The sequence below is a fragment of the Pseudomonas sp. B21-056 genome (assembly GCF_026016325.1).
GTDB lineage: Bacteria > Pseudomonadota > Gammaproteobacteria > Pseudomonadales > Pseudomonadaceae > Aquipseudomonas.
The window spans coordinates 3,212,592-3,443,277 of record NZ_CP087203.1 but is presented as its reverse complement, the minus strand read 5'-3'; the positions used below and the strand labels follow the sequence as shown (position 1 = coordinate 3,443,277).

177 protein-coding genes and 7 pseudogenes (2 of these 184 only partly in view) are annotated in these 230,686 nt (G+C 59.5%); 101 read left to right on the top strand and 83 right to left on the bottom strand.

The features are described 5' to 3' along the window. Positions 1 to 740, top strand: partial view of a PQQ-dependent sugar dehydrogenase gene (locus tag LOY67_RS14505; RefSeq protein WP_265063141.1) — the 3' portion only. It extends 409 nt beyond the left edge of the window; only the last 740 of its 1,149 coding nucleotides appear in the window; the start codon falls outside the window, past its left edge; it ends in the stop codon at positions 738 to 740. A 156-nt stretch (positions 741 to 896) separates the two neighbouring features. Here the strand turns inward: LOY67_RS14505 and LOY67_RS14500 are convergent, their stop codons facing one another. Next, positions 897 to 2,108, bottom strand: coding sequence for a multidrug effflux MFS transporter (locus LOY67_RS14500; RefSeq protein WP_265063140.1), 1,212 nt, complete (start codon positions 2,106 to 2,108; stop codon positions 897 to 899). Positions 2,109 to 2,580: 472 nt separating this feature from the next. Between LOY67_RS14500 and ilvA the strand changes: the two are divergent. Then, a pseudogene (ilvA, locus tag LOY67_RS14495) lies at positions 2,581 to 3,570 on the top strand (threonine ammonia-lyase, biosynthetic); the annotation flags it as partial. Positions 3,571 to 3,975: 405 nt separating this feature from the next. Further along, positions 3,976 to 4,254, top strand: coding sequence for a DUF1652 domain-containing protein (locus LOY67_RS14490; protein ID WP_265063138.1), 279 nt, complete (start codon positions 3,976 to 3,978; stop codon positions 4,252 to 4,254). Between the two features lie 82 nt (positions 4,255 to 4,336). On the opposite strand, the gene LOY67_RS14485 is transcribed toward LOY67_RS14490, so the two are convergent. The 11 genes from LOY67_RS14485 to LOY67_RS14435 form a co-directional block, all read right to left on the bottom strand. Then, positions 4,337 to 4,600, bottom strand: a complete 264-nt coding sequence (locus tag LOY67_RS14485; protein ID WP_265063137.1) for a DUF2790 domain-containing protein — start codon at positions 4,598 to 4,600, stop codon at positions 4,337 to 4,339. A gap of 198 nt (positions 4,601 to 4,798) precedes the next feature. Beyond that, the gene (locus tag LOY67_RS14480; protein ID WP_265063136.1) at positions 4,799 to 5,737 is read right to left on the bottom strand and encodes a carbohydrate kinase family protein; all 939 of its coding nucleotides are present in this window, start codon (positions 5,735 to 5,737) and stop codon (positions 4,799 to 4,801) included. Positions 5,738 to 5,749: 12 nt separating this feature from the next. Then, positions 5,750 to 7,237: a xylulokinase gene (gene xylB, locus LOY67_RS14475; protein WP_265063135.1), complete on the bottom strand. Its 1,488-nt coding sequence runs from the start codon at positions 7,235 to 7,237 to the stop codon at positions 5,750 to 5,752. Positions 7,238 to 7,366: 129 nt separating this feature from the next. Next, positions 7,367 to 8,842, bottom strand: coding sequence for a mannitol dehydrogenase family protein (locus tag LOY67_RS14470; protein WP_265063134.1), 1,476 nt, complete (start codon positions 8,840 to 8,842; stop codon positions 7,367 to 7,369). Between the two features lie 15 nt (positions 8,843 to 8,857). Continuing rightward, positions 8,858 to 9,961, bottom strand: a complete 1,104-nt coding sequence (locus tag LOY67_RS14465; protein ID WP_265063133.1) for an ABC transporter ATP-binding protein — start codon at positions 9,959 to 9,961, stop codon at positions 8,858 to 8,860. Between the two features lie 39 nt (positions 9,962 to 10,000). Then, on the bottom strand, positions 10,001 to 10,831 hold the full coding sequence (locus LOY67_RS14460) for a carbohydrate ABC transporter permease (RefSeq protein ID WP_265063132.1): 831 nt from the start codon (positions 10,829 to 10,831) through the stop codon (positions 10,001 to 10,003). 10 nt (positions 10,832 to 10,841) lie between these two features. Then, entirely contained in the window at positions 10,842 to 11,774 is a 933-nt protein-coding gene (locus LOY67_RS14455; protein WP_413776129.1) for a carbohydrate ABC transporter permease, read from the bottom strand. Positions 11,775 to 11,951: 177 nt separating this feature from the next. After that, entirely contained in the window at positions 11,952 to 13,262 is a 1,311-nt protein-coding gene (locus LOY67_RS14450; protein ID WP_265063131.1) for an ABC transporter substrate-binding protein, read from the bottom strand. A gap of 344 nt (positions 13,263 to 13,606) precedes the next feature. After that, positions 13,607 to 14,512 (bottom strand): AraC family transcriptional regulator, encoded by a 906-nt coding sequence (locus LOY67_RS14445; RefSeq protein ID WP_265063130.1) that lies wholly within the window; start codon positions 14,510 to 14,512, stop codon positions 13,607 to 13,609. 115 nt (positions 14,513 to 14,627) lie between these two features. Then, positions 14,628 to 15,929, bottom strand: a complete 1,302-nt coding sequence (locus LOY67_RS14440; protein WP_265063129.1) for a glycosyltransferase — start codon at positions 15,927 to 15,929, stop codon at positions 14,628 to 14,630. Between the two features lie 76 nt (positions 15,930 to 16,005). Then, a complete protein-coding gene (locus tag LOY67_RS14435) occupies positions 16,006 to 16,377 on the bottom strand; it encodes a response regulator (RefSeq protein WP_265063128.1) in 372 nt (123 codons plus the stop codon). A gap of 255 nt (positions 16,378 to 16,632) precedes the next feature. Here LOY67_RS14435 and LOY67_RS14430 point away from each other — a divergent pair, with 255 nt between their 5' ends. The 5 genes from LOY67_RS14430 to LOY67_RS14410 are packed head-to-tail and all read left to right on the top strand — an operon-like array spanning position 16,633 to position 23,176. Then, positions 16,633 to 20,121 (top strand): response regulator, encoded by a 3,489-nt coding sequence (locus LOY67_RS14430; protein ID WP_265063127.1) that lies wholly within the window; start codon positions 16,633 to 16,635, stop codon positions 20,119 to 20,121. Next, positions 20,121 to 20,936 carry a CheR family methyltransferase gene (locus LOY67_RS14425; protein WP_265067767.1) on the top strand — a complete coding sequence of 272 codons (816 nt, stop codon included), beginning with the start codon at positions 20,121 to 20,123 and terminating at the stop codon, positions 20,934 to 20,936. Before LOY67_RS14430 ends, LOY67_RS14425 begins: the two co-directional genes overlap by 1 nt. Continuing rightward, entirely contained in the window at positions 20,933 to 21,520 is a 588-nt protein-coding gene (locus LOY67_RS14420) for a chemotaxis protein CheB (RefSeq protein WP_265063126.1), read from the top strand. Before LOY67_RS14425 ends, LOY67_RS14420 begins: the two co-directional genes overlap by 4 nt. A 5-nt stretch (positions 21,521 to 21,525) precedes the next feature. After that, a complete protein-coding gene (locus LOY67_RS14415) occupies positions 21,526 to 22,806 on the top strand; it encodes a hybrid sensor histidine kinase/response regulator (protein ID WP_265063125.1) in 1,281 nt (426 codons plus the stop codon). Beyond that, positions 22,799 to 23,176: a response regulator gene (locus LOY67_RS14410; protein WP_265063124.1), complete on the top strand. Its 378-nt coding sequence runs from the start codon at positions 22,799 to 22,801 to the stop codon at positions 23,174 to 23,176. The genes LOY67_RS14415 and LOY67_RS14410 overlap by 8 nt, the downstream gene beginning before the upstream one ends. A gap of 250 nt (positions 23,177 to 23,426) precedes the next feature. On the opposite strand, the gene LOY67_RS14405 is transcribed toward LOY67_RS14410, so the two are convergent. The 7 genes and pseudogenes from LOY67_RS14405 to LOY67_RS14375 form a co-directional block, all read right to left on the bottom strand. Then, positions 23,427 to 25,097, bottom strand: a complete 1,671-nt coding sequence (locus tag LOY67_RS14405; protein ID WP_265063123.1) for an ATP-binding protein — start codon at positions 25,095 to 25,097, stop codon at positions 23,427 to 23,429. Further along, entirely contained in the window at positions 25,094 to 26,596 is a 1,503-nt protein-coding gene (locus LOY67_RS14400) for an ATPase domain-containing protein (RefSeq protein WP_265063122.1), read from the bottom strand. Before LOY67_RS14400 ends, LOY67_RS14405 begins: the two co-directional genes overlap by 4 nt. Positions 26,597 to 26,849: 253 nt before the next feature. Continuing rightward, entirely contained in the window at positions 26,850 to 27,905 is a 1,056-nt protein-coding gene (locus tag LOY67_RS14395; protein ID WP_265063121.1) for a tetratricopeptide repeat protein, read from the bottom strand. 324 nt (positions 27,906 to 28,229) lie between these two features. Next, entirely contained in the window at positions 28,230 to 29,651 is a 1,422-nt protein-coding gene (locus LOY67_RS14390) for an efflux transporter outer membrane subunit (protein WP_265067766.1), read from the bottom strand. A gap of 11 nt (positions 29,652 to 29,662) precedes the next feature. Further along, on the bottom strand, positions 29,663 to 32,842 hold the full coding sequence (locus LOY67_RS14385) for an efflux RND transporter permease subunit (RefSeq protein ID WP_265063120.1): 3,180 nt from the start codon (positions 32,840 to 32,842) through the stop codon (positions 29,663 to 29,665). 15 nt (positions 32,843 to 32,857) lie between these two features. After that, a pseudogene (gene mexE / locus LOY67_RS14380) lies at positions 32,858 to 34,110 on the bottom strand (multidrug efflux RND transporter periplasmic adaptor subunit MexE). Positions 34,111 to 34,257: 147 nt separating this feature from the next. Next, entirely contained in the window at positions 34,258 to 35,022 is a 765-nt protein-coding gene (locus LOY67_RS14375; protein WP_265063119.1) for a substrate-binding periplasmic protein, read from the bottom strand. Between the two features lie 466 nt (positions 35,023 to 35,488). Between LOY67_RS14375 and LOY67_RS14370 the strand changes: the two genes are divergently transcribed. The 6 genes from LOY67_RS14370 to LOY67_RS14345 all read left to right on the top strand — a co-directional run bounded on the left by LOY67_RS14370 (position 35,489) and on the right by LOY67_RS14345 (position 45,435). Further along, complete coding sequence (locus tag LOY67_RS14370) at positions 35,489 to 37,204, top strand: type I secretion system permease/ATPase (protein WP_265063118.1); 1,716 nt, start codon at positions 35,489 to 35,491, stop codon at positions 37,202 to 37,204. Between the two features lie 19 nt (positions 37,205 to 37,223). Further along, positions 37,224 to 38,543 carry an HlyD family type I secretion periplasmic adaptor subunit gene (locus LOY67_RS14365; RefSeq protein WP_265063117.1) on the top strand — a complete coding sequence of 440 codons (1,320 nt, stop codon included), beginning with the start codon at positions 37,224 to 37,226 and terminating at the stop codon, positions 38,541 to 38,543. A 1-nt stretch (position 38,544) separates the two neighbouring features. Further along, entirely contained in the window at positions 38,545 to 39,855 is a 1,311-nt protein-coding gene (locus LOY67_RS14360; protein WP_265063116.1) for a TolC family protein, read from the top strand. A 121-nt stretch (positions 39,856 to 39,976) separates the two neighbouring features. Further along, positions 39,977 to 44,428, top strand: a complete 4,452-nt coding sequence (locus LOY67_RS14355) for a M10 family metallopeptidase C-terminal domain-containing protein (RefSeq protein ID WP_265063115.1) — start codon at positions 39,977 to 39,979, stop codon at positions 44,426 to 44,428. Between the two features lie 149 nt (positions 44,429 to 44,577). Further along, positions 44,578 to 45,003, top strand: a complete 426-nt coding sequence (locus LOY67_RS14350; RefSeq protein ID WP_265063114.1) for a YciI family protein — start codon at positions 44,578 to 44,580, stop codon at positions 45,001 to 45,003. Positions 45,004 to 45,027: 24 nt separating this feature from the next. After that, on the top strand, positions 45,028 to 45,435 hold the full coding sequence (locus LOY67_RS14345) for a VOC family protein (RefSeq protein WP_265063113.1): 408 nt from the start codon (positions 45,028 to 45,030) through the stop codon (positions 45,433 to 45,435). A 10-nt stretch (positions 45,436 to 45,445) separates the two neighbouring features. Here LOY67_RS14345 and LOY67_RS14340 read toward each other — a convergent pair whose 3' ends face one another. From LOY67_RS14340 to LOY67_RS14315, 6 genes are all read right to left on the bottom strand, one after another. After that, entirely contained in the window at positions 45,446 to 46,438 is a 993-nt protein-coding gene (locus LOY67_RS14340; RefSeq protein WP_265063112.1) for a LacI family DNA-binding transcriptional regulator, read from the bottom strand. A gap of 75 nt (positions 46,439 to 46,513) precedes the next feature. Further along, positions 46,514 to 48,022 (bottom strand): glycoside hydrolase family 32 protein, encoded by a 1,509-nt coding sequence (locus tag LOY67_RS14335; RefSeq protein ID WP_265063111.1) that lies wholly within the window; start codon positions 48,020 to 48,022, stop codon positions 46,514 to 46,516. Further along, complete coding sequence (locus LOY67_RS14330; RefSeq protein ID WP_265063110.1) at positions 48,019 to 49,158, bottom strand: ABC transporter ATP-binding protein; 1,140 nt, start codon at positions 49,156 to 49,158, stop codon at positions 48,019 to 48,021. The genes LOY67_RS14335 and LOY67_RS14330 overlap by 4 nt, the downstream gene beginning before the upstream one ends. Before the next feature lie 27 nt (positions 49,159 to 49,185). Then, positions 49,186 to 50,028, bottom strand: coding sequence for a carbohydrate ABC transporter permease (locus LOY67_RS14325; RefSeq protein ID WP_265063109.1), 843 nt, complete (start codon positions 50,026 to 50,028; stop codon positions 49,186 to 49,188). Next, entirely contained in the window at positions 50,025 to 50,987 is a 963-nt protein-coding gene (locus LOY67_RS14320; protein ID WP_265063108.1) for a carbohydrate ABC transporter permease, read from the bottom strand. Before LOY67_RS14320 ends, LOY67_RS14325 begins: the two co-directional genes overlap by 4 nt. A 21-nt stretch (positions 50,988 to 51,008) precedes the next feature. After that, positions 51,009 to 52,283, bottom strand: a complete 1,275-nt coding sequence (locus tag LOY67_RS14315; protein WP_265063107.1) for an ABC transporter substrate-binding protein — start codon at positions 52,281 to 52,283, stop codon at positions 51,009 to 51,011. Between the two features lie 168 nt (positions 52,284 to 52,451). Here LOY67_RS14315 and LOY67_RS14310 point away from each other — a divergent pair, with 168 nt between their 5' ends. After that, positions 52,452 to 54,017, top strand: coding sequence for a carbohydrate porin (locus tag LOY67_RS14310; protein ID WP_265063106.1), 1,566 nt, complete (start codon positions 52,452 to 52,454; stop codon positions 54,015 to 54,017). Between the two features lie 210 nt (positions 54,018 to 54,227). On the opposite strand, the gene LOY67_RS14305 is transcribed toward LOY67_RS14310, so the two are convergent. Continuing rightward, entirely contained in the window at positions 54,228 to 56,081 is a 1,854-nt protein-coding gene (locus tag LOY67_RS14305; RefSeq protein ID WP_265063105.1) for an ABC transporter ATP-binding protein, read from the bottom strand. A 194-nt stretch (positions 56,082 to 56,275) separates the two neighbouring features. Here LOY67_RS14305 and LOY67_RS14300 point away from each other — a divergent pair, with 194 nt between their 5' ends. The 4 genes and pseudogenes from LOY67_RS14300 (at position 56,276) to LOY67_RS28540 (ending at position 61,121) form a co-directional block, all read left to right on the top strand. Continuing rightward, positions 56,276 to 57,379 (top strand): ABC transporter substrate-binding protein, encoded by a 1,104-nt coding sequence (locus LOY67_RS14300; protein WP_265063104.1) that lies wholly within the window; start codon positions 56,276 to 56,278, stop codon positions 57,377 to 57,379. A 31-nt stretch (positions 57,380 to 57,410) separates the two neighbouring features. Further along, positions 57,411 to 59,720, top strand: a pseudogene (locus LOY67_RS28550) (ATP-binding protein); the annotation flags it as partial. A 201-nt stretch (positions 59,721 to 59,921) separates the two neighbouring features. Then, positions 59,922 to 60,269, top strand: a pseudogene (locus tag LOY67_RS28545) (response regulator transcription factor); the annotation flags it as partial. Beyond that, the gene (locus tag LOY67_RS28540) at positions 60,270 to 61,121 is read left to right on the top strand and encodes a sensor histidine kinase (protein ID WP_413776216.1); all 852 of its coding nucleotides are present in this window, start codon (positions 60,270 to 60,272) and stop codon (positions 61,119 to 61,121) included. Between the two features lie 228 nt (positions 61,122 to 61,349). Here LOY67_RS28540 and LOY67_RS14290 read toward each other — a convergent pair whose 3' ends face one another. Continuing rightward, a complete protein-coding gene (locus tag LOY67_RS14290; protein ID WP_265063102.1) occupies positions 61,350 to 61,721 on the bottom strand; it encodes a type II toxin-antitoxin system RelE/ParE family toxin in 372 nt (123 codons plus the stop codon). Between the two features lie 2 nt (positions 61,722 to 61,723). Beyond that, entirely contained in the window at positions 61,724 to 62,014 is a 291-nt protein-coding gene (locus LOY67_RS14285; RefSeq protein WP_265063101.1) for a type II toxin-antitoxin system ParD family antitoxin, read from the bottom strand. Positions 62,015 to 62,277: 263 nt separating this feature from the next. Here LOY67_RS14285 and avs1c point away from each other — a divergent pair, with 263 nt between their 5' ends. Both avs1c and LOY67_RS14275 read left to right on the top strand, forming a co-directional pair. Then, entirely contained in the window at positions 62,278 to 62,550 is a 273-nt protein-coding gene (gene avs1c / locus LOY67_RS14280; protein ID WP_265063100.1) for an AVAST type 1 anti-phage system protein Avs1c, read from the top strand. Between the two features lie 264 nt (positions 62,551 to 62,814). Next, positions 62,815 to 63,621, top strand: coding sequence for a hypothetical protein (locus LOY67_RS14275; protein ID WP_265063099.1), 807 nt, complete (start codon positions 62,815 to 62,817; stop codon positions 63,619 to 63,621). A 71-nt stretch (positions 63,622 to 63,692) separates the two neighbouring features. Here LOY67_RS14275 and LOY67_RS14270 read toward each other — a convergent pair whose 3' ends face one another. The 5 genes from LOY67_RS14270 to LOY67_RS14250 all read right to left on the bottom strand — a co-directional run bounded on the left by LOY67_RS14270 (position 63,693) and on the right by LOY67_RS14250 (position 73,365). Continuing rightward, positions 63,693 to 63,974 carry a hypothetical protein gene (locus tag LOY67_RS14270; RefSeq protein WP_265063098.1) on the bottom strand — a complete coding sequence of 94 codons (282 nt, stop codon included), beginning with the start codon at positions 63,972 to 63,974 and terminating at the stop codon, positions 63,693 to 63,695. Positions 63,975 to 63,983: 9 nt separating this feature from the next. Next, entirely contained in the window at positions 63,984 to 64,604 is a 621-nt protein-coding gene (locus LOY67_RS14265; protein WP_265063097.1) for a DUF4238 domain-containing protein, read from the bottom strand. 292 nt (positions 64,605 to 64,896) lie between these two features. Next, a complete protein-coding gene (avs3b, locus tag LOY67_RS14260; RefSeq protein WP_265063096.1) occupies positions 64,897 to 65,604 on the bottom strand; it encodes an AVAST type 3 anti-phage proein Avs3b in 708 nt (235 codons plus the stop codon). 7 nt (positions 65,605 to 65,611) lie between these two features. Continuing rightward, positions 65,612 to 71,887 (bottom strand): AVAST type 3 anti-phage nuclease/ATPase Avs3a, encoded by a 6,276-nt coding sequence (gene avs3a / locus LOY67_RS14255; protein ID WP_265063095.1) that lies wholly within the window; start codon positions 71,885 to 71,887, stop codon positions 65,612 to 65,614. 563 nt (positions 71,888 to 72,450) lie between these two features. Then, a complete protein-coding gene (locus tag LOY67_RS14250) occupies positions 72,451 to 73,365 on the bottom strand; it encodes a LysR family transcriptional regulator (RefSeq protein WP_265063094.1) in 915 nt (304 codons plus the stop codon). Positions 73,366 to 73,621: 256 nt separating this feature from the next. On the opposite strand from LOY67_RS14250, the gene LOY67_RS14245 reads away from it, so the two are divergent. The 6 genes from LOY67_RS14245 to LOY67_RS14220 all read left to right on the top strand — a co-directional run bounded on the left by LOY67_RS14245 (position 73,622) and on the right by LOY67_RS14220 (position 82,698). Further along, positions 73,622 to 74,647, top strand: coding sequence for a zinc-dependent alcohol dehydrogenase family protein (locus LOY67_RS14245; protein ID WP_265063093.1), 1,026 nt, complete (start codon positions 73,622 to 73,624; stop codon positions 74,645 to 74,647). A gap of 242 nt (positions 74,648 to 74,889) precedes the next feature. Next, entirely contained in the window at positions 74,890 to 75,174 is a 285-nt protein-coding gene (locus LOY67_RS14240) for a hypothetical protein (RefSeq protein ID WP_265063092.1), read from the top strand. A gap of 130 nt (positions 75,175 to 75,304) precedes the next feature. Continuing rightward, a complete protein-coding gene (locus LOY67_RS14235) occupies positions 75,305 to 76,792 on the top strand; it encodes a hypothetical protein (protein WP_265063091.1) in 1,488 nt (495 codons plus the stop codon). A 96-nt stretch (positions 76,793 to 76,888) separates the two neighbouring features. Further along, entirely contained in the window at positions 76,889 to 78,286 is a 1,398-nt protein-coding gene (locus LOY67_RS14230; protein ID WP_265063090.1) for a PLP-dependent aminotransferase family protein, read from the top strand. A gap of 90 nt (positions 78,287 to 78,376) precedes the next feature. Next, a complete protein-coding gene (gene pgm, locus LOY67_RS14225) occupies positions 78,377 to 80,020 on the top strand; it encodes a phosphoglucomutase (alpha-D-glucose-1,6-bisphosphate-dependent) (RefSeq protein WP_265063089.1) in 1,644 nt (547 codons plus the stop codon). Between the two features lie 209 nt (positions 80,021 to 80,229). Beyond that, a complete protein-coding gene (locus LOY67_RS14220; protein ID WP_265063088.1) occupies positions 80,230 to 82,698 on the top strand; it encodes a UvrD-helicase domain-containing protein in 2,469 nt (822 codons plus the stop codon). Positions 82,699 to 82,898: 200 nt separating this feature from the next. Here LOY67_RS14220 and LOY67_RS14215 read toward each other — a convergent pair whose 3' ends face one another. Continuing rightward, positions 82,899 to 83,177 carry a DUF1652 domain-containing protein gene (locus tag LOY67_RS14215; RefSeq protein ID WP_003201764.1) on the bottom strand — a complete coding sequence of 93 codons (279 nt, stop codon included), beginning with the start codon at positions 83,175 to 83,177 and terminating at the stop codon, positions 82,899 to 82,901. A 192-nt stretch (positions 83,178 to 83,369) separates the two neighbouring features. Further along, on the bottom strand, positions 83,370 to 84,833 hold the full coding sequence (locus tag LOY67_RS14210) for an MFS transporter (protein ID WP_265063087.1): 1,464 nt from the start codon (positions 84,831 to 84,833) through the stop codon (positions 83,370 to 83,372). 131 nt (positions 84,834 to 84,964) lie between these two features. Here LOY67_RS14210 and LOY67_RS14205 point away from each other — a divergent pair, with 131 nt between their 5' ends. The 7 genes from LOY67_RS14205 (at position 84,965) to LOY67_RS14175 (ending at position 94,815) form a co-directional block, all read left to right on the top strand. Further along, complete coding sequence (locus LOY67_RS14205) at positions 84,965 to 85,870, top strand: LysR family transcriptional regulator (RefSeq protein ID WP_265063086.1); 906 nt, start codon at positions 84,965 to 84,967, stop codon at positions 85,868 to 85,870. Positions 85,871 to 86,203: 333 nt separating this feature from the next. Next, positions 86,204 to 87,661 carry a serralysin family metalloprotease gene (locus tag LOY67_RS14200; protein ID WP_265063085.1) on the top strand — a complete coding sequence of 486 codons (1,458 nt, stop codon included), beginning with the start codon at positions 86,204 to 86,206 and terminating at the stop codon, positions 87,659 to 87,661. A 119-nt stretch (positions 87,662 to 87,780) separates the two neighbouring features. Next, positions 87,781 to 88,203: a protease inhibitor Inh/omp19 family protein gene (locus LOY67_RS14195; RefSeq protein WP_265063084.1), complete on the top strand. Its 423-nt coding sequence runs from the start codon at positions 87,781 to 87,783 to the stop codon at positions 88,201 to 88,203. Between the two features lie 141 nt (positions 88,204 to 88,344). Then, positions 88,345 to 90,120, top strand: a complete 1,776-nt coding sequence (locus tag LOY67_RS14190) for a type I secretion system permease/ATPase (protein ID WP_265063083.1) — start codon at positions 88,345 to 88,347, stop codon at positions 90,118 to 90,120. Between the two features lie 77 nt (positions 90,121 to 90,197). After that, complete coding sequence (locus LOY67_RS14185) at positions 90,198 to 91,451, top strand: HlyD family type I secretion periplasmic adaptor subunit (protein WP_265067765.1); 1,254 nt, start codon at positions 90,198 to 90,200, stop codon at positions 91,449 to 91,451. Between the two features lie 13 nt (positions 91,452 to 91,464). Then, a complete protein-coding gene (locus LOY67_RS14180; RefSeq protein ID WP_265063082.1) occupies positions 91,465 to 92,820 on the top strand; it encodes a TolC family outer membrane protein in 1,356 nt (451 codons plus the stop codon). Positions 92,821 to 92,964: 144 nt separating this feature from the next. Then, on the top strand, positions 92,965 to 94,815 hold the full coding sequence (locus LOY67_RS14175) for a polyurethanase (protein WP_265063081.1): 1,851 nt from the start codon (positions 92,965 to 92,967) through the stop codon (positions 94,813 to 94,815). 242 nt (positions 94,816 to 95,057) lie between these two features. On the opposite strand, the gene LOY67_RS14170 is transcribed toward LOY67_RS14175, so the two are convergent. Then, positions 95,058 to 95,282, bottom strand: a complete 225-nt coding sequence (locus LOY67_RS14170; RefSeq protein WP_265063080.1) for a YgdI/YgdR family lipoprotein — start codon at positions 95,280 to 95,282, stop codon at positions 95,058 to 95,060. Between the two features lie 209 nt (positions 95,283 to 95,491). On the opposite strand from LOY67_RS14170, the gene LOY67_RS14165 reads away from it, so the two are divergent. From LOY67_RS14165 to LOY67_RS14155, 3 genes are all read left to right on the top strand, one after another. Continuing rightward, positions 95,492 to 97,144: a VRR-NUC domain-containing protein gene (locus LOY67_RS14165; protein ID WP_265063079.1), complete on the top strand. Its 1,653-nt coding sequence runs from the start codon at positions 95,492 to 95,494 to the stop codon at positions 97,142 to 97,144. Beyond that, positions 97,141 to 99,471, top strand: coding sequence for an ATP-dependent DNA helicase (locus LOY67_RS14160; RefSeq protein WP_265063078.1), 2,331 nt, complete (start codon positions 97,141 to 97,143; stop codon positions 99,469 to 99,471). The genes LOY67_RS14165 and LOY67_RS14160 overlap by 4 nt, the downstream gene beginning before the upstream one ends. A 98-nt stretch (positions 99,472 to 99,569) precedes the next feature. Beyond that, the gene (locus LOY67_RS14155) at positions 99,570 to 101,498 is read left to right on the top strand and encodes a PAS domain-containing sensor histidine kinase (RefSeq protein ID WP_265063077.1); all 1,929 of its coding nucleotides are present in this window, start codon (positions 99,570 to 99,572) and stop codon (positions 101,496 to 101,498) included. Between the two features lie 166 nt (positions 101,499 to 101,664). Here LOY67_RS14155 and LOY67_RS14150 read toward each other — a convergent pair whose 3' ends face one another. Beyond that, a complete protein-coding gene (locus LOY67_RS14150) occupies positions 101,665 to 101,895 on the bottom strand; it encodes a hypothetical protein (RefSeq protein ID WP_265063076.1) in 231 nt (76 codons plus the stop codon). Positions 101,896 to 102,039: 144 nt separating this feature from the next. On the opposite strand from LOY67_RS14150, the gene LOY67_RS14145 reads away from it, so the two are divergent. After that, on the top strand, positions 102,040 to 102,576 hold the full coding sequence (locus LOY67_RS14145; RefSeq protein WP_265063075.1) for a hypothetical protein: 537 nt from the start codon (positions 102,040 to 102,042) through the stop codon (positions 102,574 to 102,576). Here the strand turns inward: LOY67_RS14145 and LOY67_RS14140 are convergent. Beyond that, on the bottom strand, positions 102,573 to 103,922 hold the full coding sequence (locus tag LOY67_RS14140; protein WP_265063074.1) for a cation:proton antiporter: 1,350 nt from the start codon (positions 103,920 to 103,922) through the stop codon (positions 102,573 to 102,575). The genes LOY67_RS14145 and LOY67_RS14140 overlap by 4 nt on opposite strands. A gap of 230 nt (positions 103,923 to 104,152) precedes the next feature. Here LOY67_RS14140 and LOY67_RS14135 point away from each other — a divergent pair, with 230 nt between their 5' ends. The 4 genes from LOY67_RS14135 to ligD are packed head-to-tail and all read left to right on the top strand — an operon-like array spanning position 104,153 to position 110,296. Next, positions 104,153 to 105,547 (top strand): iron-containing redox enzyme family protein, encoded by a 1,395-nt coding sequence (locus LOY67_RS14135; RefSeq protein ID WP_265063073.1) that lies wholly within the window; start codon positions 104,153 to 104,155, stop codon positions 105,545 to 105,547. Positions 105,548 to 105,556: 9 nt separating this feature from the next. Then, positions 105,557 to 106,558, top strand: a complete 1,002-nt coding sequence (locus LOY67_RS14130) for a class I SAM-dependent methyltransferase (protein ID WP_265063072.1) — start codon at positions 105,557 to 105,559, stop codon at positions 106,556 to 106,558. After that, positions 106,530 to 107,693 carry a carboxylate-amine ligase gene (locus tag LOY67_RS14125; RefSeq protein WP_265063071.1) on the top strand — a complete coding sequence of 388 codons (1,164 nt, stop codon included), beginning with the start codon at positions 106,530 to 106,532 and terminating at the stop codon, positions 107,691 to 107,693. The genes LOY67_RS14130 and LOY67_RS14125 overlap by 29 nt, the downstream gene beginning before the upstream one ends. Then, positions 107,690 to 110,296 (top strand): DNA ligase D, encoded by a 2,607-nt coding sequence (ligD, locus tag LOY67_RS14120; RefSeq protein ID WP_265063070.1) that lies wholly within the window; start codon positions 107,690 to 107,692, stop codon positions 110,294 to 110,296. Before LOY67_RS14125 ends, ligD begins: the two co-directional genes overlap by 4 nt. A 146-nt stretch (positions 110,297 to 110,442) precedes the next feature. Here ligD and LOY67_RS14115 read toward each other — a convergent pair whose 3' ends face one another. After that, positions 110,443 to 111,054 carry a Yip1 family protein gene (locus tag LOY67_RS14115; protein WP_265063069.1) on the bottom strand — a complete coding sequence of 204 codons (612 nt, stop codon included), beginning with the start codon at positions 111,052 to 111,054 and terminating at the stop codon, positions 110,443 to 110,445. 167 nt (positions 111,055 to 111,221) lie between these two features. Between LOY67_RS14115 and LOY67_RS14110 the strand changes: the two genes are divergently transcribed. Genes LOY67_RS14110 through LOY67_RS14100 form a run of 3 tightly spaced genes read left to right on the top strand, consistent with a single transcriptional unit; the run spans position 111,222 to position 112,704 of the window. Further along, on the top strand, positions 111,222 to 111,722 hold the full coding sequence (locus LOY67_RS14110) for a CinA family protein (protein WP_265063068.1): 501 nt from the start codon (positions 111,222 to 111,224) through the stop codon (positions 111,720 to 111,722). Positions 111,723 to 111,731: 9 nt separating this feature from the next. Continuing rightward, a complete protein-coding gene (locus LOY67_RS14105) occupies positions 111,732 to 112,247 on the top strand; it encodes a hypothetical protein (RefSeq protein ID WP_265063067.1) in 516 nt (171 codons plus the stop codon). A 7-nt stretch (positions 112,248 to 112,254) separates the two neighbouring features. Beyond that, positions 112,255 to 112,704: a DUF421 domain-containing protein gene (locus tag LOY67_RS14100; RefSeq protein ID WP_265063066.1), complete on the top strand. Its 450-nt coding sequence runs from the start codon at positions 112,255 to 112,257 to the stop codon at positions 112,702 to 112,704. Positions 112,705 to 112,857: 153 nt separating this feature from the next. Here LOY67_RS14100 and LOY67_RS14095 read toward each other — a convergent pair whose 3' ends face one another. Continuing rightward, positions 112,858 to 113,715 (bottom strand): SDR family oxidoreductase, encoded by an 858-nt coding sequence (locus LOY67_RS14095; RefSeq protein ID WP_265063065.1) that lies wholly within the window; start codon positions 113,713 to 113,715, stop codon positions 112,858 to 112,860. A gap of 189 nt (positions 113,716 to 113,904) precedes the next feature. On the opposite strand from LOY67_RS14095, the gene LOY67_RS14090 reads away from it, so the two are divergent. Then, complete coding sequence (locus LOY67_RS14090; protein WP_265063064.1) at positions 113,905 to 114,309, top strand: VOC family protein; 405 nt, start codon at positions 113,905 to 113,907, stop codon at positions 114,307 to 114,309. Positions 114,310 to 114,418: 109 nt separating this feature from the next. On the opposite strand, the gene LOY67_RS14085 is transcribed toward LOY67_RS14090, so the two are convergent. Next, a complete protein-coding gene (locus tag LOY67_RS14085; protein ID WP_265063063.1) occupies positions 114,419 to 115,567 on the bottom strand; it encodes a MalY/PatB family protein in 1,149 nt (382 codons plus the stop codon). Positions 115,568 to 115,825: 258 nt separating this feature from the next. Between LOY67_RS14085 and LOY67_RS14080 the strand changes: the two genes are divergently transcribed. After that, positions 115,826 to 117,118: an AAA family ATPase gene (locus LOY67_RS14080; protein WP_265063062.1), complete on the top strand. Its 1,293-nt coding sequence runs from the start codon at positions 115,826 to 115,828 to the stop codon at positions 117,116 to 117,118. After that, positions 117,115 to 117,774: a hypothetical protein gene (locus LOY67_RS14075; protein ID WP_265063061.1), complete on the top strand. Its 660-nt coding sequence runs from the start codon at positions 117,115 to 117,117 to the stop codon at positions 117,772 to 117,774. The genes LOY67_RS14080 and LOY67_RS14075 overlap by 4 nt, the downstream gene beginning before the upstream one ends. A 62-nt stretch (positions 117,775 to 117,836) precedes the next feature. Here the strand turns inward: LOY67_RS14075 and LOY67_RS14070 are convergent, their stop codons facing one another. The 7 genes from LOY67_RS14070 to LOY67_RS14040 all read right to left on the bottom strand — a co-directional run bounded on the left by LOY67_RS14070 (position 117,837) and on the right by LOY67_RS14040 (position 125,857). Then, positions 117,837 to 118,781: a LysR substrate-binding domain-containing protein gene (locus LOY67_RS14070; protein WP_265063060.1), complete on the bottom strand. Its 945-nt coding sequence runs from the start codon at positions 118,779 to 118,781 to the stop codon at positions 117,837 to 117,839. 22 nt (positions 118,782 to 118,803) lie between these two features. Then, on the bottom strand, positions 118,804 to 119,778 hold the full coding sequence (locus LOY67_RS14065) for a quinone oxidoreductase family protein (protein WP_265063059.1): 975 nt from the start codon (positions 119,776 to 119,778) through the stop codon (positions 118,804 to 118,806). Positions 119,779 to 119,899: 121 nt separating this feature from the next. Then, entirely contained in the window at positions 119,900 to 122,128 is a 2,229-nt protein-coding gene (locus LOY67_RS14060) for a xanthine dehydrogenase family protein molybdopterin-binding subunit (RefSeq protein ID WP_265063058.1), read from the bottom strand. Between the two features lie 12 nt (positions 122,129 to 122,140). Beyond that, entirely contained in the window at positions 122,141 to 122,614 is a 474-nt protein-coding gene (locus LOY67_RS14055) for a (2Fe-2S)-binding protein (protein WP_265063057.1), read from the bottom strand. A 191-nt stretch (positions 122,615 to 122,805) separates the two neighbouring features. Continuing rightward, positions 122,806 to 124,137, bottom strand: a complete 1,332-nt coding sequence (locus tag LOY67_RS14050; protein ID WP_265063056.1) for a CitMHS family transporter — start codon at positions 124,135 to 124,137, stop codon at positions 122,806 to 122,808. Between the two features lie 115 nt (positions 124,138 to 124,252). Then, positions 124,253 to 124,996: an acetoacetyl-CoA reductase gene (phbB, locus tag LOY67_RS14045; protein WP_265063055.1), complete on the bottom strand. Its 744-nt coding sequence runs from the start codon at positions 124,994 to 124,996 to the stop codon at positions 124,253 to 124,255. Positions 124,997 to 125,197: 201 nt separating this feature from the next. Next, positions 125,198 to 125,857 (bottom strand): aspartate/glutamate racemase family protein, encoded by a 660-nt coding sequence (locus LOY67_RS14040; RefSeq protein ID WP_265063054.1) that lies wholly within the window; start codon positions 125,855 to 125,857, stop codon positions 125,198 to 125,200. A 162-nt stretch (positions 125,858 to 126,019) separates the two neighbouring features. Here LOY67_RS14040 and LOY67_RS14035 point away from each other — a divergent pair, with 162 nt between their 5' ends. The 5 genes from LOY67_RS14035 (at position 126,020) to LOY67_RS14015 (ending at position 132,184) form a co-directional block, all read left to right on the top strand. Then, the gene (locus LOY67_RS14035; RefSeq protein ID WP_265063053.1) at positions 126,020 to 127,012 is read left to right on the top strand and encodes a GntR family transcriptional regulator; all 993 of its coding nucleotides are present in this window, start codon (positions 126,020 to 126,022) and stop codon (positions 127,010 to 127,012) included. Positions 127,013 to 127,243: 231 nt separating this feature from the next. Beyond that, positions 127,244 to 128,314, top strand: a complete 1,071-nt coding sequence (locus LOY67_RS14030) for an isocitrate/isopropylmalate dehydrogenase family protein (RefSeq protein WP_265063052.1) — start codon at positions 127,244 to 127,246, stop codon at positions 128,312 to 128,314. 8 nt (positions 128,315 to 128,322) lie between these two features. Beyond that, a complete protein-coding gene (locus LOY67_RS14025; RefSeq protein WP_265063051.1) occupies positions 128,323 to 128,673 on the top strand; it encodes a LysR substrate-binding domain-containing protein in 351 nt (116 codons plus the stop codon). A gap of 15 nt (positions 128,674 to 128,688) precedes the next feature. Continuing rightward, positions 128,689 to 131,367 (top strand): aconitate hydratase AcnA, encoded by a 2,679-nt coding sequence (acnA, locus tag LOY67_RS14020; RefSeq protein ID WP_413776128.1) that lies wholly within the window; start codon positions 128,689 to 128,691, stop codon positions 131,365 to 131,367. 85 nt (positions 131,368 to 131,452) lie between these two features. After that, positions 131,453 to 132,184 (top strand): transporter substrate-binding domain-containing protein, encoded by a 732-nt coding sequence (locus tag LOY67_RS14015; protein WP_265063050.1) that lies wholly within the window; start codon positions 131,453 to 131,455, stop codon positions 132,182 to 132,184. Positions 132,185 to 132,229: 45 nt separating this feature from the next. On the opposite strand, the gene LOY67_RS14010 is transcribed toward LOY67_RS14015, so the two are convergent. Next, positions 132,230 to 132,838: a LysE family translocator gene (locus tag LOY67_RS14010; RefSeq protein ID WP_265063049.1), complete on the bottom strand. Its 609-nt coding sequence runs from the start codon at positions 132,836 to 132,838 to the stop codon at positions 132,230 to 132,232. Between the two features lie 115 nt (positions 132,839 to 132,953). On the opposite strand from LOY67_RS14010, the gene LOY67_RS14005 reads away from it, so the two are divergent. Beyond that, a complete protein-coding gene (locus tag LOY67_RS14005) occupies positions 132,954 to 133,823 on the top strand; it encodes a LysR family transcriptional regulator (RefSeq protein ID WP_265063048.1) in 870 nt (289 codons plus the stop codon). Between the two features lie 3 nt (positions 133,824 to 133,826). Here LOY67_RS14005 and LOY67_RS14000 read toward each other — a convergent pair whose 3' ends face one another. The 3 genes from LOY67_RS14000 to LOY67_RS13990 form a co-directional block, all read right to left on the bottom strand. Next, the gene (locus tag LOY67_RS14000; protein WP_265063047.1) at positions 133,827 to 134,780 is read right to left on the bottom strand and encodes a sensor domain-containing diguanylate cyclase; all 954 of its coding nucleotides are present in this window, start codon (positions 134,778 to 134,780) and stop codon (positions 133,827 to 133,829) included. 3 nt (positions 134,781 to 134,783) lie between these two features. After that, the gene (locus LOY67_RS13995; protein WP_265063046.1) at positions 134,784 to 135,782 is read right to left on the bottom strand and encodes a response regulator; all 999 of its coding nucleotides are present in this window, start codon (positions 135,780 to 135,782) and stop codon (positions 134,784 to 134,786) included. 236 nt (positions 135,783 to 136,018) lie between these two features. Beyond that, a complete protein-coding gene (locus tag LOY67_RS13990) occupies positions 136,019 to 136,447 on the bottom strand; it encodes a DUF2628 domain-containing protein (RefSeq protein ID WP_265063045.1) in 429 nt (142 codons plus the stop codon). Positions 136,448 to 136,649: 202 nt separating this feature from the next. Between LOY67_RS13990 and LOY67_RS13985 the strand changes: the two genes are divergently transcribed. Continuing rightward, on the top strand, positions 136,650 to 137,576 hold the full coding sequence (locus tag LOY67_RS13985; RefSeq protein WP_265063044.1) for a Gfo/Idh/MocA family protein: 927 nt from the start codon (positions 136,650 to 136,652) through the stop codon (positions 137,574 to 137,576). Positions 137,577 to 137,959: 383 nt separating this feature from the next. Here the strand turns inward: LOY67_RS13985 and LOY67_RS13980 are convergent, their stop codons facing one another. The 11 genes from LOY67_RS13980 to LOY67_RS13930 all read right to left on the bottom strand — a co-directional run bounded on the left by LOY67_RS13980 (position 137,960) and on the right by LOY67_RS13930 (position 148,818). Further along, positions 137,960 to 139,111 (bottom strand): acyl-CoA dehydrogenase family protein, encoded by a 1,152-nt coding sequence (locus tag LOY67_RS13980; protein WP_265063043.1) that lies wholly within the window; start codon positions 139,109 to 139,111, stop codon positions 137,960 to 137,962. Positions 139,112 to 139,115: 4 nt separating this feature from the next. After that, the gene (locus LOY67_RS13975) at positions 139,116 to 140,222 is read right to left on the bottom strand and encodes an enoyl-CoA hydratase/isomerase family protein (RefSeq protein WP_265063042.1); all 1,107 of its coding nucleotides are present in this window, start codon (positions 140,220 to 140,222) and stop codon (positions 139,116 to 139,118) included. Positions 140,223 to 140,356: 134 nt separating this feature from the next. Next, on the bottom strand, positions 140,357 to 141,064 hold the full coding sequence (locus LOY67_RS13970; protein WP_265063041.1) for an HPP family protein: 708 nt from the start codon (positions 141,062 to 141,064) through the stop codon (positions 140,357 to 140,359). A 175-nt stretch (positions 141,065 to 141,239) separates the two neighbouring features. Next, positions 141,240 to 142,619, bottom strand: coding sequence for a UDP-glucose dehydrogenase family protein (locus LOY67_RS13965; protein WP_265063040.1), 1,380 nt, complete (start codon positions 142,617 to 142,619; stop codon positions 141,240 to 141,242). Positions 142,620 to 142,713: 94 nt separating this feature from the next. Further along, a complete protein-coding gene (locus tag LOY67_RS13960; RefSeq protein WP_265063039.1) occupies positions 142,714 to 143,469 on the bottom strand; it encodes a metal-dependent hydrolase in 756 nt (251 codons plus the stop codon). A 3-nt stretch (positions 143,470 to 143,472) separates the two neighbouring features. Next, complete coding sequence (locus LOY67_RS13955; RefSeq protein ID WP_265063038.1) at positions 143,473 to 144,339, bottom strand: fatty acid desaturase family protein; 867 nt, start codon at positions 144,337 to 144,339, stop codon at positions 143,473 to 143,475. Then, a complete protein-coding gene (locus LOY67_RS13950) occupies positions 144,336 to 145,085 on the bottom strand; it encodes a hypothetical protein (RefSeq protein ID WP_265063037.1) in 750 nt (249 codons plus the stop codon). Before LOY67_RS13950 ends, LOY67_RS13955 begins: the two co-directional genes overlap by 4 nt. Positions 145,086 to 145,310: 225 nt before the next feature. Next, entirely contained in the window at positions 145,311 to 146,231 is a 921-nt protein-coding gene (locus LOY67_RS13945; protein WP_265063036.1) for a LysR family transcriptional regulator, read from the bottom strand. Between the two features lie 39 nt (positions 146,232 to 146,270). Next, a complete protein-coding gene (locus LOY67_RS13940; RefSeq protein ID WP_265063035.1) occupies positions 146,271 to 146,810 on the bottom strand; it encodes a hypothetical protein in 540 nt (179 codons plus the stop codon). A 166-nt stretch (positions 146,811 to 146,976) separates the two neighbouring features. Next, positions 146,977 to 147,780 carry a putative hydro-lyase gene (locus LOY67_RS13935; RefSeq protein WP_265063034.1) on the bottom strand — a complete coding sequence of 268 codons (804 nt, stop codon included), beginning with the start codon at positions 147,778 to 147,780 and terminating at the stop codon, positions 146,977 to 146,979. Between the two features lie 90 nt (positions 147,781 to 147,870). Beyond that, complete coding sequence (locus LOY67_RS13930) at positions 147,871 to 148,818, bottom strand: LysR family transcriptional regulator (protein WP_265063033.1); 948 nt, start codon at positions 148,816 to 148,818, stop codon at positions 147,871 to 147,873. Between the two features lie 257 nt (positions 148,819 to 149,075). Between LOY67_RS13930 and LOY67_RS13925 the strand changes: the two genes are divergently transcribed. From LOY67_RS13925 to LOY67_RS13910, 4 genes are all read left to right on the top strand, one after another. Further along, complete coding sequence (locus LOY67_RS13925; RefSeq protein ID WP_265063032.1) at positions 149,076 to 150,317, top strand: OprD family porin; 1,242 nt, start codon at positions 149,076 to 149,078, stop codon at positions 150,315 to 150,317. Between the two features lie 338 nt (positions 150,318 to 150,655). Further along, complete coding sequence (locus tag LOY67_RS13920; RefSeq protein ID WP_265063031.1) at positions 150,656 to 152,098, top strand: coniferyl aldehyde dehydrogenase; 1,443 nt, start codon at positions 150,656 to 150,658, stop codon at positions 152,096 to 152,098. Positions 152,099 to 152,117: 19 nt separating this feature from the next. Continuing rightward, positions 152,118 to 153,053, top strand: a complete 936-nt coding sequence (locus LOY67_RS13915; RefSeq protein ID WP_265063030.1) for an alpha/beta hydrolase — start codon at positions 152,118 to 152,120, stop codon at positions 153,051 to 153,053. 185 nt (positions 153,054 to 153,238) lie between these two features. Further along, a complete protein-coding gene (locus LOY67_RS13910; RefSeq protein ID WP_265063029.1) occupies positions 153,239 to 153,898 on the top strand; it encodes a TetR/AcrR family transcriptional regulator in 660 nt (219 codons plus the stop codon). 151 nt (positions 153,899 to 154,049) lie between these two features. On the opposite strand, the gene LOY67_RS13905 is transcribed toward LOY67_RS13910, so the two are convergent. Next, the gene (locus LOY67_RS13905) at positions 154,050 to 155,873 is read right to left on the bottom strand and encodes a sigma-54-dependent Fis family transcriptional regulator (protein WP_265063028.1); all 1,824 of its coding nucleotides are present in this window, start codon (positions 155,871 to 155,873) and stop codon (positions 154,050 to 154,052) included. A 274-nt stretch (positions 155,874 to 156,147) separates the two neighbouring features. On the opposite strand from LOY67_RS13905, the gene LOY67_RS13900 reads away from it, so the two are divergent. The 13 genes and pseudogenes from LOY67_RS13900 to pqqA all read left to right on the top strand — a co-directional run bounded on the left by LOY67_RS13900 (position 156,148) and on the right by pqqA (position 172,383). Then, positions 156,148 to 156,915 (top strand): coniferyl-alcohol dehydrogenase, encoded by a 768-nt coding sequence (locus LOY67_RS13900; protein ID WP_258623691.1) that lies wholly within the window; start codon positions 156,148 to 156,150, stop codon positions 156,913 to 156,915. Between the two features lie 93 nt (positions 156,916 to 157,008). Then, positions 157,009 to 158,655, top strand: coding sequence for a DUF1302 domain-containing protein (locus tag LOY67_RS13895; RefSeq protein ID WP_265063027.1), 1,647 nt, complete (start codon positions 157,009 to 157,011; stop codon positions 158,653 to 158,655). Positions 158,656 to 158,673: 18 nt separating this feature from the next. Next, positions 158,674 to 160,035 carry a DUF1329 domain-containing protein gene (locus LOY67_RS13890; RefSeq protein WP_265063026.1) on the top strand — a complete coding sequence of 454 codons (1,362 nt, stop codon included), beginning with the start codon at positions 158,674 to 158,676 and terminating at the stop codon, positions 160,033 to 160,035. A gap of 123 nt (positions 160,036 to 160,158) precedes the next feature. Then, positions 160,159 to 161,193 (top strand): WD40/YVTN/BNR-like repeat-containing protein, encoded by a 1,035-nt coding sequence (locus LOY67_RS13885; RefSeq protein WP_265067763.1) that lies wholly within the window; start codon positions 160,159 to 160,161, stop codon positions 161,191 to 161,193. A gap of 95 nt (positions 161,194 to 161,288) precedes the next feature. Continuing rightward, positions 161,289 to 163,685, top strand: coding sequence for an efflux RND transporter permease subunit (locus LOY67_RS13880; protein WP_265067762.1), 2,397 nt, complete (start codon positions 161,289 to 161,291; stop codon positions 163,683 to 163,685). A gap of 4 nt (positions 163,686 to 163,689) precedes the next feature. Next, a pseudogene (locus LOY67_RS28535) lies at positions 163,690 to 164,790 on the top strand (HAMP domain-containing protein); the annotation flags it as partial. After that, positions 164,767 to 165,648 (top strand): methyl-accepting chemotaxis protein, encoded by an 882-nt coding sequence (locus LOY67_RS28530; RefSeq protein ID WP_413776215.1) that lies wholly within the window; start codon positions 164,767 to 164,769, stop codon positions 165,646 to 165,648. The pseudogene LOY67_RS28535 and the gene LOY67_RS28530, both read left to right, overlap by 24 nt. 177 nt (positions 165,649 to 165,825) lie before the next feature. After that, positions 165,826 to 167,082 (top strand): annotated as a pseudogene (locus LOY67_RS28525) (HAMP domain-containing protein); the annotation flags it as partial. Between the two features lie 15 nt (positions 167,083 to 167,097). Next, a complete protein-coding gene (locus LOY67_RS28520; protein ID WP_413776214.1) occupies positions 167,098 to 167,940 on the top strand; it encodes a methyl-accepting chemotaxis protein in 843 nt (280 codons plus the stop codon). A 217-nt stretch (positions 167,941 to 168,157) separates the two neighbouring features. Then, on the top strand, positions 168,158 to 169,105 hold the full coding sequence (gene feaR / locus LOY67_RS13865) for a transcriptional regulator FeaR (RefSeq protein ID WP_265063023.1): 948 nt from the start codon (positions 168,158 to 168,160) through the stop codon (positions 169,103 to 169,105). 115 nt (positions 169,106 to 169,220) lie between these two features. Then, a complete protein-coding gene (locus LOY67_RS13860) occupies positions 169,221 to 171,335 on the top strand; it encodes a PQQ-dependent dehydrogenase, methanol/ethanol family (RefSeq protein WP_265063022.1) in 2,115 nt (704 codons plus the stop codon). An 87-nt stretch (positions 171,336 to 171,422) separates the two neighbouring features. Next, positions 171,423 to 172,277, top strand: coding sequence for a transporter (locus LOY67_RS13855; protein ID WP_265063021.1), 855 nt, complete (start codon positions 171,423 to 171,425; stop codon positions 172,275 to 172,277). A gap of 34 nt (positions 172,278 to 172,311) precedes the next feature. Beyond that, positions 172,312 to 172,383 carry a pyrroloquinoline quinone precursor peptide PqqA gene (gene pqqA, locus LOY67_RS13850; protein ID WP_265067761.1) on the top strand — a complete coding sequence of 24 codons (72 nt, stop codon included), beginning with the start codon at positions 172,312 to 172,314 and terminating at the stop codon, positions 172,381 to 172,383. Positions 172,384 to 172,555: 172 nt separating this feature from the next. Here pqqA and LOY67_RS13845 read toward each other — a convergent pair whose 3' ends face one another. Next, the gene (locus LOY67_RS13845; protein ID WP_265063020.1) at positions 172,556 to 173,092 is read right to left on the bottom strand and encodes a PaaI family thioesterase; all 537 of its coding nucleotides are present in this window, start codon (positions 173,090 to 173,092) and stop codon (positions 172,556 to 172,558) included. A 54-nt stretch (positions 173,093 to 173,146) separates the two neighbouring features. Continuing rightward, positions 173,147 to 173,731 (bottom strand): TetR/AcrR family transcriptional regulator, encoded by a 585-nt coding sequence (locus tag LOY67_RS13840; protein ID WP_265063019.1) that lies wholly within the window; start codon positions 173,729 to 173,731, stop codon positions 173,147 to 173,149. 141 nt (positions 173,732 to 173,872) lie between these two features. Here LOY67_RS13840 and LOY67_RS13835 point away from each other — a divergent pair, with 141 nt between their 5' ends. The 3 genes from LOY67_RS13835 to LOY67_RS13825 all read left to right on the top strand — a co-directional run bounded on the left by LOY67_RS13835 (position 173,873) and on the right by LOY67_RS13825 (position 176,941). After that, entirely contained in the window at positions 173,873 to 174,718 is an 846-nt protein-coding gene (locus LOY67_RS13835) for an alpha/beta fold hydrolase (protein ID WP_265063018.1), read from the top strand. Positions 174,719 to 174,887: 169 nt separating this feature from the next. Next, positions 174,888 to 175,889, top strand: coding sequence for an NADP-dependent oxidoreductase (locus tag LOY67_RS13830; protein WP_265063017.1), 1,002 nt, complete (start codon positions 174,888 to 174,890; stop codon positions 175,887 to 175,889). Positions 175,890 to 175,954: 65 nt separating this feature from the next. Continuing rightward, positions 175,955 to 176,941 carry an MDR family oxidoreductase gene (locus LOY67_RS13825; RefSeq protein WP_265063016.1) on the top strand — a complete coding sequence of 329 codons (987 nt, stop codon included), beginning with the start codon at positions 175,955 to 175,957 and terminating at the stop codon, positions 176,939 to 176,941. A 570-nt stretch (positions 176,942 to 177,511) separates the two neighbouring features. Here LOY67_RS13825 and LOY67_RS13820 read toward each other — a convergent pair. Then, the gene (locus tag LOY67_RS13820) at positions 177,512 to 177,919 is read right to left on the bottom strand and encodes a hypothetical protein (RefSeq protein ID WP_265063015.1); all 408 of its coding nucleotides are present in this window, start codon (positions 177,917 to 177,919) and stop codon (positions 177,512 to 177,514) included. Between the two features lie 446 nt (positions 177,920 to 178,365). Here LOY67_RS13820 and LOY67_RS13815 point away from each other — a divergent pair, with 446 nt between their 5' ends. After that, a complete protein-coding gene (locus tag LOY67_RS13815; RefSeq protein WP_265063014.1) occupies positions 178,366 to 179,619 on the top strand; it encodes a tyrosine-type recombinase/integrase in 1,254 nt (417 codons plus the stop codon). 11 nt (positions 179,620 to 179,630) lie between these two features. Further along, a complete protein-coding gene (locus LOY67_RS13810; RefSeq protein WP_265063013.1) occupies positions 179,631 to 180,626 on the top strand; it encodes a hypothetical protein in 996 nt (331 codons plus the stop codon). On the opposite strand, the gene LOY67_RS13805 is transcribed toward LOY67_RS13810, so the two are convergent. Beyond that, positions 180,562 to 180,954, bottom strand: coding sequence for a hypothetical protein (locus LOY67_RS13805; protein ID WP_265063012.1), 393 nt, complete (start codon positions 180,952 to 180,954; stop codon positions 180,562 to 180,564). The two genes, LOY67_RS13810 and LOY67_RS13805, sit on opposite strands and share 65 nt — an antisense overlap. 195 nt (positions 180,955 to 181,149) lie before the next feature. Here LOY67_RS13805 and LOY67_RS13800 point away from each other — a divergent pair, with 195 nt between their 5' ends. Then, the gene (locus LOY67_RS13800; protein ID WP_265063011.1) at positions 181,150 to 183,027 is read left to right on the top strand and encodes a hypothetical protein; all 1,878 of its coding nucleotides are present in this window, start codon (positions 181,150 to 181,152) and stop codon (positions 183,025 to 183,027) included. 508 nt (positions 183,028 to 183,535) lie between these two features. Here LOY67_RS13800 and LOY67_RS13795 read toward each other — a convergent pair. Next, positions 183,536 to 183,985, bottom strand: coding sequence for a hypothetical protein (locus LOY67_RS13795; RefSeq protein WP_265063010.1), 450 nt, complete (start codon positions 183,983 to 183,985; stop codon positions 183,536 to 183,538). Positions 183,986 to 184,070: 85 nt separating this feature from the next. Between LOY67_RS13795 and LOY67_RS13790 the strand changes: the two genes are divergently transcribed. From LOY67_RS13790 to LOY67_RS13755, 8 genes are all read left to right on the top strand, one after another. Next, positions 184,071 to 184,367 (top strand): helix-turn-helix domain-containing protein, encoded by a 297-nt coding sequence (locus LOY67_RS13790; protein ID WP_046036377.1) that lies wholly within the window; start codon positions 184,071 to 184,073, stop codon positions 184,365 to 184,367. 563 nt (positions 184,368 to 184,930) lie between these two features. Then, a complete protein-coding gene (locus LOY67_RS13785) occupies positions 184,931 to 186,622 on the top strand; it encodes a class I SAM-dependent DNA methyltransferase (protein WP_265063009.1) in 1,692 nt (563 codons plus the stop codon). A gap of 53 nt (positions 186,623 to 186,675) precedes the next feature. Next, entirely contained in the window at positions 186,676 to 189,462 is a 2,787-nt protein-coding gene (locus LOY67_RS13780) for a hypothetical protein (RefSeq protein WP_265063008.1), read from the top strand. Further along, entirely contained in the window at positions 189,459 to 193,658 is a 4,200-nt protein-coding gene (locus LOY67_RS13775; RefSeq protein WP_265063007.1) for a DEAD/DEAH box helicase, read from the top strand. The genes LOY67_RS13780 and LOY67_RS13775 overlap by 4 nt, the downstream gene beginning before the upstream one ends. Position 193,659: 1 nt before the next feature. Next, positions 193,660 to 195,882: a hypothetical protein gene (locus LOY67_RS13770; protein ID WP_265063006.1), complete on the top strand. Its 2,223-nt coding sequence runs from the start codon at positions 193,660 to 193,662 to the stop codon at positions 195,880 to 195,882. Beyond that, positions 195,872 to 197,020 carry a Shedu immune nuclease family protein gene (locus LOY67_RS13765; protein ID WP_265063005.1) on the top strand — a complete coding sequence of 383 codons (1,149 nt, stop codon included), beginning with the start codon at positions 195,872 to 195,874 and terminating at the stop codon, positions 197,018 to 197,020. The genes LOY67_RS13770 and LOY67_RS13765 overlap by 11 nt, the downstream gene beginning before the upstream one ends. Then, positions 196,968 to 197,702, top strand: coding sequence for a hypothetical protein (locus tag LOY67_RS13760; protein WP_265063004.1), 735 nt, complete (start codon positions 196,968 to 196,970; stop codon positions 197,700 to 197,702). Before LOY67_RS13765 ends, LOY67_RS13760 begins: the two co-directional genes overlap by 53 nt. Before the next feature lie 195 nt (positions 197,703 to 197,897). After that, the gene (locus LOY67_RS13755) at positions 197,898 to 198,734 is read left to right on the top strand and encodes a hypothetical protein (protein WP_265063003.1); all 837 of its coding nucleotides are present in this window, start codon (positions 197,898 to 197,900) and stop codon (positions 198,732 to 198,734) included. A 682-nt stretch (positions 198,735 to 199,416) separates the two neighbouring features. Here the strand turns inward: LOY67_RS13755 and LOY67_RS13750 are convergent. Together LOY67_RS13750 and LOY67_RS13745 are read right to left on the bottom strand one after the other, a co-directional pair. After that, on the bottom strand, positions 199,417 to 199,839 hold the full coding sequence (locus LOY67_RS13750; RefSeq protein WP_265063002.1) for a type II toxin-antitoxin system HicB family antitoxin: 423 nt from the start codon (positions 199,837 to 199,839) through the stop codon (positions 199,417 to 199,419). Between the two features lie 698 nt (positions 199,840 to 200,537). Further along, positions 200,538 to 204,296, bottom strand: coding sequence for a hypothetical protein (locus LOY67_RS13745; protein WP_265063001.1), 3,759 nt, complete (start codon positions 204,294 to 204,296; stop codon positions 200,538 to 200,540). A gap of 237 nt (positions 204,297 to 204,533) precedes the next feature. On the opposite strand from LOY67_RS13745, the pseudogene LOY67_RS28515 reads away from it, so the two are divergent. Continuing rightward, positions 204,534 to 204,663: pseudogene (locus tag LOY67_RS28515) on the top strand (IS3 family transposase); the annotation flags it as partial. Between the two features lie 98 nt (positions 204,664 to 204,761). On the opposite strand, the gene LOY67_RS13740 reads toward LOY67_RS28515, so the two are convergent. Further along, positions 204,762 to 205,667 (bottom strand): hypothetical protein, encoded by a 906-nt coding sequence (locus LOY67_RS13740; protein WP_265063000.1) that lies wholly within the window; start codon positions 205,665 to 205,667, stop codon positions 204,762 to 204,764. A gap of 464 nt (positions 205,668 to 206,131) precedes the next feature. After that, the gene (locus tag LOY67_RS13735) at positions 206,132 to 206,602 is read right to left on the bottom strand and encodes an Lrp/AsnC family transcriptional regulator (RefSeq protein WP_265062999.1); all 471 of its coding nucleotides are present in this window, start codon (positions 206,600 to 206,602) and stop codon (positions 206,132 to 206,134) included. Positions 206,603 to 206,726: 124 nt separating this feature from the next. Here LOY67_RS13735 and LOY67_RS13730 point away from each other — a divergent pair, with 124 nt between their 5' ends. From LOY67_RS13730 to LOY67_RS13720, 3 genes are all read left to right on the top strand, one after another. After that, positions 206,727 to 207,935, top strand: a complete 1,209-nt coding sequence (locus tag LOY67_RS13730; protein ID WP_265062998.1) for a methionine gamma-lyase — start codon at positions 206,727 to 206,729, stop codon at positions 207,933 to 207,935. Between the two features lie 369 nt (positions 207,936 to 208,304). Next, complete coding sequence (gene dapA, locus LOY67_RS13725) at positions 208,305 to 209,180, top strand: 4-hydroxy-tetrahydrodipicolinate synthase (RefSeq protein WP_265062997.1); 876 nt, start codon at positions 208,305 to 208,307, stop codon at positions 209,178 to 209,180. 278 nt (positions 209,181 to 209,458) lie between these two features. Then, on the top strand, positions 209,459 to 211,084 hold the full coding sequence (locus LOY67_RS13720; protein ID WP_265062996.1) for a methyl-accepting chemotaxis protein: 1,626 nt from the start codon (positions 209,459 to 209,461) through the stop codon (positions 211,082 to 211,084). A 47-nt stretch (positions 211,085 to 211,131) separates the two neighbouring features. Here LOY67_RS13720 and LOY67_RS13715 read toward each other — a convergent pair whose 3' ends face one another. The 4 genes from LOY67_RS13715 to LOY67_RS13700 all read right to left on the bottom strand — a co-directional run bounded on the left by LOY67_RS13715 (position 211,132) and on the right by LOY67_RS13700 (position 212,578). Then, positions 211,132 to 211,590, bottom strand: a complete 459-nt coding sequence (locus LOY67_RS13715) for a hypothetical protein (protein ID WP_265062995.1) — start codon at positions 211,588 to 211,590, stop codon at positions 211,132 to 211,134. A 162-nt stretch (positions 211,591 to 211,752) separates the two neighbouring features. Then, positions 211,753 to 212,181, bottom strand: a complete 429-nt coding sequence (locus LOY67_RS13710; protein WP_265062994.1) for a DNA methylase — start codon at positions 212,179 to 212,181, stop codon at positions 211,753 to 211,755. Next, the gene (locus LOY67_RS13705) at positions 212,178 to 212,402 is read right to left on the bottom strand and encodes a DUF2188 domain-containing protein (protein ID WP_265062993.1); all 225 of its coding nucleotides are present in this window, start codon (positions 212,400 to 212,402) and stop codon (positions 212,178 to 212,180) included. The genes LOY67_RS13710 and LOY67_RS13705 overlap by 4 nt, the downstream gene beginning before the upstream one ends. 17 nt (positions 212,403 to 212,419) lie before the next feature. Continuing rightward, positions 212,420 to 212,578, bottom strand: coding sequence for a hypothetical protein (locus LOY67_RS13700; protein WP_265062992.1), 159 nt, complete (start codon positions 212,576 to 212,578; stop codon positions 212,420 to 212,422). A gap of 274 nt (positions 212,579 to 212,852) precedes the next feature. Between LOY67_RS13700 and LOY67_RS13695 the strand changes: the two genes are divergently transcribed. After that, positions 212,853 to 214,136, top strand: coding sequence for an OprD family porin (locus LOY67_RS13695; RefSeq protein WP_265062991.1), 1,284 nt, complete (start codon positions 212,853 to 212,855; stop codon positions 214,134 to 214,136). A gap of 115 nt (positions 214,137 to 214,251) precedes the next feature. Here the strand turns inward: LOY67_RS13695 and LOY67_RS13690 are convergent, their stop codons facing one another. Continuing rightward, positions 214,252 to 214,650: a DUF5329 domain-containing protein gene (locus tag LOY67_RS13690; RefSeq protein ID WP_265062990.1), complete on the bottom strand. Its 399-nt coding sequence runs from the start codon at positions 214,648 to 214,650 to the stop codon at positions 214,252 to 214,254. A 223-nt stretch (positions 214,651 to 214,873) separates the two neighbouring features. Here LOY67_RS13690 and LOY67_RS13685 point away from each other — a divergent pair, with 223 nt between their 5' ends. Both LOY67_RS13685 and LOY67_RS13680 read left to right on the top strand, forming a co-directional pair. Continuing rightward, positions 214,874 to 216,421 carry an FAD-dependent monooxygenase gene (locus tag LOY67_RS13685; RefSeq protein WP_265062989.1) on the top strand — a complete coding sequence of 516 codons (1,548 nt, stop codon included), beginning with the start codon at positions 214,874 to 214,876 and terminating at the stop codon, positions 216,419 to 216,421. 58 nt (positions 216,422 to 216,479) lie between these two features. After that, positions 216,480 to 217,025: a hypothetical protein gene (locus tag LOY67_RS13680; protein ID WP_265062988.1), complete on the top strand. Its 546-nt coding sequence runs from the start codon at positions 216,480 to 216,482 to the stop codon at positions 217,023 to 217,025. Positions 217,026 to 217,168: 143 nt separating this feature from the next. Here LOY67_RS13680 and LOY67_RS13675 read toward each other — a convergent pair whose 3' ends face one another. The 3 genes from LOY67_RS13675 to LOY67_RS13665 all read right to left on the bottom strand — a co-directional run bounded on the left by LOY67_RS13675 (position 217,169) and on the right by LOY67_RS13665 (position 220,246). Continuing rightward, complete coding sequence (locus LOY67_RS13675) at positions 217,169 to 217,369, bottom strand: hypothetical protein (protein ID WP_265062987.1); 201 nt, start codon at positions 217,367 to 217,369, stop codon at positions 217,169 to 217,171. 23 nt (positions 217,370 to 217,392) lie between these two features. Beyond that, positions 217,393 to 219,291, bottom strand: a complete 1,899-nt coding sequence (locus LOY67_RS13670) for an MACPF domain-containing protein (protein ID WP_265067675.1) — start codon at positions 219,289 to 219,291, stop codon at positions 217,393 to 217,395. Positions 219,292 to 219,610: 319 nt separating this feature from the next. After that, on the bottom strand, positions 219,611 to 220,246 hold the full coding sequence (locus tag LOY67_RS13665) for a hypothetical protein (RefSeq protein WP_265067674.1): 636 nt from the start codon (positions 220,244 to 220,246) through the stop codon (positions 219,611 to 219,613). 197 nt (positions 220,247 to 220,443) lie between these two features. On the opposite strand from LOY67_RS13665, the gene LOY67_RS13660 reads away from it, so the two are divergent. The 7 genes from LOY67_RS13660 to LOY67_RS13630 are packed head-to-tail and all read left to right on the top strand — an operon-like array spanning position 220,444 to position 228,555. Further along, positions 220,444 to 222,645, top strand: coding sequence for a type VI secretion system Vgr family protein (locus LOY67_RS13660; RefSeq protein WP_265067673.1), 2,202 nt, complete (start codon positions 220,444 to 220,446; stop codon positions 222,643 to 222,645). Between the two features lie 16 nt (positions 222,646 to 222,661). Next, positions 222,662 to 223,120, top strand: coding sequence for a DUF6484 domain-containing protein (locus LOY67_RS13655; RefSeq protein WP_265067672.1), 459 nt, complete (start codon positions 222,662 to 222,664; stop codon positions 223,118 to 223,120). A 14-nt stretch (positions 223,121 to 223,134) separates the two neighbouring features. Continuing rightward, positions 223,135 to 224,247 carry a DUF2169 domain-containing protein gene (locus LOY67_RS13650; protein WP_265067671.1) on the top strand — a complete coding sequence of 371 codons (1,113 nt, stop codon included), beginning with the start codon at positions 223,135 to 223,137 and terminating at the stop codon, positions 224,245 to 224,247. Beyond that, complete coding sequence (locus LOY67_RS13645) at positions 224,244 to 225,284, top strand: beta-ketoacyl synthase N-terminal-like domain-containing protein (protein ID WP_265067670.1); 1,041 nt, start codon at positions 224,244 to 224,246, stop codon at positions 225,282 to 225,284. Before LOY67_RS13650 ends, LOY67_RS13645 begins: the two co-directional genes overlap by 4 nt. Then, positions 225,284 to 226,366: a PAAR-like domain-containing protein gene (locus LOY67_RS13640; RefSeq protein ID WP_265067669.1), complete on the top strand. Its 1,083-nt coding sequence runs from the start codon at positions 225,284 to 225,286 to the stop codon at positions 226,364 to 226,366. The genes LOY67_RS13645 and LOY67_RS13640 overlap by 1 nt, the downstream gene beginning before the upstream one ends. 10 nt (positions 226,367 to 226,376) lie before the next feature. After that, complete coding sequence (locus LOY67_RS13635; RefSeq protein WP_265067668.1) at positions 226,377 to 227,285, top strand: hypothetical protein; 909 nt, start codon at positions 226,377 to 226,379, stop codon at positions 227,283 to 227,285. Between the two features lie 7 nt (positions 227,286 to 227,292). After that, positions 227,293 to 228,555 (top strand): TIGR02270 family protein, encoded by a 1,263-nt coding sequence (locus LOY67_RS13630; RefSeq protein WP_265067667.1) that lies wholly within the window; start codon positions 227,293 to 227,295, stop codon positions 228,553 to 228,555. A gap of 3 nt (positions 228,556 to 228,558) precedes the next feature. On the opposite strand, the gene LOY67_RS13625 is transcribed toward LOY67_RS13630, so the two are convergent. Continuing rightward, entirely contained in the window at positions 228,559 to 228,984 is a 426-nt protein-coding gene (locus tag LOY67_RS13625) for a DUF1810 domain-containing protein (RefSeq protein WP_265067666.1), read from the bottom strand. A 69-nt stretch (positions 228,985 to 229,053) separates the two neighbouring features. Next, on the bottom strand, positions 229,054 to 229,746 hold the full coding sequence (locus LOY67_RS13620; RefSeq protein ID WP_265067665.1) for a type 1 glutamine amidotransferase domain-containing protein: 693 nt from the start codon (positions 229,744 to 229,746) through the stop codon (positions 229,054 to 229,056). A gap of 131 nt (positions 229,747 to 229,877) precedes the next feature. Between LOY67_RS13620 and LOY67_RS13615 the strand changes: the two genes are divergently transcribed. Next, positions 229,878 to 230,686 carry the 5' portion of a GlxA family transcriptional regulator gene (locus LOY67_RS13615; protein WP_265067664.1) on the top strand. Its footprint extends 376 nt past the window's final position, so only the first 809 of its 1,185 coding nucleotides appear in the window; the start codon lies at positions 229,878 to 229,880; the stop codon falls past the right edge of the window.

Genomic DNA, 230,686 nt, shown 5'->3' with positions numbered 1-230,686 from the left:
ACTTGAAGAGCCTGGAGAACTTCGATGTGATTTTCCGCCAGCAGCCCAAGCTCTCCACGGGCAATCATTTCGGTTCGCGGCTGGTCTTCGACCGGGACGGTTATCTGTTCATTACCCTGGGGGAAAACAACGACCGCCCGACGGCCCAGGACCTGGACAAGCTGCAAGGCAAGGTCGTGCGCCTCTACCCGGACGGCAAGGTGCCGGATGACAATCCCTTTGTCGGTCAGAAGAATATCCGTCCCGAGATCTGGTCCTATGGCCTTCGCAACCCCCAAGGCGCCGCGCTCAACCCCTGGAGCGGCACAGTGTGGGAGAACGAGCACGGACCCAGGGGCGGTGATGAACTGAACATCATCGAGCGCGGCAAGAATTATGGCTGGCCGCTGGCGACCCATGGCATCAACTACTCCGGTGCGCCGATTCCCGAAGCCAAAGGCAAGACCGTCGAAGGTACGCTCGGCCCGCACCATGTCTGGCAGGTGTCGCCGGGCCTCAGTGGCATGGCCTTCTACGACAACGAGCGCTTCAAGCCCTGGCAGCACAATGTCTTCATCGGCGCATTGGTGTCCCGCAACCTGATCCGCTTGCAGATGGAAGGTGATCAGGTCGTTCACGAAGAGCGCCTGCTGGGTGAACTCAAGGAGCGGATCCGCGATGTGCGCCAGGGGCCGGATGGTTATCTGTATGTCCTGACGGATGAGGACGACGGTGCGCTGTATAGAGTCGGGCTCAAATAACCCTGGGCAAAAATGTGGGAGCGAGCCTGCTCGCGATGGCGGTGTGTCAGTTGATAACACTGTTGGCTGATAGAGCGCTATCGCGAGCAGGCTCGCTCCCACAGGGGTTGCGGTGAATACAATACCGGCAATCCTTGCAGGAGCGCATCGACGGGTTTACTTGGCGAGGCTGCCTCGCAGAACGAACAAGACCAGCGCAATCAGGCAGGTAACGGCCTGGATACCACCCAGGGCCGTGACCGGTGCAAAGGGCAGGACCGAGGCCAGCCAGGTGGTCAATGCGGCTGCGCCCATGGAAATGAAGCCGAGCAGCGCGGAGGCCATTCCGGCCTCTTTGCCGAAAGGCCCCATGGTGATGGCCGTGCCCAGCGGATTAGCCAGCCCCATGCCCCAGAGGAAGGTGACCATCGAGAGGGCGTAGCGCCCAAGGCTTGGATCGGCCGGGCCTGCGAGCAGCAAGCCTCCACCGGCCATGGCGCAGGCGATGCCGAGGATTGTGATGATGCGGGGACCATGGCGATGGGCGAGGCGTGGGGCCGCCATGCCGGCGGCGAACACGACGAACACCGTAGCGGCGAAGTACAGGCCGGTTTGCAATGACGTCAAGCCGATTCCTTTCATCAGGATGGCGGGGGCTGCGGCGAACGAGGCAAACAACCCGCTTATCAGAAGGCTCATCGAAACGGCCGGCAGGATGAACCGCTTGTCCAACGCCAACCGTCGGTAGGCGCGAACCACGCTCATGACCGAGAGCGGGGCCCTGCGATCGGCTGGGTGGGTTTCTCCCAGGCCGCGAATGTAGAAGAGCGCGAGCGCAACGGCGGCCAGTCCCACCAGGATGAAGATGGCGCGCCATCCGAGCGTGGCCGACAGCAAACTGCCTGCCAGGGGCGAAAAGCCTGGTGCAGCGGCGGTGGCGATCATGGTCAGGGACAAGGCACGGGCGAGGGTTTCGCCCTCGAACAGATCCCGTGCAATGGCGCGCGACAGCACCGAGGCTGCGCAGACGCCCAGTGCCTGCACGACCCGTCCGGCGATCAGCACGTCAAGGTGGGTGGCGAGGCCCCCGATGACAGTGCCGACCACGAAAACCAGGAGCCCGCCCAGCACCAGTTTCTGGCGCCCGTAGCGGTCGGCCAGTGGCCCGACGATCAACTGGCCCAGTGCGAAAGTGATGAAGAAGCTCGATAGCGTCAGGCCGAGTTCGCGAGCACTGACTCCGAGGTCTTCGCCGATCATCGGGAACGCCGGCAGAATGATGTTAGTGGAAAGCATGCCGATGGCAGCCAGGCCTGCCAGCAACGCCACGATTCGCCCGGTCAGGGGCTTCAGGGCCTGGGTAGCATCATTCGCGAGAGCTGTCGTCATGGTGCTGCACTCTTAGGGTGGTTGCCGCTGAGCAGGCCACCGTTGAAAGGTCTGCCCATTATTCTTGCTGTAATATATTATGCTTGTAATATTAAAGGGCAAGCATGATGATCCTTATGCAATCCGTCAAGCTCAATATCTGAGTCGCCACGATGGTGGGTATCCCTTGTGGTAGCGAGCCTGCTCGCGATAGCGGTCTGTCAGTAGTCTGCAATGTCGACTGTGCCGACGTCTTCGCGAGCAAGCTCGCTCCCACAAGGGCTTGTTTGCGTCTTGGAAGAGTATTTGCCATTGACTTGCCATCAACGCCCAGCTAATTTCCAGCCATGACTTCTACCGTACTGCGCAGCCAGCCAAGCATTATTACCGCCATTCCTTATCTGGCGGGCTAGCTGACGGCTGCACCCAACCCGCCCTTGAGGCGGGTTTTTTCTTTCTGTCTCCTGGGCCCGATTCAAACCAGGAGACCGCCATGACCGCTTCCCGCCCCGAGCAAACGTTGCTGGAGCACTACGTTAAGAAAATCCTCGCCGCGCCGGTGTACGAGCTGGCCGTGCGCACACCGCTGCAAGCGGCTCCTGCACTCTCCGAAGCCCTGGGTAACCGAATCCTGCTCAAGCGTGAAGACTTGCAGCCGACGTTTTCCTTCAAGATCCGCGGTGCCTACAACAAGCTCGTGCAATTGACACCGGAGCAACGGGCCCGTGGTGTCATCACTGCGTCGGCCGGCAACCATGCCCAGGGCGTGGCGTTGGCGGCACGGGAGCTGGGTATCTCGGCCTGCATCGTCATGCCGTTGACCACGCCGCAACTGAAAGTGCTGGGCGTACGTAACCGCGGTGCCGAGGCACTGCTGCACGGCGAGAGTTTTCCATTTGCCCTGGCGCATGCACTGGACCTGGCCCGACAGACCGGACGGGAGTTCGTTTCGCCTTTCGATGACCCGGATGTCATCGCTGGCCAAGGCACGGTCGCCATGGAGATACTGCGTCAGCACGCCGGTGCGCTGGACGCGATCTTTGTTCCGGTTGGCGGTGGCGGACTGATTGCCGGGGTCGCGGCCTACGTCAAGTACCTGCGCCCGGAAGTCCGTATCATCGGCGTGGAATCGCAGCACTCCGCCTGCCTGCAGGCGGCAATGGCTGCCGGAGAGCGCGTTGTCCTGCCGACCGTGGGAACCTTCGCCGACGGTGTGGCCGTGGCGCAGATCGGCGCCCATGGTTTCGGCATCTGTCGCTTCTGTGTCGACGAAGTGCTGACGGTCTCCGACGACCAGCTCTGCGCGGCGATCAAGGACATCTATGACGATACCCGCTCGATCACCGAGCCATCCGGCGCCCTGGCAGTGGCGGGCATCAAGCAGTACGTCGCTCGCACCGGTGCCCGTGGCCAGACCCTGATCGCCATCGACTCCGGGGCCAACATCAATTTCGACAGTTTGCGCCATGTGGCGGAGCGTGCCGCCGTGGAAGCGATGTGAGGCACGACCTGTCATCGCTTTTTTCAACTACCCGACGGATGCCCGGCCCCGCCTTTGCAATTGGGGCTACTCTAGCCTTCGACAGCAATCAAGCGATTGCGGTCTGCATGCAGTTTGCAAGAAGGAAAGCGCCGTTCTCTTGCATTCTGCACGAAGCGTTCGGCGCGCCGGCTCACTAAGTGGTTGATTTACATCAAACAGAAATGTGGCAAATGCAGGCATATTTTTTGCGGAATGATTCAGGAGTTCGCTTCCCGGACTCATTGATCAGAACGCCAAGAAATGAACGTACGGCACGGTATTCGTAGTCTCAGTCCGCAGGGAAGAAACGGACGAAGTACCGTCGTCGTAAACATAAATTGGCCGCCTCAACAGGAGAGAGTCGCCATGTTTTTATCTGCCCTCGAAATGCGCAATATCATTGAAAGCAGTTTGCTGCCCAAGCGCTCGCAATGCACCTTGTCACCCGATCTGACGATGACGATCAAGATCTTCGACGATCACGAAACCGATCGAGTCGCCTTGATCAAGTCCAATATCGATGCGAACAAACTCACCGGCTGTCGGGCGATCAACGACCTGATTGCCGAGCTGCGCAGCGAACTCGACCACAACCACGGTTCCGGTAATTACTTTCATCAACAACACCGGATGACCGGGCGCTAGTCGCGGCCTTGTCTTGATAATCTGACGCCTGGGTCCGGTCGATAGCCGACCCTGGCGTCCATTGTCAGCGCGACGATGACACTCAGTTCTCGTTCATACAAGCATTCGACAGCTTGCGATATGACATATCCTGGGTTTCTCCCGCCTTGTCGACGTACACCATTTGTGCGGTGATTACTTCGCAATAAGGCGTGGAGGGTTCCGTCAATGACAGCACCTTCTTGATCTGCAGTGGCATGCCGTAGTGATAGGGCGTGGACGGTGGGGCGGTGTTGGCCTGAGCCAGACCGGTGATGCCGGCCAGGCCCAGGAAGGACGCAGCGGCTACTAGCGCACAAGTATTCATGTTCAAAACTCCGCAGCAAAGAGACGTTGACCTGATGCCCCTGGCATCGAGGTCTGCCGCGCGGCGCCTTTGTCAGGGCGGGCGCGGTCCGGGCCAGTGTCGGATCGCGGAATTAAACGGAGGTTAAGTGAAACACTTGGCTTTGGAGGCACCCAGGCTGCCGCGATGCACGAGTGGTGCGGCAGCCTGGGTGAATGGTCAGTTCAACTGTTGGCGATAGGGCAGGTCCGGTCCGGTCTTGCCGCAGGTCAGTGCGGCTGCCCGCATGGCAAAGTCGAGCATGGCGCTGATCTGATCCCGGGTCAGGGTCAGCAGGCCTTCGACCGAATCCAGTTGTTGTTCGATCAGCCAGGTAATCAGTGCGGCCTGGAAGGTATCGCCGGCGCCCACGGTATCGGCGATTTTCACCGTGCAGGCCGGCATCGACCATGTGCCATGGCGACGGCTGAACACGGTTGCGCCCTGACCACCACGGGTCAGGAATACCACCTGGCAACGCTGTTCCAGCCAGCCTTCGATCACCGCCTGAGGATCCCGTTCGGGGTAGAGCAGGCTCAGGTCTTCGTCGCTGACCTTGATCAGGTCCGCATACTGCACCAGCGTTGCAATCCGTGAGCGCCACAGCTCGATGTCCGGCTGCGGGTTGAGCCGCACGTTCGGGTCCAGGCTGATCAGGCGCTTGCCGCTTTCGCGTTGCGCCAACGCCAGCAAGGTGTCGCCAATCGGCTGCACCACCAGGCAGAACGAGCCGAAATGCAGGCCACTCACTTCAGGGCCCAACTCCGGCAGGTGTTGCATGCCCAACTGCCGGTCTGCGCAACCTTCGCCGCGAAAACTGTAGTGGGGCGAGCCGTTTGCGCCCACGGCGACCATCGCCAGGGTGGTCGGGGCGTCGAAGTCCCGCAGGTACTTTGCACTGACGCCCTCGTTGAGCAGGACCTGTTGCAAGCGCCGCCCCAGGTAGTCAGTGGACAGCCCGGCAAACAGTGCCGATTCCACCCCCAGGCGACGCAGGCCCACTGCCACGTTGAATGGCGAGCCGCCGGCAATGGCCTTGAAGTTCACCTGCGAGGCCGGGCCGCCGTCCTCTTTGTCACTGAAAAAATCAAACAGTGCTTCACCACACACCAGATACATAGTTGCCCGCTCTCAAAGGGTTGCGACGTGTTGTCGATAACGTTCATAGGCCTGTTGGGCGGCCGCGACATGTTCGGCGACCGGCCGGGTTTCGCTGGCCGGGTCGAGCTTGACGCAGCGCTCGCAGAGTTCGGCCAGGCCTTGCTGCGCTCCGGAATGACACCAGGCCGCTTGGATCGCCGCGCCCAGGGCAGCCGCTTCGCTCTGTTCGGTGCAGATGACCGGGGTGTCCATGATATCGGCGACGATCTGCCGCCAGACCGGGCTCTTCGAGCCGCCACCGATCAGGCGGATACTCCGGGCGTCGAGCCCTGTGGCCCGCAGCAGGTCCAAGCCATAGCGCAAGCCGAAGGTGGTGCCTTCGACGACGGCCCGGCACAGGTTGGCCCGGTTCAGGTTAGTGGTCGTCAGGCCTAGCAGGCTGGCGGTGGCATGGGGCAGGGCGGGGACGCGCTCACCGTTGAGAAACGGCAGCATGCTGACCCCTTCGGCGCCGATCGGGGCCTGGATTACCAGGGCGTTGAAGGCCTCGATGTCCAGTTCGAGCAATTCGCGTATTGCGCCGGTGGCGTTGGTCAGGTTCATGGTGCAGATCAGCGGCAACCAGCCGCCGCTGGATGAGCAGAAGGCCGCTACCGAGGCTTGCGGGCTGACCGCGGGCTCACTGGCATAGGCATAGACCGTACCGGAGGAACCGAGGCTCATGGTGATCACGCCGGGCTGGATATTACCGGTGCCGATGGCGCCCATCATGTTGTCGCCGCCGCCGCTTGCCACGACGGCCTCGGGGTTGATGCCCAGGCGTGCGGCAATGGCCGGCAGGATGCGTCCCACCGGCTGATGGGCCTCAATCAGTTCCGGCAACGCCGCTTGCAATCGACCGCTGGGGTCGATGTGTTGCAGCAACTGAAGGTCCCATTGACGGGTGCGCACGTTGAAGTAGCCGGTGCCCGAGGCATCGCCGTATTCGCTGCAATGGCGGCCGGTGAGCCAGTGGTTCAGGAAATCGTGGGGCAACAGGATGTGGGCGATGCGGGCAAAGATCTGCGGATGGTGTTCCTTGGTCCACAACAGTTTGGAAACCGTGTAGCCCGGGGCGATGACCACACCGAGGCGTTCCAGGGCGCCGCTTTCGCCACCCAGGTGCATCAGGAGCTGATCGTTTTGCGGTGCGCTTTCGGTGTCGCACCAGAGTTTGGCTGGGCGCAGCACCTGGTCCTGATCATCGAGCAACACCAGGCCATGTTGCTGGCCGGAGACGCCAACGCCGAGGATCGCCTGGCCGTCGACGCCAGCGTCTGCCAAGGCCTGGTGGGTGGCCTGGATGAAAGCTTCGATCCATTGCCCGGTGTCTTGCTCGCGCCGGCCGTTGGCGCCGCTGATCATGCTGTGGGCCGCGGCGCCCTGACCTAGCACCTGGCCGCTGATCGCATCCAGGATCAGGGCCTTGGTGCCTTGGGTGCCGCAGTCGATGCCTAGGAACAATTGTTGGTTTGCCATGGAAATCCTCGTATGACAGATCGTTCCCACGCTCTGCGTGGGGATGCCTCAACGGACGCTCCGCGTTCGGTTTTTGGGACGCGGAGCGTCCCTGGCTGCGTTCCCACGCAGAGCGTGGGAACGATCAACCTAATCCTCCAACACCCGTTCAAGTGTCCGGGTCACCCCATGCTCGCGCAAGCTGTTGCAGCACCACTCGAATGCCGCCACGAACTCCGCCGAGCGGGGGATCGCCGTGCCGAAAATCTCCTCGACCTCCAGCATCCGCTGGGTCACCAGCGCATCGTCGGCCACCAGGGCCTGGCAGAATGCGGCGCGTGGGTCTGGAATCGCATAGCTCACGCCGTTCTCGTCCACACCCTTGAGGTACACGGCCCAGGCCGCGACCACCAGCGCTGCGCGCCGGGTATCGCCACCGTCGGCGATCAGGCGGTTGATGGTCGGCACGGTAAATTTCGGAAATTTCGACGAGCCGTCCGAGCATACCCGTTCCAACTGGTCGGCGATGGCCTGATTGGAAAAACGCTCCACGAGGGTGTTCTTGTAGTCGCCCAGATCGATGCCCGGCACGGGCGCCAGTTGCGGCGTCACGTCCAGGTCCATGTAGGCGCGCATGTAGCGCACGAACAGCGGATCGTTCATGGTTTCATGGACGAAGCGATAACCCTTGAGAAACCCCAGGTAGGTCAGGGCCAGGTGGCTGCCGTTGAGCAGCTTGATCTTCATTTCTTCGTAGGGCGAAACGTCATCGGTGAACTGCACGCCGACCTTTTCCCAGGCCGGACGCCCGTTGACGAATTTGTCTTCCAGCACCCATTGCACGAACGGCTCGCAGACCACCGGCCAGGCGTCGTCGATCCCGTGCTCGTCGTGCAGTTGCAGGCGATGGGCGACGCTGGTCATGGGGGTGATGCGGTCGACCATGGCGTTGGGAAAGCTCACGTTGTGGTCGATCCACTGTGCCAGTTCAGTGTCATGCAACGTGGCGAAGGCCAGCAGCGCCTTGCGGGTCACTGCGCCGTTGTGGGGCAGGTTATCGCAGGACATCAGGGTGAACGCCGGTGTCCCGGCGGCGCGGCGTTTGGCCAGGGCGCAGCAGAGGAAGCCGAACACGGTGGTCGGGGCGTCCGGGTGGGCCAGGTCGTGCTGGATCTGCGGCAGGTGAGCCATGAACTCGCCGTTGCTGTCGTCGATGCAGTAGCCGCCCTCGGTAATCGTCAGCGAAACGATGCGGATCTGCGGATCGGCCAGTTTGTCGATCAGTACCTGCGCGCCATCTTCGGCCAGCAACATGTCGTTGATGGCGCCAATCACGCGGACTTCGGTGTCGTCGTTGTCGCCCAGTTCGTACAGGGTGAACAGATAATCCTGGCCGGCCAGGTCATCCCGGGCGCGGCGGTCTTCGGCCCGCAATCCGACGCCGCAAATGGCCCAGTCCAGGTCGGCGCCGGTGTTCATCAGCGCATCGGTGTAGTACGCCTGGTGAGCCCGATGGAAGCCACCGACGCCGATGTGGGCGATGCCCTGGCGGATATCGCTCAGGGGATAGGCGGGTAAGGCGACTTCCGGCTTGAGGTTGTGCAGGTTTTGACGGTTGAGTTTCATCACGGGTCTCGGCAATCAGGCAGCGGCGCGCAGCGCGCGGGTAACCGCTACGCCATCGGCATCGAATAAATGGCAGTGTTGGGCGTCCAGGTGCAGGTTCAGTTGCTCGCCGAAACGGCTCGCCAGATCGCCGCGTACCCGCATGGTCAAGGCTTCACCAGACGAGGTGTTGACGTGACAGAAGGTATCGCTGCCCAGTCGCTCGCTGACATCGGCGGTCACTTGCAGCGTGCACTCGCCGGGTTGTGCCAGGTTCAGGTGCTCCGGACGGATGCCCAGGGTGACCGCGCTGCCGACGCTGAGGCTGGCGCCGTTTACCGGCAACTGGATACGCGTGCCCGCGTCCAGCTGGACTTCGCAGCCCTGGCTGTTGAGTGCGCTGACCTTGCCCTTGAGAAAGCCCATTTTCGGCGTCCCGAGGAACCCGGCGACAAACAGATTGGCCGGCTGGTGATACAACTCCAGCGGCGAGCCGACCTGCTCGATGCGCCCGCCGTTGAGCACCACCACCTTGTCGGCCAGGGTCATGGCTTCGACCTGGTCGTGGGTCACGTAGATCATCGTCGCCTGCAATTCCTTGTGCAGCCGCGCCAACTCCAGGCGCATCTGCACCCGCAAGGCAGCGTCGAGGTTGGACAGCGGTTCGTCGAACAGGAAGATTTTCGGGTTGCGCACAATGGCCCGGCCGATTGCCACCCGCTGGCGCTGGCCGCCGGACAACTGTTTGGGCTTGCGTTCGAGCATCGGCCCCAATTCAAGGATGCGTGCGGCTTCGTTGACCTTCTTCTCGACGTCGGCTTTGGGCACGCCGGCCAGGTCCAGGGCGAAGGACATGTTCTTGCGCACGCTCATATGCGGGTACAGGGCGTAGGTCTGGAACACCATCGCCAGGTCGCGCTTGGCCGGGCTGACTTCGGTGATGTCGCGCCCATCCAGCTCGATGGTGCCGTCGCTGACTTCTTCCAGGCCGGCGATCAGCCGCAGCAGGGTGGATTTGCCGCAGCCCGACGGCCCGACAAAGACCACGAACTCACGGTCGTTCACCTCGAGGTCGATGCCCTTGATGATGGAAAAGCCTTCGAAGCCTTTTTGCAGATTCTTGATTTTCAGGTTGGCCATGGTGATGGGCCTCCACGTCTGATTAGGGTGTAGGGCGCGTTACTTCACGGCGCCAAAGGACAAACCGCGCACCAGTTGCTTCTGGCTGATCCAGCCGAAGATCAGGATCGGCGCGCAGGCCAGGGTCGAGACGGCGGACAATTTGGCCCAGAACAATCCTTCGGGGCTGGAGTAGGAGGCGATCAGGGCCGTCAGCGGCGCGGCTTTGGACGAAGTGAGGTTCAGCGACCAGAACGCCTCGTTCCAGCACAGGATCAGCGACAGCAGCACGGTGGAGGCCAGGCCACCCTTGGCAATCGGCAGCAGTACGCGAACCATTTCCTGCCACAGGGTCGCACCGTCCAGGCGCGCGGCTTCGAGGATGTCCCGGGGAATGTCCTTGAAGTAGGTGTAAATCATCCAGACCACGATGGGCAGGTTGATCAGCGTGTAGATGATGATCAGCGCAATGCGTGTGTCCAGCAGGCCGAAGCTCTTGGCCAGCAGGTAGATCGGCATCAGCACGCCCACCGGTGGCAGCATCTTGGTGGAGAGCATCCACAGCAAGGTGCCCTTGGTGCGCTGGGTTTCATAGAACGCCATGGAGTAGGCCGCCGGTACCGCGATCAGCAGGCACAAGGCCGTGGCGCTGAAGGAAATCACCACCGAGTTCCAGGCGAAACTGAAGTAATTGCTGCGTTCGTTGATGTGCAGGTAGTTCTCCAGCGTCGGCGCGAAAATGAACTGCGGCGGCGTGGCGAATGCGTCGATTTCGGTCTTGAAGCTGGTCAGCACCATCCAGAAGATCGGAAAGAAGATCAGGATCGCGATGGCCCAGGCCAGCGTGCCCAGCAGCAGGCTTTGCAGCCGACGGGATTGTTGAAGTGTCATGGCGGCGGCCTCAGTTCTTGTCGGTCAGGTTTTTGCCGATCATCCGCACCAGGATGATGGCGGCGACGTTGGCAATCACCACGGCAATCAGGCCGCCGGCCGAAGCCATGCCGACGTCGAACTGCACCAGCGCCTGGTTGTAGATCAGGTAGGCGAGGTTGGTCGAGGCGTAGCCGGGGCCGCCGTTGGTGGTGGTGAAGATTTCGGCGAACACCGACAGCAGGAAAATGGTCTCGATCATCACCACGACCGCGATCGGCCGTGCCAGGTGGGGCAGGGTCAAATGCCAGAAAATCGCGACCGGGCCGGCGCCGTCCAGGCGGGCGGCTTCTTTCTGTTCCTGGTCGAGGGACTGCATGGCGGTCATCAGGATCAGGATGGCGAAGGGCAGCCACTGCCAACTGACAATGATGATGATCGACAGCAGCGGGTAGTGGGCCAGCCAGTCCACCGGCTGCGCGCCGAACAGTTTCCACACCGAAGCGAGGATCCCCGAGACCGGGTGGAAAATCAGGTTCTTCCAGATCAGTGCGCCCACGGTGGGCATGATGAAGAACGGCGAGATCAGCATGACCCGGACGATGCCGCGACCAAAGAACTCGCTGGCCTCGAGCAACGCACTGATGAGAACCCCGAACACGATACTGATCAACAGCACGCTGCCCACCAGCAACAAAGTATTGGTGGCGCCGGGCATGAAGCCCGAATCGGTGAGGAAGTAGGTGAAGTTCTCCAGCCCGACGAATTCGTTCTCACCGGGGTAGAGCAGGTTGTAGCGGATCATCGAGAAGTAGACGGTCATGCCCAGGGGCACGATCATCCACAGCAGCAACAAGGCTACCGATGGGCTGACCAGGAACCAGCCGGGGTTCGCCAGGCGGATCTTGCGCGTCGGTGCGGCCATTTCGAGCGGCGCTTTGGCGGTTGTCGTTGAAGTATTCATGGCATTGAACCGTTTTATGCAGGCCTATGAAGAACCCAAATGTGGGAGCAATTCCTTGTGGGAGCGAGCCTGCTCGCGATAGCGTCCTGACCGTCGACATCGAGGTGGCTGTCACACCGCCATCGCGAGCAGGCTCGCTCCCACACGGGATCTCCTACAGAAATGGAAGCGGCGCGGTTACTTGGGATACCCGGCACGCTTCATCTCGCGCTCGGTGGTGGACTGCGCGGCGGTCAACGCCTGGTCCACGCTCTGCTGGCCGGTCAGCGCGCCCGAGAAGAACTTGCCGACCTGGGTGCCGATGGCCTGGAATTCAGGAATGGTCACCAACTGGATGCCGATGTAAGGCACGGGCTTGAGGGTTGGCGCTTTCGGGTCAGCGACTTTCAGCGACTCCAGCGTGACCTTGGCGAACGGCGCGGCCTTCATGTAGTCGTCGCTGTAGGTCGAGGCGCGGGTGCCTGGCGGTACGTTGGCGATGCCATCGGTCTTGGCGACCAGTTGGCTGTATTCCTTGGACGTCGCCCAACTGGTAAAGACCTTGGCGGCATCCTTGGCCTTGGAACTGGTCGGGATCGCCAGTGACCAGGAGTACAGCCAGGAGGTGCCCTTATCGGTTTTTTCGTGGGGGGCGAAGGTGAAACCGACATGGTCGGACACCTTGCTCTGGGTCTTGTCGGTCACGAACGAGCCGGCGACGCTGGCATCGACCCAGATCGCGCATTTGCCGCTGTTGAACAGGGCCAGGTTCTCGTTGAAACCGTTGCTCGACGCACCTGGCGGGCCGGATTTCTTCATGTTGTCGACGTAGAAGGTCAGCGCGTCTTTCCACTCGGGACCATTGAATTGCGGCTGCCACTTCTCATCGAACCAGCGCGCCCCGTAGCCGTTGGCCAGGGTGGTGATCAGCGCCATGTTCTCGCCCCAACCGGCCTTGCCCCGCAGGCACAGGCCATATTGCTCCTTGGTCTTGTCGGTGAGTTTTTCCGCAAACTCACCGATCTGGGTCCAGGTCGGGTGTTCGGGCATGGTCAGCCCGGCGTCCTTGAACAGGTCGGTGCGGTAATAGGTGATCGAACTTTCGGCGTAGAACGGCAGGGCATACAGCGAACCCTTGACGGACAGACCGTCACGCACGGAAGGGAAGACGTCATCCAGGTCGTAGGAAGCGGGCAAGTCTTTCATCGGCTCCAGCCAGCCCTTGGCACCCCAGAGTGCAGCTTCGTACATGCCGATGGTCAGCACATCGAACTGTCCGCCCTGGGTGGCAATGTCGGTGGTCAGTCGTTGGCGCAGGACGTTTTCTTCGAGCACCACCCAGTTCAGCGTGATGTCCGGGTGCTGCGCCTCGAAGGTTTTCGAGAGCTTCTGCATGCGAATCATGTCGCTGTTGTTGACGGTAGCAATGGTGAGGGTCTGTGCGCCGAAACTGACGCTGCTGAGGGTCATGCAGGTGGAGACAAGCAGAGCTTTTACCGAAGGTTTCATCGCGCACTCCTTTTCCGTGCCGGAAGGCGGCGGAAGGACAGTTATTGTTTTTTGTCTTCCGGATGAAGGGAAGAATGTGCGCTGATTACAGCCTTCAATGGACGGCGTGACAAATCATCCGTCGCACTGGTGCTGATACTTTTTTGCACTGGGATGATTCGTTGATGAATGGATTTAGCAAAACATCGCCGCCCGCTGGGTCGCGCCTGTAGGAGCTGTCGAGTGCAACGAGGCTGCGATCTTGTCCCAGACCATTGAGTCGTGCGCGAAAGATCAAGATCAAAAGATCGCAGGCTTCGCCAGCTCCTACCCAACCCAGCGGGAGCAAGTGGTGCCGAAAAGCCTCAGCCCTGGTTCTGCTCGGTCAACCGCTGCACCGCCAGCCGCCGATAGTGGGAAGGGGTCATGCCCTTGAGTTGCTGGAAGCGTCGGTTGAAGTTCGAGATGTTGTTGAAGCCCGACTCGAAACAGACATCCGTGACCGGTTTGTCGCCGTCGGCCAGCAGTTCGCAGGATTTGCTGATGCGCAGTCGATTGACGAACTCGATGAAACAGCGCCCCGTGGCCTGCTTGAACACCCGGCTGAAATAGGTGGGTTTCATGCCCAGGTGATCGGCGACTTCTTCCAGGGGCAGCTCCCGGGCGTAGTGGGCAAAAATGTAGTCCACGGCGCGGTTGGTACGGTCAATGCTGTGTTCGTCGGTCATCTGCGAAGACGCGCCGCCGGAGAGCACCTGATAGTCATCTGTGGCGGCCAGCAACTCCATCAGAATGAAAAAATAGCCCAGGCGGCTCATGCCCTGGGAATCGGCGATGCGCTGCATGAGGATCATCGCCTGGCGGATGGTGCGCTTGCAGCGGAACTCGATGCCGTAGCGGGCGCGTTCGAGCAGTGGCGCGATGGTCTTGAGTTCGGCAAATACCTGGTGGCCGCTTTCGAACAACTCGTCGGTGAAATTCACCAGCATGTCGCGCTTGGGCACCACTTCGTCCTCGGCCACCTGGCTGATCCAGTTGTGGGGCAGGTTGGGGCCGGTGAGAAACAGGGTCTGCGGGTAGAAGTTGCCGATGTAATCGCCAATGAACACCTTGCCGGAACTGGCGACGATCAGGTGCAGCTCGTATTCCTTATGGAAATGCCAGCGCACCAACGGGCAAGGAAAGCCGTGCTGGCGATAGATGATGGACAGTCCGTTATGGTCATCCATCAACTCGTAGGAAGGGTCGGTGACTCTTGCTGTTCGGGTCATGGGCCTGCGCTTTTATTGTTATCGCCGCTGGATAATGCCCCCTTCGCCGAGCAGGTGCCACCCCGAATAGCCTGCCGATGGTCGCCCGGTGAAAAGCCATTAGTGATGCTGGCACCTACCCGGGGGCATTGTTGCGGTGCTTTTCTTCGATCCATTGGGACATGTATTGGGTGCTCTTGTGCTGGTGATGGCGCAACATGCTGCCGGTGAAATTGTCTCGACGTCGTTGCGCCAGGTTGGCACGGCACGCCTGGATACTTTCAATCAGCGCCGGGCCATGGACCTCTTTGCGGTAACGCTCCGCCAGGAGTTTCAGGCCGGCGTCCCGGGCCTGGTTCCAGCGGGTCGCGTCGCAGTACAACTGCACGGCAGCGCTGGCGATGTCTGCGGCGCTCTGGTTGACAGTTCCAGGCCACGGCATTTCCCCGTGCATGGCTTCGGCGCCGATGGGCGTGGTGACGCTTGGCGTGCCACAGAGCATGGCTTCGATCAGCTTGCCCTTGATGCCGGCACCGAAACGCAGCGGCGCCAGGCAGAGGCGGGCCGCCGACATCACCTGCAGGGCATCCTCGGCCCAGTTCATGATATGAAACCCCTGGGCCGGGTTATGCAACGCGGCGGCTTTTGGCGGGGTGTAGGCGCCGTACAGATGCAGTTGCGCGCCCGGCAGTTGCTGGCGGATCAGCGGCCAGATGGCGTTCTTCATCCAGAGCACGGCATCCCAGTTCGGCGCATGGCGGAAGTTGCCGATACTCAAGAAATGCGCCCGGTCTTCGAATGGCACCGATGGCGCGGCCGGCAGGTCCACCATCAACGGACACCAGAGCAGCAGGTCACGGGGTACCTTGAATTGTTCCACCAACAGCTCGATCTCAACTTCCGATACCATCAGGTTCAGGTCGCAGCGGTACAACGCGGCGATCTCGCGCTTCGCCATATCGGTGTCGGCCATCCGCTGGAATTCCTCGGACAGGTTTGGCGCGAAAAGATCGCTGAAATCCTGGGACGCACCGTCAGCCTTCAAGCGATCCTTGAGGCGTTGATGCCGGGCGTGGCGCAGGCTCTGCAAATCGGAGGTTTCCAGCACACGCAGGGCGCCGGGGCACTGCGCCTCGACCCGCCAACCGAATTGCTCTTCCATCATGAATTGGTCGAACAGGACGATATCCGGCGCCAGTTCGCCGACGAACGCATCGAAGCTGCTGTTGTTGAGTTCGATGGGCACTTCGCGGATGCCCAGCTCGATCAGGTCCGCACGGTTCTCGCCGGGCCTTGCCGGGCTGCTGAAGGTGATGTCCCAGCCTTGCCCGAGGAAGGCTTCCAGGATCTGCATGATGTGCCCACCCGCCGCCGATGAACGCGGCTCGGGCCAGACATAACCGATGACCAGGACCTTGAGGGCGGTGGGATGAGACATGAGCGGGCATTTCCTTGGGAGGGATCAGGCGCGGTCGGCGCGGGGGCGCCGATAGTGACCAAGAATCCGCCTGGGCTCAAGAAAGAATGCTTTTGACCTTGTCGCGCAGTTGATCGATGGAAAAAGGCTTGCCGATCACCGCCATGCTTTCCGGTACGTCGATGCTTTCGGCATAGCCGCTGGCGAACAGGACCGGCAACCCGGGCCGCACCAGGCGGGCTTGCCTGGCCAGCTCGCGGCCGTCCATCACCGGCAGGCCGATGTCCGTCATCATCAGGTCGATCGGTTGGTCCGGGTTGCGCAGGTAGTCCAGTGCCTGCTCACAACCGTCCGCCTCGAGCACCTGATATTCCAGTTCCTCCAGTACATCGACGATCAGCATGCGGACGATGTCGTCGTCTTCGACTACCAGAACGGTGGTGGCAGCGGCAGGAGCGGGGGTGGACATAGTCATTATTCTCAGGAAATAAAATCGGGAGGGGCGAAAAAAGGCCTCATGCATGAGTAAGTGGCGAGGCGACACAAGTTCCCGAGCCTGTACAAGAAAGGATCTATAGTACAAGAGCTGACAAGGATAGTCGCTTCCTTGCTACAGGGCAGACCGCCAGGGGAATCATGCCTTCGATCTTGTCAGAAGTGTGGATCCAACCCGTAACTTTCGGGCAGACTCCATGGTTTCCAACTGTTTGCCAAGGCCTTTTCCATGACTCCTTCGTCTTCGGTTGACGAGCAAAGTTTTCGCAAGCTCCTGAGTCGCAATATCAGCCTGCCGTTGGGCATGGGCGGCCTCAGCGCGGTGTTTTTCATTGTGCTGATCACCTATCTGCTGTCGGTGATCCAATGGGTCGAGCATAGCGATCGAGTGATCAATAATGCCAATGAAGCGCTGAAACTGAGCGTCGACCTGGAAACCGGCATGCGCGGTTATCTCCTGAACGGCGATGAGCACTACCTGGAACCTTATGAGGTGGCCAAGCCGCGGATTGCCGTCGCGCTTGAGACATTGCTGGAATTGACAGCCGATAACCCCGTCCAGACCGATCGCCTGCACAAGGTGCAGGCGCTCCAGGTGGAGTGGGCCAAATACGCTCAGAACATGATCGAGCTGCAACGCAGCAGCGGCGATTACCGGGGCGTGGTAAAGGCCGGGCGCGGTAAGCGCTTGACCGACGAAATCCGCGAGACCTTCGAAGACATCGTCAATACCGAGCAGCAACTGCGCACGGAGCGCAACGACAAGGTGCGCTCCACCACTCTCTGGAGCATTGCCCTGTATCTGCTGTTCGTTGCCGCGATCAGTGGGTTGCTGGCCTATGTCGGACGGCGGGATCTGTTGAGCCTGTCCAACAGTTACGGCGCCAGTCTCAGGACACAACAAGAGAGTGCCTCGCACCTGGAAAAACAGGCCTGGCTGCGTAGTGGCCAGACCCAGTTGGCCGAGCAGGTGCTGGGGCAACTGACCCTGAACCTGCTGGGGCGCAACACCCTGCAGTTCTGTGCCAAGTACCTCGGCGCCGCCGTCGCGGCGCTTTATGCGCGAGAGGAAAGCGGCGTGCTCAAGCGGGTCGCCACTTACGGTCTTTCCCGGGAGGATGACGAACAGCACCAGGTGATCGTTGCCGGCGAAGGCATCGCCGGCCAGGCCGTGCAGCAGGGACGTCTCATTCGGCTGGATCATGTGCCCGACGATTACCTGAAAGTCAGCTCCGGGCTGGGGCAAGGCTTGCCCAACAGCGTGGTGGTGGTGCCGACCAGCGACGATGACCGAATCAACGGTGTTATCGAATTGGGTTTTCTGCGGCCCTTGACCGAGCGCGATATCGAGCTGCTGGAGCTGATTGCCGGTAACGTCGGTACCTCCATCGAAGCCGCCCGTTACCGGCAGCGCTTGCAGGAAGTGCTGGCGGAAACCCAGCAGTTGAACGAAGAGCTGCAGGTCCAGCAGGAAGAGCTCAAGACCGCCAACGAAGAGCTGGAGGAACAGTCGCGCGTTCTCAAGGAGTCCCAGGTCCATCTTGAGGCCCAGCAACAGGAGCTGGAGCAGACCAACGAGCAACTGGCCGAACAACGCGATGCCATGGATCAGAAGAACAACGAACTGAACCTGGCCCAGCTGCAGTTGCAGGAACGCGCCGAAGAGTTGCAGCGTTCGAGCAAGTACAAGTCCGAGTTCCTCGCCAACATGTCCCACGAGCTGCGCACGCCGCTCAACAGTTCGCTGATCCTGTCCAAGCTGTTGGCGGAGAATCCGCAGAACAATCTCAGCGAGGAACAGGTCAAGTTTGCCGAATCGATCTACTCCGCCGGCAACGACCTGCTGAACCTGATCAACGACATCCTCGATATTTCCAAGGTCGAGGCCGGCAAACTGGAGGTTCGCCCGGAAAACACCGGTGTGTCGCGCCTGGTAGAAGGCTTGCGCGACATGTTCAAGCCCCTGGCGGCCGACAAGGGCCTGGGCTTCGATGTGCAGGTTCTTCCTGACGCACCGGCGATGCTGTACACCGACCGCCAGCGCCTGGAACAGGTGCTCAAGAACCTGCTGTCCAACGCGGTGAAGTTTACCGAGCAAGGCACCGTGAGCCTGTCCGTGGCTGGCCAGCCTGGTTCAGGCGTTGCCTTCATGGTGCGGGATTCGGGCATCGGCATTTCCCCTGAACAACAGCAGAGCATCTTCGAGGCATTCCGCCAGGCCGACGGTACCACCAATCGCCGTTACGGCGGCACCGGCCTGGGGCTGTCGATCTCGCGGGACCTGGCGACCTTGCTGGGCGGCTCGATCTCGGTTTCCAGCGCGCCGGGGCAGGGCAGTGTGTTCACGCTGGTGTTGCCTGAGCGTTATGTCGAGCCGGGGGATACCCCGGTGGAGCCGCGGACATTTACGCCAACGGCCGCTGTGCCGGCGCCCGTGACCCATGCGCCGGTCCCCGCACCGGTACCGCTGGTTGCCCAGGTGGAACCGTCCATTGCCCGCTTCGCCGACGATCGGGATAAGGCGCCGTTCGATGCCCGTTGCATCCTGGTGATCGAAGACGAGCCCAAGTTTGCCCGGATCCTTTTCGACCTTGCCCATGAACTGGGTTACCTGTGCCTGGTGGCCCACGGTGCCGACGAAGGCTTTGACCTTGCCTCGCAACTGAGCCCCGATGCGATCCTGCTGGACATGCGCCTGCCCGATCATTCCGGGCTGACAGTGTTGCAGCGGCTCAAGGAGCAGGCCGAGACCCGGCATATCCCGGTGCATGTGATTTCCGTCGAAGATCGCGTCGAAGCCGCCATGCACATGGGTGCCATCGGCTATGCGGTCAAGCCGACCACCCGTGAAGAGCTCAAGGACGTGTTCGCCCGTCTGGAAGCCAAGCTGACCCAGAAGGTCAAACGGGTGTTGCTGGTGGAAGACGATGACTTGCAGCGTGACAGCATTACCCGCCTGATCGGTGACGAGGACATCGAGATCACCGCCGTTGGTCTGGCCCAGCAGGCCCTGGATCTGCTGCGCAGCAACGTCTACGACTGCATGATCATCGACCTGAAGTTGCCGGACATGCTGGGCAATGACTTGCTCAAGCGCATGTCCACCGAAGAGATCTGCTCGTTCCCGCCGGTGATTGTCTACACCGGGCGCAACCTGACCCGCGATGAGGAGGCCGACCTGCGCAAGTATTCGCGCTCGATCATCATCAAGGGCGCCCGCTCGCCAGAACGCCTGCTGGACGAAGTCACACTCTTTTTGCACAAAGTCGAATCGCGGTTGTCCCATGAACGGCAGCGGATGCTCAAGACAGCCCGCAGCCGGGACAAGGTGTTCGAAGGGCGCAAAGTGCTGCTGGTGGATGATGATGTGCGCAACATCTTTGCACTGACCAGCGCCCTGGAGGCAAAAGGGGCGGTCGTGATCATCGGCCGTAACGGCTACGAAGCGATCGAACGCCTGAGTGAAGTGGAAGACATCGACCTGGTGCTGATGGACGTGATGATGCCGGAAATGGACGGTTTCGAAGCCACCGCACGCATCCGCAAGGACCCGCGCTGGCGCAAGCTGCCCATCATCGCCGTGACGGCCAAGGCCATGAAGGATGATCAGGAGCGCTGCATTGCGGCCGGTTCCAACGACTACCTGGCCAAACCGATCGACCTGGATCGCCTGTTTTCGCTGATTCGCGTGTGGTTGCCGAATATGGAAAGAATTTAGTGGAAAGAGACACCGACATTGAACTGCGTCTGTTGATCGACGCGATCTACCTCAAGTACAGCTACGATTTCAGGGATTACTCCGGTGCGTCCATCAAGCGCCGGGTCCATCATGCGCTGAGCCAGTTCGAATGCCGGACCATCTCGGCGCTCCAGGAGCGTGTACTGCACGACCCCGGCATGTTCATGCAGTTATTGCAGCTGCTGACGATCCCTGTCAGCGAAATGTTCCGCGACCCCTCGCACTTCCTGGCGATTCGTCAGGAAGTGGTGCCGCTGCTCAAGACCTATCCTTCGATCAAGATCTGGATCGCCGGGTGCAGCACCGGAGAGGAGGTCTATTCCATGGCGATCCTGCTGCGCGAAGAGGGGCTGTTGGACCGTACGCTCATCTACGCCACCGACATCAACCCCAGGTCGTTGGAGAAGGCCAAGCAGGGCATTTTTGCCCTGGACAACGTGCGAGCCTATACCCGGAACTACCAGCAGGCCGGCGGGCGGCGATCCTTTGCCGATTACTACACTGCCGCCTACGATTACGCGATGTTCGACAAGACCCTGCGCGAGAATGTGACTTTTGCCGACCACAGCCTGGCGACTGACAGCGTTTTTTCAGAAACTCAATTAATTTCATGCCGTAACGTATTAATCTACTTCAATAAAAAATTGCAAGATCGTGCGTTCGGGCTGTTTCATGAGTCCCTTTGTCACCGCGGTTTCCTGGTGTTGGGCAGCAAGGAAACGCTGGATTTCTCGAATTACGGCAAGCAATTCGAGCCGTTGGTCAAACAGGAACGGATCTATCGCAAGCTATGAACCAGACGACGGAAGGATCCTGGTCCCGGATCGAAGCCATTGCCGTTGGCGCCTCCGCCGGCGGTGTCGACGCGCTGCTCAGGGTGTTCGGGCAACTGCGCAAGGGCTTCAGCTTGCCTATCCTGGTGGTGCTGCACTTGCCCAACGAGCGCCACAGCCAATTGGCCCAGGTCCTTGACCGTCGTCTGGCGGTGCCGGTGGAAGAGGCGCAGGACAAGCAGGACATCAAGCCCGGTACCTTGTATGTCGCTGCACCTGGCTACCACTTGTCGGTCGAGGCCGATTGCAGCCTGTCGTTGAGCCTGGAGGAACCGGTGCGTCACTCCCGGCCGTCCATCGATGTGTTGTTCGAATCGGCTGCCGATGCCTACGGCCCGAACCTGCTGGCGGTGTTGCTGACCGGGGCCAGTGACGATGGCGCCCGGGGCCTGGCCAGGGTCAAGGAACTGGGCGGGATCACCGTCGTCCAAGACCCCGCCGAAGCCCAGGTCTCGACCATGCCCGAAGCAGCACTGGCGCTGCACGAGCCCGACCATATCCTCACTTTGCAAGACATCGGCCAATTGTTGGCCGGGCTGGAATGAACCACATGCCAAGAGATATTCAAGCCAAACTGCTGATCGTCGATGATCTGCCGGAGAATCTGTTGGCGCTGGAAGCCCTGATCAAGGGTGACGACCGCAAGGTCTACAAGGCTCAGTCGGCTGACCAGGCGTTGTCGCTGCTGCTGCAACATGACTTTGCCCTTGCCATCATCGATGTACAGATGCCGGACATGAACGGCTTCGAACTGGCCGAGCTGATGCGAGGCACGGAGAAGACCCGCAGCATCCCGATCATTTTTGTCAGCGCCGCCGGCCGGGAGCGCAACTATGCCTTTACCGGCTATGAAAACGGTGCGGTGGACTTTCTGCACAAGCCGTTGGACACCCATGCGGTCAAGAGCAAGGTCAGTGTGTTTGTGGAGCTCCATCGCCAGAAGAGGGCGGTGAAGGAACAGGTCGTCGCCCTGGAGCAGAGTCGTCGGGAACAGGAAGTGCTGCTGCAGGAGTTGCAGGCCACCCGCAACGAACTCGAGCAGGCGGTGCGTATGCGTGACGACTTCATGTCGATCGTCGCCCATGAGGTGCGTACCCCTCTCAACGGCCTGATCCTCGAGACTCAGCTGCGCAAGATGCACCTGGCCCGGGACAACGCCGCGGCGTTCAGCCTGGATAAGGTGAAGGCGATGGTCGAGCGCGACGAGCGGCAGATCAAGAGCCTGATCCGGCTGATCGAGGACATGCTGGACGTGTCACGCATTCGTACCGGCAAGTTGTCCATCCGGCCGACCCGTTTCAACCTCGCAACCTTGGTGGCCAACCTGTTGCGTAATTTACAGCCGCAGATCCTGGCCGCCGAATGCGCCTTGAACTACACCGCCGAGCCTTCGGTGGAAGGGTTGTGGGATGAGTTTCGGATCGAGCAGGTGGTGACGAACCTGCTGACCAACGCGTTGCGCTATGGCGGCAAGAGCCCGATCGATGTGCGCGTCTACCAGACACCCGAGCATGCCTGTGTTGAAGTCCAGGACCGCGGCATCGGTATCAGCGACGAGAACCAGAAACGCATCTTCCAGCAGTTCGAGCGGGTGACCTCCAAGGCGGTGACCTCCGGGCTGGGGTTGGGCCTGTTCATTTCCGAGCAGATCGTGGCCGCCCATGGGGGGACCATCACGGTCAGCAGTCGTATCAACGAGGGCGCGTTGTTTCGCGTCTGCTTGCCTTTGCAGGTCACCGCCCTTCCAAAAAACGTCGCATTGACGCAACCTCTGAATGACTCTACGGTCGTATCAGCAGCTATTGATCGAACGAAGGCTTCCCATGAGTGAAGATGCGCAAGATGTTGTATTGGTCGTCGAGGATGACCCGTCGATCATGATGGTGTTGTCCGCCTACCTGTCAGGGGCGGGGTATCGGGTGCTGCAGGCCGAGAACGGCGCAAAGGCTTTCGAGATCCTGGCAAGCAAGCCCCACCTGGACATGATCATCACCGACTTCCGCCTGCAGGGGGGTATTTCCGGGGTGCAGATCGCCGAACCCGCGGTCAAGCTGCGTCCTGAGCTGAAAGTGATCTTCATCAGCGGTTACGCCCAGGAAGTGCGCGACACCGACAGCCCCATCACCCGCCGGGCACCGATCCTGGACAAACCCTTCGACCTGGACGAATTGCAGAGCATCATGCGCACGATGTTGTCCTGAAGCCCTGCATCCAGCACAGATCCCTGTGGGAGCCTGCTCGCGATAGCGGTGGGTCAGCTTGCATCCATGCTGAATGTACAACCGCTATCGCGAGCAGGCTCGCTCCCACATTTGTTCCTGGGTGAATGCAGAATCTGCATACGCCACACAACCCTGTGGGAGCGAGCCTGCTCGCGAAGGCGGTGGATCAGCTTGCATCTATGTCGAATGTAAAACCGCTATCGCGAGCAGGCTCCCACAGGGGTGTGTCTCAGGTCCCGATCATCTCCCGGACCTTGGCCGTCAACAGGTCAAACGTGAACGGTTTGGTGATCATCTGCATGCCCGGGTCGAGGAATCCGCCGCGTACCGCAGCATGTTCGGCGTAGCCGGTGATGAACAGCACCCGCAGGTCCGGGCGGATCTGTCGGCCGATTTCCGCCAGTTGCCGGCCGTTCATGCCCGGCAGGCCCACGTCGCTGATCAACAGATCGATACGCCGGCCTGACTGCAGAATCGGTACCGCGCCATTGGCGTCGGCGGCTTCGAGGAAGGCATAGCCCAGCTCACCGAGCACCGAGCTGACCAGCACCCGCACCGCCGGATCATCCTCGACGATGAGCACGGTCTCGCCAGCCAATGCGTGGGATGCATGTTGTGTGTCGACCAAGGGCTCGGGCACTTCTTCGCCGAGGAAGCGCGGCAGATAAAGACTGACCGTGGTGCCTTTACCGACGTTGCTGTCGATGGTCACGTGGCCGCGCGATTGCTTGCTGAAGCCATAGATCATCGACAGGCCCAGCCCGGTGCCCTGGCCGATCGGTTTGGTGGTGAAGAACGGGTCGAAGGCTCGGTTGATGACCGCTTCGGGCATCCCGCACCCACTGTCCTGCACGCTCAGCACGACATAATCGCCGGGCTCCAGGTTGCTGTAGGCATCGGTGAAGCCGGCGTCTAGGTGCTTGTTGCGCGTCTGCACCACCAGCGTTCCGCCGTCCGGCATCGCATCCCGGGCGTTGAGCACGAGGTTGAGCAGGGCACTTTCCAGTTGGTTCGGGTCGGCCTCGGCGATCCATAGTTGATCGTCCAGTTGCATGTCCAGGCGAATGCTTTCATTGAGGCTACGCTGCAACAGCTCGCCCATGGACAGCACCAGGGTGTTCATCTGCACGGCCTTGGAATCCAGCGATTGTCGCCGGGAGAAGGCGAGCAATCGATGGGTCAGGCCGGCGGCGCGGTTGGCCGAGGTCACGCCCAGGTCGATCAGGCTGTCCAAGTCTTCGGTCCGGCCCCGAGCCAGGCGCCTGCGCAACAGTTCGAGGCTGCCAATGATCCCGGTGAGCATGTTGTTGAAGTCGTGGGCGATGCCGCCGGTGAGCTGGCCAACCGCTTCCATCTTTTGCGACTGGCGCAAGGCTTCTTCGTTGTGGCGCAACTGAGCGGTACGTTCCTGGACCTGCTGTTCGAGGGTTTCCAGGGTGTTTTGCAGCCGCAGCTCACTGTTGCTGAGGTCGATCAGGCGGTCACGGGCTTCATACTGCCTTCGGCGTCCGCGCAGGGCGGTGGTTACCAGGCTGATCAGGGTCACCGGGTGGAAAGGGCGCTCCAGGAAGGTCACGTTGCCCAGCTGTGTGCCGAGCCGTGCTGTCGGGTTTCGCTCCGGACCGCCATGGTGGGTCAACAGGACGATGGGCAGGTCCGACCAGGCCGGTTGCTGGTCAATCTGGTTGAACAGGGCTTCCAGGCCGGGTCCCAGCAGGGCTTCGGAGGACACCAGCAGCAAGCCGGCGCCAAGCTCCAGCTCTTCGCACAAGTGCCCTAGGTGCCGACAGATGAGGCCCGGGAAGCCGGCTTCGTTGAGGATCATCAGGGCGACCTGGCTGTCCCGCCCCAACGGTGCGAGGATCAGTGCCCGCTCGGACAGGGGCTCAGCCAGGGTCACCGAGCTTCATCCTTGAGCAGCGGATTGCCTTCGCCGAGATAGGTGGGTACTCCACGCAACACGCCCTGGAACGCTTCCAGCGGTTCACCGACAGTCATGCCCTGGCTGCCGATGCGGTATTCGCGGATGGTGGACTCGTGACTGCCGGTGCGCTTCTTGATGATGGAGATCGCCCGGCGGACCTTGCCCAGTGCCTCGAAGTAACGCAACAGAATGACCGTGTCGGCCAGGTAGGTGATGTCCACCGGCGCCTGCATGTCACCCACCAGGCCATGTTGCGCGACGGTCATGAAGGTCGACGCGCCCCGGCGGTTGAGGTAGAGCAACAGCTCGTGCATGTGCAAGACCAGGGCGTTTTCTTCCGGCATGGCGGCCTGGTAGCCATTGATGCTGTCAATCACGACGGTCTTGATATCGCCGTCATCGACGCAACGACGGACCCGGTGCGAGAACTCACCGGGGGACAGTTCGGCCGCATCCACTTGTTCGATCGACAGGTTGCCGGATTCCCTCAGCGACTCCAGGTCGATGCCCATGTTCTTCATGCGATCGAATAGCAAGCTCAGTTCTTCATCGAAAATGAACAGGGCGGCTTTTTCGCCACGCTGCACGGCAGCGACGGCGAAGAGCATCGAGATCAACGATTTACCGGTGCCGGCCGGCCCCAGAATCAAGGTGCTGGAGCCACTTTCGATGCCGCCGCCCAGCAGGGCATCCACACCCTCCAGGCCGCTGGACAGCTGTTCGCGCTGATAGCCGCCGCGGTGTTCGGCCGCCACCAGGCGCGGGAAGACATGCACGCCGTCGGCCAGGATGGTGAAATCATGGAAGCCGCCGCGGTACTTCTGGCCGCGATATTTGATGACCCGGACCCTTCGTCGTTCGGCGCCGTAGTTAGGGGTCAGTTCTTCCAGGCGGATCACGCCATGGGCCACGCTGTGCACGGTCTTGTCCAGGGACTCGGTGGTCAGGTCGTCCAGCAGCAGGACCGTGGCGTCATAACGCACGAAATAATGCTTGATCGCGAGGATCTGGCGGCGATAACGCAAGGAACTCTGCGCCAGCAGGCGGATCTCCGACAGGCTGTCGAGGACCACCCGGGTCGGCTTGACCCGCTCGACCACCTCGAAGATCTGCCGGGTCGCTTCCCCCAGTTCCAGGTCCGAGGAGTACAGCAGGCTTTGCTGATGTTCTGCATCGAGCAGGCTTTCCGGCGGGCTCAATTCATAGATATGGATGTTGTCGTCCAGCGTCCAACCGTGGGACGCCGCGCCTTGGCGCAGTTCGCGTTCGGTTTCCGACAGGGTGATGTACAGCGAGCGTTCACCGGCTCGGGCACCGGCCAGCATGAATTGCAACGCGACCGTGGTCTTGCCGGTCCCGGGTTCCCCTTCCAGCAGGAACACATGGCCGCGGGACAGGCCGCCGGAGAGGATATCGTCCAGTCCTTCGATACCGGTGGCGGCTTTGGCGTCGATCAACTCGTTAGATGTAGGCAAGAATAGCTCCCTCATGGCTAGGGAAGTAGATAGCAGGTTGAAGTGTCTGAATACTTGACCTTTGGCGGTGATGGCGGTTCCGCTTCCTGCTACAAAACCTGTGAAGTTGTACAACTCTGTAGGCACTGCCGAAGGTTGCGATTTTTTGAACTTGGTTTTGAGCTTGAGCTTGATTGGTTGGGCGTTCGCTCTGGATTCCATTGTTTGGGGAAAGATCGCAGCCTCGTTGCACTCGACAGCTCCTACAGGGCTCCTACAGGCCTTGCTGTAGCGCGGGATCGTCGGGGTTCAGTTGTTCCAGTTTCGCCAACAGGATCTGCACGTTCTGCAACTGCCCGGTTTCCTTCCAGTAGTTGATCAGCAACACCCGCGCCTCGCGATCGGCGGGGTAGCGCTGGACGATGTCCTGCAACTGTTTCTGCGCCGCCTCCAGTTCTTGCTCGGCATGCAGGGTGGTGGCCAGGTCGTAACGGTAATGACGGTTGTCGGGCTCCAGTTCCACGGCTTTTGCCAGGCCGAGCACCGCGTATTCACTCTGGCCATGTTGCAGCAACCACATGCCCAGCGCATGTTGCAGGTAAGCTGACTGTGGCTGGGTTTGCAACTGCCTGGCGAGTAATTGTCGCGCGGCTTCGCCCTGGCCCTGTTTGTCCAGCACTTCGATCTGCATGACCACGGCCGGCAGGTTGTCGGGCTGTAGGCGCAGGGCTTGTTCCAGAGCATCCTGGGCTTTTTTCAACTCGGCGTTGTGCAGGTGCAGGCGGGCGAGTTGATAGAACGACTCGGTGGTTTGCGGGCCGTCTTGAAGTTGTTGTTCCCAGGTGTCGATGGCCAGTTGCATGGCGCCGAAGTACAAGCCAAGGTCATCCGGTGACAGGCCCAGCAGGGCGTTCACGGCGGCAAACCGCACGCTGGGGTCGTCATCGTCGAGCAACGGCCCCAGCAGCAGGCTGCGTTGCCCCGTGGGTACCAGCCCGACAATGCTGCCGATGGCGGCCCGACGTACATCCGCCGATTCGTTGTGCAGGTCCGCATCCGCCAGTTTCAGGGCCTGGGGGCTCGGATAGTTGGGGAGTTCGGCGTGCAGCCACACGCGCCGCTTGGGCGAGAGGTCTGGACGCCCCAGTTGCTGATAGAGCATTCTCGCCGCGCCCGGCAGGCCGTTGCGCGCCTGTGCCAGGGCTTCACTGTAGCCGCGCTTGATGGCCTCGGGGATCTGCGGGGTGCTGTTGTGCAACCATCCCGCAACCAGACCGATCACCAGGAGGACACCGAGGCTGAGCAGAAGATAGCGGCGAGATGAGGGCATGCAGGTAATCCATAACCGGGAAGCTTGAAATGTCGCAAGCTTCGGTCAGGTGGGGGACTGAGTCAAACCTTGTGATAGGTATGCAGGACCTGTGAGTACAGGTTGCTCTCGCTGGGATGTAGCTAAACCCTTGTGGGAGCGAGCCTGCTCGCGATAGCTCTCTGCCAGTCAGCATCCATGTTGACTGACACACCGCCATCGCGAGCAGGCTCGCTCCCACAGGGGTTCCCGGGTGAGAGATAAAAAAGCCCCGCGTCCAGAGAGGAGGCGGGGCAAAGAATTGGTTGATTGCGGTCAACCAAAGGGGCTCTGTGCAATGGTCGGTCAGTTGCTGGCGACGGTTTCCGGCTGCCAGCCACCGCCCAAGGCCTTGTAGATCGCGACGATGCCGCGATACAGCTCGACTTCGGCCTGGGCCTGGGTGTCTTCGGCGGCCAGGCGTTCGCGCTGGGCGTCGAGCAACACGAGGAAGTCCACCGTGCCTTCGCGGTAGCGGATTTCGGCCAGGTCGGCAGCGGCGCGACTGGACTCGCTCTGGCGGATCAGCGAGATCAGGCGTTGCTGACGCTTGCCGTAATCGCTGAAGGCGTTTTCCGATTCTTCCAGGGCCAGCAAAACCTGCTGTTCGTAAGTCGCCAGGGCGCCATCGGCTTCGGCATTGGCGCCGCGCAGACGAGCCCGCACGCTGCCCAGGTCAAAGGCTGCCCAGGTAATGCTCGGGCCCAGCGCCCAGGCGTTGGCCGCCGAGGAGCCGATCTGCGAACCCCGCCCGGCGGTAAAGCCGAGGAAGCCGCTCAAGCTGACCCGCGGGAACAGGTCGGCCTTGGCCACGCCGATACGCGCCGTGGCAGCAGCCAACTGACGTTCGGCACGGAGAATGTCCGGGCGACGTTGCAGCAACTGACCCGGATCACCCACAGGCAGGGCCTTGGCGATGGCCGGCAGGTCCTTGGGACTCAGGTCCACGCTCAGTTTGTCCGGACGCTCGCCCAGCAACGTGGCGATGCGGTTGCGCTGACGCACCTGTTCGGCCTGCAACTGTGGCACGCTGGCTTCTACCGAGGCCAGGCGTGCATCGGCACGCACCACGTCGAGCTGATCGCCGACACCGGCATCGCGCAGGCTTTCGGTGATCTTGCGCGACGCTTGCTGGTTCTGGAGGTTCGCCAGGGCGATTTTTTCCCGCAGTTGGGCGCCGCGCAGTTGACCGTAGGCATCCACCAGCTCGGCGATCATGGTCACCTGCAGTTGGTAGAGATCGGCCTCGGCCGCCTGCTGATCGGCGTCGGTGGCTTCCAGGTTGCGCTGGATGCGCCCGAACAGGTCCACTTCCCAGGCCATGTCCAGGCCCAGGTCGTAGCGCTCGGTACTGACCCGGTCGGTGGTCTGTCCTGGAATCTGGCCTTTGCCCAGGTTGCTGCTGGCGCGACTGGTGATGGTCGGCATGGCGTCATTGCTGGCGTCGTCGCGAATGGCCCGGGCCGCCCGCAGACGGGCGAAGGCGACGCGCAACTCGCGGTTGCCTTCCAGGGAACGGGTCACCAACGCGTTGAGGGTCGGGTCCTCGAACTGTTGCCACCAGATGCCTTCGAAGCGGGCTCGGTCGAAATTCTTCTGGCCGGCGGCGCCATCGGTGGCGGTGGTGATATTAGCCGCCTCGGTTTGCGGTGCCTTGTAGTCCGGCCCCACGGCGCAGGCGCCCAAGGCCAGGGCCAGCAAGCTCGGCACGAACACTTTCAAGCCCATTGTTGCCAAGCTCATTGTTGCGTCTCCAGTTTCAACGCCCGGGCGGCCTTGCGGGCCTCGCTGCGCTCGACGAAGTTACGGATCAGTACATAGAACACCGGGGTGAGCAGCAGGCCGAAGAAGGTCACACCGAGCATCCCCGAGAACACCGCGACACCCATGGCATGGCGCATTTCCGCACCGGCACCGCTGGAGAACACCAGGGGCACCACGCCCATGATGAAGGCCACGGAGGTCATCAGGATCGGCCGCAGACGCAGGCGGCAGGCTTCCAGGACCGCGGCCAGCGGGTTCATGCCCTCGAGCTGCTTGTCCTTGGCGAACTCGACGATCAGGATCGCGTTCTTGCAGGCAAGCCCCACCAGTACGATCAGGCCGATCTGGGTAAAGATGTTGTTGTCGCCGCCGGACAGGATCACCCCGGTAATGGCGGACAGCAGGGTCATCGGTACGATCAGGATCACCGCCAGCGGCAGGCTCCAGCTTTCGTACTGCGCCGCGAGCACCAGGAACGCCAGCAGCACGCAGAGCGGGAACACGAACAGCGCGGTGTTGCCCGAGAGGATCTGCTGGTACGTCAGGTCGGTCCACTCGTAGGTCATGCCGTTGGGCAATTCGTCCTTGAGCAGTTTCTCGATGGCCTTCTCGGCCTGGCCGGAGCTGTAGCCCGGCGCGGCGGCACCGTTGATTTCAGCGGTGATGAAGCCGTTGTAATGCATCACGCGGTCGGGTCCCGAGGAGTCGCTGACCTTGATGAAGGTCGCCAGCGGGATCATCTCGCCACGGTTGTTGCGCACCTTGAGCTGGCCGATCTGGTCCGATTCGAGGCGGAACTGCTGCTCGGCCTGGACGTTGACCTGGTAGGTGCGGCCGAAGCGGTTGAAGTCGTTGGCATACAGCGAACCCAGGTAGATCTGCAGGGTGTTGAAGATGTCGCTGACGGCCACGCCGTGGGTCTTGGCTTTTTCCCGGTCGATGGCGGCATCGACCTGAGGCACGTTCACGGTGTAGCTGGTGAACAACCCGGCCAGTTCCGGCACGCTGCGGCTCTTGGTGATGATGTTCATGGTTTCCTTGTACAGCTCGTCGTAGCCCAGGTTGCCCCGGTCTTCGATCTGCAGGCGGAAACCACCGATCGTACCCAGCCCCTGTACCGGCGGCGGCGGGAAGATCGCCATGTAGGCTTCCTGGATGCCCGCGAACTGGCCGTTCAAGGCACCAGCGATGGCCCCGGCCGACTGGCTCGGGTCCTTGCGCTCGTCGAAGGGCTTGAGGGTCACGAACACGATGCCGGCGTTCGGGCTGTTGGTGAAACCGTTGATCGACAGGCCCGGGAAGGCCACCGCGCTTTGCACACCCGGTTGCTTGAGCGCCAGGTCGGACATGCGCTTGATCACGTCTTCGGTGCGGTCCAGGCTCGCGGCATCCGGCAGTTGGGCGAAGGCCACCAGGTATTGCTTGTCCTGGCCGGGCACGAAGCCGGTCGGGGTGTTGGAGAAGCCGAAGAATGTCAGCACCATCAGGCCCGCGTAGACGAACAGGGCGATGCCGCTGCTGCGGATCACACGGCCCACGGCGCCTACATAGCTGTGGCTGGCACGGTCGAAGAAGCGGTTGAACGGGCGGAACAGCCAGCTGCCCAGCAGTGCATCGAGGAACCTGGAGAAACGGTCCTTGGGCGCGTCATGGCTCTTGAGCAATACCGCGGCCAGGGCCGGCGACAGGGTCAGGGAGTTGAACGCCGAGATCACGGTGGAAATGGCAATGGTCAGGGCGAACTGCTTATAGAACTGCCCGGTCAAGCCGCTGATGAACGCCGCCGGAATGAACACCGCGCAGAGTACCAGTGCGGTGGCAATGATCGGGCCGGTCACTTCGCTCATGGCACGCTTGGTCGCGTCCACCGGAGTGAGGCCGAGGCCGATGTTGCGTTCGACGTTCTCCACCACGACGATGGCGTCGTCCACCACGATACCGATGGCCAGTACCAACCCGAACAGCGAAAGGGCGTTCAACGAGAAGCCGAACAGGTGCATCACGGCGAACGTACCGATCAACGACACCGGCACGGCCACCAGCGGGATGATCGAGGCGCGCCAGGTCTGCAGGAACAGGATCACCACCAGCACCACGAGGATCAGCGCTTCGAACAGGGTGTGCACCACCGCCTCGATGGAACCGCGCACGAAGATCGTCGGGTCGTAGACGATGCTGTAGTCCATGCCCGCCGGGAAGTTCTTCTTCAGCTCGTCCATCTTGGCATGGACGTCGTTGGAGATCTGAATGGCGTTGGAACCTGGACGCTGGAAGATCGGGATTGCCACCGCCGGCTGGTTGTCGAGCAACGAGCGCAGGGCGTATTGGCTGGAGCCCAGCTCAATGCGGGCGATGTCCTTCAGGCGAGTGATCTCACCGTTGGCGCCGGAACGGATGATGATGTTCTCGAACTCTTCCTCGTTCACCAGGCGACCCTGGGTATTGATCGAGAGCTGGAAGGCTTGGGCATTCGGTGCCGGCGGCGCACCCAGGGCACCGGCGGCGACCTGGCGGTTCTGCTCGCGGATGGCGGTGACTACGTCGGTGGCGGTCAGGTTGCGCGAAGCAGTCTTGTTCGGATCCAGCCAGACCCGCAGGGAGTAATCGCCCATGCCGAACAGTTGCACATCACCCACGCCGCCCAGGCGCGCCAGCTCATCCTTGATGTTGAGCAGGGCGTAGTTGGACAGGTAGAGCATGTCGTAGCGTTTGTCCGGCGAGGTCAAGTGCACGACCATGGTCAGGTCGGGCGACGCCTTGTCCACCGTGATGCCGATCCGGGTCACTTCTTCCGGGAGCTTGGGCTCGGTCCGGGTGACGCGGTTCTGCACCTGCACCTGGGCGTTATCCAGGTCGGTGCCCAGGGCAAAGGTGATGGTCAGGGTGATCTTGCCGTCGGCGGTGGACTGCGAGGACATGTAGAGCATGTTCTCGATGCCGGTGATGGCCTGCTCCAGGGGCGCGGCCACGGTTTCACCGATGACCTTGGGGTTGGCGCCCGGGAAGTTGGCCCGCACGACCACGGTGGGCGGCACGACTTCGGGGTATTCGCTGATCGGCAACTGGAACAGCGAGATGGCGCCGGCGATCAGGATCAGCAGCGAAAGCACCGCTGCGAAGATCGGCCGTGAAATGAAGAACTGGGAAAATTTCATCTTGAGTTCAGTTCCTTAACCGCGTGGGGTCGCAACGGCCAGTTTTCCCGCCGCCGTGGATGTCGCCTTGGACGGCGCGACTTGGGGCAGGTTGCTGGCTTCGAGCGCTTTGCGTTGTTGAGCCAGGGCGGCGAGGGTCTGTTCGCTGGCCATCGGCACGACTTCAGGCGTGACCGGTGCTCCTGGGCGAGCCCGTTGCAGCCCCTTGACGATGATGGTGTCGTCCTTGCTCAGGCCGCTACGTACGATGCGCAGGCCTTCGATCTTCGGCCCCAGCTCGACGGGGCGATACGCCGGCTTGTTGTCGGCGTCCATCACCAGCACGAATTTCTTGCCCAGGTCGGTGCCCACGGCTTCGTCGTTGATCAGCACGGCGGAGTAGGTGCCACTGCCCACCAGCTTCAGCCGGGCATACAGGCCGGGGTGTAGGCGCCGTCCTTGTTGTCGAACACGGCGCGGCCACGGATGGTGCCGGTCTGCGGGTTGACCTGGTTGTCGATGAAGTTCATCTGGCCCTGGTGCGGGTTGCCGTCCTCGTTGGACAGGCCCATGTAGACCGGCGTGGCCTGGCCGCGCTGGCCCTGGCGGGCGAGTTGGGTGTATTTGAGAAAGACACGCTCGTCGGCGTCGAAGTAGGCGTAGACCTTGTCGGTGGAAACCACGCTGGTGAGCGCGGTCACATCGGCGGTCACCAGGTTGCCGGCGGTGATTTCCGCACGGCTGACGCGACCGTTGATGGGCGAGGTGACCCGGGTGAAGCTCAGGTTCAGCTTGGCCAGGTCCAATTGCGCCTGAATCGCTGCGGCGGCGGCACGGGCTTCCTGGGCGGCGCTGGTGCGCGAGTCTGCCAGCTCGGCGGAAATGGCATTGCTCTGGCGCAGGCGTTCGCCACGCTGGGCTTCGTTCTCGCTGCGGGTGGCCGTGGCGCGGGCCTGGGCCAGTTGGGCTTCGAGACGACGCACTTCAGCCTGGAAGGGGCGAGGGTCGATCTGGAACAGCAGGTCGCCTTTCTTGACCAGCGCGCCTTCGGTGAAGGCCACTTCGTCGATCTGCCCTGAAACCCGTGGACGAATCTCCACGGTTTCCGGTGCTTCGAGGCGCCCGGTGAACTCATCCCATTCGTTGACCGGCTGTTCCAGTACCTTGGCCACACTGACCTTGGCGGCCGGCATGGACACTGCCGTGTCAGGTGTCTTGCCACAGGCGCTCATCACCAGCACCGCCAGCAGTGCAAGGGGAAAGCGCAGTTTTGAAAGTGAGTGTTCCATGGATAGCATCCGCCAAGTGTATTGAGATGGGCGGATGATGCGTGGCGGGATACGGGGGAACGAATCGAACGAAGTAAAGGTAACTATCATTCGGAATGATATAAGCGCCGTCCGCTTGCAAATGAAGCGTGGCGAGGTGCCCTCTGGTTATTGCGGCAGGTAGAGGTCATGCACGCGCTCGATAGTACCGTCCTCGCGCAGCGCCTCGACGGCCTCGCGCAAGGCCTCGACCATTTTTGGAGAACATTGCTTCGAACAGGCCAGGTAAAGGTCGGCATGGCTGTTGACCGGGCTTATGAGCAGCTTGCGCGTGGACACCTTCGGCCAGATGTAGCGGCTTTCCGGAACGCCGTTGAACCAGGCGTCGATACGCCCCATCAGCAGCATCTGGGCGGGGTTGTCACCGATGGCCAGCGGGTAGATCTGATCGTTGCTGAACCCCTCGGTACGGAGGATCTCTTCCTGCGCACTGCCCAGGCCGACGCCGATCTTGCGGTAGGTTTCCCTGGCCTGCGCAAAGTTGCTCACCTGCCGGTCAAGGCTGAAAAAGGCCCGCTCCATCGGCATGATGTTGGCGATCCAGGTGAAGTGGTCTTCACGCCCGGGGATGCGCGACAGGGGCGTGATCAGATGATCTCGTTCCTCGCTGACATGTTTTTGTGCCCTGGCCCAGGGCAATACATGGATTTTCACCGCATAACCGGCCTTGATCATGGCTTGCACGCCGATATCGCCGACGATGCCGTAGCCCCTGGGGTCGTTGACGAAGGTCAGCGGCGGCGCATCCAGGATGTGCAGCTCAATCGGCTTGGGCTCGCTGTGTGCTGTGTGGACGACCAGCAGCGATAGCAACAGGCAAAGCCTTGAAAGTGCTTTGGAGCAAACATTCAACACGCAGGTGATCCGGCTCATGATCGATACTTCAGGCATTGAAAAAGGGTGCGGCATTCTACCGTGGCCGGCGCGGTGAAACAGCACCTCGCAAGTCATTGAGGCATGCAACGTGCGCATCCGGAAACGGCCTCGCCATGATCGCTTCATCCAGACAGGTCAATTCGGTCGCCTTGGCCTGACTGCGTATTTCTGTAGGTATAGATCATTCCGTTGCCGTGGGTCTTGTGTGTTGACCCTTGTCCGGCGAACGGGTGGCATATCTGTTTCGAGGCGTATGGATCAGCACCGGGCTGCCTTGGACGATCCGTCGTGCAATTTTTATTTTCCCCCTTCAGAACCGTACGGCCCCTGCCGATACAACGCAGGCAGCTCAAACCGCGCGGGCGCTTCAGAGGCGTCTGCCGACGTTCCTCAAGGCGTTCATGCGCCAGTGATTACTACGATTTTCACAGGTTGACACTAGGTCGACCTCAGGTAATGAACCATGTCAGCCCAACCCCGGACCGAGCTGGAAAGCGCTCTTGCCCTCTGCAAGGGCAGTTTTCTGTCCGTTGGCTTTTTCAGTTTCTTCGTCAATTTGCTGATGCTGGTGCCGTCGTTCTACATGCTGCAGGTGTATGACCGCGCGGTCGGCAGCGCCAGCCTGTCGACCTTGTTGATGCTGACGCTGATCATGTTGCTGTTGATGACCACGATGGGCGGCCTGGAGTGGGTGCGCTCGCGAATAATGGTGCGAGTCAGTACGCGCCTGGACTCATTGCTGGGGCAGCGGCTGTTCGATGCCAGTTTCAAGCAGGCACTCAATACCGGTGGCATGAACGCCTCGGCCCAACCATTGAGCGATCTGAGCGCCTTGCGCCAGTTCCTGACCGGTAACGGCCTCTTTGCATTTTTCGATGCGCCCTGGATTCCAATCTACCTGGGCGTCATGTTCGTTTTTCATCCCTGGTACGGTTGGATGGGGATACTGAGCGCATTGTTGCTGGGTGCATTGGCTTTCGCCAACGAAAAGCTCACGCGCTCACCGTTGCAGGCAGCTAACCGCGAGCAGATGACCGCTACCACATTCATCACCAAGAGCCTGCGCAATGCCGAAGTGGTCGAATCCATGGGCATGCTTGCAAGCCTGCGCCAGCACTGGAGTCGGCGGATCCATGAGGTCCTGGTCCTGCAGAGCCTGGCCAGCGATCGCGGTGCAACCATTTCGGCGGTGTCCAGGACATTCCGTCAGATCGTCCAGTCCCTGGTGCTGGGCCTGGGCGCCTATTTGACGATCACCCACCAGATTTCGCCTGGATTGATGATTGCCGGCTCGATTTTGCTGGGACGTGCATTGGCGCCTATCGACCAGATGATCGGCGTGTGGAAGGGTTTTCTCGGGGCACGCTCGCAGTACGCCCGGCTCCATGAATTGCTGGTCAAGGTTGCCGCAGAGCCCGAGCGCATGCCGTTGCCCGCGCCGGAGGGGGCGATTCGTGTCGAAGGGCTGTCGGTCGGCGCCCCCGACGCGCGCAAACCGATCATCCGCGGCCTGGGCTTCCAGGTTGCCGCAGGGGAAGTGGTCGGCATCATTGGCCCCAGCGGTGCCGGCAAATCAACCCTGGCCCGGGCACTGTTGGGGATCTGGCCAAGCCAGGCCGGTACCGTGCGCCTGGACGATGCGGACATCAGTCAATGGCGCCGCGATGAATTGGGCCAGTACATCGGTTATCTGCCCCAGGACATCGAATTGTTCGAGGGCACCATCAGCCAGAATATCTCGCGTTTCGGCCCGGCGAACGCGCCTGCTGTGGTCGCCGCCGCGCGCATGGCCGGTGTGCATGAACTGGTGCTGCAATTGCCCGAGGGCTACGACACCGTGATCGGTGCCAATGGCGGTGGATTATCCGGCGGCCAGCGTCAACGCGTCGGCCTGGCCCGTGCTTTATACGGCGAACCGCGCCTGGTGATACTCGACGAGCCCAACTCCAACCTGGATGACGCCGGCGAAAAAATGCTTGCCGAAGCCCTGCATAAACTCCGGCAGAGTCGGGCCACGGTATTTGTCATCACCCATCGTTCCGGAGTGCTGGCGCAGGTGGACAAGTTGTTGGTGCTCAATCAGGGCGAGCTGAGTCTGTTCGGCCCGCGGGACAAGGTCCTGGCGCGATTGCAGGGCGTTGCGCCCGCGGTCCAGCCGGCCACCGCGATTCAATCGTAAGCAGCGGACGAACCCTTTCATGCAAAACAATCAACCTTCATCCGCCCACGTGCCCGCGCTGCCGATCGATGATGGACCGGCACGACGCATCGGCTACCTCATGCTATTGGTCACTTTCGGCCTGTTCGGCGGCTGGGCCAGCCTGGCGCCGCTCGACAGTGCCGCATTGGCGCCGGGCGTGGTCACGGTCAAAAGTTACCGCAAGACCGTACAGCATCTTGAAGGCGGCATCGTCCGCGAACTGCGCGTTCATGACGGCGATCGGGTGAGCGCTGGCGATGTGTTGCTGGTGCTCGACAACACCCAGGCGCGCTCGGAAATGGAAGCCATGCGTAGCCAGTTGATCGCCGCGCTCGAGTTGCAGGCCCGACTGGAGGCCGAGCGGGACGCACTGCCCGAGCCGACCGCCGTGCCGACCCTGGATCCCGCTGATCCGCGAGTGCATGAGGCCCGTGACAGTGAAGCACGGATCTTTCAGGCCCGGCGGAACTCCTTGCTGGGGGAAATCGGCCTACAGGAAAAGACCATCGGACAAATCGAAGAACAGATTCGCGGCTTCAAGACCATCATCGCCAGCAAGCAGATGCTGGCAGCGTCCTACCAGGATGAGATTGTCGATTTGCGAGCGCTGCTCGCCGAGGGCTACGTAGACAAGCAGCGTCTGCGCGAGCAGGAGCGCAGTCTCTCCCGCCTGCAGGCGGAAATTGCCGAAAGCCAGTCCCAGATTGCCCAGGCGCGGGTCAATGTCGACGAGGCGACGCTGAAGATTCTGCAACTGAAGAAGACCTTTGCCAGCGAAGTCGCCGGCCTGTTGGGTGATGCCCGCACCAAGGTGTACGAGCTGCGCGAGCGGCTGGCGACCCTGCAGGATCGCGACCAGCGCACCGACATCCTCGCACCCGAGTCGGGCATGGTCATGGGCATGACCGTCCATACCCTGGGTGCGGTGGTCAGTCCCGGCACGGCGTTGCTGGACATCGTCCCGGCCAACGAAGAGCTGATCGTCGAAGCCCAGGTTTCGCCGATGGACATCGACCGGATTGCCGTGGGCAAGTTGGCAAACATTCGTTTCAGTGCGTTCAAGAACAGCGCTACGCCAGTCGTCGAAGGGCAACTGGTGCAGGTATCCGCCGATCGCCTGATCAACAAGGACACCGGCGCGCCGTATTACCTGGCAAGGGTGGCGATGACCGACAAGGGGCGTCAGACGCTGGGCGGCTTGACCCTGGTGCCGGGCATGCCGGTCGAAGTGCTGATCAATACCGGCGAGCGGACGCTGTTGCAGTACTTGATGCAACCAGCCAGCAATGCTTTTGCTCGTTCGTTGATCGAGGACTGACATGAAGTCTCTGATCGCGATCTGTCTGCTCCTCATGTCGCTTGGCGCTATTGCCGAGGACACTTCCATAGACCTGTGGCAGCTTCATCAGGAAGCGCAGGGTGCCGATCCGCGCATTCTGCGGGCGCAAGCCCGGATCCATAGCGGGGAGGGCAACGAGCGTGCGGCCCTGGGCCAACTGCTGCCACAGCTCAACGCAAGCGGCAGTGTCAATCGCGGCCGGCGTGACGATGACCTGAGCCGTATCCAGTACAACGGCAAGCGCATGGCCGTGGCGCTCAGTCAGGTGATCTACGACCCGCAGGTCTGGCGCAGCTACCAGAAATACATCGAACTGGCCCGGCAGAGCGAATACGAATCCGACGACACCCAGGTGCAATCCAGTATCGACTTGTCCGAACGCTACTTCGCGGTGCTCGCGGCGGAGGATGAACTGTCCCTGGTGCGCAGCGAACTGGAAGCGACCGAGCGCAACCTCAAGCGCGTCAATGCGCTGTATGCGCGGCAGATGGCGATGGTGACCGATACGCTTGACCTTGAGGCGCGGGTGGATGCGCTCAAGGCGGACGAGATCGAAGCCGGCAACAAGGTCCAGGTCAGTCGGGAAGCCATTTCCGAATTGGTAGGGCGCGATGTCCAGGAGCCGTTCAAGCGCATCGGCGATAACCCTGCCTTCAGTCTGCCGGCGCAAACCCCGGACTATTGGGTGCAGACGGCACTCGACAGCAACCCGGCCCTGCATGCCCGCGAGCACAGCATCCGTGCCGCCGAGGCGGCCATCGGCGAAGCCAGGGCCGGCCATCTGCCCCGCCTGGGCCTGAACCTGACGGCGCAACGCAGCGACATCGGCTATGAGGGCGCGGTAACACCGCGCTCGGACAACCTCGTCGCCTCCCTGGATCTGCAGGTGCCGCTCTACAGTGGTGGATCCACCAGCGCCCGGGTATCCACGTCCGAAAGCGACAAGGAAGCCGCTCAGCAAGAGCTGGAAGCCTTGCGGCGCCAGGTGATCAAGGAAACCCGCACCGCCTATCTCGGGATGACGGCCGAACTCAGCCGGATCAAGGCAACGCGCCACGCGCTGGAGTCCGCTGAAAAATCACGGATAGCCACGGAAAAAGCTTTCGGGTATGGCGTCAAGAACGCCGTCGACGTCTTGGACAGCATCAAGGAAGAGTCTCGCGCACGGCGTGATTTCTATCAGTCCCAGTATCGATTCGTCACCAGTTTGCTTGTGCTGCATCGCTGGAGTGGCAGGTTGGGGGATGGGGATATTCGCCAGGCTAACCAATGGCTTGTCGCGCCAAAATAATAGCGTCAGAATTGCAAAATTAGTGGCATGGTGATATCAATGTCGCCATTTTCCAACACCATGATCTCTGCAGCGGCCGCGTCCCAGGAAAGGTCGCAGATTTGCTTACAGGAAGCTTTGCATGCCTAGCCCACTTGGTTATTCATCTGTTTCAACTGCAAGACTGACGGGCAATGCGCAAGTCGACAGTTTGATCTATGGCACTTATTGGACTCACGGTGCGTCCACTACGTCCCTGACGTACAGTTTCATGACCATGAATTCCTTGTTCGCCCGCTCCTATAGCGATGACAATGAGTACAGGGCCAGCTACGCCTTGCCGTCGGCGCAGAAAAACGCCATTGTCAGTGCACTTGGCGAATGGAGCTCGGTCGCCAACATCAAGTTCACACCGGTCACCGACACTGCAACCAACGTCGGTGACTTGCGATTCGGCGGTTATTCCAACATGGACACCAACACTGCGGCCTGGGGGTATTTCCCCGGCCGAAGCGCCGCAGCCGGTGATGTCTGGATTGGACCGGTGACCAACGACCCGCATCCCGCCCAGGGCACCTACGATTACCTGACCTTCATGCATGAGATCGGTCATACGCTCGGACTCAAGCATTCGTTCTCCCCAAGCTCGTCAAACGCTACGGTGCTTGATACTCAGTTCGATGACGTTCGCTACACGATCATGAGCTACACCAACGCGTACTCCTACGAGCCGACCACGCCCATGCTCTTGGATATTGCCGCCATCCAGAGTCTCTATGGCGCCAACACCCAGTGGCAGACTGGGAATAACACCTATAGCTGGGCGGCTGACCAGTCGGTTTTCGAGACGATCTGGGACGCTGGCGGCAATGACACGATCAATGCCAGTAATCAGGCGGCAGCGGTTCGTATCAACTTGAATGAGGGGGCGTTCAGCCAGATTGGCAAAGCCTTCCTGAACCTGGATACGCAGGAAGACTTCAATGAAGGGCTGGCGATAGCTTATGGCGCCAAGATCGAAAACGCAGTCGGGTCGGTCAATGACGATACCCTGATAGGCAATGCACTGGGCAACGTTCTGAATGGTCTCGGTGGTGCGGATACGATGATTGGCGGAGCGGGCAATGATATCTATGTGGTGGACAACATCGGAGACACGATCACCGAGGAAAGTGCCTCGCTGACGGAAATCGACAGTGTCCTCTCATCCATCAGCTACACCCTCGGCACCAATCTCGAGATCCTGACGCTGAGCGGCACGGGCAGTATCGATGGTACCGGCAATGCCCTGAACAATCGCATCACCGGCAACGCGGGTGCGAACGTGCTGGACGGTGGCGTTGGCATCGACACCCTCATTGGCGGTACCGGCAACGACACCTACGTGGTTGATAACCTCAAAGATGTTGTCAGCGAAACCAGCACCCTGGCCAGCGAAATCGACACGGTGCGTTCCTCGGTAAGCTGGGCTCTGGGCGCTAATCTGGAAAACCTCACGCTGACCGGCTCCTCTGCTATCAACGGCACCGGCAACGCCTTTAGCAACGTGCTGACCGGCAATGCCGGCGACAACGTGTTGAATGGCGGAGCCGGGCGGGACACGCTGATCGGCGGGGCGGGGAACGACACCTATGTGCTCGATCAGGCGGGTGAACTGGCGCTTCTGCAAGAGCAGACCGGTCAAGGCACTGACAACCTGTCCCTCACCTATGCTTCAAGTTCGCTGAGCAGCGTCGTTGACCTGAATCTCAGCAGCTTGGTCAACGTCGAGAACGTCACACTGAACGGTACCGGAGTGTTCACGGTGATCGGTAACAGCCTGGACAACAGCCTGGTGGGCAACGCTTCCGTGAACACCCTCCAGGGTGGGGCCGGCGACGATATCCTTGACGGTCGAGCGGGTGCCGACATCTTGGTTGGCGGCATCGGTGACGATACCTATGTCATCGATAACCTTGGCGACAAGGTCACCGAACTTACCGATGAAGGGCATGACCTGATACGCACCGCGGTCAGCTATACCTTGTCGACCAACGTCGAGGACGGTCAACTGCTTGGCATCGCAGCCATCAATCTTACTGGCAACACCCTGGACAACGTGCTGACCGGCAACGCCGCCGCCAACGTGCTCAATGGCCTCGGCGGTGCGGATACGATGATTGGCGGAGCCGGCAACGATACCTATGTGGTCGACAACCTCAGCGACACGATAACTGAGGCAGGTGCGTCGCTCACGGAAATCGATAGCGTCGTCTCATCCATCAGCTACACCCTCGGCACCAATCTCGAGATCCTGACGCTGAGCGGCACGGGCAGTATCGACGGTACCGGCAATGCCCTGAACAATCGCATCACCGGCAACGCGGGTGCGAACGTGCTGGACGGTGGCGTTGGCATCGACACCCTCATTGGCGGTACCGGCAACGACACCTACGTGGTTGATAACCTCAAAGATGTTGTCAGCGAAACCAGCACCCTGGCCAGCGAAATCGACACGGTGCGTTCCTCGGTAAGCTGGGCTCTGGGCGCTAATCTGGAAAACCTCACGCTGACCGGCTCCTCTGCTATCAACGGCACCGGCAACGCCTTGAGCAACGTGCTGACCGGCAATGCCGGCGACAACGTGTTGAATGGCGGAGCCGGGCGGGACACGCTGATCGGCGGGGCGGGGAACGACACCTATGTGCTCGATCAGGCGGGTGAACTGGCGCTTCTGCAAGAGCAGACCGGTCAAGGCACTGACAGCCTGTCCCTCACCTATGCTTCAAGTTCGCTGAGCAGCGTCGTTGACCTGAATCTCAGCAGCTTGGTCAACGTCGAGAACGTCACACTGAACGGTACCGGGGTGTTCACGGTGATCGGTAACAGCCTGGACAACAGCCTGGTGGGCAACGCTTCCGTGAACACCCTCCAGGGTGGGGCCGGCGACGATATCCTTGACGGTCGAGCGGGTGCCGACATCTTGGTTGGCGGCATCGGTGACGATACCTATGTCATCGATAACCTTGGCGACAAGGTCACCGAACTTACCGATGAAGGGCATGACCTGATACGCACCGCGGTCAGCTATACCTTGTCGACCAACGTCGAGGACGGTCAACTGCTTGGCATCGCAGCCATCAATCTTACTGGCAACGCGTTGGACAACGTGCTGACCGGCAACGCCGCTGCCAATGTGCTCAACGGCTTGGCCGGTGCGGATACGATGATTGGCGGAGCCGGCAACGACACCTATGTGGTCGACAACCTCGGCGACACGATCACTGAGGCAGGTGCGTCGCTCACGGAAATCGATAGCGTCGTCTCGTCCATCAGCTACACCCTCGGCACCAATCTCGAGATCCTGACGCTGAGCGGCACGGGCAGTATCGACGGTACCGGCAATGCCCTGAACAATCGCATCACCGGCAACGCGGGTGCGAACGTGCTGGACGGTGGCGTTGGCATCGACACCCTCATTGGCGGTACCGGCAACGACACCTACGTGGTTGATAACCTCAAAGATGTTGTCAGCGAAACCAGCACCCTGGCCAGCGAAATCGACACGGTGCGTTCCTCGGTAAACTGGGCTCTGGGCGCTAACCTGGAAAACCTCACGCTGACCGGTACCGCTGCTATCAATGGCACCGGCAACGCCCTGGGCAACGTGCTGACCGGCAACGCCGGCAACAACGTGCTGGATGGCGGAGTCGGGCGGGACACGCTGATTGGCGGCGCGGGGAACGACACCTACGTTGTCGACAACCTCGGTGACACGGTCACCGAACTCGCCGATGAAGGCCGCGACCTGGTCCGTACTTCGGTCAGCCATACGCTGTCGACCAACGTCGAGGATGGTCAACTGCTCGGCATTGCCGCCATCAACCTTGTCGGCAACGCCTCGGACAACAGTCTGCTCGGCAACAGTGCCGCCAACGTGTTGAGTGGCCTGGACGGCGCAGACACCCTGGACGGCGGTGCGGGTGCCGATACCTTGATCGGCGGTACCGGCAACGACACCTATATCGTCGACAACCTGAAGGACATCGTCAGCGAAGCCAGTACCCTGGACAGCGAAATCGATACCGTTCGTTCTTCGGTAAGCTGGACCTTGGGTGCCAACCTGGAAAGCCTCACGCTGACCGGCACCGCCCTCATCAATGGTACCGGCAACGCCCTGGACAACGTGCTGACCGGCAACGCCGCCAGCAACACGCTGAACGGGGGCGCAGGTAACGATCAACTCGATGGCGGGGCGGGCAATGACCTGTTGATCGGTGGCATTGGCACTGACACCCTGAACGGCGGTGCCGGAGCCGACCGATTTGTGTTCAGCGCATTGAACGAACTGGGCATCGGTGACGCTCGCGATGTCATCCTGGATTTCAACAGGCTCCAAGGCGATAAACTCGACCTGTCGAAGCTGGATGCCAATAGCCTCGCCACCGGGCTCAACAAATTCAGCTTCATCGATGCGGCTGACTTCAGCGGTGCAGGGCAATTGCGCTTCGTCGATCATGTGCTTTCCGGCAATATCGACGGCAGCCTGGGGGCGGATTTCGAAATCCAGCTGGTGGGTGTCAACACCTTCAGTGCCAACGATCTGGTCGCCTGACCGATCGGCTCGTGGGTCATTGTGGCGAGGGGAGAGATTCCCTCGCCACAAAAATAATTCAGCCAGCCTGTCGATTTCGTTCTATACCATTCGACTAACCCTCGAGCCGCTACAAGAACGGCTTATCCCATTCCCCAGGAGATAAGACCATGCGATTTTTGGTGATCGTCAAAGCCAGCCCGGAATCCGAAGCCGGGGAAATGCCCAGTGAAGCGTTGCTGACCGCCATGGGCGCCTACAATGAAGAATTGGCCAAGGCCGGGGTGATGCTCGCGGCCGAAGGCCTGCACCCCAGTGCCAAGGGCGTGCGCGTACAGTTTTCCGGCAAGAACCGCACCGTCGTCGACGGCCCCTTTGCTGAAACCAAGGAGCTGATCGCCGGCTTCTGGATCTTCCAGGTCCAGTCGCTGCAAGAGGCCATCGACTGGGTCAAGCGTTGCCCGAACCCGATGGTCAGCGACAGCGAGATCGAAATCCGCCAGATTTTCGAAATGGAGGATTTCGGCGAGGCCTTTACCTCCGATCTACGCGAGCAGGAAGACCGCATTCGGGCGCAAATGCCCAATCAATCGTGAAACCTGACAACAGGAGATCCGACCATGAGAATCATTCCTTACCTGACCTTCAACGGTAACTGCAAGGAAGCCTTCGCCCTGTACAAGGACGTGCTGGGCGGCGAGCTGTTTGCCATGTCCTTCGCCGAGGCGCCTGAAGAGACGGGCATGCCCAAGGACAACGACCTGATCCTGCACACCTGCCTGACCGTAGGCGATTTCAGCCTGATGGCCTCCGATTGCCCGCCGGGCCAGTCATACCTGAAGCCGCAGGGCGTGTCGGTGTCCCTCAATGTCGACAGCGTGGCGGAGGCCGAGCGACTGTTCAATGGCTTGAGCGCGGGTGGCAGCGTGCACATGCCATTGGCGAAGACTTTCTGGGCGGAACGCTTCGCCATGTTCGAAGACCGTTTCGGGATTGCCTGGATGATCAACTGCGAGGGCACGAAGTAGGGGAGTTGGCCTATAGCGACGCCCTGATCACCAACGGGCAATCCACGGGCTGGGTGCCCGCGACCTCCAGTGTTTCGATCAGATGCCGGGCAGCCTTGCGGCCGATCTCGTAGTACGGCAGCTGCACCGTGGTCAGGGGTGGGATGAACAGTTCGGCAATGCCGATCATGTTGTCATAGCCGAGCACGGCCACATCGCCAGGAATCTTCAGGCCACGGCCCAACAGCAGCTGATAGGCACAAAAGGCGATGCGGTCGTTGCCGCAGATCAGGATATCGAACTCGGGGCGACCGTCGACGATGTGCCGGTCGAGGATGGCGGCTGTCTCACCGTAGGCATCGTGATCGGAAAGGTCGTATTGCAGCAGTACCTCGGAGGGTAGTCCGAATGCCTGGCAGGCACGTTGCAGGCCGCCCTGTCGCAGGCTCCAGGCAAGGCTGCGCTTCGGCAGATTGATGCACAGGGGGCGACGATAGCCCTGGCTCAATGCGTGATGCACGGCGCGATGCTGGCCGGCCTCGTCATCCGGCACATAACTGACCAGGCGATTGTCATCCTCCAGACAATTGGCGAGTACCAGCGGTTTACTCTTCAAGCGCTCGGGAATGTTCACCTGACGCAACCCCATGGCACTGAAGATCAACCCGTCGGGACGGTGCGAGAGCATCAGGTCGATGTCCTGGTCGGTGGGCGGGTTGTTCAACAGGTTGAGGATGAAGACGTTCCAGCCTGCCTGCTGTGCGGTCTGTTCGATGGACAGCAGCAACTCGACCGCGAACGGTGTGGTCGCGGTATCCAGGGCAAACACACCGATGGTTCGTGCCTGGAGGCTATCGCCGCGCATTTTGCGCGCCGACAGGCTCGGTACGAATTGCAGCTCGTCGATGGCGCGACGTACCCGCTGAAGGGTTTCGGCGCTCAGTTTTTCCGGATTGTTGAGCGCCCTGGAAACCGTCATCAGGGACACGCCGGCCAACTGTGCAACGTCTTTCACTGAAGTCATGCGAGGTGAGGCCAGTCAGGTTGACGCGCAATCATGACACAGGGTCCGGGCGTCTCGCGACTTCGACGACGGCGTTCATAGCCAGCCTGACCCCAGGGACCACGCCCGAGGGATGGAGACGCGCCCGCCGGTGCCGCTGGCGAGCAACTTCACCCCCAGGCTGTCGGGTCGGGGATAGATACGGCTGCTGAGACTGAAATGTCCATTTACGTCAAACACCTCAATGGACGATCGATCAAGAAATACACGCAATTCCAGTTGCTCGAGCGTCGGGTCTATCGACACGCTGCGCTGACCGTCGAGGTGCATTCCCGCGCGGCTGCGATCCAGCACCAGGCGCTGCAATGACCCATCGTAGTAGAGCAGGGTCTGTTCAGCGCTTTCCTCCTCGGCACTGCAACGCAAGGCGACGCCCAGGTGCCCATCGGCGCAGCCGGGCAGGTCTAGCTGCACATGGATCTCCAGTCGGTCGCCGCCGATGTGCGACACCCATTGAGTGCCCGGATCGGACCACGGCGGCGTGCCCGGAAGCAACGCCTGGCGCAAGGCAATCAACTCCCGCGCCGGGAACACGCGCAGACGATCGCCATGCAACTCAAGCTCGCGGGGCAGACCGAGCATGCCAGACCAGTGATGCGCCTGGCTCGGCATCGGGCTCTCCCACATGTCGAGCCACGCCCACGCCAGGCGTCGACCATCGGCGGCCTCCAGGGTTTGTGCAGCGTAGAAGTCATGGCCGTTATCCAGCTCGATGAAGGGCCCTCCGGTGAAGTGCCATGCGCTGTCGAGCCGGCCCACCCGGTAACCGGTCTGGTACTTGTTGAGCCGTTCGTAACCCTGGGAGTGCATGCCCTGGGGCGAGTACAGCAGTACATCGCGCCCGTTCAGCCGAAACAGATCCGGGCACTCCCACATATAGCCATCGCCCTCATTGCCACGGTCGACGTAATCGAGGAACTCCCAGGCGTGCAGATCCGCGGAGCGGTACAGCGGCAGCAGCGGCGTATCGCCCAGGCGTGCGCCGGCAATCAGGTACCAATGGTCATCCTTCTGCCAGACCTTGGGATCACGAAAGTGCATGATCGTGTCCTCGGGTGGGCTTTCGATGACCGCGCCATGCTTGACGAAGCGGATACCGTCGGTGCTGGTGGCCAGGCACTGGACCTGACGGATAAAGCGTTCGTCGCCCACATCCCCCAGCCAGGTATGCCCGGTGTAGATCAGCGCCAGGGTCTCCCCGCACACCACCGCACTACCGGAAAAACACCCGTCGCGGTCGAAGTCATCGCCCGGTGCCAGGGCAATGGGCAGGTGCTGCCAATGCACCAGGTCGGCACTCTTGGCATGGCCCCAATATATCGGCCCCCATTTCGCTTCGAAGGGGTGGTGTTGATAGAACACATGGTATTCGCCACGAAAGTACACCACCCCGTTAGGGTCGTTCATCCAGCCCGCCACGGGCGCAAGATGATAAGCGGGTCGATAGTCGTGGATGATGCGGGACAGGCTATCGCTCAATGCCTGCTGCGCATGTTCAAGAATCGGGGAGACCGGTGCGTTCATAGTATTCAAAGACAAGTTCATAGGGCGCCTGCGGGTGCCGGACGCAGTGGAATGCCATCGGGCAGGGTTTCAATGGCGTGGCGCTTCAAGGCCAATCCGTCGGCGTCGAACAGGTGCAGGTTGTCGATCTCCAGGCGCAGTTTGACCCGATCGCCTATCTGCCAGCCGGCGTTCACCTCGCAACGACACATCAGTGGCTCATCCTGGCCGGTATCGACGTGCACATAGGTTTCGCTACCGAGGTATTCGACCCCGGTCACGACAACACCGGCGCCCCCCTGCGCGGCTTCAAGCGTCACGTGTTCCGGACGAATCCCCAGGCTCAGTTGGGTGTCCGCCGCCAGGGTCGAGCTGTCGAAGGGCAGGGACGTCTTGCCCAGCACCAGGCTTTCAACCAGGCTGGTTTCGCCTGGCGAATGCAGGAACGCCGGAATGAAATTCATCCTGGGCGAACCCAGGAAACCGGCAACAAAGCGACTGGCCGGGCGCTCGTAGAGTTCACGCGGTGAGCCGATCTGTTCAATGCGCCCTCCGTTGAGCACGACAATCTTGTCGGCCAGGGTCATCGCCTCGACCTGATCGTGGGTGACGTAGATCACGGTCGAACCCAGCCGGGCGTGCAGCCGGGCGATTTCGTTGCGCATCTGCACTCGCAGGGAGGCATCCAGGTTGGACAGCGGTTCATCGAACAACAGGATGTCTGGCTCTCTCGCCATGGCCCTGCCCATGGCCACCCGCTGACGCTGTCCGCCCGACAGTTCCTTGGGTTTGCGTTGCAGGAGTTTGTCCAACTGCAGGATCTGCGCGGTTTTCAGCACACGTTCGCGCAGGCTGGTCTTTTCGGTCTTGGCCAGTTTGAGTCCGAAGCTGATGTTGTCGTACACGGTCATGTGCGGGTACAGCGCATACGACTGGAACACCATGCCGACGCCACGCTCCCGTGGCTCCAGGTCGTTGACCCGGCGTCCGTCGATCAGCAGGTCGCCAGCGCAGATCGAGTCCAGTCCGGCGATCAGTCGTAGCAGGGTCGATTTTCCGCAACCGGAAGGGCCGACGAACACCACGAACTCACCCGCCGCAATATCCAGGCTGACGTCACGAAGAATGCGCATGCCACCCAACTGTTTGTTCACGTTGTGCAGTTTCAATTTGCTCACGATGGGGTTCCTTGTCTTTATGGGGCATCAGCCCTTCAACGCGCCGGCGGTGAGGCCGGAAACGATCCGGCGTTGGAAGATCAGCACCAGGATGACCAGAGGGACGGTGACCAGCACCGACGCAGCCATCAACAACCCCCAGGGCAGTTCATGGGAGCTGCCGCCGGAAATCAGGGCGATGGCGACCGGTACCGTGCGCTGGCTGTCGGTCAGGGTGAAGGTCAGGGCGAACAGGAACTCGTTCCAGGCCGCAATGAACGCCAGCAGGCCGGTGGTGACCAGTGCCGGCCAGAGCAGCGGCAACAGCACGCGGGTCAGCGTGACCCAGGACGAAGCGCCGTCCATGATTGCCGCTTCCTCCAGTTCGTGGGGCAGTTGGCCCATGAACGTCGTCAGTATCCAGACGGTGAAGGGCAGGGTGAAAATCGTGTAGCTCAGGATCAGCGCCCAGGACGTGTTGTACAGGCCCAGGGCTCGTATCACCTCGAACAGCCCCGACAGCACGGCGACCTGAGGAAACATCGACACCCCCAGGACCAGCATCAGTACCGTGCCGCGTCCACGAAACTTCACCCGGCCCAAGGCATAGGCCGCCGTCAGGCTGAGGAACAGCGCCAGCGCGACTACGCACAGCGAAACCACCAGCGAGTTACCAATGGCCCGCAGGAACGAGGCCTGGCTGAGCACCGCGGTGTAGTTGGAAAAATCGGGGTGGTCGATCCAGTAGCTCACCTGAAACAAGGCCGTGGACGATTTCAGCGACGTCACGATGGCGTAGTAGAAAGGGAAGACCGCATACAGCAGGAGAATCCCGATCAGGCACCAGAACCCGAGGCGCAACAGCGCTTTTTTCAGCAGTCGCTGGCTCATGAGCGGACCTCCATCTGGCGGCGTCCCAGGTACAGATAGACGATGGCGATCACCGCGACGACCAGGAACAGCAGGCTCGAGGCGGCACTGCCGTAACCGACGTCCTGGAATTCGACCAGATGCTGGCGGGCATAGACCGACATGCTCATGGTGCTCGAGGAGTTCGACGTCAGCACATAGATGACATCGAACACCCGCAAGGCGTCGAGAATGCGGAAGATCGCTGCCACCAGCAACGCAGGCATCAGCAAAGGCAGGGTGACCCGCCAGAATACTTTCAATGGGTGGATGCCATCGACCCGGGCGGCCTCGTAGCAATCGCCCGGCAACATCTGCAAGGCCGCCAGCATCAGCAGTGTGACAAAAGGCACGGTCTTCCAGACGTCGACGATGATCACCGCCCACATCGACAGCGCCGCGTCTGCGGTCCAGGCCAGGGGCGCGTCAATCAGGCCGAGGCCGAGCATCAGGTGATTGATGATGCCGAACTGGTCGTTGAGCATCCATGACCAGATCTTCGCCGAGACAATGGTCGGAATCGCCCAGGGAATCAGGATCAACGCCCGCACCAGGGCGCGTCCGGTGAACTTGACGTTCAGCAACAGCGCCACCAGCAGCCCCAGGACCATTTCCAGCCCAACGGACACCACGGTGAAATGCAGGGTGTTGCGCACTGCGTTCCACCATTGCGGATCGACCAGCACGCCGGACCAGCCGGAGCCGCTGTAGAACAGGTAATTGCTCAAGCCGACAAAGGTGCCGCCGGTGGTGTCCGCGAGGCTGGCATCGGTCAGGCTGAACCAGAACGTACGCAACAGCGGCCAGGCCGCCACCAGGGTCAGGCACAGTAGCATCGGCGCCAGGAACAGCCAGGCGGCGCGGACTCGACGGCGTTGTACCGGCGTTTCCCGGGCGGGCAGGGGCTCGGCGCAGGGCGCGTGGGCAGAAGAGACAGACATGGTGATTTCCTTCCTTGTGGCTTACCAGTTCCGGCGTTTGATGCGCGTGAGTTCGCTTTCCAGTTCGACCAGCGCCTGATCGACCGGCAACTCTCCCGCCAATACACCGTGCACCTGATCGAAGAACGCATTGGAAACCCGCGGATAACGGGCGGCGGTGATGGCGGCGGGGCGCATGACTCCATCGTTGAGAATGCTGTGCAACTGTCTGTAATAAGGTATGGCCGCGAGCAGCTCAGGGTCTTGATAGAGCGATTCGATAACCGGGTTGTAGGCACCCACCAGCGCGCGATGTTTCTGTTGTTGGGCACTGGTCAGGTAGCTCACCAGTTCTGCCGCCAGCTTTGGCCTGGTGCTGTAGCGCGAAACCGCCAGGCCCCAGCCGCCAAGGGTGGAGGCATGGCTGCCGGACGCGCCGCCACGGGGCAGGGGCGCGACCCCGACCTTGTCCTTCACCGCGCTGTCCGGACTTTGCACGAGGGCCCAGGCATACGGCCAGTTGCGCATGAACAGGGCATTTCCCGACTGGAATACGCCACGTCCTTCTTCCTCGGTGTAATTGAGCACGCCACGGGGGGAGATATCGCCCACCCAGCTTTTCGCCAGCGTCAATGCAGCCCTTGAAGCCTGGTTGTTGACCACGATGTCGCCTTGCGGATTGACCAGCCCGCCGTCCGGTTGACTGCTGATCCACTCCAGCGCGTTGCACGTCAAACCCTCATAGGCCCGGCCCTGGAAGACATAACCCCATGCATTGGCGTTTCCGGCGTTGCGCTCTGCCTGTTGCACATCCCTGGCGATAACCGTCATTTCCTCCCAGGTCTGGGGTACCGGCTTGTTGTACTTATCGAGCAAGTCCTTGCGGTAGTACAAAAGCCCTGAGTCGGTGAACCACGGCATCGTGACCAGCCGCCCATTCACCGTGGCGTTATCCACCTGGGCCTGGAAGTAGCCTTGGGTAGCGTTGGCGGGGAGTACCTCGCGCAGATCCAGCAAATGATTGGCCAGCATCCCCGGCCAGACCATGTCGATCTGAATGATGTCGATGTCGCTGGACTGCGCACTGAGGATCTGCTGATAGAACGACAACCGCTCGGTTGCCGAGTTAGGCGTGGAGACCACGTCGACGCTGTGGCCGGTCTGTTTCGACCAGGCCTCGACCGCCTCTTTGCACAATTGCAGTTCCGCACCCACCGCACCGCAGGAGATCGTCAGATCGGCTGCGCTGGAAAGGGCGGGAAGCCCGGCAAAAGCGCTGAACAGTGCTGCTGGAAGGAGCGATTTGAGTCGTTTCATAAAGCCCTCTTTATTTTTGTTTTTATAAAAGTTAACGTTAACATCGCCAAATGTAGCAGCGTATTTGCCATGAGGCATCCTTTTTTTCGTGGAATTTGACAATTGATCCTCCATGGAAAAAAGGTCGATCGCGAGACAGAACAATAAAAACAAAACAGGGAAATCCACATGCAGAAAGCATCAAGCTGGCTCATTGCAGGCGTGCTCGGTACCTCGGCGGCCACTGTCCAGGCCGCGACACTGGAAGAGCGCATGGCAGCCTTCGAAGCCCGCACCAGCGCAGCGGAGCAGCGCGCCGCCGCAGCCGAACGGCAGGCCCAGGCACTCGCCAGGGAACTGCAGCAACTCAAGCTCGCCAACCCTGCCTTGCAGCCGAGTGCATCCGTCGCGCCCACCGCCGTGGCGCCCACCTTGGACGCGCGGTTGGCAAAACTCGAAGCCAGTCAGCAGAACCTGGAAACAGCCGGCAGTGGAGGGCACCTCACTGACGGGTTCAGCTTCAAGGGCTACGCCCGCTCCGGATTGCTGATCAACGACGGGCTCGGTGGTGGTCGTGGCGGCCCTTATACCACCCCGGCCGGCTCGGTCGGTGGCGCGGTCGGACGACTCGGCAACGAGGACGATACCTACATGCGCATCGACCTCTCGAAGGAGCTGTATGCGCAGAACGGCACCCGATCCAAATTCACCGTTTCCATTGCCGATGGCGTGGAAAGCTCCAATGACTGGACCGCCGAAGAAAGCAACCTGAACGTGCGCCAGGTCTTTACCGAGCTCGACCATCTTGCCGCGTTCAAGGGCAACCCGATGTTCGAGAACGCCACCCTCTGGGCCGGCAAGCGCTTCGACCGGGACAATTTCGATATCCATTGGCTGGACTCGGACGTCGTCTACCTGGCCGGTACCGGCGGCGGCATCTATGACGTGCAGATGAGCAAGGACTGGCGCTCGAATTACTCGCTGATCGGGCGTAACTACGGTGACTTCAGTGAAGGTGGGGTCAATGCCGATGTGGAGAGCTATGTCCTGACCTCCAACCAGTTTTTCGCCAACGGACAATGGCAGTGGATGTTCAACGGCATCGGCTCGAAGAAAAACGACTTCGGCACTCGCACCAATGAAGCGGGCCTGGCGCCCGCGGATTCCGGCCTGCACAGCATGATTGCGAATCACCAGCGCAACTTTTTCGGCCGGGAAGGCTTCTTCAAGACGGCGCTGCTCTATGGGCAGGGCCTGGGCGCGGAGGTCAAGAACGTGGGCTCGGACGGCGAGCTGATCGACGAAGCCCGCGCCCTGCGCCTGGCGCTGTACGGTGAAACCCCGATTGCACCCGGCTGGCGCATCGGCCCGAGCCTGCTGGCGGAACAGAGCAAGGACCGCTACGTCAAGGGCGACGACTATCGCTGGATGACTCTGAACGTGCGACTGGCCAATGAGATCAACAGCAATTTCGAGATGGCTTACGAGATGAGCTGGCAGACCATGGACCTTGATCCCAAGGGCTATAAGCAACGTAACGCAGTGGACGGCAATTTCTGGAAATTCACCGTCGCACCGACGTTCAAGCCAGACTTGGGCGACCTGCTCACGCGTCCTGAATTGCGGGTGTTCGCGAGCGTCATGAACTGGTCTTCGGACCTGGATCGGTACAGTGCTTCGGACTCGTTCGGCAAGACGGACTTCAACGCCGGTGGTGTCTGGCAGTACGGGATTCAGATGGAGACGTGGTTCTAGGGTTCGACAGGTTGGGCTATGGCCTGGAACGCAGGGAGCTTGCTCCCGCTGGCCTCTGTAGGAGCTGTCGAGCGAAGCGAGGCTGCGATCTTTCCCCTGACACTTGAGTCTCAAGCGAAAGATCAAAAGATCAAAAGATCGCAGGCTTCGCCAGCTCCTACAGGCCCAGCGGGGGCAAGCTCCCTCGCCACAGGGAAGGCAGAGCCATGCCTATTCCACCGCTTCGGCCACCCCCTGATCCTCACCCAGAAACCCGCCACTCTGATGCTGCCACAGCCGCGCATAGGTGCCGTTTTTCGCCAGCAGTTCGGCGTGGGTGCCTTGTTCGATGATGCGTCCGTCATCCATGACAATCAGTCGATCCATGGCCGCGATCGTCGACAGCCGATGGGCAATGGCGATCACTGTCTTGCCCTGCATCATTTCATCGAGGCTTTCCTGGATGGCGACTTCGACCTCCGAGTCCAGGGCGCTGGTGGCCTCGTCAAGCAACAGGATCGGGGCGTTCTTGAGCATCACCCGGGCGATGGCAATGCGTTGGCGCTGGCCGCCGGACAGCTTGATCCCGCGTTCACCCACCAAGGTGTCATAGCCGTTGTGGCCTTGGCGGTCGCTCAACTGGCTGATGAACCCGTCGGCCTGGGCGTTGGCCGCTGCCCTGCGGACCTGCGCTTCAGTCGCATCCGGGCGGCCGTAGGCAATGTTGTCACGAATGGAGCGGTGCAGCAGGGAGGTGTCCTGGGTGACCATGCCGATGGCGCTGCGCAGACTGTCCTGGGTGACCTTGGCAATGTTCTGGCCGTCGATGCGAATCTCACCACTGTCCACGTCGTAGAAGCGCAGCAGCAGGTTGATCAGCGTGGATTTGCCGGCACCGGAACGACCCACCAGGCCGATTTTTTCGCCCGGGCGGATATTCAGGCTCAGTCCATCGAGCACCTGGCGTTCACCGCTGTAGTTGAATCTCACGTTGTCGAAGGTTACCGCGCCGCCGGAGGGCACCAGCACGCCGGCGTCCGGCGCATCCTGCACCTTCGGGCCACGGGTGAGGGTGTCCATGCCATCCTGTACGGTGCCGATGCTTTCGAACAGCGAGGTCATCTGCCACATGATCCAGTGGGACATGCCATTGATACGCAATGCCATGGCGGTGATCGCCGCCACCGCACCCGTGCCGACTTCGCCCTGGTGCCAAAGCCACAAGGCATAGCCGCCAGCGCCAAGGATCAGCGCCACCACCAGCGCCTGATTGACGATCTCGAACTGGCTGACCAGGCGCATTTGCCGAAAACCCGTCAGCTTGAAATCCTCCATCGCCGCGCGGGCGAAGTGCGCTTCACGCTTGGAGTGCGAGAACAACTTGACGGTGGTGATGTTGGTGTAGGCGTCCGAGATGCGCCCGGTCATCGACGAGCGCGCATGGGCTTGTTCCTGCCCGACTTGCCCCAGGCGTGGCACGAAATACAGCATGGCCAGTCCGAACAGCGCGATCCAGGCAATAAACGGCAGCATCAGTTTCAGGGCGAAGCCGCCGGCCAAGGCGATGATCGCAATGAAGTACACGCCGATGCCGGGGGCGATTTCGATCAGGGTGAACAGGACTTCGCGCACGGCCAGGGCCGTCTGCATCACCTTGGTCGTGACCCGGCCGGAGAACTCATCGGAAAAGAACGAAAGGCTTTGCCGCAGCATCAGGCGATGGAAATCCCAGCGCAGCCGCAGCGGCAGATTGATCGCCAATACCTGGTGCTGGACCATGGTGCGCAGCGCCACCAGCCCGATGCTGGCGATCAGCACGATGCCGATCCCCCACAGCACCCGGCTTTCCTGTCCCTGTGCCTCACCACCGGCCTGCCAGGTCGAGAGCAGGTCCACGACCTGCCCGAGAAACGAAAACAGCCAGGCCTCGTAGATCGATACGCCGGCACTGAGCAGCGCAAACACCAGGATATAGCCGCGCGCACCTCGGGTGCAGGCCCACAGGAACCGTGCCAGGCCAACAGGTGGCGGCGGAGCTTCATCGGGCGGGAAAGGGTCGAGTCTTCGTTCAAACACACGAAGCATTGTGGTCTCCGAAAGGGGCGGGTTGAGAAGATTTTCCCAGTTTACGTGTGCTTGGAGGGTTTTGCAGGGCAGGGGTTCGACGCGATTGACGCTAGGCTTTCAGCAAGATGAAACCTGAATCGAGACTATGCTCTCCGCTACTGCAGGAAAGTCTACGGGTTTTCAAGTGTCGGCCGCCGAGGAAAGGAGTCCCTATGTGCTCAGTTATTAATGCCCGATTCCATGATTGGTGCTTCGCCGTCTGCCTGAGCGGGCTGGCGATGCTCGCCGCCAATCCAGCCCAGGCCGCCGATGACGGCGTCGCCCGCGGCCCTACCGCCAGCCACAGCATTGCTTTCAGCAATTCCTACGCCGGCAGTGATTTCCGCAAGGTGATGGTGCGCAACTGGCAGGAGATTGCCGCTCAGGCGCAAAAAGATGGCTTGATCCGCGAGGCACCGGTGGTCAGCGCCAATAACTCCGCGTCGGAACAAGCAGCCCATATCCAGGAAATGATCGTCAACGGCGTCAACGCTATCGTCATCCTGGCCGCATCCGACACGGCCCTCAACGGGGTGATCCGGGATGCTTGCAATGCCGGCATCGTGGTGGTCGTCATGGCCAGCCTGGTCACCGAATCCTGCGTTTATACCGTGGACTACAACTGGTCCGCCATGGGCCGCGTGGAAATGGATTACATCGCCAAGCGCCTCAAGGGGAACGGAACGCTGCTGGAGATCCGCGGGATTGCGGGCGATGCCACCGATCAGAATATCAGTGACGGTATCCGCAAGGCTGCCGCCGACTATCCGGGCCTGAAGTTTGCCAAGACGGTGTACGGGAACTGGACGGCTTCGGTCGCACGCAAGGAGGTGGCGCTGGCGCTGCCGTCGCTGCCCAGCATTGATGCCGTCGCGACTCAGGGTGGTGATGGTTATGGCGCTGCCATGGCGTTCAAGGCGGCGGGGCGGCCTTTACCGATCATCGTGATGGGCAACCGCCAGGACGAACTTGCCCTGTGGAAACAGGAACGCGATGCCAATGGCTACGAGACCGTCTCGGTCTCTGCCTCCCCGAGTGTCTCCCAGGTGGGTTTCTGGGTGGCCCAGCAGATTCTGGCGGGCAAACAGGTGCCGAAGTTCGTCGAGGTGCCGCTGGTACGCATCGATGGGAAAGATCTGGACACCTGGCTCGCTACCATGCCCGCAGGCGGAGCCGCCAATCCGTTTTACAGCCAGGCGTCCGTTGCGGCGATGATCGACGCGGCCATCAACAATACGGCGCCGTCGGCGCCTCTGCCGGAGGTCACGAAGCAGTAGCTGTGCGTGGGGAACGAGGAGGCGAGAGGTCATGTTGACATTCAAACCCGCCAGGGACAGACCCATTGCCGTCAGGATCGGCCTGGCGGTCGCCGCACTGGTGTTCCTGATGTTGGCGGTATCGGTAGTGAACCTCTACGGCCTGCGAGGCATGGTCCGGGCGGTGGACTCCGCCAGCCATTCCGCGGAAATCCTGGCCTCGGTCAACGGCGCCACCGGGCGGGTGGAAAACTTCATCGCCACCCGCGACCAGGAAAGCCTGCTCCAGGCCGAAGGCTTGGTGGCGACGGCGATTGCCGGGCTCACCGCCATTCCGCAGACAGAGGCGCAATCGCTCAAGGGCAGCCTGGAGAGGCTCGCCGCGGCGATCACGGCCCTGCGGGCGGCGACCCTGACCATGGATGGCGAAACGGAGAACATGACAGCCCACTATGGCCGGATGCGAGAGGCGACGGTCCTCATCGAACAGGGTGTCGCCGATGGGCTGAAGGGGCTTGATTCCCGCGCCGATGACCACGAGACGCGCAGGAGCAACATCGAAAGCGCCCATCGCATCCTGGATATCCTGCGCGACGGCGAACGGATCATCATCACCGATGTAGCCAGGATGCTGGCGTCCGGTGACGGGACGGCCGCCACCGCGGCGCGCAATGCCTGCGCGGCACTCCCGCCGGTGGTCGAGCAATTGCGTGAGCTGATGAGGACGCCTCAGGAGAGCGAGGCCCTGGACCGGCTGGCGGCGGCGATCGCGGCTGCCAGCCTGGCGGTCGAGCACCTTGACGAGGCGCCCAGGCTCCGGGGCGCCGAGGCTTTGCGGCATCTCGCCGCTGTCGGGGATGTGGTCGAGCGCCTCGAGACAATGTTGGGTGAAGTAGACGAGCGCGTCAGCCATGACGCAAACGACATTCAGGCGGCAACCGGTTTGCTGCACAACGCCGCAACATTGTCCAAGCGTTTCGCTGAACGTGTTGCCACCCTGGAGGCCCAGACCTTGTCGTTTCGTCTGGCTCCGTCGGCCGAAGTCGCCGGCGCTGTCGGCAACATCCTGGACGAGCTCTCGCGTCTTTCTCGTGTTCTCCCTTCGTCCGTAGGGCAGGCCAAGGCTACGTCCCTGACGGTCAGCGAGCAGATCGCCGGCTACCGGGCGGCATTCGCCAGGTTCCATCAGGCGAGCAACGCCTTGAGCGACGCGCGCGACCAGGTTCGCAACGAGGCACGGAGCGCCGGGCTGTTGGTTGCGCGTTTCGCTGGCGAAGCGCGCTCCGACGCCCAGGTCCACAAAGATCGCGGCATCCTTGCGACGGTGGTTGCGGGTGCCGTCGCGATTTTGCTGGCTGGCGCCATTGCCTGGAGCTCGTCGCGGTTTGTCGCGCAGCCCATCGTGGCCCTGGCCTCCGTCATGCGCCGGCTTGCGGCCGGTGACCTGAACGCCGAGATTGCCAACGCCGGACGCGGCGACGAGATCGGGATCATGACCCGTGCCGTACGGGTGTTCCAGGAGAATGCCCTGCGCATCCGGGTGCTGGAGGCCGAAGCCGAAGCCGAACGACAGCAAGTCCAGGCCTCTTTGGAAAGAATGGTCGCCGAACGGACCGACACGCTGCACCAACAGACCGAGATGCTGGAGGCGCAGGCCATCGAACTCATTCAGGCGCGCAACCAGGCCGAGGCAGCCAACCAGGCCAAGAGCGATTTCGTTGCCACGGTCAGCCACGAACTGCGCACCCCATTGACCCTCATTCTCGCCCCTCTGGAACAGCTCTCGGCGGCGACCACTGTGCCTTCGGACTGGCGTGTGCAAATCGACCGCGCCCAACGCAACGCGCTGCGCCTGATGAACCGGGTGAACGACATCCTCGATTTCTCCAAGGCCGAAGCGGGCAAGTTTGACGTATGCCCAGCGCCAATTGACCTGAACAAGGCGGTGGGTGTGCTGGCCGAGGACGCTGCCATGGTGGCCGAGAGCAAAGGCTGCACCTTGACCTGGAGCATCGATCCTGCGCTCGTCACGGTGTACCTGGACCCCCGGCACTTCGAAAAGATTCTTCTCAACCTGGTGAGCAATGCCATCAAGTTCACGCCCGCTGGCGGCACCGTGCACGTGGCAGCCACTGCCCTTGAGGGCGAGCGCTTTGAACTCGCTGTGCACGACTCGGGCATTGGCATTGCGCCTGACAAACTGGCGCTGCTGTTCCAGCGTTTTTCCCAGATCGACAATTCCGCCACGCGCCACTACAGCGGCACAGGCATCGGGCTAGCCCTGGTCAAGGACCTGGCCGAACTGATGGGCGGCGAAGTCGGCGTCAACAGCGAGCCGGGGCGGGGGTCGTGCTTCTTTGTCCGGCTTCCGCTGGGGGCTGAGCAAAACACCGTACCGAGCGAGGCCAGCAATGAGCGCGAGCCATCGTCATCGAGCGCAACGACCACAACCGAACAGCGTCACCTGCGTTTCGATGATGGCCGCCACGTCAGCAGCAATGACCGGGCTTGGGCGCAAGGCGCAGACGCCGAGCAGTCCTCGGAACACGCCGCGCAATCCAGGGTGCTGGTGGTCGACGACAGCCCGGAAATGCTGGGTTACCTCAGCGAACTCTTGCACAAGGACTACTTCGTCGCTACCGCAACGGATGGAGAGCAGGCCTGGGCACTCCTGCAGCATCGGCCAATCGATGTCATCCTCTCGGATGTGATGATGCCGAAGCTCGACGGCTTTGGCCTGACAGCCAGAATCAAGGCCAGCGCCGGTTTCGCCCATTTACCGGTCATCCTGTTGACCGCCCGCGGCGGCAGTGAGGCATGTGTCTCCGGGCTGGAGAGCGGCGCCGACGACTATATCGCCAAACCCTTTTCGCCACTGGAACTCAAGGCTCGCATTCGTGCGGCGCTACGCATGAGCCAGGTGCAAACCGAACTGCAGGCAAAGTCCCGTCAGGCGGGCATGGCCGAAATCGCCACAGCGGTGCTGCACAACGTCGGCAACGTCCTCAACAGCGTGAACGTATCGGCAGAGACAGTCAGCCGCCAGATGCGCGCCTCCAAAGCCCAGGGGCTGGGCAAGGTGGCGCAGTTGATAAACGAACACGCCGATGACCTGAGCGATTTTCTCACCGGAGACCACAAAGGAAAGATGCTGCCTGGCTACCTGCTCAAGCTGGCGGAGGTGGTGACGGCGGAGCAGCAGGGCATCATCGAAGAACTCGGGCAACTCACCAAGGGTATTGACCACATCAAGACTGTCGTCGCTGCCCAGCAGTCCCATGCCGTTGCCGTCAGCATCGTCGAGGCTGTGCCGGTCCCGGAACTGATCGATGATGCCTTGCGCATGAGTGCCGGATCACAGGAGCTGACGGTGATCAAGGAAATCACCGATTTGCCCCTGCTCCTGCTGGACCGGCACCGGGTGCTGCTGATCCTGGTGAACCTGATTCGCAATGCCAGGCAAGCGTTGGAAAGCGTGAAAGATCGCAGCCCGTCCATCACGTTTGGCGCCTTCCTCGCGGATGGGCCGGTGTTGCGTATTACGGTGACCGACAATGGTAATGGGATTGAGCCAGAGTACCTGAAACGCATCTTTACCCATGGTTTCACTACGCGCAAAGACGGTCATGGATTCGGCTTGCACAGCTGTGCGCTGGCCGCGCAGGAAATGGGCGGCTGCTTGACTGTGCACAGTGATGGGGGCGGGCAGGGGGCAACCTTTACTCTCGATATTCCTCTTGAGGCGCCGCGGGATAAGGGGTGAGTACCGAGGCTATGGAACTCATTCAAAGACTGTCCGGATCCCCGAAGAACATTTTGACTTGGCTCTAGGGCGGTATTTTCAGATCGATAGAGTTTGTTTTTGCCCCCACTTTTGCCCCCCGTTCGCACCGATAACGCGAGTGAACGCGAAGGGCGATCTCCGACGGACTCCAGTATGAGTCGATACCCTTAAGCGAGGATGCGCCTTACCTTTGCTGTTCCTGGCCAGTTAAGCCGTTGGGCCAAAATCGTTCGGCAAGTGCAACTGCACTTCCATGGCGTCATGAAGGAGTCTGACGACCTCGATCACGTCTTCGTATGCCACACGATAGAACACGATATGGCGTGGGCTTTTGACCGTTCCATGGGTTTGTTTGGCCTGTTGGCGTGAATAGATGAGGTGATAGCTGCGAAGGCCCGGTGCAAGCTCATCGCGGTCATGGCTGCCAATGCGATAAGGCGTGTCGGCAAGCGCTTGCAGCGCCGCGAGGATCAGCGCCTGGTAGCGCTGGCGAGCTTGATCGCCGAACTGCGTCTGGGAGAGCCTGAGAATGTCGACAATGTCGGCGCGCGCCGGGTCGGAAATCCGATACTGCGGCATGCTCAGTGTTTCTCTCGCGCGGGGAGGGTTGCCTCCAGGCTCAAGCCCTCGAGGTAGTGCTCCAGATCCCCTTCGTTCACCTGAGTAAAGCGCCCGTGCTCAAGATCCATGATGCCGATTGAGGTCGCCTGACGCAGGGCCTCAATCTTGGCGGTGTCTTCGGCGATGCGTTGTTCCAATAGCCGCAAACCTTCCCGCATCACTTCGCTGGCATTCTGATAGCGGCCAGACTGAACAAGGTCATGGATAACCTGTTCTTGGTGAGGAGTGAGCACAACGTTTCGCGTCGCCATAACTAGCTCCAGTTCCATGCAGACAGGTACTTTTGATTGTTGGCATACTATGCCATTTTCGCTCAGGAGAATAGCTTGGGGCCGACATCCGGCGATCAGGTGATGGCTGACTCGGCGGGAGCAGCCGTCGCTGCGAGACGGTCATGCTTGCTATCCATGAAGGTGCTTTGACACCACCGCCCGGGTGGAATATCGGTTGGGAGCCACGGCTGAATGGCAAAGTCCAGGCAGTCATGAAGTCTTGAGAGAAGGAGATTAAGATTATGGCCACTTTTGATACACCAGAAATCCGGGCAGATTTTGAGGAGCGGATGGGAGTCTTGGTGGAAATGGGCCGAACCGGGCGAATGCGCTTTATCGAGGGGGTAGGGGGGCGTGAGAGCATCTCTCGGGTCAGATATCTGCCCAATGGCAGGGTCGATTTCCTCAGCATTGACGAGTCTGCCCGCTTTGCAAGCGAATATGGCATCATCAGATGCCAACGCTCGTCCCCTCATTTGATTCCGACTGTACCCACCATTCACAATTCATCCTAGATGACCATAACGGCTTGCTATAAAAGGATTACATCTCTTGGGTGGCCTAAAGGCTACAATATCTGCTCTCACGAGAAGCGTCGATTGGGTTTCAAATGACCAATACTGTTATACCTCATTGCACGCGAAATATGTTTTGCAGCTACCCAATCAAACTACTCAACAACCTTATCTGGTACCCAGCAGTTAATGAGAAAGCTAATTCTTTGGTTAACACACCAATACAAAAGCGCGTCGGCTCCGCAGCGTCTATATGCGTCGGCAATGGTGACTTCTATCGCAGGTTACCTGCTAGCCTATTTGTTAGATGACTTGCTTCTGAACATTGCTATAACACTGGCAATGGCGATGATCGTCGGCGGTTTTATCATGTGGTGTCTTCCAACCGTACGGTGGCTGCATGGCGCTTGGGACAAGCCATTTGCGAAAACGCCTATTGTCCTACTTCATGTTTTTGTCTTGCTTGTTGCTACCGTCTTAGCGCGCGATTTAGTCGCCGAAGCACTCGGTCTCCCACCACAAACTTTTGATATGACCTCGAGCTTCCTTGTTCTGCTGTTTTACCTACCCGCATGGATGCTCGTTGCTGCTATGGTTCTTGCGGTTGCCGGATTCATCCTGACGCTCATTACCCTAATACAGCTCCCCCTAGAAGGTGCAATGCGATACCTGATCCAGTTGATTAGGACCTTTGGAGGACCAATACCAATTCGACAAACTCGCAGCACGGTACTGTTTCACAGCATTGGAGCATTGGTCGCCAGTATCCTTCTGCTTAAAAGCTATGCCTATCTTGCCACGAACTTTCAGCCGCGGCTTTATACCTTGGTCCAGATTATTGCCTTAAAAAGTGACTTTCACCTAGCACCGCTTTACCCGGGGGTTAAGTCCAGGGAACACATCCACCCTTTGGAAAATGGATTTATCGCGGTCGCCCAAGACCAGTCCGATGATAGTGTGATCATTAGTGTTCGCTCACAGGAAGGCACCAGCGAGCCACGACAGATTGGAGAGCCTATTGCGTCTCCCAAGCAAATGCTGGTGCCACTGATCGAGTTCCTTCGCAATTAGGAATGAGCTGCGATGAAAAACTAAAACGGGTGGGGGAAACCCTTATATAAATTGAGTTTCTGGACTAAGTGCTAACGAAGCCACGCATCTTCAGCCAGCAAAAAATCCACTACGTACTGGCGCTGCTCGGCGAGACCTGGGCGGTTTAACGTCCAGCCGAGATGGGCGTCGACAAACTCACCTTGCGCATCATCAGAGTAATACGCTGTTTGAGCCTTCCCCAATGTATAGAGGTTGATCAGCCGTGCACGAGCACGCGGTTTGAGCTGATCAAAAACCTCGACGGCGGGATTGTTGGAGAATACCAGGGCCTTAAGCGGGCTGATGGCAACGATGAACAACAGCTCCTTCAAATAGTCTCCTCAACGGGACGTAGGGTAGTCCGAGCAGAGCAAACAGTGTTGATCATAGCTATACTCCTTCATAGCCGCCCGCATGAGACCGTCTGAAAAAGGCTGATCAATCAACGGCAGTACCTCGTTCTGGGCCAAGAGAACTAAAGATATTGCCCCGAGGGAATCGCTTGCCTGAAAGTAATTGATAATTTCGTCGATTGAGTCATGTGAGAAATACCGTTCGGCCTTTATCCGTTCCCGTAAGAGATTCAAATCCGAGCGAACATCCATGGATTTGAGGACCTCCGGATGTCTAGCCTCCAGCAGCGTGAGGGTATTCGCCAACTGCCTGCGATCTCCCAGATCCCATTCTTGGATATTACTACCGCGTGCTTTCTTAATGATCTTGTGACCAGCCTCATCAATCAGCGGAGTTATATGGCTAGATTCGACTTCAAAGCCACCGTCTGGAAACTGGATATGGTACAGATCCTGAATGGAAGCTGTGCGCTTGATGGAGACCGACTTGATCTCCATCACGTTGCATGAAGGCAACCGGCGGTAGCGGAAAACTTTCCCATCGGAATGCTGCCAAGCCTTCAAGAAATGTTGAGGAATAAAATGGTGATTGCGCGGGGGATTCGACATGCAGTGAAACTCTCCAATTTGCCTAATCTGTTTGTGACAGTCCCCATCCTGACCCAGTTACAAGGATTACACTGACCCAGGCTCCTACCTTGCAAATCATTATCAACGCTGGATCTTTACCGATTGGCGTTGGGTCAACGTGCCATCGGGCACTGGGTCAATTCGGAGTCGACGCCAACATGACCACGTCTGCCAGACATACATGCGCGTAGCTTGAAGGTAACGAGCGGCGATGTGATGTGACACAGCCACACTTTGCGCGTAGTAACGGGTAACAGAGTAGCCCACGACGTCAGTCGAGGATCATATTTAGGATGATCTCAGAGTCGTCTTGATCGTTTTGGTCATCAGGTGGCAGCTCACCTAGTTGTGCATCGATGCTCTCCAAGACTTCTGATGCGACGATGAGTAAGGCTTCTAATTTTTGTTTTCGGTCATTCAGAATACGACGACGCTTTGTAGCTGGATTTGGCGCCTTCATCAGATCACTTCTGTCGGCAATGATCCTTATCAAGGTGATATCCAGGCCCTCGTCCGCTTCAGCTTTACTGGCGAGTTGTACCCACGCTTTGGAAGAGTCGAGCGCTCTCTGCGCCGCCTCGGCTATGCAAAAGTTGACGATGACTTTAGATGCTCCGTCGACGGCTTTTGCCATGTCAACGTATTTTTGCACCTCCTCTGATTCTTCGTCACTGGTGTGTGGGGCACTGGACGTTGAGAAGTATCGAAAGTGAGGTGTGTCCGGGTCTAAGCTTTCCAATGCATCGAAAATCGGCTCCATGCCTGCGAAAGGGCTACGACCATTGGGAAGTACGTGTCGATGTGACCACAATGCTAAAACTGCCTCACGCACGTGTGCCATTTTTACGGGGCGGGCGTCATCATTCGCCGACTCAGCCTCTTGAATAAGTTCGGCGATGTGATGAGCCATCCAGCGACCAAGCGTATCCACTGAACCATCAAATCCCTGCTCTGTGACCAACTTTTTTCCGAGGGCCATGATCGCTTCAGAGTGTTCGGAAGGTTCCGTCACCCTTGAGGATGAAAATTCGGTTACTGGGGGTAATGTATTGGAGCTCATCTTCGCCTCGGTTTCGATAATTTTGGTGGCGAGCTTTTCTTTGGATTTCGACCTCAACTACCAGATCCTTGCCTGCTGCTTTCAAAAACTCAATAACAAAGGAAATCGTAGCGTCTAACCGAACTCCTGTGGCTTTCTCAGATCTATCGTCCTCCTGGAAGTATCCCCATGTATGAGAGCGCATGACAGACATTGGCGATGAAGGTATCACCCATTCTCTGCGATCTGCATCAGTCGACATGCCCATGAGCTCGATAACGAGGACCGCCGGTTCGGGAACCGGAAAGCTTACATTGCCCGCCCATGGGTCGCCGTTGTCGATTCCGCTTTCATGATGCTGATCCTGTACCCAACCCTTAAGCTGGTATGGTGGTGCATCGAACTCTAAATCATCGCCGGCGCTTGGTATTCGAAAGTCGTGCGGATGTTCTACGGTTTGGATGGCGCGTAAAAGCGACGAAGAAGTGGTCGGAGATACCAAAGCTGAATGAACCGAAATTGTCTCCGAGTGATTCACGTCAACTTCAGTCCAATGACCCCAAATCGTAATCAGGCCCGAGCTTGGGTAGAGGCCCCTATCAAAGTCACGCATGGAGATTGATTTTAGCCATTCATCAGCCTGACCATGCTCTGGCCAGTCAGTGCGGCTCCCAGGTTCTGGGTCACGTCGGTCGGCGACCCATCGTCCATCAGAGCGTGCGATATCGTGGCGCGTTAACCACTCAGGAAACATCTCTTCATACCAATCATCGCGAACCCCAATTTGCGGATGTGTTGATACGAGGCGGCCTGCAGTCATCATCATCGCGTGATAGGAATAGTAAAAACTCAAATCGTCCGCGCGTGGATAGCTACCTTGTCTGCAACTGGTGTCCTCATAGCGAAAAAACTCAGCCTTGTTTCTGGCATCGGCTCCCCAGTGAAGTGCTGTTGTGTTATCTAGCTCGTCGTGCAGTGTTTTTCGTGCCTCCTGACACACCTGAGATTGTTTCATCCCGAAGCAACGTCCAAGGGGCTTTAACCAATATTGATCAAAATCTCCTCCGAAGAAGTCCCGTATACCCTCGATGGATTCCTCGCTTTCTACGACGGAGTTTGATGCCGGAGGTTGGCGTTGCTCGACGTTTTCGTACACACATGCGCAGGTATTCGCTACCTGTCGCTGAGTATCGGGAGGGACAGTGACACGTTTATGTCCAATCAAAGTCATCAATGTACGGGCGGCAAATAGTCGAATGAGTACGTGGTGCTGGTGTGGATCAGCCTTCACGAGAAAGTAGCCAAAGTGTGGGACTAAGGTGTCTGGATGTTCTAATGCGGCACGTGATGCCGCGATTAGCAGCCACTGGTGAGCGTGAAGATTGTAAAACTCGAATCGGGCATCTGCGTACGGCATCTTTGTGTCATTGTTTGCATGAGCAAACAGAGCATCGATTACCCGCTTTCGATTCAGCGCACACAGCGCAACCACGGTATGAGCCGCTTCCCACCGCGTTGCAGCTAAAGGTGACGCCAGTCCCGCCCATATGTAGCCCGCTTGTGCATCTTCAATCGTATTAGGCGGGGTAAGTTTTTGAGACCACGGGCCATCACCATCGCTCTCCTCCAATACTGCATCGAATAATTCCAAACCATAAGATAAGGCGCCCAACGCCTCCTCATCTGTCAGTTTGTCTGCAAGCAGTCCTACGAGGCTAAAGAGGCGTTCCGCCCCCGCGAGCTCCGTTGATTCAGCTATTGCAGCTAAAACTACGTCCAGTAATTCATGCTTATCGATACCGACCGATTGGTAGGCGAGATCGAGAGGCATTACGTCGTGATACCGGCTACGAGTGATCTCCATGCAATGCCGTCCAAAAACAACCTTTAGCATGGCTTCAAGTGCCTTGCGCAACGCGGGCCGGGCCTTCCAATGAGGGGGCAGCGCTTCCAGAAAACTGCGTATGTCCCACAGGCTAAACTTCGCTGTGTTTGCGAAGGCGGTAAGGAAAGAAAATTCTTCGCCGACTTGAATTCGCTCGAAAATCTTGCTGAAGAACACATCCATGTAGAACGGTGGATCACCATCCCTGAATCTTATATGGGCGGTTGAAATCCCCGTCGATGTGGATAGATCACAGCCGAAAAACACTTCATCCCAATCATGTTTATTTTGCGAGATACGCGCTTGATGGTCAGACTCACTGAGTTGGCTTTTTCCATTGGCCGCCTCATTTGGGGCGGTCTCGCGAGTACGCAGGCTCAAACCCGGTAGTGTCACGGATGCGGAGCTCGCGATGGACTCAAGCGCCTGCCAGTTCGCAGCTGTCTGCTTCTCCAATGTCATGTGGCGATATGCAAGATTGAGGGCTGTTTCCTTGGCTTGATGCTCGGTGCAAGCTCCGAGTGCTGCCTCAACCAGCGCTGTTTCATTCCATTCGGCGCGAAAACCAATCATGGGCAAAGCGTCTAATGGACTGATGTTTTTTCTGGACAGCAGCTTGCGAATCGCGACTTCCAGGATTCTGCCATCAGAGCCAAAGTGACGATCACGCCAGCGACTCGCGATTGTTAGTGAGGAGGAGGGGCACAAACCTACCAAGGCCTCGATCGTGGCGTTCCACGCGAAGTGCTTATCCCGGTCTACATAGCTTCGGGTAACTTCAGCGCATCGAGCAAAATTGTAAGCCACCTCCGGTGCCGGGCGCGTTTCATTAGCAGCACGTTCTGCTAACTGGATGAGAGCTTCCCAGCGAGCGAAGTTTTCGTCACCGATCTTGCTCGCTACTTCGACGGCCTCATGGAAATAACCTTCTGCATCGGTAGGGCTGATTGGGAGTAACGAGCGTGCGACGTCAACCAACCCCTCCACCAAATGTCGCACATCGGAACGGTCGACACGATTCAGCGCGGCGGCCTTTTCGGCCAATTCAAATGCGAAGTTTTCCGCGCCGACAACAATGGCACAGAGACGCGTAAGTCGGTTTAGAGTCGGCGTGAATAGGGGGCGCTTCAGGGTCGTCGTCCAATCCACCAACTCCTGTACGGTGCGGTGCTCAGCTACCTGAGAGGTCAGCAGAATGTCTATCCATAAATTTGCGATTTCATTGGCAGTCTGTGGCTGGTCGCGATATCCATACTCCCATGATGGAGTAGAGTTCGCCTTGGCTTGGACGACGGCTTCGATCAACTCTGCTTTCGCCAATGGTTTCACAAAAGACTGCGCCCATAAGTTGACCCATGGGATCAATACGGCAATTTCTGCTTCGAACTCCCTCAGCTCCTGCGACTTGCCATGTGACTTCGCGGCCTGCATTTCTTCTTTCAGTGTCGGCGATGCGACATCGATCAATTCCAGAGACTTGTGGGAGAGAGCGGCGTGTAAGGCGCAGGCGCGCAGGTAGGACGTTGGGCTACCGCCGAAACGTGATGAAAGATGAGCCGGAGCTTGAGATGGGAGATAACGCGCTAGTAGATCGCGCGCTTCAGCGGTATCGCAAATACTGTGGTGATACGCGGTCTCAATTAATGCCAAAACCGCTGATAAAGGAGCTGCCCGATTCGAGTTGACATGATCCACCTGGATCTGACCGCGGGCCAGCAACTTGAAGACACGCTGAATAGGTTCGGTTGGCAGCCAGCGATTCAGATTCCGAGTCTCTTCTGCCAGCGCAAGCACCAACGGCAGGTCATTGCCTGCTTTTACTGCCAGTTCGTCTAGTTCCTGATACCAACCATGATCCAACAGGCACTTAGCGACAATACGACCTGCTTCATAAGATATTGAACGTGGAGTCCATCTACGTAGGCTTTTAGCGGCGGATTCGGCACCGTGGATACTGAGATGCGCGACAGCCATCATGGCCAGATCTTTATTTGTGACGGGCTCCTTCTGCCGCTCCTTGGCTGATAATTTGGCCCAATTGTCCAGCCACTCTTCTGCCATACGCAGACGACTTCGAGCCTCGCCTATCAAATCAGCATGGCCCGAAAGAATCGTGGCTTCGTATACATGGTGAGAGCCTATCCAGCCGGAACCGAATGTGCGACGCGAAACAGTTTCCTGGACGCCGTTACTGTCCATGAATACTGAAACCATATCCGCGTTCTCTTGCAAGAGAGCACGTTGCCTTTCGTCACCGGCACTTTCACCGCCAGCCTTTAATGCGAGCTTCGCAGCTTCTGGGTAACGCCGGACGCGCAAGCTTGCCTTAAGGGCAAACTGGAGACGCTGGAGCTCGATATCACGACGCTCCACTGGCCCGGAATCGGGAAGGCCGCTTGAGGTCAATGCAAGATCCACCAGTTGAGAGAACTGTCCGGCTTCAAGCATCAATTGCGGTAATACGCCTGCTACGTACGCGCTGGATGAGCTCAGGTCTGAAAGGTGCGCGATGAAGATCCCTAGCTCAGAAGCATCTGGTTTAAATCGCTTCCGGAACCAGCTCTCTGCGGGCTCATCGAAAAACTGGATCGTGCCTTCGTTGACAACAAGAGGTCGTCCGAGGTCTAGCGCAAAACTTCTGACCAGGTCTGGGTTCACACCTGACATTTCTGCGAGGACTGCAATAGGTATCAGCGGACGTAAAGCTGCGAGCCCGGCGCAAATCAAGTCAATTTGTGATCTCTCAGGATTGCCGGCCGCATCGCGTAGGGTGGCGATGGATTTTTCCAAGAGAGTATCGATGACGCTGTCTACGGTTGTGGGATTCGGCCCAAGCAGGCGGAGCATTTCGGGAAGCGTTTTCTGACGAGAAAGCGCGAGTGCTTGAACTCGAGGGTTGTGTGAACTTAAACGATGAAACTCTGCTACATCATGCTCGGAGGCGTCAGCGAACGTTTGGCGCAGGTGCGCCGACGTCTCTTCCAAAGTAAATGCGTTCAACCCAAGCGACAGCGCGCGGGGAGGAGGGTCGAGCATGATCTCCCGGTAAGGCCTGCATAGAGCAACCAGTCTTACTCCTTCAGGTAGAGTTTCACGTAGGAGGTCGCGAATAAACGAGCGAGGCTCTCCTACCTCTTCGGCGGCCATCTGGGCGTTATCAGCGGCGTCGATAATGATGCAAAGCAGCGCGTCTTTATTCTTCGCACGAAGCATTGCTACAGCCTGTCCTACACGGTGCATGAACGCTCGCATGTAGGCGGTACTATCAGCATGTACTGTTGGAATCAGGGGGTGACAAAACCCAAGTGCTGAGAGCTGATTGGCCAATTGCACGAGGGCAGTTCGGTGCCGGTGCCGGTAGCCCGATACGCTGCGATACTGTCCATTTCCGAAGCAGTCATATAGCAATCCAACCGATCCGTTGGGTAGGCTCTGACAGATCCTGGTTGAGAGGACTGATTTCCCAACACCAGCATCAGCGTGCACGATCACAGGTGTGTCAGCCGCATCAATGATAGAGCGGATGACGGCCTGTTCTTGTTGGCGAGGTATCGCCTCGGCAAGTTCTTCAATCAAGCAAGGCGCAGGGAACAGTTGAGCTTCGTCCGTATTCAACACACGGAGCACGTCCATCTTGGTGATGGCAGGGTTAGTCGCACTTTCTGACAGCGCTTTACGGTTCACCAGATCCTTTAGCCTTATGGGGGCATCGACATCCATATCCGGGAGATACCCGCTAACGTCTTGGAAAAGGATGTTCCTCTGAGTCCAATAATTATCTTGGCTGCCATCCAATCGAAGCATGCCGCAGAATGAAGCGAGCTCCTCACCATCCAGTGACGCGAAAGCTTTAAGCTTTTTGAGGTTGCCAGGATGTCGGGGCTTTTTCTGTGCAGCTGCATCCTCGACGGCGGCGATGAAATCAGCGTGTATGGTGCGATTTGTGACAAACCAAAACTCAAGCCTCTCATTCAGTGGGACGCCTGGCAGCTTCTGTTGAAGCGCGACGTAACGTTCAGCAAACCCACGGATCGTCTTTTCCAGGCCGCTTGGTTGCCACACTTCATCAACCTGCAGCGTCGAATGCTTGAGCTGCATGTAGCGAATCCGCGTCGCGCTTTCTAGTTCAGTGCTCCCGTAGTATTCGGCGATGTCGATGAGCTGCTCACCCACTTCAACCTGCTCGCCGCCAGGAAACTCTGTGGTTGCCGCTCCCTCGATCGTAATGGCTACAAGACCTGATTGCGGTGCGAGTAGCTGCAATGCGCGGCGTGCCGCCCATAGATAATGGAATTGATCGCCATCGCGGCTGGCACGAACGAGCATGCTTTCGGACATTTAGACACTTCCCTGATTCAGTGCGGAGCACGTCGCTGTGTTCGATATTGTAAAGAGGTTGTAAACGTTCGATTTCGGCATACCTGCTCCATCATGGCAATAGCAACACGCGGTGAGTCAAACATTTGCACTCCATGCCATTTGCACTATGCGCACCGTGTGTTTTGGCGGGATGGCTTTATCTGTGCTATCCACAATTGGCAAACGTTCCTGTATCGATGATGAGGGTTTGCGGCCGGGCTTTGTAAAGAGCAGGCGCAGCTTAAGGACATATCTATTGACGGCTCAAAGCTACTATCATTGTCGATCACTCGACTATCCCCGCTTGTTCTCGTGCGGAGGTTCAGCCACTGACTGAGGCGATCGGATAGCGCGGCCGGGGACAGCAGCGAGTGATTTTTCGCGAAGGGACAGTTGGACCTTAGACTGGGGGCATCCTTTTCAAACCATCCAAAGCATGCCCTCAGATGTGCCCCCAGTTTAGCAATTCTCTGGAAGCGAATGGATCTCCATGGCCTATGAAAAGTCAGAAATGATCAGATGAACAGCCCGCCAGACGGCCCCTAAAGACTCTCAGGATCGCCAAAAAACATCTGAATCCGCGACCGCAACCAACGCTCCCCCGGATCGTTATCCTGGGACCCCCGCCAAGCCATATGCAGTTCAAAGCTGCGCACCGGAATCGGCGGATCCTCGGCACGTACACCGCCGGCGGCAGTCAGCGCATCGGCGGTGTAGTCGGGAACCGTGGCGACAATGTCTGTGCCTGCCAGCAGTGTGCTCAGCCCGTTGAACTGCGGCACCGCCAGTACCACATGGCGCTTGCGACCGAGCTTTTCCAGTTCTTCATCGATGAACCCACTCAGGTCGCCGGCGAAGGACACCAGGGCGTGGGGGCGTGCGCAGAACTCATCCAGGGTCAGTTGCCCCGGTGCGGTGTCGGCCCGTAGCACTTTGGGCATGCTGCGGCGCAGGACCTTGCGCTTGGCGTTGGCCGGCAGGTCGTCGGTGTAGCTGACGCCGATGGAGATTTCGCCGGACGCCAGTAAACCAGGCATCAGGATGTAGTTGACCCGGCGTACCACCAGCACAATGCCGGGGGCTTCGGCCCGCAGGCGTTTGAGCAGCATTGGCAGCAGGGCGAATTCGGCGTCGTCCGACAGGCCGATGCGGAACACCGAGGTGCTGGTGGCCGGGTCGAATTCCGCCGCGCGGCTGACCGCCGTGGAAATCGAGTCCAGGGCCGGGGAGAGCAGGGCGAAGATTTCCACCGCCCGGGCCGAAGGCTCCATGCTGCGACCGGTGCGCACGAACAGTGGGTCATCGAACAGGCTGCGCAGGCGCGACAGCGCGGCGCTGATGGCCGGTTGGCCGAGGAACAGCTTCTCGGCGGCGCGGGTCACGCTGCGTTCATGCATCAGTGTTTCGAATACGATCAACAGGTTCAGGTCGACACGACGCAGGTCATTGCGATTCATCTGGGGTCCTGGCAGATTCGGCGAGCTTGACGTGAGCGGCCATATGCGAACAATGACCGGCATGAATCTTACGGGGAAAGGCTGGTACTCTGCACTGGCTAAATGAATTTTTGTAGGATTTGCCCTACGGGGTTGATTGATTTTCTTGCTGCGGAATCAATGACAGGCATGTCGACTATTAATAGCCACTGATGGTCTTGGGTACAAAGCCCGGATAGAGTTCATGGCATTAGAGGTTACTTTGACGAGGTTTGCGATGTCCCGCACGATCCGTTTTCACAAGTTTGGTGGTGCCGAGGTGCTCAAATGCGAAGAGCAGCCGGCGGCTCTTCCTGCGCCAGGAGAAGTGCAGGTCCGTGTCGAAGCGATCGGCATCAGTTGGCATGACACCCTGTGGCGCCAGAACCTGGCGCCGTCCCAGGCCCGCCTGCCTTCCGGCCTGGGCCATGAAATGGCTGGCGTGGTAACGGCCGTCGGCGACGGTGTCGACGATCTGGCCGTGGGCGACAAGGTTGCCAGCTTCCCCGCGCAAAGCGCGAACGACTATCCGGTGTATGGCGAGATCATCGTGCTGCCGCGTACCGCGCTGACCCGCTATCCCGACGTGCTGAGCCCGATCGAAGCCGCAGTGCACTACACGCCGTTGCTGGTCGCCTATTTTGCCTACGTCGACCTGGCACGGGTCAAACCCGGGCAGTTCGCCCTGGTCACCGATGCCAGCCATTGCGCCGGCCCGTCCTTCGTACAGCTCGGCAAGGCGCTGGGTGTGCGGGTGATCGCCGCCACAAAGACCGCTGATGAGCGTGAGTATCTGTTGTCGTTGGGTGCCGAGAAAGTCATCGTCACGGAAGAGCAGGACTTGCTGATGCAAATCAACAAGCTCACCGACAGTCGGGGCGTCGACGTGGTGTTCGACGGCCTGGGCGGACCGCAGATGTCGCTGCTCGGCGATGTCCTGGCCCCACGAGGCAGCCTGGTGCTGTATGGCCTGCAAGGGGGCAACCAGACACCGTTCCCGGCCTGCGCGGCGTTCCAGAAGAACATTCAGTTCTTCGTGCATTGCATCGGCAACTTCACCGGCAAGCCTGAACTGGGCATCATCCAGGACCAGGTGGCGTTGCAGCGGGCACTGCGCGATATCAATCAGCTGACTGCCGACCGTGTCGTGCTGCCACTCAAGACCCGGGTCTTTCCATTCACCGAGTTTGTCGAGGCTCACCGTTACATGGACGAATGTCCTTGCCGTGAGCGTGTTGCCCTTCAGGTTGTCGATCCCGCCTGATGCCTGTCCTGCGCAAGGGTCATCGTCCCTGACTCTTGCGCTGCCCCTGGCCTGATCGGGCCTTCTTTTTCCCTCAGATGTTCCAGCCTCCCCGCGATATTGGAGCGTGTCCGGCTGCCCGTTCACAACGACTCCGCTTCCCTTGCCGGCAACTGAACTGGTTTTTGCCCGCAATCTGTATCTTCTAATCATTATTGAAGTCCTGATAATTGAATGCTGGTTTTCAGCTCAAGGAAGAAGTCATGGCGCAATACATGTTTCCAGAAAGGCTTGATCCTTCAAGGTCTGTTCAAGGTGCTTCAGACGTTAATGGGGGCAAGAGCTTCTATCGACTATCGGAAGAACAGCGCGGGATAAGCGGTCAATTGAAGTTCGGCAAGTTCTTTATTTCTCGTACTCATTGTCTGTGGGACGTTGTCGGAAATCTCCTAGGACCCATCATGATGGGCGTAAGGCTCAATGAATTGGCGGCTTTCAGGCTTTGTCGAAAGGTCTGGCTGTCGACTCCCTACGTATGTATCAAATAATTACGACGAGCAAAGCTCGAGCGTATTGCTAATACTCTTCGCAGTAGTGAAACAAGTCTTCCAGCCGAACACGTCGCGCGATCACGTGGGTGGGTGCGACACTGATATTTGAACTTCCAGGTAAATGGTTATGAGCGCAATTCATGAGCAGGCAATGATTCACGTGTATCAACAGATACTGCAGCGGCTGTTGGGTTTTTATTCCCGTGCGGAGCGTACGGCGTTGCAGCTTTTGATCCAGCGTCTGATCGTCGCCGCTGGTGGCATTGAGCGGATCGGTGAATACCGCGTACTGACGGTCCTCAACGGGAGCCGGGACAGCTTCTACGTGCTGACGGCCCTGAGGGCTGCGCAACTGAGCATCGCCGGGCGGAATCCAGTGACCTTCGACCTGCGTGTGGCCACGCCGCGGTTGAGCGAGACCACCCAGGCGACCCTGGAAAACATCCATCGCTGCTACAGCGCGCTGTTCGTCTATGACGATCCGCGGGTTGAGCTGCTGATGGCGGATAACCGCGAAGTGGTGCCGTTCAACCACAGGCAGCCATTGTCGGTGGCCGGGCATGAGTCCAATCGCATGGACATGCTGGTCCTGGGCCATCTTCGTTCGGTCGACAGTCCTCTGGAGGTCGGCGATGACGGCTACCTGGCCATGGCGGAGTTCTATCGCCACATGGCGCGTTGGGAGTCGGGGGTGGATTCCCTGGTGAGCAGCGATACGCCGCGCCAGCAGAAACAGTTCATGGCGGGCCTGCGGCGTGCGACCCGCAAGATTGGCCTGGGCATCGACACGACCAGCACCTTCGACAATCTTTTTGCGCAGCTCGATACCCTGGGTGACGATCTTTATCGGCATTTCTATGGGCCGCAACGCGTCGGCGCGTGGAAACCCGAGGGCCGTTTCGAGGCATGCCGGCGCGTGGGACACATCGGTATCGATGACCTGATCGTCGATCGCTGCGAAGAAACGAACTGGCTGCTGTTCAGTGAGTTCCTGCGGGTACGGACCGACGATCTCATTGCCTCGGCACCACAGAACGAATACCTGAGTCCGCTGCTGTCGGCTCATTTGCATGGCCTGCAGGCGGCTTGCCTGCAAGGACGCAGCTACGAAGCGGGCTACGGGGACTACGTGCAGCGCGCAATCATGATCATGCACCGCAAGCAACTGCCGGAACATGTCTGCGAACAGGCCCGGGAACTCTTCGGCCCGCCTTCGGCCATTGCGGAGCGCCGCGCCCAGGCCACCGCCGAAGCGCAAGCGACCTTGGGACTCAACGAGGCCCAATTGGTGTGCATGCTGTTTGCGCCCTTTGTCGAGAGAGGCGCGGGGCTGGAACATTTCCTGCGTTGTTGCCACCCCGGCATGCTGGTGGCGATGCCGGATCTGCACAAGGCCATGCAGGGCGCGACGGTCGCCGATCAGGTGGCGCAGTGGATGGTCGACGTCAGCGGTCTGTCGATCGACATGCTCGGCAGGCTCTATGGGGCGAGCATCGCGCTGTCGGAACAGGAAACCGTGCAGGGAATCGACCTGCAGCAGCCCGTCGACAGCGCCGACACCGAAGTGCCCGTGTTGGGTGGCGATGGCCTGCGCGAAGGCTCGGCCAGATATTGAGGGGTGCGGTTTGACGGCTTCACCCTCTCTGCATCCGGCCGCCGCTGCTGATGTTGCGCTGCGGTCGGTCTTGGCCCACCCAACGGGCCTGAAGCCATGAAGGGCTCGCGGGAAACAGATTTCGCCTACCAGGCGGTCTATCGCTACCTGACGGCCCTGATCAGCGAGCTGGGTAGCGATGCCCGGGTGCGACTGCCGTCGCTGCGGCAGTTGGCCGACCGTCTGAACGTGTCGATCTCTACTATCCAGTACGCCTATTCGCTGCTGGAAAAGGAGGGGCGGGTCTACTCGATCGCCAAGTCCGGTTACTACGCAATGCCGGTGCCCAGTGTGATCACCCTGGGCGGCGGTGACGATCTGCTCGAGACGCTCTACGTCAACACCCGGCGGCCGGGCATGCTGGTGCTCAGCGCGGACGAGCCGGCGTCGATGCAGCCCCTGGACAGCCCGCTGTTGCTGCTCGAGCGCGAACTGCTGCGCCAGTATCCACGCGCCTCCCAGATGCCTTCGCAACCTTGGGGCGAGCTGGAACTGCGCGCGGCCCTGGCGGCCCGTTACACCTCTTCACCGGCACGTTGCTGGAAGGCCGACGACGTGTACATCGGTGCCGATCTGCGTGGGGTGCTGGAGATCCTGATCGCCGTGCTGTCGCTCAGGGGCGCCACGGTATTGATCGAGTCGCCCTGCGACTGGACAATCCTGCGCTTGTTGCAAGCGGCCGACGTCAAGGTTATCGAGCTGCCGTTGCTGGCTGACGGCGGAATCAGTCTCGAGCAATTGGAACAGCTCCTGCAGAACGAAACCGTGCGCCTGGTGGTGCTGTCTTCGGTGCTGAGCATGCCGAGGGGAACGCACCTTCCCGAGGGCAACCGCCGGGCTGTAGCGCGTTTGCTGGAGGTGCACGGTACCTGGGTGCTGGAGAACGACAGCTACGCGGACCTGGTATTCGAAACCGGGGTGGTGCCTTTGCGGGACCTGCTCGACCCGGACCGCTTGATCGTCTATTCCACGTTTGAAAAGACCATCGGCCCAGAGGCGCCCTATGGTTATGTGTTGTCGCGTCAACTGACCCTGCAACTGCAGCGGCATTTTCTGCTGCGGGCGTTTCGCCTGTCGCCCATTCGGCAGAAAGCCATCGCGCGTTTATACAGCAATGGCCGGATCGATCAGCATTTGCTGGTACTGCGGCGGTTGTTACGGGAAAGCGCGACGTCGACGACGCAATTGCTGCGGGAGCGGCTGGGGGAAAGCCTGCAATGGGTTGAAGCCCAGGGCGGTGCGACGCTGTGGGTTCGATCGTCGCGCCGGGTGGACCTGCGACAGGTCTTCCAGCGCTTGCTGGCCCAGCGCATCGTCATCGCCCCTGGCGAGCTGTTCAGTATCCAGGGGTTTTATACCCAGCATCTGCGCCTGACGCATGCCTTGAGTGGTGTGGGTGACCTCGACGCCGCGCTCTACGCGTTGGCCGATGCATTGAGGCTTGAGCAGTCCTGAGAAGGGCGATGGATCGAACCCATCGCGCCACGGTCGAACTGTCAGTAAACTGCATCCCATTTCCCACGCCACTCCATCCAGAGGTTTTGCATGACAGTCAGTCCATTTGCGGGCAAGCCGGCACCGGCAGAGTTGTTGATCGATATCCCGCGACTGGTGACGGCCTACTATACCGGCCGGCCCGATGCCTCGGTTGCGACCCAGCGTGTGGCGTTCGGCACCTCCGGTCACCGTGGCAGCTCCTTCGACCTGGGGTTCAACGAATGGCACGTTCTGGCTATCAGCCAGGCCGTCTGCCTGTACCGTGAAGCCCAGGGAATCAATGGCCCGTTGTTCGTCGGCATCGACACCCATGCACTCTCTACCCCTGCCGGTGCCAGCGCACTGGAGGTGCTGGCCGCCAACGGCGTCACCGTGATGATCGCCGAAGGCGATGAATACACCCCGACGCCGGCGGTTTCCCATGCGATCCTCTGCTACAACCGGGGCCGTACCACGGGCCTGGCGGACGGCATTGTCATCACGCCGTCCCATAACCCGCCGCAGAGTGGCGGCTACAAGTACAACCCCACCAACGGTGGTCCGGCCGATACCCATATCACCAAGTGGATTGAAGCCAAGGCCAACGAACTGCTGGCCAACCAGTTGGCCGGTGTCAAGCGCATCAGCTACGAGCAGGCCCTGAAGGCCGAGACCACGCACCGTTACGATTACCTCAACACCTACGTGGCGGACCTGGTCAATGTCATCGATTTCGAGGCCATCCGCACCGCCGGGTTGCGTCTGGGCGTCGATCCGCTGGGTGGAGCAGGGGTGCGCTACTGGCCGGCCATTGCCGAGCATTACCGCCTGGACCTGGACGTGGTTAATACCCAGGTGGATCCGACGTTCCGCTTCATGACGGTCGACTGGGACGGGCAGATCCGCATGGACCCTTCGTCCAGCCATGCCATGCAAGGGCTGATCGGCCTGAAGGAGCGTTTCGACGTGGCCTTCGCCTGCGACCCGGATCACGACCGCCATGGCATCGTGACGCCGTCCGGCGGCCTGCTGGCACCGAACAACTACCTGGCGGTGTCCATCGATTACCTGTTCCAGAACCGTCCGCAATGGCGCGCCGATGCCGGTGTCGGCAAGACGGTGGTCAGCAGCGGGCTGATCGATCGCGTGGCCAGGCGCCTGGGTCGTCGTCTCTATGAAGTGCCGGTAGGCTTCAAGTGGTTTGCCGACGGTCTGTTCGACGGCTCCCTGGGCTTTGGTGGCGAGGAAAGCGCCGGTGCTTCGTTCCTGCGCAAGGACGGCGGCGTGTGGAGCACCGACAAAGACGGCCTGATCCCGGCGTTGCTGGCGGCTGAAATGACCGCCCGCACCGGTCGCGACCCAAGCCAGGCCTACCGCGCCCTGACGGACGAATTGGGCGAGCCGTTCTCGGTGCGTGTCGATGCGAAGGCCACGCCGCAGCAGAAGGCGTTGCTGAGCAAGCTGTCACCGGATCAGGTCGCGTCCACTCAACTGGCCGGGGAGCCGATCCAGAGCATCCTCAGCCACGCGCCAGGCAACGACCAGGCTATCGGCGGCCTGAAAGTGATGACCGAAAACGGCTGGTTCGCGGCACGTCCGTCCGGCACCGAGGACATCTACAAGATCTACGCTGAAAGCTTCATTGGCGACGAGCACCTCAAGCAGTTGGTGAGCGAGGCGCAGACGCTGGTGGATGGCGCTATTTCCGTGTAGGAGCTGTCGAGCGGAGCGAGGCTGCGATCTTTTAGGACTCAAGCGGCAGTGGAAAGATCGCAGCCTCGTTGCACTCGTCAGCTCCTACACTAATGAGATTGACCTTTCACTTCATCGCCTAACCCCATGACTTACAAGCTTTTGGGTGGCACTCCTCGGCAAATCCAGACACCATAGGCCATGGTTCTGAACACCCGGAGTCCCAAAGCGTGCCGCAACACTCTCCCGATCTTCCCCCCGAACTGCTGCCCCTGGCGCAAATGCCGCTGCTCAAACGCCTGGCTGCGCGTTTCTTCGGCCATGGCCTGACACGTCTGCGTGCCCAGCACCGGGCGTCCTGGTTGCACGGACAGGCCGATGGCTTTCGCAGCGGGCATACCGCCGGTTTCGATTATGGCTATAAGGAGGGCAAGACCGAGGGTTTGGAAGAGGGGCGTCAGGTCCTGCTGATCCGCGACTCCCGCAGTACGGAACACCCGGCTCCCAAGGTCGATGACCTGTTGTTCGACGACTGGCGCCTGCCCTTGACCCCCGAACTGAAGAAGCGCGTGAAGGCGGACGTCGCCCGCTTGCTGCCGCCCCATGCACAGCCCAGCGCCGCGCAGTGGAAGATGATCTTCAGTGATACTCCCTCTACCTCGGTGATCGCTGGGGCAGGTGCGGGCAAATCCACCACCCTGGTACTGCGCATCGTGCTGCTGTCCCACTACCTGGGTTTCGAGCTGGACTCGATGACCGTGGTGACGTTTACCCGGGAGTCACGCAAGGACTTCATCCAGAAGCTGATCGAGGTCTTTGCCTTGTGGGGGCGAGCGGTCAGCCCCAAGGAAGCTCGCGACCTGGTGCGCACCTTCCATTCACGTATCTTGCCCATGGTCCGCAGCCTGCCGGGATTCGAGCGGCTCCAGGCCTTTGAAACCCTGAGCCATCGCACGGGGCCAGGTGATGACGACGCCGACGGCAATCCCTTCGACTTGCGTATCAACGACGCTCAGCGCCAGCAACTCAACGCCTGTTATCACCGTCTCTACCAGCGCGACGAGCGTTTCCGGGAGCTGATCAAGCCGCTGTCCCGGCACGCTTTCCAGCTCAAGGAGCTGGAGCGCGATCACCCTGATGTGCAAAAGCGTGTTGCCGTGACCGAATTGGCTGCCCAGCGCGACGAAGAACTGTGCGATGCCATCGAAGACTTGTGGTTTCGCGCTGGTGCGTGGCCCATCAAGGGCGTCGAACCCAAGCGCCAGACGTTCGAGATCAACGGTTCAAAGTTCCATTGCCATGGCTACGTCCCATCCCTGGATGCCTGGGTCATGTTGGGCTTTGACTCGCGGGAAGATGCGCGGATCAGTCGTCCGGGCGCTCGGCTGAGTCTCCGTGCGGAATGGGCGGTCAAGCGCACTCTGTTTCAAGCTTTCTGTCGTAAGCCATTGATATGGATAGAAAGCTATGAATCCTCGAAGCGTCTTCTTGCCTCGCTCGCTGGGGATGCCAGCGCCGGGCCTGGCTTTGATTACAAGGTCAAGGGGGAGCTGGGTTCGGCGCCGCTGCTGGATTGTTTCGTCGCCGCCGCCGGCTTTATCGAGAACCTGGGCCTGGATGTCCCGGATGCCGTGGGGCGGATGAGTTTCGCCCAGGATGACCCGGACCGGTATTTTTTCGAGGCGCTGAGCCGCTATTGGCGGGCGTTTGAAGACCATCTGCTCGACCAGTCGCCTCCCGTCATGACCTACAACCGTATGTTTGCGTTGTTCAGCGAGCATTCGCCGGAAAACTTCAAATTGCTGGGCGATGCGCTTCTCAGGCCCTTGTCACATCTGATGATTGACGAGTTCCAGGACGTTTCTCCGCAGATCGTCTCCTGGCTTCGCGCAAGCCTGCGTGAAGTACGCCGCCGAGGCCCCGCCATGCACATCGGGCGCGGTGCGCAACACTCTTCCTTGCTGTGTGTCGGCGACGATTGGCAGTCGATCTATGGCTGGCGCGGCAGTTCACCGAGCTACTTCATGGCGTTCACCCAGCAATTCCCGTCGCCGGCCAATACCCGGGTGATGCTCACCGACAACTACCGCAGCCATCAGCACATCATCGATGCGGCCGAGCATATTGTCCGAGCAGCGGCTGCCATCCCCGGCAAGAAAGCCAAGGCCAGCGGCAAATCCTCCTTGCTGAACCCGGTCAATGTGCTGGATCGGGACGATGAGGGCCTGGCCCGCCGGCTGGATGAGCATTATCGCAAGGGCGATTCGATCTTGATGCTGTATCGAAAAAGTAGCGATAAGTCATTGATAGAGAAACATATTCAATCAACAGTTAATGTGGATTCTAGCTTGCCGTATGAGGCGCGGCGCCTGAGGCAGATGACCTTTCACAGCGCCAAGGGGCTCCAGGCTGACGCGGTGTTTTTGTTGGGCGACTGCCAGCACCTGACCCGCTCACCCTACAAGAATCAGGTCTATCGGATGGCCGGGCTGGGCCAGGACGGTGATGCCGAGCCATACGACACGGCGCAAAGGGACGAGATCCTGCGCCTGGCCTACGTGGGCATCACCCGTGCGGTGCAGCATTGCTACTGGTACGTCGACGAGCCGGACAGCCAGGCCGCCAATGCGCCCAAGGCTTCGGACCGTATCGGGACGGGCAAGGCATTCTTTGCGGACCATCGCCGTGCCCGCAGTTGAGGTGGGGCGGTAGCTCATTCAGCGTTGCCTGGAGGATCGCCATCGCGAGCAGGCTCGCTCCCACAGGGTTGCGGGGTGACTGCGGCATCTGCATCACCAAAAAACCTTGTGGGAGCGAGCCTGCTCGCGATGGCGGCGTAACGGCTGGCCCAGGCCCTTCAGACACCCACAAAAAAGCCCACAAACGTGGGCTTTTTTACTCAGGAGGCGAATCGCCTCAAACCAACCGGTGGTACGAAGGCTTCCAGCTCGGCTTCCACCGCTTCGATTATTCGCTCCACATCAGGGGCGTTCATCACGGTCGCGCAGGGAATGCCTGCAATCGCGATCATGGTTTCGCCGCTGGCACGGTCGAACAACCGGGCGACCATGCTGCCCGGTGCATCCATGCTGGCCTCGAAGCCCATTGGATGGAAATGCCAGCGCATCAGCTGGCAAGCGTTGGGAAACGTAACCTTGCTGAACGATCCTTTATTCATCTGTTGCCCACCTTCTTCATCAAGCGCTTCCGTTTGCTCTTGTCAGGAAGGAAGAGCCTTCATGGCTCTACCAGTGAGAACTAAAAATAGCACCTGATAATGAAAGTCATGTGGCTTTTTTCAGTCCGTTTTGCGATTGGTTCACTTTTTTTGATCTGCATCATGACTTAAAGGACAGGGCTCAGAATGCCATCACCCTCTGCCCGAGGACGGCTGATGATCGCTCAACGGCTCTGGCGCGCCCCATTGCAGGGCGACGAGCAGTGCCAGGACGACCAATGACAAAGCGGCGAAAAAGGTGAGATGCAGGCCGTTCGCGACCTCTTCAGGCGTGGCTGCGGTAATGCCGCTCGTCGGTAATGCTGCTGCGAATACCGCACCGAGTACCGATGCCCCGGTAAAGAAGCCCAGGTTGCGCGACAGGTTGAGCAACCCGGCAACGACACCGCGCTTCTGCGCCGGGACATCCGCCATCACCGCCGTGTTGTTGGCCGTCTGGAACAGCGCATAGCCCAGCGTGGTGACTACGATGGCCATGACATAACCGCCCGTGCCCAACGCGGATGACAACAGCGCCAGCATCACGCAACCGAGCACCATGGTTGCCAACCCGACAAGCCGCATGGGCCGCACGCCGAACCGATCGACAAGACGCCCGGCAGGCACGCCGGTCAACGCGGCGACGCAGGGGCCGACGGCCAAGACCAATCCCACCAGCGGGGCCGCCAACCCAAGGCTGATGGACAGGTAGAAAGGCCCCACCAGCAACGTCGCCATCATCACCGTTGCAACCAATGCACTCGTCGCCAGGCCTGAAACCAGCAACCGGTCGCGGAACAACGCCAGGGGGATCAGCGGCGACGCCAGCCGGCGCTGGGCCAGCACAAACAGGCCGCCGCCAAGGACCGCCATCAACAGCAAGGCGATATTGATTGCGCCAAAATGGCCGCGCCCCAGGGTCATCGCCAGTGCATAAGCGCCCAGTGCGGCCGCCAGCAGTAGCGTGCCCGTGATATCGAAGCCGGTTTTTCCGGCGCTCGTCTCCGGCCGATGGCTGGGCAAGGAGCGCCAGGCCAACAGCCACGTCAGCAGCCCGAGGGGCACATTGATCAGAAAGATGGCCTGCCAACCGAATACGCTGACCAACGTACCGCCTAACGAGGGGCCAAGAGCGGTGCCCACCGCGGACAGTGTTGCCAGCAAGCCCATGGCGCGGCCGGTTCGGTCCTTGTCGACCGTTTCACCGACCAGGGCCAGGGTCAGCGTCATCATCACCGCCGCTCCCAGGCCTTGCAGCGTGCGGCCTGCAATCAACAGCCCAAGGGAAGGGGCGAGCCCGCAGAGGATGGACGCCAGGGTGAACAACAGAATCCCGGCCAGCAGCAGTGGCCGGCGTCCCAGCAGATCACCCAGGCGCCCGACGCTGACAATCAGCGTGGAGATCGCCAGCAAATAAGCCAGCACCACCCACTGGACCGCTTGGAACGAGGCGCCGAACGCTTCGGCCAAGGCGGGCAGGCCGACCGTGGCGACGCTGGTGCCCAGCGAGGCGAGCAAGGTTGCCAGCGCCAGGCTGGTCAACGCCCAGCGTGCCGAAGAGGCCTGGGGAGCGCCGCTCATGTCTGGCAGGGATTGTTCCGTATTGACGGGTTTCATTCTGTTCTCCTTCTGCGACTCGCAAAAAACCGGGCTGTCAGAACGTTACGCCCGGGCATAACATGGCGGAAGACGCAGCATTTGCACTTTATAGCTGCGTATGACGCCATCTATTAAGTCCGAGGCTGACCATGTCGATCCCCGACCTCAACCTGTTGATCACCCTTGACGTGCTGCTGGCCGAAGGCAGTGTCGCCCGGGCCGCTCAGCGGCTGCGGCTCAGCCCTTCGGCGATGAGCCGGGCATTGGCGCGGTTGCGCGATACCCTGGGTGACCCGCTGCTGGTGCGGGCCGGGCGGGGGCTGGTTCCCACTCCCCGTGCCTTGGAGCTGCGTGAGCAGGTCAGCCAGCTGGTGCAGGACGCCCAGACGGTGCTGCGCCCGGTCCAGGCCCCGGACCTGCGACGGTTGAGTCGGACCTTTACGCTGCGCAGCCGGGAAGGGTTCGTGGAAAACTTCGGGGTCGACCTGATCGCCCGGATAAGTGAGCAGGCCCCCGGTGTCCGACTGCGTTTCGTCGACAAGGCCGACAAGGACAGTACGGCACTGCGCGAGGGCACCGTGGACCTGGAAACCGCTGTAGTGGACAAGGACACTCGTCCGGAGCTGCGCACCCAGGCCTTGTTCGTCGACCGTTTCATCGGCGTGGTACGCCAGGGTCACCCACTGCTCCAGGCCGAGCTGACTGCCGCCGCTTATGCCGCGGGCGGGCACATCGGCGTCTCCTTGCGCGACCTCGACCACGGTCCCATCGACCGGGCATTGGAACCCTTGGACCTGACGCGAGAGATCATCACCACCGTCCCGGGGTTTTCCACGGCGCTGGGGCTCGCGCGCTCCAGTGACCTGATCGCCAGCGTGCCCGAACGCTACACCACCCGCCTGCGTGCCGGCCTGCACAGCTTTGCACTGCCGTTTTCGGTGCCGGCGTTCACGATTGCCATGCTCTGGCACCCGCGAATGGATGCCGATCCGGTGCACCGTTGGCTGCGAGGCTGTTTGCGCGAGGTTTGTGGGCGGAAAACCGGAGGCAACTAGTTGATATTAATTAATAGCATTTCGCTGGCACTTAGTTGCTGAAAGTGTGATGCGGGACATAGGGATTGTCTTGGCGATATTTAATATTTAAATAGGGTTTTGTCCGACAATTTTTGCTCTTGTTGCTGGGTCGCCTGTATTAACGGGGCAATCGCCCATTGTCAGCACGCGCTGTCGGAGTTGCCGTTCATTAGTCTCGAAAAAATCGCTAGACGTTTGATTTCGAATTGTGTCAGTTTCCTTGCGTCCTCAATTGGGCGAGTGATAGGACGATCTCGCCAGAGATTGTCTGTCTGACAAAAACTGTTCCATTGCAAACAAGGAAGTGTGTTTATGTCGAAAGTCAAAACCAGCGCTATCGATTCTGCTGAGCAACTTCTCTGGGCCCCGCAATCATTGGCCGCACCCAGTAATGCGTTCAACCAGATCAATAGTTTCAGCCACCAATACGACCGTGGCGGCAACCTCACCGTCAACGGCAAACCCTCGTACTCGGTGGACGAAGCGGCTACTCAATTGCTGCGCGACGGCGCGGCGTACCAGGACCGGGACGGCAGCGGCAAGATCGAGCTGACCTATACCTTCCTCACCTCCGCGTCCTCGAGCACCATGAACAAGCACGGGATCAGCGGTTTCAGTCAGTTCAGTACACAGCAGAAGGGCCAGGCAGTGCTGGCCATGCAGTCCTGGGCCGACGTGGCCAATGTCACCTTCGCCGAGAAGAGCAGCGGTGGTGACGGGCACATGACCTTCGGCAACTACAGCGGCGGCCAGGACGGCGCGGCGGCGTTCGCCTACCTGCCGGGGACCGGCGCCGGGTACGACGGGACGTCCTGGTACTTGATCAACAGCAGCTACACCCAGAACAAGAATCCGGACCTGAACAACTATGGTCGCCAGACCCTGACCCACGAAATCGGTCACACCCTGGGCCTGGCGCACCCCGGCGACTACAACGCCGGCGAAGGCAGCCCGACCTACGATGACGCCACCTACGGCCAGGACACCCGCGGCTACAGCGTCATGAGCTACTGGAGTGAAAGCAACACCAGCCAGAACTTCAGCAAGGGCGGCGTCGAAGCCTATGCCTCGGGGCCGTTGATGGACGATATCGCGGCGATCCAGAAGCTCTACGGTGCCAACACCAGCACCCGTACCGGTGACACCACCTACGGCTTCAACTCCAACGCCGGCCGCGACTTCCTCAGTGCGTCTTCCTCGTCGGACAAGGTGGTGTTCTCGGTCTGGGATGCGGGCGGTCGCGATACCCTGGACTTCTCCGGTTTCACCCAGAACCAGAAAATCAACCTCAATGACGCCTCGTTCTCTGACGTTGGCGGCATGGTGGGCAACGTGTCCATCGCCCAGGGCGCCACCATCGAAAATGCCATCGGCGGGTCGGGCAGCGACTTGCTGATCGGCAACGAAGTGGCCAACGAGCTCAAGGGTGGCGCCGGCAATGACATCCTCTGGGGCGCCGGCGGTGCGGACAAACTGTCGGGCGGTTCGGGTTCCGACACGTTCGTGTTCGCTGCCAGCTCCGACTCACGGCCGGGCGCCACGGACCAGATCCTCGATTTCGTCAGCGGCCTGGACAAGATCGACCTGACCGGTATCACCAAAGGCGCCGGCTTGCACTTCGTAAGCGCGTTCACGGGCGCGGCGGGCGATGCGGTGCTGTCGACATCGGGTGGCAACAGCCTGCTGTCGGTGGATTTCTCCGGGCATGGCGTGGCCGATTTCCTGGTCAGTACCGTCGGCCAGGCAGCGGTTTCGGACATCGTGGCCTGATACCTGCGTGACGCATTGTGGCGAGGGGGTTCCCGCCGGTAACGGGGCTGCTTTGCAACCCAGCGGGAGCAAGCTCCCTCGCCACGATGCATTCCAATTTTTATGAGCGAGTAGACACTATGCACCGCAGTCTTCCGGCAACCGCCTGGTTACTCGCTACGCTGATGTTGTTTTCTGGAGAAGTCGCCATGGCGCGCAGCCTGTTGTTAGCAGAACCTTCGCAGTTGGCCGGGCAGTGGCGGGCCGTTTTGGCAGGCCCCCAGGACGCTGCGCAGACCCAGGCATTGCAGGACAAACCGTCCAATGTCTGCGTCATCGAGCTTAAGGCCGACCAGACCGTGGGCGGGCAAACCGCTTGCCTCGGCCACTGGCTCGGGGATGAGCCGGTGCATTGGTTTCCTGAGCCCGACGGTCTTTCGCTGCTTGGCAAGCAAGAGGCCAGGGTTCATTTGGGGCTACGTCAGGGCCAACATTATCAAGTCAAGTTGAAGTCAGGATTGAGTGTTACGCTCGAGCGCAATATTCAAGAGAACGCGCGTTAACAGTCTGAGCCTGTTTACCAATAATCCAGACGCGCTTGTTCAATAAAGCGCGCACTTTGGTGTGGACAGGCGTAACTATAAAAGATTGGCAAGTTCAAGTGTTTGCCAACTCCGTGGCGAAGCCAACAGCAGGGAAGAATGATGAAGATGGCAAAGATCACCGCCACGGTGCCGTTGTTCAAGGCACTGGGCGATTATAAGAATATCCTGCTCAGTGTCGGTTGTTTTACCGCACTGATTAATGTCCTGATGCTTGCACCTTCAATCTACATGCTCCAGGTGTACGACCGGGGACTGTCATCGCAAAACGAAACCACCCTGGTGATGTTGTCGTTGATGGTGGTGGGGTTCTTTGTGTTCATCGGGCTGCTGGAAATGGTGCGCAGTTTCATTGTTATCCGCATCGGCAGCCAATTGGAAAGGCGTTTCAACCTCCAGGTCTACAAAGCCGCGTTCGAGCGCAACCTGCTCCAGGGCGAAGGCAACGCCGGGCAGTCCCTGGGCGACCTGACCCATCTGCGCCAGTTCGTCACCGGGCCGGCGCTGTTCGCGTTCTTCGATGCGCCCTGGTTCCCGGTCTATCTGCTGGTGATCTATCTGTTCAACGTCTGGCTGGGGGTGTTCGCCAGCGTCGGCACGCTGCTGCTTATCGGGCTGGCGTGCCTGAACGAAGCCATGACCCGCAAACCCTTGGCGCAGGCCAGCGGTTACTCGCAACAGTCCAGCCAACTGGCTACCAGCCATTTGCACAACGCCGAATCGATCCAGGCCATGGGCATGCTCGATGCGCTGCGCAACCGCTGGTTTGCCGTGCACTCGCGTTTTCTCGGCCTGCAGAACCAGGCCAGCGACACCGGCGCCGTGATCAGTGCCTTCAGCAAGACCCTGCGCCTGTGCCTGCAATCGCTGGTGCTGGGGCTGGGTGCGCTGCTGGTGATCAAGGGCGACATGAGCGCCGGGATGATGATTGCCGGTTCGATCCTGATGGGCCGGGTGCTGAGCCCCATCGATCAGTTGATTGCCGTGTGGAAACAGTGGAGCGGCGCAAAGCTGGCCTATCGTCGTCTCGATGCGCTGTTGCAGGCCTATCCGCCGCAGGACCAGGCGATGCCATTGCCGCCGCCCAAGGGCCAGGTGAGCTTCGAGCAGGTCAGCGCCGGGCCACCGGGGCAGCGCCAGGCGACGTTGCATCACGTCAGTTTCAGCCTCGGTGCCGGTGAGGTGCTTGGGGTGTTGGGGGCTTCGGGTTCCGGTAAATCCACCTTGGCCCGTGTGCTGGTAGGGGTGTGGCCGACCCTCGGTGGCGCGGTGCGGCTCGACGGGGCGGATATCCATCGCTGGAACCGTGATCAACTCGGCCCGTACATCGGCTATCTGCCCCAGGACATCGAGTTGTTCAGCGGCAGCATCGCCGAGAACATCGCCCGCTTTCGCGAGGCTGATCCGCAAAAGGTCGTCGCTGCCGCGCAGCAGGCCGGCGTGCATGAGCTGATCCTGCGCATGCCCCAGGGCTATGACACGGTCTTGGGGGAGGACGGCTGCGGTTTGTCCGGTGGGCAGAAACAGCGGGTTGCCCTGGCCCGGGCCCTGTACGACCAGCCAAGCCTGGTGGTGCTCGACGAGCCCAATTCCAACCTGGATACCGTCGGCGAGGCGGCGCTGGCCAGCGCCATCGCGCAGATGAAAGCCCAGGGCACCAGCGTCGTGCTGGTGACTCATCGCTCCTCGGCATTGGCCCAGGCCGACAAGCTGCTGGTGCTCAACGAAGGACGGCTACAGGCGTTCGGGCCGAGCCAGGAAGTGCTGCGGGCACTGTCCGGCCAGTCGGAAACCCCGCGGGACAAACCCCAGGCAGCGCCCAACGGGCTGAGCATGAGTCGCCAGTACCAGACCGCCAGCCAACCCGGCAACGCATAAGCAAGGATCGCGACGTGAACTCCGAACACTCTCAACACTCCGAGCGTCCCGAACGTGACGCCCGTTTTTTTACGCGCATGGGCTGGGCCCTGGCGATCCTCGGTGCCGGCAGTTTCTTCACCTGGGCCAGCCTGGCCCCATTGGACCAGGGCATTCCCGTGCAGGGCACGGTGGTGGTTTCCGGCAAGCGCAAGGCCGTGCAATCGATGAGTAGTGGCGTGGTCAGCCGGATCCTGGTGCGTGAAGGCCAAGCGGTGAAGCAAGGCCAGCCGCTGTTTCGCCTGGACCAGACCCAGGCCGCCGCTGATGTGCAATCGCTGCAAGCCCAGTACCGGATGGCCTGGGCCAGCCTGGCGCGCTGGCAAAGCGAACGGGACAACCTCACGCAAGTGAGCTTTCCGGCCGCGTTGAGCCAGGGCCCGGACCCGCGCCTGGCACTGGTGCTCGAAGGCCAGCGGCAGTTGTTCAGCAGCCGCCGCGAAGCCTTCGCCCGGGAGCAGGCCGCGTTGCGCGCCAGCATCGACGGCGCCGCCGCGCAATTGGCAGGGATGCGTCGGGCCCGCGGCGACCTGACTGCCCAGGCCGAGTCCCTGCGCCTGCAACTGGGCAACCTGCAACCTTTGGCGGACAACGGTTACATCCCACGCAACCGCCTGCTGGACTATCAACGGCAGTTGTCCCAGGTGCAGCAGGAACTGGCGCAGAACAGCGGCGAATGCGGCCGGGTGGAGCAGGGGATCATCGAGTCGCGGCTGAAGCTGCAGCAACACAGCGAGGAGTACCAGAAGGAAGTCCGCAGCCAACTGGCCGACGCCCAGCTCAAGAGCGAAACCCTGCAACAGCAGCTCACCTCGGCCGGGTTTGAGCTGCAACACAGTGAGATCCTCGCCACCGCCGATGGCATCGCCGTCAACCTGGGGGTGCACACCGAAGGCGCCGTGGTGCGCCAGGGCGACACTTTGCTGGAGATCGTGCCCCAAGGCACACGGCTGGAGGTGGAAGGGCACCTGCCGGTGAACCTGATCGACAAGGTCGGCATCCATCTGCCGGTGGACATCCTGTTTACCGCCTTCAACCAGAGCCGCACGCCGAGGGTGTCGGGGGAGGTCAGCCTGGTGTCCGCCGACCAGATGATCGATGAAAAAACCGCTACGCCGTACTACGTGCTGCGCAGCAGTGTTGGCGATGCGGCACTGGAAAAACTCAATGGCCTGGTGATCAAGCCCGGGATGCCGGCGGAAATGTTCGTGCGCACCGGTGAGCGCTCGCTGCTCAACTACCTGTTCAAACCGCTGCTCGACCGGGCCGGCTCTGCGTTGACCGAGGAATAAGGATGTCCGGTGTATGAAGTGTTTCTGCGGGTTGGCATTGCTGGCCGTTTCTACTTGCAACAATGCCTGGGCCATGGGGCCGTTCGAATTCTACGAGCAGGCCCTGCGCAATGACCCGGTCTATCTCGGGGCGATCAAGGAGCGCGATGCCGGCCTGGAGAATCGCGCCATCGGCCGGGCCGGGCTGCTGCCGCACCTGGGCTACAGCTACAACAAGGGCCGCAACCAGTCCAAGGTCACTTACCTCAATGATCGCGGCGCCAGCCAGCATGACGATCGCAACTACAGCAGTTACGGCTCCAGCCTGACCCTGCAACAGCCACTGCTGGATTACGAGGCTTACGCGGCCTATCGCAAAGGCGTGGCGCAGGCACTGTTCGCCGATGAAAATTTCCGTGGCAAGAGCCAGGAGCTGCTGGTGCGGGTGCTGAGCCATTACACCCAAGCGCTGTTCGCCCAAGACCAGATCGACATTGCCCAGGCCAAGAAGAAGGCCTTCGAACAGCAGTTCCGCCAGAACGAGCATCTGTTTCGCCAGGGCGAAGGCACCCGCACCGATATCCTCGAGGCCGAGTCGCGCTATGAGCTGGCCACCGCCGAAGAAATCGAAGCGCACAACGAACAGGATGCTTCCCTGCGCGAACTGGGTTCGTTGATAGGCGTCCCCACCCTGGCCATCAACGACCTGGCGCCGTTGAACGAAACCTTCCAGACCTTCGCCTTGCAGCCCGCCGGTTTCGATACGTGGCACGAGCTGGCGGTGAGCAACAACCCCAACCTGGCTTCCCAGCGCCAAGCTGTGGACGTGGCGCGCTATGAGGTGGAGCGCAACCGCGCCGGGCATCTGCCCAAGGTCAGCGCCTACGCGACGATGCGCCAGAACGAGTCGGAAAGCGGCAACACCTACAACCAGCGCTACGACACCAACACCGTTGGCCTGGAAGTCAGCGTGCCCTTGTATGCCGGCGGCGGGGTTTCGGCGTCGACCCGCCAGGCCAGCCGCACCATGGAACAGGCCGAATACGAGCTGGACGCCAAGACCCGCGAAACCCTGATCGAACTACGCCGACAGTTCAGCGCCTGCGTGTCGGGGGTGAACAAGCTACGGGCCTACCAGAAAGCCCTGGCCTCCGCCGAAGCGCTGGTGGTGTCGACCCGGCAAAGCATCCTTGGCGGCGAGCGGGTCAACCTTGACGCGCTCAACGCCGAGCAACAGCTCTACACCACCCGCCGCGACCTCGCCCAGGCCCGCTACGACTACCTCATGGCCTGGGTCAAGTTGCATTACTACGCCGGCACGTTGGGGGAGCAGGACCTGGCGAAGGTGGATGAGGCGTTCGTCACTGATCGTCATGGCATACACCCGTAGGAGCTGTCGAGCGAAGCGAGGCTGCGATCTTTTGCTTTGGCTTGAGATTCAATTGTCAGAGGAAAAGATCGCAGCCTCGCTTCGCTCGACAGCTCCTACAGAGCGGGCAACCCATTCCAACAACAAAAAGAGAGGCAGCAACACATGGGTATCTACGACTACAAGAACCTCGGCACCGCCGAGTCCAAGGTATTGGTCAGCGATGCGATGGCGATCATGCTGTATTCCTACCACAACCTCGACAACGGTTTTGCCGCCGGGTATCAGCACAACGGCTTCGGTGCCGGCCTGCCGGCAACCCTGGTCACGGCGCTGCTGGGCGGCACCGATTCCCAGGGGGTGATTCCCGGCGTGCCGTGGAATCCCGATTCGGAAAAGCTTGCCCTGGAAGCGGTGCAAAAGGCCGGCTGGACACCCATCAGTGCCTCGCAACTGGGCTATACCGGCAAAGTGGATGGTCGCGGAACGTTCTTTGGCGAGAAGACCGGCTACACCACCGCGCAGGTGGAGATCCTTGGCAAGTACGACGCCGAGGGTCACCTGCAGGAAATCGGCGTGTCGTTTCGTGGCACCAGCGGCCCCCGGGAAAACCTGATCGGTGACTCCATCGGTGATGTGATCAATGACGTGATGGCCGCCCTGGGCCCCAAGGATTATGCGAAAAACTACACAGGTGAAGCCTTCGGCAACCTGCTTGGGGATGTCGCCAGGTTCGCCCAGGCCCATGGTCTGACGGGCAAGGACGTACTGGTCAGCGGCCACAGCCTGGGTGGCCTGGCAGTCAACAGCATGGCCGACCTGAGCACCGGCAAGTGGTCGGGGTTCTACAACAGCGCCAACTACATCGCCTATGCCTCACCGACCCAGAGCGGCACCGACAAGGTGCTGAACATCGGCTATGAAAACGACCCGGTATTCCGGGCGCTGGACGGCTCGACGTTCAACCTGGCGTCGGTAGGGGTGCACGATGCGCAGCAGGAATCGGCCACCAACAACATCGTCAGCTTCAACGACCACTACGCGTCGACGGCCTGGAACCTGTTGCCGTTTTCCATCCTCAACATCCCCACCTGGATTTCCCACCTGCCCACCGGTTACGGCGATGGCATGGGGCGGATCATGGATTCTGCGTTCTACGACCTGACCGCAAAGGATTCCACCATCGTCGTTGCCAACCTGTCGGACCCGGCCCGGGGCAATACCTGGGTGCAGGACCTCAATCGCAATGCCGAAACCCATACCGGCAGCACCTTCATCATTGGCAGCGACCAGGCCGACCTGATCCAGGGCGGCCAGGGCAACGATTACCTGGAAGGTCGCGCCGGCAACGACACCTTCCGCGACGGTGGTGGCTATAACATGATCCTGGGCGGGCAGGGCAGCAACAGCCTGCAACTGCAGCAATCGGTGAAGGATTTCAGCTTCGCCCATGACGGGGCCGGCACGCTGTACGTGCGGGATGCCCACGGCGGGATCAGCATGACCCGCGACATCGGTACGCTGGTCAGCAAGGAGCCCGGATTGTTCTGGGGAGTGCTCAAGGATGAGGTGAGCCACAGCGTCACCGCCAACGGCCTGCTGGCCGGGAGCAACCTGACGGCGTATGCGTCATCGGTCAATGGCAGCGCGGCTCAGGACACCCTGGTGGCGCGGGCAACGGGGGACTGGCTGTTCGGCCTGGACGGTCATGACGTGCTGCTGGGCGGTGCGGGGAACGATACCTTCGTCGGCGGTGCCGGCAATGACGTGATGCAATCGGGCGGCGGCAGCGACACTTTCATCTTCAACGGCGCGTTCGGCCAGGACCGGATCAGCGGTTACGACGCGGGAGACAAGCTGGTGTTCCTCGGCGTGCAGGGGGCCGGGGCGGGTTATGACTACGGCGAGCACCTGTCGCAAGTGGGCACTGATACGGTGCTCACGGTTGGCGACAGCGCCGTGACGTTGGTGGGGGTAGGGTTGGGGCAGGTTGGGGAGAACATTGTGTTCGCCTGAATCACCTGTGAACCCTGACCTCTGTGGGAGCCGAGCCTGCTCGCGATAGCGGTGGGTCTGCTGGCATCGATGCTGAATGTGCCACCATCGCGAGCAGGCTCGCTCCCACATGGACCGGGGATGACAGTAATTCCGTGACCACCGCAGATCCCCTGTGGGAGCGAGCCTGCTCGCGATGGCGGTAGTGCAGTCGCAAGTACTGTCGGTTATGCCATCGTCATCCCGGGCAAGCCCAAAGATATTCAGTCTTCCTTGCGAATCGTCGCCACGTCGTCGGCGCGCACCCGGACTTTCTTGCCGGCAATGTCTTCGAACTCGTAGAAACCGTCGGAGGTGCGGGTGTTGGGGGTGTCCTTGGTCAAATACTGGGTACCGTTCTGCAAGGTCACGACGGTCGGCGTCGAGCAACCGGCCAGCGCCAGGAACACTGCGCCCGCCAAGAACAGGCCCGGAAACCTGATGTTCATATCCATACCTCTCGATCAAAAGGACGCGGCTGATCCGGCCGCGCCATCACTGTAATCAACCGCCATTGGTCCCGCTTGCTGTAGGAAAGTTCATCGCCGGTCACAGGATTTCTCCTTTTAATCGACGGAACCGCTCATCCTTTGCAGTTGCCCGAGCCGTCCGTAGCTGGTATCTGTACGCATAACCAGTATTCGTGGCGCTTGTTCCCGTGACAACCAACCCCCTCGACGACCCCTTTTACTACCTGAACAATTTTCAGCAGGTGCTCGCCTGGCTGACGCAACGCTATGCCGATGTGCTCAGTATCGACGAACAGCAATTCATCGATGATTTCGCCTCCTTGCCGCGCGCGTCCCAGGGGTTGCTGGTGCGGATGGTGATGCGCAAGGGATTGCGCTTTCGCCACAGCAAACTGCATTACCCGGAAATCGGCGACATTGGCGCGGCGGTCGAACCGCTGTTGGCCCTGGGCTGGGTGCAAACGCAACTGCCCCTGAGCCTGGCCGAGTTGTTCGAGGTGCTGCTCAAGCCGGAAATCCTCCTGTGCCTGGGCCACCTGATCGAACACCCCAAGGCAAAAAAGACCGAATGGCTCCAGGCATTGGCTGACCGTTCAGGCGAAACACAGCCATTCAATGCATGGTGTCCGCAACTGCAAGACCGGCTCTACAGCCTGACGATCATGGAGACCTGCGACCGGCTGCGGTTGATGTTCTTCGGTAATCTCTACCAGGACTGGTCGGAGTTCGTGCTGGCGGACCTGGGCATCTTTACTTATGAAAGCGTGGCGTTCAGCGCCGAATCCCGGGGCTTGCGCAGCCGCCGGGATGTCGATGCCTGCCTGTTTCTGCACGATTGCCAGCAGTGTTTCGAAGCCGGTGAGCCGCTGGAGGACATCGTTGCCCAAGTCGACGCGCTGGCCCTGGATAACCCATGGCTGGAGCGGCGTCGGGGCAAGTTGCTGTTCCAGATCGGCCAGCACGCCGAACGTATTGGCGATTTTGCCCTGGCCCTGGGCATCTATCGCAAGTGCACCTACCCCGGCGCACGGCTGCGGATGATCCGCGTGCTGGAGCGCATTGGCGAGTACGCCTTGGCCCTGGAGCTGGGGGAAATGGCCGCCCGAACGCCGGAAAACGCCGCTGAAAGCCAGGCATTGCTCAGGGTCATGCCGCGCTTGCGACGCAAACTGGGCGGGCCGCCGGTGCCCCGCGCCATGGCCCGGGAGGTAGAGCGGCTGGACCTGCATCTGCCCCGGGTCGATCCGGCCTTGTCGGTGGAATACCACGTCCAGGCCCATTTGCACGACGAGGCCGCCCCGGTGCATTACGTCGAGAACAGCCTGATCAATTCGCTGTTCGGGTTGTTGTGCTGGCCGGCGATTTTCGCGCCGTTGCCGGGGGCGTTCTTCCATCCGTTCCAGCGCGGTCCGGTGGACCTGCTCAATGAAGACTTCGCTGCTCGCCGCGCCGAACTGTTCGCGACCTGTTTCGCCGAGCTCGACGACGGGCGCTATCGGGACACCATTGTCCGTCGCTATACAGAGAAATGGGGCGTCCAGTCGCCTTTCGTGTTCTGGGGCGCCGTGTCCGAAGAATTGTTGAGTCAGGCCCTCGACTGCCTGCCGGCCGAACACCTCAGGCACTGGTTCAACCGCTTGCTGCTGGACATCAAGGCCAACCGTGCCGGCATGCCGGACCTGATCCAGTTCTGGCCGCAGCACAAGACCTACCGCATGATCGAAGTCAAAGGCCCCGGTGATCGCCTGCAAGACAATCAGGTGCGTTGGTTGGAGTTCTGCCACGAACACCGGATGCCCGTTGCCGTCTGCCATGTGCAATGGCTGGAGCAGGGCGCATGACTGCGGAACCGGCCTACAGCATCGCCGTTCGGGCGTTGTGTGAGTTCACCGCCAAGACCGGCGACCTGGACCTGCGCTTTACCCCGTCACCCACGGCACTGGAGGGCATCGTCGGCCACCGCACCGTGGCGTCACGGCGCAACGAGGCTTATCAGGCCGAGGTCAGCCTGGAAGGCCGCTACCGCAGCATGAGGGTCAAGGGCCGGGCCGACGGTTACGACCCGATCAGCAACTGCGTCGAGGAGGTGAAGACCTATCGCGGCGACCTCTCCAGGCAACCGGCCAATCATCGCCAATTGCATTGGGCCCAGGCGAAGATCTACGGCTGGCTGATGTGCCAGAAGCTGCAACTGCCACGCATCGACGTGGCGCTGGTGTATTTCGACATCGTCAGTGAAAAGGAAACCTGCCTGACCCAAGGCTTCGAGGCGACGCAGCTCGAGGCCTTCTTTGAACAGCAATGTGCGTTGTTCCTGGCCTGGGCCGAACAGGAAATGACCCACCGGCAGGCACGCAACGCCGGGGCGCAGGCGCTGGCTTTTCCGCACGCAGGCTTTCGGCCGGGACAACGGCACCTGGCCGAGTCGGTGTTCAAGGCTGTCAGTACCGGACGTTGCCTGATGGCCCAGGCGCCCACCGGCATCGGCAAGACCGTCGGCACGCTGTTCCCGATGCTCAAGGCCTTGGCGCCACAGCAATTGGACAAGGTGTTCTTTCTCACGGCCAAGACCCCGGGGCGCAAACTGGCGCTGGATGCCGCGCGGGTGATCACCCACAGCGCACCGTCGATGCCGTTGCGGGTCCTGGAGATGATCGCCCGGGACAAGGCCTGTGAGCATCCGGACAAGGCCTGCCATGGCGAATCCTGTCCGCTGGCCCGGGGGTTTTATGATCGCCTGCCGGGCGCCCGCGAGGCTGCCAGCAAGGTCACCTTGCTCGATCAGGCTGCGCTGCGCGAGATCGCGCTGGCCCATGAGGTGTGTCCGTACTACCTTAGCCAGGAAATGGCCCGATGGGCCGACATGGTCGTCGCCGACTACAACTATTATTTCGACTTCAGCGCCTTGCTGTTCGCCCTGGCCCAGGCCGATGGCTTGACGGTCGCAACCCTGGTGGATGAGGCCCATAACCTGGTGGAGCGGGGCCGGCAGATGTACAGCGCAACCCTCGACCAGTCCACACTGGCCGCCGTGCGCAAAACCGCACCCGAGCCGCTGAAGAAGTCCTTGCAGCGGGTCAATCGCCAGTGGAACGCTTTGCACGCGCCTCAGGTGGCGGTCTACCAGGCCTATGAAAAGCCACCGGAGCAACTGCTCCAGGCGCTGGCCCAGTGCACCACGGCCATCGGCGATTACCTCAATGACCATCCCCAGGGCCTGGACGGCGACTTGCAGGCGTTCTACTTCGAGGCCTTGCAGTTCGGCCGGGTGGCGGAGTCGTTCAACGTGCATTTCCTGTTCGACATCCATAAGCGTGAACTCGGCCGTCAGCGCAGCCTGTCCACCTTGTGCCTGCGCAACGTGGTGCCGGCCGGTTTCCTGCGACCCAGGCTCACGGCGGCCCGCAGCAGCGTGTTGTTCTCCGCCACCCTGAGCCCGCGGCACTACTACGCCGACCTGTTGGGCACACCGGCGGACACGGTGTGGATCGATGTGGAATCGCCGTTCCATGCCGGGCAACTGGACGTCCAGGTCGTCAGTCGGATTTCCACCCGTTTTGCCCACCGCCAGGCTTCACTGGAACCGATTGTCGGGTTGATGGCGCGCCAGTTCGGTGAGCGTCCCGGCAACTACCTGGCCTTTTTCAGCAGCTTCGATTATTTGCAACAGGTGGCCGCGCTGTTCGCCGAACGGCACCCGGACATCGCCATCTGGACACAATCCCGGGGCATGGGCGAAGCACCCCGGCAAGCCTTTCTCGAACGGTTCATGGAACACAGCCAGGGTATCGGCTTCGCGGTGCTGGGCGGCGCGTTCGGCGAGGGCATCGACTTGCCGGGTTCACGCCTGATCGGCGCATTCATCGCCACCCTGGGGCTGGCGCAGTTCAACCCGGTCAACGAACAGATCAAGCAGCGCATGGGCGCGATTTTCGGCGACGGTTACGACTACACCTACCTGTATCCCGGCTTGCAGAAAGTCGTCCAGGCCGCGGGGCGCGTGATCCGCACCCAACAGGACCGAGGGGTGGTGATGCTGATCGACGACCGTTTCGGTGAAGCCCGAGTGCAGCACTTATTGCCGGGTTGGTGGTCTGTCAATCAAGAACACCCTGCGAAACCTTATGGGAGCGAGCCTGCTTGCGATAGCGGTGTGTCAGTCCCTTAGATGCCAATTGGACGACCGCTATCGCGAGCAGGCTCGCTCCCACAAAGGGAATTGCACCATACTTCGCAAAGAAATCTACACGGACGCCCCGGCCAAAAATGCTTGAGAACAATAAGAAGACTGCCCGCATCAACGAGGAACAGCGTTTTCGGCTGTTGATCGACGCCGTGGTCGACTATGCCATCTACATGACCGACCCCACGGGCATCATCACCAGTTGGAACTCCGGCGCCCGGCGTTTCAAGGGCTATGAAGAGGCCGAGATCCTCGGCCAGCATTTCTCCCGCTTTTACACCGACCAGGACCGCGCCGCCGGCCTGCCGCAACGGGCGCTGGACACGGCTTTGCGCGAGGGGCGTTTCGAAGGCGAGGGCTGGCGGGTGCGCAAGGACGGTACGCTGTTCTGGTCCCACGTGGTCATCGACCCGATCATCGACAGCCACAGCGGCGCCTTGCTCGGGTTTGCCAAGATCACTCGCGACCTGACCGATCGCAAGATGGCCGAGGAAACCCTCAAGCAGAGCGAGCAACAGTTTCGCCTGCTGGTACAGAGCGTCACCGACTACGCCATCTACATGATCGATCCCGACGGACTGGTGACCAACTGGAACCAGGGGGCGCAGCGGATCAAGGGCTATCTCCCGGCGGAAGCCATTGGCCGGCATTTTTCGATGTTCTACACCCCCGAAGACCGTGAAAACGGTGAGCCACAGCGGGCGCTGAGCATCGCCGCCAGCGAGGGGCGCTTCGAGAAGAAGGGCTGGCGCATGCGCAAGGACGGTACGCGGTTCATGGCCCACGTGGTCATCGATGCGATCCGCAGCGACACCGGCACGCTGTTGGGGTTTGCCAAGATCACCCGCGACATCACCGACGCCACCCAGGCGCAGCTGGCCCTTGAGCAGGCCCGTGAGGCGCTGTTCCAGTCCCAGAAACTGCAAGCCATCGGCCAGCTCACCGGCGGCATCGCCCATGACTTCAATAACCTGCTTACGGTGATCCTCGGCAACCTGGAGATCGTGCGCAAGCGCATGCCCGGCGATCCGAAACTCGCCCAACTGCTGGACAACGCGACCCAGGGCGCGCTGCGCGGTGTGTCGCTGACCCAACGAATGCTGGCCTTTGCCCGCCGGCAGAAACTGACGTCCGAATCGGTCGAACTGGCGGCGCTGGTGCAGGGCATCAGCGGCCTGCTGCAAAGCTCCATGGGGCCGTCGATCCACATCCAGACCGGTTTCGCCGAGGCGCTGTCGCCGGTCCTGGCGGACGTCAACCAGCTGGAACTGGCCATCCTCAACCTGGCGACCAACGCCCGGGATGCCATGCCCCATGGCGGTCGCATCCTGATTGCGGCTGACGAGCGCCGGGAGACCGAGGCAGCGGACGTGCCCCTGAAGCCTGGACGGTACGTCTGCCTGTCGATCACCGATGAAGGCGAGGGGATGGATGACGCGACCCTGGCCTCGGCCGTAGACCCTTTCTTCACCACCAAGGGGGTTGGCAAGGGCACTGGCCTTGGCCTGTCCATGGTGCATGGCCTGGCCGAGCAGTTGGGGGGACGCTTGATACTCAAGAGCCAGAAGGGCGTCGGCACCACCGCCGAGTTGTGGTTGCCGGTGGCTGACCACTCGACGCCGGAGACGGTATCGGTCCAGGCGTCGGCGCCGTTGTCGCCCCAGGAGTTGCTGGTGCTGGTGGTCGATGATGACAGCCTGGTGCTGACCAGCACCCGCTTGTTGATCGAAGACCTGGGACACCGGGTGCTCTGCGCCCCGTCAGGTGTCCAGGCACTGGAACTGTACGAGCGCAACCCGGAGATCGACCTGGTAATCACCGACATGGCCATGCCGCAGATGGACGGCGCGCAACTGGCGAAGTTGCTGCGAGACCGACAGCCCACCTTGCCGATCATCCTGGCCACCGGCTACGCCGAACGCCTGGAAGGCTTCGCCACCCAACTGCCACGGCTGACCAAGCCGTTCAAGCAGATAGACCTGGTGCAGGCGATCGGGCAGACGATGAAATAACCATGGCTTGTTGATAATCCGCTTGTGATATCTCCAGCCAGGCCACAATCGTAGGAGCTGTCGAGCGCAGCGAGGCTGCGATCTTGTCCCAGACAATTGAGTCGCGAGAGAAAGATCAAAAGATCGCAGCCTCGCTGCGCTCGACAGCTCCTACTACAGGGGGGCTCTATCCCGTGTTCTTCCTGAACCCCCGCAAGTTCATCGCACACAAACAGAACTGCAACACAATCAACGCATACGCATCCGAATGCAGCCCCCAGACCACCCACAGAATGTTGCTCGCGATGAAGCAACTGAAGCCCATCACCCGTCGCCGTGGCTGGCGTGAGCCGATCAGCCAGGCGGCAAGCACCGTTACCACCATCGCTGGCCACTGCACCCATCCAAGATAATCCACACCCGCTTCCTCAACGCCCTCGATGATCTAAAGACCCTCACGGCCGGCCGGTGTTTCGTTGGACCTGCGGTCCATTGGCTTGAACTTGCCTGGCGGCACTGTCTTCTAACAGATTCGAATCATCGCCGAGGGATAGCCCGCGCAATGCCCCGAATCCTGACCACCCAGACCCCGGAAGAAGAGCTGACGGAACACCAGGCCAAGTTGTTCGGCTCTCCCAAGGAGCGGCTGGACTTCTATCGCCGGGAGATCCAGTACGAAACCAGCATCCTGGCCAATCGGACCGATGCGTACCTGGCCGCCCAATCGTTCCTGGTGATTGCCTTCGCTTCGTGCATGGCGAATCTGAACCCGGAGTGGGGCAAGTTGTTCACCCTGATCGTGCCGCCATTCCTGGCGTTGCTGGGCTTCCTGAGCTCCCTCAACGCCTGGCCGGGTATTCGTGCGGCCTACGAGATCATCGATCATTGGCATTTCAAACAGAGTGAATTGCTGCGCTCCGAGCCGATGATGGGCCTGGTCTATGACGAGTCGCCGCTGTTCAGCGAGCGGGAATCGACCCACAAAGGCTACCGCAAGTCGCTGCTGTTCTCGGTGCGCACGCCGTGGATTTTCGCGGCGTTCTGGGTGCTGCTGGGGGTGTATTCGGTCTACATCCAGGTGAGCGATCCGGGAGGTTAGCGGTCGGTGCGGTCTGATCGCTTGTGGCGCTCGTACCACGCCAGGGTCGGCTGGGTGCTCAAGCCGTGGACCAGGACACTCAGGGCCACCACCGACAGGGTGAGGTTGATGCACAGGTTCGCCACCTCGGGTTGCAAGTGATGGTTCAAGGCGAAGAACAGGTAGAACAGACTGCCGATGCCGCGTATGCCGAACCAGCCGATAAGCAACCGTTGCGAGCGGTCCAGCAAGCGCCCCCAGGGCATCGCCAGCACACACAATGGACGAATGACGCCGAACAGCAGGGCGCCGATGGCCAGGGCCCGCCAGTCCCAATGGCTGGCCAGCACCACCCCGAGCAGGGTCACCAGGAACACTTCCATGGCGCGCTCCACCAAGCTGCCAAACGCGAGCATATCGCCCATCATCACGCCGGCGGCCACCTGGCCGTCATCCAGGGCCTCGGTGTCGCCCAGCACCGCTTGCCTTGGCGCGGCGGTTTCGTGCCCCACCACCGGCTGCACCAGGTGTTCGGCGGGGGGCGAGTCCTTGTCGGTGGAGGCCACTTCGGCCTGGCGCAAGCCCAACCCGGCGGCGAACACCGAGAGAAAACCATAGCCCTGGACCGATTCGGCGGCGACATAGGCCAGGGCGATCAACGCCAGGGCCAGGTAGTCGTTGGGCGACAAAGTGCTGTCGGCATTTCTGATGCGCATCGACAAGGTCAGGCGACCAATGCCGCGGCCCATCCCGTAGCCGATCAGCAAGCCTGCCGGCACGGCCCAGAGCACGTTGCGCAAGATCCACTCAGGCAGGAAGCCACTGTTGCCGTCGCGCAGCATCAACAGGCCAAGGATCACGAATGGGAACGCCGTGCCATCGTTCAAGCCGGCCTCGCCGGACAGGCCGAAACGCACCCGGTCGTCATCCCGGGCATCGTTGACCTGCACCAACGCCGCCAGCACCGGGTCGGTCGGGGCGAGCATTGCGCCGATCAGCAGCGACACACCCCAACCGAGGCCGAACAGATAATGCAGCGCCAGGCACAGGCCGGCGATGCTCAGGATCATCACCGGCCCGGCCAGCCCATAGGCCACGCGCCAGGTGCGGTCCTTGAAGGGCAGGCGCAACTTCAGGCCGCTGACGAACAGCGAAAACACCACGGCGATTTCAGTGAGGTGCTCCATCCAGATCGTGGAGTCCACGATGTCCAGCTTCAACAACCCGAGCCCCGCCGGACCGATGGCGACGCCCAGCGCCAGGCACATCGCCGATGTGGTGACCGGCATCCAGCGCAGGTAGGAAGAGGTCAGGGCCAGGGTCAGCAATACGGCACCGAGCACCGCAACCCACGCTGTGAAGATCATTGGTGCTCCTTGATGGCCGGATAAACCAGAACCCTGTGGCGCAGGGCAACGCCTCACATACCCTGGTTCCTTCATTCGAGAGCACGAACGAAGCGAGGGTTCCCCTCACAACGGCATACCCCGTTTATCCGGCTGCGTTTCAACCCAAGGGAATTTTTCGCCACGCGCAGGGCTCTGCACTGGAAGAGACGTGCTGATTCAGCGTCCTGCCAAGCACCCATGAGGCCCTTATGACTGCGCTGACATCCCTTCACCGGCCCGCCACCGGGCGACCGTTTACTGACCCGTTCACCGCTGCCGGGAACGTGCGCCAATGCTACGAGCAGCTGCTCCAGGGCCCCGACGATGCCGACCGGCAAGCCGTGGCCCAGGCCTTTCTCCAGTCATGCCTGGAACAGGCTGCAGCGTTGCCCCAGGAAATGCCCGATGACCCCATGGCCCTGCAAGCCTGGGTCGAGCAGCACAGCGCCGGTGTGGCCCGGCAATATGCCGACTACCTGGAACGACGCAAAAGCGGCGGGCCGCGGGCGTTTTTCACCAGCAAGGCCCACGCCTTGTATTTTCTCCAGGCCGTTGCGCCGACCAAGCTGGTGGACGGCGCCTGGCTGTATGGCGTGCTCAAGCATTGGCACGACCATCGCTTCGAAGGATTGCTGTGCACCTACCTGGAGGAGCTGGGCGACGGCGTTCCGGCGCAGAACCACGTGGTGATCTACCGCAAGCTCCTCGCCGAACACGGCCTGGCGGATGCCCCGGACATCGACGATGAGCGCTACCTGCAAGGCGCGGTGCAACTGGCCCTGGGGTATGCCGGCGATGAATACCTGCCCGAAGTCATCGGCTACAACCTGGGCTACGAGCAATTGCCCTTGCATCTGTTGATCAGCGCCTATGAGCTGAGCGAACTGGACATCGATCCGTATTACTTCACCCTCCACGTGACCATCGACAACGCCAGCACCGGCCACGCCCACAAAGCCGTGCAATCGCTGCTGCAACTGCTGCCGATGGAGGCCGACCGCGAGGCCTTCTGGCGCCGGGTCACCCTGGGTTATCGCCTTAATGACCTGGGGCAGGGCAGCCGGGCGATCATCGAGTCCTTCGACCTGCATCGCGAAGTGTTGGAGATGCTCGAACGCAAACGCCCGTTCGGCCAGCACATGCATTCCGATTACTGCAAGTTCGAAGGCAAGACCGTCAACCAGTGGCTGGCGGCGCCGGGCCAACTGGAAGGCTTCCTCGACGCAATGCAAGGCAAAGGCTGGATCCGGCGGCATGAAGACCCGCAGAACAGTCGGTTCTGGACGCTGATCGAAGGGGCCGGCGCGGCGATGTTCGGGGTGTTCAGTCCCTACGAAAAACAGCTGTTGCACGACTGGATTGCCGGCGACTGGCTGGAAGAGGGCACTCGTTCGGCGCCCCGACGCAACCACGCTGCCGCCAGCGAGCCGCCAGCGCCGACGGATGACCCCGATGTGCAAAGTCTGCAGCAGGCGTTGCGCGGCCAGACGCCCGATGAGCAGATGCAGACCCTGATCCCCTGGCTCTCGGCCCGCTGTCACAGCCATCCGGCCGGGTTGCTGGCGACCCGTCGCTTCATCGAACTCAAATCCGTATTGCGCTAGGAGCCCTGCATGAATCAGGAAGAACGCCTGTCCGAACCTGACCTGGCGCTGTTGCAGCTGGGCCGTCGCCTGCAAGCCGACGGTTATCGCTTCATCACGCCGACGCCGCTGACCCACGAACGGGTCAACCAGCGGCCCGGAAACGAGCGTTCCAGGACGTTGCGCGACGTGTTCGGCTGGTCGCGGCCATTTGCGCCGGGGCTGATTTCTGCCGACGAACAGCGTCAACTGCAAGAAGCCGAGGTGCTGGAGGAGCGCGACGGCCTGCTTCACAGCCGGGTGCGCTGGTCGAGCCTGGACGGGTTGCTGTTCGCTCATTCGGCGTTCCCCACCCAGTCCAGCGATTCGGTATTTTTCGGTCCGGACAGTTACCGCTTCGCACAATTGATCCATAGCCACCTGCAACAGAACTTCACGGCAGTGCATCGGGCCGTCGACATCGGCTGCGGCGCGGGTGTCGGCGCGATTGTGATTGCCCGTGCCCGCCGTGAGGCCCAGGTGCTGGCCCTGGACATCAACCCACTGGCCTTGCGCCTGAGCGCGGTCAATGCCGCGTTGGCCGAGGTGGGTAACCTCGAGATCGCCTACAGCGATCTGCTGCAGAACGTGGACGGCCAATTTGACCTGATCGTCGCCAACCCGCCGTACATGGCGGACCCGGCGGAGCGTGCCTATCGCGACGGCGGTGGAGCCCTCGGTGCCGGGCTGTCGTTGCGCATTGTCGAGCAGGCGTTGCCCCGACTCACGCCGGGCGGCTCGCTGGTGCTCTACACCGGAGTGGCAATGGTCGATGGTCGCGATCCGTTCCTGGAGGCACTGGGAACGTGGCGCGATTCGCCGGAGTTTGGCTGGACCTACAAGGAACTGGACCCTGACGTCTTTGGTGAAGAACTGCTGACACCGGGTTACCAGAACGTGGAAAGGATCGCCGTGGTGGCGTTGGTAGTAACCCGCATCGGCGCGGGAATCGGAGGGATTATCGATGAACAGGCGTCTGAAGTTCGGCATTGAAGAGGAATATTTCATCACCGACCTGCAAACCCGCTGCATGCCCGGTCAACCGTCTGAGGCCGCGGTGGCCGAATGCCGGATCGAACTGGGCAAGCATTTCGCCCATGAGATGTTCCAGAGCCAGGTCGAGGTGGCGTCGCCCATCTTTCGCAGCCTGGCCGAGGCCGCCGATTACCTGACCGAGGTGCGTGCGGGGCTGACGCGACGTCTGGCCCCCCATGGCCTGGGATTGCTCAGCGCCGGCTCTCACCCGATGGCTGCCCAGGGATTGCAGCCCACCGACGAATTGCACTTCCAGCAACTGTTCGATGATTACCAGCGGGTGGCCCGGCGCAGCGTGCTCTCGGGCCTGCATGTGCACGTGGAAGTGCCGGTGGATCGCGATCGTGTCCGGGTGATGAACGAGGTCCTGCCCTGGCTGCCGATGTTCCTCGCATTGAGCGCTTCGTCACCGTTCTGGAATGGCGCGTACACCGGGTTCAACAGCTACCGGCAGGTCGCCTGCGATGAATGGCCGCGCATGGGCGTGCCGGAGTTCTTTGAAAACGAATCGGCGTTTGCCGAGTACGTCGACCTGCTCACGCGCACCGGTTCGATTCGCCAGGCCAGCGATTGCTGGTGGGTGATCCGGCCTTCATCGCATTTCCCCACCTTGGAGATGCGCATCTGCGATGCCTGCCCCCGGATCGATGATGTCCTGTGTCTCGTCTCGCTGTTTCGCGTGATGGTGGCCCACGCCGTCGCTCAACCCCAGCCTGGGGACCGCTACAGCCTGACCTCCCAGTGGATCCTCAAGGAAAACCGCTGGCGGGCCAAACGCCACGGGATCCTGGCGGAATTCATCATCGAGGGGCAGGAGCAACCCATGCTCATTGGTGAATGGCTGACCCTGGCCGAACGGACCTTTGGCGAAACGGCCGCGGCCCTGGGCGTTTCCGATGTGTTCAAGCAGGCGCGGCGGATCGTGCAGGAAGGCACCAGTGCCGACCGGCAAGTGGTCCTCTACGAACAAGGGTTGCTGCTGGGGGATTCCCCCGAGCAGGCTCTGGGCCGGGTGGTCGATCAACTGGTATCGGAAACCGCCGGGCTGCCCGTGGCCGATCCGGCGCTACAGCAAGTCGCAGGTGGCCGATGACCAGCAAGAACCTCGATGACTACAACCGCATGCGTGATTTCGCCGCCACCCCGGAGCCGGCGGCGAAGCGCGCGCGCACATCGAAGAAAAGCGCCCACGCGTTGCAGTTCTGCATCCAGAAACACGATGCCTCGCGGCTGCATTACGATTTTCGCCTGGAACTGGACGGCGCGTTGAAGAGCTGGGCGGTGCCCAAGGGGCCGAGCCTGGACCCCAGGTCCAAGCGCCTGGCGGTGCATGTCGAAGACCATCCGCTGGATTACGCAACGTTCGAAGGCAGCATCCCAGAGGGGCATTACGGCGCCGGCGAGGTCATCGTCTGGGACCGGGGCGTGTGGATTCCCCAGGGCGATCCCCACGAAGCCTACGAGAAGGGCCGGCTCAAGTTCGAGCTGCAAGGCGAGAAGCTGGCCGGCTTGTGGAACCTGGTACGCACCCACATGCCGGGCAAGCAGGAACAGTGGTTCCTGATCAAGCACCAGGACGACGCGGCCCGTCCTGAAAGTGAATACGACGTGGTCCAGGCCGAGCCGGACAGCGTGCTCAGCGATCGCACCATCGTGCCCAAGCGCCGGGGCAAGGCTGCCGCTGCTACCAAAGCGGTGAAGCAGCCGGATAAACCCAGCAAACCCAAGGCATCGAAAAAAACCTCGAAAAGCACCCTCAGTGGCGCAGTCGCCGGGCCGATTCCCGAGACGCTCAAGCCGGAACTGGCGACCCTGGTGGAAAGCGCCCCCGACGGCGAATGGCTCTATGAAATCAAATTCGACGGCTATCGGGTCATGGCCCGTATCGAAAAGGGAGATGTGCGCCTGATCACCCGCAACGGCCACGACTGGACCCACAAGTTGCCCAGGCAAGCCGAGGCCCTGGCCGGGCTGGGGCTTGAGTCGGCCTGGCTTGACGGGGAAATGGTGGTGGCCAACGAGCAGGGCGTGCCGGATTTCCAGGCGCTGCAAAACGCCTTCGAGGTCGGCAGCAGTGGCAAGATCGCCTATTACCTGTTCGACCTGCCTTATCTCAATGGCATGGACCTGCGCAAAGTGCCGGTGGAACAACGCCGGGCTGCGCTGGCGGCGGTGCTGGAGGGCAATGAGGATCCGTTGCTGCATTTCTCCGATGCCTTCGAAGAAACCCCGGAGGCCTTGCTCAACAGCGCCTGCCAGATGCAGATGGAAGGGCTGATCGGCAAGCGCGCCGGCAGTGCCTACGTGTCCCGGCGCAGCAGTGACTGGATCAAGCTCAAGTGCAAGAATCGCCAGGAGTTCGTGGTGGTTGGTTTCAGCGAACCCAAGGGCGCCCGCAGTGCGTTCGGTGCTTTGCTGCTGGGGTTGCACGACGCTGACAGCGGTGAATTGCGCTACGCCGGCAAGGTCGGCACCGGCTTCAACGAAACCACCCTCAAAAGCATCCACCAACAGTTGCTGCCCCTGGAAACGAAGAAGGCCGCCGTGGTCAACCCGCCCACCGGCTACGAAGCCAAGGGCGTGCATTGGCTCAAGCCGACGTTGCTGGCCGAAGTGGCGTATGCCGAGATGACCAAGGAAGGCTCGGTGCGCCACGCGGTATTCCATGGCCTACGCAGTGATAAACCGGCCAAGGAGATTACCCAGGAGCGCCCGAAAACCGTGGACAAGCCTGCTGACACCAAAAAAGCACCCGCTAAGTCCACAGCAAAAGCCAAGGGCAAAGCCACCCAGGCACCGGCGATGGAGGGCAAGGTGCGGATCACTCACCCCGACCGGGTCATCGACGCCACCAGCGGCACCACCAAGCTGCAATTGGCCGAGTATTACGCCAGCGTCGCCGAATTCATTCTGCCGGAACTGGCCGAGCGTCCGGTGGCCCTGGTGCGGGCACCGGACGGCATTGCCGGTGAGCTGTTCTTTCAGAAGAACGCCGAGCGCTTGGCGATTCCTGGAATTACCAGTCTGGACAAGGCACTGACCGGGCAGCCGGTGATGATCATCAACAACGCCGAGGCGCTGATCGGTGCGGTGCAGATGAGTACGGTGGAACTGCACACCTGGAACGCCACCTCAGTGGATCTGGACAAGCCGGACCGTTTCGTCCTCGACCTCGACCCGGACCCTGCGTTGCCGTGGAAGAGCATGGTCGAAGCCACTCAACTGACCCTGTCGGTGCTCGACGAGCTGGGCCTCAAGGCGTTTCTCAAGACCAGTGGCGGCAAGGGCATCCATGTGGTGGTGCCGCTGACACGCAAACTCGGCTGGGACGAGGTCAAGGGGTTCAGCCACGCCATCGTCAGCCACATGGCGAAGCTGCTGCCGGACCGTTTCTCTGCGGTGTCCGGGCCGAAGAACCGGGTAGGACGGATCTTCATCGACTACCTGCGCAACGGCCTGGGTGCCACCACCATCTGCGCCTATGCCGCCCGCACCCGGGAAGGGCTGCCGGTGTCGGTGCCGATCTATCGAGAGGAAGTGGCGCAGCTCAAGGGGGCGAACCTGTGGAATGTGCACAACGTCCATGAGCGCTTGGCGGAAGTGGGGCACGAGCCTTGGGCCGACCTGAAGAAAACCCGCCAGAGCATCACGGCCGACATGCTTCGGCGGATTGGGATGAAGAAAACGGATAAATAATAGGGATTTGCAGTGGACTTCTGTGGCGAGGGGATTTATCCCCGCTGGGCTGCGCAGCGGCCCCAAAATCTTAGGGCCGCTTCGCGCCCCAGCGGGGATAAATCCCCTCGCCACAGAAGCGTCCGGCGCAGGATCCCATCGGTTGATCAACTTACAGGAAACCGCAGGTACTCCGGCTGCAAAACGTTGAACCACAACAAGATCATCTCCACCAGCATGGTCACCAATACCAGCAACCCAACCCCCCAGACACTCGCCGAGTACAACAGCCCTTGTTCCTTCTTCAGGCTCATGAACCTTGGCAAGCCGATAAACAACAGGTAGGTCGAATAGACCGAAGCGGCCAGCAACACGGCCACCGCCAGCCAGCGGCTGGGGTAAAGCCCGGAAATCCCGGCCAGGAAGTACGGCGTGGCGGTATAGGCGGCGAAGCCGATGCACTGGTTGACCGTCGGGCGTGCGTCGAAGGTGCGTGACATCCAGCGAATGAACAGGCCCAGGAGCGCCACGCCGGCGACGATGGTCAGGTACAGCAGCACGCACAGTTGCAGGGCGCTGGCGGTCGTGAGCCGTACCGTTTCGTTTTCAGCCAGGCTCCAACCGGTCCAGGTGGTGCCGATGAACAGGCACACCGCCGGGATCAGCGCCAGCAACAACAAGTGAGCGAGGTAGTGGCGCGGGTGGGCCTGTTCTTCTTCGCGGATGTCCTGCCAGGCGAACTCGGGGTGCGTGAACAGTTTGACGAAAGGTGCGGACATGACGACCTCCTGAACGAGACAGCCTCAGCGTGAGGCCCTTATGGGTTTGAGGTGCAGGATTTAGCCGGGGTTTCATTTATTTGGCGCGGCGTGCCGGGAGGCGATCAGAGGGAATGAATCCAGGCGACGGGGGTCAACCCATCAGCATCCCTGAAGGACTCCGTACCATGACCGTCGCCCAATCCCTGGTTGATTACCTGCGAGACCATGACCTGCGCCTGACCACGGCCGAATCCTGTACCGCCGGCCAGATCGTCACACTGCTGGCCGAAGTGCCGGGCAGCGGTTCGCTGATCGAAAGCGGTTACGTGGTGTATTCCCCGGAGGCGAAACAACGGCTGCTGGGCGTGAGTCCACGGACCATCGACACCTTCAATCTCACCAGTCGCGAAGTGGCGCAAGAAATGGCCCTCGGCGCCTTGCACGATGCCAACGCCAACGTGGCGGTGGCCACCACCGGTATCCTCGGGCCGGACGACATGGATGGCATTCCCGCCGGCACCGTGTGCTTCGCCTGGGCCTTCGAGATCAAGGGCAAACGGGCGCTGTTCAGCCGCCAGGAGCGCTTTTTCGGGACGCGCGGCCAGGTGCAGTTGTGGGCCGCCGAGCACGCACTGTTGCAACTGCGGCACTTTCACCAGCGTGCCCTGGCGGGTGAGCAGCGATAGGACCTCCTGATGAACAATCCCACCGAGCCGGAAGATTTTCACAGCCGCGAGTTTCCGATACGCGAAGACATGGCGTATCAGCTCAAGGTCTGGCGCTTCGAGCGAGTCGGCTGGTATGTGTTGGTGCTGTTGGTGATCCTGACCTTGCTCGGGCTGTTTTCCCGCGGCCCGCTGAGCTCCCGTGAGGTACAGAGCAGTGATGGTCGGCTGGGCGTCAAGTATGAGTTGTTTCATCGCAACGGCTCCACCAACGCAATGATCCTCCATCTCAAGGGCCAGCCCGGCGCGCTACTGGAGGTGGAGTTGGGCGGTGACTGGCTGGAGGGCTTCGACGTGCAGGCGCTGCAGCCGCAGCCCGTGCGGTCGGCAAGTGTGGGGCAGGGGCTGAAGGTGTGGGTCCAGGCCGACGCCGAGGGCAAAGCGAGCCTGTACCTGTCGTTGGTCAGTGCCGGGCTGGGGACGTATCACAGCCGTATTGCCATGCCCGGCAGCGCGGTCAGTTTCGATCAATTCATTTTCCCTTAGGTGACCTATGGACTCCGTGCTGCGCGCCGCCGCGATGTACCTGGCTTTGATGGTGCTGTTCAAGATCGCCGGCCGCCGCTCCCTGGCGGACCTCACCACCTTCGACTTCGTGCTGCTGATGATCATCGGCGAGGCCACCCAGCAGGCCCTGCTGGGGGACGATTTTTCGCTGACCAATGCGCTGATGGTGATCGTGACGCTGATCGCCATCGACGTTGGCCTGTCGCTGCTCAAACAGCGCTCCCAATGGGTTTCGCAGTTGGTCGATGGCGGCCCGACCATCATTGTTGAGGACGGCCGGATCCTCCAGGGTCGCATGCGCCTTGCCCGGCTGGTGGAAGCAGACATCATGGAAGCGGCGCGCTCGAGCCAGGGGATCGAGACCCTGGCGCAGATCAAGTTTGCGATTATCGAGCGCAATGGGAAGATTTCGGTGATTGCCAAGGAGTCGTCCTGAGCAGCAACCATAGTGTGCAGTGTTTTTTGTGGCGAGGGGATTTATCCCCGCTGGGCTGCGCAGCAGCCCCAAAATCTTAGGGCCGCTGCGCGCCCCAGCGGGGCGGTGCGACGTTTCGCTAAATCCCCTCGCCACATAGGAACTCACCAGAACTTAGAGGATCGGCTTGCCCCCCGTGATCCCATACCTTGAGCCCGAGATATAGCTCGACTCATCCGACGCCAACAGCACATAGATCGGCGCCACTTCCACCGGTTGGCCCGGACGGCCCAGGGGTGTCTGGGAGCCGAAATTCTGGACCTCTTCCTCAGGCATGGTCGCAACGATCAGCGGTGTCCAGATAGGCCCCGGCGCCACGCTGTTCACCCGGATGCCCTTGGGCCCGAGCATCTGCGCCAGGCCCCCGGTGAAGTTGGCGATGGCGCCCTTGGTGGTGGCATAGGCCAGCAGGGTCGGCTTGGGCATGTCGGAATTGACCGAGCTGGTGTTGATGATCGAGCCGCCGACCTGCATGTGCGGCACGGCAGCCTGGCAGATCCTGAACATCGACGTGATGTTGATATCGAACGTGCGCACCCATTCTTCGTCCGGAATGTCCTCCAGATGCTCGTGGGTCATCTGGAACGCGGCATTGTTGACCAGGACATCGATGCGTCCGAAGCGGGCGACGGTCTCGTCGACGATTTTGCGGCACTGGGCCTTATCCGCCAGGTCGCCCGGCAGCAACAGGCACTGGCGGCCGGCCTGTTCGACCCAGCGGGCGGTTTCCCGGGCGTCTTCGTGTTCGTCCAGATAAGAGATGGCCACATCCGCGCCTTCACGGGCAAAAGCAATCGCCACGGCGCGACCAATGCCGCTGTCGGCACCGGTGATCAGCGCGATTTTGCTCGCCAGGCGCCCGGAACCGGTGTAACTCTGTTCGCCGCAATCGGGATACGGGTCCATTTTTCGCTGGGTGCCGGGCACCGGTTGGCTTTGTTTCGGGAAAGGCGGGGTAGGGTAATCGACCATGTCGTTCTCCAGGCTGATGTGGATGCGATGGAGGGTGGACCCTGGTCTTTTCAGCAGAGTTCGGTTGGATCATTCAGTCAGTCGATGAGCGTTGCGCGGGGCGTTTCGTCGATCAATAGTTCACCGCAGCGAACGTTTGGGGAGCAGGAATTCTCCAATGGCTATGCGCAACTCAATAAGGAGATGGGATTGTTCAGTCATATACAGATCGGTGCGCGGGACTTGCCGAAGATGATCGCTTTCTATGATGCAGTCCTGGGCTGCCTGGGCCTGGTGCGCATGGACAGCGAAAACGATTGCGGCCCGCCCGGAGAAGGCTGGCATCAACCTGGCAAGCGCTGGCCCCAGGTATTCGTGCAACAACCCTTCAACGGCTTGCCCGCGACGTGGGGCAACGGCATGCAGGTCAGCTTCGCGGCCGACTCACCGCAAACCGTGCGCGCCGCCTGGGACCTGGCCATTGCCATGGGCGGCTTCGACGAAGGCCCGCCGGGCCCGAGGCCGCAGTACTCGGAAGGCTATTTCGGCGCGTATTGCCGGGATCCGGAGGGGAACAAGCTGTGTTTTGTGTATGCGCCGGATATGCATGAGTAGCCACTGATCCAACTGTGGCAAGAGGGATCATCTGTGGCGAGGGGGTTTATCCCCTCGCCACAGGACATCCTTCTACAGATACATCCCTTGCCACAGCCTGTTTCAATAATCAGCGCCGTGCCTTCAGGCTTTTTTCCATCCGCGCAATCCCTTCCTCCAGCAGCGCCCGCGGGCAGCCGAAGTTCAGGCGCACGAACTGTTGGGCATCGTCGCCAAAATCCAGGCCGGCGCTGAGCCCCACCTTGGCCTCATTGAGGAAGAACGCTTGCGGGTCGGCCAACCCCAACCCCGAACAGTCCAGCCACGCCAGGTAGGTACCCTGGGGCACGTTCATGGTGATGCCGGGCAAGCGGCTCTGCACCGCATTGACCAGGTAATCGCGGTTGGCTTGCAGATACGCCTTCAACGCTTCGAGCCATGGACCGCCCTCGCTGTAGGCCGCCCGGGTCGCCTCCAGACCCAGGGCATTGACGCTGTCGACCATGCCGGCCCGGGCATTGTTGACCCGCTCACGCACCTTGGCGTTCTGGATAATGGCGAACGAGGTTTTCAGCCCGGCGATGTTGTAGGCCTTGCTGGCGGACATCAGGGTGATGGTGCGCTCGGCGATGTCCGGGCTGAGGGTGGCGGTGGGAATGTGCACCCGGCCGTCGAAACACAGCTCGGCATGGATCTCGTCGGAGATGATCCAGGCGTCCTGCTCCAGGCAGATGTCCGCCACGGCCTTGAGCTCTTCCCGGTCGAACACCTTGCCCAGCGGGTTGTGGGGATTGCTCAGCAGCAGGGCGCCACCACCGTGCAAGGCCTCGCGCAACGCTGCAAGGGGCGTGCGGAACCCGCCGTTGACCGGGTCGAACGGCAATTCCACCTTGTTCAACTGCCAGTGCCCCGGCGCATTGCGCAGCGGCGGGTAATTGGGCACCTGCACCACGACATTCTGCTGCGGCGCCACCAACCCATGCAGGGCCATGTTGAAACCCGGCTCCACCCCCGGCAGGAACACGATCTGCTGGGGCTCGACGCGCCAGGCGTACTTGTTCCAGAGATCGGCGACGATGGCCGCACGCAGACTGTCCTGGGCCACGCTGTAGCCAAGCATCGGATGCTCGAGGCGTTTGCGCAGCGCATCGATGACCACGGGCGGGGCAGCGAAGTCCATATCGGCCACCCACATGGGCAATATATCGGCCGGGTAGCGACTCCATTTGGTGCTGCCGGTACCGTGGCGCTCGAACACTGAGTCGAAATCGAAAGTCATGGTCGTTCCATCAGTCAGGGAAGTGAGATGGTGAGCATGATAGAGCAAAGATTCTGTGGGAACATCGGCTCCGCACTGTGGCCCACCAGCAAAACGGATAGCCATATCTACGTATCAGTAGGAAGCGCCGCGCAGAGGATGCGAACGATTGCTTAGGAATAGGCACAGCTGCCTAGTATGATTGTTCTCCGAAACCCGCTAGACCGTGGAGTATCACTGCGGCTGTTCGTGGCGCCCGAATGATTGGAGACTCTACCCGTGCTTAAAAACCTGACGTTCGAAGGTGTTGGTCCTGCTGAGAAGCTCGCCATAGACTTCAAGTCGCGCCTCAATTTCTTGACTGGGGACAATGGCCTGGGCAAGAGTTTTGTGCTGGATATTGCCTGGTGGTCACTTACCCGCACCTGGCCCAGAGAAGGGATCGCCACTCCCCGTAAGAATGCCAGAGAATCGAGCATCGCCTACTGCTACAAAGGCAGTACGGGTGATTTTTCCTACAAAAGTAACTTTGACCATGGTACCCAGCAATGGTCAGTCAAGCAGAGCCGCCCAGCGATTCCGGGGGTGGTGATTTATGCAGGCGTTGACGGAAGTTTCTCTGTCTGGGACCCGGCTCGTAACTATTGGAAGGGTGATAAGGGAGAGACAGCGGCGCCGAACCGACCGCGGAGCTTCGATTTTTCACCTGACGCCGTCTGGAACGGACTTCTTTCCAGTGACGGAAAAACCCAGCTGTGCAATGGACTGATCAGTGATTGGGTTTTATGGCAAGAAGGTGCTAAACCCGCTTTTGACGATCTGGTAAAGGTGCTGGATGCACTTTCGCCCTCCGGAGTGGAAAAGATGCGACCTGGGGAGCCAATGCGCGTGGGTGACAGCGTCAGGGATATTCCTTCATTGCGTATGCCCTATGGACAAGATGTACCGTTGACTCAGGCCTCTGCGGGGATGCGTCGTATTGCCGCTCTGGCCTATCTGCTGGTATGGACCTGGCGGGAGCATCAACTCGCTTATGAACGGTATCGAGTACCAGCGGCAAGAGAGATTATTTTTCTGATCGACGAAATTGAGTGCCATCTGCACCCGCAATGGCAGCGTCGTATTGTTCCTGCCTTGCTGAATGTCATGAATGCACTAACTGGCACTCGTGATGTGCCTGTTCAACTGTTGGCTGCAACCCATTCACCTTTGGTATTGGCCTCTGTCGAACCAGAGTTTGACAACGAACGCGACTGTATCTGGGACTTCGATCTGGTTGGGAATGAGGTCCAGGCTTCTCTCTATCCTTATTCGCGTAAGGGCGACGTCAACGCCTGGTTATCGTCGGAGGTATTCAATCTGAAGGAACCAGGTTCTATCGCCGCCGAGGAAGCATTGGAGCGGGCTCGGACTTTTTTGCGGGAGGTGACTTCTCAGCAAAAGCCCCTGACGGCAGGTCAGCAGAGCACTTTGAGAGAAATCGACTCAGCGCTGCGAGGCAGCCTGAGTGATGTTGATTCTTTCTGGATACGCTGGAGCCATTTCCGCGAGCAGCAGGTGGGCGGCGCATGATCAGAGTTGAATGCGCAGATGAGCCGGAAACCTTCGAAGGATTAGTAAGAACGCCGGGGCTTCGGGCTATTGCCGAACTGGTTGGAGAACCCAATCTGCCCAAACGCAGAGGGCGCCCCAGGAAACAGTTGGCCGACGTACCGGAAGACATTCCAGCCGACAAGTTCCCACCTTTGTGGACAGAGGCCTTACCAGATTTGATGGACGCGTACGGTCGACTCTGCGCGTATGTTTGCATTTATATCGAGCGTGTCACCGGTGGTGGTTCGGTGGACCATATGCTGCCCAAATCCAGGGCTTGGCAGGATATCTATGAGTGGAACAACTATCGGCTGGCCTGCACATTAATGAACACTCGAAAAAATCATTATCAGGATGTCCTGGATCCTTTCGAGGTCGAAGAAGGATGGTTCCGCCTCGAACTGATTGGTTATCAGGTTATTCCGGGGATTGACCTTGATCCCGCTGTCAGTGCTCGCGTGATTGCCACCATCACGCGTCTGAAGCTTAACGACCGGGAGTGCCTGAAGGTTCGCGAAGACTATGCAACGGCATTTGCTGAGGGCGACATCTCGCTGGAGTATTTACGTCGGCGAGCACCTTTCCTTGCGATGGAAATTGAGGCTCAGGGAGCCGCGCCGCGTATACAGGCTTAAGGGGTTAAGCCTGGAAGCAATCTCGACCGTTTCGTTGACGCACTACGGGAGGAAATCCTGAATCAGTGAGCGACATCCGCGGATCCAGACAAATCCCAGGGCGCCCCTTGCGCAAACTCCGTCTCCATCCAGTGCTTGAACGCCATGGTCGCTGCCGCGTTGTACCGGGCGGACGGGCGTACCAGGTAAACGCCGGCGTCCGCGTCGAGCTGCCAGTCGGGCAGGACCCGGACCAGATTGCCGGACTGGATGTCCCGCGTCATCAGCCATTCACCACCGGCAATGATGCCCAGCCCCATGCGCGCAGCGGACAGCAGGGCCTCGTTGTCGTTGCTGACCAGGCTGCTGCGCAGCCTGACGGTGACTTGATCGTCCTTGCCTGCCAGTTTCCATTCCGGATATGAATGCAGCCCGGTGAAGCCGAGGCTGTTGTGATGCTCCAGGTCTGCGGGGGTCTTCGGTTCGCCGTGACGAGCGAGGTAGGCGGGTGCGGCACAGAGGATCCGGAGGTGTTCGCACAGCTTCCTGGCGACCAGTCGGCTGTCCGGGAGCTCACCGATCCGAATCGCCGCATCGAACCCCTCGGCGACGATATCGACGAATCGCTCCGCATACTCCACCTCCAGCGAAACGTCGGGATAGGCCAGGGAAAAGGCCGAGACCATCGGACTGAGCCACAGCCGTCCCATTGCCGCCGGTAAGGCGATGCGCAAGCGCCCCCTGACCTGTGCCGCACCCAATGCCGCCTCCTGCTCCGCTTGGGCAATCAGGCTCACGGCATGACGAAGCCGCTCCACCAGGCGTTCGCCTTCATCGGTAAAACGCAGCTGCCGCGTGGTACGTTCCACCAGGCGGATGCCCAGGCGCGCCTCCATTGCCCCCAGGCGTTTTGACAACACCGACGGATGCCGTTGCAGCACCCGTCCGGCGGCGGCAAAGGAGCCGTGCTCGGAGAGCGCGAGGAGTGTCGCGAGTTCGTCAGCCTGTCGGCTATCGAGCAGGTCCATGCAACGGCATACCTCTCTGGATTCATGGATTGAGGACGATAGCACCCTGTGACAGCCCGCTTTCCAGATCGGCGTGGGCGAGGGCAGCATCCGCCAATGGGTAGCGACGCCAGAGCGCAGGCGTGATGATACCGTCGGTGACTGCACGCAGCACATCGTTGGCGCGCTGCTGATACTCCTGGGTGTTGGCCGTGTGGGCGGCGAGGGACGGTCGGGTCAGGAACAGCGAGCCTTTGGCGTTGAGGGTGCTCAGTTCCACAGCCGTCGGTGCGCCGGAGGTCATGCCGAACGATACCATCAGTCCTCGTGGACGCAGGCTGTCGAGGGACGCTTCGAAAGAAACTCGTCCGATGGGGTCATACACGACATCGACCTTTTGCCCGTCGGTGATCCGGGCCACCTCGGTGGCGAGCGTCGCGGCGTCGAACACCAGCACCTCGTCACAACCGGCCGCCCTGGCACGCTCGACACTCTCTGGCTTGGAAACGACGCCTATCACGAAGGCGCCAAGGTGTTTGGCCCATGGCACCATGATCTGTCCCAGCGCCCCGGCAGCACCGTACAGCAGCACCCTGACGCCTGGACCGACGGGGTATGTCGTCTTCAGCAGATAGTGCGCGGTAATGCCTTTGAACAGCACGGCGGCCGCCTCATCGAAACCAACGTCATCGGCAATTTTCACCAGTCGGTTTGCCGGGTAGAGGCGTCCGCTGGCATAAGCACCGAGGGGGCCCGTGGCGTAGGCGACCCGGTCACCCACGGCGACCTCGACGACCCCCGGGCCGACCGCCGCAACAGTCCCGGCCCCTTCCAGGCCGAGTCCGCAGGGCAGGGGCACCCGCACTGCGCCGACACGCTGGCTCACGTCCAGAGGGTTGACCCCTATGGCCGACTGTTCGAGCCAGACTTCTCCGGGGCCCGGTAACTGCGGGGCGGTTTCACCGAGCCGCAGAACCTCGGGCCCGCCTGTTTGTTGAAGGGTGACAATGCTGACCATGTGGAACTCCCGGCACGTTGTTTGTGCTGGGAGTTTTAAGGATCAGGTCAGTGGGCACCAGTCAGGGGCGGTGCAGTTCATTCTGGCACCGGGTGCAGCAATCTGCGCCTGCCGCTACGCATCATGGGAACGGCAACTGACGCACTGGCTTGCCCGTCAGGCTCGCCAGCGCATTCGCAAAGGCCGGCGCCAACGCCGGCAGGCCGGGCTCGCCCATGCCGGTGGGTGGTTCGGCGCTGGGTACGATGTGAATGGAAAACTCCGGTGTGTCGGTGATGCGCGGCACGCTGAAGTCGGCGAAATTGCTTTGTTGCACGACACCGTCCTTCAAGGTGATGGCGCCGCCCGGCAGGCACATGGATAAACCCATGAGGGCCGCCCCTTGCACCTGCGCCTCGACGCTGCGCGGGTTGACGACCAGGTTGCAATGGACGCCCGCGGTCACCTGATGCAGCACCGGACGGCCGTTCTGTACCGAGGCCTGGACCACGTAGGCCACCACCGAACTGAATGACTCGTGCACCGCCACGCCCCAGGCCCGGCCGTCGGGCAGTGGATCCTTGCCATAGCCGCTTTTGTCCACCGCCAGTTGCAGCGCGGCGCGATGGCGCGGGCTTTGATCGGCAAACAGTTTCATCCGATAGGCCACGGGATCCTGCCGGGTTGTCCGCGCTATCTCATCGATCAAGGTTTCCATGACAAAAGCCGTGTGGGTGGAGCCCACGCTGCGCCACCACAACACCGGTACATTGAGCTTGGGGTGATGCACGGTCAGGCGCATCGGCAGTGGATAGGGATTGCGCAGGCCTTCCGTGGCGGTGGGGTCGATGCCGTTTTTCACCCGAGCGCCGAACATCGTGCCGGCAAGGATCGATTGCCCGACCAGGACGTGATCCCAGGCCAGTACGTTGCCGTCGTCATCGAAGCCGATACGGGCGCGATGCAAATGCATGGGACGGTAGTAGCCGCCCTTGATGTCGTCTTCACGGCTCCACAGGGTACGGATGGGAGCATCGAGCCCTGCGGTGCGCGCAGCCTTGGCGACCTCGCACGCCAGGACAACGAAGTCACCGCTGGGCACGCCACGCCGACCGAAGCCACCGCCTGCCGTCTGCACATTCACCTGGACTTGCTCAGGCTTGAGATTCAACACCCGTGCAGCGGCAATACCGTCGCCGCCGGGGAACTGCGTGCCGACCCACAACTGGGCGCGATCCTCGGAAACCTGCACGGTGCAGTTCAACGGCTCCATGGGCGCATGGGCAAGGTAGGGGAACAGGACCTCGGCTTCCAATTGATGCGGGGCCGTGGCAAGCGGCGTCATGTCGGCCTCGAAATGAAGCGGGCCGGGCTGGTTGGCCAGGTCGCGGTATTGAGCCAGTTGCTGTTCGCTGTCGACCTTCTCGACTGTGGACGCATCCCATTGCAGCTTGAGTGCATCGCGACCCGTTTTCGCCTGCCAGTAGCCGTCTGCGACCACCGCCACACCTTCGGCGCCGCCATCCAATGGCACGCGCAAGACCGCTTTCACCCCCTTGATGGCTCGCGCCGCGCTGTCATCCAGCGAGGCGATGCGGGCGCCGAATACAGGAGGGCGGGCCACCACGGCAGTGAGCTGTCCGGGCAGGTGCATGTCGATGCCGAAATCCTGGCGGCCGCTGCTCTTGGCCTTGGCATCGATGCGCGTCGTGGCCTGGCCGATGATGCGAAAGTCCTTGGGGTCCTTGAGGGTGACTTTCTCCGGTACGGGCTGCGCCATCGCTGCTTCGGCGAGTTCGCCGTAGCTGGCTTTTCGGCCTCCCGGGCCGAGCACCATACTCGCCTGGGTACTCAGGCTCGCCACCTCCACGTTCCAGCGCGCGGCCGCCGCGGCGAGCAACATGGCGCGAGCACGGGCGCCCAGTTCGCGGTACTGGGTGTAGCTGTTCTTGATCGAGTTGGAGCCGCCGGTGAGGTGCATGCCGAAATTCGGATCCTGATAGGCCGCGTCGTTGCTGCCATTGCGGGTGCGCACCAGGTTCCAGTCGGCGTCGAGCTCTTCGGCAAGGATCATGGGCAGCCCGGTCTGCACGCCCTGGCCGAACTCCAGGCGGTTGATCGTGACTGTTACCTCGCCGTTGGGCGCGATCTGCACGAATGCGGACGGTTGCTGGGTCGGCTTGAGCCCTTGCGCGCCGTCGCCAACTTGCTGGGCCAGGGCCAGGTGCGGAAATGCGCCCAAGGCCAGCCCGCCGATGCCGACGATCTTGAGGAAGCTGCGCCGGGGGAATGCGGCGGGGCCGTCCATCTCATCAGTGAAGATCGATTGCAGGGGGCGAGGAAACTCGTCCGGGAAAATATCGTTCAGCATGGCGTACTCCGGTCAGGCGAGGGCTTTGGCGGCATCGGCCACGGCAGCACGGATACGGACGTAGGTACCGCAGCGGCAGATGTTGCCGGCCATGGCCGAATCAATCTCGGCGGCGCTGGGTTGCCCGCCCTTGGGCTGGGCCTTGAGGAAAGCGGTCGCGCTCATGATCTGGCCGCTCTGGCAGTAGCCACACTGCGCCACGTCATGCTTGACCCAGGCCTCATGCACCGCCGTGCCGACCGGGTCGCTGCCGTCAGTGGCGGCTTCGATGGTGGTGATCTTCTTGCCTTCGGCGGCCGCGACCGGCGTCACGCAGGATCGAATGGCCTGGCCATCCAGGTGCACCGTGCACGCGCCACACAAGGCTGCGCCACAACCGAACTTGGTGCCGGTCATGCCCAGGGTGTCACGCAATGTCCAGAGAATCGGGGTGCCAGGGTCGACGTCGACCGTGTATTCACGGCCATTGATGTTGAGGGCGCTCATGGGGGGACCTGCTCCGCAAGGTTTGGCTCCATCCACTATAGGAATGAATGCCCCTGGCAGATTGCACAATCCGGGTTGATGATTGCCCGATCCTGCGAAGAATGTTGCAACAAAAATCCCGGAACAGTGATTGTTGCCGGGATTTCGTTTGTCTGCTCAGTGCAATCGAATCGAAGTCCTGCCCTTGGCTGCTAGCCCGCCTGGAAGGGGAACAAGCCCAGCAACAAGCACACACCCAACAGCAGGAAGCTCAGCGCAAACGACCATTTGAGGGTGTATTTCTGGTGATCACTGAACTCCACGCCGGCCAGGCCGCACAGCAGATAAGTGGATGCCACCAGCGGGCTCAGCAAGTGAACAGGTTGACCCACCAGCGAAGCCCGGCCGATTTCCGCCGGGGAAATGCCATATACCGCGGCGGCCTTGGCCAGTACCGGCAGCACGCCGTAGTAGAAGGCATCGTTGGACATGAAGAACGTGCCCGGGATGCTTGCCAGCGCAGTGATCGGTGCCAGGTACGGGCCCCACGTCTGCGGAAGCATTGCCAGGAAACTGGCGGACATGGCGTTGACCATACCGGTTCCAGAGAGGATCCCTGCGAGAATGCCGGCAGCCAGGAAGATCGCGATCTGATTCAAGGCCGTTGGCGCATGGGTCGAGATCCGGCGGCGCTGATCATGCATGTGCGGGTAGTTGATCAGCAAGGCGATGGAAAACGCGACCATGAACAGGATCGAAAGCGGCAACCACTCCATCACCAGGCCGGCCATCAAGGCCACTGTCAACGTGGCGTTCAGCCAGAACAGCTTGGGACGACGCAGCTCGGCGTTTTCGTCGGACATCGTGGGCAGGCCTTCATCACTCTCGTCATCGAAGAGGGTAGCGGCGGCGCCTACCGAAAGGCGCAGGGTACCCAGGCGCTGACGCTCCCGAATGCCGATGAAATACGCCAACCCGAGGACGCCCAGGAAGGCGACTACCATTACCGGAATCAACGGCAGGAAGAGGTCGGCGGTATCGACTTGCAATGATGCCGCGGCCCGCGCCAACGGACCGCCCCATGGCAGCAGGTTGGTCACGCTCGCGGCCAGGATGACCAGGCAGGTGAGGCACAACGGGTCCAGGCGCAGGCGCTTGAACAAGGGCAGCATTGCGGTGATGGTGATCATGTAGGTCGTCGAACCGTCGCCGTCCAGCGAGACCATACCCGCCAGCAGAGTCGCGAACATCACCGCCTTGACCGGATCGCCATTGATCAGCGCGATGAACTTTCGAATGATCGGGTCGAACAGCCCGGTATCGAACATGACGCCGAAATACAGAATTGCGAACATGACCATGACCGCAGTTGGCGCGACCTTCTTCAGCCCCTCGATCATCATCCCGCCCATTTCCGGACCGAATCCTGCGATGAGCGCAAAGATGATTGGAACTGTTGTCATGGCAACCAGGGGTGACAATCGCTTGGTCATGATCAACGCCATGAACGTTACGATCATGCCGTAGCCGAGTAGTGAGAGCATTTGTATCACCTTGACCTAAAATACAATTATTGTTATGGATCAGCGCTCAGGTCTATCAAGCTTCCCGCAGGAAACAGGTCAGGCGCAGCGGTTTACCGCCGGGCCCGGATGAGCATCAGCTCATGTGCAGACCGCCGTTGAGCGAGAAGTCGGCACCGTTGGCGTAGCCGGATTCATCACTGGCAAGCCAGGCGCACATCGAGGCAATTTCTTGCGGCGTGCCAAGGCGACGGGAGGGGATGTCCTGGACGATGCGATCCATGATGTCCGCGGTGGTGACAGCCTTGAGTTTTGCCGTGGCGACGTAGCCGGGCGATACCGTGTTCACCGTGACGCCGCGAGGGCCGACCTCCCGCGCCAGTGCCCGGGTGAAACCGCGGATGGCGGATTTGGCGGTGGAGTAGTTGACCTGTCCCACCTGGCCGAGCTGGGCATTGACCGAGGAAATATTGATGACCCGGCCCCAGCCGCGCTCGGCCATGCCATCGATGACTTGTTTGGTCACGTTGAACAGGGAGTTGAGGTTGGTGTCGATCACGGCGGCCCAGTCATTGGGTTGCATGTCCTGGAACACGACGTTGCGGGCAGTACCGGCGTTGTTGATCAGGACGTCGATGGGCCCGATGTTTTTCCTGATGTCCTCGAAAGCCCGGCGACACGAGTCCCAATCCGCGACATTGCCTTCGGATGCGATGAAGGAAAAGCCAAGTGCCTTTTGTTGGCTCAACCAGGTGTCTTTCAAGGGGGAATCCGGGCCACATCCCGCGACGACGGTAAAACCGTCCCTCGCCAGTCGTTGGCAGACGGCGGTACCCAGGCTTCCCATGCCGGCGGTGACGAAGGCGATTCTGTTGTTCATGCGCTAACTCCTGTTGTGTTTTTTGTAGGGAGCATCGAAGCAACCTTTGGGCTGCCGCGCCTAATAAACCTCAGTAGAAATTGTTTTACAGGATAACACGGTACAATAATTGCGAAAAACAGATGCCTTTCTTACAAGCGGTCAGGTAGGGGCTCCGGCATTTTTCAGGTTGTGCGTTGCCCATCCAGGGCAACCAGGACCTCAAGCCTGCAGCAAGCGTCGAAGCTTCAGAACCGCGCTGTCCGGTGTCGTGAGTACATCAAGGCCACAGGCCTGGCTGGCCTGTGGCGCAGCGCTGGTCATGGAGAATTGGGCGAAACAGAGCAATTCGCCGCTGCTGATGGTTCGAGCGCATTCTGCAATCAAGCGGTCATGGCGATCCTTGTTTCCGTTCTGCAGCTCTCCAAACGCCCCGACGCAGACATGGGTCTGCAGTTCCAGATTGACGCCTTGCTGCTGCGCATAGTGCTTGAACTCCTCGACCATTGACGCAATTGCCGCGTCGAAGGTCGCCAACAGGGCCAACTTGCCGGTGCGCTGGAGGGCTTCTTCGATCATCGCTTCGTTTGGCTTGAGCACTGGAATGTCCAAGGCACGCTTGCACTGATCGATGGACTCGCCAAAGGCCGAGCAGGTAAACAGGATGGCGTCCGCGCCGGATTCGCAGGCGTAGGAAGCGAGCTTCAGAAAGCGTTGGTTCATCTCCGGGGTCAGCACTCCTGCTTCGGCGAGGTCGCGGGAAAGCGAGTCTTCGAGCAGATTTGCCAACCTGGCTTCGGGCCATAAGCGCGCAAAAGCCTCGCTGATCGGAGCTATGGACAAGGGTGTGGCGTGGATCAGATAGATGAGCGGGGCCTTCATTGGATTTTCCCTGGGGCAAGAATGGACGGTGCAGGCGCGCCGCCGCTATTCATGTTGATGAGCATTGAGTGTGTTATTTTTCTGCGAGGTCCGGATTATGGCGTCATCCTCCGATCTCATACCATTGCATTGGCTCTATCCTCTTTTTGATGACTGGTTTTCATGAATTCAGCAGACCCGACTCTCGAATCGCCCCTGGTGGATGATCCGAGCAAAACGAAACCCAGGATAAAAAAAGACCTGGCCGAGCAACTGGCGCCCAGAATCATCGACATGGCCCGGGCTCGATCGATGCGTACCGGCGATCCCTTGCGCGAGGAAGCCTTTGCCAAGGAACTCGGGGTTTCCCGGTCGCCGATCCGGCGCGGTTTCGCCTTGCTGGCCGAGCTTGGGCTGGCGGTCAAGGAACCGAATCGCGGCTACTTCCTCACGGCCGATGCGAGCGGTATCGACAGCCGCAAACTGCCGCTGGAAGTGGACCCGTTCGAGGACTTTTACCTGCGCGTGGTCGACGACATGCTTCGCGGCGACATCCCCACGACTTTTTTTGAAGCGGAGCTGATGCGCAAGTACGAGGTGCCCCGCGGGCAACTCATGAAAGTGCTGAGTCGCCTGGCCAACGAAGCCATGGTTGAGCGAAAGCCAGGGCAGGGCTGGGAAATCAACAGCTTCCTGCACGACTCCAAGGCCCATATCCAGAGCTACCGTTTTCGCATGGCGATTGAGCCTGCCGCGATACTCGAGCCGGGTTACGTGGTCGACAAACCGGCCTTTGCCAAGGCCCGGGAGGCGCAGCAGCAATTGCTTGACGGTGACATCTTCAAACTGTCGCGATCGCAGCTTTTCCAGATTGGTGCGCAATTGCACGAACTGATCGTGCGCTGTTCGGGGAATGCGTTTTTTCTCGAAGCCATCCGCCGGCAAAACCAGTTGCGTCGCTTCATGGCCTACAAGGCCAACGTCGATCGACCTCGGTTGATCACCCAGTGCAAAGAACACATCCAACTCCTGGATCTTATCGAAAGCGGCGAGCGCGAAGCGGCCGCCGATTTCCTGCGCAATCACCTTGACGTGGTCGGGCGGCAGAAAACCGAAAAGGAAGCCCGGGAAGAGCTACAGGCGCAGCTCAGTGTCGAAGCCTCGCTTACCCGCTAGCCAATACATCGTTTAATGGATTCGGCATGACAAGGTTGCACGAATTGTATATTCATGCAATAAAATGCAATCTGTCGGGCTCGACAGGACACGACCTGGTTTGGCGAACAGGCCGCGAACGTGGGTGAGTCACTTTCTCATGAGTAAAATTGTATTTCGTTATATTGATATACATACTTGCCATCGGGCCGGCCAACAGGCTTTTCAATCCATAAGAACAAGGGGTTAGCGATGCGTATTTTGGTACTTCCTGGTGACGGTATCGGTCCTGAAATCATTGACTCGTCGATGTCGGTCCTGAAGGCGGCCAACATGAAATTCGATCTCGGGTTGACGTTCGACTACGACGATGTCGGTTTCACCAGCCTGGAAAAACACGGCACGACGCTGCGTGACGAGGTGCTGGAAAAAGCCAGGGGTTATGACGGGATCATCCTGGGCACCCAATCCCACGCCGATTACCCGGCTCCGGAAAAGGGCGGCCGTAACGTATCGGCCGGTTTCCGTATCGGCCTGGACCTGTATGCCAATGTCCGTCCGGCACGCACCCGTCCGTTCCTGACTTCGAACATGAAGGAAGGCAAGACCATGGATCTGGTCATCATGCGCGAAGCCACTGAAGGCTTTTACCCGGACCGCAATATGAGCCGCGGTTGGGGCGAGGTCATGCCGACGCCGGACATGGCGCTGTCCACACGCAAGATCACTCGTCATTGCAGCGAACGGATTGCGCGCAGGGCATTCGAGTTGGCCATGAAACGCGGAAAAAAGGTCACCGCCATCCACAAGGCCAACAGCTTCCACATGACCGATGGCCTGTTCCTGGAATGTGTGCGCAATGTCGCCAGGGACTTCCCCGAGGTGGTTCTCGACGATCTGCTGGTCGATGCCTCGACGGCCCACCTGGTGCGCAATCCCGAGCGCTTCGACGTGCTGGTCGCGACGAACTTCTATGGCGACATCATCAGCGACCTGGCCAGCGAACTGTCGGGCAGCCTGGGGCTTGCCGGTTCGATGATGGCCAGCGACAGCCATTGCTGTGCCCAGGCACAACACGGTTCGGCGCCGGACATTGCCGGGCAGGACAAGGCCAACCCGGTGTCGATGATCCTGTCCGTCGGCATGTTGCTGCAGTGGATGGGCGAGCATCATGACCGTCCGGCATTGATCGAAGCGGGGCAGGCAATGGACAAGGCCGTCGACGCCGTCCTGAAAGATCCCCGGCAACGCACGCCGGATCTGGGTGGCTCATTGGGCACCCAGGCGTTCGGCGATGCAGTCGCCAAGATCATTTCGGGCTGATCGGGCTGGTGCGATACGACATCACCAGCCTGGACCTGTTCATTGCCATTGCGCAGGAGCGCAACCTGACCCGTGCCGCCCGGATCAAGCATCTGGCAAGCTCAACGCATGCCTTGCTGACCCACGAGGCGAAAAAAACGGGGATGGTGCTCAAGTTGAGGATCCGCATCAGCAGATTCGACTGCATGTGCCGGATGATCTCGACAGGCCTCGGGCTGGCGGTGCTGCCGCGTAACGTGATCAACCAGTACCTTCGAAGCCACAAACTCAAGGCAGTGACGCTGGACGAACCCTGGGCCCGGCGTGCCCTGCTACTGGTTCTCAAAAAATACGACAGCGCTTCGCCAACCCTGAATTAAAAAGGCCTGGGCAATATGAGCATGACCGAGACCAACTTCCTCAATCATCTGCGGGTCGATAACGAGCCGTTTGCTTATGTCGATCTGAACAGGATGCTGCCTGCTTCTCACCTGGCGAAGCTTCCCTATTCGATTCGTATCCTGCTGGAGAACGTGGCGCGCTGTTCACCCGAATCGCTGCCCTCGGTACTGGCCCGTGCCATCGGCGACGGACCCGATTGCGAAGTGCCGTTCCAGCCAAATCGCCTGATGTTCCATGACACCACGTGCCTGCCGGCACTGGCCGATTTCGCCGGCATGCGTGATGTGGTCGCAGAGCTGGGGGGTGACCCCAAAGCGATGAATCCGTTGATTCCCGCCGTTTTGACGGTCGACCATTCAGTGATCGTCGAGCATTACGCCGAGGCCGATGCCGTAGAGCAGAACCTGGACATCGACTTTCGCCGGAACAGCGAGCGTTATTGCTTCATCAAATGGGCGCAGCGGAGCCTGGACAACTTTGGCGTGATCCCGCCGGGCACCGGCATCATTCATCAGATGAACATGGAAGCCCTGGCGCAAGTGGTCTGGGAAAGTCGCAGCGAAGACGGTCAGCGCTTGTTGCATCCGGACGATATGGTCGCCACCGATAGCCACACCCCGATGATCAATGCGATCGGTGTACTGGGTTGGGGAGTCGGCGGGCTGGAGGGCCAGGCAGCCATGCTCGGCGAACCGGTGCCGATCAGTTTTCCCAAGGTGATCGGCATTCGTGTCACCAATACCCTGCGCCCTGGGGTCACGGCGACCGACCTGTCGCTGCACGTGGCGCAGATCCTGCGCAAGCGCTCGGTGGTCGGTAAATTCGTCGAGTTTACTGGCCCGGGTATTTCCTCCTTGAGCTGGGCGGCCCGGGGTACGGTGTCCAACATGGCGCCGGAGTATGGCGCCACGGTGGTGCTCTTCCCATTCGACGATGAAACCCTTGCATACCTGAGGCTCACCGGTCGCAGCGAGTCCTTGTGCAACAAGGTCGCCGGCTACATGAACGCCCAGCCGCTGTGGCGGCGTGACGAGTCGAGCGAGCCGCAGTTCGACGAACTGATCGAGCTGGATCTGGCGAGCATCGAGACGAGCGTCGCCGGCCCTCATCAGCCCCACCAGCGCCAGAAACTGTCGAACGCGGCGGCATCCTTTCGCAACGAAGTCCTGGGCGGCGCAGATCTGATCGCCGGTCTGTCCGCCCGGCGTTTTTACGACCCTGCATTCGGAGAGTCCATCACACATGGCGCGGTGGTCATGGCGGCGATTACCAGTTGTACCAATACCGCCAACCCCGCGCAGATGATCCAGGCCGGGTTGCTGGCGCGCAAGGCGCGCCAACTGGGGCTCAAGCGCAAGCCATGGGTCAAGACATCGTTGTCGCCAGGCTCGCGCGTGGTCGCCGACTATCTCGCCGAAGCCAATCTGCTGGATGATTTCTCGGCGCTCGGCTTCGACCTGGCAGGCTTCGGCTGCATGACCTGCATTGGTAACTCCGGGCAGCTTGAGACGCATGTCGAGCGCTTTGCCGATGAAGGCCTCAAGGGGGTCGTGGTGTTATCGGGCAACCGTAATTTTGAAGGTCGGGTCAATCCCAAGGTGCCCGCTGGTTACTTGGCATCGCCGGCCCTGTGCGTAGCCTATGCCATTGCCGGCACCATCGATATCGACCTGGAATCCCAGGCCCTGGCCTTCGATCATGCCGGCGAACCGGTGTACCTGCGTGACCTGATGCCATCGGATGCAGAGATCGCCGCGCAAGTCGCCAAGGTGGTCAAACCGGCGTTCTTCCAGCAGCGCCTGGCCAAGGTCTGGGACGGTACCCATCACTGGCAATCGCTATCGGCCGAGGGCAGCGTGCAGTTTCCCTGGAATCCTGATTCCACCTACCTGCGTCGTCCACAGTACCTGGCCGACATTTCGGCCGAGCCGAAAGCCACCCTGGCCATCAGCGGCGCACGCACGCTGATGGTATTGGGTGACAACGTCACGACCGATCACATCTCACCGGCCTATTCCATTCCCGCCGACAGCCTGGCCGGGCAATGGTTGCTGGAGCGCGGCGAGGATCTCAAGGACCTCAACCAATATTCGACCCGCCGCAGCAACCACGAAGTGATGCTGCGGGGAGCGTTCACCAACAGGGCCGTGAAGAATCGCCTGTTGGGCGACAGCCAGCCGGGGCAGGGCGCTTGGGCCTGGAACGCCGACCACAGTCAATGCCTGCCACTGTATGAGGCTGCCAAGAGTTATGCCGCGCAACAGACGCCCATGGTGATTTTCGCCGGGATCAACTACGGCGCCGGCTCCAGCCGCGACTGGGCGGCCAAGGCCCAGGCACTGCTGGGGGTCAAGGCCGTCGTGGCCCAGAGTATCGAGCGTATCCATCGCAGCAACCTGATCGGCATGGGCGTGATCCCGTTGCGCTTCAAGGCCGGTCAGTCGGTCGACGACCTGGCCTTGCAGGGGGACGAGCGTTTCGACTTCCTCGGCCTGGACGATCTGGCCGTAGGTGATAACCGCGTGGACATGCTGCTGCATCGCGCCAACGGTGAGCGCCAGCAGGTGGAACTCGGGGTGCGCATCGATTCGGTCCAGGAGCTGCGTTATCTGGTCAACGGCGGTGTGCTGCCGTTCGTGATCCGCAAGGTGGTCGAACGGACCCGTCAATAAACAACCTGCACAAGGTGCGGTCGCTGTGAGTCGTGACGCTCACTGAGGAAGACTGTCCTTCGCTTAACTGATTTCGGGAGCAATGATGAGTGCTATCAATCGTGCGGTAATGGATGACCTGGCTCCACAGGGCGTGTTGCGTGCGGCCATCAACTTCGGTAATCCGGTCTTGGCCCAACAGGCGCCGGATGGTTCGCCGCAAGGTGTCTCGGTGGCCCTGGCGAAGGCGTTGGCGCAGGAACTCGGCGTGGCCTTGGAGATGGTTACCTTCGATGCCGCCGGCAAGGTCTTCGCCGCGTTGGAGGAGGGTGCCTGGCGCGTTGCCTTTCTGGCAATCGAACCTGTTCGGGAAGAGCGGATCGCCTTCAGCGCGCCCTACGTGATCATTGAAGGAACCTACCTGGTGGCGACGGACTCGCCTTACCGCACGGTTGGGGATCTCGATCAGCCGGGCCTCAGGTTGGCCGTGGGCAAAGGTGCGGCATACGACCTGTTCCTGTCGCGCACCTTGAAGCATGCGCAGCTTGAACGTGCAGAGACATCGGCGGGCGCGGTGGACCTGTATGTCGACAATGGGCTGGACGCCGCAGCGGGCGTACGCCAGCCACTGGAACAGGTTGCGAGCGACAATCCGGCCTATCGCGTCATCGACGGCGGGTTCACTTCCATCCGACAGGCCATGGCTGTGCCACGCCAGCATGAAGCGGGCGCGGCGTATGTCCGGGATTTCGTCGAGCGCAAGAAAGCGGAAGGTTTTGTAAAGGCTGCATTGATCCACAGTGGCCAGGCCGAGGTTACGGTAGCGCCTTCGGCGTGAAGGATTGGCTCAACCCAGCGTCACTCGGGGCGCTGGTGCAAACGGTCAGGAATGGACGGGCAACACCAGGCCAAACGCCACGAAAAAACCGCCGCAGACCTTGTTGAACCGACGCCCGGTACGGGCCAGCCACGGCCTGACCCGATATGCCGCCGTGGCCACGATGTACTCGACGATGAACTCCACGACGGCGTAGGTCAGCGCGATAGCGGCAGTCTGCGCGAGCAGGTTCCTGTGTGGGTCCAGGAAGGGCGGGATAAACGCGGTGAACAGCAACAGCGCCTTGGGATTCGAGACTGCCGACAACAAGCCCTGTCGGAACAGTGACCACGGGCCGGATCCTGTCACGGCATCCACGTCCAGGGAAACAGGCGCCGACCGCCACAATCCCAGGCCCAGCCAGATGAGATAAAGCCCGCCGGCAATCTTCAGCACCATGAACCCGGTGACAGAGGCCTGGATCAATGCACCTAACCCGAGGGCACACAGCGAGAGCATCACGGCGAAACCCAACACACCGCCACTGATGGTGAAAAGCGTCTTGCGGTTGCCATGAATCGCGCCATGGGTCAGAACCAGCAACGCGTTGGGCCCGGGCACCACCGCGATGCCGCAGCAGGTAAGCAGATAAAGCAGCCAGGTCTCGAAGGGCATGATGTTCTCCAGTGAAAGGCAACGTTCGCTCCCCACATCCTGGTGGTGAAACCCGATCAACAGAAGCGCATAATTCACGGCTTAAAGATTCGATTATCGAATAGAGGTCGTGGACATGCCTTCCGGCGATTTGCAGATGGACTGGCTCAAGTGCTTTGTTGCAGTAGTGGACGCAGGTTCGCTTTCCGGCGCGGCCCTTGAGGTGCACAGGTCACAGTCCGCCGTGAGCATGCAGATGAAGAAACTGGAAACAGCGCTTGGGCGGCAGTTGCTGAGTCGCGGCCCGAGGCATCTGCAACTGACCCTCGACGGACAGACGCTTCTGGGCTATGCGCGGCGCATGGTTGCGCTGCATGCCGAAACCCAGGCCGCCTTCCACGGCGAGGAACTGACTGGGCGTATCCGTCTTGGCGTTGCCGAGGACTATGCAGCCAAGTACCTGACGCCGGTGCTCAAGCGCTTCGCTCCCCGATACGGGGGCGTGGAAATAGAGCTGGATTGCGAACAGTCGACGACCCTGATTCCACGGGTGATGAGCGGCGAGCTGGATCTGGCCCTGGTTTCCCGGGATTCACCCCAGCGGGGCACCTTTCTGTTCAAGGAACCGATGGTGTGGGTGGGCTCGCCTCAGTTCGAGCTTTGGCGGCGAGATCCCATCCCTATCGCGGTCTACGAAAGTGCCAGCCTTGCCCGGCGTAATGCCGTCGACTCATTAGCGCTGCAGGGCCGTCGTTACAAGGTGGTCTACAACAGCTCCAGCCTTGCGGGCCAAGTGGCGGCGGTGGAGGGTGGGATTGCCATTGCCGCTATCACCCAGTGCAGTGTCCCGGCCTCACTGCAAGTACTCGGCAACGAGCATGACCTGGGCGGCATACAGCCGATGGAGGTGTCGGTTCTTCGGAATCGGGCCTCTCGCGGCTCGAAGGCAGTGAACAGCCTTCACGCCTTCATCATTGGTGCGTTGAGAAGCCAGCAGGGGATATGACGGTTACTCGCGCACCGTCACCCGATTACGCCCGGTTTTCTTCGACGTATACAACGCCTCGTCCGCCCAGGCGATCAGGTCGGCGTGGCTGTGCGACGGCTGGCTCAAGTCGGCCACCCCCAGGCTGATGGTGAAACGGATGACCTGGTCACCGAACTGCACCGCCATCTCTTCGACGGACTTGCGCAGACGCTCGGCGAACATCCGTGCCCCGGTCTTGTCGGTGTCCGACAGCACCACGCCGAACTCTTCACCGCCATAACGCCCGGCCACGTCAGAGTCGCGCACGTGCTCGCGAACCAGGCGAGCGACTTGCTCGATGACCTTGTCGCCTGCCTGGTGACCGTAGGTGTCATTGACCCGCTTGAAGTGGTCGATGTCGAACATCACCAGGCTGGAGTTATTGCCATAGCGCTGGTGCCGGGCATACGTGGCCTTGAGGCTTTCTTCCCAATGCCCGCGGTTGTACAGGCCCGTCAGCCGGTCGGTGCTGGACAGCAGCTGTAACTGGGCGTTGGCGGCCTGGAGCTGATGGCGGTTGGTGGCGACGTCGGTGACGTCATAGATCACCAGGCAGATATGGTTGATCTTGCTGTCGGGGGAGCGCAGCGGCAGCAGGGTGGTGTTCTGGAACATGAACTCTTCGTGGCCGGTGATCGGCTGGTAGTTCTTGAACCGCACCAGGTAGGGGCGCTGCTCCCAGACGGTGAAAGCCGGCGTGCCCAGGGCGGCGACGCTTTCCACCTTGCGGCTGAACCACTGTTGGTCGACTTCGGGAAACAGGCTGAAGAAATGCTGGTTATGGGCGTCCTTCGGTTGGACCCCGGAACGGTTCTCCATGAACGTGTTCCAGACCTGGACCCGATAGTCGCGGTCCAATACCACCACGCCGACGTCGATGCTCTGGACAATCGCCAGCAACCAGTGGAATTCGTTCAGATCAACAGTATTGTTCATGGCTCAGCTCATCAAGTAGGCGAGTTTGTGGGTCAACCGCTCGATTGAGTCTTCCGTGAACAGCAATAACAGGTCGAAGCGAATGTCGTGGCCTTCCAGGCTGTAGCTGATTTCCACGGCGAGGGTCTTTTTCCAGCGTGTCTGATTGACTCGGATCAGTTCGTCGATCGCCGCATGCTGACCGAGCACCTGCGGGTGACCTTGGGAGAACACCACGTCGATCTGCTCGGCAATGCTGCTCAGGCAAGCGCCGATCAGCACGCTGGAGAGGTCGAGCACCATTTCCAGGTCCGAATAATCGGCGCTCTGGCGCTGCATCAATTGCGCGATATCGGCGACTTCCGAATCATGGAACATCAACAGGGCTTCTCCGGCGATGCCACTGCCGATAAAGCCCTGGCAGATGGCGGTGAGCTGCTGGGAGCTGCCGGCATCGGTGAGCGCCATGTGCAGCTCACCGACTTCGAGGACGTTCACATTCGGCACCGGCAACTGCACGAAGACGCCCAGGACCTTGGCGATCAGGGCGGCGGCCCGACCAATGGCCACGTTGACTGTCTCGCGGAACGCATCGTGAAAATTGATGGCGGTGTTGCTTGCCGAACGCTGCGGCGGCGGGGTGGCCCCGGCTTTCGTCAGCAGGCCCAGGCGGCTGAGGGTCTGGCGCAGTTCGTTTTCGTCGAAAGGCTTTTTCAGGAACGCCAGCGCGCCCAGTTCACTGACGCGGCGTACCGCTTCCTCCTGGACGTCACCGGAAATCACGATGACTTGTGCCTTCAATCCTTCGGTGCGCAGGGCGCTCAACACCTGGTAACCATCCATCTCCGGCATGGTCAGGTCGAGCAGCACCACTTGGCCCAATCCCTTGCGTATGGCCTCCATCGCCTGGCGGCCGTTACTGGCCTCGGTGATGGAAACCGGCCAATCCGCCGGCAACGCCCGTAAAACTTGCTTACGGGCCATGTTGGAGTCATCACACACCACTAGGGGAATCTCTGACACAACCAGTCTCTCATCAGGGAAAGTACTAGGGCATCATGCCATAGCCTTACAAAGACCACCTAGTAATCAGGGGTATGAGCATCGAAGAGCAGGGCGCTGACCTCGCCGGATCCTCAGCGGTCTTTCCTTTTGAACAAGCGGTCGTCCAGGAAGTTCGACACCGATATTCGTCCCGATCACAAAAAAGCCCGCATCTCATGGCGAGGTGCGGGCTCTTGACCGGCCGTAAGCTGCGATCAGAAGCGCATGCCTTCGAACGGGTTCCAGCTTTGCTCGCCTTTGACTTCTTTCAGGTAGTACGCGTAGTTGGTCATGATCGCGTAGCTCATCGAAAACGCGATGCTCAGTCCTGTATCCAACGCCCTCGGCGACTCCATGCCCAGGATTCCCAGAATCACGCTCACTGCAATGTTGATCCCAAGAATGATGCCGATCATGGCCAGGTTCTTCTTCCAGAGCCCCAGGACGAACAGGTAGATCGGGCCGAAGAAGAAGGCGATCACGTTGGCGTTGATCAGCATCTTTTTCTTGAAACCCGGCAGCGCCTTGAAGGCTTCCCTGTGGCGCGGGTCGTTCGGCGCGCCGTAGGTATTGAAGAAATCAAAGCGTTCCTGCCATTTGGCGCTGTATTTGCCGGTACCTTGTACTTGCTCGGTGGTGCTCATTTTTGACGGCTCCTGGGGGTCCATGTAGAGGTAAAGCTTTCTTCCGCGAATTCCTGCCCGCTTTATAAGCGTTTATGCGAGAAAAAGCCCCTTCGGCGGCTCAGGCGCCCGTTTGATCTGTGACGCGCATCACTATTGTCTGCCAGGCGTTTTACGTCTAGTTTGCTGGCCGATCACAAGTACAAAAATTCAGGAGTCCTAGATGCAACCGATTCGTCTCGGTCTGGTGGGCTACGGCAAGATTGCCCAGGATCAACATGTGCCTGCCATCCAGGCCAACCCCGCGTTTCAACTGGTGGCTGTGGCCACGCAAGGGCAGCCCTGCGCCGGGGTAGAGAACTTCAAGTCCCTGGGCGAGCTGCTCGCCAGTGGTCCCCATGTCGATGCGATTGCGTTTTGCACGCCGCCCCAGGGTCGATTCGCGCTGGTGGAGCAGGCGCTGGCCGCCGGCAAACATGTGCTGGTGGAGAAGCCGCCGTGCGCCACCCTCGGCGAGGCGATGGCGCTGGTGAGCCAGGCCGGGGAGCAGGGCGTCAGTGCGCTGTTCGCCTGGCATTCGCGCTACGCACCCGGGATCGAAGCCGCGCGGGACTGGCTGGCCACCCGCACCTTGCAAAGCGTGCAGATCGACTGGAAGGAAGATGTGCGCAAATGGCATCCCGGTCAGGCGTGGATCTGGCAACCGGGTGGCCTCGGCGTGTTCGATCCCGGCATCAATGCCTTGTCGATCGCGACCCATCTGTTGCCGCTGTCGCTGTTTGTCGAGTCGGCGCAACTGCGGGTTCCCGAGAACTGCCAGTCGCCTATCGCCGCGAGCATCCGGATGTCTGACGCCCGTCACCTCGACATCCGTGCGGAGTTCGATTTCGACCACGGCCATGATGAACTCTGGAGCATCGAGATCCGCTGCGCCGAAGGCACCTTGCGACTGGACAACGGCGGCGCCCTGCTGAGCATCGACGGCGTGCCCCAAGCGGTTTCGGAAGAGGGTGAGTATGCGGCGGTGTATCGGCATTTCCAGCAACTGATTGCCGACAAAGCCAGCGACCTGGACCTGCAACCGCTGCGACTGGTGGCGGACAGTTTCTTCGTTGGCAGCCGGACCTTGGTTGAGCCGTTCTACGATTGATCGCCGGAGCAACAGACAGACCGCTATCGCGAGCAGGCTCGCTCCCACATGGGACCTGTGGGGTACGCAGCATTTGCGTGCACCATCGGACCCTGTGGGAGCGGGCTTGCCCGCGAAGGGGGCGGCACATTCAGTATCTCTGTGACAGACATACCGCTATCGCGAGCAGGCTCGCTCCCACATGGGATCTGTGGGGTACGCAGCATTTGCGTGCACCATCGGACCCTGTGGGAGCGGGCTTGCCCGCGAAGGGGGCGGCACATTCAGCATTTCTGTGACAGACAGACCGCTATCGCGAGCAGGCTCGCACATGGGATCTGTGGGGTACGCAGCATTTGCGTGCACCATCGGACCCTGTGGGAGCGAGCCTGCTCGCGATGCTTTTACACCAGGTAGTTCTTCAATTCCCGGGCGATGACCATCCGCTGGATCTCGCTCGAGCCTTCATAGATCTGGGTAATCCGCGCATCGCGGTAGTAGCGTTCCACCGGATAGTCTTCCAGGTAGCCGTACCCGCCATGTATCTGCATCGCCGAGGAGCAGACCTTTTCGGCCATTTCCGAGGCAAACAGCTTCGCCTGGGAGGCTTCTGAAAGGCAGGGTCTGCCAGCGCTGCGCAAGCGGGCGGCGTGGAGGATGAGCAGGCGGGCGGCGTTCAAGTGGGTTTGCATGTCGGCCAGCAGGTTGGCGATGCTCTGGTGCTCGATGATCGGCTTGTCGAACTGCACCCGCTCCCGCGAGTAGGTCAGGGCCGCCTCGAATGCCGCCCGGGCGATACCCAGGGCCTGGGCCGCGATGCCGATGCGGCCGCCTTCGAGGTTGGAGAGGGCAATCGCCAGGCCCTTGCCACGGGTACCCAACAGGCTGGCCTCGGGAACACTGCAATTGCTCAAGGTGACGGCGCAGGTGTCCGAGGCGCGGATGCCCATCTTGTGCTCGGTGCGGTCGACGATGAACCCCGGTGTATCGGTCGGCACCAGGAACGCGGAAATCCCTTTCTTGCCCAGCTCAGGGTCCGTCACCGCGAAGACAATCGCCAGTTTCGCCCGCTTGCCGTTGCTGACGAACTGCTTGGCGCCGTTGATCACCCACTGGCCGTCCCGCAGTTCGGCGCGGGTCCGCAGGTTGTGGGCCTCGGAGCCGGCCTGGGGTTCGGTCAGGCAGAAGCAGCCTATGGCCTGTCCGCTTGCCAGGTCGGCCAGCCAGATCTGTTTCTGTTCATCGGTGCCGAAATTGAGGACAGGCCCACAACCCACCGAGTTGTGGATGCTCATCAGCGCCCCGGTGGCACCGTCACCCGCGGAGATTTCCTCCACCGCCAGGGCGTAGGCGACGTAATCGACATAGGTGCCGCCCCATTCCTCGGGCACCACCATGCCCAGCAGGCCCAGTTCGCCCATCTTCGCCACGAGGCCATCGTCGATCCACCCGGCTTTTTCCCAGGCCTGGGCATGGGGCGCGATTTCGCCACGGGCAAAATCCCGGGCCATGTCGCGGATCATCACTTGTTCGTCAGTCAGTTCGAGGTCGTGCATGGACTCAGTTCCCGTGGTGGTCGAGGCCGTCGAAGAAACCCGCCACCCGGTTCGCGTCCAGCGCATCCAGGGTCGGCGGATTCCAGCGTGGCTTCTTGTCTTTGTCGATCAGCAGGGCGCGCACGCCTTCGATCAGGTCGCCGCGTTCGAACCACTGCCGGTCCAGGTGCAGCTCCAGGGCAAAACAGTCTTCCAGGCTCAGGTGCCGACCACGCCGGAGCATCTCCAGGGTCACCGCCATGGCCAGGGGCGAGCGGGTTTCCATCAGCTCAGCGGTTTGCAGCGCCCATTCATGGCTGTTGGCAACGGTGACCTGGCGCAGTTGCTCGACCATGCTCGGCACATCGGGAAGGGCGAAGAAGTGATCGATGGCCGGGCGCAGATCGTCCAGAGGTGGGGCCGGCAGTCGCTGCACGGCGAGTTTCGCCAGCAGGCTCTGCAGGTCCTTGAGCGGCATGTCGCTCCACTCCAGCCGATCGAGACGCTCATCGAGTTGAGCGAGCTTGCGGCTTTCCAGGTACCAGTCGGCCAGACCGCAGTACAGCGCGTCGGCAGCCTTTATCTGGGCACCGCTGACGCCCAGGTAGATGCCCAACTCGCCCGGGATGCGTGGCAGGAAGTAACTGCCACCGACGTCCGGGAAGTAACCGATGCCGACCTCGGGCATGCCCAGGCGGCTGCGTTCGGTCACCACCCGCAGGTCCGCGCCCTGGGCCAGCCCCATGCCGCCGCCCAGGACGAAACCGTCCATGAGAGCGAGAATCGGTTTGCGGTAATGGTGAATCGTCAGGTCGAGGGCGTACTCCTCGACGAAAAAGTCTTCGTGCAGCGTGTCGCCCTGCTTGTGGCTGTCATAGAGCGAACGGATATCGCCACCGGCACAAAACGCCTTGTCCCCGGCACCGCGCAACACCACCGCGTGGATCCGAGGGTCGGCAAGCCAGGCATCGAGTTGTTGCTGCAAGCTGCGCACCATGCCCAGGGTGAGGGCATTGAGGCCGGCGGGGCGGTTCAGGGTCAAATGGCCAATGTGGTTGCGAACTTCGACCAACACCTCAGAAGCCACGACTTCGACAATCCCTGTGGCTTGGGATGAAACCTGAGCAGTCATCGCTAACTCCCTGCTTTTATTGTTCTTTATGAATTGTGTCGCGCGTATCCGGTCGGGATCGTAACAGTGCAAAATTGCCTCGCACAACCGGCATACGTGCAGGTCCTGTCTGCATATTTATAGCAGCCACAGGATCAACCGCGACCCGACAGCACCTCCGTGATGCTGCGGCGCTTGGCATTTCGCTCGCTGGCATGGATCAATTGTTCGAGATCTTCAGGGGTTACGTCGAAGAATGCTTCCATTTCCGCAAGTGCCAGTTTCAAGTCCTCGGCGGTAATGGCCTGACGGTCTACGGGAGGATGGTCGGCGGGAATGACGGCCACCGGCTCGCTGGCCCGCTTCGGATAGCGCACCCGTGTCAGGTTGTTGTAGACCAGCGCACTGGCGAGCAGGGCGGACCCTGCCAGCATGGCCGCGCCGAGAGCCTGCCAGTCCAGGGCGACAATGGACGAGTCCGCCAGCACCAACGTCGCCGCCAGGGCACCGGCCGGCGGATGAATGCAGCGCAGCCAGCACATCAACACCAGCGCCATGCCGGCCGCCAGGCAGGCGCTGCCCAGTGTGCGGCCCAGTACGTGGGCCACCAGCAGCCCCACGACCGATGCACACAGGTAACCGCCGAAAATCGACCAGGGCTGGGCGAGGGCGCCCGAAGAGACCGCGAACAGCAACACCGCCGATGCCCCGAGAGGGCCGATCAGGTGTTGCGCCACTTCGAGGCCATACACCTGGCCGCAAAGCCAGACACTGAACATGACCCCCAGGGCCATGCCGATGGCGGCGCGGCTCCATTCGGTGGGACGGGTATTGATGGCAGCGGGGAACCAGCGAGAAAGCATCGAGCGGAAATCCAAAAAACGAGCAAAAAAATGGGCTTACGGGAGAATCCCTGAAAGCCCTTTAAGTGTTCCAACATTTGGGGGAGGAACGATGCACAGTGTGACGCCCGCCATCTCCGCTTACAAATTCATATTAATGCTGCTTGAGATCATTTATTTTGAAGTAAAGGTGTGCTCAAGCGCTTCGGGGCATCTGGAATCGAGCTTGCGGTGCGACGGGCAAATCACATGACAGCCCGCGCCCCATCGGAAAATAGCTAAAGCCTTTGTCGGCCATGCGTTCCGGGTCGTACAGGTTGCGGCCATCGAAAACCACCGCGGCCTTGAGCCGCTGCTGGATCAGCGCAAAGTCCGGCGCCTTGAATGGCTGCCACTCGGTGCAGATGATCAGCGCGTCGGCGCCCGGCAAGACCGATTCCGGGGTGCCCATCAACATGAGTTTCGACTCGTTAGGGTAGAGCTGCTGGGTTTGCTGCATCGCCTCCGGATCAAACGCCCGGACGCTGGCGCCCGCGGCCCACAGCGATTCCAGGAGCACGCGGCTCGGTGCGTCGCGCATGTCGTCGGTGTTCGGCTTGAAGGCCAGCCCCCACAACGCAAAGGTTTTGCCGCGCAGATCGCCGTGGTAGAACGCGTTGATGCGCTCGAACAACTTGTGTTTCTGACGCCCGTTGATGGCTTCCACCGCCTGCAACAGATCGCTTGCACAATGCGCCTGCTCCGCGCTGTGGATCAGGGCGCGCATGTCCTTGGGGAAGCACGAGCCGCCGTAGCCGCAGCCCGGGTAGATGAAGTGGTAGCCAATGCGTGAATCGGCACCGATGCCCAGGCGCACCGACTCGACATCGGCCCCCAGGTGCTCCGCCAGTTCCGCGATCTGGTTGATGAAGCTGATCTTGGTCGCGAGCATGGCGTTGGCGGCGTATTTGGTCAGCTCGGCACTGCGCAGGTCCATGAACAGGACCCGGTCGTGGTTGCGATTGAACGGTGCATACAACTCGCGCATGGTTTCCCGCACTTCATCACGCTCGCAGCCGATCACGATGCGATCCGGGCGGCGGCAATCGGCGACCGCCGAGCCTTCCTTGAGAAACTCCGGGTTGGAGGCGATATCGAATTGCAGCAAGCGACCGGCCTTGATCAGGCATTTGTCGATGTGGGCACGCAGGGCGTCGCCGGTGCCCACCGGTACGGTGGATTTTTCCACCAGCAGGACCGGTTGCTCGCGATAACGGGCGACAGCCTCACCGACCGCCATCACCTGGCACAGATCAGCCGATCCATCCTCCCTGGAAGGCGTGCCGACTGCAATAAACAGCACTTGCCCATGCTGCACGGCGAGCCGTTCATCGCTGGTGAAATGCAGTCTTCCAGCTTCAAGCCCTTCACGTACCAATGGCGCCAGGCCCGGCTCGTAGATGCTGACCTGACCCTGACGCAGGCTTTCGACTTTCTGCTCATCGATGTCCATGCAGATCACGTCGTGGCCCACTTCGGCCAGCACGGCGGCTTGCACCAACCCTACGTAACCGCTTCCGAATACCGTTATTTTCATGGGTGGGTTCCTTGGATCATTCCCGGCATGCGTGACCAGCGATTCATGCTGAACCCTGGTGTATGGGGCCAGAATAAGTCGCAGATGTTGCAGTTCACTGACAGTTCGCGGTCGCATCGGCTTTCAACGGCAAGAAGTAGCCGCCCCATCCGACGGCCAACAAGCCCAGGTTCATGCCATCGCGCAGCAGCAGTCGACCCGCTGCCCGTCGCACCTGTCCGGCGCTGACCCGTCTACGCTGGATGTCGAGGCGGGCAAAGCCATGCACATGACGAAGGACATCGAAGGCCAGGAGTGCCGACGCTGCCATAAACCAGAAAATGCGCTGCCGGTAAGGAATGCCCAACGCCCGCAACAGATCCGTGGTGACGTGCTGGTGCGCCACTTCTTCGCGGCAATGCCATCGCCACAGGCGGGTCTGCGTAGACTCTGCAGTCGAGAGCAGGCCGCCCTGGCGCAAGGCGACCCTGGAGATCACCGCGGTCACATGCTCGAACGCGGCGGCCAGGGCCAGTTGTGCCTTGAGCGACAACTTCGATTGCACGCTCGCGAGGTCTTTTTCGATTGCGATTTCGTACTTGCTGACCTCGAATCCTTGCTTTTCCAGTTGCTGGTTGTAGAGCCGGTGCGCTCGCTGATGCGCGCGTTCCTCGGCCACAAAGCGGCGCGAATCCTCGGCCAGCGTCGAGCGCTGTTGCAGTTGCAACGCGGCTGACTCCACCACCGAAATCACGAATTGTTCCCCCGCGGGCAGCAGCACTGAAAAAGCATCGAACAGATAGGTCTTGATCGGTGTGTCGTTCCAGAAGGGCTGGAAGGGCACAGCCCCGTCATGGGTTTGGTTGTTCACGGCTTACTTCCAGAGTCGGGGACCGAAACGCATCCAGGTTGCGAGGAAAGTGGACAGCTGCATCGCGCTGCCGGGCCGGGTTTCTGCCAGCACCTTCGATTTGGCGTATGCATGGAACCAGCGGGTCGCCGGCGCACCATGGTGCGTGCGATGGAGCGAGCGATGCAGGATGAGCCAGGACACCCAGGTTGGCAGGTAGACGTCCGTGGTGATGTCCGCCGGGGCACGACGCGAACCCTGGGCCGAGATCGCGACACCGTAGTGCTCGGCCTGGGTCAGCCAGAAATCCAGCCAGGCAAACAGGCAGTAGGGGATCAGCCAGGCGCATATGACCTGACGCGGCAGCTCATGGATGCCCACCGCCAGCGCGGCCATGAGCACGATGATCAGGGCATTGTTCCGGCGCCAGCGCCAGACTTCACGAGGCGGGACATAGCGCCGGGAAATGGCATTGGTGGAAAGGGTCGTCCAGAGTTGCTCGACGGGACCCAGCAGGCAGATCAGGCGCGTTCGCCATGACTGTTCATACATCAGCCCTTCGGGATCGTCGGCCTGGCAGGTCTTGCGGTGATGCTCCAGATGAAAGTAGCGGTAGCCGACGAAATTGGCGCCGAACAGCGCTGCCGCGAGCGTTCCTAACGCGTCGTTGAGGCGCGTGCCGACGAGGAACTGGCGATGCACACCCTGGTGCTTGATCTCCTGGACACCGATCATCAGGATCGCCTGAAGCATCACCAGCGGCACAAGCCCCAGCCATCCGAATGCCGCGTTTCCTGCGAGCCAGACGATTGCCGCCGTGTTCACGACGCACAGCGCCACGAACAGATAGCTGGGCAGGTTGCTGCCGGGGCCTTGGAAGAGGGTCTTCATAGGCACACGAAGACCAGTTTTTTCATGCGTTGCAACCAGGGCAACGGCATTCGCTTCCAGATGAACGAAAGCCCCGACAGCGGCACTTTGCCCCGGATCAATACGCCGACATCCAGCGATGGCTCGTGGGGAAAGTAGTTGTCCTTGATGGCGACGATCTGGCGAAAGCCTTTTTTGAAGTAGTAGCGCAGTTGTGGGTCCAGCGGCAGCCCCTGGCGTTGACCGCGCACGTACTGCGCGACCGTGATGCCAGGGTTCTTCGAACGCCAGTCCCGCAGCCCTGGCACGGGAGAGCCCAGGTAGATGTCCGACCATCCCTGCTTGAGTGCGTAGGGCCAGAAGAATTCGAAGATCGCATTCGCGGCTTTCGGTTCGATGCTGCTCAGGCTGATGCCGAACAACGTGCCGGTTGTTGCCGACTCATCGCCGCGCTGTTGCTTGGCACAGTCCTCCCAGGTCGAGCAATGGTGAATGACGTCGTGTCGGGTAGGTTTCATGAACAAGGAGGCCAGTGCGGCACCGGTATGCGCACAGAACGCACCGACACTCAAGGTCGGGAAGGCTGCGATTCGGCTTGCCAGCATGGCCGCGTTGGCCCGCTGGTCGTCGGTCCATTTCCTTTGTTCGAGTGCCAATAACGAAGGGATATCGGTATTTGTCAGGAATCGGACGCTGATCGCATCGTCATGGGTCGGTTGCAGGTGTACTGGGGCTTCACTTCGAGTTTTTTTCAGGAGGGCTTGCATCAGGTAAGCGGCTCACCGATTGAAGGAGACTGGAACAATCGGCGCACACGGTAGGGCAGTGGTGTGAAGCTATGATGACGGGGTTGATTGATACGCCGCTATCGCGAGCAGGCTCGCTCCCACAATTGATTGTGGCAGGCTGGGAGTTTGTGTACGCCGCAGTCCCCCTGTGGGAGCGAGCCTGCTCGCGATAGCGGTGTATCAGCTAACAACTAAATAAGGAGCCTACTCCGTCTCCAACCGGTACCCCACGGGCAGGGCGGCGACGAACTCACCCACCACGTCCCGGGTCAGGCTGACGATGTCTTCCACCCGTTCCATGCCCGCGCCGGTACGCCAACTGGCAACGATGTCCATCACCGAGGGCAGCGGTACGCCGCTTATCAACGTCAAGGTGCCCTGGGCCAGTTCGCCCTGCACCAGTGCCGCCGGCATGGCGCCGATGCCGAAGCCGTCGCGAACCAGGCGGGTGATGGCCGAGGCCGAGTTCACGCAGTTGATGCGTGGAGAAACGATGTTCGCCGAGTGCAGCAGGTTGAGGATGTCCTGATGGGGCCGCGAGTTGCGTGAGAAGGTCACGATGCGTTCCTGGGACAGATCCTCCAGCGAGGTGTATTGCCGGTCATAGACCGAGCCGGTGCGTACCAGCCAGTGCATCGGATAACGGGTCAGCAATGCATTGCGCACGCTGTCCAGGCGCAGGATATCGGTCTGGAAAATGATGTCCTGGTAGCCTTTCTCCAGTTGGGAACACAGATTGCTCGCGGTGTCGGCCGACAGTTCGATTTCCAGGGCCGGATAGCATTCCATCAGGCGTGTCACCAGCGGGCTGAGCCAGGTGTGGATGACCGTGTCCATGGCGCCGATGCGGATCCGGCCACGCACCTGGCGCGGATCCTTGATCACCGCCTTCATGCTCTGCATGGTGTCCATGATGCGTTCGGCGTATTCCAGCACCCGCTGCCCCTCGGAGGTCAGCGACACACCTTTGGAGTCGCGCACGAACAGCCGCACGCCCATTTCGTCTTCCAGGGCCGCGATCCGGCTGGAGATGGACGCCTGGGTGGTGAACAGCTTCTCCGCCGTGAGCCGGAAACTCTTCAGGCGAGCGACCCAGACGAAGGTTTCCAGAAACTTGATATTCACGTCGGCGGCTCCTTGGAGCTGAGGTTGGCAATGAGTCGATTACAGCGTTTCGGCCGCCACATACTGGAGCACCGCTTGAAGCCCGGCTATATCCGGCATGTTGTTCATGACCGCATGAACAGCGCACCATGGATAGTCCAGCGCCGAGACCCAGGTCATGACCGGCGCAAGATCGGCGGCCGGCAGGGTTGCCATGTGCTCGATGGTGATGGTCAGTCGTTCGGCCCTATTCGACCCGGGCTCGAACTGCCAGTCATATACACCACAACCGACTCGCACCTCGCCGCTGTGCTTGTCCGACATCGCCACCAGCCATTTGCACTGGAACGCCTTGGTGTTGGCGGACGGCGGGGCTCCCAGGCAAAACGTATAGACGTTCTCGAACGTCTGGCCAAAGCGCCTGACCAGGACTTCGCCAATGGCCTCGCGGCCTTCCACGTGCCCCGGAAAAGAGATCGAGCCGGTGCGCACGATCATGTCCAGCACGGCCTCGGCCGTGAAGGCCTGGGCCAACAGGTGAGGGCGGTTGCTGTCCTTGGCGTTGATGTAATGTTGGATCGATCGTTGGGCGGTGTTCATCGGGTGTCCATGTCGGGTTGAAAGAGCGACGCAAAACCCCTGTGGGAGCGAGCCTGCTCGCGATGGCGGCGGCAGGGTCAATATTGATTGTGCCTGACACACCGTTATCGCGAGCAGGCTCGCTCCCACAGGATAGATGGCTTGACCAATAAGCCTTGTTCGTTCCCTACAAAGCACTATTCCACAAATCCGTCACCAGCATGCAGCCCGGCGCGTGGGTGATGCACAGTGGTGGACGAGACGCCTGGACCACCGACTGTGGTGTCACCCCGCAGGCCCAGAACACCGGGATCTCATCCGCTTCGACCGGCACGGCGTCGCCGTAATCCGGCCTGTCCAGGGATTGGATGCCGATCAGCGACGGGTCGCCGATGTGGACCGGGGCGCCATGGACATTGGGCATGCGACCGGTGATCTGGATCGCCTGGATCGCGGCGGCGGCTTTCATCGGCCGCATGGTCACCACCATTTTGCCGGAGAGCCGGGCGGTAGGGCGGGTGTCGATGTTGGTGCGGAACATGGCGATGTTGCGCCCCAGATCGATGTGCCGCAGCCGAATGCCGGCCTCCAGCAGCGGTTGTTCGAAGGAGAACGAACAGCCCAGGGCGAAGGCGACCATGTCCTCCTGCCACAGATGTTCGATGTCCAGCGGTTCTTCGCTCAGCTCGCCATGACGGAAAACCCGGTAGCGGGGCACTTCATGGCGGATATCGATGGCGCTGCCCAGGTTGCGAAAGTACGGATCGCCGGGTTCGGTCACGTCCAATACCGGGCAAGCCTGGCGATTGAGGGTGCAGTAGCGCAGGAATTCGTTGGCCCAATCGCCGGGCAGGATCACGATATTGGCCTGCACCCGGCCCTTGCCCAGGCCGCTGGTATGGCCCTGATAGCGGCCGGCGGCGATGCTCTGGCGCAAGGCAATTGGATCGCTCTGCTGCAGTTGTTCAAAGGACAGGGCTGACGGGGTCATCGAGGTTCTCCATGGGTTCGTCAGTCCTTTTTAGAAAACCCAGGCGATGACGTCCAACAAGGAATGTTGGTACCCCCGGATAAAGAAAAGTTATTCGAGGGACAGTGGGCTGTTCAGGCCTGGCGCCGCCACCATGCGTTGGGGCCCGACATCGAGGGCATATTGGCCCACCACCTGGCGGCTCATCTGGACGATGCTCTCGATCAGTTCCAGCCCCACGCCCGCGCGCCAGGAGGCGACGACGTTCAACTGGGGCAGGGAAGTGCCCGGTTCGAGCTGGATCAGCTCGCCACTTGCCAGGGGCTTGGCCACCAACGCGGCGGGCAAGGCACCGATGCCGAAACCGTCCCGGATCAGCCGGGTCATGGCCGACACCGAGTTGACACAACTGACCCGCGGCGCGTTGACCCCTTGGGCGTACAGCAGGTTGAGGACATCCTGATGCGGCCGTGACTGCTTGACGAAGGTGATGATGCGTTCACTCGCCATTTCGGCCAGCGACGCATAGGGCCGGGCGTAGATCGAGTGACTGGCGGCGATCCAGTGCATGGGGTAGTGCCCCAGTTCGAGGTTGCGCACACTTTCGTGACGGACCAGGTCGGTCTGGAAGGCGATGTCCAGGTAACCCTTCTGCAACTGGTCGCACAGATTGCGCGCAGCGTCGGCGGTGATTTCGATTTCCACCGCCGGAAAGGCCTGCATCAGCATCGACATCAACGGGCTCAACCAGGTGTGGATCACCGTATCCATCACGCCGATGCGCACCAGGCCTTGCTGGGCGCTGCCGGTGTCCAGCGACTGTTTCAGCGCACGCTGGACCTCGAGCATCTGCTCGGCGTAGTTGAGCACCTTGAAGCCTTCGGGCGTCAGCGACACGCCACGAGAATCCCGCACGAACAGGCGCAGACCCAACTCATCCTCCAGCGAGGCGATCCGGCTGGAAATCGCCGCCTGGGTGCTGAACATTTTTTCGGCGGTCAGGCTGAAGCTTTGCAGGCGGGCAACCCAGACGAAGGTTTCGAGGAACTTGAGGTTCATGACGGCTCTCTTGGCGCTTGTGTTGTTCTTATGGTTGCAATTGTTACTCCAGATCGGGCCATTCAACGCATCAAATTTTCTTATGTCCGACCGGGCTTTTTTCCCGTTTGACGCTTTCGAACCCTGGCGCGAAGAATCCACCCCGACGACGCAGCTGACTGCGCCTGTGTCCCCACGACAACGTCTTCACACAAGAATAACGAGGCGCCCGCCAAGCCCCCCGAGAGGGTTCGCTCGCGCCGATAAAAGGAGCACGCATGCAACAGTTCAAATCCCCCCAACGGATATATGCCCCAATAGGGACAGTGCTCGGCCTGAGCCTGATCGGCGTGCCGGCCGCCCATGCGGACTTCATTGCCGACAGCAAAGGCAGCCTCGAAGCGCGCAATTTCTACTTCAACCGCGACTTTCGCCAGGAAGGTTCACGGGACAAGGCCGAGGAATGGGCCCAGGGTTTTCTGCTGCGGATGGAGTCGGGCTACACCGCCGGCACCGTCGGTTTCGGCCTGGACGTCTTGGGCATGGCCGGCTTCAAGCTGGACTCGGGTGGCGGTACGGCGGGCACCAACCTGCTGCCGGCGGATTTGTCCGGAGGTTCGCAAGACCGCTACGGCGAATTGGGCCTGACCGCCAAGATGCGCGTGTCCAACAGCACCCTCAAGGCCGGCACGCTGCAGATCAAGGACCCGGTGGTGAGCTCCAACGATACGCGGCTGTTGCCGGCGACGTTCAAGGGCGGGCTGCTGAACGTGCAGGAAATCGATCGATTGAAGCTGACCGGCGGGCAGTTCACCCAGATCAATGTCGTCGATTCCACCGATTACCAGGACATGACCGCCAACCGCATCGGCGGCACCAGTGACAAGTTCCAGTTCGCCGGGGCGGACTATCAGTTCCTGCCCAACCTCACGGCGCAGTACCGCTACGGAAAACTGCAGGACATCTACCAGCAGAACTACCTCGGATTCGTCCACACCCTGGACCTGGGCGCCGGCCAATCACTCAAAAGCGACGTGCGCTATTCGCGCAGCACCGAGGACGGCAATTTTCGCAATATCGACAACCAGGCCTTTGGCGCGCTGTTCACCTACAGTCTCGGCGGTCATGCACTGGGCCTGGGCTACCAGCGCATGAGCGGCGACGATCCTTTCCCGTACATCAGTCGCAGCGACCCCTACCTGGTCAACTTCGTCCAGATCGGCGACTTCGCCAACATCGACGAACGCTCCTGGCAAGCCCGCTACGACTACAATTTTGCCGCCCTCGGCGTGCCGGGGTTGACGTTCATGACCCGCTACATTTCCGGTGACAACGTGCAACGCGCAGCACCGGGAGAGGGCAAGGAGTGGGAACGCAACACCGACATTGCCTACGTGGTGCAGGACGGCACGTTGAAAGGGTTGGGACTCAAATGGCGCAACGCCTCGGTGCGATCGAACTTTGGCAATGATCTGGATGAGAACCGGTTGATTGTCAGTTATACGATGGCGCTCTGGTAGGCAAGGGGCATCAAGGCGCTGCTCAGATGAGCGGCGCCAGATATAAGTTATTAAATATAATCAATTTTACGGGGTTGGTGATTTTGAACCGATCGTCCAGGCCTTCATAAGACGGCGGCTTCCGGCTGATCACTTGTGCGACACAATCCGCTGATAGATGACTTTAGCCAATGTTTGCTGGTAAACAAAACGATTCATCCGCCTGCTAAAAATAAGGAAACCTATGGGTTTCCTTTGTTCTGTTTTTTGTCATACTCCACCCTGCGAGTCGGCAGAGGTGCCTGCTTGCCCGGTATTAGTACTGGCTAATAACAATTCCCTCAGCAGGAACCCACGCCATGAGTATTCTCGGTCACCCCGCTACAGCGAACCCCGCCGAACAACTCGCCACCGCGCTCGCACGGATGAAACAGGCCCATCTGGACGAAGGGCCCGCGAGCCTGGAGTTGCGCCGTGACCGCCTGGACCGGGCGATTGCCCTGTTGCTGGATAACCGTGAAGCCATCGTCGCAGCGGTGTCCGCGGACTTTGGCAACCGCAGTCGCGAGCAGACCCTGCTGTCCGATATCGCCGGATCGGTGGCGAGCCTCAAGCATTGCCGCGAACACCTGGCCGAATGGATGCAGTCGGATACCCATCCGGCGCCGTTCCCAGGTTGCGAAGCGCGGGTCGACTATCAGCCGTTGGGCGTAGTGGGGGTGATCAGCCCGTGGAACTTTCCCATCGTGCTGGCCTTCGGGCCGCTGGCAAGCATCCTCGCTGCCGGTAACCGGGCGATGCTCAAGCCCTCGGAGCTGACGCCGCGCACTTCAGCGTTGCTCGACGAACTGATTGCGCGCTATTTCGACGAACGCGAGCTCTGCACGGTATTGGGCGATGCGCAGATCGGAGCGCTGTTCAGCGCGCAACCTTTCGACCATCTGATCTTTACCGGCGGTACGTCGGTGGCCCGGCACATCATGCGTGCCGCCTCGGAGAACCTGGTGCCGGTAACCCTGGAACTGGGCGGCAAATCACCGGTGCTGGTTTCCCGTAGCGCCGACCTGGCGACCGTGGTACAGCGGGTCCTGACGGTGAAGACCTTCAATGCCGGGCAGATCTGCCTGGCCCCGGACTATGTGCTGCTGCCGGAAGAGTTGCTGGAGGACTTCGTCGGCGAGGCCATCCGTTTCGTCAGCGGCATGTACCCGACCTTGCGCAGCAATGCGGACTACACCTCGATCATCAATCCGCGCAATTTCGACCGTTTGCGGAGCTACCTCGCCGATGCCGAGGCCAAGGGCGCGCGGCTGGTGGAGATCAACCCTGCGCAGGAAGACCTGAGCGACCGTGAGATCCGCAAGATTGCCCCGACCCTGGTACTCGACCCCCATGAGCGGATGCAGGTCCTGCGCGAGGAAATCTTCGGCCCGTTGTTGCCGATCAAGACCTATCGCGACTTCGCCACGGCCATCGACTACGTCAATGGGCAGCCTCGGCCATTGGCCGCCTATTATTTCGGCGAGGACGCGAGTGAGCGCGAGCAGGTGCTGGAGCGCACGACCTCGGGCGGCGTGGTGATCAACGACGTGATGAGCCATGTGCTGTTCGAGGCGCTGCCCTTTGGCGGGGTCGGTCATTCCGGCATGGGGGCCTATCATGGCGTCTATGGTTTCCGTACCTTCAGCCATGCCAAGGCGGTGGTGGTGCAGAGCCCCGTCGGTGAGTCCAACCTGGCGATGCGCGCACCCTACGGCCCGATGATCCACGGCCTGCTCGACCACTTGCTGACGGCCAACTGAGCCGCCTGGGAGCCTGACCATGAACCTGTTGCAAACCCTCAAGGCCAAGCTGCTGCGCGCCCTTGCCAAGCGCATGAAGGCCAAGTTCATCTACGACGCGGCACGCTATCCGCTGCGTGCGGTAGACGAGCAGCACATCCCGACGGCCTGGGGGCCGGCGCGGGCGCTGTTCTATTGGCCCGATACGCCGTCCGGGGAACCGCTCCCGGTATACCTGAACCTGCATGGCGGTGGGTTCGTCGCCGGGGTGCCGGAACATGACGACAGCTATTGCCGTCGTCTGGCCCACAACCTGGGTTGCCTGGTGGTCAATCTGGATTATGTCCTGGCGCCCGAGCATCCCTTTCCCGCAGGTTTGCGCCAGAGTTTCGAGGTGCTGGAGTGGCTGGCCGGGCAGGGCACCGCGCTGGGGATCGACCCGCAGCGCATCGCTGTCGGCGGGCACAGCGCCGGCGGAAACCTGGCCGCCGGTCTGGCCAATCTGGCGCGAGGCCACCAGCGACTCCGAGTGGTGCATCAGGTCATCGACTATGCGGCATTGGATCTGTCCCAGGAGCCTGAGCTGAAGCAGTCCCCCATCGACAAGCCGCTGCTCGGCGTGGGCCTGATGCGCTTTTTCAACCGGTGTTACCTGAGCGATCCGGCCCATGCCCGTGACCCTCTGGTTTCGCCGTTGCTGGCGCCGGTCGAGGCGTTGCAAGGCTTGCCTGCCGCCACATTGATCACTGCTGAGTACGATATTCTGCGCGCCGAAGGTCAGGCCTATGGGGAGAAACTGCGTCAGGCTGGGGTTGCGGTGAACGAGAGAATGTTCCCGGGCTGCGATCACATGTTCACTCACCTGGGCCCGGATGCTTCGGCGGATGAGGCGTGGCAGTTTATCGAGGATGCATTGCGCGGGGCTTTTGCGGGTGTGGGAGTGGAGGCCGATCGCGTGCTGCTCGAGAGTCTCTGAATCCCCTTGTGGCGAGGGGGATTCATCCCCGCTGGGCTGCGAAGCGGCCCCAAAAACAGACAACTCGGTGTGTCATGCAAATTGAGTCGACTGTATTGGGTCTGCTTCGCAGCCCAGCGGGGATAAATCCCCTCGCCACAGGTACTATGTTGCTTGTTTGATTAACGCTAGCCAGGATGCCCGTCATGCCTGAAACCACTCCCCAGGCCGCCAGGCGCGGCCGTCCTCCTGTGCGCAGTCGCGAGGAGCAGATGAGCCTGTTGCTCGATGCGGCGGCGCAGATTCTCGGCAGTGGCAATTTCGCCAGCGTCACCATGGATACCATCGCCCGGGCCGCCGGCATTTCGAAAAAAACCGTGTACCTGCTGGTGGCGAGCAAGGAGGCGCTGCTTTCGCAGTTGGTGGCCCGGGACCTGTCGACCCTCGAGTTGTTGTTGGAAAGCGGTATCGACTGCGCCGAGGACCTGCTCAGCGAATTGCGCATGTACCTGACGCTATGGGCGCGCCTGACCCTGTCACCGTTGGCGCTGGGGCTTTACTTGATGGCAGCGCAGGGACGCGAGACTGCGCCGGGTATCGCGAGGATCTGGTACCAGGAGGGGGCCGCGCGTTGTCTGGAGCTGTTGCGTGGCTGGTTGGGCAAGGCAGCGGGCAAGGGGCTTCTGGCACACGAGGATGTCGAGCCGGCGGTCGAGTTGATCGATGCGTTGTTGATCTCGCAACCGCTCAAGCTGTTCACCCTCGGGGTCCAGCAGAGTTGGTCCGACGAGCAGATTGGCCAACGGGTCGACGTGGCTCTCGGGATGTTTGGGCGTTGTTTCATCCAGCGTGGGCCAGTCCAATAACCTGTGGCGAGGGGATTTATCCCCGCAGCGGCCCCAAAACTGACGACTCGATTAGCATGACACACCGAGTTGTCTGTTCTTGGGGCTGCTGCGCAGCCAGCGGGGATAAATCCCCTCGCCACAATGATTTCAGTGGTGTCTTTAGCTTGCCTTACTCACCCCCCGAACGCCGCGACAGCCGATAAGACAACTGAGCACGGGTCAGCCCAAGACGGCGCGCCGCCTCGGAAACATTGCCTTTCACCTCGGCCAGGCAATGGTCGATCATCGTTTCCTCGATCTCCTGCAGCGACAGCCGACTCAGGTCCTTGCCGCCAAACAAGGCCTGGATCGCTTCATCGCCTGTGGGGGCAGGTGCGGCAGTCGCAGGGGAGGCCGGGTCATTCGGGGCTGCCGCCAGTTGGCCACGGTGGCCAATGGAGAACATCGGCTGGGCCAGGCGTTCGCCGCTGGTGAACAGGTGAGCCAGGTCGATGGCGCCGCCATCCGGTGCACTGATCACGCCGCGCTCCACCAGGTTCTGCAGTTCGCGGATGTTGCCTGGAAAGTCATAGGCGAGCAGGGTGTCGGCCGTGCGCGGGGTGAAGCCACTGATCTGCCGACCATGATGGCGGGTGAAGCGGCGCAGGAAGTGGGTCATCAGCAACGGGATGTCTTCCTTGCGCTCGCGCAACGGCGGCAGGTGGATCGGGAAGACATTCAGGCGGAAGAACAAGTCTTCGCGAAACTCGCCGCGCTGTGCGGCGGCGCGCAGGTCGACGTTGGTCGCGGCGACCACCCGCACATCGACCTTCAAGGTACGACTGCCGCCGACCCGCTCGATCTCGCCTTCCTGCAGTGCGCGCAGTAGCTTGCCCTGGGCGACCAGGCTGAGGGTGGCGATTTCATCGAGGAACAAGGTACCGCCATCGGCGCGCTCGAAACGCCCGGCGCGGGATTGGGTGGCACCGGTGAAGGCTCCGCGCTCGACGCCAAACAGCTCCGACTCCATCAGGTTTTCCGGAATGGCGGCACAGTTGATCGCGACAAAAGGCGCATCGTGGCGCGGGCTGATGCGGTGCAGCATTTTGGCGAACATCTCTTTGCCGACGCCGGATTCGCCGGTGAACAGCACGGTCGCCTGGGTCGGGGCGACCCGTCGCAGCATGTGGCAGGCGGCGTTGAAGGCCGAGGAGATACCGACCATGTCGCCGTCCTGGGTCGGTTGCGGATCGGCTTGCAGATCGGCCGCCAATACTCCCTTGTCGCCAGGGCTGGGAGGTACCGTGCTGCGCCCGCTGCTGCTGACGAACGGTTCGGCTTTCAGGGCCGCCAGGTCTTCCTCTGCATCGTCCCATTCCTCTGCGGGCTTGCCGATCAGCCGGCAGATGCTGGAACCGGTGGAGCGACACTCGACCTCCCGGTAAAGGATCAATCGGCCGACCATCGCCGAGGTGTATCCGGTGGCATAGCCGGTCTGCATCCAGCAGGCCGGTTCGGTGCCGATGCCGAACTGGGCGATGTGTTCGTCATCCTCGCTGGAGTGATGCCAGAGGAACTCGCCGTAATAGGTGCCCAGGTTCATATCGAATTCGAAATGCACTGGCTCGACCTTCACCGCGCCTTCGATGGCATGGATGATCGGGCCGGCGGCGAACAGCGCGAGGAAGTCGGCCTCGGGAAAGCGCTCCTTGATCAGCGCCGCATCCCGCGCACCGCAATGGTAGCCGGTGCGCAGCATGATGCCGCGGGCGCGGGCCAGGCCCATGCTTTCAATCAGCTCCCGCCGCATCGCGCCGAGGCCGCTGCTGTGCATCAGCAGCATCCGTGCGCCATTCAGCCAGATGCGCCCGTCGCCCGGGCTGAACATCAGGCATTCGGTCAGGTCCTGCAGCGTGGGGGCCGTGCCCGGAGGCAATTGCTCACTGGCACCGCGCGGGTGTTTCTTTCGGACTCCGCCGGAGAGTTCGGCCAGGGAGATCAGCTTGTCTGCCATCGGAAATCCTTAATATGAGTAATCATAATCCGCATAGTGCAGCATGAAATTGCTGAAATCATCACTTTTTTCAGGCCGCGGTTTTCCTTGCCGTGGACCAATATTCACCAAAAATCCCTGTATTGCGCGAGCTTGAGCGGTTTTCCCGTTGTTGCTGAGAGATGGCATATCGCTTGCTACAACTAGTTACCGAGCTTAACTAGTTCGGCAATAACAACATGACTTGGCTACCGCCCTCATGGGAGGCAGTACAAGCACGAACCGGGAAACCCGTATGAAGCTGACCAGCAAAAGGATCGTCGTGACCGGGGTCTCCTCGGGCATCGGCGCCGAGACAGCCCGAACCCTGCGTGCCCACGGGGCCATTGTGATCGGCATGGATCGCAACGAGCCCAACCTGAGCCTGGATGAGTTTGTCCAGGCTGATCTCAGTCATCCCGAGGCCATCGATGCGGCCGTGCGCCGGTTGCCGGAACAGATCGACGGTTTGTGCAACATCGCCGGGGTGCCAGGGACTGCCGATCCGCAGTTGGTGGCCCAGGTCAACTATCTCGGCCTGCGTCACCTGTGCGCAGCGGCGCTGCCGCGGATCCGCGCCGGCGGCAGCATCGTCAACGTCGCCTCGATCCTCGGTGCGCAGTGGCCGCAGCGGCTGGAACTGCACAAGGCCTTGGCCCGCACTGAAAGCTTCTTCCAGGGACAAGCCTGGCTGGCCCAGCACCCGGTGCCCCAAGAGAGCTGCTACCAGTATTTCAAAGAGGCCTTGATCGTCTGGAACTACGTGCAGGCCCAGCCCTGGTTCCTGCAGACCTCGGTGCGCATGAACAGCGTGGCACCGGGTCCGGTGTTCACGCCCATCCTGGGCGATTTCGTCAGCATGCTCGGCCAGGAACGGGTCGAGGCCGATGCTCATCGCATGAAGCGTCCGGCCTATGCCGATGAGGTGGCGGCTGCCATTGCCTTCCTGAGTGCCGACGAATCCCGCTGGATCAACGGCGTCAACCTGCCGGTCGATGGCGGCCTGGCGTCCACCTACATCTGAACGAGGAATCACGCCTGCGCATTCGCGGGCCGCTCATTGCCGTGTGCTTTCCAGACAACATGCTTCCAAACAACAAGAACAATGAGGAACACCATGCACAACACTCGATGCTATCCGGGCTTCAAGCGTTCCACCCTGGCACTCTCGGTGTGCCTCGCCGGCCTGGCTTCACAGGTTCAGGCCGCACAGATAGACCTGGGCGACAGCGACTGGCGTCTGCGCTGGGACAACACCATCAAGTACAGCCAGGCCTGGCGCCTGCAAGGTGCCGACGACAACCTGACCAACGCTTCCACGGCGGGCGGCCTGTACCCTTCGATCCAGGGGCAGGGCGACAAGAATTTCAGTCGTGGCCTGGTCTCCAATCGGCTGGACCTGTTCAGTGAAATGGACCTGAGCCGGGAACACTATGGCCTGCGTCTCAGCGGCGCGGCCTGGTACGACGACATCTATAACAAGGACACCGACGACAGCGCGAACCCGCATTTCCTCAGCGATACCCGCGAACTGCACGGGCGCGATGCCGAGGTGCTCGACGCGTTCGTATTCCTGCGCGGTGACGTCGGCGACGCAAGCCAGGGCACCGTGCGCCTGGGCCGGCATAGCCTGATCTATGGCGAGAGCCTGTTCTACGGCAGCAACGGCATTGCCGCGGCGCAAGGGCCGACCGACGTGGTCAAGCTGCTCAGCGTGCCGGGGACCCAGTTCAAGGAAATCCTGCGCCCGGTCAATCAAGTGTCTGGCCAGTTGCAGATCAACCCGCAGTTGTCCGTCGGGGCCTATTACCAGTTCGAGTGGGAGCGTTCCAACGTGCCGGGGGCGGGCAGCTACCTGAGCGAAAACGATGGTATCGGCAAAGGGGCAGGGGACTGGACCGAGGTGTTTGGCAACACCACCGTTCATGCCTCCGATATCGAGGCCAAGAATTCGGGGCAGGGCGGCATGCAACTGCGCTTCAAGCCCGAAGGCACCGAGCTGGAACTGGGTTTCTATGCCGCCCAGTACCACGACAAGACGCCAAGTGCGCTGTATGCCTACCTGGACGGCGCGGCGGCGGCCGCCACCGGATTGCCGATCCTGAGCTCCTATCGCCAGGTCTACGCCGAAGACATCAAGACCGTCGGCGCCAGCTTCTCCACGGCTTATGGCCCGTTCAACTTCGCCGGTGAAACCTCGGTGCGTTGGAATGCGCCGCTGGTGAGCAACCTGCAAGTGGTGACACCGGGCACCGCGGCGGACAACAGCGGCGACGCGCTCTACGCCAAGGGCAAGACCGCCCACGTCAACCTGTCGACGATTTACCTGCTGCCGCCCGGCGCGCTCTGGGACGGTGGCTCGGTACTCGCCGAACTGGCCTGGAACCGCACCCTCAGCGTGACCGACAACCCCGGGGCACTGGACCCCAACACCACCCGGGATGCCACCGCGTTGCGGGTGCTGGCCGAACCGGCTTACTTCCAGGTGGCCGACGGTCTCGACCTGAGCGTGCCGGTCGGTTTTGGCGTGGGCCTCGACGGTCGCTCCTCGGCCGTCAGCAAGGGCGGTTTCGGCAATTCCCACGCCGGTGACTGGAGCGTAGGACTCAAGGCCACTTACCTGCAGCGCTGGGACTTCGGCATCAACTACGTGAACTTCTTCGGCAAGGCTGCGGCAGGGCTGAACGAGGCGGGCAACTTCAGCTATGCGCAATCGCTAGCCGACCGTGACTTCGTCTCCATGTACGTGAAAACCACATTCTAATAAGAGGTTTCATCCCCTATGCAAAGCCAATTTTCCTTGCGTATATCGGCCCTGGCCATTGCCTTGCTGAGTGCCGGCCTGGTGCAGGCGGCGGTTTCCCCTGATCAGGCTGCACGGCTCAATACCGACCTCACCCCCATGGGCGCCGAGCGCGCGGGCAACAAGGACGGCAGCATTCCGGCCTGGACCGGGGGCTATACCACGGTACCGGCGGGCTACAAGAACGGCGACAAACGCGCCGATCCCTTTGCCGCCGACAAGCCGCTGTACGCGGTCAGCGCGGCCAACATGGCGCAATACGCCGACCAGCTGTCCGACGGCGTCAAAGCCTTGCTGCAGAAGTACCCGGGTTATCGCCTGGACGTCTATCCGACTCACCGCAGCGCCGCTGCGCCGCAGTGGGTCTATGAAAATACCTTGAAGAACGCAACCCGTGCCAGCATCGACGTGGACTCGGAAAAAGTCAGCGGTGCCTATGGCGGCATTCCATTCCCGCTGCCGCAGAACGGTGCCGAGGTGTTGTGGAACTATCGTTTGTCCTGGCAGGGCGCCGACACCTTCTATTCGCCTTTCGACACCTGGCTGATGACCGCCGGCGGCAAGAAGATTCAGGCCACCCGGGCTCGTTTCTGGTACCAGGACCCTTACTACTTCAAGGAAGGCAGCCTCGAAACCTTCAGCGGTAAGTTCCTGGTCGGCAAGCTGGCCACGGAGCTGCCGTCATCCAAGGCCGGCGAGGGCCTGATGACCCATTGGGACATGGACCCCGGCAAGCGTGCCGCCTGGCAGTATCTGGTCGGCCAGCGTCGGGTGCGGCGTGCCCCGAACATTGCCTATGACACGCCGGACTTCGTCACCTCGGGCGTGGGTTTCTTCGATGAGGCGTTCATGGTCTTTGGTCCAACCGACCGTCACAACCTCAAGCTGGTGGGCAAGAAAGAGTTGCTGGTGCCCTACAACAACAACCGTGCGGCGGCGGCGAAGAGCGACGACCTGGTCAAGCCGAACTTCCTCAACCCGGACCTGGTGCGCTGGGAGAAGCACCGGGTGTGGGTCGTCGAGGCTACGCTCAAGGACGGCAAGCGCCACGTGGTGCCGAAACGGACCTATTACGTGGATGAGGATTCCTGGCAAGTGCTGCTGGTGGACGGTTACGACGCGCAGGGCAAACTGGGTCGCACCAACTACTCGCTGACCCTGCTGGCACCGGAAATGCCGGCGCTGACCGCACAGATGTCGTGGGGCAGCTACAACCTGGAGACCGGTGCGTACTTCCTGAACTCTGCGGCCAACGACCTGGATGTCCAGTACCAGAGCTATCCACGTCCGGCCTCTTCGTTCTTCACGCCTGACGCCATGGCCAACGACAGTTCGCGTTGAGTCGTTACCCAACGCGCTGGAGCCCTGGCATCGGCGCGTTGCGTTTGGATAACCCTTGAGTGGTGGTTGGAGCGGGATATGATCGGTAACTTTTCACTCGGGCGGGCGTTGTCGGCGATCCTGATGCTGACGTTCTTGCTGATGTCGGGCTGGACAGCAGCCAGCCCACGAATTGCCTTGCTCGACCAGACGGCACTGCAGAGTGCCAAGGCAACCCACGCCGCGTTGCTGGCGGTGACCCGCGCAGGTGAACGGCTGGTGGCGGTTGGCGAGCGCGGCATCGTCCTGCTCTCCGACGATTCCGGCAAGAGCTGGCGCCAGGCCCAGGTGCCGGTCAGTGTCAGCCTGACGGCGGTGCAGTTCGTCGATAACGAGCAGGGCTGGGCCGTCGGCCATATGGGCGTGGTGCTTCACAGCAGTGACGGCGGCGAAACCTGGGCCAAGCAACTCGATGGCATCGCGGCGGCGCAACTGGCGCTGGTTGTGGCGCATCAGGGTGGCGACCCCAAGCCTATCGAAGACGCCGAACGGTTGGTGGCGGACGGGCCGGACAAGCCATTTCTCGACCTGTATTTCAGCGACCGCCGCAACGGCTATGTAGTCGGTGCCTACGGCCTGATCCTGCATACCGTGGACGGCGGCGGGACCTGGAAACCGTGGATGCAGCAGCTGGACAACCCCGAGGGGCTCAACCTGTACGGCATCCGTGCGCTGGGCGGCGAGCTGTTCATCGTTGGCGAGCGGGGCTTGTTGCTGCGCTCCAACGACAACGGCCGCAGCTTCCAGGCGCTCGAATCGCCCTATGACGGCAGTTTCTTTGGACTGCAAGGCAGTGCCAGCGGTGAGTTGATCGCCTTCGGTCTGCGCGGCAACGCGTTCTGGTCGGGTGATCAGGGGGCCAGTTGGCGGCGTATCGAAACCGGTCTGGAAGTGGCTTTGTCCGCCGGTACGCAACTGAACGATGGGGCGCTGGTCCTGGCCAGCCAGGCCGGTGACCTGTTGCTCAGTTCCGGTCGAGGAAGCCGCTTGCGGCATCTTTCAGGACCGGCCGGCACCTCGATCGCCGGTCTGGTGGCCGCCCCGGATGGCAGCCTGATCTGCGTCGGCCTGGGCGGGCTGACCCGCCTCGATCAAGCCCTTGCCTCGGCGCAACGCTGAACCCACTTGCCAGAGCGCTATTTGCACAGCCCATGCGGCCGTATTTGGAGTCCGATGTGAACGACCATAATTCCTCCCTTGAACAGCAAGTGGTGATGGCCCGCCTGGAGGATTTCGATCCGCGTTCCGGCAACCTCGGCGAGCGGGCGATCTTCAACCACCGTCTCTGGGTCATGCTGCTCTGCCTGCTGGTGACCCTGGTGCTGGGTTACCAGGCCAGCAAGATCGGCCTCAATGCCAGTTTCGAGAAGACCATCCCGACCTCTCATCCCTACGTCGCCAATTTTCTCGAACAGCGCAGTGAACTGAGCGGCCTCGGCAACTCGATCCGCGTCGCCGTGGCGGTCAAGGAAGGCACCATCTTCGACAAGGACTACCTCGACACCCTGGCCAAACTCAACGACGAGATCTACCTGCTGCCCGGTGTCGACAAGCCCTACATGAAGTCCTTGTGGACGCCGACCACGCGCTGGACCGCGGTGACCGAAGACGGTCTGGATGGCGGCACGGTGATCCCGGACAGCTACGACGGCTCGCCGGCCAGCCTGGACGAGGTGCGGACCAACGTCGCTCGTTCCGGTGAGATCGGCCAATTGGTGGCCGGCAACTTCCAGTCCAGCGTGATCTTCGTGCCGCTGCTGGAGATCAACCCGGTGACCGGCAAGGCCCTGGACGCCGGTGAGTTCTCACGGCAATTGGAAGCCTTGCGCGACAAGTACCAGAACGAGCACATCCAGATCCATATCACCGGTTTCACCAAGATCATCGGTGACCTGATCGCCGGGCTGGGGCAAGTCATGCTGTTCTTCGCGGTCGCCGTGCTGGTGACCGTGGCGGTGCTCTATTGGTACACCCGCTGTGCCCGCAGCACGGCGCTGGTGGTGCTCTGTTCCCTGGTGGCGGTGCTCTGGCAGATCGGCCTGCTCGCCACCCTTGGCTACGACCTCGACCCGTATTCGGCGCTGGTTCCGTTCCTGGTGTTCGCCATCGGCATGAGCCACGGCGCGCAGAAAATGAACGGCATCATGCAGGACATCGGCCGTGGTACCCACCGGGTCGTCGCGGCACGCTACACCTTCCGCCGTCTGTTCGCCGCCGGCATGACCGCGCTGCTCTGCGATGCGGTGGGTTTCGCCGTGCTGATCGTGATCAAGATCCAGGTGATCCAGGACCTGGCAATCACCGCCAGCATCGGCGTGGCGGTACTGATCTTCACCAACCTGATCCTGCTGCCGATCCTGCTCAGCTACATCGGCGTCGGTGCCAAGGCCGCTGCCCGCAGCTTGCGGGCGGAAACCGCCGAGTTGACCGCGAACACCAAGCATCCGCTGTGGAGCTTTCTCGACCTCTTTACCCGGCGCTCCTGGGCCGTTGCCGCCTGCCTGGTCGGCCTGGCCCTGGCGGCCGGAGGATTTGCCGTCAGCCTGCACCTGAAGATCGGCGATCTGGACCCCGGTGCCCCGGAGCTGCGGCCAGACTCGCGCTACAACCGCGATGCGGCGTTCATGACGCAAAACTACGCGGCCAGTTCGGACATCTTCGTGGTCATGGTGAAAACCCCGGAGGACCAGTGCACCCGCTATCCGACCCTGGCCGCGGTCGATTCGCTGGCCTGGCAACTGGAGCAGTTGCCCGGGGTTGAATCCACCAACTCCATGGCCGCCATGAGTAAAGTCGCGGCCGCCGGTTACAACGAGGGCAACTTCAAGTGGTACGAGTTGATCCCCAACGACGGTGCCCTCGGCGCCGTGCAGACCCGGGCACCGCGCGAACTGTTCAACCAGGGCTGTTCGCTGCTTTCGCTCTACGTGTACCTGGCCGACCACAAGGCCGATACCCTGGAGCGGGTGGTGCAGACCAGCGAAGCCTTCATCGCCCAGCAGAAACTGCCGGAAGTGAAATTCATGCTGGCCGCCGGCAGCGCCGGGATCGAAGCGGCGACCAACATCGTGGTGAAGAAGGCCATGCACGAGATGCTGTTCTGGGTCTACGGCGCGGTGATTTTGCTGTGCTGGGTGACCTTCCGCTCCTGGCGCGCGGTACTGGCTGCAGTGCTGCCGTTGGTGCTCACGTCGATTCTGTGCGAGGCGCTGATGGTCGGCCTCGGCATGGGCGTCAAGGTGGCGACCTTGCCGGTGATCGCCCTCGGCGTAGGCATCGGCGTCGACTACGCGCTCTACGTGCTGAGCATCATCCTGGCGCACATGCGAGCCGGCGCCTCACTGTCCGAGGCCTATTACCGCGCCTTGCTGTTCACCGGCAAGGTGGTGCTGCTGACCGGTATCACCCTGGCCATCGCCGTCGCGACCTGGGCCTGGTCACCGATCAAGTTCCAGGCCGATATGGGCATCCTGCTGGCGTTCATGTTCCTGGTGAACATGCTCGGCGCCTTGATCCTGTTGCCGGCACTCGCGTACTTCCTGCTGCCGCAGAGGTTGTTCGCAAAAAAGCCTGAGGCCTGCGGCGCGTTGCAGGCGGTTGAGGAGCGGTAGACGCATGCTGAAGAAAACGGCCCGGCTGCTTGCCGATTGTTCGGTGGGGCAGAAGCTGCTGCTCGGTTTCGGCCTGGTGTCCTTGCTCGCGGTGGCCGCCATCGCCCAGGGCTTGTATGCCAGCGCCAGCCTGCTTGAACACGGCCGGCAGGTCAGCGCCATGGTGGAGATCAACCGCCTGACGCTGCAGATGCGCAATGCGGAGAAAGCCTATGCACTGGATCCCGAACCTTCGGCACTGCGCAAGGTCCGGGATCTGATCCAGGCGCTGGGCGCGCAACTCGAGAAGGCAAAGACGGGCACATCGAAAGACGGTGTGACGTTGCTGGCCGCGCTGCAGCAATCCGTTGATGGCTATCAGGAACAGTTCGCTCACTTCACCGATCACCAGCGTCTGGCGGCGGAGGCGTTGCGGCATATGCAGGAACAGGCGGAGCAGGCCCGTTTGCAGTTCGAAACCGTTGAGCTGGACATGTATGACCAGGTACGCGAGACGTTGAACAGCGGACAGGTTCAGGAGGGCGACCCGATGAGTCTCGCGGAGCAGGCTTCGGCGCTGCAGCGAAAACTGCTGGTCACCCGCAACAGGGAGTTCCTCTATGTGGAGGAGGGCGCAGCAGAGACGCTGCAAAGCTGGACCGAGTCAGTGGAGGAAATGAGTGACGCGCTGGAGCTGCTCCAAGGCCGGGTGGACAAGAGTTCCGAAGAGTCCCTGGCGGCGGCCCGGGCGGCGCTGGTCGAATATCGCAAGGCATTCCAGCGCTATCGCGACAGTCGTGCATTGAGCAAGCAAACGGCAGGGCAAATGGATGCCCAGGCCCAGACCGTGCTGAACCAGGTCGAACAAGCAACCACCGAGAAGCAACTGCAGATGGGCGAGCAGGGCAGCTCGATGATGCGTCTGCAAGCACTGGGGGCGGTGATTATCGTAGTGCTGGCGTTGTTCGCATCCCTGGTTATCCGCCGTCTGATTGTCGCGCCGCTGCGCAAGGCGCTGCTGATTGCCCGGCGGATTGCCCAGGGCGATCTGAGCGAGGCGGTCGAAGGCGTGACGATGCGCCGGGACGAAGTGGGTCAGTTGATGGCGGCAGTGGGGGAGATGACGACCAATCTGCGTCGGCTGGTGGCGCGCATTGGGCTGAGTGTCGAGAGCCTTGGGCAAACGACCCGGACCCTGAGCACATCCAGCGCCCAGAGTAGCGGGGCGGCCCAACGCCAAAGGGTCGAGACCGAACACGCCGCCACGGCCATGCAGCAAATGAGCAGCACGGTTGCGCAAGTCGCGCAGAACGCCGAACAAGCCTCCCAGGCCGCCGGCGAGGCCGATCACCAGGCACGCAATGGTGAGCAGGTCGTGCAGTTGGCGAGCCAGCAGATCCATCGACTGGCAGCGGAAATGGCTCTTTCCGAACAGGCCATCGAGTCCTTGCAACGGCAGGTCGAAAACATCGGCACCGTGGCTGATGTGATCACCGCGATTGCCGAACAGACCAACCTGCTTGCGCTCAATGCGGCCATCGAAGCCGCGCGGGCAGGGGAGCAAGGCCGTGGTTTTGCGGTGGTTGCCGATGAAGTACGGGCGCTGGCGCGGCGCACCCAGGATTCCACCAGCCAGATCGAGACGCTGATCAGCGGCTTGCAACGGCTGTCACAGCACAGCGTCGGACAGATCCAGGGCTGCGCACGCCTGATGATCGACACCGTGTCGTTGGCCGATCAAGTGAGCACCGCCCTGGGCGGCATTACCGGGGCGGTGTCGTTGATCGAACAGATGAACCAGCAGAACGCCGCCAGCGCCGAGCAGCAGAGCATCGTGGCCGAAGAGGTCAGCCGCAATGTCATGCAGGTGCGCAATGAGGCCGAACATTGTGTCGGGGTGAATCAGCAAGTGGTGCTGGCTTGTGGAGATCTGGCTGGGCTGGAACATGAGCTGCGGGAGGCTGTTGCTCAGTTCAGGGTTTGAAGCACCGGTATGACAGGAAATGGCAAGCGTTCTGGCAGACTCAGTCAAGACATGCCGCGTGGCAAGCACTCTAATAGCTTGCCTGGGTCGGGGTGATACCGAGCCGATTATTGCTGGAGAACGGACGGTCTAACGCTCTCTGTCGCCAGCGTCGTCCGTCCTTGTTGGGATGTCTCCATGAAACTCCGTTCTTTGCAGGTCACCCTTACGTTATGGTCCAGTCTGCTGATGCTGGCGGTCATTGCGACGCTGATGCTTTACGTCTACTTCTCCAGCGATACCAACCAGAAGTGGCAGCAGGCAATAGTCAGACGACAACAGGAAGCCGACATCCGCGAGCGGCTGATGCTGCAGGCGCATGAACAGGTTGCGGTAATCCAGCGCCAACTGATGGAAGCTGTCGAAACTGCAAGGATCCTGGCGCGTACTGTGGGATTGATTGCCGAATCGAATCGCAACGGGCTTACTCGCGACGCACTGAGCGAAGTGCTCAAGCGAACCTTGGCTGAGAATCCCCGGATGATGGCGACCTTCATCGGTCTCGAGCCCGGAGGCCTGGATGGTCAGGATGCACTCTATGTCGGTCAGCCCGGGCATTCGCCATTGGGGCGCTTTGTGCCGGCTTGGTTACGTACGCCACAGGGTGGGGTGGAAGTGACCGATATGCGTGGCATGGAAAGCGAAAAACCAGGCCAGGAGGTGGCCCGGGAAGGTGAGTTCTACCTCTGCCCGAAGGAGCAGCGCAGGCTTTGCGTGCTGGATCCCGTCAGCTATCCGGCCAACGACAAGACTGTGCTGCTACCGACAGCCAGCGCGCCGATTCTGGTTAACGGCAACTTCGTCGGCGTGGCGGGGGCTGATCCCGCTATCGACTTCATCCAACAGCTGGTAGAACACACCAGCAAGCAGCTATTCAACGGCGCGGCGAAGGTCGCGATATTTGCCAGCAACCACCGATTGATTGCCTATAGCGATGATGCCTCCCGGTTGAACCAACCGGCGCAACAGCTTCTTGCTCCAAGCAGCCTGGCGGCTTTGGAGAGCCTGCAGCGCGAGCCTCTGTATCTCATCAATGAGGAGCGCGATACGATCGAACTGTACGTGCCATTTGACATTGGCGACCAGCAGATGCCTTGGACAATGATGATTCACCTCCCACGCAGCGTTGTGCTGGACGGCCTTTCCCAGCTTGAAAATCAGATGGTTGACCGGCAGCGCGATAACCTGCGCGAGCTCCTGTTTATTGGCCTGCTGGTTGCGCTGGCCGGATTGTCGACGATGGGGTGGGTGGCCCGCAGTATCGTCAAGCCTGTGCGTCAGATGCACGAGGTGTTGGACGATATGGCCCGCGGTGAAGGGGATCTGACGGTACGCCTGGAGCAACACCGCCGTGACGAGCTGGGTGATATATCCCGTGGTTTCAACGTGTTTCTTGGCAAACTGCAGAAAATGGTTGCCCAGGTTGTCGATTCGGTCGGCAGCTTGGGTCACGAAGCTGGAGACATGCAGCGGATCGCCGAGGTGACCGGGGATGCCAGCCAGCAACAATTGGCGGAGGTTGACCAGGTTGCCACCGCGATCAATGAAATGGCAGCCAGTGCTCAAGAGGTAGCCCGCAGTGCTCTGCAGGCTTCGACCGCTACGGAGCAAGCCAAACGTTCGACACAGTCGGGTCAGCAACTGGTGCAGTACAGCGCCGAGGCGGTACAGGCTCTGGCCGAAGACATCGGTCGGGCGGTGGCGCTGGTTGAGGATCTGGCTGGGCGCAGCCACGATATCCAGGCAATTCTGATCGTGATTCGCGAGCTCGCCGAACAGACCAATCTGCTAGCCCTTAATGCAGCTATTGAAGCGGCGCGTGCCGGTGAACAGGGGCGTGGTTTTGCGGTAGTGGCCGATGAGGTGCGCCATCTGGCGCAGCGTTCTCATCAATCCACTGAAGAAATCCAGCGCTTGATCGAGCGACTTCAATCCGGTACTCAGGATGTGGTGCATGCTATGCGGCAAAGCCATGACCGCACTCACGCCAGTGTCGAACAGGCGCAGTGTGCCGCCCAGGCACTGGACAGCATTGCCCAGTCGGTAGCGCTGATTGCAGACATGAATACGCAGATTGCCAGTGCTGCTGAAGAGCAGAGTACGGTGGCCGAGGCACTGAGTGCTAATGTCGCCAACATAGGCCACGTTTCCGGCTCGGTGAGCGAAGGGGCTCAGCGAGCAGCAGCGGCAAGCCAGAGCCTGATGCAACTGGCTCTTCACCAGCGAGCGCTGGTTGGGCAATTCAAGATTTAGGTCAACACGAGCACCGGCATAACCGGATCCGTTTCTTGACGCCGGCCGAACGGTCCCGAGGAAAGATCAGCGGATCCTGGCCCCCTCAATGCTCATCCGAGTCCATTCTTTTCCAGAGATCCCTACGGTGGCTCAGTGTGGTCGGCCGCTGTGATTGCGCAAAGCAAAAATAGATAATATATTAACTATATTATAGGCATAATATGTGGGAGGGGGTATGTCTGCCCTGCTTCACTCTTGCGATGCGTTCGCTAGCTGGAATCGCGACTTGCGTGCGGTCTGCGGTAACTTCAGCACAACGATGTCAGATCGGCATAGTCTGTTTATCGGCAGCGTCCATGGCCAAGATATTTGTGGCCTGGAGTTGGCACATATCCGAACCAATGCAGGGTTGATCAGCCGCCACCGTACCTGCGCTGATGGGGATGATGATCGTTACTGCTTTCTAATTCTTCAGAGCAGTGGTCATCAGCGCATTCGCCAACAACATCAGGTGATCGAGTTGCGGCCAAACGACATCGCCCTGGTTGACTCGGCGCAGGCATTTGAGATCGAGCCACAGGGCTTGGTGCAAAACATTTCGATTCATCTGACACGAAAAGAAGTCAACCTCCAATTCGGTCAGAAACAGCTTTTCGGCAAGCTTGATCGTAATAGCGTCGCCACCTACATGATTCGCGCACTGGTGCGTTCGTTGGGTGACGTGGAGTTGAGCAAAGACTACGGTGGCAAGAACGATGGTCCAGCACTGGAGCAGGCACTGATCGGATTGGCCGCCGCCGGCCTGAGCGAGCATGCTGATGGACAGCCTGGATTTGCCTGTGTGGGCCATGATGACATCTATGGTTTGGCCACCCGCTTGGTTGAGTCTTCCCTGCAAGAGGTCGAGTTAGGCCCCGAATATCTGGCCCGACACTTGAACGTCTCAGTCCGACAGCTATATCGGCTTTTTGAGCAGCGTCACGAAAGCATCTCTCGCTACATCCTGCAACGCCGTTTGGAGCGGGTGGCGCAGGATCTGCGGGCCCCAGAGCTGCGTCATGAGTCAATCACTCAGATCGCTTTCAAATGGGGTTTTGTCGATGCAGCGCATTTCAGCCGTGCGTTCAAACGCCATTTCCAGCACGCCCCCCGAGATTTCCGCCAATACCTCTTGCCGGTATGACAGGAAATGGCAAGTGTTTTGGCAGGCTCAGTCAAGACGTGCTGCATGGCAAATACTCTAATTGGATCGCCTGGGCTGGGTGATACCGAGCCGATTATTGCTGGAGAAAATAACAATGAAATCACGGAACCTGTTGATAGGTATCCCTTTACTGACGGCTGCATTCTGCTCGGCTGCGGCGCAAGGCCCGGCTCAGGTTGATGGCCAGCGAATCATCGCGGCCGACCAAGAACCGGGCAACTGGATGAGTCATGGTCGCACCTATGGTGAGCAGCGTTACAGCCCGCTAGACCATGTCAATGCTGGCAATGTTGGAGAGCTGGGTATTGCGTGGACGACCAAGCTTGATATCGACAGCGGTACCGAGGCTACGCCGCTTGTGGTCGATGGGGTGATGTACACCACTGGCGCTTTTAGTATTGTCTATGCGATCAATGCAGCCACAGGCGAGTTGCTTTGGAAATATGATCCGAAAGTGCCGGCCGAGAACCTTAGCCAGGGTTGCTGTGGTCCCGTCAATCGTGGCGTTGCGGTATGGCAAGGCAAGGTCTATGTGGGCAGTTTTGATGGCCGCTTGATAGCCCTTGATGCGGCCAGTGGTCAGCCCGTATGGAGCGTCGACACCATTATTGATCGCACGAAGAGCTATTCGATCACAGGTGCTCCCCGCATCGTCAAAGGCAAGGTGTTGATCGGCAACGGCGGCGCCGAGTTTGGCGTTCGCGGTTACGTCACTGCTTACGATGCCGAGACCGGGAAACAGGCTTGGCGTTTCTATACCGTTCCGGGCGACCCGAAGCTGCCACCGGAAAACCCAGCCATGGCCAAGGCGATGAAAACCTGGGATGGCGACGGCTGGGTCAAATGGGGTGGTGGCGGGACGGTCTGGGACTCTATGGCCTACGATCCAGAACTCGATCTTCTCTATGTGGGCACTGGCAACGGCTCGCCCTGGAACTATCAGTTCCGCAGCAATGGCAAGGGTGACAACTTGTACGTGTCTTCGATCCTGGCGCTGCGACCAGATACCGGTGAATACGTTTGGCATTATCAAATCACGCCGCAAGACCAGTGGGATTTCACCGCGACCCAACACATGATCCTGGCCGATATCAAGATTGACGGCAAAGTGCGCAAGGTGATCATGCAAGCGCCAAAGAACGGTTTTTTCTACGTCCTCGATCGTACCAACGGTAAGTTGCTGTCCGCGAAAAACTTCGTTCCGGTGAACTGGGCCAGCGGTATCGATATGAAAACCGGCCGCCCGATCCTTACCGGCGCGGCGGACTATTCCAAAGAGCCGAAAGTAGTGCAACCAAGTTTCCTCGGTGGGCACAACTGGCACCCTATGTCGTTTAGTCCGAAGACCGGCTACGTCTACATTCCTGCCCAGTACACCTTGGCCGAACTAAAGGCCGCCAAGGCACCGATGTTCTTGTCGAACAAGTCGGTGGTGAACTTCGGATTGGATGTGCCGGACCTGCCTGAAGATCCAAAGGTCTTGAATAAAATCCGTGACGCCTGGAGCGGCGAGCTGATCGCCTGGGATCCGGTCAAACAGAAGGCGGCCTGGAAGCAGCCCTACATCAGCGCCGGTAACGGCGGTACGCTCGCCACAGCGGGTAACCTGGTGTTCCAGGGCACTGCCGATGGCCGAGTAGTCGCTTACCGCGCCGACACCGGAAAGCAACTGTGGGAGCATCGGGCCAACTCTGGGGTGATGGCAGGGCCTGTTACCTATACCGTCAATGGTGAGCAATACGTGGCGTTCTCAGTGGGCTGGGGCGGAATCCTACCCTTGCTGACCGGACCATTGACCAACAAAGGCAAGGTGCGCGCCGAGTCACGGGTGATTGCTTTCAAACTCGGTGCTCATGGGGAGCTACCGCCGCCAAAGGCTGAGCCTGTTTTGCCAATGACCCACCAGACACTCACGGCAACTCCCGAACAACTGGCTCAGGCTCGCGGTCTTTTCAATGGTCTGTGTGCCGGCTGCCATGGCCTCAATGCCATCAGCGGCGGAGTGGTGCCGGACTTGCGCTATCTGGACGATAACAAACACGCGGCGTTCCCTGCCTTTGTCAGCGGAGCTTTGATCAATAAGGGCATGCCAAACTTCTCCGATATTCTTCAGCGCGAAGACATGGAGTTGATCCGTCAATACCTGATCAAGCGTACCCAGGATCTGCAGGCCGATCTCAAGGCCGTCGGACACACCGCCTCAAACTGATTCCATGCTGTTTCACCTGCGCTTGGCGACTCCCTAAAGAGTCGTCATAGCGAAGCTATGCCTTCAATAAAAACAAAGAGACATGCCATGAAAACACTTAGCACTCTGACGTTCAGCGCACTTGTCGCCAGCTTGGCTCCGCTGGCTCACGCTGATGTCAAACCAGATCCTGGCGACTACACCGCGCTCCCGCAGGGTACCGATGTGGTGGTGTTGTACCAGCAGAACCCGAGAGGGGATAAGGTCTACTCCGGCGGAAAGAAAGTTGCTGACAATCTTGACCTCGATCTGACTGTCGGGGTCTTGCGACTGATTCACTTCACCGAGTTTTTCAACACCGGGCTAACATGGGATCCGCAAATAGTCATCCCCTTCGGATATCAGAAGGTCGGTGCCACCGACAGCAAAAACTCAGGTTTAGGTGATATCACTTTCGGTGGAACGGTGTGGACCGTTGCTGATCTTGCCAAGAACGAACATCTAGGCTGGTCGGCGTTCGTTACCGCGCCTACCGGCAGCGAGAAAGATCAGGGTTTTGCTTTGAGCAGCAATCGCTGGGCCTTGGACTTGCAAGTCGGTTATATCAAGGGACTGACCGATAAGATCACTTGGGACGTGATCGCTGAGACTGAATTCTATGGCGAGCAACGTTCTACTGATGCCAAAAAAGATCCATTGCTTCAGTTGCACAATCATCTGCGTTACAACTTTACCCCTGATACCTATGCCGCAATCTCTTACCGACATAACTGGGGCGCGCGCGAGACACTTGACCATGAAACCCTCGCCACGAGTCGCAGCAACGGCACACTTGGCTTCACCGTAGCGACGATGCTGGGCAAGCAAGTGCAGGTCTTAGGTCAGCTCATGCATGACACGTCAGTGCGTGAGGGCGTGAAGATTGATAATTCGCTGCAGTTTCGCCTGGCGTACTTCTATTGACTCACCTACAAACAAACCATAAGAGGATTTAACCATGTGGATCAAACCTGCCTATATCGATATGCGCATTGGTTTTGAAGTGACGATGTACTTCGCCAATCGGTAGTAAATCCGACGGGATTGGCGTGCGTTACTGAGCTCTACGCACGCCAACGATATGCTGAGGGGGCGAGGGCGTCCTTGGCCAAGGCATGGACGCCCTCGTGCAGTTGCGCGCATGATGCCCCAGGACTACTGCCATCAGCACCTGAGAGGGTGAGGGATGAACAGCTCCGGTCTCAGTCACCCGCAGAATGGTCGAAGACCAGGCACGTCGTCGTCGCATGTGCGTAGAGCTTTCCATCAGGGCCGACGATACGACCCTCGGCAGTCGCAACCTGGCGACCCGCGTGTAACACCTTGCCTTCAGCACGTACCATCGGCACCTGGCTATTCAAGGCGCGCACCATGTTCACTTTCAGTTCCAGCGTGGTGTAACCCTTTCCGGCCGGCAACGTCGAATGCACAGCGCAACCGACGGCCGAGTCAAGCAGCGTGGCGAACCATCCTCCGTGCACGGTGCCCAGTGGGTTGTAGTGGCGCTGGTGTGGACGACCCTGGAAGACCGCGACTCCCGGCTCCATGTGTATTGGCACGAAGTCGAGCGTGTCACCGATCGGCGCCGGTGGCAGCTCGCCGGCAAAGATCGCTTCGAACATCTCCATGCCCGAGCGACCGAATACCTTTCCCTTGGGCTTCGCGTCCGGCGCACTCAAGCGTGCGCGCACACGCGCTTCGTCGGCTTCCCAGCGAGCGATTACCTCATCGACTTCCATCGGTTACCCCTTTTTTCGTTATGGTTGTGTAGACAAACTGATGGGACGCGAACGCTAGCTCGTTGAGGTCGTGCAAGTGAGTGACCCAAGGAGTTCGTCACGACAGACCTTCAAGATCTCGTCCGCCAAAGGCGAGTCGTCCGGGCAGGCCCGTGACAACACAATCGCGCCGACTGCGCGGGCGAGCATGTCGATCGCCTTGGCTCGCGCTTTCTCGTGATCATCACCATCCATCGCGTTGCTATCGCGCTCAATGCCTGCCAGCAGGCGCTCGATGCCGTTTGCGAAAATGGCCTTGATGGTGTCGGGCTGGCGCGAGGCGTCGCCCCCAAGTGCGGCCAAGGTGCAACCCTGGCTTCGCGCATCACGGTGCCGGCGGGATACATAGGCCTTGATGAACTCCGTGACATCGACGCCTTCGGATTTCGCCGCAGTCTGTGAAAAACCACATGCCGCCGCTTCCGCCATCAGGTCCGCCTTGGATCGGAAGTGCTTGTAGAACCCGCCATGGGTGAAGCCAGCCGCCGACATCAGCTCCGCCACACCCACCCCATCGTATCCACGTTCACGGAACAGCGTCGAAGCTGTCTCGACGATGTGCGCCCGGTTCGCCTGGGCCTGCGCCTTGGTGACCTTCATTTCTTCGTGCCCTTGATGCGCGCCATGCGCCAATAGTCAGGTGCCAACTATACATTGATGTCGATCATCATCAAAGGTGTTGACTGTTTAGATTATGATGGTAATCATTATGGCTCTTGCACTCTTTAGAGGACGTTGGCCATGAGCGACACGCACCTGACAGCATCGACTCGCTTCATCGAAGTCGATAACAATCGATTCGCCTATCGTCGCTGGGGCAATGCTCGATCCACCCAGCCCCCGGTGTTCTTCGTACCGCACTTCCGCGCCGGCCTGGATCACTGGGATCCGGTGTTGACCGATGGCCTGGCTGCGGGCCGTGAGGTCATCCTGTTCAACGGCCGCGGCATCGCCTCGTCCACCGGCACGCCTCGCAACCGCATCGAAGACATGGCGGACGACATCGCCCTGGCGATCCAGGCGCTTGGGTTGTCCCAGGTCGATCTGCTGGGCTTTTCGATCGGAGGGCTGCAGGTTCAGGAGGTGGCGCTGCGTCATCCGCAACAGGTGCGCAAGCTGTTGCTGCTTGGCACAGGCCTGCGCGGCGGCGACCCCAGGATGGATGAGGAGGTGCCCAAGGTCGCCGGCAACCCGGTGCCGACCATCGAGGACTTCCTCTATCTGTTCTTCGGTCGCTCGGAAGCGGCCAAGCAGGCGGGCCTGGCTTTCTGGGAGCGGCGCCACCAGCGCGCCGATCAAGACCCACCGAGTTCATTGGCTGTCGCCCAGGCGCAGGCCGAGGCCTTCGCCGCCTATCTCCAGCCGCTGCCGGGCGAGAACCCATACGCCTTCTTGAACGCGATCAAGCAACCCACGCTGGTGCTCAACGGCGTCAAGGACATCATGATCCCGACGATCAACTCCTGGCACCTGGCACAGAACATTCCGAACGCCCAGTTACTGATTTATCCCGATGCCGGGCACGGCGCGCAGTTCCAGTATCCCGAGCGCTTCCTCAAGCATGCCATTCAGTTCCTGGATGAGTAGTCGGTGGCCTTCGCGAGCGCCGCTTTCGAGTTCGCAGATCAACCTCTGATTCATTTCCAGGCGCTTTTCTTTCTCGGCCCCTAGGGATCAGCAACCATTCAGCGGCGGGCATGGGTCATCAGGTGCACGCCGAATCAGATCCAATTGGATTCAGGAATACTGCCTCATCATGAAAGCGTTCATCATCGATCGTTACGGGAAAAAGGTCGCACTGCAGGAGACGAATCTGCCGGAACCTGAGTTGGGCCAGGACGATGTTCTGGTCCAGATCCATGCAGCGGGTGTAAACCCCTTGGATCTGAAAATCAGGGACGGCGAGTTCAAGATGATCTTGCCTTACCGCATGCCGCTCATCCTGGGCAATGACTTTGCGGGGGTGGTCGTTCGGGTTGGATCACGAGTGCAACGCTTCAAGCCTGGCGACGAGGTCTGTGCACGGCCCGACGACAATCGGATCGGCACCTTCGCTGAATTCATCGCGATCAAGGAAAGCTCTCTGGCGCTCAAGCCGAAAGAACTCAGTATGGAAGACGCCGCTTCCATCCCTCTGGTTGCCTTGACGGCCTGGCAAGCTCTGGTCGAAAAAGCGGGCCTGAAAAAAGGTCAAAAGGTCCTCATTCATGCAGGCTCCGGCGGCGTGGGCACGGTTGCCATACAACTGGCCAAGCATCTGGGTGCTTATGTGGCGACCACTACGAGCACCGCGAACGTCGAGTGGGTGAAACGGCTTGGTGCCGACATCGTGATCGATTACAAGAAGGACGATTTCGAGCAGGTCTTGCAAGGTTACGATGTGGTCTTGAATAGCCTGGGTACCGACACCCTCGAAAAGTCACTGCAGGTGCTGAAGCCTGGTGGACGATTGATTTCGATCTCCGGCCCTCCGGATGTCGACTTCGCGAAAAGCGCCGGGTTATCTGGATTCCTGAAACTGGTCATGCGCCTATTGAGTTACGGCATCCGGAAAAAGGCCAAGCGTCGTGGGGTGATCTACTCATTCCTTTACATGCGGGCCAGCGGTGAGCAATTGCGCCAGATCACCGCGCTCATCGATGGCGGTGTCATACGTCCAGTCGTGGACAGGGTTTTTCCATTCGAGTCGACCCAGGAGGCGCTGGACTATGTTCAGACGGGTCGAGCTAAAGGCAAGGTCATCGTAAAGGTGAAGTAACCCACATCCTTCGTAGAACAACTGATAAATCGATCCCGGCCAAGCCGGGTCGTGGGGGAAAGATGATGACGTTCAAAGCGCTGCTCGCAACAAAAACGGGGAGTAAGATTTCGGCGGAAGTGATCAGCATGCATGAGCAAGATCTCATGCCTGGCGATGTGACCGTCAAAATTGACTATTCGACGGTGAACTACAAAGACGCATTGGCCCTGAGTGGTTATGCCGACGTCATCAAGCAGTTTCCGCTGATTGGCGGTATCGATTTTGCCGGTACAGTGGAAGCCTCGGCTTATCCTGGCATCGCTGTGGGCGACCGTGTTGTCGCGAATGGTTGGGGGCTGAGTCAGACCCATCACGGCGGCTTTGCTCAGAAAGCACGGGTAAAAGGCGAGTGGCTGGTCAAGCTTCCGGATGCTTTCACCACCAGGGATGCCATGGCGATCGGCACCGCAGGTTATACAGCGATGCTGTCGGTGCTGGCACTCGAGCATGGCGGGCTCACCCCGGCCCGCGGGGACATTCTGGTCACCGGCGCCAATGGTGGTGTTGGTTCTATTGCGATAGCGATTCTCTCGACACTCGGCTATCGCGTGGTGGCGTCCACTGGACGCGTAGCGGAGCATGAATATCTGAGCAGTCTGGGTGCCGCGCAAATTATCGACCGTCAAACGCTTTCTGCCCAAGGCCCGGCCATAACAGCCGAGAAGTGGGCTGGTGCCGTGGACTCAGTCGGTAGCCATACGCTGGCAAACGTATTGGCGCGTACCCAATATCGCGGCGTGGTCACGACTTGCGGCCTGGCTCAGGGTATGGACCTTCCCGGATCGGTCTTGCCATTCATCCTGCGCAACATAACTCTGGCCGGTATCGACTCGGTCAACGCTCCACAAGAGGCCCGGGTACAGGCCTGGGCGCGACTGGCTAAGGATCTCGATTTGCACAAACTCGAGCGGATAACCCAAGTGGTCAGTCTCTCGGAAGTACCGGCGGTGGTGGGGCGGATGCTCCAAGGGCAGGTCCGGGGGCGGGTGGTGGTTGACGTCAACGCGTGAGCGCACCCTGGCTTCAAGGCTGTCGCTTGGAATCGGTCGAAACCACACTATCCAGGCTATCCGAATTGGGCGCCTTGCTCGGCCCCCAGGATCGTTCGCTGCGACACTTGAACTTCACGCCTTTACGGGGCGCTATGTCCCGGGCTTTCGCCAAACACAGCTCTTTAGTGACATAGGTCGGCTCGGTTTTGCGCACTTCCACGCAGCCTTCGTCGCCCCTGCAGAGGGTCATAACCATAACGTACACGGTCATCATCTGAGGTTGCTCCTATCGAAGCAATGCGATTGATGCACCTTGCATTGAGCTCGGACGAGCCCAAGCGAGTACCAATGACAGGCGGATAATGAGCCTTCTTTCGAATCTCCAGCAATGGCGCACAACCGCCTTCCGTCGGGAAAACGTCGCTATTTTGAATATTGGTGATTGTGACAAAATCGACGCCATTAAGTTGGCGTATTTGAGGGCGGAGTTGGATGAATACTATGAAAAACTCATGCCGGACCGAATCCGGCAATCCAGGTAATCAGCCGATGGGGGCAGGGCAGAACGACTGTGCCGTGGACAGCCGGCTAAGGCGCCTCAAAGTTCTCGTAAGCCAGTGAAATTGAATCGCTTTTTGGATAGCTGACATACACCATCTCGCCATAATTGCTGGCGACCAACACGTAGGGCCACTTGCCGTTTGCCTTCCTCAGTTGCTCGTACAAGGGAAGGAAGAAGTCTTTGGTCTGGCCTTGGGGATCGTAAGGGACTTCCCCCTGAAAGATTGGATAACGCCCACCATTACAAAGCTGAACCCGCTCCAGCTTGATGCCGTTTTTCTCGAGCACGGTGCGCGCTGGATGCTGCCAGATGGCGAGGTCGACATCCTGGCAGTCGTGGGTCTTTTCGGTGTAAAGCTCGGTGTCCTTGAGGGCTGGGTACGCCATGGCCTGGCTGGTCAGAAGGAATAAAGCCAGGGGGAAAAAACGCGGCATGATGGTGGTCCTGGTAAAAGGAGACGATTGTAAGTGCTTTTTAGCCGGGTCCTAGGATTGCGAGACTGTTTCGTCGCGGTTTGAGGGTTAGTGCGCAGCCAAGTAAACCTGACTGGCTCAGCGCGATGTCAGTGGTTTGTGAGCTGAATTCAAAAGGGATCGGCAGGTACCCGGTTTTAGTCTCGATCAAATGCGGGTGACATCGATGTCAGTTACTGCGGGTGAATCCAAATCCAGCGAGCGTTGGAGTGAAGAGTGCTCATATCGCACCTGGTTTGGTAACATCTTGTTACGCATAATGTATATTATGTTAAATCAGGTGCTATGTCAGATAGGTTCATGAGCAGCTTAAAGCACTGATTAGACAAAGACGCTTCTGGCGTCCACTCTCTCAACGGGCCATGTCCTTCGTGTTCATGGCGCGTCATTGAATGAGGTGGCTGCCAATGAAGCTGATTCAGTGTCGTTTCTCGTCCGGTCAGCGCGTGCCACTGCTTGTGCAGGATGGTCTAGCGGCGCCATTGCCCAAGCTAGTCCCATTCATCTACGTCCAGCTCAAGCTCAGGCATCGTGCATACAACACCGCCGCAGCGCACCTGCGTGCGATCCAGGCTTTCTACACCTATGCCAAAAGCCGGGAGCTGGATATCGATGAGGCCATCTTTGCCTGTCACTTTGAAGCGATTCTGGCGTTACTGGACGGTTACGCCATCTGGCTCCAAAGCGGCCGTCAGGCGGATAATCTGGTCGCCCGAATCGGCAAAGCTAAAACGGCATCTTTTCCGCAGATCGATCCGCGCACCCGTGACCAGTACCTGCGGCTGTTGAAGCAGTACCTGTCCTGGTGTGTCACCCGATACATCCCGCGCGCCCGTCAGAGCTCAACCACCCAGGCTAACATCGATGTAGTATTTGCAGATGTTGCCGACGTCATTGTACGACGCTTTGAGAGCCATATCATCAATGTTCGTCCCGACCACGCTCGTTACCGCAGCCTGACAGATACGCAACTCCATATCATTCGCACACTGATTCGCCCGGGCGCTGCGGAGAATCCGTTTCCGGAGCGATTGCAGTTGCGCAATTGGCTAATGATCGAATTGCTGCTGGAAACCGGTATCCGTCGCGGAGAGCTTCTGAAGCTCTACACCACGGATATCAACCAGGGTTCTCAGCATGCCTATGTCAGTATCAATGACCGCGAACATGATCCAGGCGATCCGCGCGCTGAAGAGCCTGCGCTGAAAACACACGGAAGGACAGTAGGTATCTCCGCACAGTTGTATGAGGTCTACGAGCACTATATCCAGGGGGAACGGCGTCCTCTGCGTGACGGCAAACCGATGAAATTGCTGTACCGCTATCTGTTCATCTCTGACCGAGGCCGCCCGCTGTCGATTCGCGCATTGTCTAACGTTCTCGATCGGCTGTTTCTGACCATTGAACTGGCTCATCCGAGGTTGTTGCCTACACTTTCTGCGCATGACTTTCGCCACACCTTCGCCGACCGTTTCTTGGCTTACCTGGTCGAGAAGAGTGGGCATGACCTCGAGCGCGCCACGGACGAACTCCGACGTGTCTGCGGCTGGTCTGATACTTCGGCGATGCCACGCCGTTATGCAAGTCGTTATCTAGCCGAGTCGGCCAACCGCCATAACGCCCAGCGCGCCTCGGCAGCGTGGAGCCGACTTGACAGTTAAGGAGGTTCGCCGTGACCAAATCAGCCGATCAAGAACAGGCTTCACTCTCCTCCTCTTTTCCGGCCTACGTGTTCGAGGGCCCGGCTCAGGTTGCGATTCGAACTCGCACTAATGACCAGCCAAGATACGTCGATACTCGATTGAGCGTCTGGACGTGGTACGACGGCGGCATGGCAATGAACATTGATTGGTCTGGGCTAAAGCTGAATTTAGAGTTTATCGAAATAGCCAAAGCATTTATGGTCCATATGTTAGAGAAATACTCCCCTTCAACTGCATATAGGGGCGCGAGAATGCTCCATCGGGTTTCGGAAAGTGATATTTCCTTGAAATTCCCATGGGCAGCCGATGCAATTATTAGCGCATTCAACAGTTGGAACTGCTCTAGAGAGTACGTAGTCGTCTTTCGCACGCTTTATCGCTGGGCAATGGATAGAGGAATCACCGGATTCAGCAACGACATTTATCTAAAGATCAAGGATTTCAAAACCGAACGCTCAGCCCCGTACTCTCGAATTTTTCTCTCTCAGTCCGGCTTGGAACTCGATGAGGAAATTCGCTTGCTCAAACGTATAGAGCGGAAGGTTCCTTCAGATGACTGGGTAGATGCTCAGTTCAATATAATGCTCCACCTGGGTTTTGAATTGGGGCCGCGTTCGATTCAATTTCATTCGCTGGAGATTGCGGATTTTGAGGTTATAGAAACCGTTGAAGATGAGAAGTACTACACCCTTTGGTTACCCATGGCCAAGAAGGTTGGTCAACGCCGACCAGAACGAAGGCCCCGCAAAGTAACTACCCGACTGGGTGAAAAGATTGAACAGCATATCTTGGGGCATCAACGTCGCTTTGGTAGCGCATGCGAGCCGCTGTTTGTGAGCCTCGACGGGAAACGTCTCTCGGTGCGAGAGATCGGGGATGCTCTCAATCATGCGCAGTTTACTAACTGGGGAAATCGTCCAGCGCAGCGAAGCAAAACCAGAGCGAGCCATCAGCGGCGTCATTGATACGCAGTACATAGGGGACATCGGTGCATGCGCCCTCCCGGTCCATACGCACTGCCCCTACAATCCCGTCTATGCCTGCTACACCTGCAAGAAGTTTCACCCCTTTGCTGACGGCCGTCATGAGCAGGTGAAAGAGGCGCTGCAACGAGAAGCCCAACGGTTCATAGACATTGCAGAACAAGCCGGAGATCTCATTCACAACCGGCCCCTCGCCCAGCATCAGACAACCATCCTGGCGGTAAGCGCTACGATCGAGCGCTGCCGGCAGCACACGGAGGATGCCGAAGATGACGCCGTCTAGGGCAAGGCAGAGTCTCGAAAGCTTCATTAACCAGGAACAAGCGATTTTTCAGTCATTACCGATTACAACGTCGTGGGGGTCAACGCTGTGGTCGGTCGAGCGCTGGCTGCCTCAACGCCTAAAGCAACAGACCATAACCTTTGAAACACACCGACAATCTCTTGAAAAGTATGGCTATTCTGTTCCTCCTAAAGCAGCCCTCCCTTTGGATTTTCAGGATTTTTGCAAGGCGTTAATCGTATATCTGCAGCGCACCCGGAGTCTGAAGTTTTCGATGGTCGCTGCATACAGTATTGCCGCCCGGCGGCTGTACAACCCTTATTTGAACGTGGCGTATCCGACCCCATACAGTTGGCGCGGGGCGATTTTGACCGTGTCGTAGGATTTCTCCGCGAGAGTGGCTACAAAAACCTTTACGACGCGATCTCTCATCTTCAGGTAATAGCGGATACGATTGATAAACTGCAATTAACCGAGATCGCCATCCATTTTGAGCATGATGCAAAACCAGAAAACCGTCGCCACGACTACATTTCATTGCACGATCCTGATCGTGCGGTAAAACAGCGTAAATCTGATGATAGATTGCCTTCTCGTGAGGCAATGGAAGCATATGCCCTATGTTCGAATAACCCGCTCAGTGATGGAGAAGAAATTTTGCTGCGTGTGATCGATTTATTGATCGCGACTGGGCAACGAGGCAATGAAGTAGCAGTAATTCCCTGTGATTGCTGGGTCGAAAGGCCGATCAAAGGGACGACAGGAGAATTGGTTGTAGATGCCAATGGCAACCCTCTGGTCGAATGTGGGATCAGGTACTTTGCGGAAAAGCAGTTTCAATCCCGTGTTCATTGGTTGGCTGAAAGCGACGTTCCTTTAGCCAGGCGAGCGGTAGAGCGATTAAAGACGCTAACCGAAGAGCAGCGAGAGATTGCCGCTTGGCAAGAACTCCACCCAGGTCGTATTTGGAGCTACCCTCCTCAATCAGTGATCTCCGAGGCAATGGTCTTGGATTGGTTAGGTTTTAGCCAAACAAGGAATGCAAACAGAAATCTGTACCTTTTCCTTACGCGCAACGGCGTCCATCCGTTCGACGATGAGCCAGATGAGAAACGAGGAAAGTCGTTAAATCGACGCTACGTCGCGGGTGAGATTGAACGACTGATCGTCCCGAAGCTCCGTGGACACGCGGTACTAACAGAAAATGTCGGGGGAGAGCTTCGTATCCTACTTAGAACCAGCGAAACTCTTGCCATCGCTTTCGACGGCCAATTTCGTTTCGGTGGACGCGAGGCAAATGTGTTTCGTGCGGTCCCGCGTCGAGTCACCATCGTGGATATCAATCACGCGTTAGGTGACGATGAAAAATATACGTCCATTTTTTCGCGTCGTTCATTAACTGAATCCGATGGGACTCCGATTCGGCTAACAAGCCACCAACCTCGACACTGGCGAAACACCATTTACCACCTGACCGGTATGAGCGATGTTCAGCAAGCGTTGGCCCTGGGTCGAAAACGTCTCGACCAGAATGTCTATTACCAGCACACAAGCATTGAAGAAAACACTGATGCCCATCAGGAGTTCTTGGCGTTCAATAGCCATCACGAGCGCATCGACTTTCTACATGCAGGCATAAGAGATAGGCGCATTCAGGGTGCGTTGACCGACAGTTACCATGCTTTGTTGTCAGATAAAGGCACGACCAGGGCAGAAGCATTCCTCACCGTGCACGCCACGGCGCTGCATGTGACACCCTTTGGAGGCTGCATTCACGATTTCTCCCAAGCGCCCTGCCCTAAGCATCTTCAGTGCTGGAACGGCTGCTCGCATCTCCATCTGATGGGCACTCCATCCGAGCGCGCCAATCTTGAGAGACAAGCCGAGAATTTGTCTACCGCAATTACCATCATGCGCGATGCCGGCGCCGGAGAGGCAGGCAGCGATGTATGGCTGGCGGACCAAGAGGACAAGCTCAACAATTTAAAATCCGTCCTCGCACGCGATACCAATGTAGGTGTGCAACGCGTATTTCCGAATGGGCATCCAATGACGATTGCGGACACGGACAAACGGCACAGCTCTGTTTCAGATGATTAGAGGCGATCATGGCTCATCGACAGACCTTGAGAGGCGGGACCTTGGATGAGGCGATCGACGCCCTCCTCGCCCAAATGATTAGCTTAGGACTAGAGAACGCGCCTATTTCACGCCCCGAAGTGCAGCGTCGATTGGGCCTAACTAGCCGAGCTACCTTAGTGGGGGACCGTGGGAGGCGAATCGAGTCCGCCCGTATCGCACAACTCAAGGAGAGTGGGAGAGATCCAGACGGTGCCCGCCGCCGAAGAAGCCTCGAAGAACGTATTGCTAATCTGCAGGCGGAGAATGCCGACTTGATAAAGCAGCGAGACCAGCTCTATGAAGCACTGTCGGCAATTGCGCACAACTGTCTGCTGAAAGGATTGGATGTCGAAAACATACTGACTCCATTGCGAAAGCGGTAAGTGGCAGAAAGGTTGCCAACGCCGCCAACTTACGCGGCGGGCAGGCAAGATTGCCTAACCGCTAGCGCGTCGAAGATGCCGTTAACCGATCGAGCGTGTTGGTCTCATGCTTGCCGAGATGCCGGTGTAGCCGAAAAAATGATACGAGGGTTTTGCAAATCGGATGTGCTGGACCCCAAGGCCTCAGTGTAGATATGCCCTCCCTCCAGACTATACACGTAGGCCGCCTCCTCACTGATGTCATCCACTGTTTCGCGCACCTCTAACAGCCTCTCCATCTTCCACCCATCACTTCCGTTCAGATAAGCCGGTGAAACCAACTGCGCATCCAACAGCCAGATGTCTGCTCCCTGTTCGTTAAGTAGCTTCTCAAGCGCTGAAATGCTGGGAAGCATAACCATGCTAGTCAACGCTTCACCGCCTTGTTGTCGACCCACTCTGACGTAAAACCAGGGACAATGAGTGGTCTGCTCAACGTACTGCCAGTACTGGATAGAGTCATCACCCAGGTACGCGCTGAGGAAAATCTCTGCTGGTTTGTGAGTGATGAACATAGCGCAATCCCAAAAGTGAACACTATAGATTGTAGCCCTATAGAGCTCGCAAAGGCTTCATCGTTCCTTTTGCGAGGTCGGCAATATGGAACTGAAACAGGCATTTGGCGCGGCCCTGAAAAAGCTGAGATCGGAGAGGAAGCTTTCCCAGGAAGATTTCTCCGACGTGAGTAGTCGGACCTATCTCAGCACCTTAGAGCGCGGTCTGAAGAGCCCTACGATTGAGAAGGTAGACGAACTGGCATCGGTATTGGACGTTCATCCGCTGACCATACTCGTAGGCTGTTATCTGCTTCAGGATCAGCCGACTTCCCTTGAGAAGCTGTTTTCTCGTATCCGAGCGGAGCTATCAACCGAAATCGAAGGGTTATCTGAGGACTAAGGGGCGACTAGCTTGTGCTAATATCCCAACTGAACTGAAGGCGGAATCCGCAACCATGAAGCAACCTATTCAGTCAGAAAGCAGCCTCAGTGAAATTTTAGAGGGGAAGCGGAAACGTCGCGATGCGTTGATGCTTGCTCTTAGCCTCGCGTCACCCTCGGAGCTTGAAGGATCCGCTCAGCGTTTGAGAGAAGTGATGAGAAAACCGGCTGAATCAAGGCGTCAACGAATTCTCCCCCGAAATTTTCCCTCTGAGCAAAAAGTGCGACTCCTCTCTTCTTGAAGAATTTGCGCACGCTGATTGCTCCTCCAAGGTTCTAAAACTCAGAGTGCTTAAGAATCTAAAGCTGACTCATAAAGCTTGTTCTGTAGATCTGGGATAGATGACCTGACAAAATGCCACTGTTCGATAAGCAAGCTACTTATCCTATTCCAAGGAGAGGAATGATGTACGGCCCGCCCCTTCACACATTGTTGTTCGCTCCGCGCTATAAATGCGTACCAGGCCTGTGCCACCTATGACTCTCCCTACTAAAACTCACTTTCACAGCCTAGTCCGCGACATGCGTGTGGTGATGCAAAAGGGGATGCTAGAGCCGGACTTGATCCTGGGCAGCGCATTAGCAAAATGGTGCAGTAACTGTTTTCCGGGATTGCCACAGTCCGGTCTACCCGTAGCAACCCTCCTCTTGAACGAGCCTGCCGTGTGCGCGTTCGTGGCGTTTGTAAGCAAGCTTGACTTCATCGAGTCGACCTACTGGTTCTCCTCGGCGTACGCGCAACTGTTGGGAAGCGAGCGCAGAAAGCAGCAGGCGATGTTCTTTACTCCGCCATCGCTAACGAGGCGTTTGCTTGACGACCTGTCAGCCCAGGGCGTCGATTTTTCCAATCGCAGTTTTTGTGACCCCGCGTGTGGCGGCGCTGCGTTTTTGGCACCTATCGCTATGCGCATGCGTGATTTGCTTCGCCGACATGGTGCAAGCGCCCAACAGATAGTGAGCCACATTCAAGAGCGAATTTTGGGATTTGACCAAGATGCCGCCCTATGTGAATTGTCAAAGCACTTCCTGCTGATGGCGCTCCATGACGAGGTTGTCGCGACTGACACCTACCCCGTGTTTCAGGTCTACCAGGGCGACTCGCTTCTACAAACCAAGCACCTGTGGGAAAAGCTCGATGTGGTGGTATGCAATCCTCCATTTAGAAAGATGCGCGCTGAGGAAGTCAGTCAGTACGTCCACGAGTTTGAAGACGTTGTTCAAGGCCAGCCGAATCTGTATGCCCTCTTCATTGCCTTGTGCATCAAGCTTCTCGCTACGGGTGGCATCTGCGCACTGGTCACCCCGACTAGCTTTTTGTCTGGTCAGAACTTCTCCAGGCTGAGAAGTTACATGATGACGCAAACCACGTTGCTCGGTATTGGTATGGTTGGTGACCGTATTGGCGTCTTTATGGATGTCCAACAGGAGACCGCATTGACGTTAGCGCGGCGAGAAAAAACAGGGCATGCGCCAAGCACCGAAGCGAAGGTGTCGTTGGTTTCAAAAGACGGTAGTTACATTGACGTGGGTCTATGCATCTTGCCCAACATGGGCGCCGCGTGGCCAATCCCCCGGTTGGAGAGCGACATCGCACTGCTTAAAAGCGCAGCAAAATCGAAGGCTGGCTTAGTGGACTACGGTTATGCGCCCCGTATCGGCGCGTTTGTGTGGAACCGTGACACACGCACAACCTACGCCTCGACGAAAACGGCTGTCGGCGCGCGTGGCGACACGGTGGTTCCGCTGCTTTGGTCCAGCGACATTGCACCTAACGGTTCCTTGCGCTTTAACGGTGCGGCTAAAGCGAACAAAGAAGGCTGTTTTGTAAATATGGGGGCAAAAGACCATCGTTCCATCATTCGCCGCCCCAGCGTCTTACTGCAACGCGTGACATCCAACGAGCAACCGCGACGATTAGTTGCCGCAACTGTTCCGACACAGCTCATAGAGACCTATGGCGGATTCGTTGGTGAAAACCACACCGTGATTCTTGAACAGATAGCCCCTGAACCTGCATTGACACCTGCTCAGTTGGTGCAGTTGCTTGGGACGCCGACCGTAGATCGATACTTCCGCTGTATCTCTGGAGCGACCAACGTATCAGTGTTCGAGCTCAACCAACTCCGACTGCCTGATCCTGGCCGGCTCAGGATCTACCTCGAACAAGGCTTAGACATGGCAAATGCTGCTCGAAAGGCATTGGAAAAGCAGTAAACCTTTCGCTTATGCTGCCTAAAAGCTGAAATCAATCGACTTAAGCAGGGCACATGGCATCACGGAAGAAGCTCAACGACTTAATGGAAGCGCAACAGCGACGGCGCGAGGAACTTGCGCAGCTGTTCGCGGCACGCAAACCTCTCGCCCATGCAAAACCTGCACTAAAGACCCATGCGCGTAAAACGGTTCAAACCGTCCCGGTAGAAACGCCCGCTCCTAGCATCGTACCTCGTGCACATGAAGCTCTCATCGCGATGTACCGAGATGGCAGCTTGCAGCCGAGCGCGCCCTCCTCAACGCTTTTAGCGCTGGCAGATCTTTATCTGCATGCTGCCGAGCACCGATCACGACACATCGTGATGGCATGGCCCGCGGCGCCCAAAACCCTGCCTCTGGTACACGCGTTGGCTACGTTGGTACGCTGGCATCAGGGCGACAAACAAGGAGTTCGCGGCTTGCTTTTTCCAGTGAAGAGCAATGCCTTTTATGGTCTGAATCACGTCCATTTCGATCGGACAAGCATTCTTCGAATCGCTCACAACTTGCTTGAGGTAAGCGCCGACGCCAACGCAAGTGTGACTCGCTCCATGGGAGACAAAGACGCCTTTTACTTTTCCCTATCCGACAGTAATTTTCCTCAAAACCTAGACGACCCATTCAATCCGACAGTTGGTGAGCTGCTGCCTCACTTTTTGGCGACGCCAGATTTTGACCGTTGGCAATCTTGCGACGAGCACCTTTTGGCGCTTATCCGAGCCAAACTCAGAAGGAAACTCGCGACTGCTTTAAAATTGAACTGCGCAGTCATCGGTGATCCGCGTACAGCACCAGATGCCCTCTTTGCACTTGATGGACGGATGTCAGAGACCGAGCTTCGACGCGCCTGCAGAGATCTGGCTCGGTTTGGCTCACCGGAGGTCGTTCTAGTCCAGGCTACCCGAGCAATTCGTATGGAGGCCAAAAGCTGGAAAAAGCAACTGGCGCGCTTCTGCATAATGCTGGAGGACGTATTTCAAGGTCGCCCCCCTGGCGTTATTGTAATCACTGATGAGCCCCATGCTGCTTTTAGGATCAAGGAGGAACTCTGGGAGCAGAACCGCAAGCGGAACCCTTCAAGTCAATGGCACACGCCCCACGAATTCAAAATTTTGGGTGTTCCGAGTACTGTCGGTGGAGCGGGATTATTGGCGCCATTGGCTCAGGAAACCCTGCATCCCGCTCCGCGGGAACTCAATGTTTTTATCGTTGATGCGGATACGGCCAAATCAGCTAACAAGCTGGTACGTATCGCCAATGCTGCACCGGGGGGCAAAGAGTCTGCCAAACCACTAATCGACGCAGCGTCGTACCTTTCTCGTCTTGCAGCCCTCCCCTGCGGCGTCAGGCATATGTCCGACTATCTGGCAGGTATTGAAGTGTCGCAGCGGACACGCGCCGCTTTCGATTGGCTCAACCACCTGGGTAACGTACAGGAGTTCGAGCGTACCGTTGGCGTTGGAGACCAGGGGCCAGCCCTTTTTGAATGTCTTCAGCGTAGCTCACAACTATTCTGCAATTATCACGAGGCGACGCCTTTCGCGCATAAGTTGGCAGAGCTTGTTTCCAACGCTGCAAAGAGCTCAAAGCGTAAGGTTGCCATCGTGTTTACCAGTGCGCTGTATCTGCGCCTCGCCGAACGCTTCCTCGCGGAGTACGACCAGTATCCCGATGGGCTGATATATGACTCCTTTCAAGGGCGCGTACAACTGTTGTGTGCCGCTCACCTCGAAGAACGCCTTGATGAGCTGCAAGGCTCGACACTGGTTTGTGCTGGATTAAACGAGGACTGCCTTCGTCTATTGCTGACCGATGATCGTGTTCCTTCCCATACGGTGGTTTTGCTAACCCAGCGAGCCGGGCAGTTTCTACGGGCCACGCTCAAGCCTATCGTCGAGCTAATGCCCGAATTCAGATCCTTTAAGCCTCGGATGGAATCCATTTTGAGGAAACTGAAAGATCTCCCGGAAGACGCTTCTGTACTTTCCACTAGCGACTATGTGCTACCTACCTTTCGTGTCGAGTTGTCATCCAATGTTTCCTCTGAGGGGCATGGTGATGGAGCCGAATCTTGGGTTATCCGACTTGACAGCAACGTGACGCTGTTCCGCCATGAGAAATCGGAAATGTACGTCTACGACCCGGCTTCGCCGCGGGCAGCAGATGTAGGCTTTCGGACTTGCCACGTCGGCTCCCTGGAGGTGGGTGATAAGGTTTTTATCATGTCAGCTGAGCTGCGCGAGATGGTCGAGCAAGTACTCCGTGAAGCGGGCGTACCTATTCAATCGGATAAGACGTTCGAAACTGCCTTGAGAAGTTATCACGAGCAGATCCAGAAATGCCTCGCTAAGCGATTCGCGCAGGGCTCACTTTCTGACAAGGTACGCGTAATACGAGAGCAGATGCTTGAGCTTGACCCTCTTCTGGAAACCAAACTTCCCGGGGCTCAGGCGATGCGCCAGTGGATTGATTTAGGACGCTCACTCGACACCCCGTTCGAGCAGCTTCGGCCACAGGCGCCACAGCGCGAGGAGACTTTCAAGGCATTTGCAACGGTGCTCGGACTGTCTCCGTTGGAAGCTGCTTACCAGTGGCAGCGCGTCATCACGGCGGTACGTAACTCGCGTCGGCTAGATGGTCGCCATGTCGCCGACATCTATGCGTACATGCTCCTGCAGCCCGAATCCGTTATGGCCAACTCGAGTATCAAGCGAACGACTTTGAATCAGCTTTTCGACAAGGCGCGTGAAAGCATTGCCTCCGTCGAGTTTGTCGGACTTTCTAAGGAAACGCTGCAATGAGCCAACCCACGCTTCGTGACGATCCGGCAAAGATCTCCTCTACCCTCAAGGAGGCGGTCGTCGATAGCCTTCTGAATCTGACGTATGCACAAATCAGCGGCCATGGTTCCACAGGGCAATATCTCTTCGGAGCTCGTCCAAGAACGTTGTTAAATTCTGGTTTTTTGCTGCCCCAGCGCAACCAATCCGGTGACGATGAAGTGACATCGCCTATCTGGATTTCGTCGCACGGGGTCCAGATGCAACTCAATGCCCTCGCGTCTTCAGTGATAACGGTATTCCCGAGGCTATGTGTCTACGTGCGCGTGCTTCCCCGTGAAGAGGATCTCAAAAGGCCAAACTGTCGTCCTGTCTTTATGTTGCGCCGGGCTGTGGTTGACGAGATTCGGGCTGAACGTAACCGTCGGCTGGAAGAAGCGTGGGAGAAAGCCAAAGGCACTTATAGCTCGAAATATAAGCATCCCGGGTGGACGGCAATCCGGTCGACGATTGTTGAGGAAATCTACGCAGCGAAAGGCATCCCGAGAGATCTGCTGACCTCGGATCTTGCTCACGATTCGGCCGAAGCCGAGGATTTTTCTTCAGCTGAAATGGAAGAACTTAGTGATAGCACGAGGGAGGGAGCGCTCGTCAACTCACGCGAGGCTCTTCCTATCAAAGACGAGCACTTCGAGCCATTGGCGGTCCCACACAAATGGTTGCGATTGGATGTGGAGCTACCACCACTGGAACTCGATACCGCGAAATCCATTGAAGCTCTTCAGCAAGACATCGACAACCAGTCCTTGCGTATGAATGAGGCCGTGAACAAGCGGCTGCAGGATTGGGCTGAAAGCGATGATCTGGACTCTGGTGGTAAGGCGTGGGGGTATCGGCACCAGTTGAGCATACCCGCCAGTCAATACTCGAATTGGGCGGAATTTCTCCAGAGTGCGCGCACGTCTCAGCTACCAATAACATTGCCGCAGATACACTTAGATTGGGATCTCGAGCTGCATACAGACTGGCTCGATCCTTCCAAACGAAATTTCTTTCTCGCAATTGAAAACGTCAGCAGTATGCCGACTCAGCATGTAGACGAGACGGAGGAAGCTATCTTCCTCGTTTCTCTACAAATACAGCTTCCGGCTGCGCTTCACCATCCGTTGAAACTCGAGCGAATTGACCCTTCCTATCGCTATAACAAGTACCTGACACATCCAGCCATGGGGCACAACTGCGGAGTTGTGCAACTACAATCCGACCCTGCGATTCGGACTCTAGAGACTACGTGGACGCCTCGTTACACCCAGCCGCGAATCACTCCCACGAGCGCTGCTGGTGTCGTGCGAAAAATACGTGCCTTGGCCCAACCAGATGGACTTGATGGGTTGGAGGCGCTGGTGCCAGCCATGCAAACATGGCTTAACAATTTACCCGAGCAAGTGTCGCCTGCCGATGGCCTATCCGCTTCCGACGTAGCCGGAATTGCACGCGAGGAAGAGGCGTTTCGCCACGACATCCGAAAATGGACCACAGAGATGGCGACTATCGCTGCCGGCCTGAATTGCTTGAGGGAATCTCGTGCGGCTTGGCGCGAGCGAGGCACGCAGGCTGACCCAAAAGCAATTGTTTATGAAGCTTGGCTAGCCACTAACGAGACAATGGCGAACTTCATGCAGGCCCGTTTTGGCCAGGACGACAATGAGTGGCGCTTGTTTCAGCTTGCTTTCATCATTGCGAATGTTCCTGCTTTGGCCTCGCGAATTCCGGAGTATTCGCACCTCTACAACGAAACCAGAGACGACGCTGTCACCCTCCTTTACTTCGCGACCGGCGGCGGCAAATCTGAAGCTTTTTTCGGGCTGCTGACCTTTAACCTTATGCTTGATCGGCTTCGAGGTAAGCAGTTAGGGGTCACTGCGCTCATTCGCTACCCGTTGCGATTGCTAACGATCCAACAGGCCCAGCGGTGCGCACGAGTACTGGCACATGCTGAGCGTGTCCGAAATCGTCATGGCTACGGTGGTAACCCATTGTCCATAGGATTCTGGGTCGGCAGCGGCGGCTCTCCTAACCGTCACAATACTAAGGGGGTGAAGAGCATCCCAACCATTTTGTCTGCACCTCCATTCCTAGCGGCTGAGCGAGCCCTTCGGGAAAACGACGCCAAATATCACACTGCCATGCGTGCCTGGCGCAAGCTGCCCAAATGCCCTTTCTGTAATTGCGAAACAGCTTTGCGGCTATTTGTTGATAACAGGGACCAAATACTGGGCCATGTATGCACCGATATCCAATGCGATTCAAACGGTGGTAGCTGGCGGCCCCTTCCGTTCTACATTGTCGATGAAGACATTTACGATTTAGCACCGTCCGTGCTTTTGGGTACCGTCGATAAGCTGGCCCTCATTGGCCATTCAGCTCGAACCATTCGGCGCATCTACGCGATGTTCGGAGCGTCGCCTTGGATGAATCCGGTCAGCGGGCGGTTGTACGTTCCTGAACCTCGTGAGCTAGCTGCGGGGCCTGACGCAAAAGGCATGGAGGGGATATACCCTGCTTATTCGGCTGGAAAGCGCATTTTTCACGATCCATTCCCCAGCCTTATCATCCAGGACGAGGCACACCTACTCGATGAATCGCTGGGCACCTTCGCCGGTCTCTTCGAATCCACACTCGATGCCGTCTTTGAATACCTGTCCAAGCCACTCAGCGGCTTGGTCGCAACAGATAAACAAGGGCGTAGGCGCCGGGCTAAGGTGATCGCCGCGTCCGCTACCGTCTCTGCTCCTGAGAGGCAGCTGGAGCACTTGTACCAACGCTCGATTCCGGCAACACAGTTTCCCGAGCCGGGCCCAACCCTTTACGAATCATTTTATTCGGTACCCGCTCCAGCGGAGGATGTAGAGCGTCAAGCGCATCCGGACATCGAAGTGGCGAGCAGCCAAGCCCGTGTTTACACAGCCTTCATGACCAACGGAAAGCCGCATACGACGACAAGTGTTGCGGTTTTATCGAGCTTTCATTTCAACGTCACCCGCCTGTTCAACGACCTGACGAGCAATGACGCAGAAGTTTTCCAATTTGCACGCCAATTGCTCGTGGAGCACGTCTCCCGAGGCGCTCTCGAGGCGCTGCACAAGGACGCATTAGGTGAGGCCTGCGCATCAAAACTGGCCACTCTCATTGACCTGCATCGCATAGCCTTGACTTACGTCACCAATAAAAAAGGTGGTGATCAGATTATGGCTGCGGAGGCGGAGGAAACCCGCAAGCGACACCTCAATGAAGGAATGGATCTGAGGGGGCTTGATACTCGACTGATCACCGGTTCGGTGGAGCAAGGGGAAATTCAAAATGTCGTGGATACTGCCCAACTTCGCGTAAATCCAGGGCATCCTTTTCAGCCGCTACAAGATCAGTTGCGCTCAGTCATCGCGACATCAGCCATTTCACACGGCGTCGACGTCGACGAGTTCAACTCTATGTTTTTTGCAGGCATGCCTTCGGACATTGCCGAGTACATTCAAGCGTCCTCGCGCGTGGGTCGTGCTCACATTGGGTTCGTTGTCTTGATACCCACGCCACAGCGTCGTCGTGATCGGCACATAGTTCATGTGTTCGACATCTTCCACCGCTTCCTTGAACGTATGGTGCAGCCCGCGGCCATCGACCGATGGGCAGAACGCGCAATCGAGCGTGTATTCACCAGCCTGCTTCAGGCTTATTTGGTTGGTGTGGTGCCAAGTCGCGAGTTGATTCAGCTACCAGAAGATCAGAAAGCCAAAACATCGGATTTCAGTGTTATTCCCAACATTCGTAAAGAATACAGGTTTCGCGGAGAAGCATTTATCAACGAAATCAACGATTTCATTGAGCTCGCTGTGGGGTTGCGTGGCGTCTTCGCTCCCGAAGGAGAGGAATATTACCGAGCACGTATTGACCGGAGGACTCGCGATCTACTAGTCAATGTTTGGAGCAGCCATATGTGGGGCAGCGGTTTCCTGGACGGTTATTTCAAAAGTCAAACGGAAGTGATCTCCAAACCTATGACATCGCTACGCGACGTGGATCAGGCTGGCATCATTCAAGCCTCGTATTGCGATAGCGAAGGCAAGGTACAACTCTCCAATGAGGTCTTGGCGGTAATGGATTTCGTACGCCACGGAGTAGCAAATAACGACAGCGCAGAAGATGCGCGGACGGGAGATTGAGATGGGTACTCGTAAAGGCTTTCTTGCTGCTGATGACGATGACAGGACACTCACTGCTCCGACAATGTCACGATCTCGTGGTCAACTTGGATCAGCGTATGCCCCTGGCGCGTTCTTCACATTTGAAGGTGGACTGGGTTCGTGTATTTCAATCCCGGACCTTACGGCAACGACTGATGATGCACCTATTCAAAGCGTCACGAAATCGCAAATCATTTTGAGGCTGCATGAAATCTGGCAGAGCTGGTTCTTAAGGGCGTCTGCCGCGGGAACTGCCGACCGTCCGGTCGTTCCACAACAATGTCTCGAAGAAGCGATTCTTAATCGAGGCGTTGTGTCGCCTCTGGGCGCCGATCGCTTGGCATTCTTGAGCCCGCTGCGGATGAAATACGCACCGGCACCTCTGACCTTCGTTTGCAATAAATGCAGCCTTTTTAAACGTTTTACATCCGTTCGCGATATGGCCAAGAACATGGACCAACTGCGAAACAATCGGTGTACATCAGTGGACGCCAAGGGGCCTTGCCAATGGCGGCAGGTCGATGTGGTTTTCGTACATTGGTCGGGTGAGTGGATGCCAGTCACTCCGGGTCGTTGGGAGTGGGATGATCGTAACAACACGCCAAGACTCTCCGGTGAAGAATGCCAGCTTTGCGGAGGCAATGAATTTAAACTGAACACCGATTCGCCCCGAATCGGTAAGTGGCACTTCTACTGTGCTAAACCTTCTTGCGGGCACAAAGGGGCAAATGAGTGGCGTCAGCAAGATAAATTTACGACAGAGCTTTTTCGCGACCAAGCCAGTTCCCGTCTAGGCGAACGACGGATGGAACCCATCTCGTATAGAGCATCGTCTGCATACTATTCACAGTCGGAACAGTTTGTTCTGTTTCCAGAGTCGGAGCACCAGTTGATCACTCTGCTGGAGCCACAGAACGATGATCAACTTGCCGCCTTCATAGGTTCCCTCTTCAGATTTGGTGGCGCTGAGCTCACACCAGCAGAAATGAAGGCCATTTTGCTGGCTGCCGGTAAAACCGGGGAATGGGAAACGTACGAGAGTCTTTGTCTAATGCGTGAAAGCGCAGTTTCAGGAGATGGGTCCCTTAAAGCGGTAGTGGACAGTGAGCTCAAAAAACTGGTCACGAGATGGACAACCAGCAGCCCACCACTCATACCTCCCCGAGTCGATCTTCCTCTAGCCATAACTCAGCAGCTTGCGTCGCGCGGCGAATACACTAGCCGCTTCGACCCCTTCGTTCTGGCAGTCGAGCACGAGGCATTGAATAGAGGCAAACTCTCCGCGCCGCCTGACGGGGGGCGCGCTAAGTTTGTGCGCTTCAACCATCTTGATGATGACCTTGCGCCAAAAGGGGCGAACGCTAAGGCCAAACAGGAAGCCGAAACCCTGCACTTGATGAAAAAGCTTGGCATGGCAGATCTGGGTTTAATCCGCGAATTTGACCTGTGCCGATTCACCCATGGGTATACGCGTGTTTCCGCCACTCCGATATTGAACAAGCGCAACAAGGATGTCCCCGTTCGATTGAAGCTCTTTGAGCCGTTGAATAATGGCAAACGCCCTATCTATGTCATGACCCAAGCTAACGAAGCACTCTATGTGCGCCTCGACCCCGAGGTTGTGTATAAATGGTTGCAGGCCATCGGGGTATCAGATTTGCCCCAGTGGGACAGCAGCAGCCCAGTCAAACTGGGCGGAAAGCTGCTGGAGGTGGCAGAACCTTTTGGTCGCTATTTCTCCCTTCTCAAAGAAGGGGATGCCACCACGTACCGCTACGTGTACACCCTCTTGCATACCTACGCACATGCACTTATGAAAAACGTGGCTGAGCTGTCAGGATTGGATCTTGGGTCCATGGGGGAGTACATCTTTCCTCTCGATCTCGCATTTGTAGTCTATCGAAACGGAACCACGATGGACTTGGGTAATTTGTCATCGTTGTGGCGGAACGAAAACAATCTATTCCTAAGACGTTTCCTAGATGCCTCAATCCATCGCTGCAACTCTGGTCGGCTTTGCGACGCAGCGGGAGGCGCCTGTCCTGACTGCATCATGATTCCGGAAACGTCGTGCGTTGCACAAAATCAGCTATTGTCACGTGCCGTACTGAAGGGTGGTCCTCCACCTCGCGAAGATGGGACGCACAAGGGGCAGCACATTCGCGGTTTTCTCGAGATGACTAACGAACACAATGAAAGCTGAATTACTCCACGCCTTTAATTTACTCACCCCACATTGCGATGTCAGCGCCGCCTTATGTGAGGCCGCAGGTCAAGGCGCGCTAGATGTACCCTTGGATATTCATTCCATTTGTACTCGTGTGGGACTCCCGCAGGCACGAGCTGCAGCGGTAGAACGGACGTTGATGATAGGTCAAACGTGCACTTTGTTCGTGCAGTCAACACCACACAAATGGCAAGTGGGTGATCGTGTTCTTGCGTTGGAGTTAGCTCCTTTTTTACACGGCGCCCGACTTTATCGAATACATGTCAGTCATGCTGGCGATCAATCACCAATCCGCATACAGCAGATGGTTATGACGGGGATTCCCGCTCCCAGCAATTCAGAAATAGAAACGGAGTTTGAAAACACGAACGAATTGGACTTCACTTCAGAGCTCAACCGCATTGGTCCATCGCAAGGTCCTACAGACGCAGCTGAGGTTCGCCGGCGTGCGGTGGTAAAAGTCCGAGAGAGTCTTCCGGCGCTTGTCGCTGAGCACCCACTTACCTTGATGGCGCTGCATGCAGATATCGAGCGGGTCTCGCTGCAGCAAATGATCGACTCATATCGCAACATGCTTGCTCAACAGCTGAGCGAGAACATATGGCAAAAATTCTTCGATCAGAATATTTTTATACTGACGATGTTGTTTTGTGGACCCGTGCATTTGGTAAGCGGTCAGTTTCATGCCCAGCCCAGTGGAGTCCGAGGGACAGGAGCCCAAATAGGTGACTATCTTTTTCGAGGAGCCGGTCAGGTTCTGTCAATTGTCGAGATCAAAAAGCCCTCTACGCCTCTGGTACAGAAAAGAGAGTATCGCCATGGCGGCGGGGTTCATGCGCCAGACTCAGAGTTAAGCGGGGCAGTTAGTCAAGTGTTGTATCAGCGCCACTCGCTACAAACGGCGTGGGGGGTTCATCGTGATGATGAGGTGCTTGCAGGCTCTCGGCCGGACAATACCCGTTGTGTGGTAATCGCAGGAACCCTCCCCGCCGAGTCAAAGCTACTACGTTCGTTTGAGACGTTTAGATGTTCCTACAAAGATGTCGAAATAATCACCTTTGATGAGCTTCTGCGAAAATTGGAGCTTTTTATTAGGCACCTGGCTGCAGATTAACAGCCTTCCTAAAGGCATAGTGACTCATCATTTATCAGGGATCGGCATGAGCAGGAAGCTTTCCTCCTATTTGAAATACGGGCGATTAGGTGAGGTTATTGCACTCATACAGGTGCTCGCGTATCACCGAAACACCAGTCGAAGTGAAGACGGGCTTAGAAAAGAACTCTGCTACGCTCCAATCTCAGCAATATCTTGGATTGAAGTAGCGAAAAATCACCCAGAGCTCTTTCGGGTACGTTTGAAAGAATTCGGTGTCGATCGAGTGTCCCTCGTATCACGTTATGTTCTGCTGTATTCGTCAGAAAATAACAAGCGGATCAGGGCGCCCCTTGACCCATCGGTGGTTAACAAGCTGATCGAAATTGCGGTCGAACTACACGATAAGGAAGCGATGCGGGCCGAACGCTGGAAGGTGTGGGTGCCTGTGGTGGCTGCGCTTGTCAGTGCAGGTGCCGCTGTTTCGGCAGCTTTTCTGAGAAATGATATACTACCTACCGCTCCGTCCATTGCATCATGCTCGACTCAACCACAAACGGTCTCTCCAGCTCCGACAACTACACTATGTACCTGTTGCTCTGTTGCGACTGGTGAAGAGCAGTCAGGATCAAACCCAACGCCGAAAAATGAGCTTCCCCCTGATGCTTTTTCAGCTCGCCCCGGCAATGGGGCGCGGCACTGAAGTTAGCTGATAGCGGGTTGATCTTGGCAACAGAGCGTAAATCTGGACGTTCACGAACCCGATAACTCCTTTCCATCATTGAGTAACTTTCAGTAGATGGCAGATTGGTCTCTCGAATTCTAACGCAGAGCTTTGAAAGCTTCAAAAAAAGTTAGGCATACTAAGCCTCGTCAAAATTGTCACACTGGACTATTTATGCCTCCTGAGCTATTTTTTTCGTATGACGCATTAAAGTCAAAATCTATAATGGTTAGGGATATTTACAAATGGCTTGGTTATTCAATTAATTCCTCCAGCGATCTTGGGTTGTATTTGAATTCTGTATGCAGCGCAGTAGCGCTTAAAGAAAAAGCAGAGGAGATACCTGAAACTCTTCAGGTCAATGTACTCAAGGCCATGCGCATCATGAACCTGATTTTAGGAGCAGACCCGCTTGAAAATTCAGAAGTTCTGCTACTTTGGAGGGTTGCCAAGAAATCTCTGGAGCATGGGCGGTCGAAATCTTCGGTCGGACTAGATGCTGCTTGGGAGTTAGATATGCTTGCTCATGTGAGGCACCGAGGCATCAGTGCTAGAATTGCTGAGCCAGATATAAAAATTGATATAAATGGTGCTGAGTACTCCATCGCATGCAAACGTCTAAACACACCAACTGGGCTCGAAAATTTAATAAAGGATGGGTGCGAACAGCTTTTTAGACATGGGGAAGGAATAATCGCCATAAATTTAGATATTGTCGCTGAACCCTCCACTGTGCTTGAATTTAATTGCTTCATAGATGGAGAAAATTATGCACAGACCCTCATTGATGATTTTCTATCGGGGCAGCGCCACAGTTTGCATCGTTACGTTGAAAAAAACGAAAAATTAGATGGATTTCTAATTTCGGTATCCTGCGCCACTCGAATTAAGGAATCTCATTCAGATCTAGATCTTTGTACTGCCTCAAGGTATCTAAATTATCCGAAGAGTGCTAATCATCAGTCCCTTCGCAGATTTGCCGCTTTCTTTGGAGCCATGCGTAGGCGATAGACGCTACATGCGAACGAGAGTAACTAGGATGCAAGGCCGCTTTCGGATTGAGCTTATCTAGAAGTCGATTCAATAGTCCGGAATCGAGAAGGTCAAGCATTCGGCTAGCCAACACCATCGAACTTTGAAGCAAGCAGTGTTGATCTTCCAGAGGTGACGGGAAGGACAGACCACCCCAAATGGTTTGAACCCCTTACTACCCTCGCCCTCGTTATCCGCGAGATGCCCAGTTCGCGGCCTATTTCCGACGTTACGCCCAGTTCAAACACGCCCAGGTTCTGGATGTTTTCCACCAAAGTCTGCTGTTGCGTTTGATGGATGGTATTGGCGGGAACGCAGGCCACAACCAACAGTAATTTGGTGAGGTATTTTAGTGTTCGTAGGACCTACAAGAGACGACTCATAGTTGCTCTTTTACTGCTATTAGGTAGTCGCTACGAACCGTGACTGTCCGCTTTCAGCTGTGGATTCAACCGTTCGACCCACAGCTAGCCTCTAGACCGCTTGGGGTCTGCGAAGAGGCTGCTTGAGCAACGTACATACTCTTCGAGTGAGCTTTCGGGAATGACCACTGAAATGCGAGGTCTACCCAGCCCGGCCTTAGGGTATACACGAGGGCGTCGGTGGTATCAGACCCACAGCAGGCGTCAATGGTGTGCTTGGGACATGATAGATTCCGGCATTAGGCTACTTCCAGGACCAGCGACAGACGCCGACCCAGCAATGCAAGCGCACGCTCGATCTGCTCAATTTTCGAGGTGTGGATGAAGTCCACCAAACGGTCGACAACCTGCAGCGAACAGACCATTCGACGGGCAAGCTCGGCGCGGCTCACGCCTTCATCACACATGGCATTCCATAGCAAGATCTTGGCCGCAGTCAGCACCGGCAAGTGCAGCACCATCGCAGGGGCGCTTGGCACTGAGGGTACTGGAATCTTGCGTCGCTGCTCTACGTACAATGACAGTGCAGACTCGAAACCATTTAGGGCTTCGGCAAATGCTTCGCACAGCGTACTGCCTTCGGCATTCATTTCCGGAATATCGGTGCATGACAACCACACACCGGTGGGCTCGGTATGCTGCACTAGCGAGTAGTGATGCATCGCTTTATGCCTCTCTAAATTTCCTAATCTTTCGTTGATTTTCCGTAGCCTTCAACGTCGAGTTTCGGTCGGTCGCTCACGGGCTATGATCGGCAGCGCAAACGCAATCTGTAGTACATCTGGAGCTGGTTGTGCTCTGGGTCATATTCCCCGCGACCTCCCGTCGGCAATCATTAAATGCGATCTACTAATCAATGGACTACTCTAATCGGGGCCAGCAAGGTAATCGCTTCGCAGAATGCATGTACATGCATGACAATCGGCGCTGCAATCAGTTCGGTACTGGAATAAGCAATCGTGACACGCTAGAGGAAGTCAAAGGGGCTGGAGCACGCATACCGGCCTCACTAATGTCCTGCCCCTAGCGCTGTACTGATGTCAGGGTGGTACGCTTGCCACCTGACATTCAGTGGTCGAATTCGACCTCAATCAGAACGATAGGGGCGCGCTTTTGCGCCATTGCCAGTCATTCATATCATCCAGTTGATACGCCAGATAAGACCGTGGGCATCGTTGATGCTCTAGAGGATTTGGCCGACGTGCAAGTATGCCGAACAGCAACCTGCGTCGAGGTGAGTCCTCTGCGTCCTTACCCTCAATGGAGTAGAGCTTGGAAAGTGTCTAGAAAACCTGGGGCGATTCACCTTTAACAACTTGACCCAACTTCCCTCGGGGCGTTGGGTCAAGCTCGGGCTCCATCAAAATCTCAAAGCGTTTTGCTGGGTCTCAGTATCAGAGCGCTCCGCGTCGCGATCCCAAGATTGGGCAATATGCTCAAGCATCGCCCTCGTCCGAACCGATCCCGTAGATGCCTCAGCCCATTCCCGTGTTTGCTTAGCCAATGCGCGCTCCTGGTCGCCCCCTTCTCCTATCGCCTTGCCAAATACTCCCCTCATATTGAAGCGCTCGATGCTGATCCCACGCTCGACCTGAGCGGACGCCAATGTTTCAATCACATTCCGTACAGCTTGATGAGGCCAAGCACCATCTTGTGTGCTCAGTGGGGAATGTGCCAGAACCTGTCCGATCAGTTGATCCGTAATCTCTGTACGATCCTGCTCCCTCGACAACCTCTGAACTTCGAGACACCACTCAAGCAATGCCGTCTCGTCAACCTCCTCCCCCGACTGGCCTGGGAGCGTCTTTAAGCTCTTGAGCAAGCGGTAGGCATTCGAGGCGTAATTTTTCTCGTGCTCGGAAATCTCTCTCGGGTCCTCACTCTTACCCCTAAACACCTTGCAAAGCATTTCCACAAAGAAGCTTGGTTGCTCGAGAAGAAGCCGGTGCAAGATCATTGGGTCATTTCGAAGAACAGGGAAGTAGGCAAACTCCAGAGCAGCCACATCAGATAAGGAGATGTCCATGCGGGCAGACAAATTCAAGATAGCATTTTCGACCTCATAAGAACTCAAGCTAGCCTTACCATGCCCCTTAGAGTTCTGCTCAGTGATGCTGTCCTTTAGCAGCGAAACAAGATCAACAGTAGGGACGTCAGAGAGACGCCGCGAGGCCGCACTAAGAGCTGCGGCCGGCCTGCTTGCACATCTGTATTTTTTTATCGCAAACGATAGATCCTGAACGTTACCTTCTATTTGATAAGCGGTTTTCTGCGACCAGTAGGAGTTCTCAACCTCTTCACCAAACGATGCAGCATACGACCACGCTCGTGCGTTTTCTGGCAGCGACTCGAGTACCAACGCTAAACGAGGCGAGCTCAAGCCAGAGCTTTGAGCAGAGGATCGGCCGGCTTCTTCCCAAGCCTGGCCCAGACGGCTAAAGCCATCAGCCAACACTGCTCCGGCAATAAGTTCAAGCTCTGCTACAGAGCTTGTGACGATCTTTTCAAATAGCTCCACAAGGTCGTCGTAAGGTAACTCTAGCCCTCGGCAGGCATAGCCAACAAGTCGCGGAATTTTGACGCGCCTCATCAGGTCAAGGAGCCCTTGCACGCCGTGCGCCTCTCGAATAGCTCGTAAAGCATTCAGGCGAGCATCCTCAACTAGTGTGATTGAGTCGACATCGTCGTCGGCCTGCCCTTCCACGGGGGGCATCCAATCATCGAAAAGCCAGCTATAGTGCTCAAACAGCGTTGTGGGCGCATACTTGTCCACTAAGCTCGCAAGTTGCCCCAGTCGCTCCTCAGGGATAGCCCAGTCGAATTTAGAGAACTTCTGGTGACGCTTCACCTCCCGATTCAGAGTTTTCCAGATCTGTGTACGGGGCTCCTCTGGTGCGGAGTTCAGAGCGCTATCAAGGCCGCCCACGACTGCTTCAAAAGCGGAATCTTGAAGCACCTGAAGCGAGTCGATAATCGATTTCCACCGTTCATCACGATGGCCCGCCTCTATGATCGCGAGCTCGACAATCTTGCCTTCGCTTTCCCATACCAAGCCGTAAGTCAGGGTTTCGCCGCCGCCTTCCTCATACTCCCGGAATTTTGGCTTTTCAGTGGCGGAACTGTTGTCGCCAGATCGTGGAAGAAGTGTCTCGAGCAAGGGCCAGGCGATCGTGGGTACGTCTTTCACGACTGCCTGCAAAGCAGCTAGACGCCGCGTTGTGTTAACTCCAGCGCAGGGTATCCATGAGAGAAAAATGGCTCGCAGGCTGTTAATCGGCCGGTTGCTCATCTTCCCGCCAGGATCAATCGCAGCAAGCTCCGCTAGGCAACGCACTGCTCGATCAAATGTTCCAGGAATCCAAGCCAACACCTCCAGAGTCCAGAGTAGGCCGCAGTGGTAGGTAACAGGGGTTAACATTCCTGGATATTCATCGAAGATCGGGCGGATGGAAGGTGATGGGCCCTCAAGCTGACGCTCAAGGGCCTCGAGAAAAGAATTAGGGGATGCTTCCGCAAGCAACGCTAAATCCTGACCTAAACTCGCCATCAGCCGATGGTCAGATGACAGCTCCGGCAATGACCCGACGAGGTCATCAACGAAGGTCTTGGGACTTCCGCCGAGGACTGTGAATTTAGCCGGGACGTGCAGTACCGCCATGTGCAACAACGTAGTCATCAGACCATTTCGAAGATGCTCGCTGTGGGTCGTATCACGCTGAGTATGACGGACGAACGGATCATCAGGACTCGGCGGTTTATGCGATCGCACAGCAGAGGCGAAAACGGTGGTAATCGCATCCTTGAAAAGCTGAAGATGTTTGCGGCCGACATACGGAGCGAGGTAAAGGAATGCATCCACCGGAGCTCTAGTAGCCCACAAATTGCCCACGTTTTCGATAGGTGAATCTGGCATAATCAGGAATTTGCGAAGCTCGTCTTCCGCATCCTCATAGTCCTGCTGAGTGAGCGACGAAATAATGGACTGATCTTCCTCAGCATCAGATGCCCACGCGCCGGCAAGCATGACAGGGATGAGTGGTTTCGTGTCATCGAGCCATTTAGGCTTCACCGCAGTGCCACTGGGATACTGCCTAGCTAACACGGCCAGACTCCGTCCACATATCCGTGCCGCTTCGTACCCTTGATCCTCGGTCATCCCCATCTTCGCGATTGCGATACCCAGTTCTCTGCTGGATGGACGGCGTAGCTCGATATGCCCATGGGTCTTGTCATCGGCTCCGGCGCTCACCACGGTTGGCCCTCGTAACAGCATTTGCCCCACACACTCACAGGCGGTGTTTCTTGGTAAGTAAATGAGACCTGATTTGCTCAAGAGAGCATTTGCGGCATCTGCCGTATCAACAATCAGCGTGCGAGACTCTAGGTAATGCCGCACCGGTTCCGGCGCACTGCGGATGGCAGCCACTGTGAACGCGATCACCTCATCGGTGGTATCGGCAGAATATGCCAGCCGCCCACCCTCTTGTCTTAGCTTCTGCAGAAGCTCTTCCGCCTGTTTCTCACGACCAGCCAATAATACGTCTTCAACAAGCGCTGGCTCAAAACGGGTCGAGAAAGACTGCCAAAACTCCTCTGTGCTAAGCATTCCGGCCGGAGGAGCGATTTCAAGCTCAAACTTGGCCCAGCGGGAAGCAACGGCTGGGCATTTCGAGAGCCAATCTTCCAGCAGCGTACTCTCCAGATAGACGACGCCCTTCCAGTCTCCGCTCGCATTTTTTCCTGCTAGCCAATCCTCAACCTTTGCGCTCGTGTCGTTCCATGTCCGTGGCGTAACCAATACTAAGGTAGTGTCCGCCCTCTCATCAGCACTTACCTCAGCGGTACGCTTGTCATAGTCGGCGTTCGCCTTGGTCTTACCGACCCCACTTGTGCCAAACTCCCAGATCGAACGTCCGTCAGGAACAAATGGTGAAGTAGAATCCGCGTCCAGGTATCCGTCGTATCCACGCACCTGGCCCTTGTCCCCTTGAGGAAATCTGATTCTTCTAATTTTTGGCGAGGTCGCCCAGATCAAGTCTGCTACTAGACCAGGTATCTGGACGCGAGATTGCAGTGCATCAGCCCACTGCTCCAACTGAAGAGCGGTAATCCATTTCAATGCCTGTCTCCTTTCTGTGCTGTTGCAGGTGGCGGTACCGCACATGGCGATGCGGCAAAAGGCCACTCTACTCCACTGGCCAATGCCATTGTCACATATCGACGCCTCACCTTCACGGCTGGAGAGCATGGGCAAATGGATCTGCAGTTGACGAGGCAACCCCTAGCAGCTCCAAGCTTGTTCGGAAACCTTTGACATATAATACGGCGGGCCTTGGCACCAGCAAACGTCCTCCGCCAGGAGGCCCAGCGAGACTCACTCACTATCTCTTGCATCGCTATAGCTGGATTCAGCCATACCAGTTCAATAACGGACTGCCACCAGCTCAGTCCGAAAAAGACTTAACATCGTGTCCGGGATCAGTTGATCCACTACGGTCTGAAGAGCCCTGCTATCGAGAAGGTAGACGAGTTGGCAACTGTACTGGACGTTCAGGAGTGCCTCTCACTTAATGTCGTGGCGCCTCTATGGTTTCACGAATTCGGCACGACCGGATGTGACAATAAATGGGATTTTTTGAGAACCCGGATTTCCGTCAGCGTCCTCATAGCTCAAGTGCGCATTTCCGCTCCGTGGTTCGTAGGTGGTACCCATCAAGTTCAGTGACTTAGTTTTTTCAGTAAGCTGTTTCATATCTCCAAGCTCGATATTCCTGCAGTTTACGAAAGGCTCGTCCAAGCTCAATAGGACATTGTAAGCATGGTAGCCTTCACTGCGAACTGTGATTTCGTTCCTAACATCGCCGGGCTTTCTGCCACTGCCACTGCTGCCGGTTTGAATCGAGAACTTCACTTTAATTTCTTTCTCTCGCCTTATTCGGTCAGCTTCAATAGCCAGGAGGCGCTCCTCTCTCTGCGTCAGCGCCTCCTGGGCCAGGATCGTCTGCTGTTCGACAGAGTTTTTCAGTTCTTCTGCTTGAAGCTTCAGCGCTTCGGTACTCTTCTGAAGTTCTTCGGCCTGCATGTTCAGTGCTTTTGTACTCAGCCTCAATTCCTCACCCTGCTGCAGGAAGCCCAGGACCAGCCAGAGGAACGCCACCGGACCAAATGCGCCAGCGAGGAAGTCGCCCACTTCGTTCAAGGGTATGCTGCCCAGAGTGTCGATGCGCCCCCAGGTCAGCGCTACAATGCCGACCAAGTAGACCAGCGTGGCAGCGCCACCAATTTCCGTCATGTGCTGGCGGAGGTGCCATTCCTCCTGATTCTGTTTTGCTTGAGCGCGCCTTGTATGGATGCGCTGCCTCACTAACAAAGTTGCGATAGTCGCCACCGCCAATACTGCGATAACCGGCCAGAACGCCAACCCTTCATCCGACGCAACGGGTGGAGTGCGCCAGAACACTCCACCCGCCGGTTCCCACAAACCCGCCATTGCAACTCCTTCGCCCTATCCATAGTAAATGGCCAGCGATGATAGCGGTGACGATGTGCGAAGGGAAATCAGTAACTGGCCCGCCCCCCTAGTCATTCCGACGCGCCGGTAGCCCTGACCTATCAGATGGAGCCCAAAGCATAAGTCCCACGAAATCATCTTGCCGGGTTTTGGCCGAGGGCATGGTTTTTTGAAAACCAGTATTCATTACCTTCTGGACTGGGACCGTTACAGGTCGGGGGTGAGGTAACTGAGGACCGTGGGGAAACTAGATCTATGAACATCAATCTATGAACAGTTGCGTTAATTTGTAGAGCAGTTAGCCAGCAATCTCAGGCTCAGGAGCTGGTTATGAACATCTGACATCGCCCACTTGTTAAACATGGAGCATTGCGCAACTAGATCAGAACTTGGCCACTCAAGTAACGCGCCTGCCCGGACCGACAGCCAAAGGTAATCCGCGCTCAGCCCAGCACCGGAATCACTCGCGAGGGCTTGACCGATTTGAACGAAAAACTTGAATAGATCTCTTTGACCGCCGGCAAGGTTTGCAGCACCTCTCGCGCAAACTCGCCGAAAGACTCCAGGTCTTTGGCCACCACTTCCAGCAGAAAATCGTAGCGCCCGGAAACGTTGTGACAGGCGACGATCTCCGGGATTTCCAATAGGCGCTGTTCGAAGGATCGGGCCATTTCCTGACTGTGGGATTCCATCATCACGCTGACAAATGCGGTGACGCCGTGGCCGAGCGCCTTGGGCGAAAGAATCGCCTGGTAGCCGGTAATCACTGCGTTCTCTTCGAGAATTTTCACCCGTCGCCAGCACGGCGAAGTGGTCAAGGCCACATGTTCGGCCAGTTCGGCGATGGTCAGCCGGGCGTTGCCTTGCAGGGCCTCGAGTAAGGCTTTGTCAGTACGATCCAGGCCATTAGGCATGTCTTGCCTCCAAGTTTTGTTTTCCAGAGCGTTTATTCCAATTGATTGGTTATTCCTGGGTCAATTTGGAATTTTTCTTGTTGAAATTGAGCATAGCATTGTAGGAAATACAGGAGCTTTCACCATGAACAATAAAAACAATGAACTGGGCTTTTCCACCCGCGCCATCCATCACGGCTATAACCCGCTGGACAACAACGGCGCACTGATCCCGCCGATCTACCTGACCTCCACGTTCGCCTTCCCTACCGCCGAGTACGGCGCCGGTTGTTTCGCCGGCGAAGAGTCCGGGCATTTTTACACGCGGATCTCCAACCCCACATTGGCTCTGTTGGAGTCACGCATGGCGGCTTTGGAAAACGGCGAGGCGGCGGTGGCCTTCAGCTCCGGCATGGGAGCCATTGCCGCGACCTTTTGGACCCTGCTGCGCCCCGGTGACGAGATCATTCTCAACCGTACGTTGTACGGTTGCACCTTCGCCCTGCTGCACCACGGTATCGGCGAGTTTGGCGTCAAGGTGCGCCATGTTGACATGTCCAACTTGGCCGAACTGCGCGATGCCATCAGTCCTTCGACGCGCATGATCTATTTCGAATCCCCGGCCAATCCGAACATGCAGTTGGTCGACATCGCCGCGGTGGCTAAGATTGCCCACCATCATCGGAATGTCACCTTGGTGGTCGATAACACCTACTGCACTCCATACCTGCAACGCCCCTTGGAAATGGGTGCGGATGTGGTGGTGCATTCGGCCACCAAGTACCTCAGTGGCCATGGCGATATCACGGCCGGCATCGTGGTTGCCAGTCAACCACTGGCGGACCGCATTCGCCTGCAAGGCCTCAAGGACCTGACCGGTGCGGTAATGTCGCCTCAGGACGCTTTTCTGCTGATGCGCGGGCTCAAGACCCTGTCACTGCGCATGGAGCGCCATTGCAGCAACGCCCAGGTGATCGCCGAGTATTTACAAGCACACCCGGCCGTCGAATGGGTCACTTACCCCGGCCTGCCCTCCTTTGCCCAGTACGACCTGGCGTCGAGGCAAATGAAGTTGCCCGGGGGCATGATCGCCTTCGAACTCAAGGGCGGCCTGACCACCGGCCGGCGTTTCATGAACGCACTGGAGTTGTTCGCCCGCGCGGTCAGCCTGGGAGACGCCGAGTCCCTGGCCCAGCATCCAGCCAGCATGACCCATTCCACCTACACGCCTGAAGAGCGTGCGCACCACGGGATTTCCGAGGGGTTGGTGCGTTTGTCGGTGGGCCTTGAAGACATCGCGGACCTGTTGGCCGACATCACCCAAGCGCTGGATGCCTGTGCTCAAGGAGGTTGAACATGTCCACCGCTTATCCCCTCGTGGATTGTCGCGCCGTTGAGCATGGCGCCCAACCGAACTGCGTGATCAATTTTCCGCTGCATAGTTGACCAAGGCACCGCACCCTGTGCACTATCGGGCAGTACCTCTTCGCAACGGATCAACCATGATTCTCACCACTGACCACATGCTGTCTGCCAAGGGCCTCTGCGCCCAGGCATGCGCATGCGTGTCCGTTGCCAAGAAATCCAAGAAACAGCCGCTCATTTGACCGGGGCGCTGTCCCGTCAGATGAGCTGACAGGACAGATAGCGCCAGGCCTCCTCCCCGCTTGATTCCCATCCCCTCCTCTGACGTCGACTAATCGGTCTGCCTGAGGAGTAATGCATGTCTAATTTTCGCGGTATCTGGATTGCACTGGCCACGCCCTTTCATTCGGGACACGTCGACTTCGACGCGCTCGAAAGTTTGGTGAAAACGCTCCTTTCAGGAGGCGTGAGGGGGCTGGTCGTATGCGGCACCACTGGCGAAGCCGCAGCGATGAACAAGGATGAACAGCTCGAGGTACTGGATGCAGTTCTGCAGATCGCTCGACCTGACCAGGTGATCATGGGGCTGTCGGCCAACAACCTGCAGGAAGCCCTGGCATTCCAGCAAAAGATCCAGAGCCGTGACATCGCCGGCGTTCTGGTTCCAGCGCCCTACTACATCCGGCCTTCGCAACAAGGCATCGAGTCATTTTTCCAAACAGTCGCTGATGCCTCATCTGTCCCGGTAGTCCTTTACGACATCCCCTACCGAACAGGCGTGAGGATCGAACGAGAGACGCTGAGAAGGATCGTGCGTCACCCCAAAATCGCAGCGGTCAAGGACTGCGGTGGTGATGTCGAAACCACCATGGCCCTGATCAAGGACGGCAATGCAGAGATTCTGACCGGCGAGGATATCCAGATCTTCACAAACCTCGCCCTGGGCGGAGCCGGCGCAATTTCAGCCTCGGCACACATCCGTCCAAATCTGTATGTCCAGATGATGCAGGAGATGGATAGAGGCGATGTCATATGCGCCCGGGCTACATTTTACCGCCTCCTGCCTTGGATAAAGATGGCGTTCGCTGAGCCTAACCCGGCTGTCATCAAAGCAGCTCTGAGCGTCCACGGCCTGATCAGCAACGAGCTTCGTGAGCCCATGCAAACTTGCTCATCAACGACAATGGAGCGACTCAGATCTGTGCTTTCAGGTTTGACCTGTCAAAGCGCATAGATCGGGCGGCGATCTCATGGGTGTGGTGCTACGCCCAAGAACCACCACACCCTAAGCGTCGTTTCGACGAGATCTTCGTAATCGGGCAACAGTAAATAGCTATTTGACGAGTTGCCGCCGCATAAATGACAGCCGGCGTAATCAGGCAAGGCGGGGTCGCCGTTCCTTTACTTTAGATCACACAGAACACGATATCATTGTGCCTCCATCGGGCGTGCAACACCTGGCTCTGCCCTTTCGATCAGAAACCCGACCCAGGTGATTAGGAATAATGGAATATGCAAAGCTGGAAAATCAGGACCCATCTCCTATTGCTCACTAGCTCGTTACTGTTTGGTTTGTTGTGTGTCGGCGGCCTCGGGCTCTTTGGAATGCAATCTGCAGTACGCAGCCTGGAGACAGTCTATCTCGACCGAGTCGTACCCCTGAGGGACTTGAAGAGAATTGCTGACCTGTACGCCGTGGACATCGTCGACGCTACCCACAAGACGCGGAATGGCACCTTTACCAAAGCCGAATCGCTGACCCGTATAGAGCAAGCCCAGCGGGAAATCGATCGAACATGGCAAGCCTATAAATCGACGCAACTGATCCCGGCAGAAACGCATCTGATCGCGCAAATCGAGCCGCTGATGGAGGCCTCCCGCGGGCCATTGCAAAACTTGCAGGGCATGTTGCGTCAGAACGACGATGCCGGTATCGCACGCTTTGCGACCGATCAGTTGTATCCACTGATTGACCCCTTGTCAGCCAAATTCTCCGAGCTGATCGAAGTGCAACTGGTCGAAGCCAAAAGCCAGTTCGATCAGCAGCAGATCGCCTACACCTTTTACCTCAAACTCAGCCTGTTGATTCTGGTCCTGGCGCTGGCCACCGGTGCGGCCTACGGGTTGTACTTTTCCAGGCTGTTGAGCCGCCAACTCGGTGCTGAACCCACAGAACTCGCCGCTATCAGCTCGAACATCGCCCAAGGAAAACTGGCCGGTACACAGCTGGATCAGCGACAGCCGTCGACCGGGGTTCTGCACTCCGTTCAGGCTATGCGCCATAGCCTGCGCGAAATGATCGGCAAGATCGGCCACGCTTCCGAGCAGATCGAGGGCACTACCCTGCAATTATCTGCGTCTTCCGAACAAGGAATGAGCAGCGCCGCTCTGCAAAGCGAGACAGCCTCGTCCATGGCCGCCACGGTAGAACAACTTTCCGTGAGCATCACCCATATTGCCGACAACGCAAAACAGGCCCAGAACACCACGCAGAAAGCAGGAGAAATCACCGATGACGGCATGGCGGTGATGCACGAGTCCATCCAGGAGATGGGACACATTGCCAATCTGGTTGCGCAAAGCTCATCCGATATCGATCAGTTGGCTATTCAGTCGAACGACATCAGCCTGATTGTCGGTGTGATCCGGGGCATCGCTGAACAGACCAATCTTCTTGCGTTGAATGCCGCCATCGAAGCGGCCCGAGCCGGCGAACAAGGCCGTGGTTTTGCCGTAGTAGCAGATGAAGTTCGCGGCCTGGCCGCCCGCACCGCTCAATCCACCACGGAAATCGTTACGTTGGTCAACACGATTCAAAACGGCATGAACAAAGCCAAAGAGAGCATGGCCGCCGGCTCCGAGCGCGTGACCCATGGCCAGAAACTGGTCGAAAGTGCAGGCGAGTCCATGAGCAGGATCAAGAGCGCGCTGGACGAATCTCTTGCGGCCGTCAGTTTCATTTCGTTGTCGTTGCAGGAACAGCGCGCAGCCAGTGAGCAGGTCGCGTGCAGCGTCGAAAAAATGGCACAAAGTGTCGAGGAGAACGCCGCCGCCCAGGGAGGGATCGTGCGAACGACCCAGGAACTCAAGGCAATGTCCAACGGACTGGAAGTGATTCTGCGGCGGTTCAGCGTCTAATCGCAGCGACCGTGGGCGGGTAGGAGGCTGGTTTCCTGCTGCCCCGCTCAAAAGTAACTAAGCACCCACTCCTGAACGGCTGGCGTGTCATTTATATCTCCATCAAAAACGTATTGCGGGTCATAACCTTGATTATTCCCCCGCACTCGCTCTCGCCAGACTTTTAAGGGCAACCAGAACTGGGCACCACTGGGTAAGACCTGAGAGCCAATGTCGATATACAACGTGTCACCACTCGTTGGTAAACCAAAATGGGTCGCTCCAGGAGCGGCCAGAACCGCATCGGCAAAATCCAGACAGGCACTTGCACAGAATGAATCCGTCACCAGCACAAGCTGGCCTTTGAATGTCTTTGGATTCGAATCCTTAGAGCGGTCTTGATCGAGCGACGGCGTATCTGGCTGTCGTAACCAGTCTTTCCTTTCCACAAGCGCAGCGCTCATCGACTCACGCATACCTGAAACAAATTTGTAGGCGTCGCTGTTTTTTCCGTAATCGCTTTCCATGCTGGCCAACGCGTTATTCAGCGTGGCAAGTGCAAGAGGAGAAACCCGCCACATTGCATACGACCGAGAGGATTGATCCAGGCTTTCGACAAAAATCCCTTAACAACATCCATATCAAAACGATCGACCGTGTAAGAGTTTCCATGCCAAAGCAGATTGTACCTATTTGTCTCTTAGAGACACTTCGCGCTTGAAGATCTCCAACGTCTTCGGCCCGATGCCGTTAAAACTGAGCAACCATCGCTCAAACTCAGCTTCTTCCATTGGCCCGCTCTGCAAAGCGTTCATTCGAGATTCCAGTCCGGCATCCAGGCCTACACCCAGCTCGTGCAGTCGCCGCGCAGTGGATTCATCGTATCGTGCGTAGCCCGCTTGCCCGAGGAGTCTGACAAGATCTCGATGTGGGCACCGGGCGAGCTTCGCAGGCGTATCCAGGCCATGCCGATCAACCAAGTTCCGGTACGCCTCAACGGCGACAGAGGAACGAATCCTTTTACCGATCAGAAAACTGGCGAGCAGCCACCGATACACTCCGTGGCCGCTCGGATCGTCGATCTCGATACCCAGGTCGGCAGCGGAAATTGGCGTCACCCCTTCGATTGCCTGGGGTCAGCGGAACGTGGATAGGTGCGCTCTTCCTCTATGGAGCCGTCGGCTTTGTGAATCTTCACCGAGGCGGTTTTACCATCAAAGAAATCTGTCAGAGCGCTCACCAACTCTTGCTTAGTGGCAGCTCTTTTGGAGGCTCGCTCTGCGCCGGCTTTTTTAAGTTCCCAGCCATCCGCAGAAGGGCTCAGGTGATAGTTGTCCATTGCCTTGCTCCTCACATTTAAATGGATTCTGCTTCGTCCTGAATATCTTCCTCCGCCTCGGCTCCATCAGTGGCGTCGGCATCGTTCAAGGGCGGTGAAGTGGGCTTGTCTGGATCGTTTATGTAGGGCACGCCGCTAGGGCCGTGCTCTTCAAGTCCTTCAGTCTTAGGCTGCATGCTGGTTCTCCTTCTTCTTTCTGATAGTGATTGGAGGACAGGCGCTGCGAGGCGTTCAATGCCATACGAGCTTGCGCTGGCGTTAGCCCGATGAGTCGTACCTCAGAATTAACAACGTTTAACTCACCAGCCAGAGCCCCGCGACCAATAATCAGGCCCTCGTCACCGAACTGGCTACAGCATGAGTACCGCAAACCAAGCACTGAAAACCCGGAGCCCTCATAGCAATAAGGCCCGCGCACAACCATGGCCACGACCCAAACTCTGGTTATCCATGTTGCTAATCGGCACCTGCAGCACCGCCCTGGCTGTCGAGCCATCGACGCAAGACTTTATAGACGACTCAACCCTGAACGTACTGAGCCGAAATTTCTTCCTGCAGAATGACTACCGATCCCCCTCCCCGGCGGACAAAAACTATAAACAGGAATGGGCTCAAGGCTTCATCGCCTCGTTTTCCTCCGGTTTTACCCCCGGCACCGTCGGTTTCGGTGTCGATGCCCATGGTTTTTTCGGTGTGAAACTCGATGGCGGCAAGGGCCATTCCGGTACGGGATTGCTGCCACTGGATTCGGATGGCCGCAGTGAGAGCGACTTCTCCAGCGCCGGCGGCGCGTTGAAACTGCGCGCGTCTCAAACCACTTTGGCCTACGGTGAGATGACCGTGGAAACCCCGGTGTTCGACACCGCCGACAAACGTCTGCAACCGGAATACGCCACGGGTTTTCTGCTCGACAGTCGGGAGTTCGACGCCGTGCATTTGCAGGCCGGGCGCTTCACCGCTTTCAAGAATCAGGATGCCTCGACCCGCAAAGGAGACTTCACCGGTTATGGGGTGAGCACCGATACCGGCAGCATCAGTTTCCTCGGTGCCCAGCTATTCGAAGACCAGCCGTTGGGTGGTGCTCTGTACGCTTCCGAGCTGACTGACACCTGGCATCAGTACTACGCCAACCTGCACCTGAAGCAATCCGGGTTCTTTCTCGACAGCAACGTTTACCACACCCAGGATTACGGCAAAGCCGAGGCCGGCGCGATTGATAACACTGCCTATAGCCTGTCCGGCAAATACACCCTCGGCGCTCAGGGATTCACCCTGGCCTATCAGAAAATCCATGGCAATACGCCCTTCGACTTTGTGGGCGGCGACTCGATCTACCTCGCCAACTCCATCAAATACGCTGACTTCAACGGCGCTGGCGAACGCTCGTGGCAGGCCCGCTACGACCTCGACCTGGGCGCTTTCGGTGTCCCGGGATTAAAGTTCATGACCCGTTACGTCACCGGCCGCGGCATCGACGGCACCCATGCACCCCAAGGTGGGGCGTACAATCCGTTTGACCCGGACGCCGGCCGATTCGTCCCGCAACAAGGGGATGGCGGACGCCATTGGGAGCGGGATATCGATCTACACTACATCGTGCAATCGGGGGCGGCCAAGGATCTGTCCGTGCAGGTGTCCCAGGTGTCCCATCGGGCCAACCGCGCTCAGGGCGGGGATGACATCGACCGGATTTACATCGTGATCGAGTACCCCCTCAAGTTGGGACGCTTTTAACCGGTCCGTCTCCCCCCCGGCGGTCTTGGCCTCAGCTTTGCGCCAGCCACTGAAATCGCTGATGGCGCCAGAGAGTATCTTGACGACCATGGAGGTCCCTCGATCCCCCCAACAGTCAATGAAGCTGCCGTTGCCTCTGTAGTTCCCGCTTGAGCCAAGCACTGGCCAGTTGCGCGCCTTCTGGACATCGCACCTCATAGGCGTTGCCACTCATGCTGCTTTTAGTGGCAGCAAGATCGATGAAGTCTTCTGCACTGCTCACCATGTCCTTACCTTCCAGATAATCCAGCTTCTTCTGCAGATGCTCCCGAGCCTGGGTTCCTGGGAATTCCGTCCCGTTACGCACAAACCGGCATTCACTGTGTTCGACAAAGTCCAGCAAGCCGGTTATCTCTTGAGTGGCTTGAGGCGTGGTTTGAGCCTGCACATTGGTTACGATTGCGATAAGGCCAATACCCGTTGCCATCATCCATTGGCTGATCGGTCCAGCCGCCGCGGCTATCCACATTCGCATGTTTCATCCTCGTATTGGTGCTGATGCGATTTGACTCATTCAGCTCGACAAACATGATCGCATCCTGCTCTGCGATTTCCACTGCACAGTAGAACACAATGAGTACGAATGAAGGGGGCGGGCGCCCCTTTGTACGTGACGCCTCCCAAGCCGAATCGTTGACATCGCAAGCCTTCAAGAATATTGATGACCCAAAGGTCATTGATATTCACGAGGCCAGATCATGCCGCAGACCAACGTGCTCATTGTTGGAGCCGGCCCTACCGGATTGACGCTGGCTCTCTGGCTCAACAAGCAAGGCGTCGCTGTAAGAATCGTGGATAAGAGCAGCGGCCCGGGTGAGACGTCTCGTGCCATGGCGGTTCAGGCACGCACCCTGGAGCTTTATCGTCAGCTCGATATGGCCGACGCGGTCGTAGACGCCGGCTATAAAACGCCCGCCATGAACATGTGGGCACGAGGCAATCGCAAAGCGCGGATCCCATTGATCGATGCGGGCGAAGAGATTTCGCCCTACCCGTTTGTTCTGATCTATCCGCAAGACAGCCATGAGCGCCTGCTGATAGAACAACTCCAGTCACTTGGCATCGAAGTCGAACGCCAGACCGAACTGTTGTCCTTCGAGGAAGAGGCAAGCCAGGTCACCGCCCTCTTGCGACATGCCGATGGGCATGAGGAGACGTTCACAGCGTCTTATCTCGCCGGATGCGATGGTGCCCGCTCGCTTGTGCGTCATGCGGTCGGCGGCGGCTTCGAAGGCGGGACCTACAAGCAGCTTTTCTATGTCGCGGATGTCATAGCCAGCGGCGTTGCGCCCGCTGGGGAGGCGCATATTGCTTTCGACAAGTCCGAGTTCGTGCTGCTCCTGTCTTACGGTGAGGCGGATCGATACCGCCTGATTGGCACCGCCCGGGACGAACGTGCCGAGCAACCAGAAACGCTGACGTTTGCGGATGTTGGCCATGACGCGATCAATGGCCTGAACATCAAGATCAGCGGGGTGAACTGGTTCTCCACTTATCGCGTCCATCATCGCGTTGCAGATCGGTTCCGGCATGGCAGAACGTTTCTGCTCGGAGACGCTGCCCATGTCCACAGCCCAGCTGGTGGCCAAGGCATGAATACGGGGATCCTGGATGCAGTCAACCTGGCGTGGAAGCTGGCGGCAGTGCTGAACGGCAAGGCTTGCGATGCCCTGCTCGACAGCTATCAGGTCGAGCGCCAGGCCTTTGCCCGCAAGCTTGTCAAGACCACGGACAGACTGTTCACCGTTGTGACCGCGCAAGGCGGGTTTGCCGACTTTGTACGAACCCGCATCGCCCCGCTCATTGCGAGCGTTGCGTACAAGCGCAAAACCGTGCGCGAGTACCTGTTCCGCATAGTCTCGCAGACCACGCTCAACTACCACGGGAGTCCTTTGAGCCAGGGTAAGGCAGGTGACATCCAGGGCGGTGATCGTCTGCCATGGGTGTCTGTGCCAGGTTCAGATAATTACGAGCCCTTGCGTGCGATTCAGTGGCAGGTTCATGTCTACGGTGAAGCCAGGCACGATCTGGTGGATTGGTGCAAGACGCACGACATGCCGCTTCATGTCTTCACTTGGCGGCCTGAGTACCGGAAGGCGGGAATGGCAAGGGACGCCGCGTATCTGTTGCGCCCTGACACTTACGTGGCGCTGGCCGATCCCAACTCAGACACCGTCACGTTAAGCCGCTATTTCAGTGAGCGCGGCTTTGAGCATCAGCGTCTGGCTAGAAGCTCCAACCCTTGATGGCCTAAAGCTATCCCCTCATAATCACGCCCCTCAAAAAAGCACATAAGGATTTGCTGTGAAGAAGCTCTACTTGGTCCTACCGTTCTGCGCACTGCTGCTACAAGGCTGCGGCGTGACCATGGCTCGCTATGAACCCAATTATCAGAATGTTCAGCAGCTCAAGCAAAACGCGCCTCTGCAACACGTACGTGAAGCGCAGGTGAATGCTGATTCCGGCCAAGGCTCGTTGATGGTGCGCCTGAACCCGATTTCCTCGCCTGCGGGCAGTGTTCCACTGCACATCCAGGCAGCGATCAACGATGAGCTCCGTCAGGCAGGTCTGTTGGATCCTCGTGCCGACCGGCAGTTACAGGTTCAATTGGTCAAGAGCCAGCTCACTGCTGGTATGAGCAGCGGCCATGGCGAGCTGGCTGCACGCGTCACCCTGCGCAAAGGTGATCAGGTGCTGTATGAGGCCACCAAGGACGTGGCGCGTGATTGGGACAGCAGTTTCTTCGGCCCGATCGCGATTCCGGCGGCCGCGAACAACTACAACCCCATGCTGCAGGATCTGCTCAAGGGCCTGTACAGCGACCCACAGTTCGTTCAAGCGTTGAAGTGATCGAAAAAAGAACCGCGAAGGTGGCTAATGCCGGTCAGTCAAGCTGACTGGCATTAGCCACCTGGAGCCGCTTCTTTACATCCTCGCCAATCGACGAAGTGGTTGGTCGGCGCCCTCCTTCACCGAGCCTGGAACGTTTGCAGTTATCTCGGCCAGATGGTGGCCCGGGCCGGCTGGCTGTCGAGAGGGTATTTGTAGTCCTTGGTGTCCGAAGCCTCGATTTTAAAGTGCTTCAATGCAGCGGCGACCCATTCTGCAGAGAGGTCGTGATTGGCATATTTGTCTTTGCTGCAGTAGGTGGTGCGGGTCGATTTCTGCAGGAACGACTGGTATCCCTTAGGCATTTCAATACTCCTTTCAGTTAGTGTCAGAGCACACGATTGACGTTACTTGGCGACCAGCGCAGTTCCGTGTCTCGGCCACGGTACGACGCCACTCTCACGCGCCGATCTCCAAAGGCGCGCAGGTCCCAATCCGGTTGATAAGACAGGCACAAAATATGGGGGTAGCGCAGGTCCCACAGGTTGATGTCGAGATTGGGGGCGAAGGGCCGCAGCACGGCTTCCTTCTCCAGGGCCGCGCCGCCGCTGTCCCATTGCAGGACGCCGCAGGTCTGGGCGTTGATCAGATAGAAGGGATGCATGCCGTATTTCGGCCCCGCCGGCTGCGCGTACCACAGTGCCTTGGCAGCATCGCCCGCGCTGTCGTCTTCCAGAATGGTGCGTTCCGGGACATGGGGGTCGACAGCGATCTGCCAGGTGTTCCAATGCTGGCTGCGGAACTTCAGGAAGGAGATGGATTCCCCTTTGAAGATGTCATTGCAAGCGAACTTCGCCGTACCGTCTTCAGTGGTATGCAGATCGGCGGAAATCTCCAGCTCCGGCCGCAGCGTACGCTCCGGATCGCCGAAGCCGATCACGTAGACATCCCCACCCTTGTCCTGGGAGGTGCCGTTGCCGTAGCCGATCAGCCCATAGCTGACGCCGGCATAGGGGCACGGCACACAGCGAAGGGAGTCATCGCGCCAGCGATGCAGTGTTGCCTCCGAGCCGCCGCATTTATTCTTCAGGAAAGCGATGATGTGATCCGGCGGGCTGTAGCGGCTTTCCCGCGGCCAGAACTCCGTCGCCAGCAATACGATGGTTTGCTCGAGTTTCATGGACTCGACACCGGACTTGAACGCATTCCAGAACTGGGTGATGTCGGACACGGCGCTACCGACAGTGGGCGCCGCGAAGTACGCTTCTCGTCCCTCCAGCGTCTTGCGGTCAACCACCCGTACCTTGATAGCGGGATTGCCAACAGCATTGGCCGTCTGATCTGGCCGAGTCATGTTGCCGACGGTGAGGCTGCTGTAGCGCCAGGTCGAATGGACGCTCAGAGAGCGGCCCATATAGTGGTCCAGGGCCTTCTGTGTCGCGATGCGTCGCTCGTCGTCGGCAATGAAGGCGTGGACCGGCTTGAATTCCCGCCCGACGACGATCGGTTTTTTCCCGACCGAGGTAATCCATTGGTTCGTCTTGTCGTCATACTTCTTCGGCTTCGTGAAGGTGACGCCGGAGAAGATGTCGTTGTCGCCGCCCTCAGTGGTGACCGAGGCGTCACGGCTTTCCATATACTGCTTGCGCTCGACCGTATCATCGATCGAACCATCAGCCGTGAAGAAGATGCCGTATTCGGCCTCCAGCTCAACCTTGATCTTTTCCAGTTCCGTTACTTTGGATTTCTGCACCAGGGCCTGGAAATACAGATTGCCGCCCAGCGTGATCGAGGTCACCACGTCGGTCCCGAACATGTCGAAGAACCGATAGAATTTATGCGCCTCCTCGTGGTTGAACGCCGCAGGCAGGCGAGCGACTTCCGCGCTGAACCTGGGTGAGAGCACCGCAGCCGAGACCGCATCGAGCTTCGCGCCGCCGAAGACGAGGCGCAGGGTCCGTACAGCGGCCGTGTTGTCTTGATGGGAGGTGTATTTCTTTTCAAAGTTGAGGTGAAATTCGGCAGAGAATTCACCATAACTGGCAGTCGAATTGAATTCGGCCTTTGTTGTGCGGCGATAGTCCAGAATCGATCTGAAGAACGATGAGTAATCGTCGCGTCGTGTGTCCGTGTGCCGCTTGATGCCGGCGCCGGACGCGGGGTCGAATACGCGCTCATCCGGTCCCCGGGCTGCGCTGAGGCGGTTTCGACCGTAGCCGAGATCGCCGTTGAGCAAAGTGTAATCCCTGGCTTGGATGGCGCTTGTTACGGCCATATCGTCATTCATGGTTTGCTCCTGCCCGATGATGGGGAATAGATAACTACGTTATGCAGTTGATCTTGGCCTTATCGGGTAGAGCCAATATGGGGCGGCAGCGCTCATGGCGACAGACCACAGCGGTATCAGCTCAGTATCAGTTCGGTATCAGACATAACGATGGGAAGTGAGCGAGACGCGGCTGCTGCCGATAGGGGGGGCCAGTGTCCGGGCGAGACGCAAAAAAAATCCGATACCTGCTCAGGCATCGGATTTTGATTTCTGGCTATCACGGTCTGCGACAGGGCTTACCTGACGGCATGGGTGAAGGCGACTTTTCCGATCGACCTCAGCCCCGTGGAACGGAGGCATCGATAGCGGAGTATTTCATGCGGTTGTTGTCGACCCAGTTCTTCAACAACGCATTGACCTGCCGGCCGAAGGTATCGGTGACAGCCGCCTTGGGCGTATTACCAGCCAGCGGCAGGAACCAGATGCCCATCCAGGTGTTGATCCCATCGTGATTGCTGGCCTTGCCCAATGACTGACCGCGGTCGTCCAGCGTTTCCAGGCTCATGGTGTATTGGTCGGTTGCCATCGCCGGGATGATCGTGAACGTGAAGCCGCTGATGAAGGCCAGCACCAGTTGCCCACCGTTTGGCGCGTGGTTGTAGACCTTCAGCCGAAGATTGTAGTCGCCTGGCTGCTTCTCGAACTCGTCGAAGACCACGCGGCCAAAGAGGCCTGACTCATTGAAGGCTTTTTTGAGCTCGGGCTTGAGCATGTCCCGGGCTTGCGGCATCTCACTGGCCTTGGCGTTGTCGGGATCGCCCTGATAGAAATCGAAGTCGACGTAGACGTTCGGTTTATTCGAGTAACTGGCCATTGAAGGCAGACTCACAGGTGCCACTTCATCTTTGGTGAAACTGGCGCATCCACTGAGGCTCAAGGCCAAGGCGAGGCCTAGGGCTTTTGCAAATTGCATATCGACTTCCTTGCGTACATGAAGGCGGCGGATTCTAGCGGGATCCGGCTCAAAGCAAAAGGCCATCATGCTGCTTCAGAATAAATCCTATAACTAAAGAAACTAAGCAGTGACCTCCCCTCACCTATCTTGAAACTCAACCCAGTGCGGACGAACGCTACCCGTCAGCGCTGATGGGGTGACAATGACGAGGCGATATGGAGATCACGCAAAACACCCGCCTGGTGCAGGTCGACAGCCCCCTCGGCGGCAATGTCCTGCTGCTGCAAAGCATGGAGGGCAGCGAAGAACTGGGTCGGTGTTTTCACTATGAACTGAACCTGACCTCCGAAAACCGGGCGATCACGTTCGATCAGTTGCTGGGCAAGCCAATGGGCTTGACCCTTGAGCTGTACGACGGCGGCAAACGCTACTTCCACGGGATTGCCTGCAATTGCCGGCAGTTGACCGGCCACGGCCAGTTCGCCGGTTACCGTGTCACGCTGCGGCCTTGGTTCTGGCTGCTCACACGCACGTCGGATTGCCGGATTTTCCAGAACAAGAGCGTGCCGGACATCATCAAGCAGGTGTTTCGCGACCTCGGCTTCTCCGACTTCGAGGACAGCCTGAGCGGCAGCTATCGCGAGTGGGAATACTGCGTGCAGTACCGCGAAACCAGCTTCGACTTCGTCAGTCGGTTGATGGAACAGGAAGGCATCTATTACTACTTTCGCCATGAAAAAGAGCGGCATGTGCTGGTGCTGGCCGACGCCTATGGCGCCCACACCACGGTGGCGAACTACGATTCGGTGCCCTTCTATCCACCCGATCGACAGATGCGCGAGCGCGATCATTTCTACGATTGGCAACTGGCGCGGGAAGTGCAACCCGGTTCCCTGGCGCTGAACGACTATGACTTCCAGCGCCCCCGTGCCAGCCTTGAGGTGCGCTCCAGTGTGATGCGCGAGCACAGCAACGGCGACTACCCGCTCTACGACTATCCCGGGGAATACCTGCAAAGCAATGACGGCGAGCATTACGCCCGCACCCGCATCGAAGCCATTCACAGTCAATTCGAACGGGTGCAGTTGCGCGGTGTCGCTCGCGGGCTGGGCTCCGGTCATTTGTTCACGCTGACGGGCTACGACCGGGCGGACCAGAATCGCGAATACCTGGTGGTGGTCGCACGCTACCAGATCCGCCAGGACCCTTATGAGAGCGGGCAAGCGGAGCTGGCCGAACAGTTCGTCAGCGAGCTGGACTGCATGGACGCCCATCAAGCCTTCCGCCCTCTTCCACTGACCCCCATGCCGATTGTTCGCGGGCCGCAAACCGCCGTGGTGGTGGGGCCCGGAGGCGAGGAAATCTGGACCGACCAGTATGGCCGGGTCAAGGTGCATTTCCACTGGGATCGCCATGACCAGTCCAATGAAAACAGCTCTTGCTGGATTCGTGTGTCCCAGGCCTGGGCCGGCAAGAACTGGGGTTCTGTGCAGATCCCGCGAATCGGCCAGGAAGTGATCGTCAGCTTCCTTGAAGGCGATCCGGACCGGCCGATCATCACCGGCCGTGTCTATAACGCCGAACAGACCGTGCCCTACGGATTGCCAGCCAACGCCACCCAGAGCGGGGTGAAAAGCCGTTCGAGCAAGGGTGGCTCACCGGCCAACTTCAATGAGATCCGCATGGAGGACAAGAAAGGCGCGGAGCAGTTGTTCATCCACGCGGAGAAGAACCAGGACATCGAAGTCGAGAACGATGAAACCCACTGGGTTGGTCATGACCGCAGCAAGACCATCGACAACGACGAAACCGTGCACGTCAAACATGACCGCACCGAAACCGTGGACAACAACGAAACCATCACCATCGGCGTGAACCGTACCGAGGATGTGCGCAGCAATGAAAAGATCACCATCGGCGGCAACCGCACCGAGAAAGTCGGCAGCAACGAGACCATCACCATCGGTGCCGACCGCACGGAAAAGGTCGGCGCCAACGAAACCATCACCGTCGTCGGCAACCGCAGCGAGGACGTGGGCGGCAACGAGACCATCGGCATCAGCGGCAACCGGAATGAATCGGTCAAAGGCAATGAAGGCATCGAGATCAGCGGCAACCAGAGCACCGATATCAACGGTAACCACAGCACTAAGATCGGCCAGAACGAGTCCCGTGACGTCGCCCAGAACCGCAGCACCGACATCAAGCAGAACGACAGCCTGGACGTCGGCAAGCATTTCTCCCTCACCGCCGGCGACTCGATCACCCTGACCACAGGAGCGGCCAGCATCACCATGAAGAAGGACGGCACTATCATGATCAGCGGCAAGAACATCACCCTCGACGGTTCAGGCGCCATCAATATCAAGGCCAACAGGAACGTCGTGGTCAAGGGTCAGAAGATCCTGCAGAACTAGCCATGGAGTGATCGCTATGACCGTTGAATACCACCTCCCTGTTTCCTCCACCTGCGCACCGATACGCGTCGAGGGCGTGGTGATTGGCGTTTTGCTGGATGTGCCCAGGGTGGACGCACCGGTGGTGGCTTTTCCCGGCTGCCCCGGTGAAACAGGCCTCGCCGCCCGCACCACCACCCCGCTGACCCGCGAAGACATCGGCATCCAGGTCGCGCTGATGTTCGAGGCGGGCGACCCGGCACGGCCGTTGGTGATCGGTCGCATCCAGCGTCTCGAGGAACCCGCAACGCCCGCCCTCGCCCATCTGGACGGCGAGCGCCTGGAATTCAGCGCCGAGCGGGAAATCGTCCTGCGCTGCGGCAAGGCCAGCATCACCCTGACCCGCGCCGGCAAAGTGATCATCCGTGGTGCCTACCTTTCCAGCCGCTCCAGCGGGGTCAACCGCATCAAGGGCGGTTCGGTGCAGATCAACTAGAAGGCGGGCGACCCATGGAGCTGCTCAACGCCAGCAAACTGCTTGCCGCCTATACCCTGGGCATGGCGAGTGACGGCCGCGAATCCCTGGTCGTGGTAGCCAAGGGTACCTTCAATCTGCCGCTGGACGGCCGCGTCGCGACCCTCGCCGACGTCCAGCAACCGCTACTGATGGCCGACACTTTTGTCGGCGAACCAGGCCTTGGCGCCCCGCTCCAGGAAATGGACTTCGCGCCGCTCAAGCCATGCTGCGATGTGCTGGTGCGCGGCAAGGCCTATGCACCCGGCGGACGCCCCGCGACACAGTTGACCGCTGGCATCCGCGTCGGTCGCGTCAGCAAGGCCTTTTCCGTTTTCGGCCCACGACACTGGCAACCGGGAATGTTGGGCGTCTCGCCCGGCTCACCGCAGCCGTTCACCGAACAGAATATCTCTTACGCCCAGGCCTTCGGCGGTTCTCATCCCAGGGTCAACACCCCCGAGATGCGTGATTGCTACCTGGACAACCCGAGCGGTTGCGGCTGGTTTCCCGGCAGCATCGACAGTGCTCTCATCCTCGGCAAGCCCATGCCGAACACCGAGGAACCGGGTAAGCCGATCGACAGCCCCACGGGTGACTTCCGCCCCATGGCCCTCGGCCCCATCGGCCGGAGCTGGCCGCAACGCGCCCGTTTTGCCGGTACTTACGACGATGCCTGGTTGGCTGACAGCTTTCCGTTCTTGCCTGCAAATTTCGACAATCGCTACTTTCAGGCTGCCCCCGCCGATCAGCAGACCGATTACCTGCGCGGCGGCGAGGATGTGCTGTTGCTGAACCTCACCTCCCAGGAGCGCGCCGGCTTCCGCATTCCCGAAATGGCGGTGCCGGTGACCTTCTTCCTGAAAAGAGGTGGCCATGAAACGGTGTCGGCGTTGATCGACACCTTGTTGATCGACACCGACGCTCGCCAGGTGCAGTTGACCTGGCGGATCTCCCGGCCCTTAAGGCGCAACCTTTTCGAGATCACACAGGTGCTGATCGGTAGCATGTCCGCGGGCTGGTGGCGCGCCCGTGAACTGGGCAAGCACTACTACCCGTCACTCTCCTTTCTGGCAAAAGCCAGGCAGGCTCCCGAGGAGACGGATTGATGGCCGCGCTTTGCATCATCGGCTCCGGCATGATCAGCGCTGTCGGCCTCAGCGCACCGGCGAGCTGCGCGGCGATCCGCTGTGCCATCGACAACTTCCAGGAAACCCGCTTCATCGACCGCGCCGGCGAATGGCTCATCGCTGCCTGTGTACCTCTGGAACAACCCTGGCGTGGCCGCACCAAGCTGATCAAGATGGCCGCCCGCGCCATCGCCGAGGCCTTGCAGAGCACTCCCGGCGTCGACCCGGAAAAGACTCCGCTGCTCCTGGGCCTGGCGGAAGCCGAGCGTCCCGGTCGCCTCGCCGGTCTCGACAAAGGGCTGTTGCACGCGATCGAAACCGAACTGGGCCTGCGTTTTCATCCGGACTCCTGCATCATCGCCCGCGGCCGGGTCAGTGCGGCCGTGGCCCTGCACAATGCGCGCACGCTGATCTACCAGAGCGGCCATCGTCACGTGCTGGTGGCCGGCGTCGACTCTTTCCTCAGTGGCCCGACCCTGACCGCCTTCGAAGCGCGCGAACGGCTGCTGACCAGTCAGAACTCCAACGGTTTTATCCCCGGCGAAGGCGCCGCAGCGGTGGTGCTCGCTGCCCCCATTGCCAATGAAATGCCGCAACTGACGTGCATTGGCCTGGGCTTCGGCGTGGAACACGCCACGGTGGAGGCCGAAGACGTCCCGCTACGCGCCGAAGGCCTGACCCAGGCCGTGCGCGCGGCCCTGGGCGAAGCCGGCTGCGGGTTGGAACAGATGGATTATCGCCTCACGGATATTTCCGGCGAACAGTACTACTTCAAGGAAGCCGCCCTGGCCCTGGGCCGCAGCCTGCGGGTCCGCAAGGAGTTCTTCCACCTCTGGCACCCGGCCGACTGCATCGGCGAAGTCGGCGCCGCCATCGGCCCGGTGATGCTCGCCGTGGCCCTGGCCGCCAGTCGCAAGGGCTACGGCGAAGGCCCGAATATTTTCTGCCACCTCGGCAACGACGCCGGCGAGCGCGCCGTCGCGCTGCTCAGTTACCAGAACCTGAGGGCTGCGTGATGGCAAACGAGGTCTACGCCAACAACATGGAAGTGTCCTGCAAGGCGGCGGATGGCAAGTCGGTGGCCTGCTTTCCGGATGTATGTTTCACCCCACCGCAAACACCGGGCACACCGCTGGGCGTGCCCATTCCCTACCCCAATACCGGCATGGCCAAGGACACCACCCGGGGCACGCGAACAGTGAAGGTCAGCGCCAAGGAAGTCATGCTCAAGGACAAGAGCTATTTCAAGACCAGTTATGGCGATGAGGCCGGGAATGCCCCGAAAAAGGGCGTCATCACCAATAAGATCAAGGGCAAGGTCTATTTCACCGCCTGGTCGATGAATGTGAAGTTCGAAGGCGAAAACGTCGTGCGCAACATGGACCTGACCACCCATAACCATGGTTCGACGGCCAACACGCTGACCTGGCCCTATCTGGATGCGGTGGCCATGGCGGACCCCGAAAACCCGTGCGTCAAGTCAGGCAACGTGAAGAAGATCAAGGCGGCCTGCCCTCCTCCAGCCAAGTCGTTGTCACGGGGTGCCATCCCCGGTCCGGCCGACAATACCAGTCCCGCATGCTGTGAAGCGCGCAAGTGCATGCTGGTGCCAAACTCGCCGAAGAGCCGCTGCTCCAAATGCGGCGGGAAGACGCCGCACCATCCGGTACCGGTCGCCGATCTGTCGACTCCCCGGCCTATCAACCCCAAGACCGGGAAGCTGAAAGTCCGCGGTGATCCTTTCGTGCCCACCTACGATCACAACAAGGCACCCTGCATCTGCGTAGAGGGCGCCGACCACAACTCCCGTGAAGGGCCGACAGAGAAGCTCATGCAGCATGGCCGTATCGGTCGCGGCTACGTGGTCAAGCGAGACGCGATGTTGAACGGTCGCGATGACTTCACCTACGCGCAGGTCAGTGACCTCTCGGCACAAGCGGTGGCCGATGAGACGGGCTGCGATAAAGACTGCCTGAAGGCCCAGATCGACAAGGGTCACGCAGACCTGGGTGTCGGTCCGGAATCCGGTATGCGCCGGGGCGAAGTTCGCGCACCGGCCCTTGAAAAAAAGCCGAAGAACCCGGCCCCATTGACATAGAGAAGCCAAGATGAACAACGAAGACTCCCTGTTTTTCACCTGCGGCCTGGTTGTAAAGGCCGGCACCCTCGTTGTACCTGCGCAGTACAACTCCCTGCCGGGCGAGCAGATGTCCAGGGTCGCCTTTTGCTTCGATGATAACTGGGTCTACAACGACGTCGACAACGATGTCATAGGCGCCGTGTGCTTCAGGCGCAGCGACAACAGCCTCTGGATGCTCGGCCGCAACGGCAACCTTCGTCACGTGAAGTCTGGCTCGGCGGACTTCACCCTCGACAATATCCGCGGCAAGTTCGAAAACGATCGCATCGAAACAGGCCGGCTGGGCGAGCTGCTGTGCATACGGGAAATCGCCAACGAGTTGTACATCTGCGGCCAGTCATCCCAGGTCTATCGCCATTCGAACGGGGCCTGGGCGAGCATGAGTCCGTCCGGGGCGAAAATAGGCTCCCCCACCCTGGAAAGCCTGGATGGCCTGGCCCGCGACAGCATGTATGCCGTGGGTGAAAAAGGCCTCATCCTGCACTACGACGGGACACGCTGGAACACGCTGGACTCCCCGACCAATCGCCCACTGTCTCGCGTACTGTGCAAGAGCGAAGACGAGGTGTATGCCTGCGGTAACGATGGTCTGCTGCTGGTTGGCAACCACAGTCAATGGCGGGTGCTCGACACCGAGAGAAGCATGAACTTCTGGGACATGGCCCTATACGACGGGCAGCTCTACATTTCCCACGTGCATGGTCTCGTTCGCTATGACGGGCAGGATTTCTTCGATGTCGACACGGGCCTCAATCCCGCTCCCGGCGCCCATAAACTCGACGCCCGGGATGGGCTGCTGTATTCCTTCGGTGTCGACGACCTGCTCAAGTTCGATGGCAACCAGTGGGAGCGGTTGATATGCCCACACAACACATGAATTGCCCATGAACAACTCGCTGTCCCTGGTGCTAGAACAGCACGCCGAAGAGGCCGGCTTCCTCGCCAACCTGCGTGACTACGCCTTGCGCGCACCGCACTACGACATCGAACACCTCGCCACCCTCGATAACCGCCTCGACGCGCACCTCGACGGGTTGCGTATCGCCGCCCATGACGGCCTGGAAACGTTGCTGGCGCAACTCGGCCCCCATGCCATCGGCGAGATGTTTGCCTGCGTGGTGCTGGCCTTCGAGTCAGCCAATGGGAAAGTGTTGTCACGGCTCAGCGAGCACCTGCGAAGTGCTGCTGAAACGGAACGCGGTTATCTGATGGCCTTGGGGTGGCTCGACTGGGAGCGGCTAGCGCCCTGGATCGAGCGCATGCTCGCCGCCCCTGAGCCGATGTTTCGCCGCCTCGGCCTGGCGGCCTGCGGCATGCATCGCCACGACCTAGGCCCTGCCCTGTTGACCGGACTTTGCGACGCCGACCCCAGCGTGCTGGCCCGTGCCGCCCGTACCGCCGGCGAACTGCGCCGGCGTGATGTGCTACCCAACCTCCGCGCCCACTGCGGGCACCCGGATGCCGCCACCCGCTTCTGGGCCAACTGGGCGGCGGCCCAGATGGGCGATCAACAGGCCCTGGAGCCCCTGCGCCAATTCGCCGAGCAACCGTACGATTTTCAGTACCGCGCCCTCTGTGTATTGCTGGCCTGGCAAGAACGCGAGCCCAGCATCGCCTGGATACGCCAGTGGGTGCAGAACCCCAGGCATCTACGCATTGGCATCCAGGCCCTTGGGTTGCTGGGTGACCCGGTTTGCGTGCCCTGGTTGATCCAGCAGATGAGCGACTTGCCTTACGCCCGCGTCGCCGGCGAAGCCTTCAGCCTGATCACCGGCGCCGACCTGGCGCTACTCGACCTTGAATTGCAGGACCTGCCGGATTTCGACGCGGGCCCCAACGACAACCCCGCAGACCCGAACGTCGCCATGGACCCCGATGAAAACCTGCCCTGGCCCGACCCGCGCTCAATCGAAGTCTGGTGGCAAGCCAATGGTGGGCAGTTGCAGGTGGGCACTCGCTACCTACTGGGATTGGCACACAGTGAACGCACGTTTCAACAGGCACTGGTTCACGGCCAGCAACGCCAGCGCATCGCCGCCGCCTGCGGGCTCGCCCGCTTTCGGCCGAATGAGGTGCTTTTTCCCACCAGCGCGCCGACCTGGCGGCAAAAGCGGTTGCTCGGCATGACGGCGGCGTTCGGGCATTGATCATCAGTCACCCAGCAGCAAAAGCGTTTTGGGATCGGGTTCACCCGAATAAAACTGATTGAGCGCCTGTTGGTAGAGCACGGACTCCGGCTGCGCCGTCATGAACAGCGTCAGGCAGGAGCGAAACTTCAGATCATCGGGCGAGCCGAATAGCTGCCCGGCGCTCAGGTCGTGGTGTTGCAGGACCGTGGTCACACATGCCTCCAGCCGCGGGCCGAGCACCTCGTGCTGCAGATACGCGCGGGCTTCGGCCACGCCCGAAATGGCGAACCGAGCCGCCATCTCGGTACGACCGAGACCCTGCAACTGCGGAAAGATGAACCACATCCAGTGACTCGTTTTCCGGCCTGCCCGCAATTCGTCCATGACCTGGCTGAACACCGGGCGTTGGGCTTCGACAAAACGGGACAGGTTGTAAGTGTCGTGCATGATTCGTTTCCTCCGCCGCCGGCCGCATCACTCGCAGGCGGCAGTGTCCGTTTCCGCGAAACCCATGACTCAGACCGACTGTTCCTGCTTCAGACGCTTGAGCAACGCACGGGCGGCGGCTTCGGAGGACGCCGGATTCTGGCCGGTGATCAGGTGCCCGTCCTCGACCACATAACTGGCCCAGTCCGCGGCCTTGGAATACTCGCCGCCCTTGGCCTTGAGCATGTCTTCCACCAGGAACGGCACCACCTGCGTCAACCCCACCGCCTCTTCTTCGGAATTGGTGAACCCGGTCACCTTTTTACCTTTCACAATTGGCTGCCCATCCGGCGCATTGACGTTCTTGAACACCCCAGGCGCGTGGCAGACCGCGGCGATGGGTTTATTCGCCTCGTAGAAGGCTTCGATCAGGACCTTGGAGTCGATGTTCTCGGCCAGGTCCCAGAGGGGGCCATGACCGCCTGGATAAAACACCGCATCGAAGTCATAGGGGTCGATCTCGCCCAGCGGCACCGTGTCGGCCAAGGCCATCTGGGCCTGGGTATCCGTACCAAAGCGACGGGTCGCATCGGTTTGCGCGTCCGCTTCGTTGCTCTTGGGGTCCAGCGGCGGTTGCCCGCCCTTCGGGGAGGCGAGCGTGACCGTCGCATTGGCGTCGACGAACACGTAATAAGGCGCGGCGAATTCTTCCAGCCAGAAACCGGTCTTCTTGCCGGTGTCGCCCAGCTGATCGTGAGAGGTAAGAACCATCAGAATGTTCATGTGCATCCAGCCTCCGAGGGTAAGCGGGCGAAAGGTGTTCGCCCTGTATTACTCTCAGAGGCTTCGCCGGGGCAGACGTTCATCTTCACCCGCCGCGTCCCAACGGTTGGCTCGCCAAGACCGAGCCGTGCGTGCCATCCTCGCTCAAAGTGAATCGCCGGCCGCTCCAGTGGAACAGCTCGGCGGTTTCCGTACTGAAGTGGTCAACCGTCGATGAATCTCGCGGAGCCTGGTCAGTCGAGCGTCTTTTTACGTATGAACTCGACCCAAGCGTGCTGACGTATGATCACGGTAAATTTCAGCTGATCGAGGTTTGCGTGTTCAACTTTCTGGTCATCGTATTCCCCTACTTCAATGCTGCCGCCACCACGGCCTTCGTCGATCCTTTCCGAGCTGCAAATTACCTGAGCGGGGAAAGCAGATACCACTGGGCGTTCGCCTCGGTTGAGGGTGGGGGCATAAGAGCATCGAACGGAATGGACCTGTTTACCCAATCACTGGCAAACGTCCGCGACGAGCCTTGGGACCTGGTTGTCGTTTCCTGTAGCTGGACCCCGGAACAACACCACAGCCCGTACCTGCATGGGTTGCTCAGGGCCTGGGCAAACAAGGGCTGCATGCTCGGCGCACTCGACACGGGCACCTTTTTGCTGGCCGCGGCCGGCCTGCTGGGGGGACGCCGTGCTACCGCACATTACGAGCACATCGATGCGTTACTCGAACTCTACCCTGACGTCAAAATCGTTGAAGACCTGTACGTCTTCGACCAGAACCGCATCACCTGTTGCGGTGGCGCGGCGTCCACGGACACGGCCCTGCAGTTGATACGCAACATTCACGGTGAAACCCTGGCCAATGAAGCGGCCCGCTATGTGTTCCATCAACAGTTCAGACCCGGGAGTACCCAGCAGAATCCTGAAGCCCAGCAGCCTTTGGGGCA

Excerpts from the sequence above, each read along its gene's own strand:
- LOY67_RS14500 (WP_265063140.1), bottom strand. The coding sequence starts at position 2,108 with ATGACGACAGCTCTCGCGAATGATGCTACCCAGGCCCTGAAGCCCCTG.
- LOY67_RS14490 (WP_265063138.1), top strand. The coding sequence starts at position 3,976 with ATGTTTTTATCTGCCCTCGAAATGCGCAATATCATTGAAAGCAGTTTG.
- LOY67_RS14485 (WP_265063137.1), bottom strand. The coding sequence starts at position 4,600 with ATGAATACTTGTGCGCTAGTAGCCGCTGCGTCCTTCCTGGGCCTGGCC.
- LOY67_RS14480 (WP_265063136.1), bottom strand. The coding sequence starts at position 5,737 with ATGTATCTGGTGTGTGGTGAAGCACTGTTTGATTTTTTCAGTGACAAA.
- xylB (WP_265063135.1), bottom strand. The coding sequence starts at position 7,237 with ATGGCAAACCAACAATTGTTCCTAGGCATCGACTGCGGCACCCAAGGC.
- LOY67_RS14470 (WP_265063134.1), bottom strand. The coding sequence starts at position 8,842 with ATGAAACTCAACCGTCAAAACCTGCACAACCTCAAGCCGGAAGTCGCC.
- LOY67_RS14465 (WP_265063133.1), bottom strand. The coding sequence starts at position 9,961 with ATGGCCAACCTGAAAATCAAGAATCTGCAAAAAGGCTTCGAAGGCTTT.
- LOY67_RS14460 (WP_265063132.1), bottom strand. The coding sequence starts at position 10,831 with ATGACACTTCAACAATCCCGTCGGCTGCAAAGCCTGCTGCTGGGCACG.
- LOY67_RS14455 (WP_413776129.1), bottom strand. The coding sequence starts at position 11,774 with ATGAATACTTCAACGACAACCGCCAAAGCGCCGCTCGAAATGGCCGCA.
- LOY67_RS14450 (WP_265063131.1), bottom strand. The coding sequence starts at position 13,262 with ATGAAACCTTCGGTAAAAGCTCTGCTTGTCTCCACCTGCATGACCCTC.
- LOY67_RS14445 (WP_265063130.1), bottom strand. The coding sequence starts at position 14,512 with ATGACCCGAACAGCAAGAGTCACCGACCCTTCCTACGAGTTGATGGAT.
- LOY67_RS14440 (WP_265063129.1), bottom strand. The coding sequence starts at position 15,929 with ATGTCTCATCCCACCGCCCTCAAGGTCCTGGTCATCGGTTATGTCTGG.
- LOY67_RS14435 (WP_265063128.1), bottom strand. The coding sequence starts at position 16,377 with ATGTCCACCCCCGCTCCTGCCGCTGCCACCACCGTTCTGGTAGTCGAA.
- LOY67_RS14430 (WP_265063127.1), top strand. The coding sequence starts at position 16,633 with ATGACTCCTTCGTCTTCGGTTGACGAGCAAAGTTTTCGCAAGCTCCTG.
- LOY67_RS14420 (WP_265063126.1), top strand. The coding sequence starts at position 20,933 with ATGAACCAGACGACGGAAGGATCCTGGTCCCGGATCGAAGCCATTGCC.
- LOY67_RS14415 (WP_265063125.1), top strand. The coding sequence starts at position 21,526 with ATGCCAAGAGATATTCAAGCCAAACTGCTGATCGTCGATGATCTGCCG.
- LOY67_RS14410 (WP_265063124.1), top strand. The coding sequence starts at position 22,799 with ATGAGTGAAGATGCGCAAGATGTTGTATTGGTCGTCGAGGATGACCCG.
- LOY67_RS14395 (WP_265063121.1), bottom strand. The coding sequence starts at position 27,905 with ATGCCCTCATCTCGCCGCTATCTTCTGCTCAGCCTCGGTGTCCTCCTG.
- LOY67_RS14390 (WP_265067766.1), bottom strand. The coding sequence starts at position 29,651 with ATGGGCTTGAAAGTGTTCGTGCCGAGCTTGCTGGCCCTGGCCTTGGGC.
- LOY67_RS14385 (WP_265063120.1), bottom strand. The coding sequence starts at position 32,842 with ATGAAATTTTCCCAGTTCTTCATTTCACGGCCGATCTTCGCAGCGGTG.
- LOY67_RS14375 (WP_265063119.1), bottom strand. The coding sequence starts at position 35,022 with ATGAGCCGGATCACCTGCGTGTTGAATGTTTGCTCCAAAGCACTTTCA.
- LOY67_RS14370 (WP_265063118.1), top strand. The coding sequence starts at position 35,489 with ATGTCAGCCCAACCCCGGACCGAGCTGGAAAGCGCTCTTGCCCTCTGC.
- LOY67_RS14365 (WP_265063117.1), top strand. The coding sequence starts at position 37,224 with ATGCAAAACAATCAACCTTCATCCGCCCACGTGCCCGCGCTGCCGATC.
- LOY67_RS14360 (WP_265063116.1), top strand. The coding sequence starts at position 38,545 with ATGAAGTCTCTGATCGCGATCTGTCTGCTCCTCATGTCGCTTGGCGCT.
- LOY67_RS14355 (WP_265063115.1), top strand. The coding sequence starts at position 39,977 with ATGCCTAGCCCACTTGGTTATTCATCTGTTTCAACTGCAAGACTGACG.
- LOY67_RS14350 (WP_265063114.1), top strand. The coding sequence starts at position 44,578 with ATGCGATTTTTGGTGATCGTCAAAGCCAGCCCGGAATCCGAAGCCGGG.
- LOY67_RS14345 (WP_265063113.1), top strand. The coding sequence starts at position 45,028 with ATGAGAATCATTCCTTACCTGACCTTCAACGGTAACTGCAAGGAAGCC.
- LOY67_RS14340 (WP_265063112.1), bottom strand. The coding sequence starts at position 46,438 with ATGACTTCAGTGAAAGACGTTGCACAGTTGGCCGGCGTGTCCCTGATG.
- LOY67_RS14335 (WP_265063111.1), bottom strand. The coding sequence starts at position 48,022 with ATGAACTTGTCTTTGAATACTATGAACGCACCGGTCTCCCCGATTCTT.
- LOY67_RS14325 (WP_265063109.1), bottom strand. The coding sequence starts at position 50,028 with ATGAGCCAGCGACTGCTGAAAAAAGCGCTGTTGCGCCTCGGGTTCTGG.
- LOY67_RS14320 (WP_265063108.1), bottom strand. The coding sequence starts at position 50,987 with ATGTCTGTCTCTTCTGCCCACGCGCCCTGCGCCGAGCCCCTGCCCGCC.
- LOY67_RS14315 (WP_265063107.1), bottom strand. The coding sequence starts at position 52,283 with ATGAAACGACTCAAATCGCTCCTTCCAGCAGCACTGTTCAGCGCTTTT.
- LOY67_RS14310 (WP_265063106.1), top strand. The coding sequence starts at position 52,452 with ATGCAGAAAGCATCAAGCTGGCTCATTGCAGGCGTGCTCGGTACCTCG.
- LOY67_RS14305 (WP_265063105.1), bottom strand. The coding sequence starts at position 56,081 with ATGCTTCGTGTGTTTGAACGAAGACTCGACCCTTTCCCGCCCGATGAA.
- LOY67_RS14300 (WP_265063104.1), top strand. The coding sequence starts at position 56,276 with ATGTGCTCAGTTATTAATGCCCGATTCCATGATTGGTGCTTCGCCGTC.
- LOY67_RS28540 (WP_413776216.1), top strand. The coding sequence starts at position 60,270 with ATGAGCCAGGTGCAAACCGAACTGCAGGCAAAGTCCCGTCAGGCGGGC.
- LOY67_RS14290 (WP_265063102.1), bottom strand. The coding sequence starts at position 61,721 with ATGCCGCAGTATCGGATTTCCGACCCGGCGCGCGCCGACATTGTCGAC.
- LOY67_RS14285 (WP_265063101.1), bottom strand. The coding sequence starts at position 62,014 with ATGGCGACGCGAAACGTTGTGCTCACTCCTCACCAAGAACAGGTTATC.
- avs1c (WP_265063100.1), top strand. The coding sequence starts at position 62,278 with ATGGCCACTTTTGATACACCAGAAATCCGGGCAGATTTTGAGGAGCGG.
- LOY67_RS14275 (WP_265063099.1), top strand. The coding sequence starts at position 62,815 with ATGGTGACTTCTATCGCAGGTTACCTGCTAGCCTATTTGTTAGATGAC.
- LOY67_RS14265 (WP_265063097.1), bottom strand. The coding sequence starts at position 64,604 with ATGTCGAATCCCCCGCGCAATCACCATTTTATTCCTCAACATTTCTTG.
- avs3b (WP_265063096.1), bottom strand. The coding sequence starts at position 65,604 with ATGGCCCTCGGAAAAAAGTTGGTCACAGAGCAGGGATTTGATGGTTCA.
- avs3a (WP_265063095.1), bottom strand. The coding sequence starts at position 71,887 with ATGTCCGAAAGCATGCTCGTTCGTGCCAGCCGCGATGGCGATCAATTC.
- LOY67_RS14250 (WP_265063094.1), bottom strand. The coding sequence starts at position 73,365 with ATGAATCGCAATGACCTGCGTCGTGTCGACCTGAACCTGTTGATCGTA.
- LOY67_RS14245 (WP_265063093.1), top strand. The coding sequence starts at position 73,622 with ATGTCCCGCACGATCCGTTTTCACAAGTTTGGTGGTGCCGAGGTGCTC.
- LOY67_RS14240 (WP_265063092.1), top strand. The coding sequence starts at position 74,890 with ATGGCGCAATACATGTTTCCAGAAAGGCTTGATCCTTCAAGGTCTGTT.
- LOY67_RS14235 (WP_265063091.1), top strand. The coding sequence starts at position 75,305 with ATGAGCGCAATTCATGAGCAGGCAATGATTCACGTGTATCAACAGATA.
- LOY67_RS14230 (WP_265063090.1), top strand. The coding sequence starts at position 76,889 with ATGAAGGGCTCGCGGGAAACAGATTTCGCCTACCAGGCGGTCTATCGC.
- pgm (WP_265063089.1), top strand. The coding sequence starts at position 78,377 with ATGACAGTCAGTCCATTTGCGGGCAAGCCGGCACCGGCAGAGTTGTTG.
- LOY67_RS14215 (WP_003201764.1), bottom strand. The coding sequence starts at position 83,177 with ATGAATAAAGGATCGTTCAGCAAGGTTACGTTTCCCAACGCTTGCCAG.
- LOY67_RS14210 (WP_265063087.1), bottom strand. The coding sequence starts at position 84,833 with ATGAAACCCGTCAATACGGAACAATCCCTGCCAGACATGAGCGGCGCT.
- LOY67_RS14205 (WP_265063086.1), top strand. The coding sequence starts at position 84,965 with ATGTCGATCCCCGACCTCAACCTGTTGATCACCCTTGACGTGCTGCTG.
- LOY67_RS14200 (WP_265063085.1), top strand. The coding sequence starts at position 86,204 with ATGTCGAAAGTCAAAACCAGCGCTATCGATTCTGCTGAGCAACTTCTC.
- LOY67_RS14195 (WP_265063084.1), top strand. The coding sequence starts at position 87,781 with ATGCACCGCAGTCTTCCGGCAACCGCCTGGTTACTCGCTACGCTGATG.
- LOY67_RS14190 (WP_265063083.1), top strand. The coding sequence starts at position 88,345 with ATGAAGATGGCAAAGATCACCGCCACGGTGCCGTTGTTCAAGGCACTG.
- LOY67_RS14185 (WP_265067765.1), top strand. The coding sequence starts at position 90,198 with ATGGGCTGGGCCCTGGCGATCCTCGGTGCCGGCAGTTTCTTCACCTGG.
- LOY67_RS14180 (WP_265063082.1), top strand. The coding sequence starts at position 91,465 with ATGAAGTGTTTCTGCGGGTTGGCATTGCTGGCCGTTTCTACTTGCAAC.
- LOY67_RS14175 (WP_265063081.1), top strand. The coding sequence starts at position 92,965 with ATGGGTATCTACGACTACAAGAACCTCGGCACCGCCGAGTCCAAGGTA.
- LOY67_RS14170 (WP_265063080.1), bottom strand. The coding sequence starts at position 95,282 with ATGAACATCAGGTTTCCGGGCCTGTTCTTGGCGGGCGCAGTGTTCCTG.
- LOY67_RS14160 (WP_265063078.1), top strand. The coding sequence starts at position 97,141 with ATGACTGCGGAACCGGCCTACAGCATCGCCGTTCGGGCGTTGTGTGAG.
- LOY67_RS14155 (WP_265063077.1), top strand. The coding sequence starts at position 99,570 with ATGCTTGAGAACAATAAGAAGACTGCCCGCATCAACGAGGAACAGCGT.
- LOY67_RS14145 (WP_265063075.1), top strand. The coding sequence starts at position 102,040 with ATGCCCCGAATCCTGACCACCCAGACCCCGGAAGAAGAGCTGACGGAA.
- LOY67_RS14140 (WP_265063074.1), bottom strand. The coding sequence starts at position 103,922 with ATGATCTTCACAGCGTGGGTTGCGGTGCTCGGTGCCGTATTGCTGACC.
- LOY67_RS14135 (WP_265063073.1), top strand. The coding sequence starts at position 104,153 with ATGACTGCGCTGACATCCCTTCACCGGCCCGCCACCGGGCGACCGTTT.
- LOY67_RS14130 (WP_265063072.1), top strand. The coding sequence starts at position 105,557 with ATGAATCAGGAAGAACGCCTGTCCGAACCTGACCTGGCGCTGTTGCAG.
- LOY67_RS14125 (WP_265063071.1), top strand. The coding sequence starts at position 106,530 with ATGAACAGGCGTCTGAAGTTCGGCATTGAAGAGGAATATTTCATCACC.
- ligD (WP_265063070.1), top strand. The coding sequence starts at position 107,690 with ATGACCAGCAAGAACCTCGATGACTACAACCGCATGCGTGATTTCGCC.
- LOY67_RS14115 (WP_265063069.1), bottom strand. The coding sequence starts at position 111,054 with ATGTCCGCACCTTTCGTCAAACTGTTCACGCACCCCGAGTTCGCCTGG.
- LOY67_RS14110 (WP_265063068.1), top strand. The coding sequence starts at position 111,222 with ATGACCGTCGCCCAATCCCTGGTTGATTACCTGCGAGACCATGACCTG.
- LOY67_RS14105 (WP_265063067.1), top strand. The coding sequence starts at position 111,732 with ATGAACAATCCCACCGAGCCGGAAGATTTTCACAGCCGCGAGTTTCCG.
- LOY67_RS14100 (WP_265063066.1), top strand. The coding sequence starts at position 112,255 with ATGGACTCCGTGCTGCGCGCCGCCGCGATGTACCTGGCTTTGATGGTG.
- LOY67_RS14095 (WP_265063065.1), bottom strand. The coding sequence starts at position 113,715 with ATGGTCGATTACCCTACCCCGCCTTTCCCGAAACAAAGCCAACCGGTG.
- LOY67_RS14085 (WP_265063063.1), bottom strand. The coding sequence starts at position 115,567 with ATGACTTTCGATTTCGACTCAGTGTTCGAGCGCCACGGTACCGGCAGC.
- LOY67_RS14075 (WP_265063061.1), top strand. The coding sequence starts at position 117,115 with ATGATCAGAGTTGAATGCGCAGATGAGCCGGAAACCTTCGAAGGATTA.
- LOY67_RS14070 (WP_265063060.1), bottom strand. The coding sequence starts at position 118,781 with ATGGACCTGCTCGATAGCCGACAGGCTGACGAACTCGCGACACTCCTC.
- LOY67_RS14065 (WP_265063059.1), bottom strand. The coding sequence starts at position 119,778 with ATGGTCAGCATTGTCACCCTTCAACAAACAGGCGGGCCCGAGGTTCTG.
- LOY67_RS14060 (WP_265063058.1), bottom strand. The coding sequence starts at position 122,128 with ATGCTGAACGATATTTTCCCGGACGAGTTTCCTCGCCCCCTGCAATCG.
- LOY67_RS14055 (WP_265063057.1), bottom strand. The coding sequence starts at position 122,614 with ATGAGCGCCCTCAACATCAATGGCCGTGAATACACGGTCGACGTCGAC.
- LOY67_RS14050 (WP_265063056.1), bottom strand. The coding sequence starts at position 124,137 with ATGCTCTCACTACTCGGCTACGGCATGATCGTAACGTTCATGGCGTTG.
- phbB (WP_265063055.1), bottom strand. The coding sequence starts at position 124,996 with ATGAACAACAGAATCGCCTTCGTCACCGCCGGCATGGGAAGCCTGGGT.
- LOY67_RS14040 (WP_265063054.1), bottom strand. The coding sequence starts at position 125,857 with ATGAAGGCCCCGCTCATCTATCTGATCCACGCCACACCCTTGTCCATA.
- LOY67_RS14035 (WP_265063053.1), top strand. The coding sequence starts at position 126,020 with ATGAATTCAGCAGACCCGACTCTCGAATCGCCCCTGGTGGATGATCCG.
- LOY67_RS14030 (WP_265063052.1), top strand. The coding sequence starts at position 127,244 with ATGCGTATTTTGGTACTTCCTGGTGACGGTATCGGTCCTGAAATCATT.
- acnA (WP_413776128.1), top strand. The coding sequence starts at position 128,689 with ATGAGCATGACCGAGACCAACTTCCTCAATCATCTGCGGGTCGATAAC.
- LOY67_RS14015 (WP_265063050.1), top strand. The coding sequence starts at position 131,453 with ATGAGTGCTATCAATCGTGCGGTAATGGATGACCTGGCTCCACAGGGC.
- LOY67_RS14010 (WP_265063049.1), bottom strand. The coding sequence starts at position 132,838 with ATGCCCTTCGAGACCTGGCTGCTTTATCTGCTTACCTGCTGCGGCATC.
- LOY67_RS14005 (WP_265063048.1), top strand. The coding sequence starts at position 132,954 with ATGCCTTCCGGCGATTTGCAGATGGACTGGCTCAAGTGCTTTGTTGCA.
- LOY67_RS14000 (WP_265063047.1), bottom strand. The coding sequence starts at position 134,780 with ATGAACAATACTGTTGATCTGAACGAATTCCACTGGTTGCTGGCGATT.
- LOY67_RS13990 (WP_265063045.1), bottom strand. The coding sequence starts at position 136,447 with ATGAGCACCACCGAGCAAGTACAAGGTACCGGCAAATACAGCGCCAAA.
- LOY67_RS13985 (WP_265063044.1), top strand. The coding sequence starts at position 136,650 with ATGCAACCGATTCGTCTCGGTCTGGTGGGCTACGGCAAGATTGCCCAG.
- LOY67_RS13980 (WP_265063043.1), bottom strand. The coding sequence starts at position 139,111 with ATGCACGACCTCGAACTGACTGACGAACAAGTGATGATCCGCGACATG.
- LOY67_RS13975 (WP_265063042.1), bottom strand. The coding sequence starts at position 140,222 with ATGACTGCTCAGGTTTCATCCCAAGCCACAGGGATTGTCGAAGTCGTG.
- LOY67_RS13970 (WP_265063041.1), bottom strand. The coding sequence starts at position 141,064 with ATGCTTTCTCGCTGGTTCCCCGCTGCCATCAATACCCGTCCCACCGAA.
- LOY67_RS13965 (WP_265063040.1), bottom strand. The coding sequence starts at position 142,619 with ATGAAAATAACGGTATTCGGAAGCGGTTACGTAGGGTTGGTGCAAGCC.
- LOY67_RS13955 (WP_265063038.1), bottom strand. The coding sequence starts at position 144,339 with ATGAAGACCCTCTTCCAAGGCCCCGGCAGCAACCTGCCCAGCTATCTG.
- LOY67_RS13950 (WP_265063037.1), bottom strand. The coding sequence starts at position 145,085 with ATGCAAGCCCTCCTGAAAAAAACTCGAAGTGAAGCCCCAGTACACCTG.
- LOY67_RS13940 (WP_265063035.1), bottom strand. The coding sequence starts at position 146,810 with ATGAACACCGCCCAACGATCGATCCAACATTACATCAACGCCAAGGAC.
- LOY67_RS13935 (WP_265063034.1), bottom strand. The coding sequence starts at position 147,780 with ATGACCCCGTCAGCCCTGTCCTTTGAACAACTGCAGCAGAGCGATCCA.
- LOY67_RS13930 (WP_265063033.1), bottom strand. The coding sequence starts at position 148,818 with ATGAACCTCAAGTTCCTCGAAACCTTCGTCTGGGTTGCCCGCCTGCAA.
- LOY67_RS13925 (WP_265063032.1), top strand. The coding sequence starts at position 149,076 with ATGCAACAGTTCAAATCCCCCCAACGGATATATGCCCCAATAGGGACA.
- LOY67_RS13920 (WP_265063031.1), top strand. The coding sequence starts at position 150,656 with ATGAGTATTCTCGGTCACCCCGCTACAGCGAACCCCGCCGAACAACTC.
- LOY67_RS13915 (WP_265063030.1), top strand. The coding sequence starts at position 152,118 with ATGAACCTGTTGCAAACCCTCAAGGCCAAGCTGCTGCGCGCCCTTGCC.
- LOY67_RS13910 (WP_265063029.1), top strand. The coding sequence starts at position 153,239 with ATGCCTGAAACCACTCCCCAGGCCGCCAGGCGCGGCCGTCCTCCTGTG.
- LOY67_RS13905 (WP_265063028.1), bottom strand. The coding sequence starts at position 155,873 with ATGGCAGACAAGCTGATCTCCCTGGCCGAACTCTCCGGCGGAGTCCGA.
- LOY67_RS13900 (WP_258623691.1), top strand. The coding sequence starts at position 156,148 with ATGAAGCTGACCAGCAAAAGGATCGTCGTGACCGGGGTCTCCTCGGGC.
- LOY67_RS13895 (WP_265063027.1), top strand. The coding sequence starts at position 157,009 with ATGCACAACACTCGATGCTATCCGGGCTTCAAGCGTTCCACCCTGGCA.
- LOY67_RS13890 (WP_265063026.1), top strand. The coding sequence starts at position 158,674 with ATGCAAAGCCAATTTTCCTTGCGTATATCGGCCCTGGCCATTGCCTTG.
- LOY67_RS13885 (WP_265067763.1), top strand. The coding sequence starts at position 160,159 with ATGCTGACGTTCTTGCTGATGTCGGGCTGGACAGCAGCCAGCCCACGA.
- LOY67_RS13880 (WP_265067762.1), top strand. The coding sequence starts at position 161,289 with ATGGCCCGCCTGGAGGATTTCGATCCGCGTTCCGGCAACCTCGGCGAG.
- LOY67_RS28530 (WP_413776215.1), top strand. The coding sequence starts at position 164,767 with ATGGCGGCAGTGGGGGAGATGACGACCAATCTGCGTCGGCTGGTGGCG.
- LOY67_RS28520 (WP_413776214.1), top strand. The coding sequence starts at position 167,098 with ATGGTTGCCCAGGTTGTCGATTCGGTCGGCAGCTTGGGTCACGAAGCT.
- feaR (WP_265063023.1), top strand. The coding sequence starts at position 168,158 with ATGTCTGCCCTGCTTCACTCTTGCGATGCGTTCGCTAGCTGGAATCGC.
- LOY67_RS13860 (WP_265063022.1), top strand. The coding sequence starts at position 169,221 with ATGAAATCACGGAACCTGTTGATAGGTATCCCTTTACTGACGGCTGCA.
- LOY67_RS13855 (WP_265063021.1), top strand. The coding sequence starts at position 171,423 with ATGAAAACACTTAGCACTCTGACGTTCAGCGCACTTGTCGCCAGCTTG.
- LOY67_RS13845 (WP_265063020.1), bottom strand. The coding sequence starts at position 173,092 with ATGGAAGTCGATGAGGTAATCGCTCGCTGGGAAGCCGACGAAGCGCGT.
- LOY67_RS13840 (WP_265063019.1), bottom strand. The coding sequence starts at position 173,731 with ATGAAGGTCACCAAGGCGCAGGCCCAGGCGAACCGGGCGCACATCGTC.
- LOY67_RS13835 (WP_265063018.1), top strand. The coding sequence starts at position 173,873 with ATGAGCGACACGCACCTGACAGCATCGACTCGCTTCATCGAAGTCGAT.
- LOY67_RS13830 (WP_265063017.1), top strand. The coding sequence starts at position 174,888 with ATGAAAGCGTTCATCATCGATCGTTACGGGAAAAAGGTCGCACTGCAG.
- LOY67_RS13825 (WP_265063016.1), top strand. The coding sequence starts at position 175,955 with ATGACGTTCAAAGCGCTGCTCGCAACAAAAACGGGGAGTAAGATTTCG.
- LOY67_RS13820 (WP_265063015.1), bottom strand. The coding sequence starts at position 177,919 with ATGCCGCGTTTTTTCCCCCTGGCTTTATTCCTTCTGACCAGCCAGGCC.
- LOY67_RS13815 (WP_265063014.1), top strand. The coding sequence starts at position 178,366 with ATGAAGCTGATTCAGTGTCGTTTCTCGTCCGGTCAGCGCGTGCCACTG.
- LOY67_RS13805 (WP_265063012.1), bottom strand. The coding sequence starts at position 180,954 with ATGAAGCTTTCGAGACTCTGCCTTGCCCTAGACGGCGTCATCTTCGGC.
- LOY67_RS13795 (WP_265063010.1), bottom strand. The coding sequence starts at position 183,985 with ATGTTCATCACTCACAAACCAGCAGAGATTTTCCTCAGCGCGTACCTG.
- LOY67_RS13790 (WP_046036377.1), top strand. The coding sequence starts at position 184,071 with ATGGAACTGAAACAGGCATTTGGCGCGGCCCTGAAAAAGCTGAGATCG.
- LOY67_RS13785 (WP_265063009.1), top strand. The coding sequence starts at position 184,931 with ATGCGTGTGGTGATGCAAAAGGGGATGCTAGAGCCGGACTTGATCCTG.
- LOY67_RS13780 (WP_265063008.1), top strand. The coding sequence starts at position 186,676 with ATGGCATCACGGAAGAAGCTCAACGACTTAATGGAAGCGCAACAGCGA.
- LOY67_RS13775 (WP_265063007.1), top strand. The coding sequence starts at position 189,459 with ATGAGCCAACCCACGCTTCGTGACGATCCGGCAAAGATCTCCTCTACC.
- LOY67_RS13770 (WP_265063006.1), top strand. The coding sequence starts at position 193,660 with ATGGGTACTCGTAAAGGCTTTCTTGCTGCTGATGACGATGACAGGACA.
- LOY67_RS13765 (WP_265063005.1), top strand. The coding sequence starts at position 195,872 with ATGAAAGCTGAATTACTCCACGCCTTTAATTTACTCACCCCACATTGC.
- LOY67_RS13760 (WP_265063004.1), top strand. The coding sequence starts at position 196,968 with ATGAGCTTCTGCGAAAATTGGAGCTTTTTATTAGGCACCTGGCTGCAG.
- LOY67_RS13755 (WP_265063003.1), top strand. The coding sequence starts at position 197,898 with ATGCCTCCTGAGCTATTTTTTTCGTATGACGCATTAAAGTCAAAATCT.
- LOY67_RS13750 (WP_265063002.1), bottom strand. The coding sequence starts at position 199,839 with ATGCATCACTACTCGCTAGTGCAGCATACCGAGCCCACCGGTGTGTGG.
- LOY67_RS13740 (WP_265063000.1), bottom strand. The coding sequence starts at position 205,667 with ATGGCGGGTTTGTGGGAACCGGCGGGTGGAGTGTTCTGGCGCACTCCA.
- LOY67_RS13735 (WP_265062999.1), bottom strand. The coding sequence starts at position 206,602 with ATGCCTAATGGCCTGGATCGTACTGACAAAGCCTTACTCGAGGCCCTG.
- LOY67_RS13730 (WP_265062998.1), top strand. The coding sequence starts at position 206,727 with ATGAACAATAAAAACAATGAACTGGGCTTTTCCACCCGCGCCATCCAT.
- dapA (WP_265062997.1), top strand. The coding sequence starts at position 208,305 with ATGTCTAATTTTCGCGGTATCTGGATTGCACTGGCCACGCCCTTTCAT.
- LOY67_RS13720 (WP_265062996.1), top strand. The coding sequence starts at position 209,459 with ATGCAAAGCTGGAAAATCAGGACCCATCTCCTATTGCTCACTAGCTCG.
- LOY67_RS13715 (WP_265062995.1), bottom strand. The coding sequence starts at position 211,590 with ATGGAAAGCGATTACGGAAAAAACAGCGACGCCTACAAATTTGTTTCA.
- LOY67_RS13705 (WP_265062993.1), bottom strand. The coding sequence starts at position 212,402 with ATGGACAACTATCACCTGAGCCCTTCTGCGGATGGCTGGGAACTTAAA.
- LOY67_RS13700 (WP_265062992.1), bottom strand. The coding sequence starts at position 212,578 with ATGCAGCCTAAGACTGAAGGACTTGAAGAGCACGGCCCTAGCGGCGTG.
- LOY67_RS13695 (WP_265062991.1), top strand. The coding sequence starts at position 212,853 with ATGTTGCTAATCGGCACCTGCAGCACCGCCCTGGCTGTCGAGCCATCG.
- LOY67_RS13690 (WP_265062990.1), bottom strand. The coding sequence starts at position 214,650 with ATGCGAATGTGGATAGCCGCGGCGGCTGGACCGATCAGCCAATGGATG.
- LOY67_RS13685 (WP_265062989.1), top strand. The coding sequence starts at position 214,874 with ATGCCGCAGACCAACGTGCTCATTGTTGGAGCCGGCCCTACCGGATTG.
- LOY67_RS13675 (WP_265062987.1), bottom strand. The coding sequence starts at position 217,369 with ATGCCTAAGGGATACCAGTCGTTCCTGCAGAAATCGACCCGCACCACC.
- LOY67_RS13670 (WP_265067675.1), bottom strand. The coding sequence starts at position 219,291 with ATGAATGACGATATGGCCGTAACAAGCGCCATCCAAGCCAGGGATTAC.
- LOY67_RS13665 (WP_265067674.1), bottom strand. The coding sequence starts at position 220,246 with ATGCAATTTGCAAAAGCCCTAGGCCTCGCCTTGGCCTTGAGCCTCAGT.
- LOY67_RS13660 (WP_265067673.1), top strand. The coding sequence starts at position 220,444 with ATGGAGATCACGCAAAACACCCGCCTGGTGCAGGTCGACAGCCCCCTC.
- LOY67_RS13655 (WP_265067672.1), top strand. The coding sequence starts at position 222,662 with ATGACCGTTGAATACCACCTCCCTGTTTCCTCCACCTGCGCACCGATA.
- LOY67_RS13650 (WP_265067671.1), top strand. The coding sequence starts at position 223,135 with ATGGAGCTGCTCAACGCCAGCAAACTGCTTGCCGCCTATACCCTGGGC.
- LOY67_RS13640 (WP_265067669.1), top strand. The coding sequence starts at position 225,284 with ATGGCAAACGAGGTCTACGCCAACAACATGGAAGTGTCCTGCAAGGCG.
- LOY67_RS13635 (WP_265067668.1), top strand. The coding sequence starts at position 226,377 with ATGAACAACGAAGACTCCCTGTTTTTCACCTGCGGCCTGGTTGTAAAG.
- LOY67_RS13630 (WP_265067667.1), top strand. The coding sequence starts at position 227,293 with ATGAACAACTCGCTGTCCCTGGTGCTAGAACAGCACGCCGAAGAGGCC.
- LOY67_RS13625 (WP_265067666.1), bottom strand. The coding sequence starts at position 228,984 with ATGCACGACACTTACAACCTGTCCCGTTTTGTCGAAGCCCAACGCCCG.
- LOY67_RS13620 (WP_265067665.1), bottom strand. The coding sequence starts at position 229,746 with ATGAACATTCTGATGGTTCTTACCTCTCACGATCAGCTGGGCGACACC.